The sequence below is a fragment of the Nocardia mikamii NBRC 108933 genome, assembly GCF_001613505.1.
GTDB lineage: Bacteria > Actinomycetota > Actinomycetes > Mycobacteriales > Mycobacteriaceae > Nocardia > Nocardia mikamii.
In genome coordinates this window covers 400781-593401 of sequence record NZ_BDCM01000006.1, presented here as the reverse complement: position 1 = coordinate 593401, position 192621 = coordinate 400781, and the positions used below count along the sequence as shown (strand labels likewise).

At 67.7% G+C, this 192621-nt stretch carries 180 protein-coding genes and 3 tRNA genes; 98 read left to right on the top strand and 85 right to left on the bottom strand.

The window, feature by feature from the left end; translation table 11 throughout:
• Positions 1-192, bottom strand: a 192-nt coding sequence (locus NMI01S_RS34015; RefSeq protein WP_157126102.1) for a carboxylesterase family protein, incomplete at its 3' end; no start/stop codon positions are given.
• A gap of 62 nt (positions 193-254) precedes the next feature.
• Between NMI01S_RS34015 and NMI01S_RS09455 the strand changes: the two genes are divergently transcribed.
• On the top strand, positions 255-899 hold the full coding sequence (locus NMI01S_RS09455; RefSeq protein ID WP_062995537.1) for a TetR/AcrR family transcriptional regulator: 645 nt from the start codon (positions 255-257) through the stop codon (positions 897-899).
• Positions 900-935: 36 nt separating this feature from the next.
• Here NMI01S_RS09455 and NMI01S_RS09450 read toward each other — a convergent pair whose 3' ends face one another.
• The 5 genes from NMI01S_RS09450 to NMI01S_RS09430 all read right to left on the bottom strand — a co-directional run bounded on the left by NMI01S_RS09450 (position 936) and on the right by NMI01S_RS09430 (position 4780).
• Positions 936-1841 (bottom strand): hypothetical protein, encoded by a 906-nt coding sequence (locus tag NMI01S_RS09450; protein WP_062995535.1) that lies wholly within the window; start codon positions 1839-1841, stop codon positions 936-938.
• A gap of 252 nt (positions 1842-2093) precedes the next feature.
• Positions 2094-2573 carry a DUF5994 family protein gene (locus tag NMI01S_RS09445; RefSeq protein WP_062995533.1) on the bottom strand — a complete coding sequence of 160 codons (480 nt, stop codon included), beginning with the start codon at positions 2571-2573 and terminating at the stop codon, positions 2094-2096.
• Positions 2574-2713: 140 nt separating this feature from the next.
• Positions 2714-3205 (bottom strand): DUF5994 family protein, encoded by a 492-nt coding sequence (locus NMI01S_RS09440; protein WP_062995532.1) that lies wholly within the window; start codon positions 3203-3205, stop codon positions 2714-2716.
• A 73-nt stretch (positions 3206-3278) separates the two neighbouring features.
• Positions 3279-3713, bottom strand: a complete 435-nt coding sequence (locus NMI01S_RS09435) for a DUF5994 family protein (RefSeq protein WP_157126101.1) — start codon at positions 3711-3713, stop codon at positions 3279-3281.
• A 329-nt stretch (positions 3714-4042) separates the two neighbouring features.
• Complete coding sequence (locus tag NMI01S_RS09430; RefSeq protein WP_062995530.1) at positions 4043-4780, bottom strand: TetR/AcrR family transcriptional regulator C-terminal domain-containing protein; 738 nt, start codon at positions 4778-4780, stop codon at positions 4043-4045.
• Positions 4781-4994: 214 nt separating this feature from the next.
• Here NMI01S_RS09430 and NMI01S_RS09425 point away from each other — a divergent pair, with 214 nt between their 5' ends.
• The 5 genes from NMI01S_RS09425 to NMI01S_RS09405 all read left to right on the top strand — a co-directional run bounded on the left by NMI01S_RS09425 (position 4995) and on the right by NMI01S_RS09405 (position 7453).
• The gene (locus NMI01S_RS09425) at positions 4995-5489 is read left to right on the top strand and encodes a DUF5994 family protein (RefSeq protein WP_062995529.1); all 495 of its coding nucleotides are present in this window, start codon (positions 4995-4997) and stop codon (positions 5487-5489) included.
• 111 nt (positions 5490-5600) lie between these two features.
• Positions 5601-5963: a DUF5994 family protein gene (locus NMI01S_RS09420; RefSeq protein WP_174554467.1), complete on the top strand. Its 363-nt coding sequence runs from the start codon at positions 5601-5603 to the stop codon at positions 5961-5963.
• Between the two features lie 42 nt (positions 5964-6005).
• The gene (locus NMI01S_RS09415) at positions 6006-6515 is read left to right on the top strand and encodes a DUF5994 family protein (protein WP_062995527.1); all 510 of its coding nucleotides are present in this window, start codon (positions 6006-6008) and stop codon (positions 6513-6515) included.
• Positions 6516-6642: 127 nt separating this feature from the next.
• Positions 6643-7074: a DoxX family protein gene (locus tag NMI01S_RS09410; RefSeq protein ID WP_062995526.1), complete on the top strand. Its 432-nt coding sequence runs from the start codon at positions 6643-6645 to the stop codon at positions 7072-7074.
• Positions 7075-7258: 184 nt separating this feature from the next.
• Positions 7259-7453, top strand: coding sequence for a hypothetical protein (locus NMI01S_RS09405; RefSeq protein WP_062995525.1), 195 nt, complete (start codon positions 7259-7261; stop codon positions 7451-7453).
• A gap of 511 nt (positions 7454-7964) precedes the next feature.
• Here the strand turns inward: NMI01S_RS09405 and NMI01S_RS09400 are convergent.
• Complete coding sequence (locus tag NMI01S_RS09400) at positions 7965-8840, bottom strand: PhzF family phenazine biosynthesis protein (RefSeq protein ID WP_062995524.1); 876 nt, start codon at positions 8838-8840, stop codon at positions 7965-7967.
• Between the two features lie 56 nt (positions 8841-8896).
• Entirely contained in the window at positions 8897-10372 is a 1476-nt protein-coding gene (locus tag NMI01S_RS09395; RefSeq protein ID WP_084512783.1) for an MFS transporter, read from the bottom strand.
• Positions 10373-10437: 65 nt separating this feature from the next.
• Between NMI01S_RS09395 and NMI01S_RS09390 the strand changes: the two genes are divergently transcribed.
• Entirely contained in the window at positions 10438-11205 is a 768-nt protein-coding gene (locus NMI01S_RS09390) for an ArsR/SmtB family transcription factor (RefSeq protein WP_062995721.1), read from the top strand.
• A 275-nt stretch (positions 11206-11480) separates the two neighbouring features.
• Here NMI01S_RS09390 and NMI01S_RS09385 read toward each other — a convergent pair whose 3' ends face one another.
• The 3 genes from NMI01S_RS09385 to NMI01S_RS09375 form a co-directional block, all read right to left on the bottom strand.
• The gene (locus tag NMI01S_RS09385; RefSeq protein WP_245716784.1) at positions 11481-13151 is read right to left on the bottom strand and encodes a putative bifunctional diguanylate cyclase/phosphodiesterase; all 1671 of its coding nucleotides are present in this window, start codon (positions 13149-13151) and stop codon (positions 11481-11483) included.
• Between the two features lie 366 nt (positions 13152-13517).
• Positions 13518-13590 (bottom strand) — tRNA-Ala (locus NMI01S_RS09380).
• An 89-nt stretch (positions 13591-13679) separates the two neighbouring features.
• Positions 13680-14396, bottom strand: a complete 717-nt coding sequence (locus tag NMI01S_RS09375) for a uracil-DNA glycosylase (RefSeq protein WP_062995719.1) — start codon at positions 14394-14396, stop codon at positions 13680-13682.
• A 461-nt stretch (positions 14397-14857) separates the two neighbouring features.
• Here NMI01S_RS09375 and NMI01S_RS09370 point away from each other — a divergent pair, with 461 nt between their 5' ends.
• From NMI01S_RS09370 to NMI01S_RS09345, 6 genes are all read left to right on the top strand, one after another.
• Positions 14858-15301 carry a GyrI-like domain-containing protein gene (locus tag NMI01S_RS09370; protein ID WP_062995522.1) on the top strand — a complete coding sequence of 148 codons (444 nt, stop codon included), beginning with the start codon at positions 14858-14860 and terminating at the stop codon, positions 15299-15301.
• Positions 15298-15729 (top strand): effector binding domain-containing protein, encoded by a 432-nt coding sequence (locus tag NMI01S_RS09365; protein ID WP_062995521.1) that lies wholly within the window; start codon positions 15298-15300, stop codon positions 15727-15729. Before NMI01S_RS09370 ends, NMI01S_RS09365 begins: the two co-directional genes overlap by 4 nt.
• 554 nt (positions 15730-16283) lie before the next feature.
• Positions 16284-18098: a putative bifunctional diguanylate cyclase/phosphodiesterase gene (locus NMI01S_RS09360; protein WP_062995716.1), complete on the top strand. Its 1815-nt coding sequence runs from the start codon at positions 16284-16286 to the stop codon at positions 18096-18098.
• 9 nt (positions 18099-18107) lie between these two features.
• Positions 18108-19160, top strand: coding sequence for a GAF domain-containing protein (locus tag NMI01S_RS09355; RefSeq protein WP_062995520.1), 1053 nt, complete (start codon positions 18108-18110; stop codon positions 19158-19160).
• Positions 19161-19271: 111 nt separating this feature from the next.
• The gene (locus NMI01S_RS09350) at positions 19272-20399 is read left to right on the top strand and encodes a glycosyltransferase (protein WP_062995714.1); all 1128 of its coding nucleotides are present in this window, start codon (positions 19272-19274) and stop codon (positions 20397-20399) included.
• An 84-nt stretch (positions 20400-20483) separates the two neighbouring features.
• Positions 20484-21380, top strand: coding sequence for an SDR family oxidoreductase (locus NMI01S_RS09345; protein WP_062995519.1), 897 nt, complete (start codon positions 20484-20486; stop codon positions 21378-21380).
• A 13-nt stretch (positions 21381-21393) separates the two neighbouring features.
• Here the strand turns inward: NMI01S_RS09345 and soxR are convergent, their stop codons facing one another.
• The gene (gene soxR / locus NMI01S_RS09340) at positions 21394-21945 is read right to left on the bottom strand and encodes a redox-sensitive transcriptional activator SoxR (protein ID WP_062995518.1); all 552 of its coding nucleotides are present in this window, start codon (positions 21943-21945) and stop codon (positions 21394-21396) included.
• Between the two features lie 146 nt (positions 21946-22091).
• Between soxR and arcA the strand changes: the two genes are divergently transcribed.
• Both arcA and NMI01S_RS09330 read left to right on the top strand, forming a co-directional pair.
• A complete protein-coding gene (arcA, locus tag NMI01S_RS09335) occupies positions 22092-23318 on the top strand; it encodes an arginine deiminase (protein ID WP_062995712.1) in 1227 nt (408 codons plus the stop codon).
• A 6-nt stretch (positions 23319-23324) separates the two neighbouring features.
• Positions 23325-23690, top strand: a complete 366-nt coding sequence (locus tag NMI01S_RS09330; protein WP_174554466.1) for a GntR family transcriptional regulator — start codon at positions 23325-23327, stop codon at positions 23688-23690.
• A 12-nt stretch (positions 23691-23702) separates the two neighbouring features.
• Here the strand turns inward: NMI01S_RS09330 and NMI01S_RS09325 are convergent, their stop codons facing one another.
• Positions 23703-25289 (bottom strand): dolichyl-phosphate-mannose--protein mannosyltransferase, encoded by a 1587-nt coding sequence (locus NMI01S_RS09325; protein WP_062995517.1) that lies wholly within the window; start codon positions 25287-25289, stop codon positions 23703-23705.
• Between the two features lie 160 nt (positions 25290-25449).
• On the opposite strand from NMI01S_RS09325, the gene rsmI reads away from it, so the two are divergent.
• On the top strand, positions 25450-26295 hold the full coding sequence (rsmI, locus tag NMI01S_RS09320; protein WP_062995516.1) for a 16S rRNA (cytidine(1402)-2'-O)-methyltransferase: 846 nt from the start codon (positions 25450-25452) through the stop codon (positions 26293-26295).
• A gap of 60 nt (positions 26296-26355) precedes the next feature.
• On the opposite strand, the gene NMI01S_RS09315 is transcribed toward rsmI, so the two are convergent.
• On the bottom strand, positions 26356-27003 hold the full coding sequence (locus tag NMI01S_RS09315; protein WP_062995515.1) for a TetR/AcrR family transcriptional regulator: 648 nt from the start codon (positions 27001-27003) through the stop codon (positions 26356-26358).
• A 22-nt stretch (positions 27004-27025) separates the two neighbouring features.
• Positions 27026-28588 (bottom strand): methionine--tRNA ligase, encoded by a 1563-nt coding sequence (metG, locus tag NMI01S_RS09310; protein ID WP_062995514.1) that lies wholly within the window; start codon positions 28586-28588, stop codon positions 27026-27028.
• 113 nt (positions 28589-28701) lie between these two features.
• On the opposite strand from metG, the gene NMI01S_RS09305 reads away from it, so the two are divergent.
• Together NMI01S_RS09305 and NMI01S_RS09300 are read left to right on the top strand one after the other, a co-directional pair.
• A complete protein-coding gene (locus NMI01S_RS09305) occupies positions 28702-29538 on the top strand; it encodes a TatD family hydrolase (RefSeq protein WP_062995513.1) in 837 nt (278 codons plus the stop codon).
• Positions 29539-29734: 196 nt separating this feature from the next.
• Positions 29735-30862: a resuscitation-promoting factor gene (locus tag NMI01S_RS09300; protein WP_062995707.1), complete on the top strand. Its 1128-nt coding sequence runs from the start codon at positions 29735-29737 to the stop codon at positions 30860-30862.
• Here NMI01S_RS09300 and NMI01S_RS09295 read toward each other — a convergent pair whose 3' ends face one another.
• Positions 30863-31624, bottom strand: coding sequence for an SDR family NAD(P)-dependent oxidoreductase (locus NMI01S_RS09295; RefSeq protein ID WP_062995705.1), 762 nt, complete (start codon positions 31622-31624; stop codon positions 30863-30865).
• Between the two features lie 196 nt (positions 31625-31820).
• On the opposite strand from NMI01S_RS09295, the gene NMI01S_RS09290 reads away from it, so the two are divergent.
• From NMI01S_RS09290 to NMI01S_RS09275, 4 genes are all read left to right on the top strand, one after another.
• The gene (locus tag NMI01S_RS09290; RefSeq protein WP_062995512.1) at positions 31821-33005 is read left to right on the top strand and encodes an alpha/beta fold hydrolase; all 1185 of its coding nucleotides are present in this window, start codon (positions 31821-31823) and stop codon (positions 33003-33005) included.
• A 22-nt stretch (positions 33006-33027) separates the two neighbouring features.
• Entirely contained in the window at positions 33028-33909 is an 882-nt protein-coding gene (gene rsmA / locus NMI01S_RS09285) for a 16S rRNA (adenine(1518)-N(6)/adenine(1519)-N(6))-dimethyltransferase RsmA (protein WP_062995511.1), read from the top strand.
• 101 nt (positions 33910-34010) lie between these two features.
• The gene (locus NMI01S_RS09280; RefSeq protein WP_062995510.1) at positions 34011-34331 is read left to right on the top strand and encodes a type VII secretion target; all 321 of its coding nucleotides are present in this window, start codon (positions 34011-34013) and stop codon (positions 34329-34331) included.
• The gene (locus NMI01S_RS09275; RefSeq protein WP_062995509.1) at positions 34328-35494 is read left to right on the top strand and encodes an amidase domain-containing protein; all 1167 of its coding nucleotides are present in this window, start codon (positions 34328-34330) and stop codon (positions 35492-35494) included. Before NMI01S_RS09280 ends, NMI01S_RS09275 begins: the two co-directional genes overlap by 4 nt.
• Before the next feature lie 326 nt (positions 35495-35820).
• Here the strand turns inward: NMI01S_RS09275 and NMI01S_RS09265 are convergent, their stop codons facing one another.
• From NMI01S_RS09265 to NMI01S_RS09245, 5 genes are all read right to left on the bottom strand, one after another.
• Positions 35821-36522, bottom strand: coding sequence for a VOC family protein (locus NMI01S_RS09265; RefSeq protein ID WP_062995507.1), 702 nt, complete (start codon positions 36520-36522; stop codon positions 35821-35823).
• A gap of 99 nt (positions 36523-36621) precedes the next feature.
• Complete coding sequence (locus NMI01S_RS09260; RefSeq protein ID WP_062995506.1) at positions 36622-37029, bottom strand: hypothetical protein; 408 nt, start codon at positions 37027-37029, stop codon at positions 36622-36624.
• Positions 37030-37174: 145 nt separating this feature from the next.
• Entirely contained in the window at positions 37175-39412 is a 2238-nt protein-coding gene (locus NMI01S_RS09255; protein ID WP_062995505.1) for a heavy metal translocating P-type ATPase, read from the bottom strand.
• The gene (locus NMI01S_RS09250; RefSeq protein ID WP_062995504.1) at positions 39409-40290 is read right to left on the bottom strand and encodes a DUF8832 domain-containing protein; all 882 of its coding nucleotides are present in this window, start codon (positions 40288-40290) and stop codon (positions 39409-39411) included. Before NMI01S_RS09250 ends, NMI01S_RS09255 begins: the two co-directional genes overlap by 4 nt.
• Positions 40291-40497 carry a heavy-metal-associated domain-containing protein gene (locus tag NMI01S_RS09245; protein WP_030515214.1) on the bottom strand — a complete coding sequence of 69 codons (207 nt, stop codon included), beginning with the start codon at positions 40495-40497 and terminating at the stop codon, positions 40291-40293.
• A gap of 285 nt (positions 40498-40782) precedes the next feature.
• On the opposite strand from NMI01S_RS09245, the gene NMI01S_RS09240 reads away from it, so the two are divergent.
• Positions 40783-41709, top strand: a complete 927-nt coding sequence (locus NMI01S_RS09240; protein WP_062995503.1) for a 4-(cytidine 5'-diphospho)-2-C-methyl-D-erythritol kinase — start codon at positions 40783-40785, stop codon at positions 41707-41709.
• Between the two features lie 37 nt (positions 41710-41746).
• On the opposite strand, the gene NMI01S_RS09235 is transcribed toward NMI01S_RS09240, so the two are convergent.
• Positions 41747-42703, bottom strand: a complete 957-nt coding sequence (locus tag NMI01S_RS09235; protein WP_245716782.1) for an LLM class flavin-dependent oxidoreductase — start codon at positions 42701-42703, stop codon at positions 41747-41749.
• Between the two features lie 533 nt (positions 42704-43236).
• Here NMI01S_RS09235 and NMI01S_RS09230 point away from each other — a divergent pair.
• Positions 43237-45039, top strand: coding sequence for an ABC-F family ATP-binding cassette domain-containing protein (locus NMI01S_RS09230; protein WP_062995502.1), 1803 nt, complete (start codon positions 43237-43239; stop codon positions 45037-45039).
• Positions 45040-45082: 43 nt separating this feature from the next.
• On the opposite strand, the gene NMI01S_RS09225 is transcribed toward NMI01S_RS09230, so the two are convergent.
• Together NMI01S_RS09225 and NMI01S_RS09220 are read right to left on the bottom strand one after the other, a co-directional pair.
• On the bottom strand, positions 45083-46018 hold the full coding sequence (locus NMI01S_RS09225) for an Abi-alpha family protein (RefSeq protein WP_245716781.1): 936 nt from the start codon (positions 46016-46018) through the stop codon (positions 45083-45085).
• On the bottom strand, positions 46015-47337 hold the full coding sequence (locus NMI01S_RS09220; protein ID WP_083871237.1) for a DUF445 domain-containing protein: 1323 nt from the start codon (positions 47335-47337) through the stop codon (positions 46015-46017). The genes NMI01S_RS09225 and NMI01S_RS09220 overlap by 4 nt, the downstream gene beginning before the upstream one ends.
• 493 nt (positions 47338-47830) lie before the next feature.
• On the opposite strand from NMI01S_RS09220, the gene NMI01S_RS35820 reads away from it, so the two are divergent.
• Positions 47831-48703, top strand: coding sequence for a DUF4393 domain-containing protein (locus NMI01S_RS35820; RefSeq protein WP_062995501.1), 873 nt, complete (start codon positions 47831-47833; stop codon positions 48701-48703).
• A gap of 89 nt (positions 48704-48792) precedes the next feature.
• A complete protein-coding gene (locus tag NMI01S_RS09210; RefSeq protein WP_062995500.1) occupies positions 48793-49353 on the top strand; it encodes a nuclear transport factor 2 family protein in 561 nt (186 codons plus the stop codon).
• 30 nt (positions 49354-49383) lie between these two features.
• Here NMI01S_RS09210 and NMI01S_RS09205 read toward each other — a convergent pair whose 3' ends face one another.
• Both NMI01S_RS09205 and NMI01S_RS09200 read right to left on the bottom strand, forming a co-directional pair.
• On the bottom strand, positions 49384-51003 hold the full coding sequence (locus NMI01S_RS09205) for a peptide chain release factor 3 (protein WP_062995499.1): 1620 nt from the start codon (positions 51001-51003) through the stop codon (positions 49384-49386).
• Positions 51004-51138: 135 nt separating this feature from the next.
• Positions 51139-51693 (bottom strand): TetR/AcrR family transcriptional regulator, encoded by a 555-nt coding sequence (locus NMI01S_RS09200; RefSeq protein WP_062995698.1) that lies wholly within the window; start codon positions 51691-51693, stop codon positions 51139-51141.
• A 236-nt stretch (positions 51694-51929) separates the two neighbouring features.
• Between NMI01S_RS09200 and NMI01S_RS09195 the strand changes: the two genes are divergently transcribed.
• The 4 genes from NMI01S_RS09195 (at position 51930) to NMI01S_RS09180 (ending at position 55207) form a co-directional block, all read left to right on the top strand.
• Positions 51930-52592, top strand: coding sequence for a lysophospholipid acyltransferase family protein (locus NMI01S_RS09195; protein WP_062995498.1), 663 nt, complete (start codon positions 51930-51932; stop codon positions 52590-52592).
• Positions 52593-52874: 282 nt separating this feature from the next.
• Positions 52875-53483 (top strand): 50S ribosomal protein L25/general stress protein Ctc, encoded by a 609-nt coding sequence (locus NMI01S_RS09190; RefSeq protein WP_036505178.1) that lies wholly within the window; start codon positions 52875-52877, stop codon positions 53481-53483.
• A gap of 22 nt (positions 53484-53505) precedes the next feature.
• Positions 53506-54084 carry an aminoacyl-tRNA hydrolase gene (pth, locus tag NMI01S_RS09185; RefSeq protein WP_062995497.1) on the top strand — a complete coding sequence of 193 codons (579 nt, stop codon included), beginning with the start codon at positions 53506-53508 and terminating at the stop codon, positions 54082-54084.
• Between the two features lie 25 nt (positions 54085-54109).
• Entirely contained in the window at positions 54110-55207 is a 1098-nt protein-coding gene (locus NMI01S_RS09180) for an ADP-ribosylglycohydrolase family protein (RefSeq protein ID WP_062995496.1), read from the top strand.
• A gap of 12 nt (positions 55208-55219) precedes the next feature.
• Here the strand turns inward: NMI01S_RS09180 and NMI01S_RS09175 are convergent, their stop codons facing one another.
• The gene (locus NMI01S_RS09175) at positions 55220-56866 is read right to left on the bottom strand and encodes a fatty acyl-AMP ligase (protein ID WP_062995495.1); all 1647 of its coding nucleotides are present in this window, start codon (positions 56864-56866) and stop codon (positions 55220-55222) included.
• 148 nt (positions 56867-57014) lie between these two features.
• Complete coding sequence (locus tag NMI01S_RS09170; RefSeq protein ID WP_084512774.1) at positions 57015-58202, bottom strand: aminotransferase class V-fold PLP-dependent enzyme; 1188 nt, start codon at positions 58200-58202, stop codon at positions 57015-57017.
• 431 nt (positions 58203-58633) lie between these two features.
• Here NMI01S_RS09170 and egtA point away from each other — a divergent pair, with 431 nt between their 5' ends.
• The 4 genes from egtA to egtD are packed head-to-tail and all read left to right on the top strand — an operon-like array spanning position 58634 to position 63129.
• Entirely contained in the window at positions 58634-59920 is a 1287-nt protein-coding gene (gene egtA / locus NMI01S_RS09165) for an ergothioneine biosynthesis glutamate--cysteine ligase EgtA (RefSeq protein ID WP_062995494.1), read from the top strand.
• Between the two features lie 58 nt (positions 59921-59978).
• Positions 59979-61316 (top strand): ergothioneine biosynthesis protein EgtB, encoded by a 1338-nt coding sequence (egtB, locus tag NMI01S_RS09160; protein WP_062995493.1) that lies wholly within the window; start codon positions 59979-59981, stop codon positions 61314-61316.
• Positions 61316-62161, top strand: a complete 846-nt coding sequence (egtC, locus tag NMI01S_RS09155; RefSeq protein WP_062995492.1) for an ergothioneine biosynthesis protein EgtC — start codon at positions 61316-61318, stop codon at positions 62159-62161. Before egtB ends, egtC begins: the two co-directional genes overlap by 1 nt.
• Positions 62158-63129, top strand: coding sequence for an L-histidine N(alpha)-methyltransferase (gene egtD / locus NMI01S_RS09150; RefSeq protein WP_062995491.1), 972 nt, complete (start codon positions 62158-62160; stop codon positions 63127-63129). Before egtC ends, egtD begins: the two co-directional genes overlap by 4 nt.
• A 27-nt stretch (positions 63130-63156) precedes the next feature.
• Here the strand turns inward: egtD and NMI01S_RS09145 are convergent, their stop codons facing one another.
• The 5 genes from NMI01S_RS09145 to NMI01S_RS09125 form a co-directional block, all read right to left on the bottom strand.
• Positions 63157-63792 (bottom strand): DUF2461 domain-containing protein, encoded by a 636-nt coding sequence (locus NMI01S_RS09145; protein WP_062995490.1) that lies wholly within the window; start codon positions 63790-63792, stop codon positions 63157-63159.
• A gap of 61 nt (positions 63793-63853) precedes the next feature.
• Positions 63854-64168 carry a hypothetical protein gene (locus tag NMI01S_RS09140; RefSeq protein WP_051025008.1) on the bottom strand — a complete coding sequence of 105 codons (315 nt, stop codon included), beginning with the start codon at positions 64166-64168 and terminating at the stop codon, positions 63854-63856.
• Between the two features lie 235 nt (positions 64169-64403).
• The gene (locus NMI01S_RS09135; RefSeq protein WP_030515237.1) at positions 64404-65384 is read right to left on the bottom strand and encodes a ribose-phosphate diphosphokinase; all 981 of its coding nucleotides are present in this window, start codon (positions 65382-65384) and stop codon (positions 64404-64406) included.
• On the bottom strand, positions 65381-66871 hold the full coding sequence (gene glmU, locus NMI01S_RS09130; protein ID WP_062995489.1) for a bifunctional UDP-N-acetylglucosamine diphosphorylase/glucosamine-1-phosphate N-acetyltransferase GlmU: 1491 nt from the start codon (positions 66869-66871) through the stop codon (positions 65381-65383). The genes NMI01S_RS09135 and glmU overlap by 4 nt, the downstream gene beginning before the upstream one ends.
• A gap of 199 nt (positions 66872-67070) precedes the next feature.
• Positions 67071-67141, bottom strand: a tRNA-Gln gene (locus tag NMI01S_RS09125).
• 306 nt (positions 67142-67447) lie between these two features.
• On the opposite strand from NMI01S_RS09125, the gene NMI01S_RS09120 reads away from it, so the two are divergent.
• The 4 genes from NMI01S_RS09120 to NMI01S_RS09105 all read left to right on the top strand — a co-directional run bounded on the left by NMI01S_RS09120 (position 67448) and on the right by NMI01S_RS09105 (position 73456).
• On the top strand, positions 67448-68101 hold the full coding sequence (locus NMI01S_RS09120) for a TetR/AcrR family transcriptional regulator (protein ID WP_062995488.1): 654 nt from the start codon (positions 67448-67450) through the stop codon (positions 68099-68101).
• Between the two features lie 215 nt (positions 68102-68316).
• Complete coding sequence (locus tag NMI01S_RS09115) at positions 68317-68964, top strand: TetR family transcriptional regulator (RefSeq protein WP_036505157.1); 648 nt, start codon at positions 68317-68319, stop codon at positions 68962-68964.
• A gap of 113 nt (positions 68965-69077) precedes the next feature.
• A complete protein-coding gene (gene mfd, locus NMI01S_RS09110) occupies positions 69078-72692 on the top strand; it encodes a transcription-repair coupling factor (protein WP_062995487.1) in 3615 nt (1204 codons plus the stop codon).
• A gap of 95 nt (positions 72693-72787) precedes the next feature.
• On the top strand, positions 72788-73456 hold the full coding sequence (locus tag NMI01S_RS09105; RefSeq protein ID WP_084512826.1) for a nucleoside triphosphate pyrophosphohydrolase: 669 nt from the start codon (positions 72788-72790) through the stop codon (positions 73454-73456).
• A 21-nt stretch (positions 73457-73477) separates the two neighbouring features.
• Here NMI01S_RS09105 and NMI01S_RS09100 read toward each other — a convergent pair whose 3' ends face one another.
• The 7 genes from NMI01S_RS09100 to NMI01S_RS09070 form a co-directional block, all read right to left on the bottom strand.
• Entirely contained in the window at positions 73478-73777 is a 300-nt protein-coding gene (locus NMI01S_RS09100; protein ID WP_062995486.1) for an MTH1187 family thiamine-binding protein, read from the bottom strand.
• Between the two features lie 5 nt (positions 73778-73782).
• On the bottom strand, positions 73783-74259 hold the full coding sequence (locus NMI01S_RS09095) for a pyridoxamine 5'-phosphate oxidase family protein (protein ID WP_039780672.1): 477 nt from the start codon (positions 74257-74259) through the stop codon (positions 73783-73785).
• 133 nt (positions 74260-74392) lie between these two features.
• Positions 74393-75787: an MATE family efflux transporter gene (locus NMI01S_RS09090; protein WP_062995485.1), complete on the bottom strand. Its 1395-nt coding sequence runs from the start codon at positions 75785-75787 to the stop codon at positions 74393-74395.
• 28 nt (positions 75788-75815) lie between these two features.
• Positions 75816-76862 carry a PLP-dependent cysteine synthase family protein gene (locus NMI01S_RS09085; RefSeq protein ID WP_062995484.1) on the bottom strand — a complete coding sequence of 349 codons (1047 nt, stop codon included), beginning with the start codon at positions 76860-76862 and terminating at the stop codon, positions 75816-75818.
• Between the two features lie 34 nt (positions 76863-76896).
• Positions 76897-78273, bottom strand: coding sequence for a type III PLP-dependent enzyme domain-containing protein (locus NMI01S_RS09080; protein ID WP_218020946.1), 1377 nt, complete (start codon positions 78271-78273; stop codon positions 76897-76899).
• A 187-nt stretch (positions 78274-78460) separates the two neighbouring features.
• The gene (locus NMI01S_RS09075) at positions 78461-79450 is read right to left on the bottom strand and encodes an ornithine cyclodeaminase family protein (RefSeq protein ID WP_174554465.1); all 990 of its coding nucleotides are present in this window, start codon (positions 79448-79450) and stop codon (positions 78461-78463) included.
• Positions 79451-79475: 25 nt separating this feature from the next.
• Positions 79476-80573: a TauD/TfdA family dioxygenase gene (locus tag NMI01S_RS09070; protein WP_062995483.1), complete on the bottom strand. Its 1098-nt coding sequence runs from the start codon at positions 80571-80573 to the stop codon at positions 79476-79478.
• A 225-nt stretch (positions 80574-80798) separates the two neighbouring features.
• Here NMI01S_RS09070 and NMI01S_RS09065 point away from each other — a divergent pair, with 225 nt between their 5' ends.
• The 7 genes from NMI01S_RS09065 to NMI01S_RS09035 all read left to right on the top strand — a co-directional run bounded on the left by NMI01S_RS09065 (position 80799) and on the right by NMI01S_RS09035 (position 87030).
• The gene (locus tag NMI01S_RS09065; protein ID WP_439956245.1) at positions 80799-81536 is read left to right on the top strand and encodes a lytic transglycosylase domain-containing protein; all 738 of its coding nucleotides are present in this window, start codon (positions 80799-80801) and stop codon (positions 81534-81536) included.
• Between the two features lie 161 nt (positions 81537-81697).
• Positions 81698-82987 (top strand): phosphopyruvate hydratase, encoded by a 1290-nt coding sequence (gene eno / locus NMI01S_RS09060; RefSeq protein WP_062995482.1) that lies wholly within the window; start codon positions 81698-81700, stop codon positions 82985-82987.
• A 174-nt stretch (positions 82988-83161) separates the two neighbouring features.
• Positions 83162-83818 (top strand): FtsB family cell division protein, encoded by a 657-nt coding sequence (locus NMI01S_RS09055; protein WP_062995481.1) that lies wholly within the window; start codon positions 83162-83164, stop codon positions 83816-83818.
• Complete coding sequence (locus NMI01S_RS09050; RefSeq protein WP_084512770.1) at positions 83815-84408, top strand: DUF501 domain-containing protein; 594 nt, start codon at positions 83815-83817, stop codon at positions 84406-84408. Before NMI01S_RS09055 ends, NMI01S_RS09050 begins: the two co-directional genes overlap by 4 nt.
• Entirely contained in the window at positions 84401-85348 is a 948-nt protein-coding gene (locus NMI01S_RS09045) for a Ppx/GppA phosphatase family protein (protein WP_062995480.1), read from the top strand. The genes NMI01S_RS09050 and NMI01S_RS09045 overlap by 8 nt, the downstream gene beginning before the upstream one ends.
• 76 nt (positions 85349-85424) lie before the next feature.
• Positions 85425-86900 (top strand): peptide MFS transporter, encoded by a 1476-nt coding sequence (locus tag NMI01S_RS09040; RefSeq protein ID WP_062995479.1) that lies wholly within the window; start codon positions 85425-85427, stop codon positions 86898-86900.
• A 56-nt stretch (positions 86901-86956) separates the two neighbouring features.
• Positions 86957-87030 (top strand) — tRNA-Leu (locus NMI01S_RS09035).
• 142 nt (positions 87031-87172) lie between these two features.
• On the opposite strand, the gene NMI01S_RS09030 is transcribed toward NMI01S_RS09035, so the two are convergent.
• Positions 87173-87754 carry a hypothetical protein gene (locus NMI01S_RS09030; RefSeq protein WP_062995478.1) on the bottom strand — a complete coding sequence of 194 codons (582 nt, stop codon included), beginning with the start codon at positions 87752-87754 and terminating at the stop codon, positions 87173-87175.
• 291 nt (positions 87755-88045) lie between these two features.
• Here NMI01S_RS09030 and NMI01S_RS09025 point away from each other — a divergent pair, with 291 nt between their 5' ends.
• Both NMI01S_RS09025 and NMI01S_RS09020 read left to right on the top strand, forming a co-directional pair.
• On the top strand, positions 88046-88813 hold the full coding sequence (locus NMI01S_RS09025) for an alpha/beta fold hydrolase (protein WP_245716780.1): 768 nt from the start codon (positions 88046-88048) through the stop codon (positions 88811-88813).
• 161 nt (positions 88814-88974) lie between these two features.
• Positions 88975-89355: a DoxX family protein gene (locus NMI01S_RS09020; protein WP_062995476.1), complete on the top strand. Its 381-nt coding sequence runs from the start codon at positions 88975-88977 to the stop codon at positions 89353-89355.
• A 38-nt stretch (positions 89356-89393) separates the two neighbouring features.
• On the opposite strand, the gene NMI01S_RS09015 is transcribed toward NMI01S_RS09020, so the two are convergent.
• The gene (locus NMI01S_RS09015) at positions 89394-90611 is read right to left on the bottom strand and encodes an acyl-CoA dehydrogenase family protein (RefSeq protein WP_062995475.1); all 1218 of its coding nucleotides are present in this window, start codon (positions 90609-90611) and stop codon (positions 89394-89396) included.
• A 237-nt stretch (positions 90612-90848) separates the two neighbouring features.
• On the opposite strand from NMI01S_RS09015, the gene NMI01S_RS09010 reads away from it, so the two are divergent.
• The gene (locus NMI01S_RS09010; protein ID WP_084512769.1) at positions 90849-92066 is read left to right on the top strand and encodes a cytochrome P450 family protein; all 1218 of its coding nucleotides are present in this window, start codon (positions 90849-90851) and stop codon (positions 92064-92066) included.
• Between the two features lie 55 nt (positions 92067-92121).
• Here NMI01S_RS09010 and NMI01S_RS09005 read toward each other — a convergent pair whose 3' ends face one another.
• A complete protein-coding gene (locus NMI01S_RS09005; RefSeq protein WP_062995473.1) occupies positions 92122-93591 on the bottom strand; it encodes an MDR family MFS transporter in 1470 nt (489 codons plus the stop codon).
• Between the two features lie 252 nt (positions 93592-93843).
• Positions 93844-94902: a phosphatase PAP2 family protein gene (locus NMI01S_RS09000; RefSeq protein ID WP_084512768.1), complete on the bottom strand. Its 1059-nt coding sequence runs from the start codon at positions 94900-94902 to the stop codon at positions 93844-93846.
• Positions 94903-95312: 410 nt separating this feature from the next.
• Between NMI01S_RS09000 and NMI01S_RS08995 the strand changes: the two genes are divergently transcribed.
• The gene (locus NMI01S_RS08995) at positions 95313-96194 is read left to right on the top strand and encodes a hypothetical protein (RefSeq protein WP_062995472.1); all 882 of its coding nucleotides are present in this window, start codon (positions 95313-95315) and stop codon (positions 96192-96194) included.
• Positions 96195-96201: 7 nt separating this feature from the next.
• Here the strand turns inward: NMI01S_RS08995 and NMI01S_RS08990 are convergent, their stop codons facing one another.
• Positions 96202-97062, bottom strand: coding sequence for a DUF1266 domain-containing protein (locus NMI01S_RS08990; RefSeq protein WP_167669884.1), 861 nt, complete (start codon positions 97060-97062; stop codon positions 96202-96204).
• 117 nt (positions 97063-97179) lie between these two features.
• Here NMI01S_RS08990 and NMI01S_RS08985 point away from each other — a divergent pair, with 117 nt between their 5' ends.
• Entirely contained in the window at positions 97180-98004 is an 825-nt protein-coding gene (locus NMI01S_RS08985; protein ID WP_062995470.1) for an alpha/beta fold hydrolase, read from the top strand.
• 31 nt (positions 98005-98035) lie between these two features.
• Here the strand turns inward: NMI01S_RS08985 and NMI01S_RS08980 are convergent, their stop codons facing one another.
• Positions 98036-98899, bottom strand: coding sequence for an N-acetyltransferase (locus tag NMI01S_RS08980; RefSeq protein ID WP_062995469.1), 864 nt, complete (start codon positions 98897-98899; stop codon positions 98036-98038).
• 136 nt (positions 98900-99035) lie between these two features.
• On the bottom strand, positions 99036-100295 hold the full coding sequence (locus tag NMI01S_RS08975; RefSeq protein ID WP_062995468.1) for a glycosyltransferase 87 family protein: 1260 nt from the start codon (positions 100293-100295) through the stop codon (positions 99036-99038).
• A gap of 129 nt (positions 100296-100424) precedes the next feature.
• Here NMI01S_RS08975 and NMI01S_RS08970 point away from each other — a divergent pair, with 129 nt between their 5' ends.
• The 3 genes from NMI01S_RS08970 (at position 100425) to NMI01S_RS08960 (ending at position 104599) form a co-directional block, all read left to right on the top strand.
• Entirely contained in the window at positions 100425-101789 is a 1365-nt protein-coding gene (locus NMI01S_RS08970; RefSeq protein WP_063920680.1) for a purine-cytosine permease family protein, read from the top strand.
• Between the two features lie 13 nt (positions 101790-101802).
• Positions 101803-102999: a phosphotransferase enzyme family protein gene (locus tag NMI01S_RS08965; RefSeq protein WP_157126100.1), complete on the top strand. Its 1197-nt coding sequence runs from the start codon at positions 101803-101805 to the stop codon at positions 102997-102999.
• Positions 103000-103087: 88 nt separating this feature from the next.
• Positions 103088-104599 (top strand): amino acid permease, encoded by a 1512-nt coding sequence (locus tag NMI01S_RS08960; RefSeq protein WP_062995465.1) that lies wholly within the window; start codon positions 103088-103090, stop codon positions 104597-104599.
• Here the strand turns inward: NMI01S_RS08960 and NMI01S_RS08955 are convergent.
• From NMI01S_RS08955 to NMI01S_RS08945, 3 genes are read right to left on the bottom strand one after another with little or no spacing between them, the layout of a single operon-like run.
• Positions 104512-105120, bottom strand: a complete 609-nt coding sequence (locus NMI01S_RS08955; RefSeq protein WP_062995464.1) for a hypothetical protein — start codon at positions 105118-105120, stop codon at positions 104512-104514. The two genes, NMI01S_RS08960 and NMI01S_RS08955, sit on opposite strands and share 88 nt — an antisense overlap.
• A gap of 11 nt (positions 105121-105131) precedes the next feature.
• On the bottom strand, positions 105132-106367 hold the full coding sequence (locus NMI01S_RS08950; protein ID WP_062995463.1) for a PucR family transcriptional regulator: 1236 nt from the start codon (positions 106365-106367) through the stop codon (positions 105132-105134).
• 22 nt (positions 106368-106389) lie between these two features.
• Positions 106390-107619, bottom strand: coding sequence for a PucR family transcriptional regulator (locus NMI01S_RS08945; RefSeq protein ID WP_062995462.1), 1230 nt, complete (start codon positions 107617-107619; stop codon positions 106390-106392).
• 187 nt (positions 107620-107806) lie between these two features.
• Here NMI01S_RS08945 and NMI01S_RS08940 point away from each other — a divergent pair, with 187 nt between their 5' ends.
• The 3 genes from NMI01S_RS08940 to NMI01S_RS08930 all read left to right on the top strand — a co-directional run bounded on the left by NMI01S_RS08940 (position 107807) and on the right by NMI01S_RS08930 (position 110768).
• Entirely contained in the window at positions 107807-108937 is a 1131-nt protein-coding gene (locus NMI01S_RS08940; RefSeq protein WP_062995461.1) for an esterase/lipase family protein, read from the top strand.
• Positions 108934-110280 (top strand): lipase family protein, encoded by a 1347-nt coding sequence (locus NMI01S_RS08935; RefSeq protein WP_063920679.1) that lies wholly within the window; start codon positions 108934-108936, stop codon positions 110278-110280. The genes NMI01S_RS08940 and NMI01S_RS08935 overlap by 4 nt, the downstream gene beginning before the upstream one ends.
• A 200-nt stretch (positions 110281-110480) precedes the next feature.
• Positions 110481-110768, top strand: coding sequence for a hypothetical protein (locus tag NMI01S_RS08930; RefSeq protein ID WP_062995460.1), 288 nt, complete (start codon positions 110481-110483; stop codon positions 110766-110768).
• 133 nt (positions 110769-110901) lie between these two features.
• On the opposite strand, the gene NMI01S_RS08925 is transcribed toward NMI01S_RS08930, so the two are convergent.
• The 3 genes from NMI01S_RS08925 to NMI01S_RS08915 form a co-directional block, all read right to left on the bottom strand.
• The gene (locus tag NMI01S_RS08925) at positions 110902-111543 is read right to left on the bottom strand and encodes a DUF305 domain-containing protein (protein ID WP_062995459.1); all 642 of its coding nucleotides are present in this window, start codon (positions 111541-111543) and stop codon (positions 110902-110904) included.
• An 84-nt stretch (positions 111544-111627) separates the two neighbouring features.
• Complete coding sequence (locus NMI01S_RS08920) at positions 111628-112173, bottom strand: DUF6153 family protein (RefSeq protein ID WP_157126099.1); 546 nt, start codon at positions 112171-112173, stop codon at positions 111628-111630.
• 53 nt (positions 112174-112226) lie between these two features.
• On the bottom strand, positions 112227-112817 hold the full coding sequence (locus NMI01S_RS08915) for an AMIN-like domain-containing (lipo)protein (RefSeq protein WP_062995457.1): 591 nt from the start codon (positions 112815-112817) through the stop codon (positions 112227-112229).
• A gap of 72 nt (positions 112818-112889) precedes the next feature.
• Here NMI01S_RS08915 and NMI01S_RS08910 point away from each other — a divergent pair, with 72 nt between their 5' ends.
• Positions 112890-114041: a class I SAM-dependent methyltransferase gene (locus NMI01S_RS08910; protein ID WP_062995456.1), complete on the top strand. Its 1152-nt coding sequence runs from the start codon at positions 112890-112892 to the stop codon at positions 114039-114041.
• 129 nt (positions 114042-114170) lie between these two features.
• Positions 114171-115022: a Bax inhibitor-1/YccA family protein gene (locus tag NMI01S_RS08905; protein ID WP_062995455.1), complete on the top strand. Its 852-nt coding sequence runs from the start codon at positions 114171-114173 to the stop codon at positions 115020-115022.
• Positions 115023-115125: 103 nt separating this feature from the next.
• On the opposite strand, the gene NMI01S_RS08900 is transcribed toward NMI01S_RS08905, so the two are convergent.
• The gene (locus NMI01S_RS08900; RefSeq protein ID WP_062995454.1) at positions 115126-115455 is read right to left on the bottom strand and encodes an ArsR/SmtB family transcription factor; all 330 of its coding nucleotides are present in this window, start codon (positions 115453-115455) and stop codon (positions 115126-115128) included.
• Positions 115456-115600: 145 nt separating this feature from the next.
• Here NMI01S_RS08900 and NMI01S_RS08895 point away from each other — a divergent pair, with 145 nt between their 5' ends.
• Positions 115601-117058 carry an MFS transporter gene (locus tag NMI01S_RS08895; RefSeq protein WP_174554463.1) on the top strand — a complete coding sequence of 486 codons (1458 nt, stop codon included), beginning with the start codon at positions 115601-115603 and terminating at the stop codon, positions 117056-117058.
• Positions 117059-117182: 124 nt separating this feature from the next.
• On the opposite strand, the gene NMI01S_RS08890 is transcribed toward NMI01S_RS08895, so the two are convergent.
• The 4 genes from NMI01S_RS08890 to NMI01S_RS08875 form a co-directional block, all read right to left on the bottom strand.
• Positions 117183-117518: a DUF1330 domain-containing protein gene (locus tag NMI01S_RS08890; protein WP_062995453.1), complete on the bottom strand. Its 336-nt coding sequence runs from the start codon at positions 117516-117518 to the stop codon at positions 117183-117185.
• A gap of 281 nt (positions 117519-117799) precedes the next feature.
• A complete protein-coding gene (locus tag NMI01S_RS08885; RefSeq protein WP_039780629.1) occupies positions 117800-119020 on the bottom strand; it encodes an acetyl-CoA C-acetyltransferase in 1221 nt (406 codons plus the stop codon).
• 78 nt (positions 119021-119098) lie between these two features.
• The gene (locus NMI01S_RS08880; protein ID WP_062995452.1) at positions 119099-119971 is read right to left on the bottom strand and encodes an SGNH/GDSL hydrolase family protein; all 873 of its coding nucleotides are present in this window, start codon (positions 119969-119971) and stop codon (positions 119099-119101) included.
• 169 nt (positions 119972-120140) lie between these two features.
• Positions 120141-120593: a hypothetical protein gene (locus NMI01S_RS08875; protein WP_245716798.1), complete on the bottom strand. Its 453-nt coding sequence runs from the start codon at positions 120591-120593 to the stop codon at positions 120141-120143.
• A 106-nt stretch (positions 120594-120699) separates the two neighbouring features.
• Here NMI01S_RS08875 and NMI01S_RS08870 point away from each other — a divergent pair, with 106 nt between their 5' ends.
• From NMI01S_RS08870 to NMI01S_RS08860, 3 genes are all read left to right on the top strand, one after another.
• Complete coding sequence (locus NMI01S_RS08870; RefSeq protein ID WP_062995451.1) at positions 120700-122094, top strand: cystathionine beta-synthase; 1395 nt, start codon at positions 120700-120702, stop codon at positions 122092-122094.
• Positions 122095-122684: 590 nt separating this feature from the next.
• Positions 122685-123320, top strand: coding sequence for a transglycosylase SLT domain-containing protein (locus NMI01S_RS08865; protein ID WP_062995450.1), 636 nt, complete (start codon positions 122685-122687; stop codon positions 123318-123320).
• 104 nt (positions 123321-123424) lie between these two features.
• Positions 123425-124573, top strand: a complete 1149-nt coding sequence (locus tag NMI01S_RS08860; RefSeq protein ID WP_062995449.1) for a cystathionine gamma-synthase — start codon at positions 123425-123427, stop codon at positions 124571-124573.
• A 195-nt stretch (positions 124574-124768) separates the two neighbouring features.
• On the opposite strand, the gene greA is transcribed toward NMI01S_RS08860, so the two are convergent.
• Positions 124769-125263 (bottom strand): transcription elongation factor GreA, encoded by a 495-nt coding sequence (gene greA / locus NMI01S_RS08855; protein WP_030518168.1) that lies wholly within the window; start codon positions 125261-125263, stop codon positions 124769-124771.
• 276 nt (positions 125264-125539) lie between these two features.
• Positions 125540-126037, bottom strand: coding sequence for a DUF4307 domain-containing protein (locus tag NMI01S_RS08850; RefSeq protein ID WP_062995448.1), 498 nt, complete (start codon positions 126035-126037; stop codon positions 125540-125542).
• Positions 126038-126221: 184 nt separating this feature from the next.
• Between NMI01S_RS08850 and mca the strand changes: the two genes are divergently transcribed.
• From mca to NMI01S_RS08775, 15 genes are all read left to right on the top strand, one after another.
• Positions 126222-127139, top strand: a complete 918-nt coding sequence (gene mca / locus NMI01S_RS08845; RefSeq protein ID WP_062995685.1) for a mycothiol conjugate amidase Mca — start codon at positions 126222-126224, stop codon at positions 127137-127139.
• Complete coding sequence (locus NMI01S_RS08840; protein WP_063920678.1) at positions 127139-127504, top strand: hypothetical protein; 366 nt, start codon at positions 127139-127141, stop codon at positions 127502-127504. The genes mca and NMI01S_RS08840 overlap by 1 nt, the downstream gene beginning before the upstream one ends.
• Positions 127505-127828: 324 nt before the next feature.
• Complete coding sequence (locus tag NMI01S_RS08835; protein WP_062995446.1) at positions 127829-133282, top strand: ATP-binding protein; 5454 nt, start codon at positions 127829-127831, stop codon at positions 133280-133282.
• A gap of 109 nt (positions 133283-133391) precedes the next feature.
• The gene (locus NMI01S_RS08830; RefSeq protein ID WP_084512756.1) at positions 133392-134303 is read left to right on the top strand and encodes an alpha/beta hydrolase; all 912 of its coding nucleotides are present in this window, start codon (positions 133392-133394) and stop codon (positions 134301-134303) included.
• Positions 134304-134419: 116 nt separating this feature from the next.
• Positions 134420-134944, top strand: a complete 525-nt coding sequence (locus NMI01S_RS35615) for a hypothetical protein (RefSeq protein ID WP_218020945.1) — start codon at positions 134420-134422, stop codon at positions 134942-134944.
• Positions 134945-135115: 171 nt separating this feature from the next.
• Entirely contained in the window at positions 135116-135757 is a 642-nt protein-coding gene (locus tag NMI01S_RS08820; RefSeq protein ID WP_063920677.1) for a hypothetical protein, read from the top strand.
• Between the two features lie 5 nt (positions 135758-135762).
• Positions 135763-136851, top strand: a complete 1089-nt coding sequence (locus NMI01S_RS08815; RefSeq protein ID WP_245716779.1) for an SRPBCC family protein — start codon at positions 135763-135765, stop codon at positions 136849-136851.
• On the top strand, positions 136848-137267 hold the full coding sequence (gvpJ, locus tag NMI01S_RS08810) for a gas vesicle protein GvpJ (protein ID WP_084512753.1): 420 nt from the start codon (positions 136848-136850) through the stop codon (positions 137265-137267). Before NMI01S_RS08815 ends, gvpJ begins: the two co-directional genes overlap by 4 nt.
• Positions 137267-138028: a GvpL/GvpF family gas vesicle protein gene (locus tag NMI01S_RS08805; RefSeq protein ID WP_062995440.1), complete on the top strand. Its 762-nt coding sequence runs from the start codon at positions 137267-137269 to the stop codon at positions 138026-138028. The genes gvpJ and NMI01S_RS08805 overlap by 1 nt, the downstream gene beginning before the upstream one ends.
• Before the next feature lie 3 nt (positions 138029-138031).
• Positions 138032-138259, top strand: a complete 228-nt coding sequence (locus tag NMI01S_RS08800) for a gas vesicle protein GvpG (RefSeq protein WP_062995439.1) — start codon at positions 138032-138034, stop codon at positions 138257-138259.
• A 28-nt stretch (positions 138260-138287) separates the two neighbouring features.
• On the top strand, positions 138288-138611 hold the full coding sequence (locus NMI01S_RS08795; RefSeq protein WP_062995438.1) for a gas vesicle protein GvpO: 324 nt from the start codon (positions 138288-138290) through the stop codon (positions 138609-138611).
• Entirely contained in the window at positions 138608-139003 is a 396-nt protein-coding gene (locus NMI01S_RS08790; RefSeq protein WP_062995437.1) for a gas vesicle protein, read from the top strand. The genes NMI01S_RS08795 and NMI01S_RS08790 overlap by 4 nt, the downstream gene beginning before the upstream one ends.
• On the top strand, positions 139000-139788 hold the full coding sequence (locus tag NMI01S_RS08785; RefSeq protein WP_062995436.1) for a GvpL/GvpF family gas vesicle protein: 789 nt from the start codon (positions 139000-139002) through the stop codon (positions 139786-139788). The genes NMI01S_RS08790 and NMI01S_RS08785 overlap by 4 nt, the downstream gene beginning before the upstream one ends.
• The gene (locus NMI01S_RS08780) at positions 139785-140036 is read left to right on the top strand and encodes a gas vesicle protein (RefSeq protein ID WP_245716778.1); all 252 of its coding nucleotides are present in this window, start codon (positions 139785-139787) and stop codon (positions 140034-140036) included. Before NMI01S_RS08785 ends, NMI01S_RS08780 begins: the two co-directional genes overlap by 4 nt.
• Entirely contained in the window at positions 140029-140325 is a 297-nt protein-coding gene (locus NMI01S_RS08775; RefSeq protein ID WP_036505061.1) for a gas vesicle protein K, read from the top strand. Before NMI01S_RS08780 ends, NMI01S_RS08775 begins: the two co-directional genes overlap by 8 nt.
• 21 nt (positions 140326-140346) lie before the next feature.
• On the opposite strand, the gene NMI01S_RS08770 is transcribed toward NMI01S_RS08775, so the two are convergent.
• Positions 140347-140877 carry a class IV adenylate cyclase gene (locus NMI01S_RS08770; protein ID WP_062995435.1) on the bottom strand — a complete coding sequence of 177 codons (531 nt, stop codon included), beginning with the start codon at positions 140875-140877 and terminating at the stop codon, positions 140347-140349.
• 896 nt (positions 140878-141773) lie between these two features.
• Here NMI01S_RS08770 and NMI01S_RS34755 point away from each other — a divergent pair.
• Complete coding sequence (locus tag NMI01S_RS34755; RefSeq protein ID WP_157126097.1) at positions 141774-142160, top strand: hypothetical protein; 387 nt, start codon at positions 141774-141776, stop codon at positions 142158-142160.
• 91 nt (positions 142161-142251) lie between these two features.
• Entirely contained in the window at positions 142252-144330 is a 2079-nt protein-coding gene (locus NMI01S_RS08760; RefSeq protein WP_062995433.1) for a thioredoxin domain-containing protein, read from the top strand.
• Between the two features lie 78 nt (positions 144331-144408).
• Here NMI01S_RS08760 and NMI01S_RS08755 read toward each other — a convergent pair whose 3' ends face one another.
• Together NMI01S_RS08755 and trhA are read right to left on the bottom strand one after the other, a co-directional pair.
• Positions 144409-145935: an adenylate/guanylate cyclase domain-containing protein gene (locus NMI01S_RS08755; protein WP_062995432.1), complete on the bottom strand. Its 1527-nt coding sequence runs from the start codon at positions 145933-145935 to the stop codon at positions 144409-144411.
• Positions 145936-146040: 105 nt separating this feature from the next.
• A complete protein-coding gene (trhA, locus tag NMI01S_RS08750; RefSeq protein WP_062995680.1) occupies positions 146041-146664 on the bottom strand; it encodes a PAQR family membrane homeostasis protein TrhA in 624 nt (207 codons plus the stop codon).
• 304 nt (positions 146665-146968) lie between these two features.
• On the opposite strand from trhA, the gene NMI01S_RS08745 reads away from it, so the two are divergent.
• Both NMI01S_RS08745 and NMI01S_RS08740 read left to right on the top strand, forming a co-directional pair.
• On the top strand, positions 146969-147763 hold the full coding sequence (locus tag NMI01S_RS08745) for an isoprenyl transferase (RefSeq protein ID WP_062995431.1): 795 nt from the start codon (positions 146969-146971) through the stop codon (positions 147761-147763).
• Between the two features lie 93 nt (positions 147764-147856).
• The gene (locus tag NMI01S_RS08740) at positions 147857-148462 is read left to right on the top strand and encodes a hypothetical protein (RefSeq protein WP_084512750.1); all 606 of its coding nucleotides are present in this window, start codon (positions 147857-147859) and stop codon (positions 148460-148462) included.
• 30 nt (positions 148463-148492) lie between these two features.
• Here NMI01S_RS08740 and coaA read toward each other — a convergent pair whose 3' ends face one another.
• Positions 148493-149425 (bottom strand): type I pantothenate kinase, encoded by a 933-nt coding sequence (gene coaA / locus NMI01S_RS08735; protein WP_062995430.1) that lies wholly within the window; start codon positions 149423-149425, stop codon positions 148493-148495.
• Between the two features lie 264 nt (positions 149426-149689).
• Between coaA and NMI01S_RS08730 the strand changes: the two genes are divergently transcribed.
• Together NMI01S_RS08730 and glyA are read left to right on the top strand one after the other, a co-directional pair.
• Positions 149690-150886: a hypothetical protein gene (locus NMI01S_RS08730; protein ID WP_062995429.1), complete on the top strand. Its 1197-nt coding sequence runs from the start codon at positions 149690-149692 to the stop codon at positions 150884-150886.
• Positions 150887-151443: 557 nt separating this feature from the next.
• Entirely contained in the window at positions 151444-152742 is a 1299-nt protein-coding gene (gene glyA, locus NMI01S_RS08725; protein WP_039780609.1) for a serine hydroxymethyltransferase, read from the top strand.
• 139 nt (positions 152743-152881) lie between these two features.
• Here the strand turns inward: glyA and NMI01S_RS08720 are convergent, their stop codons facing one another.
• On the bottom strand, positions 152882-153154 hold the full coding sequence (locus NMI01S_RS08720) for a hypothetical protein (RefSeq protein WP_039780590.1): 273 nt from the start codon (positions 153152-153154) through the stop codon (positions 152882-152884).
• A 302-nt stretch (positions 153155-153456) separates the two neighbouring features.
• Here NMI01S_RS08720 and phoH2 point away from each other — a divergent pair, with 302 nt between their 5' ends.
• The 3 genes from phoH2 (at position 153457) to NMI01S_RS08705 (ending at position 156675) form a co-directional block, all read left to right on the top strand.
• Positions 153457-154836: an RNA 5'-3' helicase PhoH2 gene (gene phoH2, locus NMI01S_RS08715; protein WP_083904171.1), complete on the top strand. Its 1380-nt coding sequence runs from the start codon at positions 153457-153459 to the stop codon at positions 154834-154836.
• Positions 154837-155086: 250 nt separating this feature from the next.
• On the top strand, positions 155087-155698 hold the full coding sequence (locus NMI01S_RS08710; protein WP_062995428.1) for an LGFP repeat-containing protein: 612 nt from the start codon (positions 155087-155089) through the stop codon (positions 155696-155698).
• Positions 155699-155817: 119 nt separating this feature from the next.
• The gene (locus NMI01S_RS08705; RefSeq protein ID WP_062995676.1) at positions 155818-156675 is read left to right on the top strand and encodes an acyl-ACP desaturase; all 858 of its coding nucleotides are present in this window, start codon (positions 155818-155820) and stop codon (positions 156673-156675) included.
• A 73-nt stretch (positions 156676-156748) separates the two neighbouring features.
• Here NMI01S_RS08705 and NMI01S_RS08700 read toward each other — a convergent pair whose 3' ends face one another.
• Both NMI01S_RS08700 and NMI01S_RS08695 read right to left on the bottom strand, forming a co-directional pair.
• On the bottom strand, positions 156749-157192 hold the full coding sequence (locus tag NMI01S_RS08700; RefSeq protein WP_062995427.1) for a limonene-1,2-epoxide hydrolase family protein: 444 nt from the start codon (positions 157190-157192) through the stop codon (positions 156749-156751).
• 80 nt (positions 157193-157272) lie between these two features.
• Positions 157273-157986: a TetR/AcrR family transcriptional regulator gene (locus NMI01S_RS08695; protein ID WP_062995426.1), complete on the bottom strand. Its 714-nt coding sequence runs from the start codon at positions 157984-157986 to the stop codon at positions 157273-157275.
• A 96-nt stretch (positions 157987-158082) separates the two neighbouring features.
• Here NMI01S_RS08695 and NMI01S_RS08690 point away from each other — a divergent pair, with 96 nt between their 5' ends.
• Positions 158083-159267 (top strand): FAD-dependent monooxygenase, encoded by a 1185-nt coding sequence (locus tag NMI01S_RS08690; RefSeq protein ID WP_062995425.1) that lies wholly within the window; start codon positions 158083-158085, stop codon positions 159265-159267.
• Between the two features lie 67 nt (positions 159268-159334).
• Here NMI01S_RS08690 and NMI01S_RS08685 read toward each other — a convergent pair whose 3' ends face one another.
• The gene (locus NMI01S_RS08685) at positions 159335-160741 is read right to left on the bottom strand and encodes a class II fumarate hydratase (RefSeq protein ID WP_062995424.1); all 1407 of its coding nucleotides are present in this window, start codon (positions 160739-160741) and stop codon (positions 159335-159337) included.
• Positions 160742-160896: 155 nt separating this feature from the next.
• Positions 160897-161436: an IPT/TIG domain-containing protein gene (locus tag NMI01S_RS36245; protein WP_218020943.1), complete on the bottom strand. Its 540-nt coding sequence runs from the start codon at positions 161434-161436 to the stop codon at positions 160897-160899.
• 486 nt (positions 161437-161922) lie between these two features.
• Between NMI01S_RS36245 and NMI01S_RS08675 the strand changes: the two genes are divergently transcribed.
• The gene (locus NMI01S_RS08675) at positions 161923-162915 is read left to right on the top strand and encodes a hypothetical protein (RefSeq protein WP_157126096.1); all 993 of its coding nucleotides are present in this window, start codon (positions 161923-161925) and stop codon (positions 162913-162915) included.
• A gap of 64 nt (positions 162916-162979) precedes the next feature.
• Here NMI01S_RS08675 and glpX read toward each other — a convergent pair whose 3' ends face one another.
• Positions 162980-164026, bottom strand: a complete 1047-nt coding sequence (gene glpX, locus NMI01S_RS08670; protein ID WP_039780583.1) for a class II fructose-bisphosphatase — start codon at positions 164024-164026, stop codon at positions 162980-162982.
• Positions 164027-164210: 184 nt separating this feature from the next.
• Here glpX and NMI01S_RS08665 point away from each other — a divergent pair, with 184 nt between their 5' ends.
• Positions 164211-164774, top strand: coding sequence for a DUF4245 domain-containing protein (locus tag NMI01S_RS08665; RefSeq protein WP_062995421.1), 564 nt, complete (start codon positions 164211-164213; stop codon positions 164772-164774).
• Between the two features lie 43 nt (positions 164775-164817).
• On the opposite strand, the gene NMI01S_RS08660 is transcribed toward NMI01S_RS08665, so the two are convergent.
• The 4 genes from NMI01S_RS08660 to NMI01S_RS08645 form a co-directional block, all read right to left on the bottom strand.
• Positions 164818-165162, bottom strand: coding sequence for a VOC family protein (locus tag NMI01S_RS08660; protein WP_062995420.1), 345 nt, complete (start codon positions 165160-165162; stop codon positions 164818-164820).
• A 2-nt stretch (positions 165163-165164) separates the two neighbouring features.
• Complete coding sequence (locus tag NMI01S_RS08655) at positions 165165-165392, bottom strand: exodeoxyribonuclease VII small subunit (protein ID WP_062995419.1); 228 nt, start codon at positions 165390-165392, stop codon at positions 165165-165167.
• Complete coding sequence (gene xseA, locus NMI01S_RS08650; RefSeq protein ID WP_218020956.1) at positions 165389-166636, bottom strand: exodeoxyribonuclease VII large subunit; 1248 nt, start codon at positions 166634-166636, stop codon at positions 165389-165391. The genes NMI01S_RS08655 and xseA overlap by 4 nt, the downstream gene beginning before the upstream one ends.
• Positions 166637-166752: 116 nt before the next feature.
• Entirely contained in the window at positions 166753-167496 is a 744-nt protein-coding gene (locus NMI01S_RS08645) for a lipid droplet-associated protein (protein WP_062995418.1), read from the bottom strand.
• Positions 167497-167635: 139 nt separating this feature from the next.
• Here NMI01S_RS08645 and NMI01S_RS08640 point away from each other — a divergent pair, with 139 nt between their 5' ends.
• Positions 167636-168643 carry a 4-hydroxy-3-methylbut-2-enyl diphosphate reductase gene (locus NMI01S_RS08640; RefSeq protein ID WP_062995417.1) on the top strand — a complete coding sequence of 336 codons (1008 nt, stop codon included), beginning with the start codon at positions 167636-167638 and terminating at the stop codon, positions 168641-168643.
• Positions 168644-168801: 158 nt separating this feature from the next.
• Here the strand turns inward: NMI01S_RS08640 and NMI01S_RS08635 are convergent, their stop codons facing one another.
• The gene (locus NMI01S_RS08635; protein ID WP_062995416.1) at positions 168802-169683 is read right to left on the bottom strand and encodes a DUF6542 domain-containing protein; all 882 of its coding nucleotides are present in this window, start codon (positions 169681-169683) and stop codon (positions 168802-168804) included.
• A gap of 58 nt (positions 169684-169741) precedes the next feature.
• The gene (locus NMI01S_RS08630) at positions 169742-170878 is read right to left on the bottom strand and encodes a DNA recombination protein RmuC (RefSeq protein ID WP_062995415.1); all 1137 of its coding nucleotides are present in this window, start codon (positions 170876-170878) and stop codon (positions 169742-169744) included.
• A gap of 121 nt (positions 170879-170999) precedes the next feature.
• Here NMI01S_RS08630 and NMI01S_RS08625 point away from each other — a divergent pair, with 121 nt between their 5' ends.
• Both NMI01S_RS08625 and NMI01S_RS08620 read left to right on the top strand, forming a co-directional pair.
• The gene (locus NMI01S_RS08625) at positions 171000-172172 is read left to right on the top strand and encodes an exonuclease SbcCD subunit D (protein ID WP_062995414.1); all 1173 of its coding nucleotides are present in this window, start codon (positions 171000-171002) and stop codon (positions 172170-172172) included.
• A gap of 22 nt (positions 172173-172194) precedes the next feature.
• The gene (locus tag NMI01S_RS08620) at positions 172195-176016 is read left to right on the top strand and encodes an AAA family ATPase (RefSeq protein ID WP_062995413.1); all 3822 of its coding nucleotides are present in this window, start codon (positions 172195-172197) and stop codon (positions 176014-176016) included.
• Here the strand turns inward: NMI01S_RS08620 and NMI01S_RS08615 are convergent, their stop codons facing one another.
• The 6 genes from NMI01S_RS08615 to NMI01S_RS08595 form a co-directional block, all read right to left on the bottom strand.
• Positions 176017-177519: a carboxylesterase/lipase family protein gene (locus NMI01S_RS08615; protein WP_062995412.1), complete on the bottom strand. Its 1503-nt coding sequence runs from the start codon at positions 177517-177519 to the stop codon at positions 176017-176019.
• Positions 177520-177606: 87 nt separating this feature from the next.
• Positions 177607-178134, bottom strand: a complete 528-nt coding sequence (locus tag NMI01S_RS08610; RefSeq protein WP_062995411.1) for a methylated-DNA--[protein]-cysteine S-methyltransferase — start codon at positions 178132-178134, stop codon at positions 177607-177609.
• Positions 178131-179768 (bottom strand): AlkA N-terminal domain-containing protein, encoded by a 1638-nt coding sequence (locus NMI01S_RS08605; protein ID WP_084512740.1) that lies wholly within the window; start codon positions 179766-179768, stop codon positions 178131-178133. Before NMI01S_RS08605 ends, NMI01S_RS08610 begins: the two co-directional genes overlap by 4 nt.
• Positions 179769-180048: 280 nt before the next feature.
• Positions 180049-180417: a YbdD/YjiX family protein gene (locus tag NMI01S_RS36520; RefSeq protein WP_157126095.1), complete on the bottom strand. Its 369-nt coding sequence runs from the start codon at positions 180415-180417 to the stop codon at positions 180049-180051.
• Positions 180339-182633 (bottom strand): carbon starvation CstA family protein, encoded by a 2295-nt coding sequence (locus NMI01S_RS08600; protein ID WP_062995410.1) that lies wholly within the window; start codon positions 182631-182633, stop codon positions 180339-180341. The genes NMI01S_RS36520 and NMI01S_RS08600 overlap by 79 nt, the downstream gene beginning before the upstream one ends.
• A 197-nt stretch (positions 182634-182830) precedes the next feature.
• Positions 182831-183784, bottom strand: coding sequence for a helix-turn-helix transcriptional regulator (locus NMI01S_RS08595; protein ID WP_062995409.1), 954 nt, complete (start codon positions 183782-183784; stop codon positions 182831-182833).
• A 100-nt stretch (positions 183785-183884) separates the two neighbouring features.
• Between NMI01S_RS08595 and NMI01S_RS08590 the strand changes: the two genes are divergently transcribed.
• Positions 183885-184499 (top strand): TIGR03086 family metal-binding protein, encoded by a 615-nt coding sequence (locus NMI01S_RS08590; RefSeq protein WP_062995408.1) that lies wholly within the window; start codon positions 183885-183887, stop codon positions 184497-184499.
• A gap of 64 nt (positions 184500-184563) precedes the next feature.
• Here the strand turns inward: NMI01S_RS08590 and NMI01S_RS08585 are convergent, their stop codons facing one another.
• Positions 184564-185004 carry a MarR family winged helix-turn-helix transcriptional regulator gene (locus NMI01S_RS08585; RefSeq protein ID WP_062995407.1) on the bottom strand — a complete coding sequence of 147 codons (441 nt, stop codon included), beginning with the start codon at positions 185002-185004 and terminating at the stop codon, positions 184564-184566.
• Between the two features lie 100 nt (positions 185005-185104).
• Between NMI01S_RS08585 and NMI01S_RS08580 the strand changes: the two genes are divergently transcribed.
• Positions 185105-185527, top strand: coding sequence for a GlcG/HbpS family heme-binding protein (locus NMI01S_RS08580; RefSeq protein ID WP_063920689.1), 423 nt, complete (start codon positions 185105-185107; stop codon positions 185525-185527).
• Positions 185528-185542: 15 nt separating this feature from the next.
• Here NMI01S_RS08580 and NMI01S_RS08575 read toward each other — a convergent pair whose 3' ends face one another.
• Positions 185543-185980: a GlcG/HbpS family heme-binding protein gene (locus tag NMI01S_RS08575; RefSeq protein WP_174554461.1), complete on the bottom strand. Its 438-nt coding sequence runs from the start codon at positions 185978-185980 to the stop codon at positions 185543-185545.
• A gap of 334 nt (positions 185981-186314) precedes the next feature.
• Between NMI01S_RS08575 and ychF the strand changes: the two genes are divergently transcribed.
• The 4 genes from ychF to NMI01S_RS08560 all read left to right on the top strand — a co-directional run bounded on the left by ychF (position 186315) and on the right by NMI01S_RS08560 (position 191162).
• Positions 186315-187415, top strand: coding sequence for a redox-regulated ATPase YchF (ychF, locus tag NMI01S_RS08570; RefSeq protein WP_062995405.1), 1101 nt, complete (start codon positions 186315-186317; stop codon positions 187413-187415).
• 87 nt (positions 187416-187502) lie between these two features.
• Positions 187503-188834, top strand: a complete 1332-nt coding sequence (locus tag NMI01S_RS34005; protein WP_084512737.1) for a GTP pyrophosphokinase — start codon at positions 187503-187505, stop codon at positions 188832-188834.
• A 375-nt stretch (positions 188835-189209) separates the two neighbouring features.
• A complete protein-coding gene (locus NMI01S_RS34000) occupies positions 189210-190376 on the top strand; it encodes a pentapeptide repeat-containing protein (protein WP_157126094.1) in 1167 nt (388 codons plus the stop codon).
• 237 nt (positions 190377-190613) lie between these two features.
• The gene (locus NMI01S_RS08560; RefSeq protein WP_062995672.1) at positions 190614-191162 is read left to right on the top strand and encodes an HD domain-containing protein; all 549 of its coding nucleotides are present in this window, start codon (positions 190614-190616) and stop codon (positions 191160-191162) included.
• On the opposite strand, the gene NMI01S_RS08555 is transcribed toward NMI01S_RS08560, so the two are convergent.
• Positions 191159-191575 (bottom strand): NUDIX hydrolase, encoded by a 417-nt coding sequence (locus NMI01S_RS08555; RefSeq protein ID WP_218020954.1) that lies wholly within the window; start codon positions 191573-191575, stop codon positions 191159-191161. The genes NMI01S_RS08560 and NMI01S_RS08555 overlap by 4 nt on opposite strands.
• Between the last annotated feature and the right edge of the window lie 1046 nt (positions 191576-192621).

Genomic DNA, 192621 nt, shown 5'->3' with positions numbered 1-192621 from the left:
AATCGGCTGCGGAACCGAGGATCCGAACCTCCGCGCGTCGCGCACACCACTCCATCGCCGCGGCGGAGCCGGGGCCTGGAAGCGGCGGACACCGACCAGGGGTGCGGCATAGGGAATGGCGAAGAAGACCGAATACCCCTGTCGCGCTTCGCCACGGACCGCCCCACACGCCGTGCGAACGACCACATCCATCGTGCCCCTCCCTTGCTTCGGCAGAAATCTGATATAAGTCACTGTACTAAAAAGGAGGTGCGATGCCGAAGATCGTCGATCGGACACAACGACGCGACGATGTGGCGGCCGCGCTGTGGCGATTGGCCTACCGCGAGGGCTGGAACGCGGTGAGCCTGCGCCGGGTCGCCGCGGAGGCGGGGTTGTCGCTCGGTTCGCTGCAGCACTACTTCGCCGGGTTGGACGATCTTCTCGACTACTCCGTCGGGGGAGTGGTCGACATGCTCGACGAGCGGCTCGTCGATCAACTCACCACCCTCGCCGACCCGCGCGACGCCGAATCGACTGTGTGCGAAGTACTTCGGAGCATGATCCCCGGAGCCGTCCCCGATCCCGCGGCCGAACGACACCGCGACGACAGCTGGCGCATCCAGGTGATGGCATGGCTGGCCGTGGTCAACAGAGCCGCCCGAAATCCGGAGATGTCGGCCCGCCTCTCCGCCGGCTCCGACCGGCTCGCGGACGCGATCGCCGCCACCCTCCCCGCAGCCGGATACTCGCGAGATGACGCGCTGTCCACCGCGCGCGGACTGCTGTCCCTCGTCGAGGGCTTGCTACTGCAACTGGCCCGTGGCGACGTCGCCCCCAGCGAAGCATCCACGGTGATCACCCGTTTCGTGGCCCTTGCCTTCGACGCGCCGAACAACGAGAAGAGCCGCAGGCGATAACCCGCGGCTTCGACAGTGCATCCGATGAGGTCGAAGTCAGGTCTGATTTGCCCGGAATTCGGCGCGATACCGCGGTAGCAGCCACGCGTAGAGCGCCGCTTCCACGAGCAGAAACGCGTATCCGGCGATCTGTAACCCAGGCCAATGGATGATCATGAAAGCGATGATTCCGCCCACTGCCGCACCCAGAATCGGCCAGAAGCGGCGTTCTACGAGAAGGATCTGGGCGCAACACAGGAGAAGCGTCACGCCGAACAGGAGAGATTTCACAGCAGCCTGTGCGTGATCCGGATCGAAGAGTGCGACGCCGCCGCCGATGAGCAATCCGAAACCGGATGCCCCCAGGACTTGCGCGCCACGATCCAGAAAATCGTCGGTCCGCACCCCGCGGAAACGATCTGCCGAACGCCTGTCCGTCTGCTCGATCTGTTCCAACCGTCCTCGGATGTAGGCATCCCGCAGCCGCACCGCCATCTCCAGCACCGCAGCCGTAGCAGCCGCGGAATCGTGGACGCGCGGGGACGGACCGACATCATCGGAGTACGCATCGCCCTCGCGATACGGGACCAACTGATCGAGACCGGCCGGCAGCGCTTCGGTGACCGGCCTGTACTCGCTGGTCATGATCACGAGCACAATTCCGTCACGCCATTGCACGAGGAGGTCGTCGTCGCCGATTTTGCCGTGCACGACGTCACCGGCTGCCGGTCCGCGCTCGTCGAGGCCCTCGCGCCGTATCACCTTGGCAGCCTGCGCCAAAACGGCGTGAGGTGCTTCCTGACCGGTGACCAGACACACCTTCACCACCGGTTCCCCCGGATGCGCACCACGAAACCACTGCCGCATGATGTGCGGCGGGTGCGGCAGATCGCCGGTGACAGTCCGCCACAGTCGGCTCAACCTTGCCATGGCATCGCCCTCGATGCCCTCGAGTGTCAGCACCAGTCCGCTCCCCTCCGTATTCGATGCTACGTGAAGGGGCTGACGCTCTCCCTCCCGATCGCCGCACTACTTTGCGGAGTTGTCGACATCGAGACGGCATTCACGCTGCGGCGCTGCGATTTACGCTGTTCGCTGAGGTCGTCGACGATCATCCGCGAGCACAGCCGGTTCGATCGACGCGGCGGGCGGCATGAGCGGATATCGCCGCGAGGTCTGAACTTCCCTGTGGCGCAAGAGATCAGAGGCCGCCCACTACTTGAACGCCGGCTGCCGCTTTCCGAAACGCTGCTCCGTGGTGACCGGGCTTTGTCGCTCGGGCGCGGGCTTCCCGTCCGGTACCGCTGCCAGCGCCGCGTTCGCCACGGTGCCATCGGTGGTGGAGAGGACTACCCGCAGCATGACGAGGGCGCCGTGCGCACTGCACACGTACATCGTGTTGAACAGCTCGAACCGATAGGGATCCAAGCGAATTCGATGACTGCCGAGCTGGAGGTGCCGGCTGGAGGGGGACCATCCGGTGGGGTCGTAGACGACTCGCCGTACCGGTCCCAGGTGCGGCCGGAGAACGGTGAGCAGTCCCGGAAGTTCGGCGGCGAGGTCATGCGTGCGAGGCCACCACACACCGTCGACACGGCCGGTGCCGTCGCGGCGCGGGCGCACACGCAATCGGGGTGTACAGAGCGGTAGGCGACGAGCTTGTGCGGGATGCGAGCCCGTCGAGCGTGGCGTCATGAGACGCTCCTGTCACAGCCTCCGCGAGAAGCCGGAATTCGAATCGGAGACGACGCGACCTTGGCTGGCCGGCATGCGAGGTGTCTCTGGATACTGCCCAGCCTACTCGCTGACACCTCCGGCGACCTGCGTGAATGGAATCAGGAGTGGTCCCGATCGCTGTCGAATGCGGGTTCGCGCGGGGCGGGGTTGTCCGGCGGTGCGAGCAGGTCTTGGATCCGGGAGACGTCGCCGGGCGTCGCCGCGGTCGCCAGGATCGCGTGCGCGGTTGCCGGGTCGGTGTGCGGCGGTACGACCAGTAAGCCGATCCTGGCACCGGCGATGCCGAGTACGTCGAGGGTGTGGGCTGGTTTACGACGGAATCCGTTGAGCCGCACCCACGTTCCGCCGGATCGGAAGCCGGGTGGCGCGCCGGCCCAGTCGCCGGGGTGATAGATCACCTGGTGCACCGCCTCGACCAGAGGCTCCACCACCGCGAGCAGGGACGGCAGTTCGGCGGTGAGATTCTCACCGTAAGGCCACCAAGCGCCGTCGAACCAGCCGGTGTGCGGGGGCTCGGTGTGCATCCGGGCGCGCAGTGGCCCGGTGCGGTCCGAGCTGCCGGGCGCGGGATCGGGTTCTCCCGCGGTCATGACCCGGCACGTCCTGTCGGCCGCTTCATATCCACACTCCTGACTCTGCCTTGCGGGGCACACTTCATGACGGTCATTTCCGGACCGGGACGATCGAGGCAGCAGGCCCCGCCGCCGCGAGCGCGGACCGTGCCAGGAGTGGGTCGGTGCCAGAGGCAATGGCTCGCAGCACGATCACCGTACCGTCGGTTCCGCACAGGTACATGGTGCCGAACAGTTCGAACGGATACCGGTCCAGCCGTATGTTGCGGCCGGCCAGGATAAAGTGCGCCCCGCCGGTCGGTAACCATGCGCGCGGATCGTAGACGATGCGCCCTATCGGCCCTGCTCGCGCACGGAATGCGGTGATCAGCCTCGGAATTTCGGCGACCAGATTGTTCGATCGGGGCCACCAGGTCGCATCGACGTAGCCGCTCGCCTCGGTGTCCGGACGCAGGCGTAACCGGGGAGCGTCATCGCGCGTGCGCCCACGCGCCACCGAAGGCACGTTCATCGATAGTGGCGTCATCGGACGCTCCTGCCGCGACCTCGGGAAAGGGCGCATGTCGAATTCGGGAAGGGCGCTACCTCTGCTGGTCAGCGCCCGTGATGCCGCCGAATGACTCGAGCCTACACCCCGCATGTGCCGCTCACGGCGCCAGCGGAAGCGGTGGATGGCCCGACCGGAGCGAGAGGGCCCGGCCGCGCGTGAGCGGCAGGCCGTATAGAGGCGACCGCGCCAGCTGCTTATTTGAACTGGCGCGCTCTCGGCACTGCGGTCTCCCGGGAGACGCGGTTACCTGCCCTCGTCTTACCCATACCCACGTCACTCAACCCGGGAATCGGCGTGGATTACGGCTACAGCGCCGCGCCGGGGTGCGGCAGCGTGGCCGTCAGGCCGGCCAGCAGGATGTCGAGCCCGCGTTCCAACTCGGCCTCACCGTCGTAGTCGGCCAGCACCGGGGCGAGTCGGCGCAGCAACGGGAACTCGGTGACCGGCAGCCGATGCAGGCCGAGTCGCAACACTTCGTCGGATTCTTCCGGACGCTCCACCACTTCCTGCAGCTCATTGAGCACATGGCCGTAGAGGAAACCGAACAGAGCGCGATAGATGTGCAGCGCGTCGGCGCCGGAGAAACCGGCACGGGTGAGCAACGCCAGTACATCCTCCAGTGGCCGCAGCATCGCCTGCGAACGCTGCCCGAGCGGCGTGGCCAGTGGTCGCGTCACCAGCAACGGCACCACCCGCGGATGTGACAGCGCCAGTTCGCGGAAATCACGAGCGATTATCCGCAACCGGCCGCCCCAATCCGGGTCCGAACTGTCCACTCGCAGTTGCCCGAAGACGAGTTCGGCGACACCGTCGAGCACCGCCGCCTTGTTCGGTACATGCCGGTAGATCACCATCGGGTCCCGGCCCACCACGTCGGCCAAACGGCGCATCGATAGCCCCTCGACGCCGTCGCTATCGATGATCGCCAGTGCTGCCGCCAGCACTCCGGCACGCGTGACCTGGCCGGCGCCCCGGCCGTTCGCGGCACGACCAGCGTCGGCGATGTCCGCGAAACCCGGGCGGTCCGGTGACGATTCGTCCATGGCGCAGCCTCTCTCACTGCCGGAAAACACTGTAGCAATGCAGTGTAGACCTACAACGTTGACATTACCTCGACATTGGCGTGTACTGGAGGAACCGCACATCTTCCAGCACCGACCCCTGCGTCCTGAGCTGTCGATGCGGAATCGGGCACAGGTCGAGTGCCGACTATTTCGGCCGCCACGCTCCATCTCGACGAGCAAAGGATCGGTCACCATGGCAATCGCTCACACATTCGCGCACAAGACCAAGGCTTTTCCGGAGGCGATCCGGCGCTATCTCGACCCCGTGCCCGAACGCACCCCGGCTCAGCCCTCGACCCGACTGTCCGAACCTGCGGTCACCCACCGCCCACCGCGACTGCGGCTGAAGCCGGAAGACCGCCGTTCCGACTACATCGACGGCGCGTGGTGGCCCAGATCTACCGATCTCGCGACGGAGATTCCAGAGCTGGTGGCTGCCTTGACAACTCGGCTGGGTCCGGTCGATCGGATCGTCTACGATCCAGACGGCTGGACGCCGCCGCCACGGCAGGTGACAGCGGCAGAACATGCGATCAGCCTAGAGCCGTACCGGTTCCAGTTGCGGAACACGATGTACGTCGTCGGCACCGATTCCGCGGTCACGGTGCTACGCGTGATCCCTCCATCCACCGACGGACGTACCGCCCACTCCGCGATGGTGGACGCCGTCACCCTGCGTCAGGAATAAATCATGCCTCGCCTGCATGTACGCCGCCCCGTCGTCAGCGGCTTCGAAGCTGACACGTCCGCACCCGACGAGCTTCAGCCTTTCCGAACACCTACGCGCACACCGCGTTTGATGCTACGTGGGCGAAGTGCCCTCCCCGGAAACGTCGACGGCGCCTGGTGGCCGTGGACCACGAACCTCACGTCCGAACTCCACGACCTGATCAGTGCGGTCACCCCCCGCCTCGGGCCCACGATGCGCGTCGGCTTCGAATGGAATGCGACCAGTATCGCCCAGCGGCGCATCGACACCGACGACCACATCCGCGTGCACGGCGCCAGTGGCAGCCAGCCTCCCGACGTGATGCGCCTCTACGGAGCACACAACACCGCACTGGCACTGATCGTGATCCCAGCCGGCACGGCACCCGAGGTCGCACGCGAGCGTATGCGCCTCGCGGTGGCAGGACACCTCAGCCCGCCGCCCGGGCCGTGACACCGGGACGCGGCCGATACCGACCAAGGCAGGACCGTCGCTATGACAGAGGCCAACGACCGCACGCATCGGCGAAGCTCCGACCCGGCCGACGACCGAATACCGCGACTGCGGCTGAAGCCGGACTCGGCGAAGACCGGCTACGTCGACGGCGCGTGGTGGCCGCGCAGTGACAATCTCATGGTCGAATTGCCCGCGCTGCTGGCAACCGTGACAGGCCGGCTGGGCCCGATCCGCCGGATCACCTACCGTCTCGGTGAGTGGGCGAGCGCGCCCAGCGATCTGGTCATCGAGGGGTTGGCCATACGCCTCGAGGGCCACCGCACCGGCGCCGTCAACACGATCCAGATGCTGGGCACCCGTGACCGCCGACTGGACCTCCTGGTGATCCCGCCCTACACCGACGACCATCGAGCTGTCGCCGCAATGGACACCGCATCCGCCACCGGCGACGTCTCCACCGTGGACGACCTGTTGATGATCAGCCCCGGAGAACGACGAGATCGCACCACACGAGCGGAGGCCGTGCGCCGATGGAGCTCCGAGGACTAGTGGTGGCCTTGAAGATTCATGCGCGGTGAAGTTTTTTTCGACCCCGGCGATGAGTTTTCCGGACCGTCCCCGTCCTACTGGTGAACGCGCCACCAACCCGGTGCGACCGAGCCAGAAGGAACGAGAAATGACCGCCGTCACCGCCACCCGGACCACCACCGCCGCCGTCCACCCCGGCAAGATCCGCAACCGCGTCCTGTGGACCCTGCAGATCGTGCTCGGCCTGTTCTTCGTCATCGCCTCCGGCGGCCCGAAGCTCGTCATCCCGCAGACCCTGATGGAAAACAACGCCACCGCCTTCTCGATCCCGTTGGCGCTGCTGGTCTTCATCGGTCTGGCCGAGGTCGCGGGCGGGATCGGACTCATGGTGCCCCGCCTGACCGCGGCCGCCGCGATCGGCCTGGCGATCGTCACCTTCCTGGCCGCCGGCTTCAACGCCTTCCTGGCCGGCGCGCCGGAATTGGCTCCCTTCCCGCTGGTGCTCACCGCGATCTTCGCCTGGATCGCCTACGAACGCCGGGACTCGATCACCGCCCTGGGCGCGCTGATCAAGCGATGACCCGCGCATAACGCCCGGCTACCGGTGGCACCCAGCCGCCGGTAGCCGCGTTGTGCGTGACGGGGACGGTCCGGTCGGGTTGGTCGGGCTGTCCCACCGGAGTCGCTGCGTGCATCCGAGATCGGTTGGTATCGGCGGGAACTGACACCGGAGTGTGTCGTCCCCCTGCCGTTATGGTTCGGGCATGGCAGATCTAGTCGCCGAATGGGTTCGCAACGCCGAATCCCCCGACGGGATGCCGGGTATGGTGATCCTCTTCCGCGAGGAGGATCCCCACTCCATACGCGAGCAGTTGGCATCGCTGCAGGGCTACCCCGCTGCGCTGCCCTGGGATTGGCTCGCCGCTTTCGACGCCGAGGATGCCGAGCAGGATCGCTGAGTTCCAGCGAAGACCACTAACTGATATTCGTGACGCCGACGCAGTTCGACGAGCTCTCGCGGCTGTTCACCGCACACGGTACGCGCGCGGAAAGCATGCGGACGTGGCGTGACCCGGAGTGGACGTCCGCGCTGAAAGCCTGGGCCGGAGCCTACGGCTCGAGGCCCGCGGCCCGGCGATCACAAGCTCCGGCGCACCCGAGGAGACCGAACCAGACCGGCTCGCCTGACATGTCGGTTCGACGCACCACGCGCAGCGAATTAGTTGGGACTTTGTTGGAAGATCCGACCAACGAGGTAGGTATTCGGGCGGAGGAAACCCGCCCTGACCTGCGATCAAAGTGGGCCCAACGCTCCACAACCCGAACACTCTCACGGTGGAAGGTCCGGAGACCCGGATCAAACCTGTCGGCACCCGCCGGGCGGCACCGGAAGGTGATCGGTGATGGCCGAACAGATGATCACCGGGTTGGCCTCGTTGCAGGCCGATGAACTGGCATGGACCGCCGCAATCACCGGAGCGGTGGGCAGAGCCGGACTGCGGTGCCTGACACCCGGATCTGCTCCTCGGCCGGATGCAGCGCAACTTCCAGCAGCGAGGGGCGGCCCATGTCGTGGCCCTGGTGGAGGGTCAGCTCGGCGTGCGGCGGGACCAGACCGAGCTGGCGGGCGTACGCGCCGAAGGCGGCAGCGGCGGCGCCCGTGGCGGCGTCTTCGACGACGCCGCCCACGGGGAATGGGTCGCGGACGTGGTAGACCGTCGCGGTTTCGCGCCAGACCAGCTGCACCGTGGTCAGGTTGAGCCGGCGCATCAGGGCGAGCAGGCGGTCGAAGTCGTAGTCCAGGTCGGCCAGTCGCTCCCGTGTGGCGGCCGCCAGCACCAGGTGGTGCACCCCCGCGTACGCGATCCTCGGGGGCAACGCGGCATCCAACTCCCGGTTCGTCCAGCCGAGCGCCGCCAAGGCTTCCGTGACATCCGCCGGGTCTGCCTCGTACACCCGCGGTGGCACGCTGGTGAGCGTGGCCTTCAGCGTTCCGTTGACCTCGTGGACAGCGACCGGCACCCGACCCGCCTGGGTGTGGAGGTCGAAGTTCCCGGCTCCGAATCGTTCGCCGAGCGCGACGGCGGTGGCCACAGTGGCGTGGCCGCAGAAGTCCACTTCCGCCTTGGGGCTGAAGAACCGGAGGGTGAAGGACCTGAGGTCGTCAGGGTCGGGGTTGGGGGTGAGAAAGGCGGATTCCGAGTAACCGAGCTCGGCGGCCATCGCAAGCATCGCGGCGTCGTCGAGTCCGGCGGCGTCGAGTATGACGCCGGCGGGGTTGCCGCCGTGGGGGCTGGTTGCGAAGGCGGTGTAGTGCAGGACGTCGGTGGTGGTCGGAGTGGTCATGGGTGGGATCCCTTCTGGCGGAGCCGGATTGCGAAAGTGGAGGGGAATCGAGGGGGTCACTGGCCGTCGGTCGTGCCCCGTTTCCTCGAGACGAACAGTGCCAGCAGGGTGCCGGTGGCGAAGGCCGCGGCAGCAAGGGTTGCCGACAGTCGCAGACCGGGGATGAAATCGCCGGAGGCGGCGAGCGTGCCGAACAGCGCAACCCCGACAGTGCTGCCGACCTGCCGGGAGACGTTGAAGACGGCGGCGGCGATGCCCGCCCCCGACGCCGGGGCTGCGTCGATGATCGCGGCGGTAGCGGCCAGGGCCGTCGTGGTCTGGCCGAGGCCTGTGGCAACCAGGGCGAACAGCAGCGCGTAATAAGGAGTGTGCAACCCGGCGACCAGCCAGCCGAGGAAGCCGGTGGTGCCCAGCGCCAAGCCCGCGGCCATCGGGACGTACGGGCCGGTGCGGGCAACGATCCGGCTGAACAGCGGGGCGGCGATCAACCCCATGCACACCGACGGCAGCAGGGCAAAGCCGGTGGCCAGGGCGCCGAGGCCGCGCTCCTGCTGGAAGTACAGAGTGGTCAGGAAGAGCATGCCGTAATAGCCGAGGCTGATCAGCAACCCGATCACGGCGGTGCCGGTAAAGGCCGGGGAGCAGAACAGCGACGGCGGGAGCAGTGGCGCGCGCTCGCCGCGGCCGCCCGCCGCCCGCTTCTCCAGAGCGCGCTCGACCTGGGCGAAGGCGACCAGCGCGGCGGCGCCGAGGCCGAAGGCAGCCAGGACCGACGCGGACGTCCAGCCGTGCGTGCCTGCCTCGTTGAAGCCGTACGCCAAGGCGACGAGCCCGACGACGCCGAGGATCTGTCCCAGCGGGTCCATCCGGCGGACTCCTGTCGTGCGGGCGGAGGCGCGGAGGTGGCGCAGGGTGAGGTGCATGGCGAGAGCGCCGACGGGCAGATTGAGCCAGAACACGAAGCGCCAGTCGAGGGCAGAGACCAGGACCCCGCCGACGACCGGACCGGCGCCGAAGGCGACGGAGGCAACCGCGCCCCAGAGGGCGACTGCCCTGGCCCGCATCGTGCGATCGGGGTAGGTGGCCTGCAAGAGTGCGAGCGAGGCCGGCACGAGCAGCGCGGCGCCCGCACCCTGGGCGAGCCGTCCGGCGACCAGCAGGCCGGGAGATGTGGCGAGGCCACATGCCACCGACGCGGTAGTGAAAATCCCGAGGCCGGTCAGGAAGACCCGGCGGTGCCCGAACCGATCGGCGAGGCCGCCGCCGAGCAGGAGCAGCGCCGCGAAGACGGTGCTGTAGCCGTCGACGAGCCACTGCAGGGCGGAGGCTCGGGCGCCGAGGGAGGCGCGGATGTCCGGGAGGGCGACATTGACAACCGTCACGTCGAGCATCACCAGGAAGTAGCCGAGGCTGAGCGCGACCAGCGGGGCCGGCGCGAGCGCGGGTCGCGGGTTATCCGTGCCGGAAAGCGCCGCCGGTCGGGGTGTTCCGGCGGCGCGCCCGGGTCGAGCGGCGAAGTCCGTGAAGGTCATGGGAAAAATCATCGACCCCGGATGCTTCGTCAGCCATCGAAGTGTCGCTGTCCTACGCTGTCGTCATGCCGGATCCGCACCCGCTCAAGCACCAGACCGACATTGCCCGCGCCGCCGCCCTGATCGCCGATCCCTCCCGGGCCGTCATGCTCAAATGCCTGGCCGATGGCCGCGCTCTGCCCGCGAGTGCGCTCGCGGGCGAGGCCGCGGTCAGCGCGGCGACGGCCAGCGCGCACCTGGCCAAGCTGGTGGAGGGCGGGTTCGTCACGGTCGCGCAGGAGGGACGGCACCGCTACTACCGCCTCGCGGGCCCTGAGATCAGCGCGGCCTTGGAGGCGCTGGCACTCGTCGCGCCGGCGCTGCCCATCAACTCCCTGAAGGAGAGCAACCGCACCAACGCCCTGTACCGCTCCCGCACGTGCTACGACCATCTGGCCGGACAGCTCGGTGTCGCCCTGATGCAGGCGCTGCTCGGCCGTGGCGTGCTCACCGGGCACGACGGCTTCCACCGCCCCGCGGAAGCGGTGCGCGACCGCCTGTCGTCGTACGGCCGCGATATCCGCTACGAACTCACCGACACCGGCCGGGAACAACTCCGCGAACTCGGCGTCGATACCGACCGCTTGCCACCGCGCCGGCCCGCGATCCGCTACTGCGTCGACTGGAGCGAGCACCGCCACCACTTGGCCGGCGGCCTCGGCGCAGCCCTGACCGCCCGACTATTCGACCTGGACTGGGTGCGCTGGGGCGTTGCCCCGCGCCTGGTCCACCTGACCGACCAGGGCGCCGCGGGCCTCGAGCAGTCACTCGGTCTGGTACTCGCCAGAGCTTGAACACCCACTGGTACAGGCAGCGGTGCCCTCCGCGATCCGGGCGTTCACGGCGGAGGGCAGAGGCCTTGTGCCCGAACGTGTATGGACACCCTCACCGACGGCACCCGGATCCGCGAGTCCGAGTTTGTTCGGCGACACCGACGATGCCGACGCAGCGGCACCCCTGTGGTTATTGTGGCGGCCATTGGCGTGCTGTGCTCGTTGTCGAGTTGTGGAAGCCGGCGAATGGGCGCGTGTGCGCGCAACGGAAACCCGGTCGGTGCAGGTGCCGGTGATCACTGCTCGTTGTGCACGGCTCTGCCGCGCTGCGTGATGAGTTCGTCGAGGATCGCCTGCACGGTTCGGGGGCCGCTGTAGTGGTAGCCCTGCACCAGCGAGAAGCCGAGGTCGGTGAGCACTGCCGCTTGGTGCGCGGTCTCGACCCCTTCGGCGATGACCTCCATGTCGAGCGCGGTGCTGAGCGCCTTGATCACCCCGAGCAGCGGTGGCGCGGGCGAGTCCGCGGTGATCGCCGCGACGAAGGACCGGTCCACCTTGAGGATGTCCGCTGGAATGGCCGCCAGCCTGCTCAACGATGAGTAACCGGTGCCGAAGTCGTCGATAGCGATGCGTACGCCGGCGTTCCGCAAGGCGCTCAGGTTGTGGATCGCGTTCGGTGACTCGGCCTCCAACTGCGTCTCGGTGACCTCGAGCACCAGCTGCCCAGCGTGCCAGCCGGTGCTGCGCAGAGTACTCCGTACCCGATTGCCGTAATCGCTGTCGGCCAGCTCCAGACCGCTGACATTGACGTTCAGCGTGAGGTCGAGATCCGCAACAGTTCTCCGCAGCGTGACTGCGTCCACACACGCCCGGCGTAGTACGGCCTGGTCCAGGTCGGCGATCAAGTTGTACTCCTCCGCGGCGCGGATCACCTCGATCGTGCTGAGGCCAGGCTCGGTGGCCGAAGACCAGCGCAGCAACGCCTCCACACCGACCACCTTGTCGCCGAGCGGCAGGCTGACGATCGGCTGGTACAGGACTTCCAGGTTGGTGTCTTCCGCGATGGCCCGGCGCATTTCCTCAGCCAGGGCAACGCGCTGCCCGGATTCCAGCCTGGTCTGGTTGGGACCTGCCTGCTTGGCCCGATACCGGCCCACATCGGCCCGGCTGACCAGCATCGACGCCGGTTCACGCGGCTGCCATGACGTGACGCCGGCGGAGCAGCCGGTAGTTGTCGCCGCGCGCATGCGGTCGGTGAGCCCGACCGCGGCCCGTTCGGTCGTGTCGGGCAGCAGCACCGCGAACAGGTCGCCACCGAGCCGGGCCAGCGTCTGTTCCGGCGTCAACAGCTCACTCCAGGTGTCGGCGACGTGCTGCAGCACCGCATCGCCCGCGGGCTGGTCGAGGTGGCCGTCGTCGTCCGTCTGACAGCGGTCCAGGTCGGCCAACACCAGCGCGGGGCGTTGGCCGAGCCGCCCGGCCTTGGCGATCTCGGCGTTCAGCAATCGATCGAAACCGCGCCGATTGAGCAGGCCGGTGAGCACATCGATGTCGGCTTCTGCGGCTCTGCGGGCCACAATCGTGACCACCACACCGACCATCACGGTCACCCCGGCCGCGATCACCCCGGTCCACCATTGCAGGTGCTCGCGAGTGCCCAACACCGCCATGCAGCACACCACGGCGAACCCGATCTCCAGGCCGGTGACGTACGTGCTGAAGAAGAACGCGGCATCGCACGCAACGAACACGTATATGGACGACAGCGTGACCGCGGCGGTGTCGCCGGGGAGCCAATGAATGGCAATGGTGATCAGCACGGTCCCGAGCGATACCAAGATCGGGTGCGCGCGCACCGGCATCCGCGCACCCACCAGATACACCAGGATGCCGGTGAGCACCGCGACCAGCGCTGCCCCGAACACGACCGCGCGACTACCCGGCCCCTCGCCTGTCAATGCGGTCACCACGGCAGCGAGCAGTCCGCCGACGAAAAAGAAAGCCCCAGTAGTCCTGGACATGAGGCTCGCTGTTGCTACCACTGATGCCGCCCGCGCCCGAGTACGGGAACCACCCCGGGTTCCGACTCCTCGCATCTCTCCAGACTAGCCACCCCATCAAGGGCGGAATACCCAGGTCGGAGCACTAGCCGAGCCTTGACTCCGCAATGATCTCGAGCCCGTTGTGCGTCATCGGGATCACAGGATCCAGGTCACCGCCGACCTTGTAGACCTGCACGACACGGCCACCCCGATGTCAACCACGCAACGTGTTCGGGCAATGCCACACAGCGAAGCAGCCGCAGGTCGATGACCTGCGGCTGCTTCGGTGGGTGGAGCTAAGGGGAATCGAACCCCTGACCTTCTCGATGCGAACGAGACGCGCTACCAACTGCGCCATAGCCCCGTGGCTCGTTTCCGGGCCAACGGAGGAGAACTTTAGCAGGTGGGGACGGGAGATTCCGAATCGGCTGGTCCGGGTGGGGAAATGCGGGGTCAGGTGGGTTCGGGGGCGGGTGGGGTGAGGTGGAGACCGGCGGCGGTGGCGGCCTCGGCGAGGACTGTGTCGAGCATGGCGGGGGTGAGGCGGCCGGTGAAGGTGTTCTGCTGGCTGACGTGGTAGCTGCCGAACAGTTCGAGGCGGTGGCGGCCGGGGCGGGCGGGTTCGATCGTGTAGTGGACGCCGTGGCCGAATTTCGGGCGGGGGCGGGGAACCTGCCAGCCGGCCGTGGTGAGGGCGGGCATGAGTGCCTGCCAGCCCCAGGCGCCGAGGACGACGACGGAACGGACTGTGGGGGAGAGCAATTCGAGTTCGTTGATCAGCCAGTGCCGGCAACGGTCGCGTTCGTCGATGGTGGGTTTGTTGTCCGGGGGCGCGCAGTGCACGGGGGAGGTGACGCGGGTGCCGATCAGCCGGAGGCCGTCGTCGCGGCGGGTGGCGGTGGGCTGGGTGGCGGCGCCGATCGTGTAGAGGGAAGCGAAGAGTACGTCGCCGCTGCGGTCGCCGGTGAACATCCGGCCGGTGCGGTTTCCGCCGTGGGCGGCGGGGGCGAGGCCGACCAGCAGCATGGCGGCGTCGGTGGGGCCGAAACCGGTCACCGGGCGGCCCCAGTAGGTTTCGTCGCGGAAGGCGGCGCGCTTCTCGCGGGCGACCTGTTCGCGCCAGGCGACCAGTCGCGGGCAGGCGCGGCAGTCGGTGAGCGCGATGTCCATCGCGTCGAGGTCGGGATAGTCGGCCGATGCTGTCGCGGCGGTTTTCGGTGGTTCGCTGTGGGCGGTGCGACGCACCATCGGTCCCTCCGTTCGGTCGGTGCCCTTGCGAGTCTGCCCGTTCCGCGGTGATCGTGTCACACCGACCGCTGTCGATAGCTGTCTGTTTGCGAGACTCGGCGCACCGTCCGGTACATGTCGATTCGTGCCTTGTGGGCGATTCGTTCGGTCCGGCGCGAGGTATTCGCGGTGGCGAGGAGAGTCGCCGATTTCCGGGATGGGGGCGGCTGTCGGCCGAAAAGCCGACAGGTCGCTGGAATCGGACCGGTCGGATGATCAGCTGTCCGGCCGGCAGACGTGCAGGTCCGTAGCTTTCGATGTTGATAGCATGGCGTTTCCAGCCGGACGGTCCGCCGCAGCACCGGTTGCGCGGCCCAACGCGATCACATCGAGAGAGTTCTTGCATGCAGTTCGAAATCGTCGAGCGGGACGAGACGTGGGTCGCCGGGCTACCGGTGCGCAGTCCGAAACGTGCGCTCGGAGAACTGCGCGACCGCGATCTCGAGGCCGCTTGGGCCGCGGTGCTGCATCAGGAATTGGGGGGCCCGCTGGCCTCCTCCTACACCGATTACGCACCCGATCTGGGCACGTTCAACACGCAGATCGTCGGCTACGAATGCACCTCTTTCGATCGGGTGACCCGCGGGCATATCGTGGCCCGTCTGCCCGCCGGCGCCTATGCGCGTTTCTCCGCGGTCGGCAATTTTCCGCAGATCATGACCGACCTGTGGACCCAGATCGCCTACGCCGAGGAACACAACCAGATCAAACGCACCTTCACCGGGGATTTCGAATGCTATCCGCACGCGTACAAGATCGATCTGTACCTGGCGGTAGACCCCCGATGACGTATTCGATCGTGGTCCGCGACGCGGCCATCTACGGCGGCCTGGTGGTGCCGCGGGTCCGGCCGAGTTTCAAGGTCAGCAACAGTGAGCTGATCGAATTCCTGCGTGAGCGGCTGCGTGATCGCGAGATCGGCGGCCCGCTCTACACCGTGTACGTGCCCGATCCGGCCGGAAATTACAACGTGCTGGTCAGCTACGAATATCACGCGCCCAAAGAGGTGCCGGTCGGCGATGTGATGATTCGCGTCCCGAAGGGCGTATACGCCCGATTCGAACCCAACGGTGATTATCACGATCCGGTCGAGGACGTCTGGGCTCAGGTCGACGACGCCACCGCGTCGGCCGAGATCACCCGCGCGTATCGCGAGGAGATCGAGGTGTGGCGTGGTCCCGACCGGTTGGAGTTGTTCATCTCGATTCTGGTGTGATATTTGGTTGCCAACGGGTAACCAAATGTGAACCGGGCGGTCTTTTTGTTCTGTGTGGTGCACGACACCGACGGGATGACCTCGATCGATACCGCGCGGCACGCTCGGGTTTCGGAAGATTTGCCGGACGTCTGGTCAATTTCGGAGGGATGACGGATACTTCCCTAGGTGGCCATACCCGACACCGGCGGTACCGCCTGCCGAGCGGAGGTGGCCGAACGATCGCGCCGCGCCGCGCAGCAACAGAGTAGGAACCGTATGACTGGGCTGGATGTCGCACCGGAGGCGCTGCGACGATATGGCTGCTGACCACCGTGTGCGACCCCGCCGTACGGCCCCCCTGCCGGCCCTCGGCGAATTCTCCGCCGCACCTCTCCGCGAACTCGCCGCGATTTCATCGCAATACGTCGATACACTAGCGTCGGTTCAGGGCGGATTCATCGACGCTCGGGGCGTGGACGTCCTTCCCTCGACATGCCGTGGATAGCGCGATCGGAGATAAGGTGCCTCGGCGAACGCTCGACTCGTTGGTGACCCAGGTCGCCGCGGAGTTGATGGGTGTCGACGCCACGACGATGGTGGCGGCGACCGAACGAGTGCTGGCCAAACTGGTCGACTACTTCGACGTCGATTTCAGTTTCGTCCGCCATACCGACCGGGAACGGCGGGCGACGGTGCTGGTCGCGGAATGGCCGCCGCGCCAAGGCGTGCCCGACCCCGACCCGCTGCGTGTGGTGTATTTCGAACAGGCCGATTCGGTGTTCCGCGCCGTCGAGCACGCCACCGAACCGATGATCGCCCGCCCCACCCCGGAATTCTCCGACTATCAGGAGACGATTCGCCGCTCCGGACTGACCGACGTGACGACCGCGACCGTTCCGCTGATGTCACGCGGTGAGCCGACCGGATTACTCGGATTCATGAAACGGGGCGACCGGCAGTGGAGCACCCGGGAGATCAACGTCCTGAAGGCGATCGCGGCGTTGCTGGCGCAATTGCAGGCCCGGGTGGTGGCCGAGGAACGGCTGCGCTACATCGCCCTGCACGACGACCTCACCGGATTGGCCAACCGTCGCGCCCTGCTCGAACATATGGAGGAGCGGTTGCGTCCGGGCAGTTCGGGGCCGGTCGCCGCCTTCTTCCTCGATCTCGATCGGCTCAAGGCGCTCAACGATTTCCTGGGTCATACCGCCGGTGACAATTTCATCCGCACTCTGTCGTCGCGGCTGAAGGAACATCTCGATCCGAACGACATGATCGCGCGGCTGGGCGGCGACGAATTCGTCATCGTTCCGGCCAAACCGGTGGATCCGGTCGCGGCGGAACTCGAGGCCACCCGGATTCAGCAGTTGATCACCCGCCGGGTGTCGGTGGGCGGAGAAACGGTGAGTCGTGGTGCGAGTGTCGGTGTGGCGCTGGGCATGCCGGGGGAGACCACCGTCGCCGATCTGCTGCGCCGGGCCGACCACGCGCTGTTGTCGGCGAAATCCGGTGGCGGCAACGGCGTCGCGGTCTTTACCGATGCCATGCGCGCGCAGTTCGAACTGCAGGACGACGTCGAATTGAATCTGCGCGGCGCGGTCTCCGACGGTTCGCTGCTGCTGCACTATCAGCCCGAGGTGGATCTGCGGACCGGGCGCATCGTGGCGCTGGAGGCGTTGGTGCGCTGGCAGCATCCCACCCGCGGACTGCTGCCGCCCGGTGCGTTCGTCGGGGTGGCCGAGGCGACGAATCTGGCCGGCGAACTCGGTCGCTGGGTATTGCGTACGGCCCTGGCGCAATTCGCGAAATGGCGGCGCGCCGGGCTGGCCTCGAACGTGGTGATCCGGATCAACGTCTCGCCGGTGCAGTTGGTGAGCCTGGACTTCGTGGAATGCGTCGAGGATGTGCTGCGCCGGCACGGAATCGATGGCAGTTCGGTGTGCCTGGAGATCACCGAACATGTCGTGGTCTCGGATCTGACCCGCACGCAGGTGACCTTGCGCGGACTCAAGCGCATGGGTGTGCAGATCGCGATCGATGATTTCGGCACCGGCTACAGTTCGCTGTCGCATCTCAAGGCGCTGCCGGTGGACGCGGTGAAGATCGACCGCGGTTTCGTGCAGCGGCTCGGCGCCAGCACCGACGATCTGGCGATCGTGAAATCCATTGTGGGACTTGCCGGTTCGTTCGGCCTCGGAGTGGTCGGCGAAGGGGTGGAGACGGCGGTGGCCGCGCGCACCCTGGTCGGCCTGGGTTGCTACCGGGCGCAGGGTTTCCTCATCGCGCGGCCGATGCCCGCCGAGGAGGCCGAACCGCATCTGGCGGAGGGGCGCATCCCGCTCGACCTGGAACTCCCGCGGGTTTCCCGTGGGGCGCATCGGATCTGATTCCCCGGTATGGCGGTCGCCGAATCCGTGGGTTCGCCATGGCTGCTGGTGGAAACGCTGGCGCCCGCGAGTGGGCCGACGATCGTCGCCGACGGGCCTCGCGTCCGGGAATGGACGAGTCTTTCGCGCGCCGGACGCTCGCTCGGGGCGGGTGCCTCCGCGCTGGCGGCCGCCGCCGTCGAGATAGCAGCGGCGGCCGTTCCGTCCGGCTCGGCCGCGGAGTCGGCCGACGGCCGGATCGTCGTCTCCGAGGGCGGCTGGACCGCGATCGCGGTGCCGGTCTTCTGCTCGTTCGGGGCTGTGCACGGCGTGCAGCTGTGGGTGGGCGCCGCGGGCCGGCAGCCGCCGCCCCGGCGCGCGGTCGCGGCATGGGACTGGGATTCCGGTACCGAACTCGCCCACCACGGCCCCGGCCTGGAGGAACTCGCCTTCGCCCGCGCCCGCGAACACGTGCGGGTGGTGCGCACGCCGCCGGAGGTGTTCGGGCGGATGGTGCGTTTCGACGAGCGGATGGGCTATACCGCGGTGGTGGCAGGCACCGATCCGGCCGGTCGCTGGCAGGGGGAACTGGCGATTCGCGGTGACGACGAGATCGTGCGCAACTTCCAGCTGGTCATCCGGGTGCATCGCGAGGATCCGCATCTGGCCGTCTCGACCCGGACGGCACACGTCACCCGCGCGCTGCTGCACGAGATCACCGACGTCAGCCCGCCGCGCCCGGATACGGATCTGGCGATCACCCGCGCGGTGTCGCGGTCGCCCGATGCCGGTGTGGGATTCGTCGAATTGGCGTTGGGGCTGGTGTACGAGTGGGCCAGCCCGCCACCACCGCCGCTGGAACGCTGGAGCACCGAACGGCCGCTCGTGCATCCCGATGATCGGCGGGATTACCGGGCGGCGTTCGCGGCTGTCTTCGCCGATGAGATCGATGCGCCGGCAAGGGAACTCGTGTTTCGTCTCCGATTCGAGGACACCGAATGGATCGCGGTGCGCGCCGAGCTGTCGCGCCTGGGGTCCGAGCGCGCCCACGGCATGATCCGGGTCCGGCCTGCCGCACGGTGACGCGAGTGCCGCGGTCGAGAGGCGATGCCGGTGCGCGCGGTTGGCGCAGCCTTCGGCGAGCATTCATCCCGTGTTCGTCCCGCCGGTTCGCGCGACGGGGACGATCGGCGCGTGCGCATCGCTCAGCTGGCGAACTTCTACGGGCCGCGTTCGGGCGGACTTCGCACCGCACTGCATCACCTCGGCGCCGGATATGTGGCCGCCGGGCACGAGGTGGTGCTGATCGTGCCGGGCGCGCGCCGGGGCGAGGAAATGCTGCCCAACGGTGTGCTGCGGATGACCGTGCCGGCGTTGGGGATTCCGTGGACGGGCGGGTATCGCGCGGCCGATCCGCGCCGAGTCGCCGATCTGCTGGCGGGGCTGGCGCCGGATGCGCTCGAGGTGTCGGACCGGCTGACTCTGCGCGGATTCGGACGGTGGGCCCGCCGCCGGGATATCGCGTCGGTGATGATCTCGCACGAGCGTCTCGATCGGTTGCTCGGCCAGGTGCTACCCACCTCGGTCGCGCGGCGAGCCGCCGATGTGGCCAATCGCCGCACCGCCGCCGATTACGACATGGTGGTCTGCACGACCGCGTTCGCCCGCGCGGAATTCGACCGGATCGATGCCCCGAATGTCGCGCTCGTCCCGTTGGGTGTGGATCTGGAGCTGTTCGCGCCGCATCGTCACGATCGGGCCCTGCGGGCGCGGCTCGGAGGTTCGCATCTGGTGGTGCACTGCGGGCGGCTGTCGGTGGAGAAGCGGGTCGACCGCAGTATCGAGGCGGTGGATCACCTGCGCCGGGGCGGGGTGAACGTGCGCCTGGTGGTCGCGGGGGACGGGCCGCGCCGCGACGCGCTGGTCCGGCAGGCACGCGGCGTGGCGGCGTTGCCCGACGGGCGTCCCGGCGTCCATTTCGCCGGATTCATCGACGACCGAACACATTTGGCGACCCTGCTGGCCAGCGCCGACATCTCCCTCGCGCCCGGTCCGCACGAAACCTTCGGACTGGCGGCGCTCGAGGCGCTGGCCGCCGGCACCCCGGTGGTGGCGAGTCGTTCCTCGGCGCTGGCCGACATCGTGACCGCCGAATGCGGGGCCGTGGCCGCCGATCACCCGTCCGCCTTCGCCGAGGCCGTCACCGATGTGCTGGCCCGCCCGGCGGCGCAGCGACGGCGTGCGGCGCGCTCGCGAGCCGAACAATTCCCGTGGCCGGTCGCGGTCGCCGGGATGCTGTCGGTATTGCGCGGATTGTCGTAGCCGCGACGTGCCCGTGCGGCCCGGTACGGATGCGGTGTGTCGGGGAACACGTATGCTCCAGGGCAACGGAGATAGTCAGTCCGGATGCCGGCCCAGCACCGACATCACACCGCAGAGCATTCGAGGAACGGCGTGCGTGATCGCTTGAAGTCCGTGAGCGGCAAGAAGACTCTGGTCACCGGCGCGGCCAGCGGAATCGGTCGGGCGACCGCGATCGCCGCCGCCGCGCAGGGGGCCGAACTCGTTCTGACCGATATCGATGCCGCCGGGCTCGCGGACACCGTCGAGGAGATCGGGCGCACCGGCGGCAAGGTGCTGGAATCGCGGGCTCTCGACATCAGCGATTACGAGGCGGTCGCCGCCTTCGCCCGGGACGTGCACGGTCGGCACGGCAGCCTGGACGTGGTGATGAACGTGGCCGGCATCTCGGCCTGGGGCACCGTCGAGAATCTCGAGCACCGGCACTGGCGCTCGATGGTGGACGTGAATCTGATGGGCCCGATCCACGTCATCGAGAGCTTCGTGCCGGAGATGGTGCGGGCCGGGCGTGGCGGGGCGCTGGTCAACGTGTCCTCGGCGGCGGGGCTGCTGGCCTTTCCCTGGCATGCGGCCTACAGCGCGAGCAAATACGGGTTGCGCGGCGTATCGGAGGTGCTGCGCTTCGACCTGGCCCGGCACGGGATCACGGTGCATCTGGTGGTGCCGGGAGCGGTGAACACCCATCTGGTGCAGACCGTCGAGATCGCCGGTGTGGATCGCGACGATCCGCGAATTCGACGGTATGTGAAGCGGTTCCAGTCGCACGCCGCATCGCCGGATCAGGCCGCGCGGGCCATCTTCCGTGGTATCGAGAAGAATCGCTTTCTCGTCTACACGTCGTTCGACGTGCGGTTCGGGTATTGGTGGGCGCGAAAGTTCGCCTGGCCCTACGAGTTCACGATGCGCCGCGCCAACGACCAGTTCAACCGCTTCCTGCGCTGAGTTCGGCGCGGATTCACCCGCACATCTTCTCGGCGCACGCCGCCACATCGGCATCCGTGACGTGATCGCGCGCGGTCGGTTCCTCGCATCCCTCGGCCCGGGTGCAGTCGATGTTCACATCCAGCGTGCGCGCGCCGGGGCCCTCGTCGCCGAGCCGGTCGTGATAGTTGACGATGCGGCAGCTGCCCAGTGACAGACAGCCACAGCCGATGCAGTCGGTGAGACTGTTGCGCAGCCGGGTGAGCTGTTCGATCCGCTGATCGAGATCGGTGCGCCACGTTACCGACAATCGTTCCCAATCCTTCCGATTGGGGGTACGCCCCTCCGGTAGGGTGTCGAGAGCCTTGCGAATTTCGCTGAGCGGAATTCCGACGCGCTGCGAGATCCGGATGAATGCCACCCGGCGCAGCGTTTCCCGGGAGTATCGGCGCTGGTTTCCGCTGGTGCGTCGGCTGGCGATCAGGCCCTCGCGTTCGTAGAAATGCAGTGCCGACACCGCGACGCCGCTGCGTTCCGACAGTTGGCCGGGGGTGAGCTCCTTGGCTTGCCATGTCGTATGCTGCATACCTCAACGATACTTCAGGTTCGTGGCGGCCGGGCGAGAACCGGGAACTTCGCCGCCGCGCAGCGGTGATAGCGTCCGGCGCCGGATCCGGCGTGGTCGGCGAACAATTTCGTGCCAACCCGGCGGCGGCCCATTACGGTCGGGATATGGGAACAGAGGCTGTGCCCCCGGCGCGACCGTTTTCCGTGACGACCGAGGTCGGGACGTTGCGCGCGGTACTGCTGCATCGCCCGGGCGATGAGCTGCGCCGACTCACGCCGCGCAACAACGATCAACTGCTGTTCGACGCCATTCCCTGGGTGGAGCGCGCCCAGCAGGAGCACGAGATCTTCGCCGATGTGCTGCGTGGTCGCGGTGTCGAGGTGCTGTTACTCGCCGATCTGCTGACCGAGACGCTCGCGGTCAGCGGCGCCGGACGCAGTATGGGCATCACCGCGGCCGTCGACGCCCGCCGCATCGGCTACGCCCTGGCAGAGGAACTGAAGACCTATCTGCGCGCGGTGCCCGCGCCGGATCTGGCGCGAATCCTCATGGCCGGCATGACCTTCGACGAATTGCCGTTCGAACCGGATGCCGCGTCGCTGGTGCGGCGCATGCACCACGGCACCGATTTCGTCATCGAACCGCTGCCGAATCTGCTGTTCACTCGCGATTCCTCGTTCTGGGTGGGGCCCAAGGTGGCCATCACCTCCCTCGCGCTGCCGGCCCGCGCTCGCGAAACCTCGCTCACCGACCTGGTATACGCGTTCCACCCGCGATTCCTCGGCGTGCGACGGGCCTACGAATCGCACACCGCGCCGATGGAAGGCGGTGACGTCCTGCTTCTTTCGCCCGGTGTGGTCGCGATCGGGGTGGGTGAGCGCACCTCGCCGGCCGGTGCGGAAGCGTTGGCGCGCAGTCTCTTCGACGATGCGCTGGCCCACACCGTGCTGGTGGTGCCGATCGCGCAGAACCGGGCCACCATGCATCTGGACACCGTGTGCACCATGGTCGACCGCGATGCGGTGGTGATGTACCCGGGTGTGCAGAATTCGTTGCGCGCGTTCACCATTCGAGCCGACGGCGATTCGGTGCGGATGAGCGGTCCGGATCCGTTCCTGCCCGCCGCGGCCGAGGCGATGGGGATCGACAAACTGCGGGTCATCGACACCGGGCTGGACGGGGTCACCGCCGAACGGGAACAGTGGGACGACGGCAACAACACCCTCGCACTGGCGCCCGGGGTCGTGGTGGCCTATGAACGCAACGAGAATACGAATACACGGCTGGCCGATGCGGGCATCGAGGTGCTGACCATTCCGGGATCCGAACTGGGTTCCGGGCGTGGCGGGCCCCGCTGCCTGTCCTGCCCGCTGTCGCGTGACGAGGTGTGAAAGCCGATGCTGGATATCCCGGTCGACCATCAATCGACGGTTCCGCCGTACGAACAACTGCGGCTGGGCATCGTCGCCCGGGTGCAATCCGGCGAACTCACCGCCGGAACCAAGATTCCGACGGTGCGCGCGCTGGCCGTTCAGCTCGGCTTGGCGCCGAACACCGTCGCGCGCGCCTACCGCGAACTCGAGCAGGACGGCGTGCTCGAGACCAGGGGCCGGCTCGGGTCGTTCATCGCCTCCTCCGGTGATCCGACTCGCGACGCGGCCGGGCGCGCGGCCACGGAATACGTTGCGGCGGTGCGCCGATTGGGGCTCGACGACGAGGCGGCGCTGGGCTACGTGCGGGCGGCGCTGGGCGAGACCCCCTAGCCGCGTCGAACCTCAGCGCCAGCTGGGTAGCCAGAGGTGGTCGTGCCAGTTGGACGGCGTGATCGGCAGGGCGGTGAGAATGGGCCACAGCCAGATGAAGTTGGCGATCACCAGCCCCAGATACAGGCACACCAGAAGTAGTCCGAGACTTCGGCGTTCGCCGGCCAGCGCGAACCACCGCCCCGACCGGGCCCGCACGAGGGGTGCGGGGCCGAGAATATCGCCGAGCGTCAGGGCGAGGCCCATCGCGAGGAACGGCGCCATCGGGACCGCGTAGAAGTAGTACATCTGCCGGTCCAGATCCGCGAACCACGGCAGCAGCCCGGCGCCGTAGCCGACCAGCATCGCCGCATATCGCCAGTCGCGGCGGGTGGTGGTGCGCCACAGCGCCCAGGCGAGCATCGGCAGCGACAACCACCACATCGCCGGCGTGCCGATCAGCATCACGGCCTTCACACAGACCGCCTGCCCGCATCCGGTGACACCGTTGTCGGCGTAGTAGTACAGCATCGGGCGTAGGCCCATCGGCCACGACCACGGCTTGGATTCCCACGGGTGATGATTACCGGCCGAATTGGTCAGGCTCTGATGGAATTTCAGCGATTCGGCCTGGTTGTGCCACAGCGAACGCAACGCGTCCGGAACCCACGACCAGGTGCCGCCGGTGCCCACGGCATTGCCCACCGAATAGCGGTCGTAACCGTCCTCGCTGGCGAACCAGCCCCAATAACTGGCCAGGTAGACCAGCAGCGGAATCGCCACCAGCGCGTACAGAGCCGGCCCGATATCGCGGACCGCCGTGCCGACCCAGGGGCGCGCCACCCCGTAGGCCTTGCGCGCGGCCGCATCGAAACAGACCGTCATCAGCCCGAAGAACAGGATGAAATACAGGCCCGACCATTTCGTTCCACACGACAGCCCCAGCAGCAGACCGGCCCCGAACCGCCACCATCGCACACCCAGTCGCGGGCCGAACACGCTCAGCGCTATCCGGCCTTCGGCGTCGGCCCGGGCGAGGCGGGCCCGCGTCTCGTCGCGATCGACGATCAGGCAGCCGAAGGCGCCGACGACGAAGACCGCCTGGAAGATGTCGAGCATGCCGATGCGCGAGGACACGAAGGTCAGGCCGTCGGCGATCAACAACACACCCGCGATCGCGCCGATCAGGGTGGATCGGGTCATCCGGCGGGTGATGCGAATGACCAGCAGGACCAGCAGCGATCCGAAGATCGCCGCGGTGAATCGCCAGCCCCAGCTGGTGTAGCCGAACAGCGCTTCCCCCAGCGCGATCATCTGCTTACCGACCGGCGGATGCACCACCAGCCCGTAGGCCGGATTGTCCTCGACCCCGCCGCCGGTGAGCATCTGCCAGGCCTGCGGTGCATAGTGCTTCTCGTCGAAGACCGGGGTGCCGGCGTCGGTCGGATAGTTCAGCATGGTGAACCGGGTGACCGCGGCGACCACCGTCAGGAATAGCGTGACCAGCCAGCCCCGGGCCCGGTCGGTCGGTCCGAAATCGGGTGCGGGGCGCAGCGGCGCCGGACTGGACAAGGCCGGGCCCGCGCCGATCGCCGGTCGCGTATCGGTCAGCTGGGTCACGCTCCGATCGTATGCGGTGTGCGTAGGTGGGCCGCGCGGCGGTGAGCCGGCCTGCGGACTCGGGCGCGGTCCGGCCCCAGGGGTAGCGTTTGCCCGGACCGGGCGCAGGTGCGCGGTGGCGGCCGGTCGGATGGGTCGGCCGGCGGTGGAAAGGACGGCGATGGGCGAGCACGGCGGACGGTTGGTGCTGGCGGCGACGCCGATGGGCGATATCGGTGATGCGTCGCGGCGGCTGCGCGACGCCCTCGCGAGCGCGGACGTCGTGGCCGCCGAGGACACGCGCCGGACCCGGGCGCTGGCCAAGGCGCTCGAGGTCGAGATCACCGGGCGGGTGGTGAGTTTCTACGATCACGTGGAGGCCGCGCGAATTCCGTTGCTGCTGGACGAGATCGAATCCGGCAGGACCGTCCTGCTGGTCACCGACGCGGGGATGCCGTCGGTCAGCGACCCCGGTTACCGCATTGTCGCGGCATGTATCGAGCGGGACCTGCCGGTGACCTGTCTGCCCGGTCCCTCGGCCGTCACCACGGCCCTGGCCCTGTCCGGTCTGCCCATGGAACGGTTCTGCTTCGACGGCTTCGCTCCGCGTAAGTCCGGGCAGCGCAAGCAGTGGCTGGCGACGCTGGTCACCGAGCCGCGCGCGGTCGTGTTCTTCGAGGCACCGCACCGGCTCGCCGGCTGTCTGGCTGATGCCGCCGAGGTGCTGGGCCCCGGACGCCGGGCCGCGGTGTGCCGGGAGCTGACCAAGACCTACGAGGAGGTCGTGCGCGGCGGACTCGGCGAGCTGGCGGAATGGGCCGTCGAGGGCGCGCGCGGAGAGATCACGGTGGTGGTCGAAGGGGCACAACCGGTTTCGGCCGATCCGGTCGATCTGGTGGACGAGGTGGAGGAACTGGTCGCCGACGGCACCCGCCTCAAGGACGCGTGCGCGCGGGTCGCCGCGCGTGCGGGCGGGGTGTCGCGCCGCGAACTCTACGATGCGGTCCTGGCCGCGCGCGCGGAGTAGCGCAGATCCCCTCGACCGGAAGCCGGGTGAGGGGATTGCGAGGCGGGAACGACGATTCGGTTATACGCGCGCGACGACCGGCGCCAGCCCCAGCACGGTATTCGCGAATTCGATGAAGGTGGGCGCCATGTCGGGAACGCGATGCGCACCCTCGTGGACCAGGACCCGCCGCGTACGTTCCCCGATCGCATCGGGGATCAGGGCGATCACCTCGTCCGGTAGTTCCGGGATCGCGGGATCGGCGGTGCGCGCCTGATCGTGGAAGGCGCGGTACAGGGTGGCGAAGCGGTCCACCGCCCGATCGCGGAACTCCGCGGTCGCGTCGCCCACCAGCAGCGATTCCACCAGGATGAGCCGCGCGAAATCCGGTTCGGCCGCCACCACCGAGCAGAACGTGCTGATCATGGTGGCGATGCGCTGCCGCGGATCGGCGTCCTCGGGCAGGTGCGCCAGCTCCTCCGCGATCCGGGTGCGGATGATCTCGACGCCGGTGTGCACCGCCTCGAGGAAGCAGTGTTCCTTGTTGCCGAAGTGTTCGTAGAAGGTACTGCGTGAGACGTGGGCGCGGCCGACGATATCGGTCAGCGTCACCGTGGAAAAGCCTCGGGCGCCGACACATTCGACCATCGCGCCGATGAGCCGGCCCCGGGGGGTGCCGAGCGCGTGGGCGCGAACGCTGCGGTGGCGCTCGGCGAAATCCGCATCCATAACCGGCTCCGGTCGCCTACTTCTACTTCGGTTCGATGTACTTCGGGAACACCGGTTCCGGTGCGGGTAGGGCCAGTCCGGCCTCGATCGGCGTGGCGAGATCGGCGAAGGTGCGCGCGGTCTGGCCGAGCTGGTCGAGAATCCGCCCGGCCGAACCCGGAATCACCGGCTGCACCAGGATCGACACGATCCGCAGCACCTCGAGGGTGACGTACAGCACGGTCGCCTCGCGGGCCACGTCCTCGGGCGTGCCCGATTTGGCCAGCGCCCACGGCTGCTGTGCGGAGAAGTACTTGTTCGTCTCGCCGAGGGTCAGCCAGATCGCCTCGAGCGCCAGATGCAGCTGCTGCCCGTCGAATTCGGTGCGGCAGCGCTCCAGCAGGCCGTTCGCGCGATCGAGCAGTTCCCGATCGGCGTCGGTGAATTCGCCGGGAGTCGGTACGGCGGAATCGAAATCGCGCGCCACCATCTTCAGGCTGCGCTGCACCAGATTGCCGTACTCGTTGGCCAGATCGGTGTTGATCCGCCCCACGATGGCGTCGTGGCTGTAGGAACCGTCCTGGCCGTAGGAGATCTCACGCAGCAGGAAGAACCGCACCGCGTCGAGACCGTATTGCTCGACCAGCGCCAGCGGATCCACCACATTGCCGACCGACTTCGACATCTTCTCGCCCTTGTTGAACAAGAACCCGTGCACGAAAACGCGTTTCGGCAATTCGATACCCGCCGACATCAGGAAGGCCGGCCAGTAGACGGTGTGGAACCGGGTGATGTCCTTGCCGATGATGTGCACATTCGCCGGCCAGAACCGCTGGAAGGCGGCCGAATCGGTATTCGGGAATCCCACACCGGTCAGATAGTTGGTGAGCGCGTCCACCCACACGTACATCACATGCGCCGGATCACCGGGCACCGGCACACCCCAGTCGAAGGTGGTGCGCGAAATCGACAGATCCTTCAGGCCGGCCTTCACATAGCTGACGATTTCGTTGCGCCGGGTCGCGGGCAGAATGAAATCCGGTGTGGTCTCGTACAGTTCGAGCAGCCGGTCCTGATATTTCGACAACCGGAAGAAGTAGTTCGACTCCTCGGTCCATTCCACCGGGGTCCGGGTTTCGGTCGCCAGCCGCGTCCCGTCCTCGGTGACGGTGGTCTCCTCCTCGGTGTAGAAGGCCTCGTCGCGCACCGAGTACCAGCCCGAATAGGTGTCGAGGTAGATATCGTCGTTGGCCTGCATGCGCTCCCAGATCGCGATGCTGGCGGCGAGGTGATCCTCGTCGGTGGTGCGGATGAAGCGGTCGTAGGAAATGTCGAGCGCCTTGTCCATGCGTTCGAACACATCCGAATTGCGCGCGGCGTATTCCTCCACGGAGACGCCGGCGGCGCGCGCGGCCTGCTGCACCTTCTGGCCGTGCTCGTCGGTGCCGGTCATGAAGAACACGTCGTAGCCGTCGAGCCGCTTGAACCGGGCGAGCGTATCGGTGGAGATGTACTCGTAGGCATGGCCGATATGCGGCGCGCCGTTGGGATAGGCGATCGCCGTGGTGATGTAGAAGGCCGGTGATGTGCGTTCGGGTGCGCTCATGGTGTGTCCACTCTAATCCGCCGCCGATAATCCCTCGCGTCGATATCCCGTCGTCCGCTCGTCGCTCCCGCCGGGTTCACCTGCCGTCGGCGCGGTGTGTCTAATCTGGTCCGATGCCCGGTAAACGACCCGCACCCGAGCCGCCCGAACCGCTGTCGCCGTTGATCGACGCGCACACCCACCTCGATGCCTGCGGCGCCGAGGACGCGGAATCGGTTGCCGCCATGGTGGATCGGGCCGCCGCCGTGGGTGTCGGCCGGGTGGTGACCATCGCCGACGACCTCGAGGCCGCCCGCTTCGCCGTCGACGCCGCGCACTGGGATCCGCGCGTGTTCGCGGCGGTCGCACTGCATCCGACCCGGGCGAACGCCCTCGACGATGCCGCCCGCGCCGAACTGGAGAAGCTGGCCGCCGACCCCCGGGTGGTCGCCGTCGGTGAGACCGGGCTCGACTACTACTGGCCCGGCAAACTCGACGGCTGCGCCGATATCGAGGATCAGGTCGAGGGCTTTCGCTGGCATATCGACCTCGCGAAACGACTCGGTAAGCCGTTGATGATCCACAACCGCGAGGCCGATCACGACGTGCTGGCGGTCCTGCTGGACGAGGGCGCTCCGGAGACGGTGATCTTCCACTGCTTCTCCTCCGACGCCAATATGGCGCTGGCCTGCGTGGCCGAGGGGTATCTGCTCAGCTTCTCCGGGACGGTGAGTTTCCGGAACGCGCACGAATTGCGCGAGGCCGCCAAGCTGGTGCCGGACGAGCTGATATTGGTGGAGACCGATGCGCCGTTCCTGACCCCGCACCCGTTCCGGGGCGCGCCGAACGAGCCGTACTGCCTGCCCTACACCGTGCGGGCCCTGGCCGAACTGCGCGAACAGGATCCGGCGGCACTGGCCGAGATCACGACCGCCAATGCCGAGCGGGTCTACCGCCTGCCGCGAGGCTGAGCCCGCACGCGTGCGGTGCGTCACATAAAACGCGACCGGAATGCGAGGTGTGCTCCAGTTCACTTACGATTGCGCGGTCGTGATATTTCCGGATCGTCGATATCGAATCGTGATGTGGAAATCCCCTGTTCCACGGCATGTAGTTGCCAGGGACTGACCCCCTCGTTATCGTATTGTGACCATGCCGGAGTTTCGGATATCCGCTCTCCAGCGGATCAACGCATCGCGCTCGCCGCTGCTGTATGCGGCGATCGCCGCGATGCTGATCACCCTGATCATCGGGGCGAGTCTGGCGATCGTCAGCCGCAAGACCGTCACCCTGGTCGTCGACGGGCAGCGCACGACCGTCACCACCATGGCCGCCAGTGTGAAGGGTGTCCTCAAGGCTGGCGGCTACAAGCTGGCCGGTAAGGACTCGGTCTCGCCGTCCGGGGATGCCGACGTCATCAACGGTGCGACCATCACGCTCAATCGCGCCCGGCAGATCTCGCTGACCTTCGACGGCAAGACGAAACAGGTGTGGACCACCGCGTACACCGTCGCCGACGCACTGACTCAACTGCAGTTGCCCGGCGACGTCTTCGTCTCGCCCGCACGCCCCACCCCGCTGCCGCTGCAGGGCGCCGCGCTGGCCGTCACCAGCCCGCGCACCGTGCAACTGTCCGACAACGGCGAACCGATGAGCTACGTGCGGCTGGCCGCACCGACGGTCGGGGAACTGCTGCAGGTGCAGGGTGTGCCGCTGACCGGTGAGGACACCGTGGAGCCGGTGGCCGTCACGCCCCTGCACGACGGTATGAAGATCACCGTCACCCGCAAGCACACCGAGAAGGTCACCGAACGCGAACCGCTCGACCCGACCGAGAACGTCATCGAGGACACCGACCTCAACATGAGCCGGACCGTCATCGAGAATCCCGGCAAGGCCGGGGTGCAGGACGTCACCTACGCGGTCTCGATCGTCAACGGCAAGGAGGAGTCGCGCGAGGCCGTGGGGCATACCGTCGTCGTGCCCGCCCAGCCCAAGACGGTCCGCAAGGGCGCCAAGCCCGGCACCGAGGTGCCGCCCGTGCGCGACGGTGCGGTCTGGGACGCGCTCGCCAAATGCGAATCGGGCGGCAACTGGGCCATCAATACCGGCAACGGGTACTTCGGTGGCATTCAGTTCGACCAGAGCACCTGGTCCCGGCAGGGTGGTTTGAAATACGCCGAGCGGCCGGATCTCGCCACCCGGGAAGAGCAGATCGCGATCGCCGAGGTGACGCGGGCCCGGCAGGGCTGGGGTGCCTGGCCCGCGTGCACGAGTCGTCTCGGGATCAGCTAGTCACATCAAGGCCCCGCCGTCCACGCGGATCTCGGAGCCGGTGATGTAGCGGCCGTCCTCGGAGGCGACCATGGCGACCACGCCCGCGACGTCGGCGGGTTCGCCCAAGGCGCCGCCGTTGAGCCAGCCGGTCAGCCGGGAGAAGAGGTTCCAGTCGGCGTCTTCGGGGGTCTGCAGGTTGTTGGTGATACCGCTGGTGATGCCGCCCGGGACGATATTCACCGCGCGCAGGCCCTTCTGCGAATACTCCAGCGCGACCGCATGGGTCATCGCGTTCACGCCGCCCTTGGAGGCGGCGTAGGCGGCCATGTACGGGTTCGCGCCCAGGGCCGCGGTGGAGGAGAAGTTCACGATCACCGGATGATCGGACTGCAGCAGGGTCGGGATGGCCGCCTGCATCATCAGGAAGGTGCCGGTGAGGTTGATGCCGATCACCTGATTCCAGCTCTCGAACGCCATCTCGTGGGTATGCGCGGTGCGCATGATCCCGGCCGCGTTGACCAGCACGTCCAGTCCGCCGAGATGGTCGACGGCCGCGGCGACGGCGGGGCGCACCGATTCCGGATCGGCCACGTCGACGGTGACGGTATGGAGTCGCTCGCGGTCCGAACCCACCTCTGCCACAGTCTCTTTCAGTCCGGGTTCGGAGATGTCGGCGCCGACCACGTGCGCTCCCTCGGCGAGCATGCGCACCACGATGCCCCGCCCGATGCCCGAGCCCGCCCCGGTCACCACCACCCGTCGTCCCTCGTGCCTGCGCATCATTGCGGCCGTCCTCTCCTGCTGCGTCGCGCGCGGTGAGACCGGATGTGTCACCGCCTGTTCCGCGAGTACACCGAAACTAGAACGTGTATCAATTGACGTCAACGCTCCGTGACGCCTCCGGCCTGGGGATTTCCGGACCGTGCGGTGTGCGCACCGTAAAATCAGCAGATCCCCGACGATGTGAGGTGGCTTGATGCGGTTGTCGAAATGTCCGGCCCGGATCCGTCGGCCACTCCTGGCCGCGGCCCTGTTCACCGCACTGGCGGCCGCCTCGGTCGTCGCGGTGCCGGAAGCCACGGCCGTGCCGACCGGAACGACGATGTCGGTCACCGCGCAGCCGGACGGCTGGCACGGTATGACCGGAGGGGCGTTGCTCGACTACCGGACGACGACTTCGCAGGGGGCGCCCGTCCCGGCCAGCGGTGCGGTGTTCCTCCCGCCGGGTGAGCCGCCGGCGGGTGGCTGGCCGGTGGTCGCCTACGACCACGGCACGAGCGGACTCGGCATGGGCTGCAGCGGCATCTCGAATCCGGGTACCGCGCCCTACCCGTCCGGTCGCGCCAAGGAAGACCGCATCATGCAGTACTTCCAGTCCAAGGGATTCGCGGTGGTCGCGCCCGACTATCTCGGGCTGGGCGCGTTCGACACCGGTCCGCATCCGTATCTGGAGCGGCAGTCCGAGGCGACCGCCACCATCGATCTGCTGCGGGCGGCGCGGGCGACCTATCCGCAGTTGTCGCGCATGTGGATCGCCGTCGGTGCGTCGCAGGGTGGTCAGGCCGCGCTGGGCACGGGCCATCTCCAGCAGAGCTATGCGCCCGAGCTGGACTTCCGCGGGACCATCGCGGTCGACCCGGAATCGGATCTGGAACATGTGCTGCCCGTCGCCGGGCCGTGGGTGCGGAATATCCCGCAGCTCGGCGACGGCAGTACCGCCTTCATCGCGGGGGTGCTCGTCGGGATGCGGGAGACCCGGCCGGATGTCGATGTCGACAGCTATCTGAGCCCGCGTGGGCGCCAACTGCTCGACAGCATCGGCACCCTGTGCCTGGACGGGATGATCGAACAGGTCAACGGCGCCTCCCTCGGCGATCTGCTGTCGCGACCGCTGGGTGATCCGCGGTTCACGGCCGCCCTCACCGACTATCTGGCCGTGCCCACGAGCGGCTACGACGCGCCGATTCTGTTGCTGCTCAACGCCACCGACCGCACCGTGCCGTCGCCGCTGCACGCCGCGCTGGCCGCCCAACTGGCCGCGAACGGCGTGGATGCGCAGTCGGTGGTCGGCACCGGGCAGCACTGCGACCTGAATCCGCAGATGTGGGCGGCGATGGACGCGTTCGTCGCGCGGGTGCAGTCCACGCCGTACGTGCCCTGACCGCACTGATACCTTGTCGGGCGTGTCCGAACCTGTGAGCGAAGCCCGTGGCCTGGCCGAACTGCTCGGCCCCGCCGAAGTGCGGGTGCTGGCGGAGCGGTTCGGCGTGCGCCCGACCAAACAGCTCGGACAGAACTTCGTGCACGACGCGAACACGGTGCGGCGAATCGTCGCGACGGCCGGGGTCGGACGCGACGACGTGGTGCTCGAGGTCGGCCCCGGGCTCGGGTCGCTGACACTGGCGCTGCTCGACGTCGTGGATCGGGTGATCGCGGTGGAACTGGATCAGGTTCTCGCACAGCATCTTCCGGAAACCGTGTCCGATCGCGCCCCCGAGCTCGCCGACCGGCTGACCGTGGTCCCCGGCGATGCGCTGCGCGTGTCGGCCGCCGATATTCCGGGCGAGCCGACAGCATTGGTGGCGAACCTGCCCTACAACGTAGCGGTACCCGTACTGCTGCACCTGCTCGCCGAATTGCCGAGCATCCGAACGGCTTTGGTGATGGTGCAGGCCGAGGTGGCCGACCGCCTCTCCGCCGAACCCGGCTCCCGCATCTACGGCGTCCCCAGCGTGAAGGCCGGCTTCTTCGGCACCGTCCGCCGCGCGGGAGCCGTCGGCCGCCAGGTGTTCTGGCCGGTCCCCCAGGTGGAGTCGGGACTGGTCCGCATCGAACGATTCACCGAACCACCCTGGTCGCTGGACACCGCCCACCGCGAGCGGGTGTTCGCGGTGGTGGACGCCGCATTCGCGCAGCGCCGCAAGACATTACGCGCCGCACTCGCCGGCTGGGCCGGATCGCCCGGCGAGGCGGAGCGGCGATTGGTCGCGGCGGGAATCGCGCCTACCGCGCGGGGGGAAACGCTCGACACGGCAGCCTTCGTACGCCTCGCCGAGCAGGGGTGACCAGCTCGCAGCGGACTGCGAGGGCGTCGAGCGCACGAGGCCGCGCCACCCTCCGACGGTGCTAGATTCAGCCGGTTCGATACTCACGAAGGGGGCGGGTCATGGATGTCGACCCGGAAAGCCTGCGTCAAGCCGCAGGTAAGATCAACAAGGTCGCTGACGACGTCGACAACTGGTGTCGTTTGGGCGGCAACGCAGCGGCCGCTCACCTCACAGGCCTCACCGCTGCGTCTTTGCTCGACTCGGCAGACAATGCCAGCCGGCAGGCGAAGGCTGTCCTGCAAGCTCGGATGCGGGAAATTTCTCTGGTACTGAGCATTTCGGCAACCGAATACAGTGATACGGACACCGATATCGCTGCGCGTCTGAGCCAACTCGGCGATCTGAATTCCGGAGATCCACACGCTGGGGCCCAGCGATGAGCCAGCCGGGCGAGCCGACGCTTCCCACGCGGGATCAGGTCACGTCCTGGGATATCGAAGGCCTGCAGACCGTCGCCGCCAACGCCGCCGCTATCGCTGATTCGATCAAGACGGCATCGGACACCGTCCACACCACGATCCACGATGATCTGCGTTGGTCGGGTGACGCCAAGAACGCAGCCGACGATCGGGCAGATCGCGAACAGCGCGAAATGCGTGCGGTGGCGACCGCGTACTACGACCTGGAAGACGTGTACAAGAAGGTCTATCAAGCGATCGAATACCCGGTCGCGCAAATCAAGTCGTTGGTACGGCTGTACGAGGTCGAGCCCGTCGTGATCGGAAACGACGCAGCGTGGACCGTTCACAACATGGCAGACGAGGATGACGCTGCCGAGATCAGCCGGACTCTCGTGGGATACGCGACCACGATCGCGAATGCCGATGCGCAGTGGAAGCCGAAGATCGAAGCCGCAATCGACGAGATCCGCAAGATGGTTCCTCTGGCCAACTCGCAGGACGCAGCGATTGCGGGCGGAGGCCTCTCACCGGAACGGGCAGCAGCCGTCGCCTACGCGAATCAATGGGCGCTGGGCCGTAATCCGGAGTATGACAACCACGGCGACGCCGACTGCACGAACTTCGTTTCGCAGTGTTTGCGTGCCGGTGGGTTCAAGGACGAAGGCGACGGTGGGGTGCCGTACATGCACCACGACGAATCCGGCCGATGGTACTACAACCACCACGACGATATGCCTGATGACAATTCGTATTCATGGAGCGGCGCCCCTAATCTCCACGACTATCTTCTGCGAAACAATCCGGCACCGGGCACGCCCAGTGGCACGGAGGTACAGACCGGCACCATCGATTCGACAACCTCGCAGGCCGACCCGCTGGCGCTCAGTCATGCCGGTTTGAAGCCGGGCGACATCGTCCAGTACGAGCTGAGTAGTGGCGAACACTCGGGACAGATCAACCACACCGTCATATATGTGGGACAGAAGCCTGTCACTTTGCCCAACGGTCAAACGGTGATGGCCGATGTCGTCGACTACCACTCGCACGAGAACAAGCAGGTCGCCTGGTCGTTGCAGCAGGGCGATTGGACGTCGTTCCCGGTCAAATATCACATGATCAAAGTCAACTATCCCGGAGACTGAAGGCGAATCGGTATGCGTCGGAATTTGGTGTTTGCTGTTTGCGTGGCCGTCGTCGTCGTCCTCGGTGCGGTGGACTTCTATTACTCCACGGTCCGGTACGAGGCGTGGACATGGATGTTCACGCCTCCGCCTCGTATCGACGGCACCGACTACGGTCGCGTTGCCGCGCCGGCCGACAGCGCCGAGCTCGACAAACTGCAGAACAGGTACGGAAAACCGCTCGATAGCGGGCGCCGGTGGCCGCTTCCGTTCCGGATCGAGGAATCATCGCGGCGTTGTGATTCTGAACCGTGGGTGTTGTACGTGCACGGATTCGACGGCAAGGTCTATCCGTACGTATTGAATGCAGGGTGTGTCTGAGCGCACTGGACGACGGCTTCGTCGGTCAGAGCGATCTTTTCGCTGTGGCCGGCGGATTCGATGCGGACCGATACCGGTCCGGTGGCGGGGATGTCTTCCTCTGTGGGGAACCAGATTCGGCCCGACCGTGCCAGGATGAGCAGCCCGTCGTGGCTGCCGATCGGGGCGAATTCGGACAGTTGTGGCGGGAAGGGCGGGAGTTCGAAGGCCTCGGCGAGGTGGCGTACGGCCCGGCGGACGTCCGGCACGCCGATGCCGACCTCGCTGACCGACAACAGGCGCGGGGGTTCGCCCGGGCTGCCCGGGGTCGCTCGATCGGCCTGGCGCGCAATCAGTTCCAGCAGAATTCCGTCCGGCCCCCGGAAATACAGCGATCGGGAATCCCATCCTTCCGGGCCGTCGATGATGTCGGAGCCGCCGACCGTGAGCAATTCGGTCCGCTGCCGCAACCAACGGCGGGCCAGGTCGAAGTCGTGTGGCGAGATGCCGAACGCGAGATGGTGCACGCCGTCGAAGGCAGCGCCCGCGGTCACCCTCAATCTGCTGGAGCCGATCTCGACGACAACACCGTCAGGCTGCGCGATGAGCGGAAGCTCGAGCACGTCGCGGTAGAACTCCGCTGTGGCGGCGAGATGTGTTGTGGTGAGCTCGACTTCGAGGATCTTCATCGCGGCGCCCTTCGGTGGGAAACGGTCGCCTCCGAAGCTAAAACCTGAACCGCGGTTAACGTCAAGGTCAGGCAGCGGACCCGGGCAAAGGTGTGGTGGTCACATGCGACTCGGATCGTGTGGGCGGGAGTCTGTGGTCGGTGTGCGGGTCGGCAAGTCTTGTGACCGGGGTGCCGGCGCGGCGGTGGCGGCGGGGTTGTCGCTCGGCGGGGTGAACGGGATCGGCAGCGGTATCGGGGGAGTGGCGGGGCGGTGGCGGGTGATCACCACCGAGTAGGCGCACAGGGTCGCCATCACGACGAATCCGCCGCTGACCAGGATGTTCTTATCTATCGAATTGCCGCTGACGAACGGCGTGCCGATGGCGAGCAGGAGCGACCCCAGCGCGCACATTCCCAGGCTCGCTCGGAAGGCCTGCTGTCTGAGGTCGTCGAGAGCGCGAGCGAGAAACATCGCGGCGATGCTGACGAACCAGATCACCAAACCGATCCCGAACAGGATGCTCATGTGGTCCCTGCCTTGTCCTCGTGCGCGGCGTCGGGTATCCGGCCGACGCGGCGGCGCATTCATCTCTTCGGACGGAAAGTATGGCGGACCGGCGCGGGAACGCCGAATGTCCCGTCCGATCGGACGGGACATTCGGCGGATTCGTTCAGCGGAAGCGCCGCAGGCGCAGGCTGTTGCTGACCACGAACACACTCGACAGTGCCATGGCCGCACCCGCGAGCATCGGGTTGAGCAGTCCGGCCGCGGCCAGCGGGATCGCCGCCACGTTGTAGCCGAATGCCCAGAACAGGTTGCCCTTGATGGTGCGCAGGGTGGCCCGGGAGAGCCGGATGGCCGTGCCGACGGTCCGCAGATCGCCGCGGACCAGGGTGATATCGCCGGCCTCGATCGCCACATCGGTGCCGGTGCCCATCGCCAGACCCAGGTCGGCCTGGGCGAGGGCGGCCGCGTCGTTGACGCCGTCGCCGACCATCGCGACGACCTTGCCCTGATCCTGCAGGCGCTTCACCACGTCGAGCTTGTCGGCGGGCAGCACCTCGGCGATCACCTGGTCGATACCGACCTGATCGGCGACCGTGCGGGCGGTGGCGGCATTGTCACCGGTCAACAGCACCGGCGTCAGTCCCAGCGACCGCATATCCGCGATGGCTTCGGCGCTCGAGGCCTTGATCGCATCGGCGATCACCAGCACGCCGCGCGCCTGCCCGTCCCACGCCACCACGATCGCGGTACGACCGGCGGACTCGGCCTCGGACTTGGCCTGCGCCAACGATTCCGGCAGCGTGATCGACCAGTCCGCGAGCAGTTCGGTGCGGCCGATCACGACCGCGCGCTCACCGACCAGACCCTGCACACCCTTACCGCCGTGGCTCACGAACTGCCGCACCGGCTCCTCGGCCAGACCCTGTTCGGCGACGCCACGCACCACGGCCCGGGCCACCGGATGTTCGGATCCGTGTTCCACCGCCGCGGCCACGGCCAGCAGCTCGTCGCGATCCTGACCTTCGGCGGGGATCACCTCGGCCAGCGACATGGTGCCGGTCGTGACGGTGCCGGTCTTGTCCAGCACGACGGTGTCGATGCGCCGCGTCGATTCGAGCACCTGCGGACCCTTGATCAGGATGCCGAGTTGCGCGCCCCGGCCGGTGCCGACCAGCAGTGCGGTGGGCGTGGCCAGGCCGAGCGCACACGGGCAGGCGATGATCAGCACCGCGACCGCCGCGCCGAAGGCGACCGCCACCGCGGCGCCGCTGCCGAGCCAGAAGCCCAGCGTCACAACCGAGATCGCGATCACGATCGGCACGAACACGCCGGCGACCCGGTCGGCGAGGCGCTGCACGGGCGCCTTGCCGTTCTGCGCGTCCTCCACCAGTGCGGCCATCTGGGCCAGCTGGGTGTCGGCGCCGATGCGGGTGGCCCGCACGGTCAGCACACCGCCGGCGTTGACGGTCGCGCCGATCACGGGATCGCCCGGACCGACCTCGACCGGCACCGATTCGCCGGTCAGCATGCTCATGTCGACGGCCGAATTACCGTCGGTGACCACGCCGTCGGTGGCGACCTTCTCGCCCGGACGCACCAGGAACAGATCGCCGACCCGCAACTCCGACACCGGGATTCGATGTTCGGCGCCGTCGCGCAGTACCGCCACATCCTTGGCGCCGAGTTCCAGCAGTGCGCGCAGCGCCGAACCGGCGCGTTCTTTGGCCCGGGTCTCGAAATACCGCCCGGCCAGGATGAACACGATCACTCCGGCCGCGACCTCGAAGTAGATATTCGACGCCGAGGCGGAGCGTTCGACCGCGAAACTGAAGCCGTGCTTCATTCCCGGCATTCCGGCATCACCGAAGAACAGCGCGTACACCGACCACGAGTAGGCCGCCAGGGTGCCCAGCGAGATGAGGGTGTCCATGGTGGCGGTGGCATGCCGCGCGTTGATCCAGGCGGCGCGATGGAACGCGGCGCCGCCCCAGAACACGACCGGCGTGGCCAGTGTCAGTGAAAGCCATTGCCAGTTACGGAATTGCAGTGCCGGAATCATCGCCAGCGCGATGACCGGAAGCGCCAGTGCGAGGCTGACCAGAAGCCGATGCCGCAGCTGCCGCAGCGGTGAATCGGTCGAGACCTCGTCGGCCGCAGCCGTTTCCGCGGGGCGAGTGTCGTGGACGGTGGCGGTGTAGCCGGTGTCGACGACACGTTCGATGAGCTGGTCCGGCGTCACTGTTTTCGGGAAGCTGACCTTCGCCTTCTCGGTGGCGTAGTTGACCGTGGCCGTGACGCCCTCGATCCGGTTCAGCTTCTTCTCGATGCGTGCGGCGCACGAGGCGCAGGTCATCCCACCGATATCCAGCTCGACGGAGCGCTCTGTCGTGGGCGCGCTCATTGGTGACCTCCTCCGTGCTGTCCGTTGTCGTGCTCGGTGTCGTGGTGCCCGCTCTGCTGCCCGGCTACCGCCTCGGCGGTGAATTCCGCCGTGTGCACCGCGCCACCGTGGGCGAAGTCCAGGTAGAGCCGGAAGGCGCCGGTGCTGGGCGCTTGGGCATGGAAGGCGACCCGCGGCCCGGCGGGAGTCGAACCGACCTCTCCTTCGGGATGAACATGAAGGTAGGACAGATCGTTCCCGCGCAGTGCGACCAGATGCCCGTAGGCACCCAGATAGGGTTGCAGATCGGTGACCGGCCGTCCGTCGCGGGTGACGGTGAATCCCACCTCGCCGCCGCCGGTCGACAGATCGCCGTCCATGCGGACCTGGTAGCCGTCGACGCTGGTGGTGCGAGATGCGGGCGGCAGGGGCCGATCGGCGGTCGCGCCGGCCACGGTGACCGTGCGGCTGAGCACCAGTTCATCCGGTGCGGTGGCGGGCCGGGAATCGGCGAAGATGCGGTAGGTGCCCGGCTGGGCCCACTGCCAATCGATCGACCAGGTGCCGGTGTCGTCGCGGACCGGGTGCACGTGCCGGTATTCGGTGGCATCGGAGCGGACCGCGATCAGATGCAGGTCCCGCTCGTGCAGATCGGTGTATCGGGTGACCGGTGCGCCGTCGGGGCCGGTGATCCGGAATCGGAGGGTGCCGGGGGTTCGAGGATCGGTCGGTGCGGCCACCTCGGAAAGGGTGTAACCCTCCTGAGTGGCCTGGAGTCCGGTGCCGTGGCCGGGGGCCGGCTCGGCCGGATCGCCCACCAGGGCGCCGATGCCGAGCGCGGCCCCGAACAACACGACCAGTCCGCCGCCGAATGCCGCGAACTTCAGTCTGTCGTTCATTCAGCTCGCCACCTGATATCCCGCCTCGTCGACGGCGGCGACGACCTCGGCGTCCGTCAGCGGTGCGGCGGATTCGACCTGGACGCGGCCGGAGGCGAGGTCTACGTCGACACTGGTGACACCGTCGATCTTGCCGATCTCCTTCTGCACCGACGCCACGCAGTGGCCGCAGGTCATCCCGGTGACGGTGTAGGTGCTGGTAGCCATGATCGCTTCCTTCGCTCGCTCTTATACGGTGCGGGGGTATCCCCTGACACCACTGAACATACCCCCCATGGGTACCCGATGCAAGGGTGAGGGCGAGGAATTTCGGCCGCGGTGACGCGCATCTCCGGCGAAACCCGTCTGCCCTGGTAGCGGGCCTCTCATCGGCGTGTGGCCCGGCGCCGCCGGTCCGCGGCGGCCACCCGGCACCGGTGAGTCCCCAGCCGCGGGAGCCCCGCGTCGCGCGGCAAACCGACCGTTTGCCGCGCGGACGGATAACCTAGCCCCGTGCTGTCTGTAGTACCCAGTTCCGTGGTTGTGCGCGCCCCCTCCAAGGTGAACCTTCATCTAGGGGTCGATGACTTGCGTAGCGACGGATACCACGAACTGACCACGGTCTTCCAGGCGCTGTCGCTCGCCGACGACGTGCGGATCGCCCCGGCCGGATCGCTGGCCGTGAGCGTGCACGGAGAGGGCGCCGCACAGGTGCCGACCGATCGTACGAACCTGGTATGGCAGGCGGCGGTCCGGCTCGGACATCTGGCCGGCCGCGCTCCGCTGGTGGAGATCGAGATCGAGAAGGGCATTCCGGTGGCCGGGGGGATGGCCGGCGGCAGCGCGGATGCCGCGGCGACGCTGGTCGGACTCAACGAGTTGTGGAGTCTGGAGATGTCGCGCGACGAATTGGCCGATGTCGCGGCCGAACTCGGCAGCGATGTGCCCTTCGCCCTGCACGGCGGCACCGCACTGGGGCGCGGCCGTGGCGAGAAACTGCTTCCGGTGTTGTCGCGCAACACCTTTCACTGGGTTCTGGCGCTGGCGAAGGAGGGGTTGTCGACGCCGAAGGTATTCGGCGAACTGGACCGGCTGCGTGAGAACGGCCAACCGCGGCGCCTCGGCGATCCGCAGGAACTGTTGCAAGCCTTGGCCTCCGGAGACGCCACCCAGCTGGCACCCTTGCTCGGCAACGATCTGCAGGCCGCCGCCTTGTCGCTGAATCCGGCGCTGCGCCGCACCCTGCGGGCCGGCGTCGAGGCGGGCGCCCTCGCCGGAATCGTCTCCGGTTCGGGGCCCACCTGCGCCTTCCTCTGCGCCGGCGAAGCCGATGCGGTGGCCGTATCGGCCGAACTCTCCGGCGCGGGCGTGTGCCGCAGCGTCCGCACCGCGACCGGGCCGGTGCCGGGTGCGCGCGTATTGGCCGACGGGCGTCACTGACGGCAGATCTCGCCCGGCCCTGTCGCCGTGCCGGCGTTCAGCCGAGAGCGTCGGCGAGGCGGTCGACCTGTTCCGGGTCTCGCCCGTAGCAGTAGAAGATCACTTCGTCGGCGCCGAGATCGGCGAATTGCTTTGTGACAGTGCGGATCTGGTCCGGTGTGGTGATCATGCCCTCGACCATGAACTCGGCGCGGCCGCTGAATTCGTAGTAGGCGGTGATGGCCGAGCGTGCCTCGTCGATCACCGCGTCCGAGCCGAGGGCGGCGTTGACCTGCGCGACGATGCGAGGTTCGCCCGGGCGATCATATTCGCGCCAGAAGCGATGCACGGTCTCGAACAGGCCCGGCGCCCACGACGGTGCGGCGGCGGCCAGGAATCCGCCGCCCCAGCGCGCGACGCGTTCCAAGGCGGCAGTCCGGAACCCGCCGAACAGCAACTCCGGGCCACCGGGGGTCTGCGGCCGCGGGCCGATCGCCGGGCAGCTCTCGCTGTAGGGTTCGCCGGACCAGAGCCTGCGCATCGTCGCGACCTGCTCGTCCAATCGCTTTCCGCGCGTGCGCAATTCGGTGCCGGATGCCTCATGATCGTCGGCACGGCCGCCGACACCGAGACCCAGGGTGAACCGGCCGCCCGAAAGCCGGTCGAGGGTGGCGGTTTGTTTCGCGAGCAGCGCCGTCTCGCGCAGCGGCGCGATGAGTACCTCGGTCTGCAATCGGATCCGCTGCGTCGCGCCGGCCAGAAGGGCAAGTGTGACAAGGGGTTCCGGATTGTCGTAGACCAGTCGGTCGAGCAGTCCGAGAGTGGAGAACGGGCCCGATTCGGCCCGTTCGGCCCATTCGACGAGTGACGGTGGGTCGGCGATCGGCAGCCCGATGCCGACCTTGACGCCGTGGGCCGCGCGCATCGCGTCCGGCAGCCCGGAACTTACGGCGGCACGGTCGTGCGACGCCGACACGGATGACGACGCAGCGATGGCAGATGACGAGTCGGTCATGAGAATCCTCCGAATGTGGGTTCGACAAATCAACGCCGCCCACTCCGCGCCTCATGAGGCGGGGCTCCCGCACTACGGCCATACTTCTGGAGAGCCCATCTGGATTGCAAGCAGACTACCTATGCCTCAACGCGTTTCGCAACCGCAGTGCTTTTCCGCCACCGCGCGGTCGTCCCACACCGGATGATCCCCCGGTCACAGATGAGGTGACCGGCACATGCGCACGGTCATGGCCCCGGCGACCTCGGACGTCGGTATGCGCGTGCGGTCCGGCTCAGCCGGGAGTTCCATGGAGCTCACGCCCAACCGGCTGTCCGGCCACAGCGACGGCGCGATCCCGGGCGCGCGCACGCCCCGGGCCCGGTTCACCCGCGCCGGAACGGCGCATCCTCGTGCCGTAATGTTCACGGGTGAAGCCGACGGGCGTGGTCCCGCCGCTGCGGAAGCGCAGCCGGCGCGCGCGACGCGGCCGGACCTGCGCCGAGCTCGTGGCACACCCGTAGGCCCGGCCGTACTCGGAGAGGACTGACCCCTTGGCGAATCTGATCAATCTGGAGCAGGTCCACAAGAGCTTCGGAATCACCCCGCTGCTGGACACGGTGTCCCTCGGCGTGCAGGAGGGTGAGCGGATCGGGGTCGTCGGTCTCAACGGCGGGGGTAAGACCACACTGCTCGAGGTGCTGACCGGGCTCGAACAGCCCGACAGCGGGCGGGTGAGCCGCATCAACGGCCTGCGCATGGCGGTGGTGACCCAGCGCGGTGTGCTGCCGGAGGGGGCCACGGTCGGGGAGGTCGTACTGGCCGGACTCGCCGAAGACGCGCGCACCGACGGCGTCGCCGAGCACGAGTGGGCCGCCAACCCGCGCATCCGCAGCGTGCTCGACGGTATCGGCATCGCGGATCTGGGAATGGACGCCTCGGTCGCGAATCTGTCCGGTGGCGAGCGTCGCCGCGTCGCGCTGGCCGCCGCGCTGGTGCGCGAACTGGATCTGCTGGTGCTCGACGAGCCCACCAACCACCTCGACGTCGAGGGCGTGCAGTGGCTGGCCGAACATCTGCTCGCGCGCCGCAGCGCAATCGTGGTGGTCACCCACGACCGCTGGTTCCTCGACACCGTCGCCACCCGCACGTGGGAAGTGGTGGGCGGCAAGGTCGAAAGCTACGAGGGCGGCTACAACGACTGGATCTTCGCCCGTGCCGAACGGGCTCGCCAGGCCGATGCCACCGAGGCGCGCCGGCGCAATCTGGCCCGCAAGGAATTGGCGTGGCTGCGTCGCGGTCCGCAGGCCCGCACCTCGAAACCGCGCTACCGGGTCGAGGCCGCCGAGGCGCTGATCGCCGATGTGCCGCCGCCCCGCGACACCGTGCAGCTCGCCTCCTTCGCGCGAAAACGCCTGGGCCGCGTCGTGATCGAACTCGAAGACGCCACGCTCACCACTCCCGACGGCCGCGAACTGGTGCGCGACCTGACCTGGCGGTTGGCGCCGGGGGAGCGAGTCGGCCTGGTGGGGGTGAACGGGTCGGGCAAGACCACACTGTTGCGCGCTCTCGCCGGTGACGCGGAACCGGCCGCCGGAAAGCGGATTCAGGGCCAGACGGTCCGGATCGGCTGGCTGCGGCAGGAACTCGACGATCTGCCCACCGATATGCGGGTGCTGGAAGCGGTGGCCGACGTCGCCGAGCGAACCATGCTGGGAGACAAGGAGATCAGCGCCGGGCAGCTTGCCGAGCGGCTCGGGTTCACACCGGCCAAACAGCGCACTCCGGTCGGTGACCTGTCCGGCGGTGAACGCCGCCGTCTGCAGCTGACCCGCATTCTGATGGGTGAGCCGAACGTGCTGCTGCTCGACGAGCCCACCAACGACCTCGATATCGACACCCTGCAGCAACTCGAGGATCTGCTCGACGGCTGGCCCGGCACTCTGGTCGTGATCTCCCACGACCGGTATCTGATCGAGCGCATCAGCGATTCCACCTGGGCCCTGTTCGGCGACGGCAAGCTCACCAACCTGCCCGGCGGCATCGAGGAATACCTGCGCCGCCGCGCGGCACTCGCCGACACCGCGCGCCGCCCGTCCACAACGACCACTCAGACCGAAACCGCCACTCCCGCAACCGATTCCGCCGCCTATCGCGCCGCGCGCAAGGAATTCGGCCGGTTGGAGCGGACGCTGGAGAAACTCACCGAGCGGGAGGAACGCCTGCACACCGCGCTGGCCGAAGCCGCCACCGACCCGGAGAAGCTGGTGAGCCTCGGCGCGGAACTGAAGCAGGTGCAGGCCGAGAAGGAATCGACCGAGATGCGCTGGCTCGAACTCGCCGAAGAGGTCGGCTGAGCGGGGGATCTCGGGGCCGGCTGCCGGAGTCTCGGGGCGGCGGTCAGAGGGCGTGGCCCAGGGGCGGCACCGGCAGGCACGCACACGTGAAATCCGTGCCGAACGAGGTGAGCGCGATGCTGCGGTAGGCGACCTTGGTGCCGAATCCGCGCTTGAGCAACCGCCGCACCTCCGGCTGTGATTCCAGCAGCTGATAGCGGACCGGGTTGTCCAGCTGATCGCCGTCGACGGTGATGAGTCCGAGGCGCCGCAGATTCGTCAGATAGGTGATCGCACGGTCGGCGAAGCGCAGCGCCGCGGTCTCGCCGATCAGCGACATGCCGACCTCGATGCGCTGGGTGCCCGAACTCAGCGGCCGCCCGGTGCGGATGTCGAGCGCCGGCTGTGGCCCGTCGAGGTAGAGGAAGCGCAGGATCCGGGCCTCGTCGGGAGCCAGTTCGGCGAGAATGCGCGCGAAGGCCGGATGGTCGCTGTCCTCGCAGTGCACATCGGCCGAGCGGCGCAGCAGTTCTGCGCCGCGATCGCGCAGGCTCGGCGCCGTCGGGGCGGGGGCGCCGCCGGATGTGGCATCGATGCCGAGGGCCCGCCGCAGTGAGTCGCGAACCTGGTCACCGGCCTCGGAGAGCACATGCCGCGGCGGTTGCCCGGACATACTGCCGCGCACGACCGTGGCCGTCACGCCGACCGCGGTGCCCAGGCTCCAGGCCGCGGCCTCGGTGACGGCGGACAGCGCCACCCGCACCACACCGGTCGTGGTGCGCACGGGACCGGCCCAGCCCGGGCGGGCATCCTCGGGCAGCATCAATTCGGCCGACCGGCGTGCGACGAGGTCGGTGGAGCGGGCGTCCGGTTCCGGGAGGACCGTCTCGATTTCGGTCACACCTGAACCGGCCGCCGCGTCGCCGGATTCGGCGACCACCTCGGCGTATTGGATCGAAAACTCGGCGCCGTCACCGTTTTCCGGTGCGGATCCGCTCACAGCCATACGTTCGCTACTTCCGTTCCGAAGATCAGAAGATGAGCGTAACCGGCGATGAGCCCCAGCACACCGCCATGGACGAACAAAAGCCACTCGTCCTGTTTGATCGCCGCGCGCAACATGTCGACGAAGTCCGGCGGCTTCAGCGCCGCCATCTGCTTGGCGATGTACTGGCTGACCTGCCGGCTCTGCTGGGCGTTGAACCCCGGATCGGCGAAGGCGGCCGGAGCCAGCGATTTGGCCTCGTCGGTGAAGCGGGTCTGCAGGGTCGCGTAGTCCCGGCTGCCGATCATGAACTTCAGCGCCCCGCGCATCGGCCCGAGCGCGCGGTCGGTAGCCGGGCGCAGGGTGTCCTCGAGGACCTGCATGGTGCGGTCCGAGCGCGGCCCGTTCAGCAGTTCGTCACCGACATTGGCGATCGTGATGATCTGGGTGGCCACCAATTCGGCGTAGCCCTCCGTGATTTCGGGTTGCCGCTTGATCAGCAAGCCCTGCCGCCACGGGCACCACCACTTCGGATAGGCCGGTTCGAAGATCATATTGAGCCCGATCCAGTTGACCACCCAGCCGATGATCACACCGCCGACCGGCAGCACCACCAGCGGCGACCAATGCGTCAGATGCAGCACCGCGACGAGCACCAGACCCATCGGCGCGCCGAAATAGAAGCCGAAGTTCTGCATGAACCGCAACTCCTTGGCGCCCAGCACCTGAAATACGGTGTTGAGCAACTGCGGGCGCGATTGGAAATACCGGATCACCATCTGTTTGACATCGAGCAGCTGTTCGATGTTCGACCCGAGTTCGTCGGTCAGTTCCTTGAGGATCTCCGGGAGTTGTTCCCGGACCCGCTCGTGCACCAACTCCCGGACCTGCGCGGGCAGGTTGTACCAGAGCTGCGGATGTTCGCGGCGGGCAATCTCCTCCACGATGTCGCGGATCTGCGACTGCGCCATATCGGTCAGGTGCGCGGCCAGTTCATCGGGCTCGAGTTCGCGATAGAAGTCGGCGACGCTACCGAGTTTCGACAGCCCTTTGTCGACCGCGATCGAGGCCATCTTGTCCGCGCGCGAGGGCACGATTCCCTGCCAGCCCATGCGCCCGTCGTACTGCAGCAACGGCAGCACCTGAATGCGCTTGGGAAGATAGGGGAACAACCATTTCAGACCCGGTACCCGAAACCCGTGAAAGCGTAGCGGCTTGAACAGCATCAGGATGCCGGTCCAGTTGGTGATATAGCCGATGACACCCGTGAAGAGGGGGATCGTGATCAGTTCCAGCAAAATCGTCGGGTGGAAACCCAGCAAACTATCCAGCACGACACCCTCCTGCCGACCCCTTACCGGTGACCGCCGTCACACCGGCACTACAACGTACCCCGTCGGCCAGGCGAACCTTACTGTGAATTCCGGAAACGGGTCCAATTGCGGCTGTAGCGACGCGGCCGGAGGCGGCAGCGTAGCGTAACCACGGAGCCCGCCGCGGAAGTCGCATTGGATTCTGCGGCTGTAGCGACGCGGCCGGAGGCAGCAGTGTGCGCAACCACGGAGGCCGCCGCGGAAGTCGCTATCCAATTCGGGTTGGAAGCCGCTGCACGGTAGCGTATGGCGGAGACTTCGATCACATCGTGCGATCGGAATGTCGCACCGGACAGCGGCAGCCGCAAGAATGACCGGAACCACATTCATGCCGCTTTCGCTGGGCGGGTGTCGGCGCTCATGGCCGAGAGCCGCCGAACATGGCCGGTGGCCTTCGGGGTGCGGTAAGAATATGTGAGCGGACTCGTTCACCTGGCGATATTCGGAGAATGACGTGACAGACGACAGGACCGGACAGGATGTGGTCCGACCCGGTTCCCGCGCTGTGGAACGCAGCTCGGACGTGGAGAAGCGGCAGATCAGCAACGAAGCCCGCATGATCCGCGGCGTCTTCCGGGCTGCCGGCCTGGCTGCCGGGACCGCGGTCCGCGGCGGCCAGTGGGCCGTCGGCACCGGCCTCGAGGTCACCAAGCAGATCGCCCAGGCCGCGCTGGACGGTGAATCCTCCACCGAGATCGCCGAACGTACCGGCGCCGCACTGCAGTCCGTCGCCCGCAGCGTCCTCGGCGTCACCGAGGGTTCGGTGCGCGAGATCGTCAGCTACGTCCCCACCAACGGCCAGGCGCCCGGGCCGTCGGCCGGCGGGCTGGTCCGCTCGTCGACCCTGGTCGATCTGCGCCGCCGCGGTGACAATCTGCTCGCGCGTTCGGCCGACGTGTACTTCACCGAGGAAGTGCATCCGGCCTACGACCGCATCCTCGATCAGCTGTCCTCGGACGAGGCGCGGATTCTGCGGTTCATGGCCATCAACGGGCCGCAGCCCTCGGTCGACGTGCGCACCAACCGGCCGCTGGGGATCGGTTCCGAGCTGGTCGCGGGAGATCTGACCTCGGTCCCGGAGCAGGCCGGCGTGCGGTATCCGGACCGGTCGCGGCTGTATTTGATCAATCTGAACCGGCTCGGTCTGCTGACCACCTCCGACGATCCGGTGGTGCTGAGCCGTTATATGGTGCTCGAGGTGCAGCCGATCGTCGAATCGGCGCTCAAGCAGGCCGGCCGGGTGCCCAAGATCGTGCGAAAGAGCTTGCGCCTCACCGAATTCGGCGAGGACTTCTGCAAGACCTGTTTCACCATCAACGGGTCCTGACCCGCCACCGCCGGTCAACGGTGTGTAGCGATCCGATACCTATTTTCCGATCTGCGCAGATTCGCCGGATCCGGTGGGATTGTTGAGGTATGGATTCCGATGCCGTCTCCGCGATCAGCCGGCTGAAGTTCCGGTACCTGAGAGCGCTCGACACCAAATCGTGGGAAGACTTCGCCGACACGATGATCCCGGAGGCGACGGCGACCTACAGCGAGTACCTGCAGTTCGAGTCGCGTGATGCGTTTCTGGCGTTCATGCGCAATACTCTCGGGCCCCATGTCATCACCGAACATCGGTGCGACCATCCCGAGATCGATATCGACGGCGATGCGGCGACCGGCACCTGGTACCTGGCCGACACCGTACTCATCCCCGGTCACAACATGCTGCTGCGCGGGGCGGCGTTCTACAACGACCGGTACGTGCGCTGCGACGACGGCCATTGGCGCATCGCTCACACCGGGTACGAGCGGACCTACGAGGTGGTGCTCTCGCTGTCGGACCTCCCGAGTCTGCGCCTGACCGCCAGCCGGTGGGGCGTGATCACCGGGGAGCCGGGTTCGGTGCCCGATATCCCGGCCGTGGTGTCGAATATCGAGGACACTCCGGGCGGGCGGGCCGAGGAAGAACCGGACGAGGCGATCGGCTGACAGCCCCCGTCAGTCGGCTGACGAACCCTGTCAGTCCGCGGTCGCGACGAGCGGTTCCAGCGTCAGTTCCGGCATTTCCTTCTCGATGTACTGCAGCCGCCACTTGTCGCTGAACAGGGCCAGGATGACGCCGTCGGTGCGGGTGAAGACCTCGACTCCGCGCTGGCGATCCAGCTCCGGCGACGAGGCGGCGTCGGTACGCCGGGCCAGCTGATAGGGCAGGAAGTCCAGCTGGGTTTCGACGTTGAATTCGGCCTGCATCCGGGCAGTGACCACCTCGAACTGCATCGGGCCGACCGCGGCGAGGACGGGCGAGGCGTCGCCGCGCAGGTCGTTGCGCAGCACCTGCACCACGCCCTCGGAGTCGAGCTGATCGATGGCCTTGCGGAACTGCTTGTACTTGCCCGCGCTGCGAGCGCGCAGGGTGGCGAAATGTTCCGGCGCGAAGGACGGAATCGGCGGGAACTCCACCTTCTTGTCCACGAACAGCGTGTGACCGGGAGCGAGTGCGGTCGCGTTGACCAGACCGACCACATCGCCCGGATAGGCGGTGTCGACGGTGGCGCGCTCGCGGCCGAAGACGGTGAGCGCGTATTTGGTCGCGAACGGACGTCCGGTCTGCGCGTGCGTGACGACCATGCCCCGCTCGAATTCCCCGGAGACGATGCGCATGAACGCCAGCCGGTCGCGATGCGCGGCGTCCATACCTGCCTGCACCTTGAACACGACCGCGCTGAACGGGTCGGCCGGTTCCCGCGGGGAGCCGTCGACATCCGCGCGAGAGCCGGGCGGCGGGGCCAGCGCCACCAGTGTGTCGAGCAGTTGCCGCACGCCGAAGTTCAGCATCGCCGAGGCGTAGATGACCGGCGAGGTCTGCCCGGCGAGGAACAGTTCCTGATCGTGGTCCTGGCCGGTGGCCGAGAGCAGTTCGCTCTCCTCGGCCGCGGTTTCCCACGGTTCGCCTTCGCGGGCGGCGGCCTGGTCGGCCGTGTACGACTCCTCGGGCGCGATGGTCGCGCCACCCGCGGTCCGGGTGAAGTGGATGTATTCGGTGGCGGCGCCCTCGGGACCGCGGCGCAGCAGCCCACGGAAATCGCCCGCGATGCCGACCGGCAGGAACAGCGGCGTGGGGGTCAGGCCGATCCGCTCGCTGATCTCGTCGAGCAGTTCCAGCGGCGCCCGTCCGGGACGATCCCACTTGTTGATCACGGTGATCACCGGAATGCCGCGATGGCGGCACACCTGGAACAGTTTGAGCGTCTGCGGCTCCAGGCCCTTGGCGGCGTCGATGAGCATGACCGCGGCGTCGACGGCCGTCAGCACCCGGTAGGTGTCCTCGGAGAAATCGGAGTGACCGGGCGTGTCGACCAGATTGATCACGCACTCGCCGTATTCGAACTGCAGCGCCGTCGAGCTGACGGAAATACCGCGCGCCTTCTCCATTTCCATCCAGTCGGAAACGGTGGATTTCCGGCCGGATTTCCCGTGAATGGCGCCGGCCTCGGAAATCATCTTCGCGTGCAGGGCCAGGGCCTCGGTCAGCGTCGATTTACCCGCGTCCGGATGCGAGATCACCGCGAAGGTGCGCCGCCGTTCCGCCTCCTGCGCCACCCGCCCGGATGTGGTCGTGCTGGCTGAGGGGGAATTCACCGATCGGCTCCTCTTCGCGGGACAGGGCAAAGCATCAGAATACGTGAGTGAGGGGCTTCGGCTCGCACCGGGGACAGCGGCGGTCCAGGGAAACCGCCGGTCAGGGCGGGTGCACAGACCGGGTTGCGGCCTCGGTCAGTCGGACAGGTGCCGGTCGACCGTGCGCAGGACGAGCCGGTCCAGGTCGACTCCCGGCGCGATCAGTTCCACACTCCGGTTCGCCACGAGGGTGGCGATGCCGTGCAGATTCGTCCACAGTCCGAAGGCGCGTTCTTCCGCACGGTCGCGCACGCAGCTCGCCACCAGCTCCGCCCACGCCCGGTAGATCGGAATCGTCTTGCGGCGCAGGTTCTCTCCCGAGCCTTGCAGCAGATCGTGACGGAACATGAGGGTGAACATCTCGGGCCGTCGTGCCGCGAAGTCGATGTATTCACCCGCCATCCGGTCGATCCGCACCCGCGGGATCTCGCTCTCGTGTGCCGCGAAACGCCCACTCAGATCGGCGAACCCGTGCACCGCGACGGCAGCCAGCAGTGCGTTGTGGGTCGGGAAGTACCGCCGCGGCGCGCCGTGCGACACCCCGGCCTCCCGGGCGATGGCCCGCAGTCCGAGTTGTGCGGCACCCACCTCCTCCAGCAACCCCACACCCGCACTCACCAGCCGTTCGCGCACCGGTTCGTCCACACCCATGCCGCACATTGTCGCGTGCGGGTGCCGCGTCCGTTCGGCAGTGGTGCGGGTCGCAGGCGATTCGGCCATTCGCAGGTGGGTGCGTCGACCGGGTGACTGGTCCACCGCACGGCACCGCTCGCAGGGGGATCGCTCCCCACCGGAGCGGAGTGTGACGAGCGGCAAGGTGACCGCGTAGACATTGTCTACTAGGCTGGTCGGTAGACAGTGTCTACGAACGACCACGGAGGGTGTGTATGTGGTACCGGCTTTTGAAGTTCGTCCTGATCGGTCCGGTCCTGCGGATCCTGGGGCGACCGAAAGTCGAAGGGCTGCATCATGTTCCGGACGACGGTCCGGTGATCATCGCGGCGAATCATCTGGCCGCTATCGACTCCCTCTATCTGGCGCTCGTGCTGCCGAGGCGGATCACGTTCCTGGCCAAGAGTCAGTATTTCGACGAGCCCGGGTGGCGCGGGCGGATCAATCGCTGGGTGATGACGGCCACCGGACAGGTGCGCGTCGATCGCTCCGGTGGCTCCGCCTCGGCGGATGCGCTCGCCGCGGCGGCCGGGATTCTGGAGTCGGGCGGGGTGTGGGGCATTCACCCGGAAGGAACCCGTTCGCCGGACGGCCGGGTCTATCGCGGCCGCACCGGGGTGATCCGGGTGGCGATGCAGACCGGCGCGCCGGTCGTGCCGGTGGCGTTGAGCGGCACCGACCGGGTGAATCGGCGTGGGCGGCGGCTGCTGCGCTTCGGCAAGGTTCGCATCGTCTTCGGTGCGCCTCGCACCTTCCCGCCGGTCGATCGGGCGGCGGTCCGCACCGCGACCGACGACCTCATGGTGGAATTGGCGATGCGTTCGGGTCGCCGCTATGTGGATTGCTACGCGGCGCACTTCCGCGCCGAATCCGCCTGAACCGGCCCGGGGCCGGGCGTGCGGGAGTTTGCCCGTCGCGTGTGCATTACCGCATCGGGGTGCTGCGCGGAAGCGTTTTTCGCTACATGCTATTGTTCTCAGGTTGTCTCGGCGAGGGTGTCGCACCCAGTGCACACCGTGATCGACGCGGCTCGGCTTCCGGCCGTTGTCGTGCGGTCATCGCCCGACGAGCAGACCCTTTCGCCAGGGCCGTCCGAATGCAGGACAGTACCTGGCCAGCACACCGTCCGCCCCGGAAAGCCGTAGGAGAGTATTTCAGTCATGTCCGACGTCAGCGTTCTCGCAGCTCAGACCCGCACCGAATTCGGCAAGGGCGCCGCGCGCCGCACCCGTCGCGACGGCAACGTTCCCGCCGTCCTGTACGGCCACGGCGAGGCGCCCAAGCACCTGGCCGTCAACGCTCAGGCCTTCGCCGCGATCCTGCGTGAGCACGGCACCAACGCCGTCCTGAACCTGGAGATCGACGGCAAGAAGCAGCTGGCGATGACCAAGTCCGTGGTCGTGCACCCGATCCGCCGCTACATCGAGCACGCCGACCTGCTGATCGTCAAGCGTGGCGAGAAGGTCGTCGTCGACGTGCCGGTCGCGCTGGCCGGCGACGCGGGCCCGGGCACCCTGGTCACCCAGGAGGCCACCACCGTGTCCATCGAGGTCGACGCGCTGAACGTGCCCGAGTCCATCGAGGTCTCGATCGAGGGCGCCGAGGCCGGCACCCAGATCACCGCCGGTCAGGTCGAGCTGCCGAAGGGCGCTGCCCTGTCCGGTGACCCGGAGGCGCTGATCGTCAACATCATCGTCGCTCCGGCCGCCGAGGCCGTCGAGGGCGAGGGTGAAGGCGAGGCCGAGGGCGAGGCCGAGAGCGCCGAATAATTCGGTCGTTCAACGGATTTCGATGACGGAATCTACCGCCCCCGCGCTCGTGGTGGGGCTGGGTAATCCCGGGCCCGAATACGAGCGCACCAGGCACAATGCCGGTTTCCTGGTCGCCGATGTGCTCGCCGAGCGCATCGGCGGCCGGTTCACCGTGCACAAGAAGTCGGGCGCCGACCTGGTCGAGGCCCGGCTCGACGGGCGCAAGGTGCTGCTGGCCAAGCCGCGTAGCTATATGAATCTGTCCGGCCGCCCGGTCGCGGCGCTGGCCCGGTTCTTCTCGGTCCCGCCCACCGAGGTCATCGTCGTGCACGACGAACTCGATCTGCCGTTCGGCAGCATCCGGCTCAAACGCGGCGGCGGCGAAGGCGGTCACAACGGGCTGCGTTCGATCTCGAATGCCCTGTCCACCAAGGACTATCTGCGGGTCCGGTTCGGGGTGGGCCGCCCGCCCGGCCGGCAGGATCCGGCCGATTTCGTACTCAAACCGTTCTCCGCGCCCGAACGCAAAGAGGTTCCGGTGCTGGTCGAACAGACCGCCGACGCGGTGGAGTTGCTGCTGCGCGTAGGTCTGGAAACCGCTCAGAATCAACTGCATTGAGTGATCTGGTGCGAAGATCGGTGCTGTGCGGGACTACACGACGATTTTCGATCGGTATCGGGGCACGTTGCTGGGCGGGGCGGTCGGTGATGCGCTGGGCTGGCCGATCGAATTCCTGAAGCTGGAACAGATCCGCGACTGGTTCGGGCCCGACGGGCTCACCGGATTCGCCCCGGCGGCAGACGAATCCGCGGCCAGGCAGATCACCGATGACACCCAGATGACCCTGTTCACCGCCGAGGGACTGTTGCGGTGTGCGCCGGGTGCGGATCCGGCGCCGGTCCTGCGCCGCGCCTATCTGCGCTGGCTGCGGACGCAACGTGAACACGCACCCGACGCGCGCCCCGACGGCTGGCTGGCGAGTCTGCCGTATCTGTACGCGGTGCGCGCACCGGGCAACGCGTGTATGCGCGGGCTGAACCGGCAGGCGCAGAGCTATCGCGAACCACATGCCTTCGGCGTTGCGGGTCCGGTGAACGAGGATTCCAAGGGATGCGGCACGGTCATGCGGTCCGCCCCGTTCGGATTGGCCGCCCTCGGACCCGCGGCCGCCTTCCAGGCGTCGGCGCGGTGTGCCCAGCTCACCCACGGCCATCCCACCGGATATCTGGCCGCCGGGGCGTTCGCCGCCCTGATCGACCGGCTCGTGAACGGCGCCGATCTGCGAACGGCCGTGCAGGACACCACGAGTCAGGTGGAGGCGGTGGCCGGTGGCGCGGAAACCGCCGCCGCCCTGCGCAAGGCCGTGGCCACCGCCGACGCCGGAACCGGAACCTCGGAGGGCGTGGAACAGGTGGGCGCGGGCTGGGTGGCCGAGGAATGTCTGGCCGTCGGGGTCTACTGTGCGCTGGATGCCGAGCGGACGGGTGACCTGCGCCGCGCATTCCTGTTGTCGGTCAACCACTCCGGTGATTCCGATTCCACCGGTTCGGTGGCCGGCAATATTCTCGGTGCCCGCCACGGCCTCGACGCGCTGCCGCTGGATTGGTGCGGCGCGGTCGAAGGCCGCGACGATCTGGCCCGCGTCGCCGACGATCTGGTCGCGGCTTTCGTGTACCGGGACCGCAACCCCCTCGGCGACCGCTACCCGTTGGACGCGTCGGAAGATCCGGTACCGCAGTAACTCTCGTGCCGATCAGTTCAGATGCGCCGCGGTGGCTGAGCGGCGCAGCTTCCCGGAGGACGTCTTCGGCAGCGCGCCCGGGCCGAGGACGGTGACGCTGCGCGGGCGGGCGCCGACCGCGGTGAAGACCTCGTGCACGACCTCGTGCTCGATCCGGCGCACCGCCTCGGGATCCTGAAAGTCGTTGCTCTCCACCACGACCGCGAAACTCTCGCGCTTCTGCCCGGCGTCCAGACGCACCGCGACCGCGTTACCCGGCCGGACCCCGGCCACACGCAGCGCGGCGCGTTCGATATCGGTCGGGAAGATGTTGCGCCCGCCCATGATGATCACGTCCTTGATCCGGCCGCAGACGACCACGGACCCGTCCTCGGTCACGTAGCCGATATCGCCGGTGTCGAGCCAGCCCTCGGCGTCGCGAGCGGGCCGGAAGCCCTCGACGGTCACATATCCCGCGGTGACCGCCGGTCCCCGCACCTCGAGCACGCCCACCGTTCGGGTCGGCAACGGCCGGTGTTCGTCGTCGACCACCCGGATCTCGAGATTGTCCACGGGACGGCCCAGCAACGGCAGGCGGCGCAGATTGCCGTGGTGGGCCGCCTGATCCGTCGCCGGAACCGCCTTGCCGAGCGCCTCGAGCAGATCCGCGTCGACGATGTCGACGACCTGCCCGACGCCCGGATCCGGAATCGACACCGCCAGTGTCGTTTCGGCCATGCCGTACACCGGCGTGAGCGCGGCCGCGCTGAGCCCGAAACGTTTCCCGGCCGCCGCGAGGGCGTCCATGGTGTCGGGATCGACCGGTTCGGCGCCGTTCCACATGTACCGCACGCTGCTCAGATCCACGATGCCGTCCTCGGCGCGGGCCAAGCGGCGGGTCAGCAGCGAATAGGCGAAATTGGGTGCGGCCGTGACCGTTCCACGGTATTTCGAGATGAGTTCGGCCCACAGCATCGGCCGGCGCAGGAAGTCCATCGGCGTCACGCAGACCACCTCGGCGCCCAATTGCATCGGCACGCTGAGGAATCCGACCATGCCCATATCGTGGAACAGCGGCAGCCAGCTGACCATCACGTCCTGATCGAGCTGGAACTTCACCCGATCGAACATGGCGTAGGCGTTGACATAGAAGTTCTCGTGCGTGATCCGCACGGCCTTCGGCGACCCGGTGGAACCGGAGGTCAGCTGCTGGAGCGCGATATCGGATTCCACGGTCGGCACCGGATCGGTGTCGGGTCCGGCGGCCAGGTCGTCGGTCAGGACCACGGTGATACCGCGCTCGACCAGCAGTGGTGCCGCCACCTCGAACGGCGCGCCCAGCACCACCGCACGAGCCTCGATCATCCGCAGCACCGTCTCGGTGTCGCGGGCCCACAGTTGCAGATCGGTGCGCGGCGTCGGCTGATGCAGCATGGTGATCGACGCACCGCGCATCCAGATCGCCTGGCAGGCCGGCGCGATATCGGCGGGCATACCCGCCAGCACACCGACGGCGTCGCCGTGCTCTATTCCGGCCGCCGCGAGCCCGCCGGCCATGCGCCGGGCGAGGCGGTGGATCTCGTCCCAACCCCGGCGCAGTGGCGTCTCCGGCTCCCCGGTGATCAGCCCCCGGCGGGAACGTTGTGCGGTCGCGAACATTTCCTCGGTGAACCGGCTCACCCTCGAACTCCCGTCTCCACCCGACCGGCGGTCGGCACATCTGCACTATCTCGGTGCGCGGGCGCGGCGTTAGCCGGCGCCGGAGCGTGATCGTTTCAGCGTCGCACTACGAATGACACGATGAAAATCGGAACTCGGTTCGGCCGCCTCAACCCGCGAGGCGGTCGACGGCCTCGAGGAAGCGATCGAGCTCCTCGCGGGTGACGAAGCAGTGCGGCGAGGCTCGTATCACCGACTCGAGCCGCCGCGCGGACATGTCGAGCAACGTGGAGCTACGGTAGCTGACCGTCACCGTGATGTCGGCGGCCCGCAGCGTCTCGCGGACCTCGGCCGGATCGACGCCGTCGACGGTGAACGAGACGATGCCGGAATGTTCGGTGCCCAGGTCCCGCACCGTGATTCCCCGGATCGACGGCAGATTCTCGCGCAGATGCCGCGCCTTGGCGGCAACATCGGCGTAGACGTTCTCCGGTCCCAGATCCAGCAGGTACCGCACCGCCGCGCCGAGGCCCAGTCGCGCCGCCACGTCGCATTCCCAGAATTCGAAGCGGCTCGCATCGGAGGCGACGCGGTAGTCCTGGGGCCCGGTCCACGCGGCGCTGTGCAGATCGAGGCGGCTGGGTTCGAGTTCGCGGCAGACGTCCGGGTGGATGTAGAGGAAGCCGGTGCCGCGCGGACCGCGCAACCACTTCCGGCCGGTGGCCGACATCGCGTCGACGCCCAGTTCCGCGACGTCGATGCCGATCTGACCGGCGGATTGGCAGGCGTCCAGCAGGACCAGCGCACCGACGCGATGGGCGATGCGGGTGGCCTCGGCGACCGGGTTGACCAGCCCGCCGTTGGTGGGAGCGTGCAACAGCGAGACGATCTTCACCCGGTCGTCGAGCATGCTGTCGAGAGCCACCAGATCGATCTGCCCGGTCTCGTCGCTGGGAATGGCCTCGACGGTCGCGCCCGCCGCCCGCGCTCGCTGCAAGGCCGCGATCACATTGCTGGCGTAGTCCGACCCCGAGACCAGGATGCGATCGCCCGGCCGCAGCGGTACGGCGTAGAAGAAATCCGACCAGGAACGGGAGGCGCTGTCGCTCAGGGCGATCGCCGAGGCGTCGGCGTTGATCAGCGTGGCGATCGCGGTCTTGACCGCCGCCAGATCGTCGAGCCGCTCCGAGGCGGCGCGATATCCGCCGATCTCCGCCTCGCGCCGCAGATGTGCGACGGCGGTGTCGACGACGATTCGCGGAGGTAACGAGGACCCGGCGCTGTCGAGGAAGACCGGCGGAGTCCCGGCGGTGTCGTAGGCGGGTATATCGGCGCGCAGCAGGTCGGTATCGAGCACCCTGTCGACCGTAGGCCATCACCGGCTCTCGGCGCCGGGCGTCTCGGGAACGGCACGAATCAGCTGCCCGGACTCCGTGGCCCTCCGTCCCGGTGGGCACGGCCGGTCGTCGCCGAGCCACCGCGCGCCCAGGCGCGACACCCGGCGGTCCCCGCGGGCCGCGAGCCGCCATCGAGAGCTGGAACAGCGGCGTTCGGTGGGGGCGGTGGTGCTGGTGATACTGCCGTGACCGGCATGTTCACCATTTCGACGGATTCTGTGTCGGTGGACGCGGCTACCCTGGTTCGAGCGACGGAAGAACCGGGCGCGGTCTCTCGTTGCACTGCTACACGCAATACCGGCACCCGGTCGATGCGGCACTGTCGCCGATATCGGTTCAGGGTGGGCGGAACGCGGTGGGTGATCCCCCGCAGGCTCGAGCGGAGGTTGGCATGGCGGTAACGGTGGACAAGGCGCCGGCCGGATTGGGTGCCGGTTTATCCTCGCGCGCCGCGGCGGAGGCATATGTGGGAGGTGTCTGTTTCAAACAGGGCCCACCCACGTTGATCGGTGCCGAACTGGAGTGGCTCACCGCTCGCGGGGAGCTGTCGGCGCCGGATTCGCGTCCGCGCTTGTCGATGCTCGCGGATGCGCTGGGTCCTTATGCTCCACAGTCTGTTTCGCCCGATTCACCCGCCAAAGCGCTTCCCGGTGGCAGCCGGATCACCCTCGAACCCGGTGGTCAGATCGAACTGTCCAGCGCCCCCTTCGCCGATGCCGCGCAACTCTGCGCCCGGCTGCTCGAGGATTCTCGCTTTCTCTCCGACTTGCTCGAAACCCGATCCATCCGAACGTATTCTGCCGCCGCCGATGCCGGTCGGCAGGCCCGCCGGGTGCTTCGCCTGCCGCGTTATCGCGCGATGGAACGGGCGTTCGCGGGCGTCGGCCCGTACGGCAAGCTGATGATGTGCAATACCGCCGCCACGCAGGTCAGCGTGGACGCGGGGGCCGACCCCGGCGAGATCGCGGCCCGCTGGAACGCGCTGTACGCGGTCGGGCCGGCGCTCGTGGCGGCCTTCGCCTGTTCCCCTGATCTGCACGGTGCTCCCACCGGTGGCTGGGCGTCGCAGCGGATGCGCACCTGGCTGCGGCTCGATCACGCTCGCACCCGGCCGCCGGTGCGGAGCTGGGCCGATCCGGTCACCGACTACGGCCGCTGGGCACTGGACACCCCGCTGCTGTGCGTGCGGCGCGGCCCCGCCGAGGCGGATTGGACGGCACCGCCGGGTGCCACCTTCGCGGATTGGCTGTGCGGTGCACTCGACGACGAGATCGGCCGCCGCCCGGACGTCGAGGATCTCGACTACCACCTGACCACGGTCTTTCCTCCCGTGCGGGCATCCGGACATTTGGAGGTCCGTTATCTGGACGCACAGCCGGGTGATCAGTGGTCCGTGCCGATCCACGTCGTCGATGCGCTGATGTCGGCGCCGGCGGTCGTCGCGGAGGCGACCGCGCTGGCCGAACCGGTCGCCGACGAATGGGTCTCGGCCGCCCGCTGTGGCCTGGCCGACCCTCAGATCCGTTCCGTCGCGGTCGAATTGCTGACCCTCGCCGCCGAGCATGCCCGCAGCGACGAGGCCGCCGAGCAGGTGTGGGCCGCGGTACGGCGATGTCGCAGCGGGCGCATTCCGGACGGGGAGGTTGCCCGCTGCGCACCCGCCGAGACGGCCGAATGAGTACGACCGGCGCTTCGGTGCGACGAGGCCGCCGGGCACGACCCTTGGGAGAGCACTGATGACCGTTCACACCGGAACCGATCACGCCGCGACCGAGCGATTACGCGCACAGATCGCGGAGGTCCTGACTCGCGCCCGCGCCCGCACGACGGTGCTGACCGAGGCGGTCGACGAGGCCGAGCTGGTTGCCCAGCATTCGCCGCTGATGAGCCCGCTGGTGTGGGATCTGGCGCATATCGGCAACCAGGAGGAACTGTGGCTGGTCCGCGATGTCGGCGGGCGCGAGCCGGTGCGGGCCGATATCGACCATCTCTACGACGCCTTCCGGCATGCCCGCGCCGACCGTCCGGCGCTGCCGCTGCTGGACCCGGTGCAGGCACGCGGGTACGTGGGCACCGTGCGGGACAAGGTGCTCGATGTCCTGAATTCCAGTCCGCTGCGGGGAAACCGGCTGGTGCACAGCGGTTTCGCCTTCGGGATGATCGCCCAGCACGAGCAACAGCACGACGAGACCATGCTGGCCACCCATCAGCTGCGCGCGGGCGCCGCGGTGCTGACGGCCGCGCCGGCACCGGCCGCGCGCGTCGCGGTCGGCGACGAAGTCGTCATTCCCGCAGGCGAATTCACCATGGGCACCTCATCGGACCCGTGGGCCCTCGACAACGAGCGTCCCGAACATCGCGTCCAGCTGTCCGGATTCGCGATCGATGCGGCACCGGTGACGAATGCGCAATACGTGGCGTTCATCGAGGACGGTGGCTATCACCGGCCCGAGCTGTGGTCGGGGCGCGGCTGGGCCCACCGCGTGGAGGCCGATCTGTCCGCACCCCAGTTCTGGGAGCGAGACAGCGACAACCGCTGGTGGCGAAGGGTTTTCGGCACGCCGGCGCCGGTGCGCCCGCAGCAGCCGGTGGTGCACGTGTGCTGGTTCGAGGCGGAGGCCTACGCCAACTGGGCCGGGAAGCGTTTGCCCACCGAGGCCGAATGGGAGAAGGCCGCGCGGTTCGATCCGGCCAGCGGGCGGTCGCGGCGGTATCCGTGGGGCGACGCCGATCCCGACGAGACCACCGCCAATCTGGGGCAGCGCCATCTGGAACCGGCGGATGTCGGCGCCTACCCGGCCGGTGCGTCACCGTTCGGGGTGCATCAGTTGATCGGCGACGTCTGGGAGTGGACCGCGTCGGGTTTCGAGCCGTATCCCGGATTCGCCGCCTTTCCCTACCGCGAATATTCCGAGGTGTTCTTCGGTGGTGACTACCGCGTCCTGCGTGGCGGATCCTTCGGCACCGACCCCGTCGCCTGCCGCAGCACCTTCCGCAACTGGGACCACCCGATCCGCCGGCAGATCTTCTCCGGCTTCCGTCTCGCCCGCGATCTGCGACCGGACGAGCGCTGATGTGCCGACATCTCGGCTATCTGGGACCACCGGCTCCGGTCGGTGAATTACTCACCCGCGGACCGCATTCGCTGCGCACCCAGTCGTGGGCGCCGAACGATATGCGCCACGGGGGAACCGTCAACGCCGACGGTTTCGGGGTCGCGTGGTGGACCGGGGACGGGGCCGCGAGCCGCTACCGCAATTCCGCGCCGATCTGGACCGACCCCGCGGTGGAGGAGGTGCTGCCGCAGCTGTCCTCGCCGGCGGTGGTGGCCGCGGTGCGTTCGGCCACGGTCGGCATGCCGGTGGAACGGACCGCCTGCGCTCCGTTCACCGACGGCGGGTGGGGGTTCAGCCACAACGGCGTGATTCAGAACTGGCGCACGGTGTTGCCCACGGTGGCCAAGCAATTCGGGTCGCCGGACCTGCTGGATGCCGAATCGGCGACCGATTCCGCCGCGCTGTGGGTGGTGCTGCGCGCCGCCTTGGACGGAATCGGCGCGCTGTCGTCGGCGTTCGAGGGACGCAGCGAGTCCGCCGCCCGGCTGCGGGCCGTCGCGGCCGCGGTGACGGCGACGGTTCGCGCCGTCCTGGCGCAGGCGCCGAGCGCCCGGCTGAACCTGCTGCTCGGCGACGGCGAAACGCTGTGGGCGACAACTGTTCACCACTCGCTGTCGGTGCTCGTCACCGACGAGGTCGCGGTGGTTTCCTCCGAACCGTACGACGACGATCCACGCTGGCAGCCGATCACCGACCGGCAGGTGGTGACGGTGCGGCCCGGTCTTCTCGTGGTCGAGCCGCTGGACGCAGCACAACCCACCCTCTCCGCAGGACCTGATGAATCCGAAAGGGCCCGTTCATGAGCGAACCGACGCTGGATATCCACCTCACCGACGACGATCTCGACGCCGCCCTGCGGTCGGACGCTCGGACCGGACTCACCGCTGATCCGAAGACGTTGCCGCCGAAGTGGTTCTACGATGCGCGCGGTAGCGAACTGTTCGAAGCGATCACCGAACTTCCGGAGTACTACCCGACCCGCACGGAGCGCGCACTGCTGGAGCGGGTGGTCGGCGATATCGCGCGCACCGCCCAGGCCGAGGTACTGGTGGAGCTGGGCGCCGGCTCGGCGGCCAAGACGCGGCTGCTGCTGTCGGCCCTGTTGGCCGAGGGCCCACTGAAAACGTATGTGCCGCAGGATGTGTCGGTGTCGGCGCTGCGCGGTGCCGCCGAGCAGATCGGTACCGAATTCCCGAATCTCGCGGTGCACGGGGTGGTCAGCGATTTCACCGAAACCCTGCACAATCTCCCGCGCGGTGGTCGGCGGATGATCGCATTCCTGGGCGGCACCATCGGCAATCTGGTCCCGCAGGAGCGGGCCGAATTCCTGGCCGGCATTCAGCAGGTCCTCGAACCCGGTGAGCAGCTGCTGCTCGGCGCCGGCCTGGTCACCGATCCGGCGGTGCTGGTGCCCGCTTACGACGATGCCGCGGGCGTGACGGCCGAATTCAATCGAAATGTGCTGCACGTGTTGAACTCTCGGTTGCATGCCGACTTCGACCCGGACGCCTTCGCGCATATCGCCCACTGGGACGCGGAGAACGAGTGGATCGAGATGCGGTTGGCGGCGACCCGGGATATGAGGGTCACCGTCGCCGATCTCGACCTGGTCGTGAACTTCGCCGAGGGTGAGCAGATGCGCACCGAGATCTCGGCCAAGTTCCGCGTGGACGGACTCGGCCGGGAACTGGACAGCGCCGGGTTCGCCACCGAAGAGGTGTGGACCGATCCGGACGAGCGTTTCGTGCTGGTCCTGGCCGAACGACGCTGACTGCCCGGCACCGGTCTTCCGCCGAGGTCAGTTGCCGATGACCGCGGCCAGCCACTCGACGACGGGCCGCAGGTCCTCCCAGGCGGCCCGGACCTCGGTGGCGGCGCGTGGTGTTTCCAGCCAGGGCGGTGCGCCGAAGTCCTTGTGAATCACCAGGGATTTGTGGCGCAGCAGGTCGATGCGTGGATGGTCGGCGGGGAAACCCTTGGGCCGGGTCTTCAGTTGCTCCCCGCCGATCACGTAGCCGGCCGCCGCCACACCGTCGAGCAGCGCCCGCAGTTCGTGACCGCGTACCTCGTCGTCGATGGTCGTGCGCAGCCGCGCGAGCTGCTCGGGTGTCGGTGCGTACACCCCACCGGCCACATACAGTCCGGGCGCGCCGATCTGGACGTACCACCCCGCTCCCGGGGCGGTCCGGACCACCGCGCCCTGATGGTCCTTGTAGGGCGCCTTGTTCTTGGAGAACCGCACATCGCGATAAGGCCGGAAGATCTTCGCCGGTCCGAAGTCGTTCTCCAGTTCAGTGGTCAGCGCCACCATCGGCGCCCGCACGGACTGCTCGTAGACGTGCTTGTTGGCGGTCCAGAAAGCCTTCGAGTTGTCGGCTTCCAGATCCTCGTAGAAGTCGAGTCCGGCGAACGGGAACCCCGCGAATCCGCTCATACCGCCAACTTAGCGACCACCGCGGACATGTCCCGCGGCGCCCGGCCCGACCGGCCGCCGGTCAGTCGCCCGGTTCGTCGACCACCTCGATGGCGGCGACTTCGGCGGGCCGCTCGTCCTCGTCGCGCAATTCCTGACGATGCCGGCGGCGCGTCCATTCCTGGTCCAGCTCGCTGCGGATCCCGAGGCGGCCGTCGTCGTCGTTCTCGTGATACCGGATTTCCAGATCGGCGGGCGGATCGTCGATGTAGCGCTGATATTCGCGGATCTCGTCGGCCTGTTCATCGTCACCGAGGTCGTAGTCCAGGTCTTCGCGCTCGTCATCGCCCATCTCGAACACCTCGTCCATCAACGGGTAAGTGTCGTCGTCGGCCATCAGCCCACCTCTCTCGCAGGCTCCCCGCCTCTCCGGGGATTTTGCGTGCCGTGAGAGCCACTCGACTCGGCAGTCGGTCTCACCTCACGACGTTATGAAGTTGTGGGCGTACCCGGTGAGTTACCCATGTCCTCGCGAAATCAGTCGATACGTCGGCTTCCTTCGCGAGGACCAGGTCCACCTGCCCCCATTCTCCACTCGAGCGCAGCTCCGCGGTAGTGACGAGGCTTTACTCCTACGCGGAGCCGTTGAACAGGCCGGTGACCGATCCGTTCTCGAAGACCTCGCGGATCGTCCGCGCCAGCAGCGGGGCGATCGACAGCACGGTCAGCGAGGGGAACTTCTTGTCCTCGGTGATCGGCAGGGTGTTGGTGACGATGACTTCCTTGGCGCCGCAGGAGGCGAGGCGCTCGGCCGCGGGGGAGGACAGCACGCCGTGGGTGGCGGCGATGACCACATCGCCGGCCCCGGCCTCGCGCAGCACGCGCACGGCCTCGGCGATGGTGCCACCGGTGTCGATCATGTCGTCGATCAGGATGCAGGTGCGGCCCGCGACGTCACCGACGGGACGATGCGATTTGACCTGGTTCGGCACCAGCGGGTCGCGGGTCTTGTGGATGAACGCCACCGGCGCGCCACCGAGTGCGTCGGCCCACTTCTCGGCCACTTTCACGCGACCGGCGTCGGGGGAGACGATGGTGACGTTCTCGGTGCTGTAGTGGTTGCGCACGTACTCCGACAGCTGGACCAGGGCGTGCATGTGGTCCACCGGGCCGTCGAAGAAGCCCTGGATCTGATCGGTGTGCAGGTCGACGGTGATGATGCGATCCGCGCCGGCGGTCTTGAGCAGATCGGCGACCAGGCGGGCGGAGATGGGCTCGCGACCGCGGTGCTTCTTGTCCTGGCGGGCGTAGGGGTAGAACGGCAGGACGGCGGTGATCCGCTTGGCCGAACCGCGCTTGAGCGCATCGATCATGATGAGCTGTTCCATCAGCCACTGGTTCAGCGGAGCCGGAAAGCTCTGCAGCACAAAGGCATCGGAGCCGCGCACCGATTCTTCGAAGCGAACGAAGATCTCGCCGTTGGCGAACTCGCGGGCGGTTTGCGGCGTGATCGCGACGTCGAGTTCCTTCGCGACCTGCTCGGCCAGCTCGGGGTGAGCGCGCCCCGAGAACAGCATCAGGTTCTTCTGGTTATCGGTGGAGAACGCGGTCACTCTGTGTTGCCATCCTTTTGCTCGGTTGCCTGACTCGCTCTGTCGTCGGCCGAGATCGCCTCCGCCGCCGCCTGCGCCGCGGCCGTCCCGGGACGATACCGCTGCACCCAGCCCTCAATGTTCTTCTGCGCCCCGCCGGATACCGCCAGCGCTCCCGGCGGAACGTTTCTACGCAGCACAGTACCCGCTGCCGAATACGCGCCATCGCCCACGGTCACCGGCGCGACGAACATCGTGTCGCTGCCGGTGCGCACATGCGAACCGACGACGGTGTGGTGTTTCTTCACTCCGTCGTAGTTGACGAACACGCTCGATGCGCCGATGTTGCTGTACTCGCCGATCGTGGCGTCGCCGACGTAGGTCAGGTGGGGGACCTTCGAATGCGAGCCGATCGAGGCGTTCTTGGTCTCCACGAATGCGCCGATCTTGCCGGATTCGCCGACGATCGTCCCCGGTCGCAAATAGGCGAACGGCCCGATTGTGGCGGCGGCGGCGATGGTGGCGCCCTCGCCGTGGGTTCGGACCACTTTCGCGCCCTCGCCGACGAGCACATCGGTCAGGGTCGAATCGGGTCCTACCTCGGCATCCTCGCCGATCACGGTGTTGCCGAGCAGCTGTACGCCGGGGCGCAGCACCGCGTCGCGGCCGATGCGCACACTCGCGTCCACCCAGGTGGTGGCCGGATCGATGACGGTGACTCCGGCGCGCATATGGCGCTCGAGGATGTAGCGGTTCAGGGTGCGGGCCGCCTGAGCCATCTGCACCCGATCGTTGACGCCGGTGACCTTGGCGGCATCGACCAGGCGCGCGCCGTGCACCGGATGGCCGGCCTCGCGCGCCAGCTTCAGGACATCGGTCAGATACAGCTCGTGCTGGGCGTTGGCGGTCGTCAGCCGGCTGATCATCGTCCGCAGCACGGTGACGTCGAAAACGTAGACGCCGGAATTGACTTCGTTGATAGCCGCCTGCTCCGGGGTGGCATCGGCATGTTCGACGATCTCGAGGACGCCGCCGTCGGGATCGCGCACGATCCGGCCGTAACCGTTCGGATCCTCGGGGACGAAGGTCAAAACCGTGACCGCGGACCGCGGTTGATAACTGCGATGCTCGTCCAGCAGTGCCGAGAGGGTGTGCCCGTCCAGCAGCGGCACATCGGCGGAGGTCACCAGCAGGTCCCCGGTGAAGTCCGCGGGCAGTGCCGACAGGGCGCACTGCACCGCGTGCCCGGTACCCAGCTGCTGTTCCTGTACCGCCGAGGTGATCTCGCGACCCAGCTCTGCCGCAACGGAATTCACCGCGGCGCCGACCTGTTCGCGGTCGTGGCCGATCACCGTGATCAGGTCGGTGGGGTCGATCTCGTTCGCCGCGTGCAGGGCGTGCTCGAGCATGCTGCGCCCGGCGAGCGAATGCAGCACTTTCGGTGTCTTGGACCGCATTCGAGTTCCGGCACCGGCGGCAAGAACGACGACGGCGGTCTGCTGTGGCATGGATCTCCCTCGGCTGCCTTCATCGTGCTGGTCTGCGCTGTCTTCGGCCTGCGGCTGACTCTGCCTGCGCCGGCCTTCGCAGGTTCGGTCTGCGGCGGGCTCGGCGGCTGGCCGTCCGCCCACACCCTAGTCCACCCGGGCCTGAGCGCCGGCTCGGGGCTTCGCCCGATATTCACGCAGGTCACAGCCCCATCGCCAGCTCCGCCGCCAGGACTCGAACCTGAACTAACTGAACCAAAATCAGTGGTGCTGCCATTACACTACGGCGGATCGTCGCACCGATGAACCCGACGGGCCCACCGCTACGCCACGGCATGCGCGCAATATCCTCGCACGTTTCCCCGCATCTCCGCGAATTGCGGGCAGATTTTCCCGCGCGGGTCGCGGGTCTGCGAGAGGGCCCGGTCGCGGTCGGGTAAATTTGCGCAACGCAACATCTGATTTCGACAGCACATGGGTAACTCGTCGGGCACGCCCTGACCTCGGGTCGTCGCCGACCGCCAGCCCGGCCGAGAAATCTCCAGGCACCTACGACCGGCAAGATTCCCGGAGAGGCGGGGGAGAGAGGCGGGGGAGATGACTTCGGGTGATGCGACTCGGGCGCCGCGCCCGCGGATGACCGGAACACAGCGGCGGCAGCAGTTGATCGAGATCGGCCGGACGCTGTTCGCCGAACGAGGATACGACGCCACGTCCATCGAGGAGATCGCCCAGCGGGCCCAGGTGTCGAAACCCGTTGTGTACGAACACTTCGGCGGTAAAGAAGGCCTCTACGCGGTGGTCGTCGACCGCGAGATGTCGACGCTGCTGGACATGATCACCTCGTCGCTGACCCAGAACCGCTCCCGCGTCCGGCTGGAACAGGTCGCCCTCGCGCTGCTGACCTATATCGAGGAACGCACCGACGGTTTCCGCATCCTGATGCGCGATCAACCCGCCTCGGCGGCCGCCGGTACCTATTCGAGCCTGCTGAACGAGGCGGTCAACCAGGTCGCGCACATCCTCGCCGGCGATTTCGAGCGCCGCGGCTTCGACACCAGTCTCGCCACCCTCTACGCGCAAGCCCTGGTCGGCATGGTCGCCACCGCCGCCACCTGGTGGCTCGACGAGCGGCAACCGTCCAAGGAGGTGGTCGCCGCGCATCTGGTCAATCTGTGCTGGAACGGGCTCACCCACCTCGAGGCCGACCCGCAGCTGGGCTCCGAATGGCCGAGCACGACACCCGGCTGACTCGCGATGGCGATGTTGGGGGCAATAGGGGACCGAACTGGACGGTTAGCCCAATGTTTGCGAAGGAGACTGGTCTTAATGCTCGATTCCGCTGGCGACGGCCGGTCGGATGGTACGGTTCCCCCATCCTTCAAGTGCTGTTCGAGCTGTGATGTCGGTCAACTTCGGGATATCGGTCTACTTCAGGATGGCTGGTTTGAGGACAGGCGGATCTGATGGCTAGGCAAGCGCGTGCGGAAATCACCCGCGATTCGGTGCTGGCGGGCGCGGCCGACGTCTTTCTGCGACTCGGCTACGCGAATGCGAGCCTCAGCGAGATCATCTCGCAATCCAACGTCACCAAGGGCGCACTGTACTTCCACTTCGGATCCAAGGAAGAACTGGCGCGCGCCGTGGTCGACCAGGGCAACGAACGACTGCGCGGCGCCTGTCAGGGCTTCTTCGACCCGCGCGTCCCCGCCCTCGAAGCCGCCATCGGCATCACCTACGTCGTCGCCGACCTCACCATGAACGATCCGATGGTCGGCGCGATGCTCAAACTCACCCACCAGATCGGCGACTACCGCGGCGCCTCCGGCGAGAACATCACCAAGACCTGGGGGGAAACCCAGATCCTGCTCGCCGAGCGGGCCATCGCCCAGGGCGACCTCAAACCCGACCTGGACCCCGAAACCATCGGTCTTCTCCTGCAGGAGATGACCTCCGGAGTCCACATCACCGCCGTCGGTACCGAATCCATCGACCAGATGGCGGTGCGCATGGAACGCATGTGGTACTTCCTGCTGCCCTCGATCGTGCCGGACGAGAAGGTGGCATACTTCCGGGAGTTCGCCGCGCGGCGGTTGCGTCGCTACGTGCCGTAATTTTGAACTCCGCTTCGCTGCGGCGGGGACCACCGTGCCGGCGGCACATTCGCGTGACTAGACTCGATTGGTCGCTCTGAAAATCGCCGATCTGTGCAGCGGGAGTTTCTTTCATGCCGAGCCATCGCCCACCTCTTGCGGGACTGGCCGAGGTGGCCGGTGCCGATGCCGCGCTGAGCCAGGTTCGGGACCTGATCGGGCGTTCCTCGGTGCAGCTGGTCGCGCCTTCGGCGATCCGGCCGTTCGTGGCGGCGACCGTCGCGGCCGCGCGGCCGCTGGTGGTGGTGACCGCCACCGGGCGGGAGGCCGACGATCTGACCGTCGAACTGAGCGAGATCATCGGCGATCGGGTCGCGCTGTTCCCGTCCTGGGAGACGCTGCCGCACGAGCGGCTGTCGCCCAGTGCCGACACCGTGGGCCGGCGGTTGCAGGTGTTGCGCCGGCTGGCGCATCCGGAGGATCCGGGCCATCCGGAACCGCTGCAGGTGGTGGTGACCACGGTCCGGTCGCTGATGCAGCCGATGGCCCCGGGGCTGGGCGAGATCGAACCCATCGTGCTGCGCGTCGGCGCCGAATTCGATTTCGACGAATTGACCACGCGGCTGGTCGAATTCGCGTACGAGCGCGCCGATATGGTCGGCAAGCGCGGCGAATTCGCGGTGCGCGGCGGCATTCTCGACATCTTCCCGCCCACCGCCGATCACCCGGTGCGCGTGGAATTCTGGGGTGACGAAATCAGTGAACTGCGCGCGTTCTCCGTCGCCGATCAGCGTTCACTCACCGAGGTCGAGGTGGATCTCGTTGTGGCGCAGCCCTGCCGGGAACTGCTGCTGACCGAGGAACTGCGCGAATCCGCGGCGAAGGTGGCCGCCGACAACCCGGCCGACGCGGCGCTGGTCGAAATGCTGGAGAAGCTGGCGCAGGGCATTCCGGTGGAGGGGATGGAGGCGCTGCTGCCGGTGCTGCGGCCGGGTGAGCTGCAGTTGCTCACCGATGTGGTGCCGACCCAATCGCATGTGCTGCTGTGCGATCCGGAGAAGATCCGCACCCGCGCCGCCGACCTGGTCCGCACCGGCCAGGAATTCCTCGAGGCGTCGTGGACGGCCGCCTCCTTCGGCGGTGCGGCTCCGTTGGGCGCGCACGGTCTGGATCTGGCGTCCTCGGCGTATCGCGGTCTGGACGTCGTGCGGGCCGATGCGGAGTCGCGCGGATTGCCGTGGTGGACGCTGAGCCCGCTGGCCGCCGACGATCCCGCGGAAGTCGTGCTGCCCGTGTTGTCGGCGCCGGCGGCCCGCGGCTCGGAGGAACTGGTCGCGACCGTCTTCGCCTCGCTGCGCGCGCATGTCACCACCGGTGGACGCGCGGTCATCGTGGTCGCGGGACACGGTACGGCACAACGCATTCAGGAGCGGCTCGCCGACGCCGAGGTTCCGGCCGCGGCGCTCGAGCCGGGCGCCGACCCGGTGCGTGGGCTGGTGGGTGTGCTGTGCGGTTCGCTGCACGACGGCATCGTGTTCGACGACGCGAAACTGGTCGTCATCGCCGAATCCGATCTGACCGGCAACCGCGTCACCGCGCCCGGTGAGGGAAAGAAACTTCCCGCTCGCCGGCGCAATCAGGTCGATCCGCTGGCGTTGAGTTCCGGCGATATGGTCGTGCACGATCAGCACGGCATCGGCCGGTTCGTGGAGATGATCGAACGCACCGTCGGCGGCGCGCGGCGCGAATACCTGGTCATCGAGTACGCGCCCAGTAAGCGCGGCCAGCCCGGTGACCGGTTGTACGTTCCGATGGACTCGCTGGATCAGCTCTCCCGCTACGTGGGCGGGGAGATGCCGAGTCTGTCCAAACTCGGCGGATCCGACTGGGCGAATACGAAACGCAAGGCGCGCAAGGCCGTTCGCGAGATCGCCACCGAGCTCGTGCAGTTGTATGCCGCGCGCCAGGCCGCGCCCGGTCATGCGTTCGCCTCCGATACGCCGTGGCAGCAGGAGATGGAGGACGCCTTCGCGTTCACCGAGACCCACGATCAGCTCACCGCCATCGCCGAGGTGAAGGCCGATATGGAACGCCCGGTGCCGATGGACCGGGTGATCTGCGGCGACGTCGGTTACGGCAAGACCGAGATCGCGGTGCGGGCGGCGTTCAAGGCGGTGCAGGACGGTAAGCAGGTCGCGGTGCTGGTGCCGACCACGCTGCTGGCACAGCAACATCTGCAGACCTTCACCGAACGCGTCGCTGGCTTCCCGGTCACGGTGAAGGGCTTGTCGCGCTTCACCGATCCGGCCGAATCGCGCGCGGTGATCGACGGTATGGCCACCGGTGAGGTCGACATCGTGGTCGGTACACACCGGCTGCTGCAGACCGGTCTGCGGTGGAAGGAACTCGGCCTCGTGATCATCGACGAGGAACAGCGGTTCGGCGTCGAGCACAAGGAACACATCAAGGCGCTGCGCACCCACGTCGACGTGCTGACCATGTCGGCCACGCCGATTCCGCGCACCCTGGAGATGAGCCTGGCCGGGATCCGGGAGATGTCGACCATCCTCACCCCGCCCGAGGAGCGTCACCCCGTCCTGACCTATGTCGGCGGCTACAACGACAAACAGGTCGCCGCGGCCGTGCGCCGCGAACTGTTGCGCGACGGCCAGGTCTTCTACGTGCACAACCGCGTGTCCTCGATCGACAAGGCCGCCAAGCGGATTCGCGATCTGGTGCCCGAGGCGCGGGTCGCGGTGGCGCACGGCCAGATGAACGAGGACACGCTGGAGAAGACCGTGCAGGGCTTCTGGGAGCGTGAATTCGACGTCCTGGTGTGCACCACGATCATCGAAACCGGTCTGGACATCTCCAACGCCAATACGCTGATCGTCGAACGGGCCGACGCGCTGGGACTTTCGCAGCTGCACCAGCTGCGCGGCCGGGTCGGGCGCAGCCGGGAACGCGGATACGCCTACTTCCTGTATCCGGCCGAGAAGCCGCTCACCGAAACGGCCTACGACCGCCTGGCCACCATCTCCCAGAACTCCGATCTCGGCGCCGGTATGGCCGTGGCGATGAAGGACCTCGAAATCCGCGGCGCCGGAAACGTTCTCGGCGCTGAGCAGTCCGGCCATGTCGCCGGCGTCGGCTTCGATCTGTATGTGCGACTGGTCGGTGAGGCGGTGGAGGCCTATCGCGCCGCCGCCGACGGCCGCCCGATCACGACCGAGGAAGAGGTCAAGGAGGTGCGGATCGACCTGCCGGTGGATGCGCACATTCCGCCCGACTACATCGCCAGCGACCGGCTGCGGCTGGAGGCCTACCGCAAACTGGCTGCGGCACAGGATGATTCGGCGCTCGCCGCCGTGGTGGAGGAGCTCGTCGATCGGTACGGCCCGCTGCCGGTGGAGGTCGGCCGGTTGGTGTCGGTCGCGAAGTTGCGACTGTTGTGCCGCGAGTACGGCATCCAGGAGGTCGGCGTCACCGGCACCACGCTGAAGGTGTCACCGCTGCAACTGCCCGATTCGAAGCAGATGCGGCTCAAGCGGCTGTATCCCAGTGCGAGCTATCGCCCCACCACCGGCATCGTGCAACTACCGCTGCCCCGGGTGGAGGACAGCGTCGGCGCGGCGCGGGTGCGCGATGTGCGGTTGTTGCAGTTCGTCGCCGATCTGCTGCTGGCGCTGGACGGGAAGCCGAAGGGCATGGTCGATCTCGCGGTGCGCGCGGAGGTCGCGGTCGGGTGAGCGAGGACCGGGGTGCGCGCCCGTCGGGTGGAACCGACGACGCCGCGGCTGATTCCGCACGGGTCGCGCACGGCCTGACCGAGGCCGTCGAAGTCATGGACCGGCTGTGGAATTTCGGCGGCTGGGAGGTCACCCAGACTCACGATTCGCTGCGGCCGTATCTGCTGGAGGAGACCTACGAACTCCTCGACGCCATCCAGCACGGTGATGCGGAGACGATCAAGGAGGAACTCGGCGACCTGCTGTTACAGGTATTGTTCCATTCCCGGATCGCCGAGGCCGCGGGCGAATTCACCGTCGACGACGTGGCCGCCGCGCTGGTCACCAAACTGGTGCACCGCAGTCCGCATCTGTCCGATCCGGCGGTGGACGCCGGAGCGGACGTGGCCGCGAAGGTCGCCGCGCAGGAACGAGCCTGGGAGGAACGCAAACTCGCCGAGAAGGCGCGCCGCTCCTGCCTGGACGGGATCGCGATGGCGCAGCCCGCGCTGGCGCTGGCGGAGAAGATTCGCTCCCGCAGCGCGAAGGCGGGATTACCCGAGGATCTGGTTCCGGACGAACTGCGGGTTGTTCACCTGGGTGGACCGGACAGTGCCGAGGAGCGGTTGCGCAAGGCCGCGCTCGACTTCGCGGCGCGAATCCGGGCCGCCGAGGATGCGGCCGAGCGGTCCCGCGGCGAACGCGGACCGCTGGGACCCGGGCAGTGGCGCGCCCACTGGGAGACCTTCGCCGACTCGCTGGGGGAGCGGCAGCGCCGTCCGTGAGAGGGCGCACCGTCTGCCGGGTCAGGACTCCTGCGCGAGATAGCGTTCGACGGTCTCGACTTTCGACGTCAGTGCGCCGGTAACGCCCGGGCGGATGTCGGCCTTGATCACCAGGCTACAGCGCGGCGCGACCGCGAGGATGGCGTCGGAGGCCTGTTTGATCACCCCCATCACCTCGTCCCATTCGCCCTCGAGTGTGGTGAACATGGCGTTGGTTTCGTTCGGCAGCCCGCTGGCGCGGACGATGCGGACGGCTTCGGCGACGGCGCGTCCCACATCGGCGCCGGTGCCGAGCGGGGTGACCGAGAAGGCGGCGATCATGGGGGTCAATTCTTCGCGTCGACCATCTCCTGCAGGGTGGCGACACGCGAGCGGAGGTATTCGAGTTCCGGTTCGTCGAGGACCGTGCGCTGAATGCCCGCCTCGACCTCGAACGCGCCCTGGCGGTGGTCGTCGATCACCTCGACATCGATGGCGACTGCCACATAGTCCTCGGCGCCGGGCATCGGATCGGCGATGACGCGCGCGCGACCGCGGGCGCACAGCGCCACATTGCCGCCACCGAGGATCAGCAGCGCGACATCGGGACGTTTGCGCAGCCGCGCCAGCGAACCGCGATCGAACTTGAGACTCAACAGGATTCGCCGATCGTCGGCACGCACCGGCCAGCTCACGGGAATCGCGTGCGGCGACGGATCGGTGGTCACCAGGACGGCGATGGTGTCCAGCGGCCAGGTCGGCAGGACGTCCAGTTCGGGATGCTCGGTCGCGGGCTGTTGACGTTCTCCGGCGCTGGCTACCATCTCGTCACCTCACGGTCGGCTCACGCGGCGGCGTCGGCCGCGACTGGCACCCCAGTGTAAACCGTTGTGCCGCTTACTTGCTGGGGTGCGAGCCGTCGACGTGAACTGCGCTGGTGGTAGGGGTGCGGACGGTTCAGTTGAGGCTGTCGGCCAATTGGCGGGGTTCGGCGGCCCGGTGGTGGTGCAGCAGCGAGAAATAGCGCCGCAGCATCAGCGCCGCCGTCGCGGCCAGGCCCGCGGTCAGACCCCACCAGACGCCGCTCGCCCCCAGACCCAGCGGGAAGGCGAGCAGCAACGCGGCCGGCAGACCGACGATCCAATAACCCACCAGCGACAACCGGAATCCGGCCCGTGTGTCCTTGATCCCTCGCAGCAGCCCGTTGCCGATGTTCTGCGCGGCATCGAAGAACTGCCCGACGATGGCGATCAGCAGCAGGCTGTGCGCGAGCGCGACGGTGGCGCCGTCGCGGCCCGCGAGAAACGGCCGCAACACCAGATCGGGCGCCGCGACGTACAGCACGCCGACGACCGCGGCCACCACGGCCGCCTGCCGCAACGCCAGCCAGGCCAGGTTCTGGGCGCGGCGGAACTCCTCGCGAGCCACGGCCCGGCTCACCAGGATCGAGACCCCGTGCGAGAGCCCCACCGCGACCTGGAACACGATGTAGACGAGCTGATACACCACGTTGTGCGCGGCCAGCGCCGCCGGGCCGAGCGTGCCCATCGCGAGGGCCAGCACCGAGAACATGCCGGCCTCGGAGCCGTAGGTGAGCGCGATCGGTGCGCCGAGCCGCAGTTCCGCGGTGACCGTTCGCCGCCGTACCGGCCACATCCGCACCGGCAGCGTCGGCCCCAGCGCCGCGTCACGGCGCACCATCACCCAGAACACCGCGAAGGTGACGAGGAAGACGACCGAGGATGCCACGCCGACACCGGTCAGGCCCAGGGCGGGCAGCCCGGCCCAGCCGTGGATCAGGGCCAGCGCGACCACCGCGTTGACGGCCACCGAGCCGAGCGTCACCACCAGCAGCGCCTGCGGCCGTTGCATGCCGACGGTGTATTGGCGCAGCACCTGGAACCACAGGCAGGGCAGCAGACCCGGGGCGAGCGCCACCATCATCGGCCGCGCTTCGGCCAGCACCGCCGCGTCCTGGCCGAGCCATTGCAGCGACCAGCCGAGGCCGACCAGGATCAGACCGCCGACCACCCCTGCTGCCGTGGCGATGAGGAAGCTCGATCGGACCACGTCGCGGATCTCGTGCTCGGGGTCGCGGCGCTGCTTTTCGGCCCGGCTCACCACGGTTGCCACCTGATTGCCACTGGCGGTGATCAACCCGACGCACATGGTGCGAATCTGATTGAACAGCACCAGCGCCAGCCCGCCGGCCGCCACCTGGTCGACGCCGAGGCTGCCCATCAGCGCGATATTGGTGGTGGAGATCGCGACCTGGGCCAGCTGGGTCAGCGCGATGGGCGTCGCGAGCGCCGTCAGCCGGCGTCCGTCGCCGCGGGGTGCGACGGCGGTCACGCCCTGGCCTCCGCGACAACGGCCGGATTCATCGGGCCCCCACCAGATTTCGTGTCTCGGACACCGCGGGGGCCGCGGGCGCGTAGCGGTCCAGCAGGTCGGTGACCGCGTGCTCGGCGGCGCGGTCGAGCAGATCGCGGTCGCTCATCCATTCGTCGTCGAAGACCGTGTCGAGGTACTTCTCCCCGCCGTCGCAAACGATGGTGACGATCGTCGAGCCCGGTTCGAATTCCTCGAGTCGTTGCAGCGCCACGTACACCGAACCGCCCGCAGACCCGCCGATCAGCAGACCGGAACGCTGTGCGACCGCGCGGGCGGTGGCGAAGGCGTCCACATCCGAGACGGTGACTCCCTCGTCCAGCAGCGAGTAGTCCACGGCCGTACCGACGGTCGCGCCGGGCGGGGTGCCGGTGCCCGACTGCCAGTACGGTCCGCCCGGCCCGCCGAACGCGATCGACCCGACCGGTTCGACGCCGATCACCCGCGCGGGACGGCCCAGGTCGCGCAGCCGCCGCGCCGTGCCGAACAGCGATCCGCCGGTGCCGACCGCGGACACCAGAATGTCGACATGTCCGAGATCGGCCAGCAACTCCTCCGCGACCGCGTAGTAGCCGACCGGATTGGCCTCGTTGTTGTGCTGTTCGGTGAAGTAGGCGTCCGGCCGCGCGGCCGCCATCGCCTCGGCCAGGTCCTCCCGGGCGGAGGTGGCCAGGCTGTCGTCGCCCTCGGCGGCGACATAGACGAGGTCGGCACCCATGGCTCGCATCGCGCGCAGTTTGTCCTTACAGGCGTGGTGGTCCACGACCGCGGTGAATCGATAGCCGCGTTCGGCCGCGACCACCGCCAGTCCCAGTCCGGTATTCCCGGATGTGGACTCGATAATATGCCCGCCATCTCTCAGCAAACCTCGGCGTTCGGCGTCGAGCACCATTTCGCGGGCCATCCGGATCTTCGCCGCGCCGGTCGGATTGAACTGTTCGAGTTTGAGTAGCAGCCGGGTGCCACCCTCGGTGACGGCCAGCTCGAACAGGGGAGTGTTTCCGATCAGGTCCGTCACGCGCGTGACGATCGGCATGCGAGTCTCCTCGGGAGTGTGATGGGAAGGGGAGTCAGCGTTCGAGCGTCCAGCGCAGCCGCGGCGGCCGCGCCGGATCCGCGTCCGGGCTGCTCGACAGCAGCACCTTCGGCGGGAGGGGGAGATCGTGGAACGACGATTCGTTCGAATCCATTTGATAACCGGCGGTATTCGGATAGACGAGCAGATCGCCGATGACCGCCGGCCGCGGCAGTGGAATGCGCCGCCAGCTCAGCATGTCCGATTCCAGGCAGGTCGCCGCGCCGACGCAGGCCGGGGTCACCGCACCCGGCCGCATCGGCCACAGCACCGGATCGGGCAGGTATTCACTGTCGAACCACTGCTCGGACAGGCTCAGGCTGGTGCCGTCGACGGTGAGCAGCTGGTAGGGAAGTGACTGTGCCGTGCGCGTTTTCACGCCTCGGACGCGGAACACCGTGCTTCCGGCGCGGTCCAGCAGCGCGCGCCCGGGTTCGATCGCGAGCCGGATGGCATGGGCGCGTAACACTTTCGCCAGGTCGTCGTGGTCGAGGACGGCGGCCAGCGCGGCCGGTCCGGCGGGACGCTGGTGGTAGGGATAGTACGAGTCGAAGGTCTTGTCCGCGTGGAACCAGTGCGGATCGTGGTCCTCGATGAAGGCGCGCCAGGCCGTGTCCGGCAGATAGTCCACACCGAATCCGCCGCCGATGGAGACGGTGGTGACCGGATGCCCGAGGGCGCGGGCGTGCAGGCACCGGTCGACCAGCGCCGCGGCGAGTTCCGAGCGGGCGATCGGGTCGTAGCCGGTCAGGTGAAAGCTGAAGCCCTCCACCTTGATCGGCGCCGGATCGGTGCGGTGCAGCACTGTGTCGAGCTCGATGTCGGTCATGCCGAATCGGCTGCTCGAATCCGGCGGCAGCACCCGCAGCAGCACCCGGGCGGTGGCGCCGAGGCCGGCGAGCCGGTCGAGTTCACCCGGTTCGTCGATGGCGATCAGAGCGCCGTGCCGGGAGGCCAGCCACAGCAGCTCATCGGATTTGGCGGGGCCGGTCACCACCAGGTCGTGCCCCCGGATACCGTGCGCCAGAGCCGAACTCAGCTCGCCGACGCTGGCGACATCGGCGCCGGCGCCGTGTTCGGCGCAGACCCGCACCACGGCCGCGGACTTGTTGGCCTTCTTGCCGTAATAGATCGCGCCGTCCACGCCGTGGCGCCGGAACTGCTCGCGGAAGCCGGCGATATTCACGCCCACTCGCTCCGGATACAGCACGTGGAACGGGCCGCCGACCGCATAGGCGATGTCGTCGAGCAGACAGGTGTCGGCCAGCAGCCGGCGCTCCCACTCGTCCCGGTGTGCGGGGAGGGGAGGCGCGGTGATCGAAGGAGGGGTCAACGTATCGTTGGGCGCCTGCGTACTCCGGCTCGCGGTCACCGCCTCGTCTCCGAGGCCGACGACCGCTTCGAGTCACCGAAAGTTGTTTGCGCAGTGGGCATACCCCATGGGCGCGCTCGCCGCGGTGTCGCCGGTCGGCCCGCACGTGGTGTAGTGGGCGGCCGGATCGTCGTCCGGTTCGCGGTCGGCCGGGACGACCGCGTAGCGCCAGGGGTGTGCGTCCCGGTCAGTCCCACAGCGGCACCTCCGTGCCCCGGCCCTCGGCGATGGCGCGTTCGGCCAGCGCGTGCGCGACGGCGATATCGGTGAGGACCAGGCCGCTGTTGTAGACGAACAGCCGCTCCTCGGCACTGGTGCGCGCGGTCGCGCGGCGGCCCAGAATCGCCGGCAGTTCGGCGTCGACCGAGCGCAGCCGCCCGTCCGGTCCCGCCATGTCGGTGCCGGTCAACGCCATCTGCTCGGCGCTGGTGGCGACCACGCGGTCGGCGTCGGCGAGAGTCGAAGGAGCCAGTCCGTAACCGACCAGCACCGCCACCGAACCTGGTGCCAGATCATCGGATTCGAGGGCGACCCGCGTGCCCGGTCCGGCGGTCGCGAGCACCACATCGGCCGTCGCTGCCGCGGCGCGCGGATCCTCGACCACGTCCAGATCCAGGTGCGGCGCGTGCGCGCGCAGGTGGGTGCCGACCGCTTCCAGCCCTTCGGGGTGGGTGCCGTACACCATCAGCCGGTTCAGCTGCGGATTCGCGGCGAGCAAGTGCGGCAGCGCGTTTCGGCCCTGGGTACCGGTGCCGATCAGCAGCACGCTGCGCGCGCCCGGCCGCACCGTTTCGCGCACCAGCAGCGCCGACACCGCCGGCGTGCGCAGTGCGCCCACCCGCGCGCAGTCCATCATCGCGATCGGCGTGCCGGTGGCGTCGTCGTAGAGGGTGATGGTCGTGTAGTAGCGCTTGGTGCTGCGGTCGTGGCTCGGATCGAATTTGTACGAGGTCTTCATCGCCACCACCCGGCGGCGGCCGTCGCGCCCCAGCATCGCGTACGCCACCGACCAGCCGTCCGGATGCGCCACGCTCAGCTTGCGGGGGTTGTCCGAATCACCCTGTGCCAAGGCCAGATAGGCGTCCTCGACGGCGCGCACCACCTCGTTGGGGGCGATCGGGACATCGGCGAGATCGCTGCGGCTGAGTACGCGCAACGGGGTGGGGCGGCTGCTCACTGCGTTCCTCGGTTCACTGGTCGGTTCATCGGTGCGAGATCTTCGGTGCCGCAGCGGGGTCGGGCGCGAACGGCCGCACCGTCCGCTGCCCGTATCCGCTTTCGCCGGCCTCGGCCGGTGCGCGGCGGCGTGCCAGCCGGATGTTGACCCGTTTGAGCCAGCGGTCGGTCCCGTCGTATCGGGGCGTGAACGGAACCCGGCCGTGCACGACGACATCATTGTCCATCAGCAGCAACTCGCCGGGCTCCAACACCGCACGGTGACAGACTCGTTCCAATTCCGTACCGAGATCGGCGTAGGCGCAACGGTATTCGGCGCCGGCCTCGTCGAGCGGGGTGTAGGCGGGGTCGTAGCGCAGGGTCGGCCCACCGTCACCGGCGGCGACGGTGGCCACCGGGGCGGGGCGATGTCCGCTGAAATCCTCGCCGTAGGAGACGTCGGGCAGGATCGGCACCGTCGGTTCGGCAAGCCGCCGCCGCCCGTCCGCGTCCAGGCTCACCTGGCGGACCGAGGACACGGTGGTGCCGACCCGATCGGGATTGCGCAGACAACCGAGCAGAAGCAGATGCGCGCGTTCGGGATGGAAGGCGTCCTCGGTGTGCGGGCTCAGCAGGGTGGTGCTGCTGGCGCCGGACTGCTCGTGTTCGTGACCGGGCGTGGGCAGGATGTTGTTGACCAGCCGTCCGCCCTGCTGGCCCTGCCAGCCGAACGGTTCGCCGGCGCAGCGGGCGAGCAGTAACAGTGCGATATCCAGGCGAAACGATGCCGGGCACGCCGGTCTGGCGGCATGGGTCCAGTCGGGCGGCGTCGGGCCGAGCTCGTCGTCGCGCACCGGCAGGCGGCCGATGATCGTCGCGCCGGCGGCGGTGTCGGGCGGTCGCAACGCGGTTCGCACCGCCGCCGGAAGGTCGGCGGCGTAGGCGTCGACGAGCCGGATCAGGGCCGGATCGGAGAGGGTGCGCCGGACCGGTGCAGAACCGCCGGGTGTGTGGTCGAGTGTGATCGCGATCTCTTCGGCTGAGCAGAACACGGCCGCCGCGGCCTCGGGCGGAAGCGTACGGCGGTCGATCGGTTCGGTTTCTTCGTGCTGGGGTGTCTTACGTTCGCGGAGAACGTTTTTCACCAGGAGTTCCCTTCCTCGCAATGGGGATGAAGCAGGTGGTGAAGACTCGGACTGCGAAGTTAGTCGCTCCGTTGATCTTAAGCAAGGCTTACCTAAAGTACGCCGTTGGACATAGCGTTTCGGTATCGAAAGGTTGCGAGGAAAGGTAGCTGATCGTATGCCGAGTCGGGTGGAGCGCACCGTCACGGTGCGTGCCATCCGCGCGCGAATCTGGATGATGGAGAGGTGCGTTCGACCATCCCCGGATTCCGGCCCCTCGCGTTCGCCGCTGTCGCGGCGGTCGCACTGCTGTCCGGATGTGCGGGAACCGATAACCTGCCCCCGATTCCGGACGGTTTCCCGCCCGGTGCGGGCAGCCCGGTTCCGCTGATCGACCTCGATGCGCCCGGCCGTAGTGCCGAACAGTTGCGTGACTGGGCGCGAGGGCAGTCGGACGCGCTCGGCATTCCGACGGTCGCGCTCGAGGCCTATGGATACGCGGCCGAGGTCATGGCCCAATCGCGTCCCGACTGCGGAATCGGCTGGACCACGATCGCGGGCATCGCGCGGGTGGAGAGCAAGCACGGCCGCCACGGCGGATCCGACCTGGATGCCGACGGTGAGGTCCGCCCGCCCATCCGAGGCATCCCGCTGGACGGATCACCCGGTGTCGCAAGGATTCTCGACGACGAAGCCACCGCCCGCGCCGGTGCTCCGGTCTACGTGCGCGCCGAGGGGCCGTTCCAATTCCTGCCCGAAACCTGGCAGCACTGGGGTGTGGATGCCAACGGGGACGGCCGCGCGGATCCGGACAGCATCGACGACGCCTCGCTGACCGCCGCGCGCTACCTGTGCGCCAGCGGCGGTGATCTGCGCACCCCGGAGGGTTGGCAGAAGGCGGTGTTGACCTACAACCAGTCCACTACCTATATGGCGACCGTGCGGACGAAGGCGGCGGCCTACAGCGTCGGCCGTCGCGCCTGACGCCCGTGTGCCCGACGACCGTGACCGCGCCCACCTGTGTCGTGCGTCCCGGACCGCACCCATTAGGCTCGCAGACGCACGGGCCCGCCGTGCGACCTGCTCATGGACGGCGGTGGGCAGGGCCCTGAATTGATCGCCAGCAGCCGAAGGAGTGTCGTTTCGTGGCCATCATCGAACAGGTCGGAGCTCGCGAGATCCTGGATTCACGCGGTAACCCCACCGTCGAGGTCGAGATCGCTCTCGACGACGGCACGCTGACCCGCGCGGCGGTGCCGTCCGGCGCCTCCACCGGCGAGCACGAGGCCGTGGAGCTGCGCGACGGCGGCGACCGCTACGGCGGCAAGGGTGTCCGCAAGGCCGTCGAGGGCGTGCTGGACGAAATCGCACCGGCCGTGATCGGCCTGGACGCGGTCGAGCAGCGCACCGTGGACCAGGTGCTGCTGGATCTGGACGGCACCCCGGACAAGTCCCGCCTCGGCGCCAACGCGCTGCTGGGTGTGTCGCTGGCCGTGGCCCGCTCGGCCGCCGAATCCTCGGGGCTGGAGCTGTTCCGCTATCTGGGCGGCCCGAACGCGCACGTGCTGCCGGTGCCCATGATGAACATCCTCAACGGTGGCGCCCACGCCGACACCAGTGTCGACGTGCAGGAATTCATGATCGCTCCGATCGGCGCGCCCACCTTCCGCGAGGCGCTGCGCTGGGGCGCGGAGGTCTACCACGCCCTCAAGGCCGAGTTGAAGTCCAAGGGTCTGTCCACCGGTCTCGGCGACGAGGGCGGTTTCGCGCCGGATCTGTCCGGCGGCACCCGTGAGGCGCTGGACCTGATCGCGTCGGCGATCGGCAAGGCCGGTTACAACCTCGGCAGCGATGTCGCGCTGGCTCTCGACGTCGCCGCGACCGAGTTCTACACCGCCGGAACGGGCTACAAGTTCGAGGGCGCCGAGCGCACCGCCGAGCAGATGGCCGAGTTCTACAACGACCTGCTGGGCGCGTACCCGCTGGTCTCGATCGAGGACCCGCTGTCGGAGGACGACTGGGACGGCTGGGTCGCGCTGACCGATCTGATCGGCGACAAGATCCAGCTGGTCGGCGACGACCTGTTCGTCACCAACCCGGAGCGGCTCGAGGACGGCATCGCCAAGGGCGCCGCCAACGCGCTGCTGGTGAAGGTCAACCAGATCGGCACCCTCACCGAGACGCTGGACGCGGTCGAGCTGGCCCACCGCAACGGCTACAAGACCATGATGAGCCACCGTTCGGGCGAGACCGAGGACACCACCATCGCCGATCTGGCGGTCGCGGTCGGCAGCGGCCAGATCAAGACCGGTGCCCCCGCCCGCAGCGAGCGCGTCGCCAAGTACAACCAGCTGCTGCGCATCGAGGACGCGCTCGGCGATTCGGCTCGCTACGCCGGTGACGTCGCATTCCCCCGGTTCGTCTTCGAGGGGTAGTAGCCTCGTCAACGGTTGTGGCGCGCGGGGCCGGTCGACACAGCGGCCGGTCACCGCGCGAAACCGTTGCGCTGTGCGGTCGAATCGCAGCGCCGCTACGGCACGGATTTGCAGCACCGCTGCTGCACAGATTCGCAGCACCGCTGCGGAGGCAGGCGATTTCGAGGTGTGGGGATGACGGAGCGACGGGCGCGCGGTACCAGTCCGGCAGGACGCGGTGACCGCCGCTCGACGCGGTCTCCCCGGCCCGAACGGTCCGCGAACGGCTCCGCGCGCACGCCCGCCGGCAAACGGGCCGCGCAACGACGTCCGGCCGGCACGAAGTCCGAGCCGCGCACCACGCGGGCGAAGTCGAAGAAGTCCGAGGATCGCCACGATCGCCGGATTCTCGGGCTGTCCACCGGGCGGGCCGTCATCCTGGCGGCGGTGCTGTGCGCGCTCGCGCTGACGCTCGCCGTGCCGATGCGCACCTACTTCAGCCAGCGTTCGGAATCGGCGCAGCTGGCCGAACAGCGCCGCGATCTGGAAAGCGATCTGACGCGGTTGCGCGACCGTCGCGCACAGCAGCAAGATCCCGCCTACATCCGCTCCGAGGCCCGCGACCGGCTGCGGCTGGTGATGCCGGGCGACACCGCATACATCGTGCAGGTCCCCGGGATCGAACAGCCCGCGGTGCCGGTGCCGACGAGTCAGGCCCGCCGCCCCGACCCCTGGTACACCCAGCTGTGGCGCAGCATGTCCAACCCGCAGCCCATCCCCGCGCCGGCGCCCCCGCCGCCGCCACCACCTCCGCCACCACCCCCGCCCGATCCTGAAGGAGAACCCCGGTGACCGACCCCGCTACGCCCGAGCCCTCGTCCGGCGAGGCGCGTGCCGAGCAGGGTGCGCCCGCCGCGGCGGATCTCGAGATCGTGGCCCGTCAACTCGGCCGAGAGCCGCGCGGGGTCCTCGCCATCGCCTATCGCACGCCCGACGGCCAACCGGCGGTCGTGAAGACCGCGCCGCGGCTGCCCGACGGCACCCCCTTCCCCACGCTCTACTACCTCACCGATCCGCGCCTGACCGCCGAGGCGAGTCGCCAGGAGGCCGCCGGACTGATGCGGGGGATGACCGAACGCCTGGCCGCCGACCCGGAACTGGCCGCCGCCTACCGCGCCGCGCACGAGAGCTACCTGTCCGAACGCGACGAAATCGAGTCGCTGGGAACGGATTTCAGCGGTGGCGGGATGCCGGAGCGGGTCAAATGCCTGCACGTGCTGATCGCGCATTCGCTGGCCAAGGGCCCGGGCCTGAATCCCCTCGGGGACGAGGCGGTCGCGCTGGCGGCCGATACCGGACTGCGCGGCACCGCGATTCCGCAGGACTGGCCGAAATACGAGCAGTATCAATCGAATACCGATGCGGGAGACAGTGATGAGTGACCGGGTTGCCGCCGTCGACTGCGGCACCAATTCCATCCGGCTCCTGATCGCCGATGTCGGCGCGGACGGCCACCTCACCGACGTGCACCGCGAGATGCGGATCGTTCGGCTCGGCAAGGGCGTCGACGCCACGGGCGAACTGAATCCGGAGGCGATCGAACGCACCCGCGTCGCCTTGCACGACTACGTCGACCGCATGATCGATGCCGGAGTGAGCCGGGTGCGCATGGTCGCCACCAGCGCCACCCGCGACGCCCGCAACCGCGACGACTTCTTCACCATGACCGGGGTGGAACTGGGCCGCGTCGTGCCCGGCGCCCAGGCCGAGGTGATCACCGGCGACGAGGAGGCGCGGCTCTCGTTCGCGGGCGCGGTCGGCGAATTGTCCAGTGCCGAAGGGCCGTTCGTGGTCGTCGATCTCGGAGGCGGATCCACCGAAGTGGTGCTCGGCGACAGCTCCGGCGTACAGGATGCCTACTCGGCCGACATCGGCTGCGTGCGGATCACCGAACGCTGCCTGCACGGCAATCCGCCGACCGGCGAGGAGGTCGCCTCCGCGCGTTTCTTCGCCTCGCAGCAGCTGGCCCAGGCATTCGGCGTGGTTCCGGTCGAGCGGGCCCGCACCTGGGTCGGTGTGGCCGGCACCATGACCACGATCGCCGCCGTCGCGCTGGATCTGCCCGAATACGATTCGGATCGGGTGCATCTGACCCGGCTCACGTTCGATCAGCTCCGCGAGGTCTGCCACCGCCTCATCAGGATGAACCACGACGAACGCGCCGCCCTCGGTCCCATGCATCCGGGCCGGGTCGACGTGATCGGCGGGGGCGCGGTGATCACCGAGGTGCTGGCCGACGAACTGGCCCGCCGGGCGGGGATCGCCGAGTTGATCGTGAGCGAGCACGACATTCTCGACGGTATCGCGCTCTCGATCGCCTGAGGGGAGCTCCCCGACATCCCCGCGTGATCGGCGTTTTGCGCGATCGGTGCCCCCCGTTGCTGGACAATTGCGTCTCATGAGCAGGGTGGAACCCGTCCCGGGAGAGCAGGCGGCACCGGAGACACGCACGATATTCGGCCATCCCATCGGGCTGGTCAACTTGTTCGGAGTGGAGCTGTGGGAACGGTTTTCGTTCTACGGCATGCTCACCATCCTCGGGTACTACCTGTACTACTCGGTGACCGACGGCGGGCTCGGGCTGGAGAAATCCACCGCCACGGGCATCGTCGGCGCCTACGGCGGGCTCGTGTATCTGTCGACCGTGCTCGGCGGCTGGCTGGCCGACCGGGTGCTCGGGATGGAGCGGACCGTCTTCTACGGCGGCGTCGTAGTGATGGCCGGGCATATCGCGCTGGCGGTGCTGCCCGGATTGACCGGTGTCGGGGTGGGTTTGGTGCTCGTCGCGCTCGGCTCCGGCGCGTTGAAGGCCAACGCGTCCTCACTGCTGGGCACGCTCTACGAGAAGGGTGACCCGCGTGCCGACGGCGGTTTCACGCTGTTCTATCTGGGCGTGAACCTGGGCGCGTTCGTCGGCCCGCTGATCACCGGACTGCTGCAGACCCACCTCGGATTCCACTACGGATTCGGGGCGGCGGCGGTCGGTATGGCGCTCGGACTCACCCAGTACGTGATCTTCCGGCGCAATCTGGGTACCCACGGGCGGGAAGTGCCGAACCCGTTGCCGCGCAGCCAGATCGGGACGGTGATCGCCTTCCTGCTGGTCGTCGCGGTGGTGGTGGCGCTCGCGATGTGGACCGGGCTGGTCCGGTTGTCGAATCTGTCGTGGGTAACCACCGGCGTGATCGCGGCGGTATCGATACTCTATTTCGGATTGATGTTGACCAGTCCGAAAGTGGTTGCGGTGGAACGAGTCCGAGTGCGGGCCTTCATACCGCTGTTCATCGCCAACGCCGTGTTCTGGTCGCTGTTCCAGCAGATCTTCACGGTGCTGGCCGTCTACTCCGACGAGCGGATGAACTGGACGCTGTTCGGCTGGACCGCGCCGGCGAGCTGGATCGGCTCGGAGGAACCGATCTGGGTCATCGTGCTGTCGCCCTTGTTCGCGCTCATGTGGACCCGCCTGGGCACCCGAGCCCCCACCACGCCCCGAAAGTTCGCCTACGGCGTGATGGGGATGGGCGCATCGTTTCTCCTGTTCGTCCCCCTGGCCGGCTTCGACGACAAAACCGTTCCCGCCCTGCTCGTCTTCGTCATCCTGGCCGGCTTCGCCATCTCCGAACTCCTGCTGTCCCCGATCGGCCTCGCGGTTACCACTCAGCTCGCCCCCGAGGCTTTCCGAGCCCAGATGATGGCCCTTTACTTCTTCTCCGTCGGCATCGGCACCTCGATGTCCGGCGTCCTGTCCGAGTTCTACGACACCAGCCACGAAGTCGCCTACTTCGGCATCACCGGCCTGGTCGCGATCGCAGTGGGAATCGTCGTTTACTTCCTAGCCCCGCAGGTCAGCCGCTTGATGGAAGGCGTGCACTGAGCAAATCCCCGGACAATTCCGAGACGGACGTACGACTTAGGTACGCTATCCCAGCCGCCCCCGTAGCCCAATTGGCAGAGGCAGCGGACTTAAAATCCGCACAGTGTCGGTTCGAGTCCGACCGGGGGCACCGAGAAGGTGCAGGTGGGCTTCGTTTTTCATCTTGTGCCCGGGTCGTTTTCGTCGTCCTCGTCGGCATCCGCACGCGGGTCTGCCCACGTATCCGGGGCGACAGGTGCGGATACGTGGGCATGGGCTGTTGTCGTGGAGGATCACCCGGCGGCAACCGGAGTCGATCGTCCCTTCCAGACGAGCAGCGCGGCTTCGGCGATGAAGAAGACGCCGCCGCCGGTCGCGTATACCGACAGCACATCCAATGTCGGTGTGGCGCCCAGTGATTGGCCGATGTAGAACAGGCCCACCAGGAACGACAGGCCGCCGGCGATCAACATCGGCCACTGTTTGCCCAGTTCGGGGCCGCGGCGGTACAGGCCGACGGCGACCTGGGCCGCACCGGAAAGGACCGCCCACGCGCCGAAGGTGGCGAGGGATGCGGCTACGCCGCCGGTGATCGCGGCGATACCGGCCGCGACGGCGGCCAGGGTGCTCAGGGCGGCGTTGAAGGCGGTTACCCGGCGTTCGGGGCCCGCATCGGTCGCCTTGTAGTCGATCAGCGACGAGACGGCATCGATCAACGGGTACGCCACCAGCAAGGCGACGGCGAGGGCATCGAGCGGTTCGTGTGCGGCGGCGAAGGCGGCGGCCCACGCGAGGGCGAGCACGCCGCGGCTCGCGTACAGGCGGATCAGCGCGGCGCGTTCGGTTTTCACGGTAGCGAGGGTGGGGGTGCTCATCGGATTCTCCTCGGTTGGAACGACAGAACCTCACTGTCGTCCGGGAATCCGATCGCGACATCCGTCGCATGACGCTGATGACGACGTAATCAGGGAGGCCGGCTCCGATTACGTCGCCGACAGCGTCATCCGACGGATGCCTGGCGACGGGTCCGCCTCGCACAGTGGAATCCGTATCCGCACCACTTGTTCGAAGGGCGTAATCACATGGTCGTAGTCGGACGTGGCCGCACGCGGCGGCGCGTTGTACGGACGGTTTCGGCGGTCGCGGCGGTTGTCGTCGCGGGGAGTGTGGCCGTTGCCTGCGCCGCCGAAACGGCATCCCAGGCAGGGCCCGGCGAGGATGCGCCGAAGCCGACGATCGTGCTGGAGCACGGCGCGTTCGCGGACGCGTCCAGTTGGGACGGTGTCATCGAGAAGCTGCGCAGCGACCACTATCCGGTTGTGGCCGCGGCGAATCCGCTCCGCGGGCCCGCCGCGGACGCCACCGGGTTGCGTGGGTTGATCCGCCATATCAACGGCCCGGTGATCTTGGTCGGGCACTCCTACGGCGGATCGGTCATCAGTGCGGCGGGCGCTGGGAACGATCAGGTCAAGGGCCTGGTCTATGTGGCGGCGTTCCTGCCGGCACCGGGGGAGACGGCTTTGGGGCTTACCAATCAGTTCCCGGGGTCCACCTTGCCCGGCATGCTCGATGCCGTGCCGGTCACGAATATCGACGGCAGCACCGGCACAGACCTCTACATTCAGCAGGACAAGTTCCGCGACCAGTTCGCCGCCGATGTCGCCTCGGACCGCGCGGCCCTGACGGCGGCCACGCAACGGCCGATCGCGCAGTCCGCGCTGGAAGAGCGGGCCACGGCGGCTGCTTGGACGGAGAAGCCCAGCTGGGATGTGATCACAACCGAGGACAAGAACATCCCGGTCGCGGCGCAGCGGTTCATGGCCGAACGCGCCCACGCCCACGTCACCGAGGTAGCCGCATCGCATTCCGTCGCGGTCTCCCACCCCGATGTGGTGGCCGGGGTGATCGAACAGGCTGCCCGTGACTCCCACTGAGCGAGGGTCCTCTTCGATCCGAACCCCCTTCGCGAGCATCGGGCGATGCGCAGCCAACCGGCCGAGTATGTCGTGGTGGTGTGCGATTTCACTCTATCTCATATCGTATGAAAACGATATAGTTGGGAAACCGTATTAGTTATCGATCGAGCGAGGCTCTGATGTACGTCGCCTATCTGACCGTCATGCTCGTCACCATCGCCGCCAACACCTTCTCCGGGGTCGCCGCCGTCACCCGATTCGCCCCGGTCATGGCCACGTTGGCGCCCGCGATGGAGACCGCCGGAATTCCCCAGTCGTGGCTCACGTTCCCGATCGGCACCTTGAAACTCGCGGGAGCTGCCGGGCTGCTGCTGGGTGTGCTCGGGGTGCCGTACGTGGGTACGGCCGCCGCGATCGGCTTGGTGCTCTACTTCGTCTGCGCGGCCTATACCCATATCCGGGTCGCCGACTATGCGCAGACCTTCTATCTGGCTGTGGGGTTGTTCCTGCCCTTGGCTGTCGCCTGCCTGGTATTGCAGCTCGCGGATCAGCGCATCTGAACAGGACGGATCGGCCGACGCGGACTCGAATTGGCGGACTAACCGTTCAGCAGGCCCTTGGCGATATGCGTCACCTGGATCTCGTTGCTGCCCGCGTAGATCATCAGCGACTTCGCGTCGCGGGCAAGCTGTTCCACCTTGTACTCGGCCATGTATCCGTTGCCGCCGAACAACTGGACCGCTTCCATGGCGACCTCGGTGGCGGCGCGGGAGGAGTAGAGCTTCATCGCGGACGCTTCGGCGAGGGAGACGGATTCGCCGGCGGCGGTGCGCTCGATGGCGTTGAAGACCATGTTCTGCACATTGATCCGGGCGATTTCCATTTCGGCGAGCTTGAGCTGGATGAGCTGGAAGTGGCCGATCTCCTTACCCCACAGGGTGCGCGATTTCGCGTAATCGACACAGAGCCGGTGACATTCGTTGATGATGCCCAGTGCCAGGGAGGCGATGCCGATGCGTTCGGCGGCGAAGGATTCCTTCGCGCTGTCCTTGCCGTCGCCCTTGGCGGGATTCTCGGTCTCGCCGAGCAGGCGGTCGGGCGTCAGGCGGACGTTGTCGAAGACCAGCTCGCCGGTGGGGGACGAATTCATGCCCATCTTCTTGAACGGCGCGCTCTGCACGAAACCGGGCATACCCCTGTCGAGGACGAAGGTCAGCACCTTGCGGTCGCGCCGGTCGGTGCCGTCCTCCTCGTCGAGTTTGGCGTAGACGACGGTCACGTCTGCGTACGGGCCGTTGGTGATGAAGGTTTTGCGGCCGTTGAGAATGTAGTCCTCGCCGTCGCGGCGCACATAGGACTTCATACCGCCGAATGCGTCGGAGCCGGAATCGGGTTCGGTGATCGCCCAGGCCCCGACCTTCTCGAACGTCACCAGCTCCGGCAGCCAGCGCTTCTTCTGCGCGAGAGTGCCGCGGCTGCGAATGGTGCCGACAGCCAGGCCCAGGCTCACGCCCATCGATGCGACCAGGCCGAGGCTCACTCCGGCCAGCTCGCTGTTGAGGATGACGCCCATACTGCCGGACCCGCTGAACCCGCCGGACTTCCCCGGTGTTCCGGCTTCCTCGCGAGCGAGGGATTTCGCCAGCCCCTCGCGCGCCATCTCGTCGAGACCGAAGGTGGCGTACAGCTTGCGGATGATGTCGAACGGTGGCAGCTCGCCGCTCTCGAGCCGGTCGACATGCGGTTCGATTTCCTTCTTGATGAAGCCGCGCACGGCGTCGCGAAGCATCAGATCTTCGTCGGACCACTTGTACATGTCGTCAACTCCCGAGGATGGCCGGAACGGTTCCCTCAAATATAGAACACGTTCTAATTCGGGACGGCTGCCGCGTCGGCTTCCCGGCGCGCTGCGCGCCATCGCGCGCCGGTGCACACTCTCCCCACGGCTGGTGCTCGACTCGGCCCGGCTTCGACGGTCCTCTGAGATGATTTCGCGGGCAACAGGTCTCATCCCTCGCGTGCGCAGTCACGTCGACAGTCGAAGGGTTCCGTGATGACGAACCGACCTGCTTTTCCCGATGCGAACGAACGTCCCCTCGATACCTGCCTACGCCTACGCAAGACCGCTCCGGTGGTCGAAGTCGACTTCCCGGGCGGGGTTCCGGCCTACCTCGCGCTCTCCCATCGGGCGGTCGAGGAGATCCTCGCCGGCGACAACAAGACCTTCGCCCGGGATCCGAAACACTGGCCCGCGCTCTACGACGGGTCGATCCCCGAGGACTGGCCGTTCCGGGCGATCGTGCAGGGTGATCATCTGTCGACCAAGGACGGCGCCGACCATCGGCGACTGCGCGGCCTGGTCGGCAAGGGTTTCACTCCGGCGCGGGTCCGGGCTCTGGAGCCGCGGATCCAGGCGATCATCGACGGCCTGCTCGACGGTATAGCCGCCGCTGGGGATCGGGTCGATCTGGTGCCGGCGTTCTGCGACGCGCTGCCGATGGCGGTGATCAGCGAGCTGTTCGGCGTACCCGAATCGGAGCGGGCGCAGCTGCGGCAGTGGACGCTGACCTCCCTGTCGCAAGAGATTTCGGCCGAGGAGGCGTTCTCGACGCAGGTGGCGCTGCGCGGCTATCTCTACGAGCTGGTCGAACGCAAACAACACGAGCCCGGGGATGATCTGACTTCCGATCTGGTCCGGGCACGCGACGAGGGCGACCGGCTCACCACGGACGAACTGGTCGCCATTCTGTGGCTGATGTTGATCGCCGGCCACGAAACCACCGTGTACCTGCTCGGGAATGCGGTCGTCGCTCTGGGCCGGCATCCCGATCAGCTGGCCTTGGTGCAGGCGGAGGATCGGTGGGCCGACGTGGTGGAGGAGACGCTGCGCTATCGGCACTCGGTGATGATGACGAGTTTCCGATTCACGCTGGCGGACGTGACGATCGACGGGGTTCCGATTCCGAAGGGGAACGCGGTCGGCGTCGTCTATCAAGCCACCGGAGTGGACACCGCGCAGCACGGGGAGACCGCCGACGAATTCGACATCACCCGCCCGCCGCGGCCGCATCTCGGATTCGGGCACGGACCGCGCTACTGCATCGGCGCACCGCTGGCCCGGCTGGAAGGACGTCTCGGGTTGTCGAGCCTGTATCGCCGGTTCCCCGATCTGACGCTGGCCGTCGATCCGGCCGAAATCCCTTATACCCCTTCGTTCTTCACGGTGGGTCCGCTGTCGGTGCCGGTTCGTCCGGGTCCTGATCGCGGCTGAACACGACAACGCCCGCGAGACCGGCAGAGGGTCTCGCGGGCGTTTCGGTCCGTGGTCAGCCGCGGACCATCTCGGTGTCCTCGACATCCTCGGAATCGAGGACGACCGCCTCCGACGAGGCCGAGCGATTGGGCAGTAGCACCGCCATCACGATCACGATCACCGCCAGGCCGGCGGATATCGCGAAGGCCAGCCGCATACCCGAAAGGTGGGCGACGAGCGGTTCGATCCCGCGGTCGGTGAGCGTGGTGGCGCGGGCGGTCATCACCGTGACCACCAGGGCGGTGCCGAAGGCCGCGGCTACCTGCTGCAGGGTGCCGAGCATCGAGCTGCCGTGCGAGTACAGATGCTGCGGCAGCGCGCCCAGGCCGAGGGTGAAGACCGGGGTGAAGGCCGCGGCCAGCGACACCATCAACAGAATGTGCAGTGCCAGCAGCTGCCAGTACGGCATGGTCAGCGAGATGCGGGTGAAACCGGCCAGGGCCGCGGTGATGCCGATCGCGCCGGGAATCACCAGCAGGCGCCCGCCGAAGCGGTCGAACAGCCGCCCGATCGTCGGGCCCAGCAGGCCCATCGCCAACCCGCCCGGCATCACCAGCAGACCGGTTTCCAGCGGCGAGAGCGATCGCAGGTTCTGCAGGTACAGCGGCAGCAGGATCATCGAGCCCATCATCGCCAGGAAGGCGACTGCCATCAGCACGAGCGCCTTGGTGTAGGTGCCGGACAACAGGATTCGCAGATCCAGCAGGGGAGAGCCGGTGCGCTGCAGGCGAATCTGCCGGGCCGCGAACACCGCGATGAAGGCCACACCGGCCGCAACGATCAGCGCCGGGATCACGATGTTGCCGACCTCGAACCGGCTGAGGCCGTAGACCAGGCTGCCGAAGCCCAGGGCCGCGAAAACGACACTGGCCCAATCGATCGCACCGCTCTGGGGCTCGCCGACGTTCTCCAGTTTGCGCAGGCCGAAGAAGGTCACGGCACCGGCGATGGGCAGCACCAGCAGGAAAAGCCAACGCCAGGAACCGATCTGGAGCACCAGGCCGGAGATGACCGGACCCATGGCGGGAGCGACCGAGATGGCGAGGGTGACGTTACCCATGACGCGGCCGCGGTCGTGTTCGGGGACCACGGTCATCAGGGTCGTCATGAGCAGCGGCATCATCACGGCGGTGCCGCCGGCCTGCACGACGCGCCCGACCAGCAGAATCGCGAACGACGGCGCCGCGGCCGACAAGAGGGTGCCGGCGAGGAAGACGCCCATCGCGAGCGCATAGGCGCGGCGGGTGGTGACGCGTTGCAGGAACCATCCGGTGACGGGGATGACGGCCGCCATCGTGAGCATGAACGCGGTCGACACCCACTGCGCGGACCGTTCGGTGACGTGCAGATCGGTCATCAGGCGGGGGATCGCGTTGATCATGATGGTCTCGTTGAGGATCACCACGAAGGTCGCGAGGACCAGCAGCCGGATCACCGCGGGGGTTCTTCGCCCGGCCGGGCGATGGACTGGTTCGGCGGGCATCTGTACCTCCGGGTGTCGCGAACGCAGAATGTCTGACCGACGCCGAGTCACCCCTGTAGTGCCTCGAACGTCACACCAGACCTGACGACCGTGACCCACTCAACTCATCGGTGCCGCGCAAGTATTCCGGTGGAGCGGGCAGGCGAGCACCCGATTTTCCGCCCCGACGTGCACTGATAGTCGCGAGAAACGGCTGCTCACCTGCGGCGGATCCGTGCGGTGCGGATCGGAGAGACGCTCGTCACAGTCGGTTCATCGCGGACTCGCGGGTCCGGTCGGACCGGCCGGCACCGCCACGGCCGCTCCGGTTCCGTCCGCCTCCGATGACGCGGAGATCGCCGCCTCCGAATCGTCACCGCGGCCGACCGCGGGGAGCGGACCGAGCAGTGCCCGCCCGGCCCGCCAGTTCTCCCACATGCGGGTGATGAGGATCGTGAACGCGGTGTACACACCGCCGAGCAGCACATCGAAGACCCAGTGCTCGCCGCCGTAGACGAGGGTGAAGCCCATCGCGCACGGATAGACCACCAGGATCGCGCGCAGCCACCACTGTCGCGTCAGCGGCCACAGCGTCGCGGCCACCAGCACCGAGAACGCCGTGTGGAGCGAGGGCACGGCCGCGACGTAGTTGCCGTGATCCTCGAGCCATTGCGCGCTCACATCGGGATCGACCACGCCGAGCCCGAAACCGGATATGCGGCGCACGTGTTCCGGGATGGCTCCTTCGCGCCCGGCGTACCAGGGCGGCGCCGCGGGCACCAGCACATAGGTGACCAGCGCCAGATACGACAGCAGCAGAATCCGGCGCATATACCGGACCCACAGCGGCCGGGAGTAGACGTAGAAGATCGCCGCGACGGCCCAGGGCAGGATGAAGTGGGTCGTGTAGACGACGCCGATGATCGGCGTCCACCAGGGCTGACCGTCGCCGGCCAGATGGTCCTGCAACCAGATAGTCGGCAGGGTGCCGCCGAACATCCAGCGGTCGATGTCGACGAGTTCGTGCATGCGCAGCGGCATGCCGAGTTTGTCGGCGAGGTCGCGGGTGTAGTCGTAGACCATGAGCGCCGCGATCAGCGGCAGCCAGTCGGTCAGCACCCGGATGTGCTGGCGCCAGGGCCGGTCGATGGTGAAGGCGAGAACCCCGCCGATCATCCACGCCGCCTCCTGGACGCGGCCACCGGGAAGTGCTCCGGTGATCAAGGCCACGGCCAGGGCCGCCAGGTAGGCGAACCGTACGGCGTAGCGGATCACCCGCCGTGGGACGGTCGGCTCCGCGATTTCGGTGGTCTCCGGATGTACACCGAGCATTCGGCCAGTGTGCCACTCCAGTTCACGGGCCGGACACGCTCATCCGGTTCGCGTGTCGCGCCGGACCGGCGATCCCGGACGACACACCGCCGCGCCGGCCTTGCTGGCAATGTGCTGTCGATCGGCGCAGAGGTTGCCGTGAATCGCGCCCGCACGGTGGTGAAGGCCGTTGGGCCGCAGTACGTTTCGAGCGTATACACCATAACGAAAGGTCGGGGCCGTGATCATCGCACTTCTCATCGCCGCACTCAGCACGGGCAGCGCCGCCGTGGCGACCGCCACCGGACTCGCGAGCATGTTCGCCGGTAACCTCTGAGCGGCGTTCCCCGGATACCCGGACCGAGGGGGGTCTCTCGGTAGAATCCGTCCCCGATGAGGTCTCACCGGGTCGGAGTGGGGAGGATGCGGCAGTGCTGGAGGTGTGGGGGCGTCGGGCCGCGGTCAGATATGCCGACGGGCGGATCACCACCACACCGCTGGGCGTCGACGACGATGTCGCCATGGATGTGCGGGTCTGCGATCTGCGCGACGCCTGCCTCGCCGAAGCCGACAGCGGTGACCTGCTGATCCTGCTGTATTTCCGGGCGCCGGACTATGTGATCAAAGGCGTTGCCACCCGTCGCAATCCGGCGACGATCTTCCTCGAACCCGAGGTGTTCACGCAGGCGGCCACACTCGTCCGCGCGATCGGCGACGATCTGCTCGAGATGCGGCGGATCGTGCGGCAGCGGCCGAATCTCGCTCCACCCCGGCCGGTTCCGGGGCACTACGGCCCGATCCGCCCCGATGTGTCGCGTGCGGCCGAGCGGATGCGCACCCCGGGACTGTGCGCGCGGGAGCTGGCGGCCCTGCACGCCTACGCCCGCCCGGACGAATACGTCCTCGAATGCGCGCCGTGCGGCCATCGCGGTGCGCCGGGACTGGTCGTGATCACCACCCTGCGGCTGCTGTTCGTCTCGGCCGGCGCGACCTACGAGTTCCCGGTGGCCGCACTGGATCGCACAGATGTCGCGGCGCCGCCCGGATCGGTGGCGACGCTGCGCATTTCGGACGGCAATACGGATCTGGAATTCGTCTCCACCGAGGCCGAGGATCTGCTGCGCGTCGACGGCGCCGTGCGGCTGGCCTGCGAGATCGAACATGTCGACGGCTCCATCGTGATGGCGCGCCCGTCCTCGCTGGACCTGTTCGGCGAATGGCAGTTGCTGGTGGAGCGGCGCAAACTCGGCATGGTCGACACCGAGCAGTTCAAGTGGGAGGGCGTCGGCATTCTGCGCGCGATGCCGCAGTAACCGCCTGTCAGTGGAACGGGGAGAGGCCGAAGACCGGCGCGCCCGGATGCAGCGCCACTCGCCGCCACGGACTCGACGGGCGCATCAGCAGCCCGCGGATCATCCAGCGGCGCTCGTCGACCTGCTCCTTGGCCGCGGCGAGGTCCTGGGTGGCCGCCCAGAAGATGGCGCCGGTGAGGAAGCCGGCCGCGAACTGCCGCCAATTGCGGTAGTGCTGCTGGGCTTTGGTGAGCGCGCGGCCCAGCAGCGTCCACGCCTCGTCCTCGTCCAGATATCCGGCGGTGTGCGCGGCCCGGGCGATGAACACGATGCGCGACAGGTCCCAGGCGGTGGCGTCGGTGTTCAGCGGTTGCGGCAGCCGGTCGACGATGCCGAATTTGATGGCCTGCAACCAGGCGTCGTAGTCGCGGTCGATGCCGTTGACCCCGCGATAGCCGCGCACCTCGGACACGGTGTGCAGGAATTCGCGGTGGCTGTCGGCGAGGCCGGTGCGGTCGACGCGGGTGGTGTCCTGAGCGGCCGCGATCGCCAGCGGGTGCACCATCGCGAACAGCGGTGCGTGCATCCCGCTCAGCAGCCGGCCGATGGTGTCGCGCGCATCCTCGGCGTTGTCGACGCCCCACGATTCGTGCAGGCCCTCGATGGTGGATTCGCGCCGGGTCTCCGAACTTCCGGGGTGTTCGGGCTGGAAGGCGACGGTGTCGTTGTAGGAGCTCCAGCTGCGGCCGTAGTACGCGCCGATGGCCAGCGCCCGGATGCGATCCTCGCCGATGGCGACACCCGACCACTTGTCCGAGCCGGGATCGAAATCCGAACTCGGAAATCCGCTGATGCGCGGCAGTCCGTGCGGTCCGGCGATGATCGTCACCACTGCACCCCCTCGCCCGTGAATACTGTCCGTGCGAGCCTACCGACCGGCCCTGCCGGTGCTCGCGAACCCATCGCGTACTTTCGAACCGAACCCCGGCCCGCGAAGGAGTAGGACATGCAGACCGTGACGTCGCAGGACGGCACCACCATCGCGTTCGACCGGATCGGTTCCGGCAGTGCGGGAACCGTCGTGCTGATCAGCGGCGCATTCGGTTATCGGCAGGTCCCCAACACCGTCGAGCTGGCGCGGGCGCTGGCCGAGAACTACGGCCTGCGCGTGCTCAACTACGACCGGCGCGGCCGCGGCGACAGCGCGGACTCCCCGGGTGTCTACGACAGTGCCAACGAGATCGCCGACATTCGTGCCCTGGTCGAGGCCGAGGGCGGCTCGGCCGCCCTGTTCGGCTGGGGTTCGGGCGCGATCCTGGCGCTGCTGGCCGCGCGCTCGGGCGCGATCACGGGGGTCACCGATGTCGTCGCCTTCGAACCGCCGTTCGTGGTCGACCCGAAGGATCACGTGCCGCCCAAGGACGCGGAGGAGAAATTGCGTGAGCGCATCGCGGCGGGCAAGCGTGGCGGTGCGGTCCGGTATTACATGACCAAGGTGATGGGCGTGCCGGGTCTGGTCGTCGCGGTGATGCGGATGTCGTCGGTGTGGAAGAAGCTGGTCGCCACCGCCGATTCGACGGCCCACGATTTCGCTGTGCTGAAACCGTTTTCGCGCGGCGAGACCATCCAGCCGGAGGATTGGGCCGCGCTCACCCAGCCGACGCTGCTGCTGATCGGCGATCGTTCCGCTCCGGCGCTCACCAAGGGAGCCAAGAAGATGGCCGAGGTGCTCCCGAATGCCGAATTGCGGGAGCTGCCCGGCGTGAGCAACGATCCGGTCGCCGCCGAACTCGCCCCGGCGATCGGTGAATTCCTCACGCGCGCACGGTGATCGGGCTCAGCACGACGTTCGCGATGGCCGGCTAGCGGATGCTGGCGGGGGCCCGGACGACCCGCCCGCCCAGCCGTTCGGTCACCTCGAAACCCTGTTCGCGGAACCAGCGCGCCAGAATCGGGACCGCCGAATCGTCGTCGCGGAAGGTGGGCACCAGCTGCGCGACGATATGCATGCCGTGCGCGTCGGCGGTCCGGCACAGATGGCGCAGCGTCGCGGTGCCCAGGCCCATCCGGCGCAGCGGTGGAATCACGTCGATGTGGTCGATTTTGATCGTGCTCGCATAGATTTCGAACTGGACCGCTGCCGGTCCCTGCTTCTCGGCCAGCGTCGCCGGATCCGCGGGCACCGGACGCACCTCGCCGGGCAGGTGGACGGTGAGCCGGCGCCGGGCCTGCTCGTCGGGCGCCATACGGACGGCTTGCACCACGCGCTCGGTGAGGTCGCTGACGGCCGAACGGTCCCCGTCGGCGGCGAGCGGCCGGATGTCGGTGGTCCGGCGGGCCGTCTCGCGCAGTGCGCGCACCCAGTGCGAGTCGGTCCTGCCGTAGACCTCGGTCAGCTGACCGATGGTGTGCTCGAGGCCGAAACAGCCGCCGAAGGTTCCGGTGTCGCCGCCCGACAGCACGCCCCACACATGGTCGTCGGCACCGACGCAATGGCGGGCCAGTTCGGCGCGGATCTCGTCGCGGCGGCGTTCGGCCTGATCGACCGCCGCGCCCGGCAGGATGCGCAGCCAGCGTTTCCATCCGTCGAGATTGGCGCGGATCCGGGTACCGGCGAGTTCGGCGCACGCCTGCTGGTAGTTGCTCCAGGCTTGCTCTCGCCGCTGGATCAGCTGCCGATCCGGGCGGGTGGCATCACCTTCCGCGGTCGGCGTGGTGTCGTCCATATTTATCTACGGTACGACGAAAGTGCAGCGTGACCGGGGTGTTGCAGAAACACCGGTGGTGTGTCGCCGTCACCGGGTCGCAGCTGGCGGACGGTGCGTCGAAGATTTACCGATCGATTGCGCCTGGCGTGTCGGCTCAGGACTCGGTGGGCACCTTGGTCCGCAGCGAACGCAGCGACGCGGGCAACAGCGGTTCCTGCGTCGTGGGCCGCGGTCCGGTCACGACGTACAGGGCGACCAGCAGCACGCTCAGCCACACATAGGTGTCGCCGACCAGATGCTGCCACGGCGTCCAGGCCAGTTCGCGGTTGTCGTCGCCGGGTTCCCAGTTCTGCGGGCCGATGGTGAACACGACCGCGGTCGCGATGATGATCGCGTACCAGATCATCGCCGTCCGTCGCGGCAGCCGAGTCGCCACACCGATGGCGGCCAGCAGGCCGGGCGCGATCCACACCCAGTGGTGCGACCACGAAATCGGCGAAACCAGCAGGGTGAAGACGGCATTGAAGGCCAGGGCCAGCGCCGGATCGGCGACCGCGCGCCGCATCGCCGCCACCACCAGGACCAGGAGCGCCAGACTCAGCAGCGCCCACAGGGCGGTGAAGGCCGGTTCGGGGACCTGGAAGCGCGACAGCACGCCCTGAATCGATTGATTGGTCCGGAAGGCCGAACCGCTGAGCCCGGAGACATTGCCCATACCGCCGAACCAGTACTTCACCGATTCGCGCGGCATCACGGCGAAGGCGATACCGCTCGCGACGGCACCGGTGATCGCCGCGGTGATCGCCGAGCGATAGTCACGCCGCACCAGGAAATAGAGGACGAACGCGGCCGGGGTCAGTTTGATCGCCGCGGCGATGCCGACCAGCATGCCGCGCGGCCAGCGGGTGCGTTTGGGCAGGCAGTCCGCCGCGACCAGCACCATCAGCAGCAGATTGACCTGTCCGAAGTCCAGCGTCGAATGCACCGGTTCCAGCAGCATGCCCAGTGGAATCGCGCAGGCGCTCGCCCACAGCACCACCTCGGTGCCGCCGCTGCCCCAGACCCGGCGTGCCACCAGATAGAGCGTGATCGCCAGCGCCAGTGTGGAAACCACGAAGAAACTGATCGCCGCGGCATTCCACGGCAGCAGCGCGAACGGGCCCAGCGCCACCGCGGCGAAGGGCGGATAGATGAACGGCAGGCTGATCCCGAGCGTGGTCTTCGGCAGACTGCCGTACATATCGGCGCCGTCCCACATCGCCTGCACGCCCAGGCGATAGACCTGGAGGTCGATGAATTCGCGCTTGATCGGCAGCAGCGGCCAGCTGGGCCGCAACAGCCAGAACACGCTCAGGGTGACCAGCAGTACCGGAACCAGCCAGACGAGCCGACCGATGCGGTGGGCTCCCGGCATGCGAGGCTCCGGCAGCGGCCGGGCGGGTGTGGAGACGCTAACCATCCGGGACGAGGTTACCGACTCCGGGCCCCGGAGCGAAGCTGGGGGCGAATTTCCACCGGACACACCGATAGCATGAATGCCGCTATGACGACTCTGCCCGAGCAGCCGGGAGACCGCTCGGCCGAGGCCCCGCTGCTGCTGACCACCGCGCCGCCACGCACCTTGTCCTTCGGGGACCAGGCCGCGTTCTGGGCCAATCTCGGGGTGAGCCTGATCGGCTTCACCGGCGCCTTCTACGTACTGTGGCCGGCCGGCCATCCTCAGTTGCCGGTCGCGGCGGCCGTGCTCGCCACCGCGGTGGGCACCGTGCTGGGCACCGCGATGGTGGCGGCCGCCGGCGCGGTCGGTGCGCGCACCGGCGCGCCCGCGATGGCGAACTTCCGCGGACTGTTCGGCACCCGGCTGTCCTACGTGCCGACCGTCGCCAACATCGTGCAGTGCATCGGCTGGGGCGTGTTCGAGCTGACCGTGATCGCGGGCGGGGTCGCGGCCCTCACCCACGGGAAGCTGCCGCACATCGCGGTGATCATCGGTGCCGGTGTGCTGTGTACCGCGATGGCGATCTGGCCGTTGAACGTGCTGCACATTCTGCGCAAGTACGTGACGGCCGCGGTGGCCGTGGCCATGGGCTGGTTCACGATTCAGTTCCTGCGCCAACCGCTGCCGCCGGTGACGGGCACCTCGTGGAGCGGATTCTTCCCGGGCGTCGACACGGCGCTGGCGGTGGCGGTGTCGTTCGTGCCGCTGGCCGCCGACTACACCCGGCACGCCCGCGGCGTCCGCGCCGCCACCGGCGCCACGATGGTCGGCTATTCGATCGCGCAGACCTGGTGTTATCTGCTCGGCATCGTCGCGCTGCTGCAAGCCGGTGGCGATCCGGACCGGATCTTCGACACCTTCCTCGGCGTCGCGGCCGGATGGCTGTTCTTCGCGGTGCTCGTGCTGCGGGAATCGGATCAGTCGTTCGCCAATGTGTACTCCACCGCGATGTCGCTGCAGAATCTGTTGCCGCGCGTGGATCGGCGCATCCTGGCCGCGGCGGTGGGTGCGCTCGCGACCGCGCTGGCGATGGGCGTGCGGGACTTCACCGGATTCTCGAATTTCCTGCTGCTGATCGGCTCGGTGTTCGTACCGCTGTGCGCGGTGCTGGTGGTCGACTACTTCTTCGGCCGCGGCCGCCGCGGGTGGGATCTGTCCGAAACCGCTCCGGCCCGTCCGCTCCTGCTGCTGCCGTGGTTGCTGGGCTTCGTCGTGTACCAGGTGCTCAATCCGGGGTCGGTGGATTGGTGGGCGACGATCTGGCTGCGGGTACAGGACATGGTCGGTGTGCACCCGGGCTGGTGGTCCTCCGCGTCGCTGTATTCGTTCCTGGCCGCGGCCGCGTGCACCGGTGGGCTGGCCCGTCTGGAGCGTGTGCCCGACCGGGCCGAGCCGGAGCGAACGTCCTGAGCTGGGCGGCGGCGTGACCTCCCGGCCCGCGGGACCCGCCGCGGGTTCGGACGAACCCGCGAGGGCGGGAGACGAGTCCGCGGCGGAGCAGGTCTTCGCGATGGGTGAAAGTGGGCTCGTCGCACCGGCCTTCTCGCCGCTGACTCCCGGCGAACTGGGAGACCTGTTCGCGGAGTCTGGCGCGACACCCGTGATCGAATGGCGCAGCCGGCGTCCGCTGTCGTCCACGGCCCGGGTGCGGCTGGGCGACGGAACACGGGTCGTGGTGAAGCGGATGCCGTCGGCGCTGCGTGATCCCGCGACGCTCGCGCCCGAGCATGCGTTCATGAATCACCTTCGCGCACAAGGCATTCCGATCCCGCGGGTGCGGGCGGCGGAGCACGGCGAGTTCACCTACGAAATTCAGGAACTCGGGGCGGGCGAGGACCGGTACCGCGACGACTTCTCGTGGAGTCCCTATCACTCGGTGGCCGAGGCGACCGCGGCCGGGGCGATGCTCGCGCGCCTGCATCTCGCCGCGGTGGGATTCGACGCGCCGGAGCGCCCGCCGCATCCGCTGCTGGCCGGGCTGTGCACCGATCCGGACGTCGCCGTCGACCGTTACGTCGCCGCCCGTCCGGTGGTCGGCCGTTTCCTGAGCGGGCAACACCGGGATGCGGCGCGGGCGGGACTGTCGCCGGCTCGGCCGCGCTCGACGGGTGCCGCTCGTCTTTCCGGATCCGAGCTGGCCGCCGCGGTCGCGACGCTGCCCGTGCTGTGGACCCACAACGACTGGCACGGCACGAATCTGCTCTGGTCGGACGGCGGAATCGCCACCGTCCTGGATTTCGGTCTCGCGAATCGGACCGTCGCCGTTTTCGATATCGCCACCGCGATCGAACGCTTCGCGATCGACTGGCTCTCGGTCGCGGCGGGCGGCCCGGCCCGCGTGCAGGCCGCTCAGCTCGCCGCGTTCCTGCGAGGTTACGGCGAGATCCGGCCGCTGCACCGGGTCGAGCGCGAGGTCCTGCCGGACCTCTTCCCACTCGTGCACATCGTCTACGAATTGTCCGAAATCGATTACTTTCTTACGATTCCGCCTCGTCGGCAGGTGCGCAATGCCCGGATCGCTTACCGTAACTACTTTCTCGGTCGCTCGGTTTGGGCCGCATCGGCCGAGGGCAAGGCCTTCACGACCATGTTGCGACGACTGACTGCCGAGTGCTGTTAGGTTGCTGTCTGCGGGTCACGGGGGAACGGTGACAACGGAGGAGACGGGTGTGGCTGAGCCGACGCCAACGCAGGACACGGCCGGATCGGTGCCGAACCCCCGGTGGGGTGGACTGCTACGAACCAAATCGGTCGAACAATCGATCCGGGATACCGATGAACCCGATTCCAAACTCCGCAAGGATCTGACCGCCTGGGATCTCACCGTCTTCGGCGTCGCCGTGGTCGTCGGCGCGGGCATCTTCACGCTGACCGCCCGCACGGCCGGCAATGTGGCGGGGCCGTCGGTCTCGCTGGCCTTCGTCTTCGCCGCCATCGCCTGCGGTCTCACCGCACTGTGTTACGCCGAATTCGCCTCCACCGTCCCGGTCGCGGGCAGTGCCTACACCTTCTCGTACGCGACCTTCGGTGAGCTGGCGGCATGGATCATCGGCTGGGACCTGATCCTCGAATTCGCCCTCGCCGCATCGGTTGTCGCGAAGGGCTGGTCGCAGTATCTGGGCGAGGTGATGGGCTCGCGCTCACCGATAGTGCATATCGGCTCCGTCGAATTCGATTGGGGCGCAGCCCTGTTGATCGTCATCCTGATGGTGCTGCTCGCGATCGGCACCAAGGTGTCCTCGCGAGTGTCGGCGATCGCGGTCGCGATCAAACTGGCGGTGATCGCGGTCGTCATCGTGGTCGGGCTGACCTATTTCAAACCCTCCAACCTGAAGCCGTACATCCCGCCGTCGCAGCCGAGCGATGCCGGTGAGGGCCTGCACCAGTCGCTGTTCTCCTGGCTGACCGGGGCCGGCAACAGCACCTTCGGCTGGTACGGGCTGCTGGCCGCGGCGAGCCTGGTGTTCTTCGCGTTCATCGGCTTCGACGTCGTGGCCACCACCGCGGAGGAGACCAAGAATCCGCAGCGCAACGTGCCGCGCGGCATTCTGGGTTCGCTGCTGATCGTGACCATCCTCTACGTCGCGGTCACCATCGTGCTGACCGGCATGGTGCCCTACACCGCCCTGTCCGGGAACGATGCGACCCTCGCCACCGCCTTCGGCCTGCACGGGGTGACCTGGGCGAAGAACATCATCTCCGTCGGTGCGCTGGCCGGTCTGACGACGGTGGTGATGGTTCTCTACCTGGGCCAGACCCGGGTGCTGTTCGCGATGGCGCGCGACGGGCTGCTTCCGCGCCGCCTGGCCCGCACCAGCCGTTTCGGCACACCGGTGACGCTCACCGTCGGTGTGGGTGTGGTGTGTGCCGTGCTGGCCGGATTCGTCCAGTTCGGCACGCTGGAGGAAATGGTCAACATCGGCACGCTGTTCGCCTTCGTGCTGGTGTCGATCGGCGTGCTGATCCTGCGGCGCACCCGCCCCGATCTGCCGCGCGGATTCCGGGTTCCGCTGGTGCCGCTGATTCCGATTCTCGGCGTGCTCGCGTGCCTGTGGCTGATGCTGAATCTGTCGGTGGAGACCTGGCTGCGATTCCTGATCTGGATGGTGATCGGGCTGGTCGTCTACTTCACCTACGGTGTGCGGCATTCGGTGCTGCGGTCGACACCGGTCTCCGGCGCTCCCGCGCCGGCGTCCGAGGGCCACGGGGCGGAAGGCTGAGTGTCCGCATACGCCGCCACGGCCAGGGCGCGGGCTTGATCGAGCTGATCGATCACCACCTCCCACGCCGGGTGCCCGGTGTCCGGCGCGTGCAGCAGATCGCGATGGATGCGCAGCAGCGTGCGGGTGGCCTCGGCGGTGTGTGCGGCCGCCTGTAGCGCCGGGGCCGAGGGCACGGTGGTGAAATGCAGGCCGGCGATCCGATGGGCGAGCCAGTACGCCTCGAAATGTGCCTGCGCACACTGCTCTTCGCGGTGTTCTCGATCCTCGGTGGCGTCGGTGACGGTGCCCGGCCCGGCGGCGCGGGCCCGCTCCTCGAGTGCGGTGAGATCGGGGGCGCCGGTCAGGGAGTGCCGCAGATCATCGCCCATCAGGCGGTACAGCAAACCGGCGAGCAGGGCATGTTCGACCCCGGCCGAATCGGTTCCGGACATTTCCGAAATACGGGCCTGCTCGGCGGCTTCGTCGGTATCGGCGTGCAGTACCGCCAGCGCGGCCCGCAATTGCGCAGTGGTAGCCATCGCGACACAGGCTACCTCCTAGCAAACGTTTTGCCCATACCGTCCGGCGAATGATCCGCGACCTCGGCCACCGGCGGTCCCTCGGCGTCGCGATAGGTGCGCGCCACCAGCGCGGCCCGCAGATACCAGAGGCCGCTCGGTTGCGAGGGGTCCAGCCCGGTGAGTTGTCCGATCCTTTTGAGCCGATAGTCGACGGTGTTGGTGTGCACCTGCAACTGCCGGGCGGTGCGGCGGCGGGAGAGCCCGGTGGCCATATGCCGCCGTAGCGTCTCGAGCAGATCCGGGTGGTCGTCGAGCGGATCCAGCAGCGTGCCCAGTCGCTCCAAACCCGGCCCGGGACGGGTCAATTGGTATTCCATCGCCAGATCCGCGAACCGGTACAGGCCGGGCGGGCTGGCCAGCCGCAGCACCGTGTCGAGCAGTTCGTGCACGCGGTCGGCGGCCGCGGAGATCTGCTCGGTGGGCGTCGCGAGCGCGGTGGCGGTGAGTCCGACCTGGGCCGCCTCCGACAGTCCGGCGATCAGCTCGCCGAGTTCGTCCTCGCCGAACATCGCCTCCGGGACGAGGATCGTGCCGCCGTCCACACTGAGCAACGACAGCACCCGTCCACCCCCGCGATTGGCCAGGGCGGTCTGCAACCGGCGCAGTTTTCGGCGCGCCACCACTTTCCCGTCCACGTTCGGATGGGATTCGTCGGGGTGCGGCGGAATGCTCATCGCCACCACGACATACGCCGGTTCGATCTCGATCCCGCTCGCGCGGGCCATGGTCGAGGTGGGGTGCCCGGCCAGCAGTGCCGAGACCAGCGTGTGCACCGCGGTGTGGTGTTCGGTGACCGCGGCCTGATGTTCGCGCACGTAGGCGAGCGCTACCGCCGGGGTGATGGTGTCGAGAATCCGCAACAGCAGCTGCGCCGGATTCTCGGGCCGCTGCTTCGGATCGGTCTGGGTGAGCAGCAGATCGAAGGCCAGCCGGAAACCCTCGTGCACCGCGTGGTGCACGGTGTCGATCGGGATACCCTCGCGTGCCCAGTTCGCGGCCGCGCGCTGCAGGCGCCCGACCTTCTCGTCCGGTTCGCGGCCCTCGAGGATGTCGACGGTCAGTTCCAGGCAGACCCTGGTCACCGCGGTGATGTCGCCGTGCAGGGCGTCACCGGGCAGTGTGGAGCAGGGTGCTACGTGTTCGGCGAAATGCCCGACCAGTTGGCGGGAGAGCACCCGGACGTCGTGGCGGGGGCGGGCGTTCATCGTCGTACTACCTTCTCACTGCTCAGGATGTGACCGGCCGGCCGGGCGCCGGACGCAATCGATGGGCGACCAGCGCCGCGGACAGCAATCGTGATCCGTTCGGCTCGCTCGGGTCGGCGCCGGTCAGTTCGCCGATACGGCGCAGCCGATAACTGAACGTGTTGGGGTGGATGTGGATTTCGGCGGCGGCCGCCTTGCGATCGGAGCCGTGGCGCAGATGAGCGTCGAGCGTCTCCATGAGATGCGGTGCCTGGCGTAACGGTTCGATCCGCTCGGCCAGGCGGTCGCGAGCCACGCCGGGCCGCGTGAGCTGATACTCCAGCAGCAGGTCGTCGAGCCGGTACACCCCGGTCGGCCGCCCGGACATGTGCGCCAGCTGGGCCACTTCCGCGGCCTGGTGTGCCGCTTCCGGCACGGATTCTCGCCTGGTGCACGGGGTTTCGGCGACGAGGACATCGGTGCCGAACTGTTCGGCGAGTTCGGTGGCCAACTCCGCGCCGGCGCTCTCCGGCCACTCGCGAACGCCGGGGAGCAGCACGATCGCGGTGTCCCCGTCGAAGGTATGCAGTGCGGTCGGTCCGACCACCCGATCCAGAACGCGTTGCAGGATGCGGATGCGACGGCGGACAACGAGATTCGCGGCGGCGGCCGGTTGCGGGTCCGTGCGCACCTGCACGGCGAGCACCGAATACTGTTCGGCCAGTGCGGTATCGGCGCGCGCCGCCTGCTCCTCGGCCGGCTGTCCGCCCACCAGCGCCGCGCACAGGGCGCGCCTGGCCTCCCGTTCCGGATGGTAGATCGAGTGCTCGACCGCCGCATACCCCTCGACCGTGATCAGATTGATGTGCATGAGCAATTCGAGTGCGCGCGAACCGAACTCGATCAGCTGGTCCACATCCGCGGGCCCACTCACCGCCACCGCCTCCCGCAGCACCTGCTGGCCGGAGCGGTGCACGGCCTCCATCAGCAGCGGCAGGGGCAGCCGGTCCTCCGCATGCCGCTCGATCACGGGTTGCACGAAGGTGGCGACCTCCGCACGGGGGAATTCTCGCTGCTGCGCGATGGAGTGCAGGAAAGCGTGCGCACATCCGTAGATGGCCGGAAGCACCTCGGCGAAATGATCCGCGGGCAGATCGGCGGCCGATGCGGAGATACCCAGGCCGGAGGCCAGGACGCGTTCGGCGAACTGCGGCAGTCGGTCGAGCATGCGCGCGGCGAGACTCGGGGGTGCGGAATTGACGGCAACCGGCATGCGCCGATTGTCGCGGGCGACATGGGCCGCGGCAAGAGGTCGCGGCACCGCGACAAGAATTCGTTTCCCGCGACAAATCCCGCCGCCGGATCTGTGTATCCGAGTGCAGTGACTTTCCCGTCGATGCCGATGACGCTGGAATCGGGCCGCCGAGAACGATTCCGGTGTGCCGGCAGGGAAGGTAGCAATGAAGCTTCGATATCGAATCCCAGCGCTCGCCGCGCTGATCTGCGCGGCCGTCATCGGATCAGGAACCGCGACCGCGGCGCCGCCGGACGCCACGGAAACTCAGCTGGCCGAACTGATCGCCGCGGGCCTGCATCCCGCCGCGGACGGCGATGTGCCGCAGCCGATCCTGGACACCGGCAGCAGCCCCGGTTCCGGCGGCCGGGCCGCCAGCCACGCGAGCGAAACGGTGGGGGAGGGCCCCGAAATGACCTCCTACCTGGCCGCTTTCGGATACGGGCTCACTCATCCGGATGCCGCCCCGCCGGGCACGAACCGCTGGGATTGTGTGCCGAGCGCCGACCATCCGAAACCGATCGTGCTGGTGCACGGTACCTGGCTCAACGCCTACGACAGTTTCGCCTATCTGGCCCCGAAACTCGTTCGGACGGGCTTTTGTGTTTTCGCTTTCAATTACGGACGGTCCGGTCTGCTCGACGGCGGTGGTCTCGGCGCGGTACTTCCCGGCCGTTATGCGGTCGGGCCGATCGAGGATTCGGCACGGCAACTGGCGGCCTTCGTCGACCGGGTGCGCGCTACCACACATTCCGACCGCGTCGACATCGTCGCGCATTCCCAGGGGGCGCCGGTAGCCGATCAATATCTGAAATTCGACGGCGGCGCCGAAAAGGTCGGGCAGCTGGTCAGTTTCGGCGGGACCCATCACGGAACGACATTGCTGGGCATGGCCACGCTGGGCCGGATCATCACGAATCTGGGTATCGATATTCTCGGTTTCTACCGTCCGCTGATCGGCCCGGCGAATATTCAGCAGGCCGTCGGCTCGCCGTTTCTGAACCAGCTCAACTCCGCCGGCGACACGGTGCCCGGTGTGGCGTACACCGTGGTGGCCTCCCGCTACGACGAGGTGATGAATCCGGTGGAGTTGGCGTATCTGCGGGCCGGGCCGGATGCCACGGTGAACGACATCACCCTGCAGGACGGCTGCGAGCAGGACCTGTCCGATCACCTGACGATGATGTACTCCCCGCGGGCGCTCTCGATCGCCCTGCACGCGCTCGATCCGCAGCGATATCCGACGCTGAGCTGCAGCTTCACCCCGTGGTTCGTCGGCGGCGGGGGCGGACTGTGAGCGGCCGGCGGCCGCTGCCGCCGCGGCCGGACGCCGATCCCTTCCATCGCGCGCCGGAAGGGTTCGAAGCGCAGCCGGCGGGCGCCATCCTGCGCAGCCGGGTGGTGGAGCTGGCGGCCTTCGGTATTGTCCCGCTGCGGATTTCGGCCTGGCAGCTGCTCTATCGCACCAGCGATCTGAACGGCACGCCCGAGGCGGCGGTCACCACGGTGCTGCTGCCCCGCGACTGCGCGCCCGGGCGGCCGCTGGTCTCGTTTCACTGCGCGATCGATGCCGTTGCACCGCAGTGTTTTCCGTCCTACGCGCTGCGACGCGGCGTCCGCGCGATCGGCGCGATCCCGCAGCTCGAACTGCCGTTGATCGCGGCGGCGCTGGATCGGGGCTGGGTGGTGTCGGTGCCCGATCACGGTGGTACCGAGGGCAGATTCGGGGTGGCGCGAGAGCCGGGGCACCGCGCGCTGGACGGCATCCGAGCGGCGCTGAATTTCGTTCCGCTGGGCTTGAATTCGCGCACGCCGATCGCCCTGTGGGGCTACTCCGGGGGTGGCCTGGCCACTGCCTGGGCGGCCGAACTCGCGGAAACCCATGCGCCCGAACTGAATATCGTCGGCGCCGTGGCCGGCTCGCCGGTGGGAGACCCCGGAGCGGCGTTCGAGCGCCTGAACGGCACGGTGTTCGCCGGATTCGCCATGGTCTTCACCGCGGGGCTGCGCCGGGGCTATCCGGAGCTGGATACCGCGCTGCGGGCGGCCCTGCAGCCCCGCTATCTGGCGATGCTGGCCGAAGCCGAAGTGTCGGCGACCCTTCCGCTGCTGGCCCGCCTCGCCCGCCGTGATGCCGGGCGCTACGCCGCGGGCGGTCTGCCCGGCCTGCTGGACACCGCCGAATTGCGCGCGGTACTCGCCGACATCCTGCCCGGTCGCAGGGCGCCGCGCATGCCGATGCTGATCGTGCAGGGCGTCCACGACGAGGTGATCGCCGTCGAGGATGTGGACGCTCTCGTGCGGCGCTACGAAGCGGCGGGAGCGGATATCGGCTATCCGCGCGATCGGCTCAGCGCACATCTGCCGCTGGAATTCCTGGCCGTCCCGGTGATGATCGACTGGCTCGCCGACCGATTCGCCGGACGGCCGACGACTCCCGGGACACGCACGGTGTGGTCGGTGGCGGTGACCCGGCGCGCGCTGGCGGGGCACCTCCGGCTGGCCGCCTCGAGTGTGCGGCTGCTGACCGGACGCCGAATCCGGGGTGCGTCGCCGAAGGACATCGGCGCCGGTGTCGATGCCGGTGCGGCGCGCTCCCCGCACGCTTCGATCGCCGAGAGCGCCCGGTCACGCGCATGATCGCCGGTGGACCGGTCAGTTGACCTGGAACCGCAGGTAGTGGCCGCTTTCGTGAATGCGGTGTGTCCGGCTGCGGGCGAGGCGCCGGTGCGGTTCAATTGGTTCTGTTTGACGAGTTGTCACTGCATGCTCTGCGCTCCAACCGGCATCACCTCAGTACCGGCATCACCTCAGCATCCGAGAGGACAACGAACGTGAGCATGGTTCTCGCCGTACACGATATGTACACCACCGTGCTGGCTCAGGTCGGCAACCCCACGCCGGAAACTCCGCCGGCCGCGGACAAACTGATGAAGCTGGTCCGCTACTTCACCTGGTTCGTCCTGCTGTCCGGCGTCACCGCCATCACCTACGGCGGCGGCCGCTTCGCCTGGGAGAAGTGGAGCGGCGGCGGGCTGGAGTCGCCGAAGATGGTGGCCGGCGCGATGATCGGCGGTGGTGTCGCGACCAGTGCGGGCACCATCATGAACGCCGTCATCGGTAGCTGACCGATCCACCCACGCGGGCGTGCCGGATATCCGGCACACCCGCATGCGTGTGGTTTCCGGGCTCGTGCGCGAGCCGCGGTCGACACCGTGCGAGCCGGTCGGCCCGTGCACGCAACGGTGCGACCGCGGTCGATCAGCTCTGCCCGAGCATCCCGCGCATCTGCTGAATTTCGGCCTGCTGCGCGGTGAGGATGTTGTGCGCCAGCGCCTTCGCGTCGGCGTTCGTGCCGTCGGCGATCTCGGTATTCGCCATATCGACCGCACCCTGATGGTGCGCGATCATCATCTGCAGCCACATCCGGTCGAAGTCGGCGCCGGACGCGTCCCGCAGCTGCGTCATCTGCTCCGGCGTCATCACGCCGTCCATCGGATGGTTCATGGTCGCCTGCGGCGCGGGCTTGCCGAAACTGCGCAGCAGCGCGGCGAACTGCTCCATCTCCGGGGCCTGCGCCTTCTCCACGTTCGCGGCGAGGGTGATCAATTCCTGATTCTGCGACCGGCCGGGGACCAGCTTCGCCATCTCCACCGCCTGCGCATGATGGGGGTACATCATCGTCAGGAAGCTGACGTCGGCGTCGTTGGCATCGGTGCGGGTCGCGGTGGACGGTGCGCCGGTGTGATTCATCCCGGGCATATCGGCCATCGGCGAATGCGACGACGAGGCCGGTGCGGAGGTGTTCGAACTGCCGGAGTCGTCGCTGCCGCAACCGGCGACGATCAGGGCGGCAGCGGCGAGGGCGGCGGTCGACAGCATGCGGATACGAGAAGTGAACATGAGTGTGCTCCTGGGGAATTGCGATGGGGATAAACCTGGCGGGCCGGTATCCGCGCGCGTTCGCACGCCGATCCGGTGGACCGGTCAGATCCGCAGAATCGCCAATTCGGCCAGGGAGAGCACGGTCCACGGAGGTGGTCGCGTGCGGCGGCGCAGCCCGAGGCGCGCGAGGCGAGCGGCGCCGAGAATCCGATCGGCGCCGAGCCAGGCGATCACCGCCGGCCCGAGGGCCAGCGCGAGGGTCACCAGCACGAAAACGCAGGCGTGCATACCGGCGTGGGTGGTGCAGCCGTCACAGTCGGAACCGTCGGCCACCGTGGGGGTGCGCATCGGCGCGGCCTGCGATCGGTCCGCGGAAGGGGCTTTCTCGTTTCGGACGGCCGCCGCCGCGACTCCTCCGGACGCTGTGGCCGCCGATAAGTGGCTGCCGTGCGGGATCGGCGAAATGCCCGGGGCGGCAAGCGTATTCACGGCAGCAGGCGATGACACGGCCGGCTCGATGGCGGCGCCCATCGCGTGCCCGGTGGAGAAGACCACCGCGTGCATGACGGCGACGCCGATCAGCAGGGTCAGCACACCGAGCGCCCGGACGAATCCGGGCGCGCGACGGAGGCGACCCACTGTGAGCACGGCCCCAGTCTACGCACGGATCACCTACCCCCGGGCGGTATGGGTGGCGGCGATCACCCGGTGGCGATGTCGATCACCAGCCGTACGGGCCGGTACAGCGCGGTCACCGAGAACGGCGGCCGATCCGCGTTCACGCCGATGAACGATTGCGTCGTGCCCTCGTAATCCTGGGCGCCGTAGACCCCGGCGATACCCGGCGCGCTCGGATCGGTGGCCGGGTCCGGGCCGCTGTAGGGCGTCACCCCGCTGTCCCACGGGTAGGCGGTGCCCACGATCTGGACCTCGAGAATGGAGGTGCCGGCGATCTGCAGTTGCCGGCCGCTGCCGTTCTGTACCGCGCGATCGGTGTAGCGCACAGTCCATCCGGGCGCCCCGCCGGTGCCGCCGAACTGGTACACCACCCGGTCGAAACCGTCGTGGTGGCCGATGCGCACATCGGTCACGGTGAGCCGGGTGTCGGGGGCCGGGGTGGCCTGCTGCGGTGAGGTGCCCGAGGGCGGCGCCTGGCTCGGCTCGGGCGCCGCCGTCACGGCCCCGGTCGTGGGCGGCATCGGCGTTCGGCCGGTCTGATTCGAGCCGCCGTCCGAGCAACCCGCCAGCAGTACGAGTCCGGCGACCACCGTCAATGCCAGCCTGTTACGCATGGGGCCGATGGTATGCCGTCGGGCGCCAGGGGCCGTGGTGACGACACGGCAACGGTCTAGCACACTGTAGGAATGCTGGAGGTCGACGACATACTGAGCCGATTGCGGCGCTATCCGGATGTGGAAGCAGTGAACCTCTACGCCGTCGATGCCGCCGATCGCCTGATCCTCGATACCGCCGCGGAACTGCTCGCGACGGCCGGCCCGGGCCGGGTAGCGGTGATCGACGACTGCTACGGCGCACTGACCCTCGGCGCGGCCGCCGCCCACGACCTGCGCGATATCCGGGTACACCAGGATCTGCTGACCGGCGAGCAGGCGCTGGCCAACAATGCCCGCGCCATCGACCTGGCCGATCGCTATATCGCGCACGATCTGGGTCCGGACCTGCTCGACGGGGTCACCGTCGTCCTGTTGCGATTACCCCGGATGCTGTCCGGTCTCGCCGAAATCGCGGAAGCGGTCGCCCGTTACGCCGATCCGCAGGTGACCGTGATCGCCGGCGGCCGCGACAAGTATCTGACACCGGCGATGAACGACGTGTTGGCGGACTACTTTTCCGGTGTCCAGGCCAGCCGGGGCCGGCAGAAGTCGCGGACGATCACGGCGACCGGGCCGAAAATGCCGGGGACCCCGCAGTTCCCGCTGCGCGAGCAACTGGACGACATCGCTTTGCAGGTGGTCGCGCACGGAGCGGCCTTCTCCGGGGCGCGGCTCGACATCGGCACCCGCTTCCTGCTCGAACACCTCGATCGGATGAAGCCCGACGCGCGGGAGGCGATCGACCTCGGTTGCGGCACCGGCATCCTCGCCACCGCCCTGGCCAAGGCGCGCCCGCACATCACCGTGGTCGGGACCGACCAGTCGGCCGCGGCGGTCGCCTCGGCCCGAGCCACGGCCGCGGCGAACGGGGTCGGCGACCGGGTCGCCGTCGTCCGCGACGACGCGATGGCGGCGGTGGGCGACCACAGCGCCGACCTGGTGCTGTGCAACCCCCCTTTCCACGTCGGCGCCGCCGTGCACACCGGCTCGGCGATCAAGATGTTCGCCGAAACCGGGCGGGTACTGCGCCCGGGCGGAGAGCTGTGGACCGTATACAACAGCCACCTCAACTATCGCGGCGTCATGGACCGCCTGGTCGGCACGACCGACGTGGTGAGTCGTAATCGCAAATTCACCGTGACTCGGTCCGTATGCGGCTTGCACACCGCCCGGCGGGAGTAGGTTACGAGCAGTACAGTCTGATATGTCCGAATTGATGTCCGGTTCGGGAACTTGCTCCCGGAGCGGATCGTTGGATACTCAGAACGGACACGACGGACGTGGACCGCTACTTCGGAAAGGCACGGGACCTTGCGCACCACAAGTAACCCGATCTTCAAAAATTTGCCGCAACAACAGGGCGGTGGATACGCGGGATTCGGTTCGGCGGCAGCGGGCGCCGGGCAGTTCGCGCAGTACGGCCAGCAGAGCCCGTACGGTGTCCAGCAGCCGTATCAGCAGGCGCCGGCCACCCGGCCGATGACGATCGATGATGTCGTCACCAAGACCGGCATCACCCTCGGCGTGGTCACCGTCGCCGCGATCATCGCCTACGGCGCGACCGCGGCCAATCACGCGCTGGCCCCGCTGTTCGTGATCGTCGGTGGCCTGGTCGGCTTCGCGCTGGTCATGGTCGCCACCTTCGGCCGCAAGCAGGACAACAAGGCCATCGTGCTGAGCTACGCGGCCGCCGAAGGCTTCTTCCTGGGCGCGCTGTCGTTCATGTTCACCAATGTGGAATTCGGTGGCGTCGGCGGTGGCGGCCTGATCGCCCAGGCCGTCCTGGGCACCTTCGGTGTGTTCTTCGGCATGCTCGTGGTCTACAAGACCGGAGCCATCCGGGTCACCCCGCGCTTCACCCGCATGCTCGTCGGCGCCATGATCGGCGTGATCGTGCTGATGCTGGGCAACCTGATCGCGGCCTTCTTCACCCCCGGCGGCTTCGGCCTGCGCGACGGCGGCACCGTGGCGATCATCTTCAGCCTGGTCTGCATCGCGATCGCGGCCTTCAGCTTCCTGCTCGACTTCGACGCCGCCGACCAGCTGATCCGAGCCGGTGCGCCGGAGAAGGCCGCGTGGGGCGTCGCCCTGGGCCTGACCGTCACCCTGGTCTGGCTGTACCTGGAGATCCTGCGCCTGCTGAGTTATCTGCAGAACGACTGATTTCCGCGATCTGAAATACGGGTGGCTGCCGTCTCGGCAGCCACCCGTTCTCGTTCTGCCGGCCGGGGGACTCGGGTGGCCGGCGCTGCGGTTCGGCGACCCGTCAGTCGGATAGCCGGCCGTCGTCGCGGGCACCGGCGAGTACGGCGTCCAGGAGGCCGGGGTAGCGGGTGTCGAGGTCGGTGCGTCGCAACTCCACCAGATATTCGCGGCCGGAGGGGGTTTGGCGGATGACGCCCGCTTCCCGCAGTACTCGCCAGTGGTGGGTCATCGTGGATTTGGCGTGGATGCCGAGGGTGTTCAGCACGCTCGTGCAATTGAATTCGCCGCCACCGTCGAGAACTCGAACAGCACCGAGCCTGGTCGGGTGGCCGAGCGCGGCGAGGACTTGCTCGACGCGGATCCGATCGCGGCTGGGGTGGTTCAGAGCCATAGTCCGATAGTACTGCGACTTACGTACGAAGTCTTGACAGACCGTACGTAATTATTAGTACAGTTCGACTGTACGTGAAATATCGTACAGTCGACGGCGTGGGCCCCGCCTCGACAGCTCCGATCCGCAGGCAGAAAGGCATCCCATGCCCACCCCCACCTCGCCCAGCCCCACTTCTCGGACCGGCCCACTGCTGGGCTGGACTCTGGCGCTGTTGGCGCTGGCGCAGTCGATCTACGCGCTCGATCTCAACATCGTTTTCGTCGCACTTCCCGATATCGGTTCCGACTTGGGCTTTCCTGGGCAAACCCAGCAGCTCGTCGTCAGCGCCTACGTCGTCTTCGCTGGCGGATTCCTGCTGCTCGGCGGCCGCGCCGCCGACCTGCTGGGGCGGCGCCGGATGTTCCTGCTCGCGCTCTGGCTCTACGGCCTCTCGTCACTCGCGGGCGGGTTGGCGGGTAGTCCCGTCGTCATCATCATCGCCCGGGCGGTTCAGGGCATCGGCGGTGCGTTGCTGCTTCCGTCGACGCTCTCGCTCATCAACACACTGTTTCCCGAGGGGCCGAAGCGGAACCGGGCGTTGGCGGTCTGGGGCGGCGCGGGTGCCAGCGGGCTGACCATCGGCGCGCTGCTCGGTGGCGTGCTGACCGAGAATTTCGGTTGGCCCGCAGTCTTTTTCGTCAATGTGCCGCTGACCGCCGTGGTGGCGCTGGCCGCGCTGCGCGTCATACCGCGCGATCGGGCGGGCGCCGAGCGGCGGTCGTTCGATTTTCCCGGCGCGCTGCTCGTCACCGGCGGCTCGACCATTCTGGTGTTCGCGCTCGTCGAGGGCCCCGAACTGGGTTGGGGCAGTCCGCTCGTCGTCGGCGCGCTGGTTCTCGCGGTACTGCTGCTCGCGGTCTTCGCGGTGGTCGAGTCGCGCAGTGCCGATCCGCTGATGCCGTTCCGGTTGTTCCGCAATCGCAGCCTCACCATCGGTATGGCGGTCACCTTCATCTATATGGCGACCTTCGGTGTGCTGCCGTACTTCCTGACCGTTCTCATGCAGACTGTGCACGGCTACACCGCCCTGCAGACCGGGCTCGCGTTCCTGGTCCCGTCGGTCGCCATCGCCACCGGAACCCAGCTTGGGGAACGGGCGGCGACCCGGTTCGGCGTTCGCACCACACTGCTGATCGGATTCGGTATCGGTGCGGTCGGAACCGTGGTCCTGGCAATCGGATTCGATGCCTCGGCCGGGTACGGCGCTCTGGTGCCCGGATTGATCGTGTCCGGTGTCGGCCAGGGCATCGTCTGGACGGCGATGTGGATCGCCGCGGCGGCCGGAACGCCGGGTGCGGAGCAGGGTGTCGCGAACGGCATCGCCTCTACGGCGTTGAATATCGGAAATGCGATCGGTCTGGCCATTTTCACGGTGATCGCCGAACTCGGCACGGACAACGGGGCGGCAACGAATTCCGCTGCCGCACAGGGGGAGCGGGTGGTCGTCGCCCTGACGGCAGTCGGGATGGTGTTCGGCCTGGCCATCGTGCTGCTGTTGCGCTCGGCCCGGCCCGAGCGGGCAGTCGCACCGCGGGAGCCCGGGCTGGCCGAGATCGGCTGACCCACACCGCTGCGGTCGTCGCGGCCCCAATCCGTTGGGGCCGCGATCGGTTCGGGTAAGCGAGCTCTGGAACCGCTGGACTCGCGCACCCCGCGGTCCCCGAGTCGCTCCGCCGCCGCGGGTTTCACATGAGCAGTTCAGCCGGGAGCACATCGGTGGCGACGTGGTCGTTACCGCAGTGATCGGCCAGAATCGCGACCCCGGCCGCATTGTTCAGGCGCAGCGGCAGGATCTCCAGATACTCCGGCGAGGCGTACCAGGCCTGCGCCGCTTCGTAATCGGGGAATTCGATGACGATGGCGACGGCGCTCGCGGGCCCCTCGGCAACCAGTTGCCGCCCGCCGTGGACGATGAACTTCCCGCCGAACGGCGCCAGCGTGCCGTCGATCCGGCGCAGATACTCCACGATCTCGGCGTTGACATCCACATCGTGCAGATGGGCCACGGCGTAGGCAGGCATCTCGAACTCCTCGAACCGAGTGGCGTTGACGCCATTGATACTTCCGCGCCGGAGGCCGGAGAACGATTACCCGCCAGGTAATGCGCGCTGAACATGGCCGCCGGGCCGCAACGCGAATCGGCCGGTCCTCACCTTTCGATGCGGACCGGCCGACTGATTTCGCGAGCACATGGGTAACTCATCGGGCACGCCCAGAGGCCACCTCAGCACTCACCGCCACCCCGCAACGCAAGTCTCGCGGCACCCACTCATCCGCTGAATTGTCGGAGAGGCGGGGGAGCTCAGCTCAGGCGCTCGATGACCATGGCCATGCCCTGGCCACCGCCGACACACATGGTCTCCAGACCGAACTGCTTGTCGTGGGTCTGCAGGTTGTTGATCAGGGTGGCGGTGATGCGGGCGCCGGTCATGCCGAACGGGTGGCCGAGGGCGATGGCGCCGCCGGAGACGTTCAGCTTGTCCAGATCCATCTTCAGCTCACGAGCCGAGCCCAGCACCTGTACGGCGAAGGCCTCGTTGATCTCGTAGAGGTCGATGTCGTCGATGGTCTTGCCGGCGATCTTCAGCGCCTTGCGCACGGCCTCGATCGGGCCCAGGCCCATGATCTCCGGCGACAGACCGGACACGCCGGTGGACACGATGCGCGCCAGCGGGGTCAGACCCAGCTCCTTGGCCTTGGTGTCGCTCATGATGACCAGCGCGGCGGCGCCGTCGTTCAGCGGGCACGCGTTACCGGCGGTGATGGTGCCGTCCGGACGGAAGACCGGCTTGAGCTGCGAGATCTTCTCGTAGGTGGTGCCGGGGCGGGGGCCGTCGTCGGTGGAGACGACGGTGCCGTCGGGCAGCGTCACCGGAGTGATCTCACGTTCGAAGAAGCCGGCCTTGATGGCCTCCTCGGCGCGGTTCTGCGACCGCACGCCCCAGTGGTCCTGGTCCTCGCGCGAGATACCGGTGAACTGCGCCACGTTCTCGGCGGTCTGGCCCATCGCGATGTAGATGTCGGGCAGATCGCCACCCTCGCGCGGATCGGCCCAGCCGTCGGAGCCGCCCTCGGCGCGCTTGGCGGTGCGGGCCTCGGCCTCGGCGAACTTCTCGTTGTGGGTGTCCGGCCAGCCGTCGGAAGTGCCCTTCGGGAACCGCGACACGGTCTCGACACCGGCGGAGATGAACACATCGCCCTCACCGGCCTTGATGGCGTGCAGCGCCATCCGGGTGGTCTGCAGCGACGACGAGCAGTACCGGTTCAGGGTCACGCCGGGCAGGAAGTCGTAGCCGAGCTGGGTGGCGACCACCTTGGCCATGTTGAATCCGGCCTCGCCGCCGGGCTGTCCGCAGCCGAGCATCAGATCGTCGATGTCGGCGGGGTTCAGCGCCGGAACCTTGTCCAGGGCGGCGCGGACCATCTGGGTGGCGAGGTCGTCGGGACGCATGGTCACCAGCGAACCCTTGCCTGCGCGGCCGATGGGGGAGCGGGCGAACGAAACGATGACGGCCTCTGGCATGAGGACTCCTTATATCGGGGTCGCCGAATCGGTCAGCGGACCGTTTCGGTACAGGGGTACGACAATTCAACCCCGAATCTACGTCGCCGCGGTGTGGCTCGGAACACCCGGTCGAGATGGATCCCGTTCATCGAGCTCACGTAGCAGTGCCGGGAGCAGGTGCCGGGCCGCCAACGCGTATCCGGCGGGCGAGGGATGGAACCCGTCGGCGGAGAAGAGCACCTCCGGGGTGCTGCGGAAGTCGTGCCCGAGCAGATCGCCCATCGCCACGGGCGTGCCGCCGGCCGAGCGGACCGCACCGACCTGGGCCCGGGCCAGCCGCGCGCTCCAGCGGTGCACGACCGTGCTCAGCGGTTGCGGGATCGCGGCCACGGTGCCGAGATCCGGGCAGGTGCCGACCACCACGACGGCGCCCGCCTCGTGCAGGCGCCCGACCGCGTGCCGCAGCCGCTGCGCCGAACGCCAGATCGAGTGTTTCTTGGTGACATCGTTGGCGCCGACCAGGATCACCGCGGCGTCCGGCGGCGGGCCGGCGATGAACATGGCGTCGACCTGACCGGCCAGCCCCTTCGAGGTGGCGCCCGATATCGCCTTGGTACTCAAGCGAATTCGCCATCCGGTGGCATCGGCCAGACCGCGGGCCACCAGGACGCCGGGCACCTGCTCGGCATCGGCGCAGCCCACTCCGGCGGCGGTCGAATCGCCGAAGATCATCAGGTGCAGGTCGAACGGCACGCCCGCGCGCCACGATTCCGGGGCCGCGCAGTCGCGGGTGTACACGCCGTCGGCCTCCGGCGGCTTGGAGGTGTCGCGGCCGATCACGGTGCGCGCCGCGCGCGCCTGCGACATCAGCAGGCGGTAGGTCGCCCAGCCCGCGGTGCCCGCCCCGGAGCCGACCGCCACCGCGGCGGCCGCGCTCGCCGCGACCGTCCGCCACGTCCTGGAAGCCACGCGCCAACCTCCCGTCTCACTCCGACGCTGCCACCGACCGGATCACCCGCGGCGGGCCCGGTGCCCGCGGCGTGCGAATCCGGTGCGGCCACGAGGGGGCGCTCCCGGTCCGGTCCCACCGATTATGCGATGCGTGCGACGCGCCGACCAGGGACGAGGCCGGCGCGCGTCAGGAAACGTCGAATGCGCCGTGCGCGGGAATGTTGAGGTTGTTCGTGGTGACCGTGATCTCGATATGACCCGGCCCGGTGTTCTGGAACTCGGCGTACAGGATGCTGCCGTAGATGCCGGAGACGACGTTCAGGCGGTACTCGCCGGCGGCCCCGGTGTTGGTGTTGCGCCACGCGACGGTGGTGTCGACGTTGCACAGCGGGGCCAGCGGATACTGGCCCGGGCCCACACCCTGAATCGCCAGCGCCTGGACGTTGAACACCGCCCGGCCGGGCCAGTCGGGACTGGTATCCACCCAGGTCCGGATATTGCCCCCGCACAATCCGCCGTAGAACACACTCGGCGTTTGCGGGAATTCGACGGTCTGTGCGCTGGCCGAGGCGGACGCGATGGCGGTCACGGCCCCGACGGTCGCGGCCACCGCTGCGGCGGCGCGAGCTGTCTTCGGCATCCTCACGTTCGGCATAGTAACCGCACGGCCATGTCCTCGCCGGATCAAACGCAGCGCTCGCCGTACCAAACGCAAGTCGCCCGCGCGGCTCTGCGACGATGTAGCTATGCGTATCGCGAACCACGTCGTCGACCTGATCGGAAATACCCCGCTCGTTCGGTTGAACTCTGTGGTGGGCCCGAACTCCGGGGTGGTGGCCGCGAAGATCGAATACCTCAACCCCGGTGGCAGCTCGAAGGACCGCATCGCGGTCAGGATGATCGACGCCGCCGAGGAGCAGGGATTGCTGAAGCCGGGCGGGACCATCGTGGAACCGACCTCCGGGAACACCGGAGTGGGTCTGGCCCTGGTCGCCCAGCAGCGCGGTTACAAATGCGTCTTCGTCTGCCCGGACAAGGTCAGCGAGGACAAGCGCAACGTGTTGCGCGCCTACGGTGCCGAGGTGGTCGTCTGCCCGACCGCGGTGCCGCCGGAGCATCCGGACAGCTACTACAGCGTCTCGGACCGGCTCACCCGCGAGATCCCGGGCGCGTGGAAGCCCGACCAGTACTCCAACCCGGGCGGTCCGGCCAGCCACTACGAGACCACCGGTCCCGAGATCTGGCGCGACACCGAGGGCAAGGTCACCCATTTCGTGGCCGGCGTGGGCACCGGCGGCACCATCACGGGTGCGGGCCGGTATCTGAAGGAGGTGTCCGGCGGCAAGGTCAAGATCGTCGGCGCCGATCCGGAGGGGTCGGTCTATTCCGGCGGCACCGGCCGGCCGTATCTGGTCGAGGGTGTCGGCGAGGACTTCTGGCCCTCGGCCTACGACCCGGCGGTGCCGGACGAGATCATCGCCGTCTCCGATGCCGACAGCTTCGAGATGACCCGCCGCCTCGCTCGCGAGGAGGGCCTGCTGGTGGGCGGCTCCTGCGGTATGGCGGTGGTCGCCGCGCTGCGAGTCGCCGAGCGCGATCCGGAGGCGGTCGTCGTGGTGCTGCTGCCCGACGGCGGCCGCGGTTATCTGTCGAAGATCTTCAACGACAACTGGATGAGTTCCTACGGCTTCCTGCAGAGCCGGCTCGACGGCAGCACCGCCGAGCCGACGGTCGGTGACGTTCTGCGCGGCAAGTCCGGCGCGCTGCCGGATCTGGTGCACACCCACCCGCAGGAGACGCTGCGCGACGCCATCGAGATCCTGCGCGAATACGGCGTCTCCCAGATGCCGGTGGTCGGCGCGGAACCGCCGGTGATGGCCGGCGAGGTGGCCGGCAGCGTCACCGAGCGCGATCTGCTGTCGGCGGTGTTCGAGGGCCGGGCGCATCTGACCGATCCGGTGTCGAAGCATATGAGCCCGTCGTTCCCCCTGATCGGGTCCGGCGAGCCGGTGTCGGCGGCGACGAAGGAGCTGGAGTCGACGGACGCGCTGATGGTGGTCGAGGACGGTAAGCCGATCGGGGTCATCACCCGCCACGATCTGCTCGGATTCCTCAGCGGGTCGGGTTTGTCCACGCACTGACTCGTTCGCCGCACAACAGCAGATCTCGCCCCCTCGCTCACCCGGCCGCGCATTCTGCGGCCGGGTGAGCGCGTTTCGGGGTCCCCGTGGCCTCTGCCGGCCGTTCACCGAGTCGCCGGTCGCGGCGTGCCGGCAGGCCTGCCCGGGCGAATGCGGTCGGTCCGCAAACTTTGTCTATCGAGCAGATCTCGGCGGGGGTTACCGAGCGTTGTCGATCGTTACCGAACAGTTGCCGAACGTCCGAAAAACGGACAAAACACCCTTGGTTGCAACGACACGCGTTATTTTTCTGTGATGCGCAGCACTGTCTCGGAACGGGGAGATGCCCAGGTCAGCGCTATATAGCGAGTGGCCATCGATGCGAAATGCGAGTGGCGGCACCGTTTGTTCATTTCGAGTTAAGTTTACGTTCACCTACCGCAATCATCCTGTGACCTCGTTGGTTGTCAGACGTCGAGTCTGAGTCAGTAGCCGGATCGTCATCCGAAAAAAGCATGCAGTACGCGAGGTGAGTCCCAGAGGGCCCGCCCTGGTCCAGTGCTGCCTGCCGCAGGCCACCGAGGCCGACACACAGTAGGGAAGAACATCGAATGTCGAAGACCACGACAAGCAGTAGAGCCAAGGCGGTCGCGCGTACCGCCGGATCAGCCACCCTGGCCCTTGCCGCCTTCGCCGCCATCACCTCCGCCGGTGGCCACAAGAGCGACGATGTGAAGCCGGTCGCGCTGGCGTCCACGTTGATCGCCGCCGCCGAGAAGACCCAGCCCACCGCTGCCGCCGAGCCCATCGCCGCGGCCGCCCCGGCGCCGGCCGCACCCGCCGCCGCCATCCCGGCCCCGATGCCGGCTCCCGCTCCGGCACCCGCGCCGGTGCTTCCCCCGCCGCCCCCGCCGGCGCCGGTCTACCCGGACAACCTGGACGGTTGGATCCACAACGCTCTCGACATCATGGCCGCGCACGGCATCCCGGGTAGCTACGACGGCATCTACCGCAACGTCATGCGGGAGTCCTCGGGTAACACCCAGGCCATCAACCTGTACGACATCAATGCCATGAACGGCATCCCGTCCAAGGGCCTGCTGCAGGTCATCGACCCGACCTTCGCGGCGTACCACGTCGAGGGCACCTCCTGGGACATCTGGGATCCGGTCGCCAACATCGTGGCCGCCTGCAACTACGCAGCGCACCGCTACGGCTCGATGGACAACGTCAACTCCGCGTACTGAGCCTGAGGTGTTCGCGCGGGGCGGGCATGACCCCGCTCACATCGATCCACGGCCGGGGGTTCCCGGCTCGAGCGCCGCGACGGCACGGATCTAGGCTGGTCCGCATGACCGACGATCAGCTGGGGTTCTCCACACGAGCCGTGCACGCCGGGTTCGATCCCGATCCGCAGACCGGTGCGGTGAATGTGCCGATCTACGCGAGTTCGACCTTCGCCCAGGACGGCGTGGGCGGGCTGCGTGGCGGCTACGAGTACGCCCGCACCGGTAACCCGACCCGCGCCGCGCTGGAAGCGAATCTGGCCGCGCTGGAATCGGGGAGTTACGGGCGGGCATTCTCCTCGGGGATGGCGGCCACCGACTGTGTGCTGCGGGCGACGCTGCGTCCGGGTGATCACCTGGTGATTCCGAACGACGCCTACGGCGGGACGTTCCGGCTCATCGACAAGGTGTTCACGCAGTGGGGTATCGAATACTCGGTGGCCCCCGTGTCGGACCCGGACGCGGTCGCAAACGCCTTGCGTCCCAACACCAAACTGGTGTGGCTGGAGACGCCGACCAACCCGCTGCTCAACGTCGGCGACATCGCGGCGCTGGCCGACGTCGCGCACGGCGGCGGCGCGAAACTGGTGGTGGACAACACCTTCGCCTCCCCGTACCTGCAGCAGCCGCTGCTGCTCGGCGCCGATATCGTGCTGCATTCGACCACCAAATATCTGGGCGGGCATTCGGATGTGGTCGGCGGCGCACTGATCACCGACGACGCCGAACTCGACGCGGCCTTCGCCTTCCTGCAGAACGGTGCCGGCGCGGTCCCGGGACCCACCGACGCCTTCCTCACCATGCGCGGCATCAAAACCCTCGCGTTGCGGATGGATCGGCACTGCGACAACGCCGAGACCCTCGCCGCGTTCCTCGCCGACCACTCGGCCATTTCGCAGGTGATCTATCCCGGTCTGCCGGAACACGCCGGAAATCCGGTGGCGCAGAAGCAGATGCGCCGTTTCGGCGGCATGATCTCGGTACGGCTGCGCGGCGGTAAGCAGGCCGCACACGACTTCTGCGCGCGGACGAAGATCTTCACGCTCGCCGAATCGCTCGGTGGAGTGGAATCGCTGATCGAACATCCCGGTGCGATGACCCATGCCTCGACCGAGGGTTCGGAACTGGAGGTGCCCGCGGATCTCGTGCGGCTCTCGGTCGGTATCGAGGACATCGGCGATCTGCTCGCCGACGTGGAGCGGGCGCTGGGCTGACCCGACACGCTGAACAAGCTCGGAAAACACGAACGGCCGCACCGAAATCGGTGCGGCCGTTCGTGTCGGTGGAGCTATGTCAGATGTGCGGCCGGGCTGCTGCCGACCCGGCCGGATCTGCCGAGGAGCGCGCGCAGCGCCACCGCGGCGGTATCACCGCTGCCGCTCGCGCTCATCGACGACACCTTCCCCGCGTCAGCTGTGGTACGGCTCCGCACTGACCAGGGTCACCTTCATCATGTTGCCGTTGGGCAGGCGGTATTCGCGCGTCTCGCCGACCTTCGCGTCGATCAGGGCGCCGCCGAGCGGGGAGCTCGGCGAGTAGGTCTCCAGGTCCGACCGGCCCAGGCCCTCTTCGCGGGTCGCGATCAGGAAGGTTTCGGTATCGGTCTCGTCGCCGTCGTAGTAGACCTTGACCACCGAGCCGGGCAGCGCCACACCGGATTTGGTCGGCGCGACGCCGACCTTGGCGTTGTTCAGCAGCTCCTGCAGCTGACGGATGCGGGCCTCCTGCTGGCCCTGCTCCTCGCGCGCGGCGTGGTAGCCGCCGTTCTCCTTCAGGTCGCCTTCTTCGCGGCGTTCGTTGATCTCGGCCGCGATGACCGGACGGTTGGCAATGAGCGCGTCGAGTTCGCTCTTGAGCCTCTCATGCGACTCCGGTGTGAGCCAGGTCACTTGCGTCTCAGTCATCTCGATCACTCCCTAGTAGTTGTTCCCGGCGTGCCGGGGTCCGTGATACCCGTCGCGCATGCGCGAGCAGGTGTCCGCGCACAGCAACAGTCGACGGCTAGAGCGATCCGGGGGGATGTTCCTCGAACCCCGACGGTGTCGCGGGCATTGTGTACCCGGGACCCGGCAGCGCTGGCCGTCAATGCAGCAAACACGGCTCCGAGCGTTCGGAACCGTGTTCGCGCCATTCTAGCACGAATTGGATATGTGCAGGTAGAAGGCTTGAATGTGGGGGTGTCAGCCGGCCTTCAGATAGGCCGGTACCTGATCGCTGCACCCGTAGATATTGCCGTTGGCGGGCCGGGTGGTGGTCCGCACCGTGGTGGTGAGTTCGACGGTTCCGCTGTCCGAGCCCGGGATCAGCACCTCGCGGCGGCCGATCTCGCTGCCCTCGGTGTCCATGCCTCGCACCAGGCACACCACCGGCTGCTGCGGGTTCTTGCGGGTCAGCTTGAAGTGCACGGTCAGCGTGGAATCGTCGACGACGTCGTAGCCGAGTTGATCGGGCTCGATATCCTTGGGGCCGTACTGCCGATAACCCACATAGGCGACGATCAGCCCGAGGATCACCACCACGATGCCGAGTGCGATCGGAACCCAGCGGCGGTTGCGCGCGGGACCGGTTCCGTAACGATTCGACACCCGATCGCTGCCCGCTCCCGTCGCCCCGGTGGCGGCGTCGGCGGTGCGCCCGTCCGGATCGGTCCGGTCGGACTGCGGTGCCGCCTCGCTCATGATGTGGTCGCTCCCGTGGTCGATCAGGGGGTAGGTCGGAACAAAAGACCGTCGGATGGAACTATAGGGAATGCAGTTCGGACACCCGCGTGCCGCTCGGGCACGGCGGACGGCTATGAGGTGAAACGGTGAGCAACGAGGTGAACGAGAAGTGAGCGGCAGCTTCGATCGGCCGCTGCGCCTCATGGCGGTGCACGCCCACCCCGACGACGAGTCGAGCAAGGGCGCCGCCACCACCGCGAAATACGCCGCGGAGGGTGACGACGTGCTGGTCGTGAGCCTGACCGGGGGTGAGCGCGGCTCCATCCTCAACCCGGCGATGGATGTGCCGGGGATTCTCGACCGCATCGACGACGTCCGCCGCGAGGAGATGGCGGCTGCGGCGAAGGCGCTGGGCGTGCGGCACCGCTGGCTCGGATTCGTGGATTCCGGTCTGCCCGAAGGGGATCCGCTGCCGCCGGTGCCCGAGGGCAGCTTCGCGCTGGTGCCGCTCGAGGAGGCCACCGAGGCCTTGGTGCGGGTGGTGCGCGAATTCAGGCCGCACGTGATGACCACCTACGACGAGAACGGTGGCTATCCGCATCCGGATCACATCATGTGCCACAAGGTGTCGATGGCGGCCTTCGAGGCGGCCGGCGACCCCGAGCGCTTCCCCGACGCGGGCGAACCGTGGACGCCGCTGAAGCTCTACTACAACCACGGTTTCAGCCTGCAGCGCCTCGAAACCTTCGCCGACGAGTACGACCGGATCGATGAGCCGTTCCCGATGCGCGACTGGATGGAACGCATCCGCAAGGCCGCTCAGGAACACGGCGATGTGATGTCGCGGGTCACCACTCAGATCGACTGCGGCAAATACTTCCCGCAACGTGACGAGGCCCTGCGCGCCCACGCCACGCAGATCGACCCCAACGGCATGTTCTTCGCCATTCCGCTGGAGATGCAGCAGCGGTTGTGGCCGACGGAGGAATTCGAACTGGCCAGGACCCGGGTGCGCACCGCGATCCCGGAGACCGACCTGTTCGCCGGAATCCGGGACGCCGAAGACGCGGACGCCGAAGATATCGTCGCCGACCGGGCTGTCGAGGGCACGGTTCGATGATGTCGACGTTGTTCGCGCAGACCGCGCTGCTGGCCCAGAACACCACCACGAACCCGACCGGTCCGGAATTCGGCAAGGCGTCGCCGCTGGGACTGGTGATCATCCTCGTACTGCTGGCCGGCACGGTGCTGTTGATCCGCTCGATGAACAAGCACATCAAGCGGCTGCCCGCCGATTTCTCCCGCGAACATCCGGAACCGGACCAGGAGGCCGACGAGGGCACCGAACACGGTGTCGCCGGAGAGGATGGCGATGCGGCCGACGGCGATGCGCCGCGGCAGTCGCGCGACGGGGCGGCCAACGGATCCGGCCGCGGCGATTCGGGACCGTCCACCCAGCCGCCGCCCTCCGGTAAGGCTTCCTGAAGCCGCTGATTCGCCGCGCCGTCGCCAATTCGGTGCCCAATCGCAATCCGGGAGCGGCGACGGCTTCGGGCCGTACCTTCGATTGATGCTCTGATCTGCTTCGATGTTGTCCGGGTCATACGATCCGGTGGTCTGTCGCGCATGTCTCGTTACCGCGCTTCGGCGGAAATCGGCCGGACGACTCCTATGGGATCCCACACGATACGTGCGGGTAACCCCTGCACGGCGTACACATTCGTGGAATAAAGGTGCACACTACGCGGAGCCGCGATACCTCGAATTCTGCCCATGCACCGGGCCTACGCTGTGGAAAGGAGTCGGCGAGTGTTCAGCCGCATCGCCATCGTGAACCGGGGTGAGGCCGCAATGCGCCTCATCCACGCCGTCCGAGATTTGGCCGCGGCGACCGCGCGACAGATCGAAACCGTCGCTCTGTACACCGATGTCGACCGGAACGCGACGTTCGTGCGCGAGGCCGATATCGCCTACGACCTCGGTCCGGCCTCCGCCCGCCCCTATCTGGATCTGAAGGCGCTGGAAAAGGCGCTGGTGACGACGAAGGCCGACGCCGCGTGGGTCGGCTGGGGTTTCGTCGCCGAGGATCCCGCCTTCGCCGAACTGTGCGAGCAGATCGGCATCACCTTCATCGGTCCGAGCCCGGACGCCATGCGCAAACTCGGCGACAAGATCGGCGCGAAGCTGATCGCCGAGGAGGTCGGGGTGCCGGTGGCGCCCTGGAGCCGCGGTGCGGTCGAGACGCTGGATGCCGCCATCTCGGCCGCCGGGGACATCGGCTATCCGCTGATGCTGAAGGCCACCGCCGGTGGTGGTGGCCGCGGTATCCGCGTCATCACCAACGAAGCCGAACTGGTCGACGCCTACGAGCGCACCAGCCAGGAAGCGGCCCGCGCCTTCGGTAGCGGTGTCGTCTTCCTGGAGCGGCTGGTCACCGGCGCCCGCCACGTCGAGGTTCAGGTGATCGCCGACGGGCAGGGCACCGCGTGGGCGCTGGGCGTGCGCGACTGCTCGGTGCAGCGGCGCAATCAGAAGGTCATCGAGGAGTCCGCCTCGCCGGTGCTGCGGCCCGAGCAGGTCGCCGAACTGAAGGCCTCGGCCGAGCGGCTCGCGGTAGCGGTCGGTTACCGCGGTGCGGCGACCGTCGAATTCCTCTACCACCCGGGCGACGAGCTGTTCGCCTTCCTGGAGGTCAACACCCGCCTGCAGGTCGAGCACCCGATCACCGAGTACACCACCGGGTTCGACCTGGTCCGGGCGCAGCTGCACGTGGCCTCCGGCGGACGGCTCGAGGGAGAGCCGCCCGCCGAACGCGGGCACGCCATCGAGGCCCGCCTCAACGCCGAGGATCCCGACCGCGACTTCGCTCCGGCGCCGGGCCGCATCGCCCTGCTGGATCTGCCGGCCGGACCGGGTATCCGCGTCGACACCGGTGTCAGCGAGGGCGACACCATCCCCGCCGACTTCGACTCGATGATCGCCAAGATCATCGCCTACGGTCGCGATCGCGAGGAGGCCCTGGGCCGGCTGCGTCGTGCGGTCGGCGAGACCCGCGTGATCATCGAGGGCGGCGCGACCAACAAGAGTTTCGTTCTGGACCTGCTCGACCAGCCCGAAGTCATCGACGCCAGCGCCGACACCGGCTGGATCGATCGCGTGCGCGGCGAGGGCCGGCTGGTGGCCCAGCGGCACACCGCGGTCGCCCTGGCCGCCGCGGCCATCGACGCCTACGAGGAAGAGGAGCGCGCCGAGCGGCATCGGCTGCTGTCCACCGCCGCCGGTGGCCGCCCGCAGGTGCAGCACGAGAGCGGGCGCCCGCTGGATCTGAAGCTGCGCGGCGCGAGCTACCGCCTGCGGGTCGCGCGGGTCGGTGCGCACCGATTCCGAATCGGCATCGAGGCGGCCGGTGAGGTCGCCACCGCGGACGTCGATCTCGAGCGCTTCGACCGGCACACCGGTCAGATCATGGTCAACGGCACCCGGTACCGGCTGGTCACGGGCACACACGGCCCCACCCACGTGGTGGATGTCGACGGCGTGACGCATCGGGTGAGCCGTGACGAGGGCGGTGTGGTGCGCTCGCCGGCGCCCGCGCTGGTCGTCGCCAAACCGCTCGAGGTCGGCGACGAGGTCGAGGCGGGTGCGCCCGTACTGGTCCTCGAGTCCATGAAGATGGAGACCGTGCTGCGCTCGCCGTTCAAGGCGCGCCTCAAGGAATGCAGCGTCTCGGTCGGCTCACAGGTCGAGGCCGGTGCGCCGCTGCTGCGGCTGGAACCGATCGCCGACGACGAGCAGGCCGACGAGTCCGCCGCGGCCGAGTCGGTCGAACTGGACCTGCCCGCCGCGCCCACCGAGGTACTGGCGCAGGAGCGTACGGTTCGCGGCCAGGAGGATCTGCGCGGGCTGCTGCTCGGTTTCGACGTCGACCCGCACGACGGCGGACGTGTCCTGGCCGACTACATGGCCGCGCGCCGCGCCGCGATCGCGGACAACCGCCGCCCGCTCGCCGAGGAACTGGACCTGATCGAGGTCTTCACCGACCTCGCCGAGCTGAGCCAGTTCTGGGGTGAGGACGCCGGCCACGGCCACGTCCACAGCGCCCGCGAGTACTTCCACACCTATCTGCAGAGCCTCGACGTCGAGCGGGCCGGACTGCCGGAGTCCTACCGGGCCAAGCTGTCGAAGGCGCTGGCGCACTACGGCGTCACCGACCTGGAACGCACCCCGGAACTCGAGGCCGCGGTCTTCCGGATCTTCCTCGCCCAGCAGCGCCCGTCCGACACGGTCACCGTCGTCACCACGCTGCTGCGCGAATGGCTGGGCGAGCCGGTGCCGGATCGGGTGCTGCGGGAACCGGTGGGCCTGGCGCTGGAGCGGCTGGTGGCCGCGACCCAGGTGCGCTTCCCGGTGATCGCCGACATCACCCGCGGCGTGGTCTACGCCTGGTACGGCCAGCCGCTGCTGCGTCGCAACCGCGCCCGCGTCTACACCACGGTGCGCAAGCATATGAGCCATCTGGACGCGCATCCGGATGCCGCCGACCGCGCCGATCGCATCGCCGAGATGGTGCGCAGCACCGAGCCGCTGGTGCGATTGCTGGCCCAGCGCCTGGTGCGGGGCAACCCGGACAACACCGTCATGCTCGAGGTGCTGACCCGGCGGTACTACGGCAACAAGGGCCTGACCGACGTTCGCACCCAGAACGTGGACGGCTGCACCTTCGTGGTCGCCGAACGCCGCGGTGTGAATCTGGTCTCCGCGGCCGTCAGTTTCGACGCGCTCGACACGGTGCTGAACGGGCTCACCGAACTGGCCGGTGGCGCCGCCTCCATCGAGGCCGACATCTACCTCGGCTGGGAGAACCAGCCGGAGGACTTCGACGCGATGGCCGCCGCCCTGCAGGAAGTGCTCGGCGCCCGCTCGCTGCCCAACCAGGTGAATCGGATCACGGCCACCGTCGCGGGCAGCAACGGCGCGGTGATGCACCACCACTTCACCTTCCGTCCGTCGGCGACCGGTCTGGCCGAGGAGCGGTTGATCCGCGGCCTGCACCCCTACATCGCCGAGCGGATGCAGATGCGCCGCCTGCGCAAATTCGATCTCACCCGGCTGCCGTCCTCCGACGAGGAGGTCTACCTGTTCCGGGGTGTCGCGAAGGAGAACCCCGCCGACGAGCGGCTGGTCGCTTTCGCCCAGGTCCGCGACCTGACCGCGCTGCGCGATCACGAGGGCCGGCTGCTGTCCCTGCCGACCGCCGAGAGCACGGTCGCGACCTGCGTCGATTCGATCCGCCGGGCACAGTCGCGGCGGCCCTCGGCCAAGCGCTTCCACACCAACCGGATCGTGCTCTACATCTGGCCGCCGCTGGATGTGTCCCGGGCCGAACTGGACACGATCGTCGGTCGCGTCGAACCGGCCACCGCGGGCGCCGGGCTGGAGGAGATCCTGCTCATCGCCCGTCAGCCCGACGCGCAGACCGGTGAGCTGGTCAAGATCGTCGTGCGCATCCGCTTCGATGCCACCGGCGGCACCGAGGTGACCGTCGGCGAGCGCACCGACGATCCGGTCGAACCGCTCGACGAGTACCGCCAGAAGGTGCTGCGGGCCGCCAGTCGTGGCACTGTCTATCCGTACGAATTGACCGGTCTGCTCGGGGCTTTCGCCGAATACGACCTCGACGCCGACCACGCCCTCGTCCCGGTCGACCGGCCCAAGGGCCGCAACACCGCGGCGATGGTCGCCGGTGTGGTGACCACGCCGACCGACCGCCATCCGGAGGGCATCACCCGCGTGGTGTTGCTCGGCGATCCGACCAAGTCGCTGGGCGCACTGTCGGAGCCGGAATGCCGCCGGGTGATCGCGGCGCTGGATCTGGCCGAGCAGATGCAGGTGCCACTGGAGTGGTACGCGCTCTCGTCCGGCGCCCGGATCTCGATGAAGTCCGGTACGGAGAACATGGACTGGGTGGCGGCGGCGCTCAAGCGCATCGTCGAATTCACCCAGGACGGCGGCGAGATCAACATCGTGGTCTCCGGCATCAACGTCGGCGCGCAGCCGTACTGGAACGCCGAGGCGACGATGCTCATGCACACCAAGGGCATCCTGGTGATGACCCCGGATTCGGCGATGGTGCTGACCGGTAAGCAGGCGCTGGACTTCTCCGGTGGTGTGTCGGCCGAGGACAACTTCGGCATCGGCGGCTACGACCGCGTGATGGGCCCGAACGGTCAGGCGCAGTATTGGGCGCCGAATCTGGCCGGCGCTCGCGATGTGCTGATGTCGCACTACGATCACACCTACATCGCCCCCGGGGAGCAGGGCCCGCGCCGCGCGCAGACCACCGACCCGATCGACCGCGACGTATGCACTTTCCCGCACGCCGTGCCCGACAGCGATTTCACGACCGTCGGCGAGATCTTCTCCGCGACCGCGAACCCGGATCGCAAGAAGCCCTTCGATATTCGCACCGTGATGCGGGCGCTGGCCGATCAGGACCACGCCGTGCTGGAGCGCTGGGCGGGTATGGCCGACGCCGAGACCGCCGTCGTCCAGGACGCGCATCTGGGCGGTATTCCGGTCTGCCTGCTGGGCATCGAATCGCGGGGTGTGCCGCGGCGCGGCTTCCCGTCCACCGACGGACCCGACACCTACACCGCGGGCACGCTGTTCCCGCGGTCGTCGAAGAAGGCGGCTCGCGCGATCAACGCGGCCAGCGGCAACCGCCCGCTGGTGGTGCTGGCGAATCTGTCCGGCTTCGACGGCTCGCCGGAGTCGATGCGCAAGCTGCAGCTCGAATACGGTGCCGAAATCGGCCGCGCGATCGTGAACTTCCGTGGGCCCATCGTGTTCTGCGTGATCTCGCGCTACCACGGCGGTGCGTTCGTGGTGTTCTCGAAGGCGCTGAACCCGAATATGACCGTGCTCGCGCTCGAGGGTTCGTTCGCCTCGGTGCTCGGTGGCGCCCCGGCCGCGGCCGTGGTGTTCGCCGGGGACGTCAACACCCGCACCGCCTCGGATTCGCGGGTGCGCGAACTGGAGTCGCGGGTCGCGAACGCGTCCGGTACCGAGCGTGCGGAACTGTCCGCCGAACTCGACGAGGTCCGCTCGCAGGTGCGTGCCGAGAAGCTGGGTGAGGTCGCCGCCGAGTTCGACCGGGTGCACAACATCCACCGCGCCGTCGAGGTCGGCTCGGTGGACGCGGTGATCAGCGCCCGGGAGCTGCGGCCGCGCATCATCGAGGCGATCGAGGCGCGTCTCGGCTGATTCCACTGCCCGTGACCGGCCGCTCACGGCCGGTCACGGGTTCGGCCGCATCGCGATGATCATGATGGGGTAGTCCCTTGTCGTGACGGTAATCACGCGAGTTCTCGTAATGGTGTGTGCGGTCGTCGCCGGAGGTGCTTTCGCGGCGGGTTCGGCCGCGGCTGCTCCGGCGGCGCATGTGGTGGACGAACATCCGCTGGGGCCGGCGGCGGTCGAGATGGACGTGTATTCGCCATCGATGGACCGAGTGATCACGAATCGGGTGATCCGCGCGGCCGGCGGCGAACCGGCGCCCACGCTGTATCTGCTCACCGGCATCGGCGGCGGTGTCGACAACATCTCCTGGTGGGACGACACCGATGTGCGGGCGTTCTTCGCCGACAAGCATGTCAATGTGGTGATGCCGGTCGGCGGGCCCAACAGCATGTACACCGACTGGCTGGCCGACGATCCGGTGATGGGACGTAATCGCTGGCAGAGTTACCTCACCCGGGAACTGCCCGATGTCGTCGACGCCCGGCTGGGTACCACCGGCCGCAATGCGATCGCCGGGGTGTCGATGAGCGCGGCGTCGGCGGTGGATCTCGCGATCCAGGCGCCGGAGCGCTTCGGCGCGGTGGCCTCCTACAGCGGGTGTCCGTGGTCGAACGATGCGGCCGGGATCGCGATGGTGAGTGCGCAGGTCGTGCGGGGCGGCGGCAATCCGGGCAATATGTGGGGGATGCCGGGCACCGGGGCGTGGCCCGCGCACGACGCGTTCGTGCGGGCCGGTGCGCTGGCCGGGAAGGCCATCTATCTGTCGGCGGCGTCCGGCATCCCGGGCGGGATCGATCGGGGGCTGCCGTTCCCACCGGTGGAGGCGGTCGCGAGTGCGTGCACCGGCGCCTTCGCCGGCCGGCTCGGACAACTCGGCGTTCCGGCGGTGTACGTGGACCGGCCCGAGGGTTCCCACACATGGGGACTGTTCGAGGCCGATCTCCACGATTCGTGGCCCGTGCTGGCCGGGGGGATAGGCGCCTGAGCACGGATCCCGGCCGGGTCGGTCAACGGCGAGCTACTGAGTGATGATCACCTGGGCGGGACTCGAACCTGCCACCCGCCCAATGGATTTCAGACCGCAGCCGGCCGGAACCGCCGGTGGCAGATCTCGCAATCACAGTCGAAATAGCCGAGCCCGGCGTTGCCGTGAGCGCCACGTCGTTCGGCTTCTTCCAGATCCGCGAACCAGGGCCGCCGCCGCATCGGTACCGGTCGAATCTGCGCGCTGTCGTCCATGGCCGGGGAGTACCCATTTCGGACAGTGCGTACGGTCACGGTTTCGGCGCGATGGGTGTGGTGATACTGGAGGGGATGGCGAGCAGAGATCCCGAACCGATCCGGGCGGCGCGGACGCCGACGGCGCGCGCCGGATGGTCGGCTGCCGACCGCGCGGCCTACCGCCGATTCGTGCGCACCCAGCATCCCGATGTCGGCGGTGACCCGGTCGCGTTCCGGGAGGGGCTGGCTCGCTACGAGGCCGCCCGCCGGGCCGGCACCGCCGCGTCCGGGGTCGACCCGACGGACCGATTCGACCGGCCGGTGCGATTCGTCGCCACACCGCGCGGCTGGCGGCGGGCGGTGCGAGTACTGCGCCGGCGCCGGCGCACCCGGCGACTGCGTTGATCCATATGCCGGAAGTCCCTCCGGCTAATAGCCGACAGAGACGATAGCTGGGTATACGCTGATATAAGGCCATTCTGTGATGTGGCTTACTCCAAACATCGGGGTCTCATCGCTCGACCATCCCGCGGCAGTGCGGCCGTGCAGGCGTGTCGAGCAAACGAGGAGAAGGCCATGAAGGGTGGCACAAGTATCGCTATAGGGGTGGGCATAGGTTATTTGCTGGGGCGCACGCGGAAGATGCGCTTCGCGCTGGGGGTGGCGGGGGCGATGATGGCCAAACGTTCGTCGGACCTTCCCGGTGAGTTGCTCGAGCGGGGGACGTCGCTGCTCAAATCGTCGGCGGACCTGACCCAACTCACCGACACCGTTCGCGACGAATTGCTGGGCGCGGCCCGATCCGCCGCGGTGACCGCCGCGAGCAACCAGCTCGATTCGCTCAACACCAGGCTGCAGCAGGGCTCGTCGTTGCTGTCGGGTGACAGCGGCGAGCAATCGCCGGAGGCCGAGCCGGACGAGGTGCCGGACGAGGAGCCCGAGGAGGAGCCCAAGGAGGGCGGCAAGCGGAAATCCGCCCGGCGCGCGCGAGCGGCGTCCTCCGACGACGAGTTCGAGGACGACGTCGATTCCGGCGCGGACGAGCAGGAGGCCGAGCGGCCGGCACCGCGGGCACGAAAGCCCTCGCCCCAGCGAGCGCGGAAGACGACGACTTCTCGGACTTCTGCCCGCAAATCCGCCGAACGCAAGCCCGTTTCGGTCAGTCGGCGCAGCCGCTCCGATTCCGGCGAACCGCCCGTGCGCCGCACGAGGAGATGAGAGCGATGGCGAAAACGGCTCAGTCGTCCGGACCGACCGGCCTGCTCCAGCAATCCGTGCAGAACCTCGCGGGGACGGTGGCCGAACGCGCGGTGGCCGGCCTCTCGGACCGGGTCTCGAAAACCGCCGGCCGGTTGAACGACTATGCGGGTGGCGAAGGGAATCTGCTGGCGGCGGTGACAGGTGTGGACAAGTTGGCCGGCGGTGCCTCGCCGCTGCAGGCGATGATGAGTGGAGGTCTGAGCAAACTCAAGCACTCTGCCAAGGACACGTTCGAGTCGGTCAAGGGTTCGCTGACCGGGGGTGGTGGCAAAGGCGGCGGAGGCAAGAAGCTCAAGCTGACCAATATCGTCGAGGAGATCGATGTCGGCGTGCCGATCGATCTGGCCTACGACCAGTGGACGCAATTCGCCGACTTCCCGAAATTCACCAAGAAGCTCGAGCAGGTCGAGCAGGTTTCCGACGAGAAACTCAGCTGGACCGGCAAGGTGTTCTGGTCGAGGCGAACCTGGGAGTCCACGATCATCGAACAGATTCCGTTCGAGCGGATCGTGTGGCGTTCCAAGGGCGCCAAGGGATATATCGACGGCGCCGTCGGCTTCTATGAGCTCACCCCGAACCTCACGCGGATTCTGGTGGTGCTCGAGTATCACCCGCAGGGGGTGTTCGAGAAGACCGCCAATATGTGGCGTGCGGCCGGTCGCCGATGCCGGTTGGAGCTCAAGCACTTTCAGCGTCATGTCATGACCGATGCGGTCCTGCACAGCGACGACATCGTCGGCTGGCACGGCGAGATCCGCGACGGCGAGGTCGTGGAAGACGACGAGACGGCGCGACAGCGCGAAGAGGAAGAGAGCGCCGCCGAGGAAGAGCGCGACGAGGAAGACCACGACGAGGACACCGCCGACGAGGAAGCGTTCGACGACGAAGAACCGGATGAGACGGAAGAAGACGAGGAAGACGAGGACGAGCAGGACGAGCAGGACGAGGATCGGGACGAGGAGGAAGAACCGGAGCCACCTCGCCGCCGAACGGCCGCCCGCAAGAGCTCGGTCACTCGCCGCCCACGTGTGAGCGGAGGAGCAAGAAAATGACGATCGAACCCGCGGGAGGCGGGGGCGGAGGGGGAGGTGGAGCCGGCACCATGGCCCGGCCGAACTCGTCCAGCCTCGCCGATGTAATCGACACCATCCTCGACAAAGGCCTGGTGATCGACGCGTTCGCCCGGGTGTCGCTGGTGGGCATCGAATTGGTGACCATCGACGCGCGCGTCGTGGTCGCCAGTGTCGACACATATCTGCGGTTCGCCGAAGCGGTGAACCGGCTCGAGATCTCGTCCAGTGAGCCGAAGGGCCTGACCGACATCGTCGGCGAGGTCACCGAGGGCGCGGCCGAGCACAAGACGAAGGGCGCCCTCGACGCGGCCGGCAAGAAGGTCGCGGACTTCCTCGGCGATGTGCAGGACAAGCGGCAGACGGTGCACCGGCCCTCGAAGCGGGAGGAGCGGTGATGGCTGCCGACACAACAGCCGTATACGTCTACGGCATCGTGCCCGCCGACGTCGAGCCGCAGCCAGACGCCACCGGCGTCGGCGATCCGCCGGGTGAGGTGACGGTCGTGCGGCACGGTGACATCGCCGCGCTGGTCAGTCCGCTCGCCTCCGATCGGCCCCTGGGCACACCCCAGGACCTCACCGCCCACGAGAAACTCCTCGACGGGTCCGCGGCGGTGGCACCCGTGCTGCCGCTGCGGTTCGGCGCGGTCATGACCGACACCGATGCGGTGGAAAATGAACTGCTCGAGGCGAACGAAGACGAATTCCACGCGGCACTGGTGGAACTCGAGGGGCGGGTGCAGTTCGTCATCAGAGGGCGTTACGTCGAGGATGCGATCCTGCGCGAATTGCTCGACGAGAATGCCGACGCCGCCCGCCTCCGAGACGAGATCCGTGGGAAATCGGAGGATGCGACCCGCAACGAGCGAATCATGCTGGGCGAGATGATCAATCAGGCCATCGAGACGAAGCGAGCCGAGGACACCCGCGCAGTGGCTTCCGAACTGGAGAAACTCGACGCGATGGTCAATCTGCGCGACCCCACCCACGAAGAGGATGCGGTTCACGTCGCGGCACTGGTCGAAACGGCCCGGCAGGACGAACTGGAGGAGTTGTTGCGCCGGCTCATGTCGGAGTGGGACGGCCGGGTGGAGTTGAGTCTGCTCGGGCCGATGGCGGCCTACGACTTCGTGACGAAGCGAGCACCGGAGGGGTGAGGCATGGGTCTGATCTCATCGATACTCCTGCTCCCCGCCGCGCCGGTTCGTGGCGTGATCTGGCTGAGTGAATTGATCCAGGAGCAGGTCGAACAGCAAATGCACGATCCCGTGAGGTTGCGGCGCGAGCTCGAGGACATCGACCGTGCCGCAGCCGCCGGCGAACTGTCCGCGGAGGAGGCCGCGCAAGCGCAACAAGAGATCCTGAATCGGATGACCGGTCCGAGGTAGGTCCGACCGACCGGAAGAAGTGACTCCCGTGGCCCGCGACACCCTCCCCGACGATGCCCAGGCATCGGACGAACAACCGCCCCTCACCGCGGCGCAGGCCGCCGGGGTGGCGGTCGAATGCCTCGCGGAACTGACGTCGAACCCGCTTCAGGGCGTCACGAGCGTGGAGCCGACCGACGACGGCTGGCTGGTGGAGATCGAGGTGCTCGAGGATCGCCGCATCCCCTCCTCGGCCGACATCATGGCGCTCTATCAGGTCGAGATCGATTTCGACGAGAACCTGCTGGCCTACCGCAGAACCAAGCGCTACATCCGCGGCAGCACCGATATCGGCGCGAGGGGACAGCAATGACGGTGGTCGGAGGCGAGTCGTACGCGCCGCAGCCCTACGGGGGCGGGGGTGGGGGCGGGCACTCCACCAATCTCGCCGACATCCTGGAGCGAGTCCTCGACAAGGGCTTGGTGATCGCGGGCGATATCCAGGTGAATCTCCTCGACATCGAACTGCTCACCATCAAGTTGCGCTTGGTCGTCGCGTCCCTGGAGACGGCCAAGGCGGTGGGCATCGACTGGTGGGAGACCGATCCCTGGCTCAGCAGTAAGGCTCGCACGCTGGAAAAGCAGGACAGCGACCTGGAAATCGAGAACCGGGAACTGCGCGAGCGGATCGCCCAATTGGAGGCGGCGAACGAACGCCGGCAACCCATCGAGCGTGGGCGTGAGTCGAGGAAAGAGCGATCGTGACAGGTCGTTGCCTGGTCTGGCTGTACGCGGTCGCGCCCCACAGCGACGAGGAGGCGGAGACCGACGCGCCCACCGGAGTCGCCGGGGAGCCGGTGCGGACGCTCGTTTCCGGCAATCTCACCGCCTTCGTCGGCTCGGTGCCGCTGGATGTGTTCGGCGAGGAGCCGCTGCGCCGGAACTTCGAGGATCTGGACTGGCTGGAGGCGACGGCCCGGGCCCATGACGCGGTGGTCTCGGCGGTGGTCCGCCGAGGTCCGGCTGTTCCGTTGCGGCTGGCCACCGTCTTCCGCGACGACGACCGGGTGCAGGAGTTGCTCGTCGAACGGCGAGCGGATTTCGCCGCGGCGCTGGACTTGGTGAGCGGGCGCACCGAGTGGGGAGTGCGCGCGTACGGCGACCGCGCCGCCCTCACCGCCGCCGTTGCCGAGGCCAAGGCCGAAGCCGGCACGATGACGCCGGGCGCGGCGTATCTGGCGCGGCGGCGCGCGCAATTGTCCGCGCAGGAAACCGTCGAACGCGACGCGGCCGAGCGGGCGGCGCAGGTGCACGAGCGGTTGCTGCGCCGGGCCGCGGCCGGACGATGTCAGCCGCTGACCGATCCGGCGGTGAGCGGCCGGCGCGACTGGATGGTGCTCAACGGCACCTACCTCGTCGACGACGACCGGACCGAGGACTTCACGGCGACCGTCACCGCGCTCGGCGCCGAGTTCCCCGGCATCAGGCTGGAACTCACCGGTCCGTGGCCCCCGTATTCGTTCGCGGGCGTGCAGCGCGAGCCGTCATGACGAGGGCCGACATGACGCGCGCCGGCACGTCACCGCCCGATCGCGGCGTCGACACCGAGCGACGTGTCGCGCTGGTCGACCTTCTGGACCGGGTGCTGGCCGGCGGTGTGATCATCACCGGCGACATCAAACTCGCCATCGCCGATGTGGATCTGGTGCAGATCTCGCTGCGTGCCCTCATCTCCTCGATCAGCACCCTGTTCCCGCCGGCCCTGTCCGCGCCGCCCGACAAGCACGGCGATGACTGAATTCGGCGGTATCCCACCGCGTATCGACACGGATCCGGAATCGGTGGAGCGCGGACTGGTCACCCTCGTGCTCACCCTGGTGGAGCTGCTGCGCCAGCTGATGGAGCGCCAGGCGCTGCGCCGCGTCGACGCCGGCGACCTCACCGACACCCAGGTCGAACGCATCGGCACCACCCTGATGCTGCTCGAACAGCGCATGGAGGAATTGCGCGAACACTTCGGCCTCACCCCGGAAGACCTCAACATCGACCTCGGCCCGCTGGGGCCGCTCCTGCCCCCGCCCGAGTAGTGGTGCGGACCGGAGGGTCACTCAGAAGCGAAGTTCGGGAATCGTATTCAGGTCGATTCCGTGGCGGGCGTAGATCTTGATCGTGTTCTCGCCGGTGAGGTCGGCCTCCGCGTAGCCGAGCAGTTCGGCGACACGGATGACGTCCTCCGTCGTCGCTGCTTCGATCTCCAGATACGGAGGAATCAGGGGCCACGTATCTATTTCGAGCTGGGCACCGTCGAGAGTGAAGCTCGCGCGTTTGGTCTCTTGGTACGACTTGGGGACGAAGCCCATCAGCTCGAGCAGTTCGTTGGTGGCGGTGAAGTCGCTGACGGTGACCTCTACCTCGTGAGTGCCGTCGATGGAATCGTCGGTGATCTGCTTGACGGCGAGCGTGATGCCGTTCCCGTTGTCGCGCAGTCTGATCCAGGTGGATTCGTCGCCGGGGGTGATGTCGTAAACGTAGCGCCGCATGAACCGTTCGCCGAGCTTGCTTCCCCCTTTGTCGAGGATGCGACGTTCGGCGGTCCGAGGATCTATCCCGAGAATCTTGGCCTCGTGCTCGATAGGCACTGTGCGTCTCCAAACATGTTGTGTCGCAGTGATGTTATCTCGCACACCCGGTGGTGAGTCCGGCCATACTCTGTGTCACATGGCCGCTTGCCGGGCACATTACCTCGATCGGCAGTACGCGGACCGGTAGTGACGGACGCGCAAGTCACTGTCTTCGGTTCGTGGACGGCGACGGCGATCGTGCTCGCAGCCATGGACTACACCCCACAGCGCGGGATACGACTCGGTCACGACAGCAGGCGGCGAGTCGAAAGGAACCGGAGGACTCTGTGGCGCGTCCAAGCAGGTGTGCGAGTCGGAAATGATTCCGCCGCAGCCGAAATGATCCATTGGGGTGCGCATCAGGTGAGTACCGGACCGCTGCGCGGGGCGGCGGGGTTTATGGTGGAAGGCCCTCCCGGTCCACGGCGTGGCAATACTCGGGGACGGTTTCCAACCCCTGTGGCTGAGGGAGGAGTGCGGCAGTGAGTGTGCACGGCAGTTCGGATGAACTCGTCATCGGGTTGTGCGATCTCGCGGTTCGCAATTCGATTGCACGGCAGTACTCAGACGTGTGATGATCGGGATCACTCGTACGGTGCGGCGAAGGGGAGGCAGCGCGTGGAACGTGCCACGGTCTACCGCTGGAACGTTCGTAACGGCACCGGAGTGCTGACTCGTTCGGACGGCTCACTCGCGTGGTTCCACTTGTCATCTGTGAACCAAGAAGATGTTCTCGCACTGCGGGACGGCGATGAGGTCGATGTCGAGATCGAGAATATTCCTCAGGGGGACTACGAATGTCGAGCTGTCTCCGTGCGACGGCATATAGAATAAGCATCACACTGTCGGCGCTATTTGCTTGCGCCGCAGCGTTTCTCGTATCAGCGCCGCAGGTTGTGGCAAACCCTGGAGCTATGCCGGGCGTCTATCACTATCACCCGAATGACATTCGCTATCGCTATGACGGACAGCACGGGAGCTTCACGGGTGACGCAATCTACGCTGCCCAGGACCCTTCGGGTGGTAATCGGTTGATTTGGTCGCTGCGCCTGTCACCCTCTGTGCAGGAAATTGTGCAAGGGCCGATGTCGTGCGGTGCCTCCGTGATCGGTAACGTCGGCTACCACGATTTTCACCCGTCGATCCCGGCAGATTATTGGTGGCATTCAGCAGTCACTGATGTCCAGCTGGACCGCACGTACAAATTGGTGGCCACATGCGACTTCACCGCTACCAATGGCCACACCACCGCTCCCGGCAATGTGCAATTCACTGTCGAGTTCACCTTACATTCGAGCTGATGGAGTGATCATGTCCGTGGCGCACGACCGCGCGATGCTCCTAGCCGACACCGTCGCCCGGTTCATGACGGAAGAACCGTAGGGTGGATGTATGAACCGGTTGGGTAGTGCCACTTCTCCCTACCTGCGCCAGCATGCCGACAACCCGGTCGACTGGCGGGAATGGAGTGCCGAGGCGCTCGAGGAGGCGCGTAAGCGCGATATCCCGATCCTGCTCTCGGTCGGCTACGCGTCCTGTCACTGGTGTCACGTGATGGCGCACGAATCGTTCTCCGATCCGGCCACGGCCGAGCTGATGAACGCGAATTTCGTCTGTGTGAAGGTCGATCGCGAGGAACGGCCCGATATCGACGCGGTGTACATGTCCGCGACCGTCGCGATGACCGGGCAGGGCGGCTGGCCGATGACGTGTTTCCTCACGCCGGCCGGAGAGCCGTTCTACTGCGGCACCTACTATCCGAAGTCGCCGCGCGGCGGTATGCCGTCGTTCACCCAGCTGCTGACCGCGGTCGCCGATACCTGGACCAACCGCCGCGACGAGGTCGACCAGGCCGCCGGTCAGGTGGCGCAGGCGTTGCGGGACCAGGGCGCCGGACTGCCCGCGACTGAGCTGACCCTCACTCCCGAACTGCTCGCACACGCGGTCGCCACGGTGTTGCGCGATGTCGACGAGCGCTACGCCGGATTCGGTGGGGCGCCGAAGTTCCCGCCCTCGGCTTTGCTGGAGGGTCTGCTGCGCCATTACGAGCGCACCGGAGAAGACACTGCGCGACAAGCGGTTTCGGCGACCTGCGCGGCCATGGCGCGTGGCGGTATCTACGATCAGCTGCGCGGCGGGTTCGCCCGTTACTCGGTCGATGCCGCGTGGGTGGTTCCGCATTTCGAGAAGATGCTCTACGACAATGCGCAGCTGCTGCGGGCCTACGCGCATCTGGCGCGGCTGGAGGCGAGCGGCGCTCCAGGGGCGGGTGACCCACTGCCGCAACGGATCACCGAGGAAACCGCGGGCTTCCTGCTCACCGATCTGCTGACCGCCGAGGGTGGGTTCGCCTCGGCCTTCGACGCCGACACCCATGTGGAGCCGGGCGCGCCCGGTATCGAAGGCGCCACCTATGTGTGGACGCCGCAGCAGCTCACCGACGCGCTCGGTCCCGAGGACGGTCCTTGGGCCGCAGCGAAATTCGGTGTGACGGCCGAGGGCACGTTCGAGCACGGCACCTCCGTGCTCACCCGATACACCGACCCCGGCGCCGGTCCGGGGGAGGACCCCGCCGACGCCCGTCGCTTCGACGACATCCGGCAGCGGCTGCGCGCGGTGCGGGACCGGCGGCCGCAACCCGAGCGTGACGACAAGGTGGTCACCGCGTGGAACGGTATCGCGATCACCGCCCTCGCCGAGGCCGGTGCCGCCCACGACCGGCCGGAGTGGATCGACGCCGCGGCCGGGTGCGCGCGATACCTGCTGGACCGGCATCTCGTCGACGGCCGTTTGGTGCGCGCCTCACTCGGGGGCGCGACCGGTAATGCGCCCGGTGTGCTGGAGGACTACGCGTGGCTGGCGACCGGACTGCTGGCCCTGCACCAGGCCACCGGCGAACTGTCCTGGCTCGACCATGCGCAGCAGCTGATCGACACCGCCGCAACCCTTTTCGAAGATCCCGCGCAACCCGGCAGTTGGTTCGACACGGCCTCCGATGCCGAGGAGCTCGTCGCCCGGCCGCGCGATCCGCTCGACGGGGCGACCCCGGCCGGGGCTTCCGCCTTCGCCGAAACCCTGCTCACCGCCTCGGCCCTGAGTGCACCGGACCGCGCGGCGCGTTACCGCGCCCTGGCCGATGCCACCCTGAACGCCGGTGCCATCGTGCTGGCCCGCGCGCCACGCTCCGGCGGGCAGTGGCTCAGCGTCGCCGAGGCGGCATTGGCCGGGCCGATCCAGGTCGCCATCTCGCGATCGCCCGACATCGCGGCGACGGCCGAATTGCTCCGCACCGCACGTCGTTTCGCTCCCGGCGGTGCGGTGGTCGTCGCGGGGCAATCCGATTCGGTCCCACTGCTCACGGACCGACCCGCCCGGGGCGGCGCCCCCGCGGCCTACGTCTGCCGCGGCACCGTGTGCGACCTACCGGTATCGGAACCGCGAGAGGTGCGCGCTGCGCTCGTCGGCTCCTGACGCCACGGCGGTGGTGATGCCGAGAGCGGCTCGCCGGCAACGGGATCAGCGGCGACGTACCGGCGGTCCGCGGCCGGCCTACTGACCGGCCCGCTCCTCCTCGGCCGGAGGGGTCGCGCCCAGCCCCACCGGTTTGCGGTCGGTCCAGCACGCCGTCGGTTCCCGCCGGCCCCGCAACTGGATCTTGTCGTAGAGCACCCAGCGCGAACGTTCGGATTCGGTCGCCGCGTCGATCACGGCCTGGCTGGCCAGGATCCGGCGGGGGACCTCCTTGGCCTCGGTGGTGAGCCGGGACGCCTCGTTGACCGCGTCCCCGATCACGGTGAATTCCAGCCGGGTGTCGGTACCCACGTCTCCGGCGAAGACGCTGCCGCGCGCCACGCCGATACCGATATCGAATTCGCCGCCCAGGGCCACTTCGTCGCGGATGCGTCGCGCGGCGCGCAGGGCGGGAGTGGCGTTGTCGCCCAGGGCGATCGGCGCGCCGAAGATGCACAGCGCCGCGTCGCCCTCGAATTTGTTGACCAGCCCGCCGTTGTCCTCGGTCGCCGAGACGACGACGGCCAGCAGCCGGTTCAGCTGGTCGACGAACTCGCGCGGCGCGAGTTCGGTGGACATCTCCACCGACCCGGTCACGTCGACGAACAGCGCGGTCACCACCCGCACGTCGCCGGTCAGGTCGACGCCGCCGGCCAGCGCGCGTTCGGCCACCTCGTTGCCGACGTGGCGGCCGAACACGTCGCGCATGCGTTCGCGTTCGGACAGATTCTCGGCCAGCTCGTTCACCGACAGTTCCAGGCGCCCGATCTCACTGGCGCTGGTGATCGGCACGCGCGCGGAGAGTTCGCCGCGCGCGATCCGGTCCAGCGCGCGCCGCAGCGTCCCCAGCGGGGCAGCCACCGATCGGGCCAAGGTGGCGGTGGTCAGCGCCCCGACCAGCAGGCCGACCAGCGACATGTACAGCGCGGTCCGCACCCGATCGGTGGCGTCGGCCACCGGATCGCCGAGGACGGTGATCAACATCAGCAGCGGCATCGCCCCGGCCACCGCCCAGGAGATGACCAGCCGGTTGAGCACCGTGGCACTCCAGTGTGAGGTACCGCCGAGTACCCGCGCGATCACCGGGATCGTCGGCCGGATGAGCCGGTCCACGACCAGGAAGGTGAAGCCCGCCGACTCCAGCCCGCCCAGGAAGAACATCGCGCCGATCGCCCACAGGGCCCGGGTGGGTACCACCTGGGCGAACAGTGCCGTGGCGATCGCGACGCCAGGTATCCAGATGGCCAGCGCCCGGACGGTGATCGCGATGGGCAGTTTCAGCAGCCGCTCGGCCTCGGGCCGGGTGGGCCGGCGGGTCTGGTCGATCCAGCTGAAGTAGTACACCCGGTCGCGCACCGCCAGCACGATGCCGGCCAGCGCGCCGATCACCGGATAGATCGCGGTCTGGGCGACGGCACTGAGCCAGTCCTCGCCGAGGTTGCCGAGAAATCCGCTCAGCCACAATTCGACGACGATGACCGCGAGGCCGCCGAGGTTGCAGACCATCACCACCGTCGAAAGGCCCCAGCGCGCACGCAGGGCCCAGAGCACGAGTCGACTGGTCATAGCCCCTGGCAGTGGTGTGGTTCGGTGTTACCGGTTTCGGACGTACAGCACGAACGAGCATAGAACCCGCGCATGTGGCCGTGGCAGGTTACCGGTGATCTTGCCCTACGAGAATACGACCAACCAGATGGCGACGTAATGGCACAGGGCCGCGAGAACCGTTGCCGCATGGAAGAATTCGTGGTGACCGAAGACCTCCGGCCATGGATTCGGCCATTTCGTGGCGTACAGGATCGCCCCCACGCTGTAGGCGATGCCGCCGATCAGCAGCAGCACCATCGGCGTGACGCCCACATTGTGGGTCAGGGTCGCCGCGACCGGCACGATGGCCCAGCCCAGCAGCAGATACAGCGGCACCCCGACCCAGCGCGGCGCGGTCGGCCACAGCACTTTCAGCGCCACTCCGGCCACTGCGCCGGCCCAGACCACGCTCAGCAGGGTGATCCCGGTGGGGCCGGGCAGTCCCAGCAGGGCGAACGGTGTGTAGCTGCCGGCGATGAACAGGAAGATCATCGAATGGTCGGCGCGCTTCATGCGGATCCGGGTGCGCGCGGACTGCCAGGTCACCCGGTGGTAGATCGCGCTGATGCCGAAGATGCCGCAGACGGTCACGCCGTAGACCAGCGTCGACCAGCCGGCGGTAGCGGACACGGTCGCCGCGGCCGCGACCAGTACGGCCACGGCGACCGCCGCGACGGCGACCGCGTAGGTGTGGATCCAGCCGCGCATCCGCGGCTTGACGGCCAGGGTGCGCAGACCCTCCTTGGCCAGATGCTCGAGCGAGGACACCTCCCCGGAGACCGGATTTGCCGAGCTCACCGATTCGGTCACTGGTTCCCTCCTGAGTAACCTACGGTTGCGTAGGTTAGTTCTCCAGTCACTGTACCGGCAGTAGGGTCCGCGTGCCGGACGCCGCCGCGATAGGGTCGATCGGAACCGGGGAACTGATTCGTGGTGTCCGCTGCCATCCCTGCGCAGCAGAAATTGGCGGAGAACTCGGGCGGCACGCGAGAGGTGGATAAGGTTGGCAGCCGTGAAGCTTGCTAGTCGGGTGCTCAGCGGTAAGGTGCGCAACCTGCCCTATCGCATCTACGAGGCGCAGCTGTCGAAACAGCTGGCAGGCAAACAGCATCCGCGTCACGTCGCGGTCGTCTGTGACGGAAATCGCCGCTGGGCGCGGGAGAACGGTTTCACCGACGTCACCCACGGCCACCGGGTCGGTGCGCTGAAAATCGCCGAACTGGTCGGCTGGTGCCAGGCCGAGGGCATCGAGATGGTGACGGTGTATCTGCTCTCGACCGAGAATCTCAGCCGCTCGGCCGATGAACTGGAAACCCTGTTCGAGGTGATCACCGATGTGGTCGAGGAACTGTCCGCACCGGAGAACAACTGGGGTGTGCGCATCGTCGGGTCGCTGAAGGGCCTGCCCGAGGACGTCGCGCGCCGCATGGAGAAGGCGGCCGACGAAACGCACGGTCGCGCGGGCGTGCACGTGAACGTGGCCATCGGCTACGGCGGCCGCCAGGAGATCGCCGACGCGGTGCGCTCGCTGGTCCGGCAGGAGATCGCGGCCGGGGAGACCGGTGAGGATCTGGTGCAGTCGATCACGGTCAACGCCATCGGCCAGCATCTCTACACCTCGGGCCAGCCCGATCCGGATCTGGTCATCCGCACCTCGGGGGAGCAGCGGCTCTCGGGTTTCCTGCTGTGGCAGAGCGCCTACTCCGAGATCTGGTTCACCGAGGCCTACTGGCCGGAGTTCCGCCGGGTCGACTTCCTGCGCGCATTACGCGACTACGCCGCGCGGCATCGCCGTTACGGGGTGTGAGCGGACGGGCCGCAGATAACGGCCCGGCGCAGGATGTATTGCATTGCAAGATCATCCCCCGATCCGGCGCCGCGCTCGCGTACCGTCGCGAACATGAGCGAGATGCGGCCCGGGCCGGGCGGCGCGACGGAGGTGGCCGGAACGCCGGTGCCCTACGTCACCTATGCCGAATTCGGCCGGAGATTCGTGGCCTACGCCGCCTCCGAACAGCGGATTGCCGCTGTTTTCGCCCAATTGGCAGGCAGCGCATTCGATTTCGGTCCGATCGGGGTGGGCCCGGCGCATCTGGCGAAGGCCTCGGCGCAGGTGCAGCTCGGTGATCCGGTACTGGAACGCTCGGTCGGCGAGGTCATCGGATTCGAGCTCGCCATCCCGCTCGATATCGATCTGCTGCTGGATCTCGCCGTCGATCGTCACCGCTTCGAGGTCACCGGCTTCGTCCACATCCACCTGACGGTCCGCACCGCGGCGCCGCTGCGGATCGTCATCGACATCGCCGAACCGCACCCCGGCGATGTGCGGATCGATGTGGCCACCGCGACCCGGCGCGGCCAACTGCTACGGCTGCTCGCCAGCGTCGATCACGAGATACGCCGGTTCGTCGCCCGCTATGTGGCCAACGAGATCCGCAAACCGCATATCGCGGCCGTCCGCGATATCGATGTCGCCGCCCGGCTCGACGCGGCCTGGCCGGCTTGACGCGGAACCGGATCGGAGGAGGAAATCGGATCAGAGCTTGCGCAGCCGGATCCGGTTGATGCTGTGGTCGGAGTCCTTGCGCAGCACCAGGGTTGCCCGCGGCCGGGTCGGCAGGATGTTCTCCACCAGATTCGGCCGGTTGGTGGCGTTCCAGATCTCCTGGGCGGCGATGGTCGCCTCGGAATCGCTGAATTTCGCATAGTGGTGGAAATGCGACTGCGGGTTCGCGAACGCCGTTTTCCGCAGGGAGAGAAAACGATCCACGTACCACCGCTCGATGTTCTCGATGCGCGCGTCGACGTAGATCGAGAAGTCGAACAGGTCCGAGACCATCAGCCGCGGCCCGGTCTGCAGGACGTTGAGGCCCTCCATGATGAGGATGTCGGGCTGGCGCACACAGTGGAACTGGTCCGGCAGGATGTCGTAGGCGATATGCGAATACATCGGCGCGCACACCTCGGGCGCGCCGGATTTCACCTCGGTGACGAAACGCAGCAGCTTGCGCCGGTCGTAGCTTTCCGGAAAACCCTTGCGATGCATGATGCCGCGCCGGGTGAGCTCGACTGTGGGATAGAGGAATCCGTCGGTGGTCACCAGGTCGACGCGCGGGTGGTGATCCCAGCGTGCGAGCAGCGCCTGCAATACGCGGGCGGTGGTCGATTTACCGACCGCCACGCTGCCCGCGATGCCGATGACGAACGGCACCTGGTGGTCGGGGTGGGTTTCGCCGAGGAAGGTCGCGGTCGCGGCGAACAGTCGCTGCCGGGCGGCGACCTGAAGGTGGATCAACCGGGCCAGCGGCAGATAGACCTCGGCGACTTCTTCGAGATCGATCTGTTCGCCGAGACCACGCAGGCCGATCAGTTCTTCCTCGGTGAGGATCAGCGGAGTCGATTTACGCAGGGTGCGCCATTGTTTGCGATCGAATTCGACATACGGACTCGGCTCGCTCATCCGGCCCACCTACGCACACTCCCGGTCCGGAATCCCCCCGCCGGGCGGGCGCGCCACCACCCGTAACGACGTCACCGATGAACCTGTGCCGTGCCCGGCGCGGCGAAATGCGCTCGACAGTCCTCGCATAGGCGAATTCTCCTCGGGGTGGGCATCGCGCCGAACGCGGGGTGTTGTTACTCGCCGGTAACCCCCGGTGACATTTCTCTCCCCACCGCCGGGTTTCGGTCGCCGACGGGGCCGGGAAGAGGAGAGCGGCTATCGTCGGATGTCATGCACGCGCATCCGCTCGTCACCGAATATCTGCGCCTGGGACTGGCATTCGATCGCTTGGAACCCGGCTTCGTCGACGCTTACACCGGTGATCCCGCGCTGCGCCGGGCCGTGGAGTCGGCGCCCGCGCCGCAGCCGCGTGAGCTGGCGGACCGGGCGGCGGCCCTGCGCAAGGAACTGCCCGAGGCCGGGCTGAGCGAGCAGCGCACCGAATTCCTGGAGGCGCACCTGCGGGCGCTGGAGTGCTCCGGACGCAAGTTCGCCGGTGACGACATCTCCTTCATCGATGAGGTGCGGTCCTATTTCGACGTCGATATCGCACTCGGCGACGTCGAGGACTACCGGGACGCGCATCGGCAACTCGACGAGGTGCTGGCCGGCGACGGCTCGCTGCTGGACCGGATGACCGCGCATCGGCGCGCCGACGAGATTCCGCCGCACCGCCTCACCGAATGTGTGCAGGCATTCTCGGGCGCCCTGCGCGAGTTGGTGCGCGAACGCTATCCGCTGCCGGATCACGAGCGGGTGGAATACGAGATCGTCGGCGACAAGCCGTGGTCGGGGTTCAATTACTACCTCGGCAATTTCCGATCCCGGGTCGCGATCAATTCCGACCTCAAACAACATATGGCGCAGCTGCCGGCGCTGATCGCGCACGAGGCGTATCCGGGCCACCACACCGAACACTGCCGTAAAGAGGCGGGGCTGGTCGCGGCCGGACAGGACGAACAGACGCTGTTCGTGGTGAACACGCCGCAATGTCTGATGGCCGAGGGGCTGGCGGATCTGGCGCTGAAATCGATCGTCGGGCCGGACTGGGGAATCTGGGCGCAAGAAATCTATGCCGACCTCGGTCTGCGATTCGACGGCGAACGCGCACAACGACTCTCGAATGCCTCGGCGAAACTGCTCGCGGTCCGCCAGGACGCGGCGCTGTTGCTACACGATCGCGGTCGCAGCGCCGACGAGGTCGCCGAATTCCTGCAGCGCTGGAGTCTGACCACACCCGAACGCGCGCGGCAGTCCCTGCGCTTCCTGTCCTCGCCGCTGTGGCGGGCCTACATCAGCACCTACGTGGAGGGGTATCGCCTGCTGGGCGGGTGGCTGGATCGCGCGGTCGACGCCGGCGACCGGGTGGCGCGCTTCGGCCGGCTGCTCGACGAGCCGCTGACACCGGCGGCGCTGCGCAGGATGTGAGGAACGCGCCGGGCCGAGAATCGGGGGATATCCGGCCGCGAACGGTCGGGGGCGTGTCCGCACGCGGAAATGGTTAGCTCCGCAAACAATGGCGACAGTGAGCGGAATCGCACTATCCGATTCAGGGCTATCGATCGATTCGCCGGAATTCCGGTTTCGAACACCGACCGGATCCGCGCCCCGACTCGCGAACCCGGCCGAAGGGTATCGGCGCTACTACATACCCCAGCCCGCACAACCGGCGTTGCCGCCGGAGGAGATGGTGCAGGCGGACTTCAGGAGCGCGAAAAGCATGTCCTGAATCGAGTTACCGGTACCCGCGGTGAAAAACAGCATGTGAACCCCTGATTTGATCGAATGAGTCGATGACGCTGTCACAGTCTTCGACAGCGCGGCGAATGTTACGCCTTTTTTACGAAGCGGGCAGCCCTGGATTCTGGGTGCTCCACGGCTGGTGTGCGGTCGCTATTACATCCGGGCGGGTAGCGCGGTCGCCGCGCCCGGTGCCGTTGCGGGCCACGACGGAGCGGCCGGGGACCACCACATAGACTGTGCGCGTGACCCAGACGACCGCCCCCTCTGTCAACACCCAGTCGCTCGCCGATCTCGATCCCGAGCTCGCCGCCGCGATGGCGGGCGAACTCGCCCGTGAGCGCGACACCCTCGAGATGATCGCCTCCGAGAACTTCGTGCCGCGCGCGGTGCTGCAGGCGCAGGGCAGCGTGCTGACCAACAAATACGCCGAGGGTTATCCCGGTCGCCGCTACTACGGCGGTTGCGAGCACGTCGACGTCGTGGAGAACCTCGCGCGCGAGCGGGTCAAGGAGTTGTTCGGCGCCGAATTCGCCAACGTGCAGCCGCATTCGGGCGCGCAGGCCAACGCCGCGGTGCTGATGTCGCTGATGAATCCGGGCGAGAAGCTGCTCGGTCTGGATCTGGCGCACGGCGGTCACCTCACCCACGGCATGCGGCTCAACTTCTCCGGCAAGCTCTACGAGGTGCACGCCTACGGGGTGAGCAAGGAAGACCACCGCGTCGACATGGACGAGCTGCGCAAGCAGGCGCGTGAGGTCCGGCCGAAGGTGATCGTGGCCGGCTGGTCGGCCTACCCGCGCCACCTGGACTTCGCGGCGTTCCGCGAGATCGCCGACGAGGTGGGCGCCTACCTCTGGGTCGATATGGCGCATTTCGCCGGTCTGGTCGCCGCCGGTCTGCACCCCTCGCCGGTGCCGCACGCGGATGTGGTGTCCTCGACCGTGCACAAGACCCTCGGCGGTCCGCGTTCGGGTCTGATCCTGGCCAAGCAGGAATACGCGAAGAAGCTCAACAGCGCCGTGTTCCCGGGCCAGCAGGGCGGTCCGCTCATGCACGTGATCGCCGCGAAGGCCGCCGCCTTCAAGATCGCCGGCACCGAGGAGTTCAAGCAGCGCCAGGAGCGCACTCTGTCCGGCGCCAAGATTCTGGCCGAGCGCCTGACCGCCGCCGATGTCGCCGGTAACGGCGTCACCGTGCTGACCGGCGGCACCGATGTGCACCTGGTGCTCGTGGATCTGCGCAACTCGCAGATGGACGGCCAGCAGGGCGAGGATCTGCTGCACGAGGTCGGAATCACGGTGAACCGCAACGCCGTTCCTTTCGACCCGCGTCCGCCGATGGTCACCTCCGGCCTGCGCATCGGTACCGCCGCGCTGGCCACGCGCGGCTTCGGTGACACCGAATTCGCCGAGGTTTCCGACATCATCGCCACCGCGCTGGCGGGCAATGCCGACCTCGCGGCCCTGCGCGCGCGAGTGTCCAAGCTGGCCCAGGACTTCCCGCTCTACGACGGCCTGGAGGACTGGAAGCTGCTCGGCTGAGCCGGACCGCAGCGCGATCGACCCCGGTAGCCGCCCGGCCGCCGGGGTCGATCTATGAGTCACCCTGTGCGCGGGTGCTTTTCGCTTCTCGACGGTGCGGAGCAAGTGCCGCGGCGTGCGCCGGCCGGCCCGGGAGCGGTCAGTCGCGGGTGCTCAGGTATTCGATGTACAACGGCCGCAACGCCTCGGCGATCTTGCCCTCGCCGGAGTGCACGTAGTCGTCGAGCATCGGCAGCACGTATTTGATGTCCGCCTCGCTCTCGCCGATGTTCCCGGTGGCGGCCTCCGCCGCCGGGATCTGCTCCAGCAGCCGCCACAGGAACTTGACGTCGCCGTGCCGGACGGCGTGTTTGACCGCGCGGTCGTGCAGTTCCTTCGACGACAGCTTCTCCAGCTCTGCCACATCGCTCATGTAGCGACTCTAGCGGGTTCCGCCGAGTAGCCGGGCAACTCCGTAGCTGACCGATAGCTACCCGTCGGCGTTAACTAGCTATTCATCGACACGCCTGCCATCTCGGGAGCCGGAATCGCGAAATCGCAGTACCGTCGAAGTGCGAGCCGCGTCGTTGTGGCTCGTCCGGGAGGTTCTGATCGTGGCTGAGCAACTCAGTACGAGAGGGCCGGTACCCGGCCCTCGGGTCGTGTGACCCCAGGGCGGACCGGCCCAGCGAGAACGTCCGTGCGGGTATGGCACGGACAACAAAGGAGCCCACCGTGACTGATGCACGCTCCGTCATCGCTCCCTCGAAAGCCCGCTCCGACAAGAGCGGAGGCTCCGGAAAGGGAGCCGGCACCTCGCCCCGCAAATCCTTCGTGATCGACACCTCCGTCTTGTTGTCCGACCCCTGGGCCATGACGCGTTTCGGTGAACATCACGTGGTGCTACCGCTGGTGGTCATCAGCGAACTGGAGGCCAAACGGCACCATCACGAACTCGGCTGGTTCGCGCGCGAAGCCCTGCGCAATCTCGACGACCTGCGTTTGGAATTCGGCCGGTTGGACCTGCGGGTCCCGATCGGGACCGAGGGCGGCACGCTGCAGGTGGAGTTGAATCACACCGACCCGGAGGTGCTTCCGGTCGGGTTCCGCACCGACACCAACGATTCCCGCATCCTCGCCTGCGCGCTCAACCTCGCCGCCGAGGGACAGCGAGTAGTGCTGGTGTCCAAGGACATTCCGCTGCGGGTGAAGGCGGGCGCGGTGGGCCTGCCCGCCGAGGAGTACCACGCCCAGGACGTGGTGATCTCCGGCTGGACCGGGATGGCCGAACTCGAGGTCGGCGCCGACTGCGTCGACCGGCTCTACGCCGATTCGGTCATCGATCTGGACGAGGCCCGGGATCTGCCCTGCCACACCGGGATTCGGCTGCTCGGCGCCAACGGCAGCGCGCTGGCGCGGGTGACCGCGGACAAGCGGGTGCAGCTGGTGCGCGGCGATCGGGAGGCCTTCGGTCTGCACGGCCGCTCGGCCGAACAGCGCATCGCCCTCGATCTGCTGCTGGACGAGAGTGTGGGCATCGTCTCGCTGGGAGGTAAGGCCGGTACCGGCAAGTCGGCGCTGGCGCTCACTGCGGGCCTGGAAGCGGTGCTGGAGCGGCGTTCTCAGCGCAAGGTGGTGGTGTTCCGGCCGCTGTACGCGGTGGGCGGTCAGGAGCTGGGTTATCTACCGGGCAGTGAGAGCGAGAAGATGGGCCCGTGGGCCCAGGCGGTCTTCGACACCCTCGACGGCCTGGCGAGCCCGGAGGTGATGGAGGAGGTGCTCTCCCGCGGCATGCTGGAGGTCTTGCCGCTCACCCACATTCGCGGGCGGTCGCTGCACGATTCGTTCGTGATCGTGGACGAGGCGCAGTCGCTGGAACGCAATGTGCTGCTCACGGTGCTCAGCCGCCTGGGCAGCGGGTCGCGGGTGGTGCTCACCCACGACGTCGCCCAGCGCGACAACCTGCGGGTCGGCCGCCACGACGGTGTCGCGGCGGTGATCGAAAAGCTCAAGGGCCACCCGCTTTTCGCCCACGTCACCCTGACCCGCAGCGAGCGCTCGCCGATCGCCGCGCTGGTCACCGAGATGCTGGAGGAGTACGGGCCGAACGCCTGAGGCGGCCGGCCGAGCGAAACCCCGAGGCGGTAGCGGACATGTTCCGCTACCGCCTCGGCGGCAAAAGGTGTGTCCCAGCAAACATTCGGAATATGGTTCATCTCACACGGTGGCGGGTATATTTCCGCAAGAACCCTGCTCGACGTGGTTGTCGGTGTTTCAGATAGGTTCGCCGGACCATTGCCGAGCGCCGGCCTGTAGGCCGGTGGTGTCGCATACGGGGCGCCACCTGCCTTCACCTTCCGAGAGGATGAACATGCACCACTTCGCTCGACGTTCCGCCGCCGTCGTGATGGCCTTCGCCGGGACGGCGCTGCTGTTCACCGCCGCCTGCAGCAACGACGACAACGACAACAACAGCTCTGGGACCACCACCCCTGCCGGCATGACCGAAACCACCGGCGCGATGGCTACGGGCACCATGGCTTCGGGGACCATGGCATCAGGGACCATGACGTCGGGCGAGATGCCGTCGGGTAGTGCCGCGGCCTCGGAAACCAAGATCGCGACCCAGAACGGTCAGGAGATCGCGGTCGCCGGCCACATCCTCACCAAGTACACCGAGATGGGCGCTGTGCAGAGCCCGCTCGGTGAGCCCACCGGTGCAGCGGTCGAGGGCCCCAACGGCGGTTCCTGTCAGGAGTTCACCGGCGGTGCGATCTGCTGGAGTCAGCAGACCGACGCCCACGTGGTGTGGGGTGATATCCGCACCGCCTGGGAGGGCAACGGCGGCGTGAACGGCAAGCTCGGCTATCCGACCAGCGACGAGAAGGACAACCCGGCCGGTAAGGAGAGCGACTTCACCGGCGGCACGATCACCTGGAACTCCGCCGACCGGCAGACCACGGTGACCACCAAGTAGTCGACGGGCGTGGCGCGGCGGCGAGACATCCTCATGGTCTCGCGGCCGCGCCGCTGTGTATCGCACGGCGTCCGCGCGTAATTCCCCCGCTCCGCCCGAACAGTCGGTACCTTGTCGTGGTGCAAACTCAGTTGACCGATCGTGAGCTGCTGGAATCGCTCGCCGATGCGGTGGAAGACAATCTCCGGCGCCACATCGAGCTGGCGCAGGTCTGGCAGCCGCACGAGTACGTGCCTTTCAGTGACGGACGCAATTTCGGCTTCCTCGGCGGCGTCGACTGGGATCCGGAACAGGCCACCCTGGGTGAGGTTGCCACGGTTGCGCTCACCGTGAGCGTACTGATCGCCGACAATTTGCCGTCGTACCATCGCGAGCTCGGCAAGCACCTGCGCACGGGTCCGTGGTGGCGCTGGGTCGGTCGCTGGACGGCCGAGGAGAACCGCCACGAGATCCTCATCCGCAACTATCTGATGGTGACGCGGGCGGTGGATCCGGTGGAACTCGAGCGTGCGCGGATGGAGCATATGACGACCGGCTTTCGCCGGCCGCCGCTGCACCTGCTCGATGTGCTGGCGCTGTGTGCCTTCGAGGAGTCCGCCTCCGCGGTGCGGCACCGCAATATCGCCGCGCTGCAGGAGAATTCGATGGTGACCGCCATCGCGGACCGGATCGCGCTCGACGACGAGTTGCAGTCGGCGTTCTTCGGCAATCTGGTCGCCGCGGCGCTGGAGTTGGTGCCGGATCAGGCCATGCGGGCGATCGCCGATCGGATCGCCGAGTTCCGGGTTCCCGAACTCACCCTGCGCGACGGCCGCAACAGCACCGAGGTCCTGGCCGAAGCCGGTATCTACGAACCGAACCGCGCCGCCGAGTTGGTCTTCACGCCCCTGCTGGACCGCTGGAACATTTTCTCGCGCACCGACTTCGGCACCGCCGGCGAGGCGGCGCGCGCGGAGATCGGCCACCTGCGCGGCTGACGTCGCAACGGTCGTGGTGTGCGGGCGCGCGCACCACGACCGGCAGCGCCGGGCGCTGCTGGGCCGCGCGTGATCAGCGCCGGCGGACCAGGTTCCAGATCCCCGCCGCGGTGCCGCGCAGGAAGTTCTCCCAGCTGAAGTGGTCGTGCCACAGGGTGATCCGGCCGTCGACGAGTTCGAATGTGCCGCAGACCCAGAACCCGATTTCCAGCGGGCCCATGCGCAGATAGTCGGTGCGTTCGGTCAGGACCGTCTCGCCCTCGACCGCGGGGGCCCCATCGGTTTCCGCGGCGATGTGGTGCATATCGACGCGGAAGCCGAAAGCGTCGCGGCTCAGCCCGCGCAGTACCGCGCCGACGCGGTGGATGCCGCGGATATCGGGCAGTGACGTGTTCTTCCAGACGATGTCGGGATCCAGCAGATCCAGCGCCTCGTTCACCGCGCTCATTTCCATCGCGGCGAAGAACTCGCGCACCGTGGTCACGGCGTTCTGTTGTAGCTCCGGTAATTCGGCCATAGTCCGACTGTAGGCGCGCGGGGGCGCGGACGGGGGATGATCGCGGTCGTTTCGGCTCGTCGTCGGGTGTTCGACGCGGTTCACTCTCGCCGCCGGGCGATCAGGGCGGCCACACCGTCGAGAATGCGCTCGATGCCATAGCTCAGCGCAGCGTTGCGATCGTCCGCGGACGTATCGGAGAAGGCGGCCACGACCTCGGGATAGCGGTCGGCGTGGGCGGCCAGGACCTCGCCGACCTGGCGGGCTATTTCGCTCTCGGACTGTTCGGGACCCCGGCCGGTCGTCTGCTGGACGAGGCTGCGGAGGTGGCCGTTCAGCAGCACCACCGTGTCGAGGCGCTCGGAGCCGCGCAGGCCGGTGCCGGCCAGCGGTGCCAGTAGAGCCTCCATCCAGCCCAATTCGTTCGGGCCCATCGGCCGTGGACCGACGGTGAGATCGACCGTCCACGGATGGTCTCGATAGCGTTCGTACAACGTGTGCGCCCACTGCCGCAGCGCCTCGCGCCAGGGTTCGGGATCCGAGTCGGCGACCGTGACCTGCGGCGGCTGCCCCATTCCGTAGTCCAGCATCAAGGCTGTGAGCTCGGCCTTTCCTGGTACATAGCGGTACAGGGCCATCTTGGCGCAGCCCAGCCGCTCGGCCAGCCGCTGCATCGATACGGCGGCCATCCCGTCGGCATCGGCCAGGGCGATGGCCTCGGTGACGATGCGTTCCAGCGACAGCGACGGCTTGGGGCCGCGCCGGGGGCGCTGCGAATCCCCCCACAGCAGTTCATGGGCAGTCGGTCCGGTCATGACGCCATCCTCTCCGAATTCCGGCTTGACGGGAAACTGCGTCCAGCATACGCTAATTAGCGTCCGACAGACACAGTTACTGATCGAGGGGTCATCATGCGGAATACGACAGTTCTCATCTCCGGTGCGAGCATCGCCGGCCCGGCGCTGGCGTACTGGCTGCAGCGCTACGGCTTCGCTGTCACCGTCGTCGAGCGAGCGCCCGAATTGCGGGCCGGCGGCCAAGCCGTCGACTTCAAGGGCGCGACCCACCGCACGGTGCTAGAGCGGATGGGCGTCTGGGAGGAGATCCACCGCCGGCAGACCGGCAAGACCGATATGATCCTCACCGACGCCGAGGGCGGCGAATTGGCCGTCATATCAGGCGATTTCACCGGTGGCGACGTGGAGATCCTGCGTGGCGACCTGGCCGAGATCTTCTACGAGCGCACCGTGCACGGCTGTGAATACGTGTTCGGCGACTCCGTCACCGCGCTGCGTGAGACCGCCGCCGGCGTCGAGGTCGAATTCGAGAACGCCCCCGCGCGGACCTTCGATCTGGTGGTCGGTTGCGACGGCATCCACTCCCGGGTGCGCGCGCTGGCCTTCGGTCCCGAGGCCGACTACGTCAAACATCTGGGCTACTACTACTGCACCGCGGGTGCGGCCGGATGGGGGCACGACCCGAGCGGACCGCGGCAGCGCAACCGGTCCGAGGCCTACAACGAACCCGGACGGCTCGCGGTCCGCGGCGGGAACAAGGCCGCGCACATGTACATGTTCGCCGCGCAGCCGCTCACCTACGACCGGCACGACGAGGCGGCACAGCGCCGCGTCCTGGCCGAGGCCTTCGCCGGTGCCCGTGGGCCGGTGCCCGCCATGATGGCCGAACTGTCCGAACTGGACTCTTTCTACCTGGATTCGCTGGGGCAGGTGGGAATGAAGAAGGGCTACACCAAGGGCCGGATCGCGCTGGTCGGCGACTCCGCCTACGGAAATACGCTGGGCGGCTTCGGAACCGGGCTGGCAGTCGTCGGCGCCTACGTACTGGCGGGGGAGCTGGCGCTGGCCGACGGCGACCACACCGCCGCCTTCGCGCGCTACAACGAACTGATGAAGCGCTACGCCAAGATCGCGGGCAACAGCAACGCGGGCCGCTTCCTCGCCCCGCGCACCGCCCGCGGTATCCGGATGCGCAACTGGTTCCTCGGCTCGCGGATGTTCGACCTGATGCTGAAATACAGCGACAATGCCGCCAACGACATCGATCTGCGCGACTATCCGGCGCTGGTGGCGGCCTGAGCCGCCAGTCCGGATCCGGCCTCTCGGCGCGAGCGAGTCGCGGCGGCCGGATCCGGAGATCGTGCGATCAGTCCTGATCCTCGACCTTCGCCATCGACAGCACGTCCAACCGGCGATCCAGCTCTTCCTCCGACAGCTTCTCGCCGATCAAACCGCGGTCGACGACCGTCTCCCGAATCGTCTTGTTCTCCCGCAGCGCCTGTTTCGCGACGGCGGCCGCTTCCTCGTAGCCGATGCCCGAGTTCAGCGGGGTGACGATCGACGGCGAGGACTCGGCGAGCCGGCGCAGCCGTTCGGTATCGGCGGTGAGGCCGGCGACGCACTTGTCGGCGAAGAGGCGAGACACGTTGGCCAGCAATCGAATCGACTCGAGGACGTTGCGGGCCATCATCGGGATGTAGACGTTCAGTTCGAAAGCGCCGTTGCCGCCGCCCCACGCCACCGCCGCATCGTTGCCGATCACCTGGGCGGCGACCTGCGTCACCGCTTCCGGCAGAACGGGATTCACCTTGCCGGGCATGATCGAGGAGCCCGGCTGCAGATCCGGCAGCTGGATCTCCGCGAGCCCGGTGAGCGGTCCGGAACCCATCCAGCGAATATCGTTGGCGATCTTGGTGAGACTGATGGCGATGGTCCGCAGCGAACCGGAGATCTCGACCAGACCGTCGCGCGCGGCCTGGGCCTCGAAATGGTTGCGAGCCTCGGCCAGTTCGTCCAGCCCGGTCGTCTTGCGCAGTTCCGCAACGACTTTCGCGCCGAAGCCGGCGGGCGCGTTGAGTCCGGTGCCGACCGCGGTGCCGCCGATGGGCAGCTCACCCAGCCGCGGCAGCGCGGCGACCAGGCGTTCCGTACCGGCCTCGACCTGCCGGGTGTAACCGCTGAACTCCTGGCCGAGGGTCACCGGGACGGCGTCCATCAGGTGAGTGCGGCCGGACTTCACCACCGTCCGCCACTCGGTGGCCTTGTCCAGCAGCCGCAGCCGCAGATGATCCAGCGCCGGAAGCAGCTCCTTCACCACGGCCTCGGTGGCGGCCAGATGCGTCGCGGTGGGGAAGGTGTCGTTGGACGACTGGGACATGTTCACGTCGTCGTTCGGGTGCACGGTGACGCCCCGGGCGGCGGCCAGGCTCGCGATCACCTCGTTGGCATTCATGTTCGAGCTCGTGCCGGAACCGGTCTGGAAGACGTCGATGGGGAACTGGTCGTCGTGGCGGCCCTCGGCGATCTCGTTCGCGGCGGCGATGATCGCCTCGGCCTTCACACCGTCGAGCAGCCCCAGATCCCGGTTCACCGCCGCACACGCGGCCTTGAGCAGGCCGAGGGCGCGGATCTGAGCGCGTTCGAGCCCGCGGCCGCTGATCGGGAAGTTCTCCACCGCCCGCTGCGTCTGCGCTCGCCACAGCGCGTTCACCGGAACGCGGACCTCGCCCATGGTGTCGTGTTCGATGCGGTACTGCGTCTGGTCGTCGGTCATAACTCGACACTAAGCCGGTTGAACGATGGAGTGGGCTGCCACGCCTGAGGCTTTTCGCACAGGAATCGGCGGAATACCGGCGGTGCGGCGGACCCCCGGCACGGCACGGCCGTCGGCAGGACGTGCCCGCCGGCGACCGGCCGCGCGTACTGACGTCAGACGAAGGTGTAGGCGACACCGTTGCTGGTCCCGCCCGAGCCGGTAACGGTGATCTGCACCGTACCCGCCGCATGTGCGGGGGCGACGGCGGTGACCTGGGTGCTGGAGTTCACGGTGAACGTCGTGGCGGTCGTGCCGAACCGGACGGTCAGCGGGCCGGTGAAATCGGTGCCGGTGATCGTCACATTGTTGCCGCCCGTGGCCGGCCCGGAGGACGGGGAGACGGAGGTGATGCTCGGTACGACGACGTAGACGTAGGTCGCCGAGTTGCTGGTGCCACCGGGCCCGGTGACCGTCACCGACACGATCCCGGTGCCGGCGGGGGCGACGGCGGTGATCTGGGTGTCGGAATCGACGGTGAACGAGGTCGCCGGAGTGGCACCGAAATTCACCGCGGTGACTCCCGTCAGGCCCGACCCGGTGCGGACGTCGGCGAGAGTGAGGTGATGGTAGGCACGGGATTTGCCTCCCGACTTCTGGGATGGGCAGCGCGGATAGCTGCCCGGGTTGCTCTGTGTTTCCGCTACTTCGATCAACGTCCGTGAAACACCTCGTGGGACGGTCTGCTCGGTTCGGTTTCGTCCGTCATCGGACTCGTCATCCTGTTCCAAGATCAGTAAGGGTATTGTGCCGCAGTGCCTTTCGGTGCCGAGTGCGGCGTGCTCCGAGTGGTCGATCGATCGGGGTATCCGAGGAGGGGGCGGAAAACGGACGAAAACGGATCGGAGATCCGTTGCTGCTCAACGGTGTTAGGGGGCTTAATGGAAAGTGGGTCACCGATCGAGTAAGGCAACCACCCGGTATGCGGGCACGCGGATCGTCGCGTCCGCCGTGGCCGGAAGGAGGACGCGCAGCTCATCGTGGTCGTGATGGGCGGGATCGGTAACGGGATCTCCTGCACCTGTGCGGGCGCTGTACGGCTTCCAGCCGGTGGCCGCCGCGCGCGTCGGCGGCCCCGCATGAGCTGCGATTGCGGATCGAGCCGCCGCGGGGGCGGTGGTCTCAGGGGTAAGGGGGTTTACTTGGCTACCATTCTGAAGATGCTGCTGGCGGAGCGGCATCTCACCAGCCATGCGGACTTCCTGGCCGCATACGACCACTGCGCCGCGCGACTCGACCCGCCCATCCCACCCGGTTACGGGCCTGCGAAGACCCAGTACTACCAGTGGCTGTCGGGCAACATGGTCGGGCTTCCCCGGGATTATCACTGCCGGGTGCTGGCCACGATGTTCCCCGGCTGGACGGTGGAGGATTTGTTTCGGGCGGCGGATGCGACACCGTCAGGGGGAGCGCACGAAACGGGTTCTCCCGCAACCGACGCCGAACTCGAGGCCTTCCTCGGAGCCGAGATGATCACCAGCGGAGTCACTCTCGTCTACCCGACTCTCGAGCCACCACGTCGCTCCGGGCACGGGGCGGCCGATACTCTCGAGCCGGGCGCCCGCGAGCGACACGACCGCGCGTGGGCTGCCGGCCGTCGCCCGGATGTGCCGGCCGCATTGCCGGAGAGGGAACTTCGCGGACTGCTGTACGTGTTGTCCATGCTTCAACGTGGCACCGGGCTCGCGACCGATGTTCGAAGCGACCGCGAGGTCGCCGCGCACAACGACCGGCCCTTCATCAGCTTCGGGCTGAGCGGTAACGCCTGCACCCGTGCGTATCTCGACACGGTCGACCGTCCGCTGTTCAGTCTCGAACGCTTCGGCGCCGAGCGGGGTCCTCGTTTCGGTGAGGTGGAGTTGACGGACGGTAGCCGGTACGGCTCGAGTGACGAACGCAGTATCGGCGTCATCGCCCGGGCGCGGCCCGATCCGGATGTGCATCCCGGGCGATACTGGATCTTCTGTGGCGGCTCGGGGCCGCGTGGTACCACCGGAGCGGGCTGGTATCTGGCTCACTCCTGGAGTCCGCTGCAGCGCCGCGCGGGTGACCGTGAGTTCGTCGCTGTGGTGGATGTCGACAACGACTCCGACGACACGGCCCGCCTGCGGCATCTGCTGATCGAATCGACCTGACGGCACACAGTTCGGCCCCCGGATCGTGCGATCCGGGGGCCGAACTCACTCGCCGAGTGGAGTATCAGGGCAGCGGCGGAATCGCGTCCTCGTCGCCGACGAAGTCGACGGAGGCGTATTCGTGCAGCTTGGTGAGGCGGTGGTAGGCGTCGATGATGCGCACGGTGCCGGACTTGGAGCGCATCACGATCGACTGGGTCGAGGCGCCGCCGCTGTAGTAGCGCACGCCGCGCAGCAGGTCGCCGTCGGTGACGCCGGTGGCGGAGAAGAAGACGTTCTCGCCCGAGACCAGGTCCTCGGTGTTCAGGATGCGGTCGAGGTCGTGACCGGCATCGAGCGCCTTCTGCTTCTCCGCGTCGTCGGTGGGGGCCAGTTTGCCCTGCAGCGCACCGCCCATACAGCGCAGCGCGGCCGCGGCGATGATGCCCTCGGGGGTGCCGCCGATGCCGACGAGCATGTCGGTGCCCGATTCGGGACGGGCGCAGGCGATCGCGCCGGCGACGTCACCGTCGGAGATCAGGCGGATGCGCGCACCCGCGTCGCGAACCTCCTGGATGTGGCGGGCATGGCGGGGCCGGTCCAGCACGCAGACGGTCAGGTCGGAGACCGCCGAGTTCTTGGCCTTGGCCACCCGGCGCAGATTCTCGGCGATGGGGGCGGACAGGTCGATGACGTCGGCCGCCTCCGGGCCGACCGCGATCTTCTCCATATAGAACACCGCCGACGGATCGAACATGGCGCCGCGTTCGGCGACCGCCAGCACCGAGATGGCGCCCGGGGAGCCCTTCGACATCAGCGTGGTGCCGTCGATCGGGTCGACGGCGAAGTCGACCTCGGGACCGGTCCCGTCGCCCACGGCCTCGCCGTTGTAGAGCATCGGGGCTTCGTCCTTCTCGCCCTCGCCGATCACGACGGTGCCGCGCATGGAGACGGTGGCCACCAGTTGGCGCATCGCGTCGACGGCCGCCCCGTCGCCGCCCTCCTTGTCACCGCGGCCGACCCAGCGACCCGCGGCCATCGCACCGGCCTCGGTCACCCGGACCAACTCCAGTGCGAGGTTGCGGTCCGGGGCCTCGCGGCGGCGACTGGTTGCGGGTGTGGGTGCCGTCATGACGGTGCCTCCTCGAGTTGTGTATTGCTGCGTGAATTGTCGCAGAACGGTCGGATCCGCCATTCAGGTACTGCTGTTCCACTTCGCGGGAAGAGCGTCCGCCCCGGTGGGGACGGCTGTGATGTCGGCCTCCCGGGCCGAGGGCGAGGCTCGGCGGATTCGGTGGCGCGTGGATACTTGGGGCGTGTCGCAGAAACCACGCATCCTCAACGACTACCGGGATCTGATCTGGTCACTGATCCCGCTGGTACTGATCTGCGTGGTGCTGGCCGCGGTGGCCAGCCAGTGCAGTTTCTCCGCGCACGGACCCACGCCCGGTCAGGTGCCGAACTTCGACGTCCAGTCGGCCCTGCACGACGATGCCAAGGCGCTGCCGTTCCCGATTCGCGACCCGGCGGTGCCGGCGGACTGGAAGGCCAATTCCGGCAGTCGTGACACCGTCACCGGCTCCGGCGGCGGCACGGTCAGCACGGTCGGTTTCATCACCTCCAAAGGCACCTACCTGCAGCTGAGCCAGAGCAATGCGAGCGAGAGCGCGCTCGCCGCCCACGTCGTCGACACCCGCAGCCCCTCGGGTTCCCGGATGGTGGGCAACCAGAAGTGGACCGTCTACCACGTGCAGGGCAGTGAGTCGGCGTGGATCTCGGACTTCGGGCAGAGTCGCGTGCTGCTCAAGGGCGCGGCCGACGAGGCGGCCTATCTGGCGCTCGCGCAGGCCGTGGACGCCGCCGCCCCGCTGCGGCCCTGAGCCCCGCCGCAACCCTGAGCCTGTTACGACCCTGAACGCGGGCTCAGCGGTGGCTCACGACGTTGACCACCGTGCCGTCCGGATCGCGGACGAAGAACCGCCGCACACCCCACGGCTCGTCGCGCAGCGCGTAGACCACCTCGGCCCCGGCCGCGACCATCGTCTCGTGCGCGGCGTCCACATCGGCGACCTCGACGCTGATATCCGGCTGCGGGTCGTCGGCGTCGGCACCGACCAGCAAAATCTGCGCGGTCGGATTGCTCGGTGAGGCCAGCCCGACCGCCCAGCCGAGATCCATCACCTCGTCGAGGCCCAGCGCCCGGTAGAAGGCGCGGGCCCGCTCCATATCGGCGACGCGCAGATCCGGGACGACGCGACGGATATCCATGCTCAGTCCTGGTCTCCGCCGCGCCGCGACAGTGCGTCCTCGACCCGCCGGCGGGCTCCGGCGAGATGTTCCTCGCACCGGTTGGCCAGTGCCTCGCCGCGTTCCCACAAGGCGAGCGAATCGTCGAGGTCCATTCCGCCCTGTTCGAGCATCTTCACGACGTTGACCAGTTCGTCGCGGGCGCGTTCGTAGCCGAAGGTCGCGATTTCGGTGTCATCGCTCTCGGTCATGACGATTCCTCCTGTTCGGATGCCGGTGCCGGCCGGTCCGTAACCCGCTGGGCCGGTATGGGATTCGCGAGGGCCTGACTGCCCAGGGCGGCGGCGCTGATCGCGCCGTCGGCGACCCGGATACGCAATTGCGTGCCCGGCGGGGAGTCGGCGACGGTGCGGACGACGTGGCGCTCCGTACCGGTAACCCGTTGCACGACAGCGTATCCGCGCGCGAGGGTGGCGGCCGGGCCCACCGCGGTGAGCTTGTCGCGCAGATGCCGCGCGGTGGTGGCCTGGCTGGTGAGGCAGTGTTCGACGGCGCGGTGGGCCGAAGTGCGCAGCCGCTCGATCTCGTCGTGGCGCTGGTCCAGAATCCGCAGCGGATCGGCCAGGACCGGGCGCGAGCGCAACTGCTGCAGGGCGCGCGCCTCGCGATCGACCCAGCCGCGCAATGCCGCGGCCGAGCGGGCGCGGAGTTCCCGGACGCCCGCGAGTTCGGCCGCGGCGTCGGGAACCAGTCGTTTGGCCGCGTCGGTCGGCGTGGCCGCGCGCAGATCCGCGACGTAGTCCGAGAGCGGATTGTCCGGCTCGTGCCCGATCGCGCTGACGATCGGGGTGGTCGCGGAAACGATAGCGCGGCACAGGGTTTCGTCGGAGAACGGCAGCAGATCCTCGACACTGCCACCGCCGCGCGCCAGCACGATCACCTCGACCTCCGGGTGATCGTTCAACTCGGCCAGCGCGTCGAGGATCTGCGGCACCGCGGCCGGCCCCTGCACGGCGGTATTGCGGATCTCGAAACGGACCGCGGGCCACCGCTGCTGGGCCACGGTCACCACGTCGTGTTCGGCGGCGCTGGCGCGACCGGTGATCAAGCCGATCACCTTGGGCAGGAACGGCATCGGCCGCTTCAGTCGCGGATCGAACAACCCCTCCGCGGCCAGCAGCGCCTTCAGACGTTCGATGCGGGCCAGTAGCTCGCCGATGCCGACGGGGCGAATCTCGGTGACGCGCAACGAGATCGTGCCCCGGCCGGTGAAGTACGACAGTTTGCCGTAGACCACCACCCGGCTGCCCTCCTGCAGCGGGACGGCCGAGGCGCGCAGCAGTTGCGGATCGCAGGTGATCGACAGCGACATGTCGGCGGCGGTATCGCGCAGCACCAGGAACGCGGTGCGGGTGCCGGGGCGCAGATTGATCTGGGTGATCTGGCCCTCCACCCAGACGCTGCCGAGGCGGTCGATCCACTGCGCGACCTTCATCGCGATGGTGCGCACCGGCCACGGCTGTTCGGCCGAGTTGGCGGGGCGGGCAGCAGAACGCGCCGGTTCCCCGGAGGCTCGTGCCCCCGCGGCCGGCGCGTCGGCGTGTGAGTCGGTCACTTGGCCTGCACGGTGGCGATCCGGTTCGTCAGCATGGTCACGAACGGCGCCCGGTCCAGGGTCTGCTGCTCGTAGGCCAGCAATTCGGCCAACTCCTCGACGCTGAGCATGCGCAGCCGGGCCCGCAGCTGAGCCAGCGTCATGTTCGCGTAGTCGTACCGCCCGGCGACCTCGGGTTCGAGCACCCCACGCGGTTCCGCGGGCGCGGCGGCGCCGGCGGAACCGGTTCCGGGGGTGTCCGTGTCCTCGCCGGTCGCCTCGGTGGCGCTCTGCGCCGTGTCCGATTCCGCCCCGTCCGATTCAGCCGTGTCCGATTCCGCAGTGTGAGATGCGGCATAGCCGTTCGTCGCCGACGGAGTGACCGATGCCGTGGGTTCCGGGACGCCCGCGGCCGGGTCGGATTCGGCGAACAGATCGAAGCGGCTGAGCCGCGCGGCGAAATCGCGGTCGCCCCGCGCACCGAAATCGCCGCTGCCGAACGGTTGCTCGTCGTCGAGGTCCTCATCGAAGGTGGCCCATTCCGGCTGCTCCACCGGGCGATTGGCCAGCCGGTCGAAGACCTCGTCACCCTTGAGGGCGAGGCTGGTCACGAACTGCTGCAGATGCATCGAGGTCTGCAGCAACTGGCTGATCGCGGTGATCGGCAGATGGATTGCCACAGTGGGTAACCGGCGAGTTTCCTCGAGGGCGTAGACGGCGGCCCCAGCGGCGACCCGGGCCAGGTAGGGAGGTCGGAACATGTCCCTAGCCTGCCCGAAACGGCCGGTGATGCAAAGAACAGAGTTCACGTGTTCCATTGTCGCGCGTCCCGCCACACCGCCGTACCCGCGGTTCGCGGGCGGGACTTTCCCCGTCGGCCGGCGCACGTAAGCTGTGAACATGTCCTCGGCTATCCCCCTGAATGTCGGAATCGCCCGGTCGGCCGATGCGGCCGGTGCCGGCGCGGGCAAGCGGGTGCTGCTCGCCGAACCACGCGGCTACTGCGCGGGTGTGGACCGGGCGGTGGAAACCGTGGAGCGCACCCTCGAGAAGCACGGTGCGCCGATCTACGTGCGCAAGGAGATCGTGCACAACCGCCACGTGGTCGAGACCCTGCGCGAGCGCGGCGTGGTCTTCGTCGACGAAACCGACGAGGTGCCCGAGGGCTCGGTGGTGGTCTTCTCGGCGCACGGCGTGTCGCCGGCGGTGCACGAATCCGCGGCCGCCCGCAATCTGCACACCATCGACGCGACCTGCCCGCTGGTGACGAAGGTGCACCAGGAGGCCAAGCGCTTCGCTCGTGACGACTTCGACATCCTGCTCATCGGCCACGAGGGCCACGAGGAGGTCGAGGGCACCGCCGGTGAGGCGCCCGACCACGTTCAGCTGGTCGACGGCCCCGATGCGGTCGACGGCGTCGAGGTGCGCGACGAGAACAAGGTGATCTGGCTGTCGCAGACCACGCTCTCGGTGGACGAGACGATGGAGACGGTGCAGCGGCTGCGCACACGCTTCCCGAACCTGCAGGACCCGCCCAGCGACGACATCTGCTACGCCACTCAGAACCGTCAGGTCGCGGTGAAGGCGATGGCACCCGAATGCGATCTGGTGATCGTCGTCGGCTCCCGCAACTCCTCCAACTCCAAGCGGCTGGTGGAGGTCGCCCTGAACGCGGGCGCTCGCGCCTCCTATCTGGTCGATTTCGCCCGCGAGGTGGACCCGGCCTGGTTCGAGGGCGTCACCACCGTCGGGGTCACCTCGGGCGCCTCGGTCCCCGAGATCCTGGTGCGCGGCGTGCTCGACCTCCTCGCCGAACACGGCTACGGCGAGGTCCAGCCCGTCACCACCGCGAACGAGACCCTGGTCTTCGCCCTCCCGCGCGAACTGCGCACCACCGGCCGCCGCTGAGTCTCCGTCGCTGAATTTCCCGTTTGCGCTCGATCGCGGAAACGCTTGGGGCAGAACGGTAACGGCTCGCCGCGGCGAGACGATGAGTGGGCGTGGGGATTTCGGGGATGACCGCTGCGGGCGGAGCCGTAACCGGTTCGGCGCCCGCCAGCTTCGGCTCAGCGGTCGCGGTAGCGCACGTTCGGCCGCGGATGCGGGGGCACATCGCTCGGCGGCTGGGGCCGGCCGCGGCGGGGCTGCGGTTCGGCGACTCGGGTGCGTTCCGCGGTCCGGGTGCGCTCACCCGTTCGGGGGTAGGACGCGGCCGCCGCGACACGCGGCGGGCGTTCGGCCACCTTGCCGCCCGTGCGGCGCGCCGCCCGTGCGGGTTCCGGTTCCGCGGCCCGTTTGGCCGCCCCGGAGCCGCGAGCGGCCGAATCGCCACGCTTGGGCGCCTTGGCGGATTTGGTGGCCTCCGCACCGCGCTTGTGACCACGGGAGCTACGCCGCAGGGTTTCGCCGCCGCCGGCGGCTTCGCTACGGGCGCGGCGCGCACGGCCGGCGGCCGAGCGCGGATTCCAGCTGTCGCTGCCGCGTTCCCGGGTGGGACGCGCGGTGGTGTCGGCGTTGCGGTACAGCCACACCCGCAGGGCGCCGACGCCCAGCACCAGGACCGTCGCCAGCGCCATGGTCGGGAATCTGTTCACCAGCGGAATCGCCAGGTTCAGCAGAATGTCCTTCACCGAGGTCGAGCTGTGCCCGGTCAGCTGCTGATAGGCCAGCGGGACGGCGATGAACAGCAGTAGCGGCGGGGTCACCATGGTGGTGAACAGGCCGCGATAGCGCACCACGCATGCCGCGATCACACATCCGATGATGTAGAACGCGGCGAACACATGGGTCAGCTCCTTGCCGCTGTTTCCGGAGTCGATGAAAAATCCGATGAAAGTGCACGCCACCGCGATCAACACCGCGGCGCCGGCGGGGATGCCGGGCACCGACGGGATGATCGAGAGGTGCGAGGCGGGTACATCGGATCGCTCGCGTTGGGTAGCTGCCACGTAAAGCACACTATCTGCCGCGGCCGGAACGTGTGTCGAGGCCGGGCTGCTGCCGGAGTTACTCGTTGGTGTCCGAGAAGCCTACCGCGCGCGGCCACGACTGGACGGGAGCAATCGCCGGTACGGCGCGATCGCCGATGTCGAGATCGTGCAGCCGGCGCGCGGTGACCATCACCCGCGACTCGATCGAGGCCACGGTGTGGTTGAAAGCGTCGACGGCCTTACCGAGTTGGGTGCCGAGCTTGTCGAGATGACTGCCCGTGGTGGACAACCGCGTGTAGAGCTCACGACCCAATTGCTGAACGGTTGCCATATCTCGCGAAAGTGCCTCCTGCCGCCAGCCGAACGCGACGGTGCGCAGTAATGCGATCAAGGTGGTCGGTGTAGCGAGGATCACGTTGCGGCCGAAAGCGTATTCGAGGAGTCCGGAATCGGCGGTCAGCGCGGCGTCGAGGAACGGGTCGCCCGGGATGAACAGGATCACGAATTCCGGGCTGGGATCGAAGGCCTCCCAGTACGCCTTGCCGGCCAGTTGGTCGACATGCGCGCGCAGGTGTTTGGCATGCCGGGCCAGATGGTCGGTGCGCCGGCGCGGATCCGTCTCGCCGGTGGCGTCCAGATAAGCCGTCAGCGGCACCTTGGCGTCGACCACCAGTTGGCGGTCACCGGCCAGCCGCACCACCAGATCGGGCCGGATCAGGCCCTCGCGGCCGCTCGCGGTGACCTGCGTGTCGAAGTCGCAGTGCTTGGCCATCCCCGCCAGTTCGACGACCCGCTCGAGCTGGATCTCACCCCAGCGCCCGCGCACCTGCGGCGCGCGCAGCGCCGACACCAGCTCGCCGGTCTGGGTGGACAACTGCTGGGAGATCCGCTGCATCCCAGCGACCTGTTCGCGCAGCCCGGAGTAGGCGTTGATGCGGTGGTGCTCGACCTGCTGGATGTGCTGGTTCAAACTGCCCAGGGCCTCGCGCAGCGGTTCGACCAAGGTGCCGATGGCCTGCGAATTGTGCCGTGCCGCATCCGCACTCGCGGCGCCGAGCGATTGCCGCAGCAGCTGTTCGTTGTCCCGCAGCGCCGCGAGCCGAGCTTCGGCCGTGGCCGCCCGCTGACCCGCCCGGGCGGCGTGCCCCAGCCACCCGAGGCCGGCCCCCGCGCAGAACACCAACAACAACGCGAACAGCATCGATGCGGTCATGGCCCCGATAGTGCCCCATCCCACCGACAAAGTTCGCGGATGTCGGCAATCATCCAGCACCAACCGTCGACACGCCGAAGGGATTCAATCTTGTCGGTGAGATGGCTTAGCCTCTTCCCACATGCGGATGCTGCATACCTCGGACTGGCACATCGGGCGCACCTTCCACGGTGTCGACCTGCTGGCCGATCAGGCGCGTGCGCTGGAGGCGGTGGCGGAGCTGGTGGCCGCGGAGCGGGTCGACGTGGTCGTGGTACCGGGCGACGTCTACGACCGGTCGATTCCGAGCGCGGACGCGATTGCGGTGTGCAACAAGGGTTTCGAGGCGATCCGCGCCGCGGGAGCGACGATCGTCGCGACCTCGGGTAATCACGATTCACCCACTCGGCTGGGCGCCCTCGGCAGCTTCGCCGCGGCGGGCGGACTGCATCTACGGACGTCGGTGGCGGAGGTGGACCGGCCGGTCGTGCTCACCGACGAGCACGGACCCGTCGCCTGCTACGGCATCCCGTATCTGGAGCCCGAAATCACCCGCGCGGAACTGGATGTGCCGCAGGCGCGTTCGCACGCCGAGATCCTGGAGGCCGCGCTGGCGCGTATCCGTGCGGACCGGCAACGACGCGGTGATCCGCGCACCGTGGTGCTGGCACACGCCTTCGTGGTCGGTGCCGAGGCGACCGGTTCGGAACGTTCGATCGCGGTGGGCGGGGTGGAGACCGTTCCGCTGAGCGCGTTCGAGGGCATCGATTACGTGGCGCTGGGCCATCTGCATTCGCCACAGACGTTGTCGGAGTCGGTGCGATATTCCGGCTCGCCGCTGCCGTATTCGTTCGCGGAGCGGTCGCATCGCAAGGCGGTGTGGATCGTCGATCTGGACGCCGCCGGGCTGGTATCGGTGCAGCGTCACGATCTGCCGGTGGTACGTGGACTGCGTCAGCTGACCGGCGTGCTGGACGATCTGCTGTCCGCGGCCGAATATGCCGACGCCGAGGACGATTACGTCTCCGCGGTGCTCACCGATCACGCCCGCCCCGTCGATGCGCTGCGCCGGCTGCGCGAGCGGTTCCCGCACGCGGTGCACGTGGAATGGTCTCGCCCGGAGGGCAATACACAGCTGCGCTACCGCGAACGCGTACACGGCCGCCGCGACAGCGAGATCGCGCACAGCTTCCTCAGCGATGTGCGCGGTGAACCGACGGCGGGGGAGATGGTGCTGATCGAGCAGGCACTGTCCGCGGCCCGGCGCGAACCCGACTCCGAAGTGGTGGCAGCCTCGGCGGAGTTGTCGGCATGATCGACGTCCAGGCGGGGGCCGCATGAGGCTGCATCGGCTGGAGCTCACGGCTTTCGGGCCGTTCGCCGAGACGGCCCGGGTCGACTTCGACGAGCTCGGCGCCGACGGTCTGTTCCTGCTGCACGGTCATACCGGCGCGGGGAAGACGACGGTGCTCGACGCGATCGCGTTCGCGCTCTACGGCCGAGTGCCGGGGGCGCGCGGTGAGAGTAAGCGCCTGCATTCCGACCACGCCGATGCGCAGACCGCGCCGCGGGTGGTGCTGGAGGCGACGCTCGGCGGCCGCCGGCTGCGCCTGACCAGATCGCCGGAATTCGAGCGGCCGAAGAAGCGCGGCATCGGTATGCGGACCGAACAGGCCGCGGCGACACTGGAATGGCTGGACGGGCGCGGACAACATCTGTCGCGCATCCCCGATATCGGCGACGAGGTGAGCCGGCTGCTGGGGATGAGTGCCGATCAATTCTTCCAGGTGGTGCTGCTCCCACAGGGCGACTTCGCACGGTTCCTGCGCTCGGACAACGAGGATCGGGAGAAGCTGCTCGAGCGACTGTTCGACACCGAACGCTTCGGCACGGCCGAACAGTGGCTGGCCCAGCGGCGGCGGGACAGCGGCGCGCAGCTGGACACTCACCGCCAGAGCGTCGACCGCCTGATCGCCCAGGTCGCGATCACCGCGGGCCTGGGCGCCACCGAAGCCGTCGGCCCGCTCGAGGCCGTGGAATGGTCACAGCAGCTCCTCACCCAGGCCCGCGCCGAGACCGAGCGTTCGGCGGCGGATCTGGCCCGCTGCCAGCGGGATTCGGCGCTGCGACAGGCTGCCGCCGAGGAACATCGCCGCGTACAGGAGCGCCGCGAACGCGCCGCGATCGCCCGCCGCCACCTCGACGACTACATCGCCGGCGCGCCCCACCGCGAGCGGGTGCAGACCGATCTGGACCGCGCCCGCCGCGTCGAACCGGTGGCGGCCGCGCTCGCCGACGCCCGCACCGCCGCCATGACCCTGCGCCGCCGCACCGATGAAGCCCGTGACCTCGCCGAACGCCTGGCCGCCCGCCTGCTCGAACCGGAATCCGCCGAGCTTCCCGGAACGACCTGGGCCGCAAATGATCTCGCCGCCGCCGAATTGGTGGACACGGAATTGGCCGAGGAACTGTCGGCCATTCCGGAGATCGGCCGCGCCGACGCCGACGAAGAGGGTGCCGCAGGCGAGGGCCGCCATGGTCTGCGCTCGGTGAGCTCGAGTGAGAGCAGCCGATCCGCTGCGGAATCGGTTCTGGCCGGCACGGCCGCCGACCGCGGACACGCCGCCGGAGAAGCCGCCTTCGCGTCGACCGATGACGTGATGGCGGCCGAATGGAGCCGCTCCGGCGAAGAGCATGCCGGGGAGTCCGCGGGGGACAGGCCTCAGGTTACGCCGGTCACAGTGGCAACCGACCCCGGCCACGCCGAAACGACGGACGACGCAACGCTGTTCGCTCTCTCTGTTCCTCCGCAGGAGGAGCACGATGCGGTGGACGAGCCGGTCGAATTGGAGTTGTTCTCCATCGACCTCGTCCGCCCCGCACCGGCGCCGGAGTCACGCGGTGACCGGAGTCGCTCCGGTGCCGGCGCGCAGAACGAGCCGGGCAGGTCGGGCGAGCCGCGGATTGCCGGAGCGCACGACGACTCGGGCACGGACGCGGCGGGCGGTGCTGTCGCAGCCGAGACCGGGACGCCCGGTGGCGCGACCGGTGTGACGGCTGACAGCTCGAACCCGAGCTCGGTGGGAGATGGTCCGCACTCGACGGACGACTGCCTGCGCTCGGCGGGCGACGGTCCGCATTCGGTGGACGACAGCCCGCGCCCTGCGGACGGCACTGTGCACACCACAACTGCGCGCGGTATCGACGCCGCCGTCCAACGGTGGTCGGCACACATCGGCTCCCTGGAAGAGGTCCGCGCCGACGCGGAGAACGCCGTGCGCCTGACCACCGAATTGGCCGGCCTACGAACGGAATACGCCGCCGCGACCCGGGAGCTGGAACAGCTGTCGCAGCGCAGGGAGCGGTTGCCGCAGGCCATCCGCTCGGCCGAGGTGGCGCTGCGGGAGGCGGCGGATGCGCGGGCCGCGCTGGCGGGCTTGGAACGCGAATGCGAGCGCACGCGTGCCGCGGCGGAGGCGGCCGTCGAGCTGGTCGGCGCGCGGAAGGAATTGTCGACGGCCACCGAGGCATTCGAGCGCGCCCGCGCCGCGCACGCCGATGCGCGCGAGCGCACCCTCGATATTCGCGAACGTCGTCTCGCCGGTATGGCGGCCGAGCTGGCGGGTGCGCTCGTCGAGGGGCAACCGTGCAGCGTATGCGGTTCCGGCGACCATCCGGCCCCCGCCCGGCCCACCACCGTCACCGTCGCGAAATCCGACGAGGACGCGGCGGTTCAGGCGGAACGCGACGCCGAACAGCTCCGCGACCGTGCCCTCACCCGCCGCACGGAATTGGAACGGCGGATCGAACTGCTCGTGGAGCGCGGCGGCGACGGTGATCACGCGGAATTGGCCGCGGCCGTGAACGCGGCGACCGAACAATTCCGGTCCGCGCAGCAGAAGGCGAGCGCCGCCGCCGATCGCACCGCCGAGGTGGAGCGGCTGCGCACTGCCGAGACCGAGCTGCACACGCGCCTGCGGGAACTCGAAAGCCGAGCCAGCGCAGTGCAGGAACGCATTCTGTCGGCCGATCGGCGGCTGGCCGAACTCACCGAGCGAGTCCGGGTGGCCGCCGGTGCCGACGGCACGGTGGAGCGTCGCCGCGCCCGCCTGGAAGCGCTCATCGCCGACGCCACGGATCTGCTCACCGCCCGCACCGATGCCTCGGTCGCCGGCGATCAGTTCGCCGACCTCGCCCGCCGCGTCGACCACACGGCCCGCGCCGCCGACCTGCAGATCGCCACCGAGCCGCAGCCGGAACGCTCCGCGTCGGACGCACCCGACCACACGGTGCTCGCGGCCTACGCGAAGGTCGTCGCGGCCGCGACCCGCACCCCGCAGCAGCAGACCGAGATGGAGGCCGAGCTCGTCGCCGCCGACCGCCGCCGCGCCCACGCCGAAGCGGTTCTCGCCGAACCCGAGGTCCGGGCCGCGGCCGACGCCGAAGCGGTGGACCTCACCGAGGTCGAGGCGGCCGTGGCCGAGGCGCGACGCGCGCTGGACGCCGCGGTCGGCGTGCACGCCGAAAACACCCGCCGCGTCGCGCAACTCGAGGAACTCGGCAGTCAGCTGTGGGCCGCGGCCGACCGCATCGCACCGCTCCAGCAGGCGCACCTCGAGCTCGAGGGTCTCGCCGACGTGGTCGCGGGACGCGGCGCCAACAACCGCCGAATGTCTCTGCGCTCCTATGTGCTCGCCGCGCGGCTGGAGGAGGTCGCGATCGCCGGGTCGGCACGCCTGCGGCGGATGTCGGGCGGCCGCTACGAATTCGTCCATTCCGATGCGGCCGGTCCGCGCGGCCGCCGCGGTGGTCTCGGCCTGGACATCCGCGACGACTACACCGGTGCCGTCCGTCCCGCGAAGACGCTGTCCGGTGGGGAAACCTTCATGGCTTCGCTGTCACTGGCTCTCGGCCTCGCCGATGTGGTCGCGGCGGAATCCGGTGGCCTGGTCTTGGATACCTTGTTCATCGACGAGGGATTCGGCAGCCTCGACGCCGACACCCTCGACGCCGTGATGGGTGTGCTGGACGAATTGCGTTCGGGCGGAAGGGTGGTCGGCGTGGTCAGCCACGTCGACGAGATGCGCCAGCGCATCCCCAGCCGCCTTCATGTCATCCGGGAACCGACCGGCTCCCGGCTGCGCACCATCGTCGCCTGATCACCCGCGGCGCAACCGGCTGCCCGATGTGCGCAGTGCCCGTAGCTCCGCGGCGTGCGGATCCGGCATGGTGGTCGAACTCGGGAAGTCGAACCCGCGCACCTGCCGGTCCGTTCCGAACGGCGCCCAACCCGGATCGCCGTGCGTCGCGAAATCGACCCAGGCCCGGTGGATTTCGTCGGCCAGTGGCTGCGGCGGGTTCGGCCCGGTCAGCGGATGTGCCTCGGTGAGTTTGTCGAAGACGAACGGGATCTCCAGCACGTGACAGGCGCCGAGTTCGGGAACCTCACTGCGCCAGCCGAATTCGTACACATGCGTCGGCGCCCCGGCGGCGGTGTTGGCGGCCGCGATGCGCATCGAATCGTCGCGGAAGACCATATCGGTGATCACGGCCGCGAAGAGGTCGGCGGGTGTGGCCTGCGGCCGATGCTCGGCGTAGACCTCCACCGCGGCGGGGTCGACACCGTAGCGGGACAGCACCGGCCCCAGCGTCTCGTCGGTGAGCGTGGCCGCGATGCCGGTCGGAAAGGTGAAGAACCGGAATTCCTCGGCCGTCCAGCCGATGATCAACGGCACCGCGTGGCCGGTGGAACGCTCCAGCACGTCGACGGGCCGGTCCTCGATGAGTTCGCCGTCGATCACCGGGAAGAAACTCAGAATCCCGAGGCCGTTGTCGATGATCGTGCGGCCCCACCGGTTCGGATCCGGGTTGGTGATCAACTCCAGCGCCACCGCGTCCTGCGCGGTCCGCAGCCGGTCCGGTCCGAGTTCGCCGAAGGCCGCGGCCGTCGGCTCGATGCCCAGTGCGCGAGCGAGGTTTTCGGCGACCTTCACCGCGTCGGCGGCTTCGGCGACCGCGGATCCGTTGCCGCTCTGCACGATCGCGCGACGGAACAGTCCGCGCGCCGGCGCGGCGGTCAGCAGGTCGACCACACTCATCCCGCCGGCCGATTCGCCGAAGACGGTCACAGTGTCGGCGTCGCCGCCGAACGCCGCGATATTGTCGCGCACCCAGCGCAACGCGAAGATCTGATCGTGCAGGCCGCGGTTGAGCGGTGCGCCGGGCACGGCGGCGAAGCCGGAGATCCCGAGCCGATAGTTGATCGACACCACCACGACCCCGTCGCGGGCGAAGGTACTGCCGTCGTACATGGTGCGGGCGTTGGAGCCGCGGGTGAAGGCGCCGCCGTGAATCCACACCATGACCGGCAGACCGGATCCGCCGACATCGGGCGTCCACACGTTCAGATTCAGGTATTCGTCACCGGGCAATCCGTCGCTGCCGATCAGCGCGTGGATCGGCGCGGGATATGGCGATTGCACACAGGTCGCGCCGTAGGTCAGCGCATCGCGCACGCCGTCCCATTCCGGAACCGGCCGCGGCAGGTCGAATCGGGCCGGGCCGACGGGCGCGGCCGCGTAGGGGATGCCGAGGAATGTGCTCACCCCGTTCTCGGTGGTGCCGCGGACCTTGCCACCTGTGACCGACACGATCGTTTCCATGCAGAACTCCTTCGTCGTTCCGCATTCTGCCCGCCGGACCGACTGTTCGGCACGAGTTCGGTGCGCCGGATCCGGGCACCCGAGAGCTCAGCGCGTGAGCTGGGCCTTGTCCGCCGCCGCCCGCTCGTGGGCGAGCAACCAGCGTTTACAGCCCAGCCCCCAGCGGAAGCCGCCGAGCGAGCCGTCCGTACGCAGAATCCGGTGGCACGGAACGAACAGCGCGGCCGCATTGCGCGCACAGGCGTTGGCGGCGGCGCGCACGGCCTCCGGGCGGCCGGACCGGAGCGCGAACGCGGTGTAGGTGATCGGCGCGCCGGCCGGTACCGCCCGCAGCACCGACCAGGCGTGTTCGAGGAACGGACCGGACACCTGCCGCACCGCCACTCCGTCGATGGCCTCGAGCTCGCCCTGGTGGTACCGCTCGACGGTGTCGGTGAGCTCGTCGAGGGCGTCGTAGCGGCGCAGCGCGGCCGGTCGCACGCGCGGATGGACGACACCGCGCAGCCCCTCCGCGTCGGCGGTCCAGCCGGAGGCCAGGACCGCGCCGTCGGCGTCGGCGATCACCGTGAACGGCCCGATCGGGGTCGGGACCGTCGCGTAATCCGCGGTGCTCATCGGCGCGCGCCCAGATAGGCCGTGCGACGGCCGGCATCGGCGGCCGCGGCTCCGGGACGGGCGTCGCCACGACGGTCGAGTGCGGCGCGGGCGGGCACGGGCCGGGTGGCGTCGTCGCGCCCGGTGGGATATCCGCCGTTGCGTGCCGATGCCGCTCGCGCAGTCGCGCCCCCGGCCACCGCGGTGCGTTCGGACAGCGCGCGCTTCCACAGATGCATCGACAGATACGACCGCCACGGCGCCCATCGCGACGTATCGGTGAGATCGATCCCGTACTGGGCCGCGCCCTGCCGGACCACGAGATCGGTATGCAGCAGGATGTCCGGGTCGGCGAGCAGTCGCATCGTCACGTAGTCGGCCGTCCACGGGCCGACCCCGTCGATGGCGAGCAGATCGCGGCGTACGTCGGCGGCGGTCCGGCCGGCGTGCAGTCGCAGGTCACCCGAGGCGAGCGCGCGGGCGGCGCCCACGATCGAGGCGGTCCGCCGGGCCGGGCCGGTCAGCACGTCGGCGCCGCGTTCGGCGATGGCCTCGGCGGTGGGGAAGAGTCGCGGCATCGGGCCGTTGACGTTCTCACCCAGCGCGTCGACGAGGCGGGCGGTATGCGTGGTCGCCGCCGACACCGAGATCTGCTGTCCGATCATGGTGCGCAGCAACAACTCCGAGCCGTCCAGGCACCCGGGCACGCGGATGCCCGCGCCGATCGCCGGGGCGCCGGGTCCGAAGCCCTCGGTGAGTGCGGCATCGATTCCGACCGGATCGGCGTCCAGGTCGAGCAGATGCCGGATCCGCGCGACCGTCGGCGCCAGATCGCGCATGTCGTGCAGCGCCAGACTCGCACGCACATGGCCGGGGTGGATACTCGCGCGCACCGTGGCATGCCCGTGCGGGGTGCGCAGGCTGCGCGTGTAGACGCCGTCCTCCCAGCTCTCCAGCCCGGGGACCGCATGGGCGGACAGGAACCATTCGAGCCAGCTCGCATCGAGCGGTTCGCGATAGGGCAGGCGCAGGGTGAGGGCGCCGTTGGTGGCGGGCAGTGTGTCGCCGCGCAACCGCCGCGCCTCCTCGCGCAGGACGGTCGGACTCACCACGAACACCTCGCGCACGGTGTCGTTGAACTGCCGGATGCTGGCGAAACCGGCCGCGAAGGCGATGTCGGACATGGGCATTCGCGTGGTCTGGATGAGCAGCCGGGCAGTGTGAGCGCGGTGGGCGCGAGCCAGGGCGAGCGGACCGGCGCCGAGTTCGGCGGTGAGTACCCGGGTCAGTTGCCGTTGCGAATAGCCGAGTTTGTCGGCCAGGCCGGGGACGCCGCTGCGTTCGATCACGCCGTCGGCGATCAGCCGCATCGCTCGCGCGGCCAGATCCGCGCGGGTATTCCACAGTGGTGAGCCGGGTGCGGCATCGGGCAGGCACCGGCGGCAGGCGCGAAATCCGTTCTGCTGCGCGGCGGCCGCGGTGGGGAGGAACGTGACATTCGTACGCTTCGGAGTGATAGCAGGACACGATGGCCGACAGTAGATTCCGGTGGTGCGCACCGCCGTGACGAATTGCCCATCGAAACGGGCATCGCGGGTGGCCACCGCTCGATAACAGCGCTCGAAGTCCAGACCGTTCACACTCACGCAGTCCACCTTGTCAGCCCGAGGCCGCCTGCGCTAGCGGGAATCAGACAACTACCCCCGCAGGACAACGTTTCAGCGACATAGCCATGCGCTATCAATTATCGTTCAACTGAGAGCGGCTGCGTATAACCGCCGCCAAGGGCCTATTCCGCAGCGTCGCAAGGATTTCGGGTCGGCCGGAGTCGCCGGAGGAGTTGTGCGGAGTTGGTCGCAGATCACACGCGAACATCGCGGCCGTCGGCTGCCCCATCGATCGGCCCGGCCGCCACCGATCGGCGGCGCGGCGAGCTCAGCAACACCGGGTTCCGGGGTGGCGATCGGCCGCCGCGTGCCGCTCTCGCCAGTACTCGCGCTCGCTCGGAATCGGCCGATCGGGGTGCCGGCGGCGCAGATGCTCCACATATCGCGAATAGTCCTGCCCGCCGAGCACCGCGTTCAGGTAGCGGGCTCCCGCCCGGACCGCACGCAGCGGCGCCCCGAGAACCGCGACGCTCCGACGGTGCGTTCTCGCCGCATCCGTGTCGGCGGACGGAGCGGGCGCGGCCCCTGCCGCCGCGCCGGAACCCTCGAATTCGCTTGCTAGGAAGCCGGTTCCGGAGTCGACGCGTGCGCTGCTCCGGGGGCCTTCACCGCTCCCGTGCGTTCCAGTTCCTCCCATTCGCGCTGCACCTCCTTCTCGGCCTTGGTGGTGAGGAAACCCGACGGCCCGAAGATCTTCGAGGGCACTTCCGGAGTCTCGGTGGTGGCTCCACCACCGCGCCGCACCGCCTGAACACACACGATCACACCGACCGCGGCCACGATCAACACCAGCACCGCGAAGATGATCGACAGTGAGCCCTGGATGAACGTGTTGCGCACGACCTTGTCCATATCGGCCATGCTCTTGGCCGGCGCGAGCACCTTTCCGGCGTCACGCGCGTCGCTGTATATACGGTGCTGGGTCCAGTAGCCGATGTTCTTGTCGCCGGAGAAGATCTTCTGCCACGAGGCCGTCATGGTGACGATGAGGTCCCAGATCAGCGGCAACGCCGGAATCCAGGCCCACTTCCACAGCCTCTTCTTCATCACGATCACCAGCACCACCGTCAGCGCGACCGCGGCCAGCAACTGGTTGGCGATGCCGAACAGCGGATACAGCGTGTAGATACCGCCGAGCGGATCGGTGACGCCCATCAGCAGCACCGAACCCCAGGCGGCGACCACGACGAAGGTGCACAGCCAGGCTCCGGGCCGCCAGGACGGATCCTTGAACTTGCGGGCCGGTCCGCCGAGGTTGCCGAGCGTGTCCGACAGCATGAAGCGCGCGACGCGGGTGCCGGCATCGATGGTGGTCAGGATGAACAGCGCCTCGAACATGATCGCGAAGTGGTACCAGAACGACTTCATCGCGGCGCCGCCGATGAAGTTGTGCATCACCTCGGCCATGCCGACGGCGAGTGTGGGCGCGCCGCCGGTGCGCGAGTAGATCGCCTGTTCACCGACGTCGTGGGCGGCCTGGTTCAACTCGTTCGCGGTGATCGGTGTCCCGCCGAGTCCGAGGGCGTTCACCTTGTCCGCGGCGGCCTGTGCGCTGGTGAGGCCGCCGGTGTTCATCGCGAAGTACAGATGCTGGTCGAGAATGCTGGCCGCGATGATCGCCATCACCGCGACGAACGACTCCATCAGCATGCCGCCGTAGCCGATCATCCGTGCCTGCGACTGCTTTTCGAGCAGCTTCGGCGTCGTGCCCGAAGACACCAGGGCGTGGAATCCGGACAGCGCACCGCAGGCGATGGTGATGAACAGGAACGGGAAGAGGCTGCCCGCGAACGCCGGACCCTTGGAGTTCCCGGCGAACTGGGAGACCGCGGGTGCGTGCAGCACGGGCATGGTGATCACGACGCCCAGCGCCAGCAGCACGATGGTGCCGACCTTCATGAACGTCGACAGATAGTCGCGCGGCGCCAGCAACAGCCATACCGGCAGCACCGAGGCGACGAAGCCGTAGATGATCAGCATCCACGCGATGGTGGTGCCCGAGAGGGTGAACAGGTCACGGCCCCAGCCGGATTCCGACACCCAGCGCCCGGAGACGATGGCGAGCAGCAGCAGTACGAATCCGACGACGGAGATCTCGCCGACCTTGCCCGGCCGCGCGTAGCGCAGGTACAGACCCATCAGCAGCGCGATCGGAATCGTCATCGAAATCGAGAACACACCCCACGGGCTGCCGCCGTGCAGTTGCCCGTCGGCGCCCTTGGTCGCGGCGAGCGCGTTGACCACCACGATGCCCAGGACAGCCAGCAGAATCACCATGATCACCAGTACCGCGATCAGCGCCGCGACACCGCCCACCACACCGAGCTCGTCGCGAGCCATCTGCCCGAGGCTGCGGCCGCGGCGCTTCACCGATGCCCACAGCACCAGATAGTCCTGGACGGCCCCGGCCAGCACGACGCCGATCACGATCCACAGCGTGCCTGGCAGATACCCCATCTGCGCAGCCAGGACCGGCCCGACCAGCGGACCGGCGCCGGCGATGGCGGCGAAATGATGGCCGAACAGGACCCGCCGGTCCATCGGCATGTAGTCGGTGCCGTTCTCCAGTTCCTCTGCCGGAGTGGCGGTGTCGTCGCGCGGTGTGGTGATCTTCCATTCGATCAGCCGGGCGTAGAACTGGTAGGCGATGATGTAGGTGCACACCGCCGCGATGACGATCCATACCGCGTTGACGTTCTCGCCGCGGGCGACGGCGAGGATCGCCCAGGCGACCGCACCGAAGACGGCGATGGCCGCGAAGATCGCCTTCTTGGCGGGCGTGATCGGCCGGCGGTCGACGATCCCGACGGGAGGCAGCTCCGGCTCGGTTCGGAGGTATTCGATGGTCGCCATGCGAGCTACTCTCCCGTGCTGGTCTAGGTCCGATCGAAGAGGAGCTTCCGGCCGGACATCAGGTGGAACTGACTCAAGGTAGCGGAATCCCGCCGAATCGGGCGAGCCCACGGTGGGATCCGCACCCCGTTCAGGAATTGTTCATCGGACCGCATGCCTACATCCGAGGCCGAAGCGCAGATCCCTCGCGTTCGGGCTCAGCCGGGCGGAACAGCCGATGAATAACGGCGGCCGAGGGTCCGGATGTGGTCCACGAGTTCTGGCGGCCCGTCGACGCGGAAGTCCATCATCAGCATGCTCAGGTAGATCGCGATCGTCTCCAACGTGTCCGCGCCGGTATACAAGACACACGACTGTGCGTCGACGGGTTCCACCACGCCGACGGCCGGATTGATGCGCGCGATCACCGTCTCGGCCGGTGCGAGTACCGTGACGCGGGCGTGGACTCGCCACCCGGCCGTGGCGATTTCCCGCAGCACGAACGCCACGAGATCGGCGTCGGGCAGGGTGCGGGCCGCGAAGTGCTGGGATCCGGTCGCGACGCTGCCGACGGCGGCCACGGGAAGCGCACGCCAGCAATGGGTTTCGAGATCGTAGGCGACGAGATACCAGCGGCGTTGCCAGTTGATCAGCCGATACGGCTCGAGGCGGCCACCGTCCACGTTCAGGACCCGAGTGCCGCGAATCGCGGATGCGATGGTCGCGAGAGTCTGCGCCGGCACGGGCGCATCGGGTTCGCGTGAGCCGGTCGTCGCGGGACCGATCTCGGTGGCGGTGCGCAGCGCTGTCACCTTGCGCTGCAACCGAACCGGCAGAATCCGCTCCAATTTGGCGAGCGCCCGCGCCACGTTCTCATCGATATCCGCGATCCCGGTGGACCCGTCCTCGGCGAGGCCGATCGCCACCGCCACCGCGACCGCCTCGTCGTCGTCGAGCAGTAGCGGCGGCATGGTCCTACCCTGCCCGATCCGGTAGCCGCCGACCGCGCCACGCTCGGCATGGACGGGGTAGCCCAGCTCCCGCAGCCGTGCGATGTCCTGCCGCAAGGTGCGGTCGCTGACATCGAGCCGTTGCGCCAGCTCCCGGCCGGTATAGGTGCGGTCCTGCAACAGTGACAGCAGGCGTAGCACGCGGGTTGTGGTGGAGGTCACAACGAAGCTCTTTTCGGCGGCGGATTATTAGGAAGGAATCGAGCCTAATTGCCCAATAGTCTGAGTTCAACGCCGAAAACGAAGAACGAAAGGCCCTCCGATGAACGCCACCTCCCTCGCCCCCGCCGCCGCTCTCGCCCCCGTCTGGCGTGACGTCCTCGCCGATTCCTACCTTGCCCTCGCCGACGCGGTGGCCGGAATCGGCGCGGCGCAGTGGGACCTGCCCACCCCGTGCTCGCAGTGGACGGTCACCCAGGTCGTCCAGCACGCCGCCGGTGATCAGCTCGCCTTCGCCGCGGCCCTCGGCGTGGGCGCCGGCCCCGCCTACGACCCCTTCGCCCCCTCCGGCTCGCTGGACGGCACCGGCGCGGAGTTGATCTCCGCCGCCCTCGACCAGACCGCCACCGCCTGGGCCACCGTCGCCGACGACGCCGAAACCGTCCCCACCCCGCTCCCGCACGGCGCCCTCCCGACCCCCGTCGCCGCCGTCATGGCCGCCCTCGACGCCGCCGTCCACGCCTGGGATATCGCGATCGCCACCGGCCGGCCGTCCCCGCTCACCGACACCCTGGCCACCCATTTGCTCACTGCCGCAACGGATCTGATCGAACCGCTGCGTCAGTGGGGCGCGTACGCGGCGGTGCTGGATGCCGAGCCCGGCGATACCGCCGTCGACACCCTGCTGCGCTACCTGGGCCGCAACCCGCGCGCCTGAGTGTGCGGCTCACCCTTCGCGAGAACGGCGGCCCCTGGCCGCCTCGCTTGCCCGGCCGGTTCTGCTATGCGTTCTCGTGTCGGTCCAGTACGCGGGTCAGCAGCGTGACCAGGCGGTCGCGCTCCGCCTTCGTCAGACCGCCGAAGATCTCGTCCTGGGCGCCGGTCAATGCGGCGTCCAGTTCGTGCAGTCGCCGCTCGCCGGCTGCGGTGAGGGTGATCAGGTGGCGGCGCCGGTCGTTCGGATCCGGTTCCCGCGCAACGTATTTCTGCGCCTCTAGCTCGGTCACCATGGCGTGCGTATCGCTGCGGTCGATGCGGCACCGCTGGCCGATCGCCACTTGGCTGGCGGGGCCGAACTCGTCGAGTGCCGCCAGGATCGCGAAGTGGTAGCCACGGCCGCCGGCCGCCGCCATGGTTTCTCCGATATGTCGCTGGGCGAGCGCCGCGGTCTTGCCGACCAGCCAGCTCGGTTTGCCGCGCAGGCGTGCGGGTGTGTCGTCCATGCGTGAAGTCTAGTGGATTCGTTGGACGGTCCAACGAAATTGGGGTAGCGTCGCTGTCGTAAACCGTTGGTTAAGCCAACGATTATCGGAGGTGGAGAAGATGTTGCTCACGCTGGATGAGGCACGCGCCATCAGTGCTCGGATATGCTGTCGCGCTGCGGATTTGGGTGCGCGGGTGACCGTGGCCGTCGTGGACGAGGGCGGGCACGTGCGAGTGCTGGATCGGATGGACGGTGCGCCACCGCTCTCGGCCCGGATCGCTCCCGCGAAGGCGTCCAGCGTCGCTCTGTTCCATCGCGACGGCGGTGAACTGCAGCAACTCCAGAAGGCTTGGCCCGCCCTCTTCGACCGCATCGATCAGCTGTCGCCGACACCGATCGTGGCGGGCGCGGGCGCGCGGCTGATTCGTCGCGACGGTGTCGTGCTCGGCGCGGTCGCGGTCTCTGGTGGGCGGCCCGAACAGGACGACGAATGCGCCGAGTTCGGGCTCGCTGCTTCTCGATCGACACCCGACGCGGCGTAAGCGTTTTGCTACGAATCAGGCTGTGTGCGAGCGGTATTCATGCCAGCGCTCCACGGCAGCCTGCACGACTTCCTCATCCTGGGTCGCATGAGCGCCCGATGCCCCGGCCGCCCCGAGGATCACACCGTTCTCGGTGACGAGCACGCCACCCGCGAACGGGATGTAGTCACCGTCGTAGAGATGCTGAATGCTGTCGACGATCTCACCCGGCAACGGAAGCTGTCCCGAGGGATGCAGCGTCAGGAGTGCGGTGCGCGCCTTGGCCACCGCGAGGCGACTCGTCATCGGCATCCCGCCGTCCGCCCGGCGCAGCGCGATCACCGCGCCGCTCACATCGGTCACCGCCACCGCCAGCGGCGGAAATCGGCGTTCGGAGGCGACCGCCAGGGCCGCGGTCACCAGCCAATCGGCATCGGCCAAGCCCAATCCGGGAAGTCGAGGGATCTGCGCCATGAGTCGACCTTAGTCGGGTGCCGTCACGGTATGCGGCGGCGGTGTGGGCGTCGAATCCCTTGCGGCAGTGGAGGTCTACGGCGCCGTGACCCGCCGGCGTTTCTGGATGCGGCGATCGACAGCGCCCTCCGCTCCCCGTCACCTTCTGAGCGGCCGGTCGCGCACAGGGGGCAGAACGTCCGGACCGACGACGAGGCGCGCACGGGCGTGGTGGCCGCGGCTTGGCCGTCCCATGAGGCGTTCGCTCGGGTCGGCGGGCCGGGGTACTCCATGCACTGGTCGCGACCTGGGCAGATTCGGTCGCCGAACGGGCGCCGCGTAGACTCTTGCACTCGTGAGTCTCACCCTCGGTATCGTCGGCCTGCCCAACGTCGGAAAGTCGACGCTGTTCAACGCGCTGACCCGCAACGACGTGCTCGCGGCGAACTACCCCTTCGCCACCATCGAGCCGAACGTCGGCGTGGTGCCGCTGCCCGACCCGAGGCTGGACAAGCTCGCCGAGATCTTCGGCTCCGAGCGCATCGTCCCCGCGACGGTGTCCTTCGTCGACATCGCCGGCATCGTCAAGGGCGCCTCCGAGGGTGCGGGCCTGGGCAACAAGTTCCTCGCCAACATCCGCGAAGCCGACGCCATCTGCCAGGTGGTCCGCGTCTTCGCCGACGACGACGTGGTCCACGTCGACGGCAAGGTCGACCCGCTCAGCGATATCGAGGTCATCGAAACCGAGCTCATCCTCGCCGACCTGCAGACCCTCGAGAAGGCGGTCGTCCGCCTCGACAAGGAAGCCAAGGTCAAAAAGGATCGCAAGCCGGTCGCCGACGCCGCCAAGCAGGCGCAGGAATTCCTGAACGAAGGCAAGACCCTGTACGCGGTCCGCGACAAGATCGACGCCGACCTCCTGCGCGAACTGTCGCTGCTCACCACCAAGCCGTTCCTCTACGTCTTCAACGCCGACGAGTCGGTGCTGACCGACGAGGCCCGCATCGCCGAACTGAAAGCCGCTGTCGCCCCGGCCGATGCGGTCTTCCTCGACGCCAAGGTGGAAGCCGAACTTCTGGAGCTGGACGCGGAGTCCGCCCTCGAACTACTGGAATCCATCGGCCAAACCGAGCCCGGCCTCCACGCCCTGGCCCGCGCCGGCTTCCACACCCTGGGCCTGCAGACCTACCTCACCGCCGGCCCGAAAGAGGCCCGCGCGTGGACCATCCACCAGGGCGACACCGCCCCCAAGGCAGCCGGCGTCATCCACACCGACTTCGAACGCGGCTTCATCAAGGCCGAAATCGTCGCCTACGACGATCTGATCGAAGCCGGTTCCATGGCCGCCGCCAAGTCCGCGGGCAAGGTGCGGATGGAAGGTAAGGACTACGTCATGCACGACGGGGATGTAGTCGAGTTCCGTAGCGGATTAGCGTCTGGCGGCAAAAAAGCTTAGCGGAGCCCATGATCGCGGACTTGCCTATATAGTAAACGGCATCCTATCGGCCGATATTTGGCCCAAGATGCATTCGGTAGTGGGGGCATGGTGGACGAAGTAATTGCGGATTTCCTTGCGCATTATCGACGGGAGTTCGACTTCTATCAAGAGGTCGGGAGGCTAGTCGAACGACGCGTGACTGAGGCGTGCAAAGCTGAGGGGATCAGCTGTTATGTGACCAGTCGAGCGAAAGATTTCGATAGTCTTCGTAATAAGTGTATAAAGAGGCATGCAGAGAAGTGTTATTCCTCAGCAGACGAGATACGTGCAGATATACCCGATCTTGCTGGTGTTCGTATCGCTCTATATTTTCCTGGTGAACGCAGTCGGGTCGAGACGATAATTTCTCGGCTCTTCGATATTGAAGTGAAAAAAGAGTTTCCCTTAGTTAGCGCTGAGGAAGGCGAAAAGTCGAGCTCTGGTCATGTCGTGCGAAGGTTTCCGGGCTATTCCGCAGTGCATTATAGGATAACGGTAAGAGAGGACGGCCTCAAGGGCAAAGATATCCGGTTTGCCCGAGCTCGGGTTGAGGTCCAGGTTGCTTCCGTTCTTATGCACGGCTGGTCTGAGGTCGAGCACGACTTAATCTATAAGCCGATAGGGGAGTCGCTCTCTGATCAGGAAAGACAGCTCATTGACCAGCTGAACGGTCTGGTCCACGCCGGAGAGGTGGCTCTTGAGCTTCTCCAGAAGGCTGGTCAGCGAAGAATTGAGGAAGGTGCGCGGAGTTTTGTCACACACTATGAGCTCGCTGCGTATCTCCTTAGTCATGTTAAGCGCCTACGTGAAGAGTCTATTTCGGAGACCGAAATGGGCCGCGTCGACGTTCTGTTCGATTTTCTGAAACGAGTAGAGCTGACGACGCCGGATAGCCTGCGCCCGTTTCTTGAGCGAATCAACTCTGATTTCGAAAGTCGACCTTTGACTGACCAGATTGTGGACGCTGTTATTGCTGAAAACCCGGACTATCTCGACCTTTATCTCTCTAGGATGTATAGGCATCCGGGAGAAGTGATGAGACCGGCTGTGGGTGATGGCTGGGTTCCGTCCGAAGAGGAGTGGTACCGACTCGTCGGCCGATATTCTATGATGTGGGCGCAACTCGAACGCATAATAACTGCAGGTTCCGACGGGGTGCAGCCAACTTTTATGCGCCGTTTAAGTAGGCTGCATGAACAAGGAATATTGTCCGATGAGTTGGTGAAAGCAATCAGATATTCTCGGACCTTTCGCAATGGTTTGATCCATGGGCATGCTGATCCGAATATCGACTATTTGCGTGAACAGCTTGACTTGCTGAATTCGATACTGGATGTTTTAAAGTCGCTACTACGGGATAGGCCAGACGAAGGCGGCGCAGGAGCAACCGTGAGGTAACTTCTCACCCACAGGCGGCATGAGAGCGTGCGGAGGGGGATCGGCTGCCGATGAAAACCGCTGACTTACCTTCAGCCTCCGCCTCCCGCGTGACAACGTTCGTGGCCTACGGTGTCACTATGTCGACACTTCAAAAGTATGTTGAGACCCTTTTTGGGAATATAGTTAAGTACCGTGCTGGGCTAGTCTCTGGCAAGAGGTAGGCAGGCTTAGGTATCGATGCGGGTAGCGCCTAGGGAGCGCGCTTCCAACCGACTGTCCGGGTAGGCCGGAGACGTCTTGGCGAAGTTGATGTAACGAGGGGGAGAGTTGGATCGCTATTCGCGAACTGCGCTAACCATAGCGGTGGGGGTAGTCGCCTTTGGGTATATATCCATGGTCGCGCTTGCCGTGCTTGCCACGGTATGGCATTGGCAAGACTTTTGGAAGACCGCAGCCCAACCATTCGCAACGGCGGGTGCAGGGCTGGGCGTGCTTGGCGGCGCTTCGCTGGCGTTTTGGAGCGCAGAACGGAAACGTAACAATGATGCGGAAAAGGCAAAATTAGATCACGATCGCGAGACTGCGCGAAACCTTCGGGAGCGATTTACGTCGGCAACCGCCCAGTTTTCAAGTTCTGATTACTCTGTTCGTCGATATGGTGCCTTTGCGCTCGCTGCCCTTGCGGCGGACTGGCACGCCATCGGTGGTGAGCGCGATCGTGATACTTGCATTGCTGTACTTATCGGCTACTTGCGGGAGACCAATGAGTTATTTGTGCCGCCCAAGGAAAGCTTTGACCGCGGCCGGCCTGGGAAGGACGGACCGGTCAGAAGGACGATAGTCGAGCTACTCGCCGATTGCAATGACGAATGGGCAGGTCAGTGCGGCTACGACCTTTCGCTTACAGACCTTAGAGCGCTAAACTTGAATGGCATGAACTTGAGTAGGGCCTCCTTTAGAGGCGCTCGCCTCGATTGGTCTTCACTGGATTACAGCGATTTGTCCCGAGCTGATTTTACATACGCGTCTATGGATTGCTCGTCGCTTCAAAAGATTGAAGCTCCAGACGCTGTGTTTGATGATGCCACCCTGTCTGGAACCAATTTCGCAGGTGCGAAGATTACGGGTGCAAGCTTTGAGCTTGCTAAGTTCAATGAGTACGCTACATTAACGTCGGCTGACGCGACGGGCGCAAAATTCAACGGGGCAAAAATGGCCGGGGCAAATCTGCAGAGCGCCACGCTTGTGGACGCGGAGTTCATTGGCGCATCCCTCAAGGGCGCCTATTTATCTGACGCGGATTTGAGTGGAGCGCGCTTGATGACTGCAAATATGTGTGATGCTAACGTCTACAACGCGAACCTAGAGTCGGCAGATTTGAACGACGCGCTGCTGTTCCCAACTGAGATTGGCTCGACAATGCCTGACCTTAGCGATGTGAAGGGTCTTAAAGATGCTCTACATATACGCGGTGCCCATCTTGGTGACGAACAACGCAGACAATACCTATACGCGATCGGAGAGAGCGACGACAAGCGCGAGGAAGCGAGTAGTTCATAGATTTGCAGCGGACTAGCGTTAGGAAAGAAGTCGACCACGCGCGTATCCCTGCTGTAGATCCCCGCTGCCCAGGCGGGCCGGATAAAAATCGGCCAGTTTTGCACGGTTTGCGATGCCGGAACGAGGTCTGCCGCCTACATGGGAACCGCTGCGCGGTCGCGGGTCTTGCTGGCCACCTGATAGGCGTTCCGCGCGGACGCTCGCCGACCTATGACCAGCATGGCCTACCGTGACACTATGACTCGCTGCCTCTCCGATTGGGCCGAGCAGCTCGCGCGTACGCGATTGGCTGCGCTTGACCGCCGATGGAAACACGTTCGAGGTGTCGCCGAACAGGCGCGGCGAGCGGTCGGGATAGTCGACGATCCTGAGCTGTTGGTGTCGGCCGCTTGGCTGCATGACGTCGGATATGCGCCGGAACTCGTTCAGACCGGCTGTCATGCCGTTGATGGTGCTCGGTTTCTTGCCGCGAATGGCGCACCTGAGCGGTTGTGCGCGCTGGTAGCGCACCATTCCTGCGCGCGGATCGAAGCAGCGAATCGTGGGGTGGTGATCGACTGGGAGGACGAGTCGACGTCGCTGCGAGATGCACTGTGGTGGGCAGATATCACGACGACGCCGACGGGTGGTCATACGGATGCACGTGACCGGATTGCAGAAGTGCTGGAGCGCTACGGTGCCGAACATGTGGTCGCAAGATCGATCGCAGACGCGCAGCCGGACCTACTCGACGCCGTGGACCGGACAGAGCAACGCCTTCGTCAGATTTCCGGGCATGACGCCTAGGTGAAGTAGGGCTCTTCGCCCTCTGGATGTAGCCCTCGGGCGATCCGGAGACTGATCGAGGGGTGAACGTCGAATGATGAAAGTTCTTCGGGGGTAATCCATTTGACGTCCTTCGATTCCTCGCTCGTCCGCAATTCGCCTCCAACTGGGCGGGCGTGGAAGCAAATGGAGAACTCTTGTCTGACTTCCCCGTCGTCATATTCGATCACATGCTGCGGGTCTGAAAAGACTCCGATCATCCCCGTCACCTCGACATCGACGCCGGTTTCCTCCTTCACCTCGCGCACGACCGCTTTGGTTACAGTTTCGCCCGCTTCAAGTCCGCCGCCGGGAATCGAGTACTTGCCGTTGTCGGTGCGATGAATCATCAGTATCCGGCCCTGGTTGTCCCGGACCAGTGCACTCACCGCCACCTTCACGCTGTTGGGTGACGGAGCATTCGGGTCCTGCACAAGTTGTGCCAACTTTTTACCGAGGCACCTCACCCCCGCTTACCTCCCTGACCTGTCATAACGGCGCGTCGCGCCGTTGACTCTCTCCACCACCCCAGTCCCCCATCTCACCCCCACTACGTGAACGGGGGCGAGATGGGGGACTGGGGTGGTGGAGAGAGTCGTGATCAAGTCAAGTCAGGGAGGTAAGCGGGGGTGAGGTGAAAAGACAAAAGAACCTGGTTGCGTTGGGTAGGTATCGGAAAGCTTGCGAGGTGGTTGCGTAAGTGACGGTTCAGCACCTGGCGATGCTGCTTGCAGCTGGTCGGAGTCGTCTGCGTGCGTGGCGGTCTACTGATACGCGAGTGGCAATTCGGCGCAGAGTGTGCACGGCGTGACCGGTCATCTGGGTGGGTCCGCAAGCTGGCGCTTGCGCGATCTGGCGCGCGGTGTGCTGACTGTCCCTCCGCCATGGCCCTTTTCGGGGCTATCACGAACACGGCGAACATCAAGGGCGCTGACGCGTCGGCTGCGCCGATGGCCTGACGGCCACCCTTGACGCTCACCGCGCCCGTGATCGAGTCGCCCCGGGCCACACCGGAGGGACAGACAGCACGAACCACCCTCGCGCGCTCTAGATCGAAAAACTGCGCGGCCGAGGCCGCGAAAGAGCATCGCCTCCGGCGCGGGGGCCGCCCAGAGGGGCAGGGGGTGAACCTCCGAGGACATAGAGGTCCCGCCGATTCCGGCCGCTCTCGCGCGAAAAGCCCGTTGCACTGTCGTCGGCCTGTGTACGCAACTATGAGGCCGTCGAGCGCGATGGAATCACAAGTACGTAGTTTCGCGTGGGCATAGTCGCTAAGCTGTATTCGAGGGCTTCCCACCCGTGGATGCGACACAAGCTGTTGTGTCGCATTCGAATGTCTGCCCCTAGATATAGGATGTTCTGAGCGGGGCAGGCTCAGCCTCACGAACTGAATATCTGGAAAACGACGCTAAGGCCCTGGCCGGAAGCGGAACTCCCAGCA

Bases quoted from the DNA above. Each gene is read 5' to 3' on its own strand.
- NMI01S_RS09455 (WP_062995537.1), top strand. From the start codon at position 255: ATGCCGAAGATCGTCGATCGGACACAACGACGCGACGATGTGGCGGCC.
- NMI01S_RS09445 (WP_062995533.1), bottom strand. From the start codon at position 2,573: ATGACGCCACGCTCGACGGGCTCGCATCCCGCACAAGCTCGTCGCCTA.
- NMI01S_RS09440 (WP_062995532.1), bottom strand. From the start codon at position 3,205: ATGACCGCGGGAGAACCCGATCCCGCGCCCGGCAGCTCGGACCGCACC.
- NMI01S_RS09435 (WP_157126101.1), bottom strand. From the start codon at position 3,713: ATGACGCCACTATCGATGAACGTGCCTTCGGTGGCGCGTGGGCGCACG.
- NMI01S_RS09430 (WP_062995530.1), bottom strand. From the start codon at position 4,780: ATGGACGAATCGTCACCGGACCGCCCGGGTTTCGCGGACATCGCCGAC.
- NMI01S_RS09425 (WP_062995529.1), top strand. From the start codon at position 4,995: ATGGCAATCGCTCACACATTCGCGCACAAGACCAAGGCTTTTCCGGAG.
- NMI01S_RS09420 (WP_174554467.1), top strand. From the start codon at position 5,601: ATGCTACGTGGGCGAAGTGCCCTCCCCGGAAACGTCGACGGCGCCTGG.
- NMI01S_RS09415 (WP_062995527.1), top strand. From the start codon at position 6,006: ATGACAGAGGCCAACGACCGCACGCATCGGCGAAGCTCCGACCCGGCC.
- NMI01S_RS09410 (WP_062995526.1), top strand. From the start codon at position 6,643: ATGACCGCCGTCACCGCCACCCGGACCACCACCGCCGCCGTCCACCCC.
- NMI01S_RS09405 (WP_062995525.1), top strand. From the start codon at position 7,259: ATGGCAGATCTAGTCGCCGAATGGGTTCGCAACGCCGAATCCCCCGAC.
- NMI01S_RS09400 (WP_062995524.1), bottom strand. From the start codon at position 8,840: ATGACCACTCCGACCACCACCGACGTCCTGCACTACACCGCCTTCGCA.
- NMI01S_RS09395 (WP_084512783.1), bottom strand. From the start codon at position 10,372: ATGACCTTCACGGACTTCGCCGCTCGACCCGGGCGCGCCGCCGGAACA.
- NMI01S_RS09390 (WP_062995721.1), top strand. From the start codon at position 10,438: ATGCCGGATCCGCACCCGCTCAAGCACCAGACCGACATTGCCCGCGCC.
- NMI01S_RS09375 (WP_062995719.1), bottom strand. From the start codon at position 14,396: ATGGACATCGCGCTCACCGACTGCCGCGCCTGCCCGCGACTGGTCGCC.
- NMI01S_RS09370 (WP_062995522.1), top strand. From the start codon at position 14,858: ATGCAGTTCGAAATCGTCGAGCGGGACGAGACGTGGGTCGCCGGGCTA.
- NMI01S_RS09365 (WP_062995521.1), top strand. From the start codon at position 15,298: ATGACGTATTCGATCGTGGTCCGCGACGCGGCCATCTACGGCGGCCTG.
- NMI01S_RS09360 (WP_062995716.1), top strand. From the start codon at position 16,284: ATGGGTGTCGACGCCACGACGATGGTGGCGGCGACCGAACGAGTGCTG.
- NMI01S_RS09355 (WP_062995520.1), top strand. From the start codon at position 18,108: ATGGCGGTCGCCGAATCCGTGGGTTCGCCATGGCTGCTGGTGGAAACG.
- NMI01S_RS09345 (WP_062995519.1), top strand. From the start codon at position 20,484: ATGCCGGCCCAGCACCGACATCACACCGCAGAGCATTCGAGGAACGGC.
- soxR (WP_062995518.1), bottom strand. From the start codon at position 21,945: ATGCAGCATACGACATGGCAAGCCAAGGAGCTCACCCCCGGCCAACTG.
- arcA (WP_062995712.1), top strand. From the start codon at position 22,092: ATGGGAACAGAGGCTGTGCCCCCGGCGCGACCGTTTTCCGTGACGACC.
- NMI01S_RS09330 (WP_174554466.1), top strand. From the start codon at position 23,325: ATGCTGGATATCCCGGTCGACCATCAATCGACGGTTCCGCCGTACGAA.
- rsmI (WP_062995516.1), top strand. From the start codon at position 25,450: ATGGGCGAGCACGGCGGACGGTTGGTGCTGGCGGCGACGCCGATGGGC.
- NMI01S_RS09315 (WP_062995515.1), bottom strand. From the start codon at position 27,003: ATGGATGCGGATTTCGCCGAGCGCCACCGCAGCGTTCGCGCCCACGCG.
- metG (WP_062995514.1), bottom strand. From the start codon at position 28,588: ATGAGCGCACCCGAACGCACATCACCGGCCTTCTACATCACCACGGCG.
- NMI01S_RS09305 (WP_062995513.1), top strand. From the start codon at position 28,702: ATGCCCGGTAAACGACCCGCACCCGAGCCGCCCGAACCGCTGTCGCCG.
- NMI01S_RS09295 (WP_062995705.1), bottom strand. From the start codon at position 31,624: ATGCGCAGGCACGAGGGACGACGGGTGGTGGTGACCGGGGCGGGCTCG.
- NMI01S_RS09290 (WP_062995512.1), top strand. From the start codon at position 31,821: ATGCGGTTGTCGAAATGTCCGGCCCGGATCCGTCGGCCACTCCTGGCC.
- NMI01S_RS09280 (WP_062995510.1), top strand. From the start codon at position 34,011: ATGGATGTCGACCCGGAAAGCCTGCGTCAAGCCGCAGGTAAGATCAAC.
- NMI01S_RS09275 (WP_062995509.1), top strand. From the start codon at position 34,328: ATGAGCCAGCCGGGCGAGCCGACGCTTCCCACGCGGGATCAGGTCACG.
- NMI01S_RS09265 (WP_062995507.1), bottom strand. From the start codon at position 36,522: ATGAAGATCCTCGAAGTCGAGCTCACCACAACACATCTCGCCGCCACA.
- NMI01S_RS09260 (WP_062995506.1), bottom strand. From the start codon at position 37,029: ATGAGCATCCTGTTCGGGATCGGTTTGGTGATCTGGTTCGTCAGCATC.
- NMI01S_RS09255 (WP_062995505.1), bottom strand. From the start codon at position 39,412: ATGAGCGCGCCCACGACAGAGCGCTCCGTCGAGCTGGATATCGGTGGG.
- NMI01S_RS09250 (WP_062995504.1), bottom strand. From the start codon at position 40,290: ATGAACGACAGACTGAAGTTCGCGGCATTCGGCGGCGGACTGGTCGTG.
- NMI01S_RS09245 (WP_030515214.1), bottom strand. From the start codon at position 40,497: ATGGCTACCAGCACCTACACCGTCACCGGGATGACCTGCGGCCACTGC.
- NMI01S_RS09235 (WP_245716782.1), bottom strand. From the start codon at position 42,703: ATGACCGACTCGTCATCTGCCATCGCTGCGTCGTCATCCGTGTCGGCG.
- NMI01S_RS09210 (WP_062995500.1), top strand. From the start codon at position 48,793: ATGGATTCCGATGCCGTCTCCGCGATCAGCCGGCTGAAGTTCCGGTAC.
- NMI01S_RS09200 (WP_062995698.1), bottom strand. From the start codon at position 51,693: ATGGGTGTGGACGAACCGGTGCGCGAACGGCTGGTGAGTGCGGGTGTG.
- NMI01S_RS09195 (WP_062995498.1), top strand. From the start codon at position 51,930: ATGTGGTACCGGCTTTTGAAGTTCGTCCTGATCGGTCCGGTCCTGCGG.
- NMI01S_RS09190 (WP_036505178.1), top strand. From the start codon at position 52,875: ATGTCCGACGTCAGCGTTCTCGCAGCTCAGACCCGCACCGAATTCGGC.
- pth (WP_062995497.1), top strand. From the start codon at position 53,506: ATGACGGAATCTACCGCCCCCGCGCTCGTGGTGGGGCTGGGTAATCCC.
- egtA (WP_062995494.1), top strand. From the start codon at position 58,634: ATGGCGGTAACGGTGGACAAGGCGCCGGCCGGATTGGGTGCCGGTTTA.
- egtB (WP_062995493.1), top strand. From the start codon at position 59,979: ATGACCGTTCACACCGGAACCGATCACGCCGCGACCGAGCGATTACGC.
- egtC (WP_062995492.1), top strand. From the start codon at position 61,316: ATGTGCCGACATCTCGGCTATCTGGGACCACCGGCTCCGGTCGGTGAA.
- egtD (WP_062995491.1), top strand. From the start codon at position 62,158: ATGAGCGAACCGACGCTGGATATCCACCTCACCGACGACGATCTCGAC.
- NMI01S_RS09145 (WP_062995490.1), bottom strand. From the start codon at position 63,792: ATGAGCGGATTCGCGGGGTTCCCGTTCGCCGGACTCGACTTCTACGAG.
- NMI01S_RS09140 (WP_051025008.1), bottom strand. From the start codon at position 64,168: ATGGCCGACGACGACACTTACCCGTTGATGGACGAGGTGTTCGAGATG.
- glmU (WP_062995489.1), bottom strand. From the start codon at position 66,871: ATGCCACAGCAGACCGCCGTCGTCGTTCTTGCCGCCGGTGCCGGAACT.
- NMI01S_RS09120 (WP_062995488.1), top strand. From the start codon at position 67,448: ATGACTTCGGGTGATGCGACTCGGGCGCCGCGCCCGCGGATGACCGGA.
- NMI01S_RS09115 (WP_036505157.1), top strand. From the start codon at position 68,317: ATGGCTAGGCAAGCGCGTGCGGAAATCACCCGCGATTCGGTGCTGGCG.
- mfd (WP_062995487.1), top strand. From the start codon at position 69,078: ATGCCGAGCCATCGCCCACCTCTTGCGGGACTGGCCGAGGTGGCCGGT.
- NMI01S_RS09105 (WP_084512826.1), top strand. From the start codon at position 72,788: ATGGACCGGCTGTGGAATTTCGGCGGCTGGGAGGTCACCCAGACTCAC.
- NMI01S_RS09100 (WP_062995486.1), bottom strand. From the start codon at position 73,777: ATGATCGCCGCCTTCTCGGTCACCCCGCTCGGCACCGGCGCCGATGTG.
- NMI01S_RS09095 (WP_039780672.1), bottom strand. From the start codon at position 74,259: ATGGTAGCCAGCGCCGGAGAACGTCAACAGCCCGCGACCGAGCATCCC.
- NMI01S_RS09085 (WP_062995484.1), bottom strand. From the start codon at position 76,862: ATGCCGATCGTCACGCGCGTGACGGACCTGATCGGAAACACTCCCCTG.
- NMI01S_RS09055 (WP_062995481.1), top strand. From the start codon at position 83,162: ATGACGGAGCGACGGGCGCGCGGTACCAGTCCGGCAGGACGCGGTGAC.
- NMI01S_RS09045 (WP_062995480.1), top strand. From the start codon at position 84,401: ATGAGTGACCGGGTTGCCGCCGTCGACTGCGGCACCAATTCCATCCGG.
- NMI01S_RS09040 (WP_062995479.1), top strand. From the start codon at position 85,425: ATGAGCAGGGTGGAACCCGTCCCGGGAGAGCAGGCGGCACCGGAGACA.
- NMI01S_RS09030 (WP_062995478.1), bottom strand. From the start codon at position 87,754: ATGAGCACCCCCACCCTCGCTACCGTGAAAACCGAACGCGCCGCGCTG.
- NMI01S_RS09020 (WP_062995476.1), top strand. From the start codon at position 88,975: ATGTACGTCGCCTATCTGACCGTCATGCTCGTCACCATCGCCGCCAAC.
- NMI01S_RS09015 (WP_062995475.1), bottom strand. From the start codon at position 90,611: ATGTACAAGTGGTCCGACGAAGATCTGATGCTTCGCGACGCCGTGCGC.
- NMI01S_RS09010 (WP_084512769.1), top strand. From the start codon at position 90,849: ATGACGAACCGACCTGCTTTTCCCGATGCGAACGAACGTCCCCTCGAT.
- NMI01S_RS09005 (WP_062995473.1), bottom strand. From the start codon at position 93,591: ATGCCCGCCGAACCAGTCCATCGCCCGGCCGGGCGAAGAACCCCCGCG.
- NMI01S_RS09000 (WP_084512768.1), bottom strand. From the start codon at position 94,902: ATGCTCGGTGTACATCCGGAGACCACCGAAATCGCGGAGCCGACCGTC.
- NMI01S_RS08985 (WP_062995470.1), top strand. From the start codon at position 97,180: ATGCAGACCGTGACGTCGCAGGACGGCACCACCATCGCGTTCGACCGG.
- NMI01S_RS08980 (WP_062995469.1), bottom strand. From the start codon at position 98,899: ATGGACGACACCACGCCGACCGCGGAAGGTGATGCCACCCGCCCGGAT.
- NMI01S_RS08975 (WP_062995468.1), bottom strand. From the start codon at position 100,295: ATGCCGGGAGCCCACCGCATCGGTCGGCTCGTCTGGCTGGTTCCGGTA.
- NMI01S_RS08970 (WP_063920680.1), top strand. From the start codon at position 100,425: ATGACGACTCTGCCCGAGCAGCCGGGAGACCGCTCGGCCGAGGCCCCG.
- NMI01S_RS08955 (WP_062995464.1), bottom strand. From the start codon at position 105,120: ATGGCTACCACTGCGCAATTGCGGGCCGCGCTGGCGGTACTGCACGCC.
- NMI01S_RS08950 (WP_062995463.1), bottom strand. From the start codon at position 106,367: ATGAACGCCCGCCCCCGCCACGACGTCCGGGTGCTCTCCCGCCAACTG.
- NMI01S_RS08945 (WP_062995462.1), bottom strand. From the start codon at position 107,619: ATGCCGGTTGCCGTCAATTCCGCACCCCCGAGTCTCGCCGCGCGCATG.
- NMI01S_RS08940 (WP_062995461.1), top strand. From the start codon at position 107,807: ATGAAGCTTCGATATCGAATCCCAGCGCTCGCCGCGCTGATCTGCGCG.
- NMI01S_RS08930 (WP_062995460.1), top strand. From the start codon at position 110,481: ATGGTTCTCGCCGTACACGATATGTACACCACCGTGCTGGCTCAGGTC.
- NMI01S_RS08925 (WP_062995459.1), bottom strand. From the start codon at position 111,543: ATGTTCACTTCTCGTATCCGCATGCTGTCGACCGCCGCCCTCGCCGCT.
- NMI01S_RS08915 (WP_062995457.1), bottom strand. From the start codon at position 112,817: ATGCGTAACAGGCTGGCATTGACGGTGGTCGCCGGACTCGTACTGCTG.
- NMI01S_RS08910 (WP_062995456.1), top strand. From the start codon at position 112,890: ATGCTGGAGGTCGACGACATACTGAGCCGATTGCGGCGCTATCCGGAT.
- NMI01S_RS08900 (WP_062995454.1), bottom strand. From the start codon at position 115,455: ATGGCTCTGAACCACCCCAGCCGCGATCGGATCCGCGTCGAGCAAGTC.
- NMI01S_RS08895 (WP_174554463.1), top strand. From the start codon at position 115,601: ATGCCCACCCCCACCTCGCCCAGCCCCACTTCTCGGACCGGCCCACTG.
- NMI01S_RS08890 (WP_062995453.1), bottom strand. From the start codon at position 117,518: ATGCCTGCCTACGCCGTGGCCCATCTGCACGATGTGGATGTCAACGCC.
- NMI01S_RS08885 (WP_039780629.1), bottom strand. From the start codon at position 119,020: ATGCCAGAGGCCGTCATCGTTTCGTTCGCCCGCTCCCCCATCGGCCGC.
- NMI01S_RS08875 (WP_245716798.1), bottom strand. From the start codon at position 120,593: ATGCCGAAGACAGCTCGCGCCGCCGCAGCGGTGGCCGCGACCGTCGGG.
- NMI01S_RS08870 (WP_062995451.1), top strand. From the start codon at position 120,700: ATGCGTATCGCGAACCACGTCGTCGACCTGATCGGAAATACCCCGCTC.
- NMI01S_RS08865 (WP_062995450.1), top strand. From the start codon at position 122,685: ATGTCGAAGACCACGACAAGCAGTAGAGCCAAGGCGGTCGCGCGTACC.
- NMI01S_RS08860 (WP_062995449.1), top strand. From the start codon at position 123,425: ATGACCGACGATCAGCTGGGGTTCTCCACACGAGCCGTGCACGCCGGG.
- greA (WP_030518168.1), bottom strand. From the start codon at position 125,263: ATGACTGAGACGCAAGTGACCTGGCTCACACCGGAGTCGCATGAGAGG.
- NMI01S_RS08850 (WP_062995448.1), bottom strand. From the start codon at position 126,037: ATGAGCGAGGCGGCACCGCAGTCCGACCGGACCGATCCGGACGGGCGC.
- mca (WP_062995685.1), top strand. From the start codon at position 126,222: ATGGCGGTGCACGCCCACCCCGACGACGAGTCGAGCAAGGGCGCCGCC.
- NMI01S_RS08840 (WP_063920678.1), top strand. From the start codon at position 127,139: ATGTCGACGTTGTTCGCGCAGACCGCGCTGCTGGCCCAGAACACCACC.
- NMI01S_RS08830 (WP_084512756.1), top strand. From the start codon at position 133,392: ATGGTGTGTGCGGTCGTCGCCGGAGGTGCTTTCGCGGCGGGTTCGGCC.
- NMI01S_RS08820 (WP_063920677.1), top strand. From the start codon at position 135,116: ATGAAGGGTGGCACAAGTATCGCTATAGGGGTGGGCATAGGTTATTTG.
- NMI01S_RS08815 (WP_245716779.1), top strand. From the start codon at position 135,763: ATGGCGAAAACGGCTCAGTCGTCCGGACCGACCGGCCTGCTCCAGCAA.
- gvpJ (WP_084512753.1), top strand. From the start codon at position 136,848: ATGACGATCGAACCCGCGGGAGGCGGGGGCGGAGGGGGAGGTGGAGCC.
- NMI01S_RS08805 (WP_062995440.1), top strand. From the start codon at position 137,267: ATGGCTGCCGACACAACAGCCGTATACGTCTACGGCATCGTGCCCGCC.
- NMI01S_RS08800 (WP_062995439.1), top strand. From the start codon at position 138,032: ATGGGTCTGATCTCATCGATACTCCTGCTCCCCGCCGCGCCGGTTCGT.
- NMI01S_RS08790 (WP_062995437.1), top strand. From the start codon at position 138,608: ATGACGGTGGTCGGAGGCGAGTCGTACGCGCCGCAGCCCTACGGGGGC.
- NMI01S_RS08780 (WP_245716778.1), top strand. From the start codon at position 139,785: ATGACGAGGGCCGACATGACGCGCGCCGGCACGTCACCGCCCGATCGC.
- NMI01S_RS08775 (WP_036505061.1), top strand. From the start codon at position 140,029: ATGACTGAATTCGGCGGTATCCCACCGCGTATCGACACGGATCCGGAA.
- NMI01S_RS34755 (WP_157126097.1), top strand. From the start codon at position 141,774: ATGCCGGGCGTCTATCACTATCACCCGAATGACATTCGCTATCGCTAT.
- NMI01S_RS08760 (WP_062995433.1), top strand. From the start codon at position 142,252: ATGAACCGGTTGGGTAGTGCCACTTCTCCCTACCTGCGCCAGCATGCC.
- NMI01S_RS08755 (WP_062995432.1), bottom strand. From the start codon at position 145,935: ATGACCAGTCGACTCGTGCTCTGGGCCCTGCGTGCGCGCTGGGGCCTT.
- trhA (WP_062995680.1), bottom strand. From the start codon at position 146,664: ATGCGCGGCTGGATCCACACCTACGCGGTCGCCGTCGCGGCGGTCGCC.
- NMI01S_RS08740 (WP_084512750.1), top strand. From the start codon at position 147,857: ATGAGCGAGATGCGGCCCGGGCCGGGCGGCGCGACGGAGGTGGCCGGA.
- NMI01S_RS08730 (WP_062995429.1), top strand. From the start codon at position 149,690: ATGCACGCGCATCCGCTCGTCACCGAATATCTGCGCCTGGGACTGGCA.
- NMI01S_RS08720 (WP_039780590.1), bottom strand. From the start codon at position 153,154: ATGAGCGATGTGGCAGAGCTGGAGAAGCTGTCGTCGAAGGAACTGCAC.
- NMI01S_RS08710 (WP_062995428.1), top strand. From the start codon at position 155,087: ATGAACATGCACCACTTCGCTCGACGTTCCGCCGCCGTCGTGATGGCC.
- NMI01S_RS08700 (WP_062995427.1), bottom strand. From the start codon at position 157,192: ATGGCCGAATTACCGGAGCTACAACAGAACGCCGTGACCACGGTGCGC.
- NMI01S_RS08695 (WP_062995426.1), bottom strand. From the start codon at position 157,986: ATGACCGGACCGACTGCCCATGAACTGCTGTGGGGGGATTCGCAGCGC.
- NMI01S_RS08690 (WP_062995425.1), top strand. From the start codon at position 158,083: ATGCGGAATACGACAGTTCTCATCTCCGGTGCGAGCATCGCCGGCCCG.
- NMI01S_RS08685 (WP_062995424.1), bottom strand. From the start codon at position 160,741: ATGACCGACGACCAGACGCAGTACCGCATCGAACACGACACCATGGGC.
- glpX (WP_039780583.1), bottom strand. From the start codon at position 164,026: ATGACGGCACCCACACCCGCAACCAGTCGCCGCCGCGAGGCCCCGGAC.
- NMI01S_RS08660 (WP_062995420.1), bottom strand. From the start codon at position 165,162: ATGGATATCCGTCGCGTCGTCCCGGATCTGCGCGTCGCCGATATGGAG.
- NMI01S_RS08655 (WP_062995419.1), bottom strand. From the start codon at position 165,392: ATGACCGAGAGCGATGACACCGAAATCGCGACCTTCGGCTACGAACGC.
- xseA (WP_218020956.1), bottom strand. From the start codon at position 166,636: ATGAAGGTCGCGCAGTGGATCGACCGCCTCGGCAGCGTCTGGGTGGAG.
- NMI01S_RS08645 (WP_062995418.1), bottom strand. From the start codon at position 167,496: ATGTTCCGACCTCCCTACCTGGCCCGGGTCGCCGCTGGGGCCGCCGTC.
- NMI01S_RS08640 (WP_062995417.1), top strand. From the start codon at position 167,636: ATGTCCTCGGCTATCCCCCTGAATGTCGGAATCGCCCGGTCGGCCGAT.
- NMI01S_RS08630 (WP_062995415.1), bottom strand. From the start codon at position 170,878: ATGACCGCATCGATGCTGTTCGCGTTGTTGTTGGTGTTCTGCGCGGGG.
- NMI01S_RS08625 (WP_062995414.1), top strand. From the start codon at position 171,000: ATGCGGATGCTGCATACCTCGGACTGGCACATCGGGCGCACCTTCCAC.
- NMI01S_RS08620 (WP_062995413.1), top strand. From the start codon at position 172,195: ATGAGGCTGCATCGGCTGGAGCTCACGGCTTTCGGGCCGTTCGCCGAG.
- NMI01S_RS08615 (WP_062995412.1), bottom strand. From the start codon at position 177,519: ATGGAAACGATCGTGTCGGTCACAGGTGGCAAGGTCCGCGGCACCACC.
- NMI01S_RS08610 (WP_062995411.1), bottom strand. From the start codon at position 178,134: ATGAGCACCGCGGATTACGCGACGGTCCCGACCCCGATCGGGCCGTTC.
- NMI01S_RS36520 (WP_157126095.1), bottom strand. From the start codon at position 180,417: ATGGGAGGAACTGGAACGCACGGGAGCGGTGAAGGCCCCCGGAGCAGC.
- NMI01S_RS08600 (WP_062995410.1), bottom strand. From the start codon at position 182,633: ATGGCGACCATCGAATACCTCCGAACCGAGCCGGAGCTGCCTCCCGTC.
- NMI01S_RS08590 (WP_062995408.1), top strand. From the start codon at position 183,885: ATGAACGCCACCTCCCTCGCCCCCGCCGCCGCTCTCGCCCCCGTCTGG.
- NMI01S_RS08585 (WP_062995407.1), bottom strand. From the start codon at position 185,004: ATGGACGACACACCCGCACGCCTGCGCGGCAAACCGAGCTGGCTGGTC.
- NMI01S_RS08580 (WP_063920689.1), top strand. From the start codon at position 185,105: ATGTTGCTCACGCTGGATGAGGCACGCGCCATCAGTGCTCGGATATGC.
- NMI01S_RS08575 (WP_174554461.1), bottom strand. From the start codon at position 185,980: ATGGCGCAGATCCCTCGACTTCCCGGATTGGGCTTGGCCGATGCCGAT.
- NMI01S_RS34005 (WP_084512737.1), top strand. From the start codon at position 187,503: ATGGTGGACGAAGTAATTGCGGATTTCCTTGCGCATTATCGACGGGAG.
- NMI01S_RS34000 (WP_157126094.1), top strand. From the start codon at position 189,210: ATGGTCGCGCTTGCCGTGCTTGCCACGGTATGGCATTGGCAAGACTTT.
- NMI01S_RS08560 (WP_062995672.1), top strand. From the start codon at position 190,614: ATGACTCGCTGCCTCTCCGATTGGGCCGAGCAGCTCGCGCGTACGCGA.